This window comes from Henriciella pelagia, assembly GCF_002088945.1.
Lineage (GTDB): Bacteria > Pseudomonadota > Alphaproteobacteria > Caulobacterales > Hyphomonadaceae > Henriciella > Henriciella pelagia.
On record NZ_NCSU01000011.1, the window covers coordinates 1 to 225,445 of the forward strand.

A 225,445-nucleotide genomic window follows, 5' to 3' on the forward strand; every position below is an offset into this window, starting at 1 on the left:
CCCATGGCCAAGGAGAAGTTTGAGCGGAACAAGCCGCACGTGAACATTGGCACGATCGGCCACGTTGACCACGGCAAGACGACGTTGACGGCAGCGATCACGATGACGATGGCGGAGACCTATGGCGGTGCGGCGAAGTCCTATGCGGACATCGACAATGCGCCAGAAGAGAAGGCCCGCGGCATCACCATCAACACCGCGCACGTCGAGTATGAGACTGAGAACCGTCACTATGCGCACGTCGACTGCCCGGGTCACGCTGACTATGTGAAGAACATGATCACGGGTGCGGCGCAGATGGACGGCGCGATCCTGGTTGTGAACGCTGCTGACGGCCCGATGCCGCAGACGCGCGAGCACATCCTGCTGGCCCGCCAGGTTGGCGTTCCTGCGCTTGTTGTGTTCCTGAACAAGGTCGACCAGGTCGATGATGAAGAGCTTCTCGAGCTCGTCGAGATGGAAGTTCGTGAGCTTCTGTCCTCCTACGACTTCCCGGGCGACGACATTCCGATCGTTGCCGGTTCTGCGCTGGCCGCTGTTGAAGGCCGCGACGCGAACATCGGCAAGGACAAGATCATCGAGCTGATGGCCGCTGTCGACGAGTACATCCCGACGCCAGAGCGTCCGCTGGACAAGCCGTTCCTGATGCCGGTCGAGGACGTGTTCTCGATCTCCGGCCGCGGTACGGTTGTGACCGGCCGTGTGGAGCAGGGCATCATCAAGGTTGGCGAGGAAGTCGAGATTGTCGGCATCCGCGACACGCAGAAGACGACGGTTACCGGCGTCGAGATGTTCCGCAAGCTGCTCGACCAGGGCCAGGCCGGCGACAATATCGGCGCGCTGATCCGCGGTATCGACCGTGAAGGCGTCGAGCGTGGCCAGGTGCTGTGTAAGCCAGGTTCAATCACGCCGCACACGACGTTCGAGGCAGAAGCCTACATCCTGACCAAGGAAGAGGGTGGCCGTCACACGCCATTCTTCACCAACTACCGTCCACAATTCTACTTCCGTACGACGGACGTGACGGGTGTTGTGAAGCTTCCAGCGGACAAGGAAATGGTTCTGCCAGGCGACAACGTCAAAATGGAAGTCGAGCTCATCGCGCCGATTGCCATGGACCAGGGCCTGCGCTTCGCCATCCGCGAAGGCGGCCGCACCGTCGGTGCAGGCGTCGTCTCCAGCGTGACGAAGTAAGACCGACCTTTAGTCCAGTGGACTGAAAACAGGTTGGACTTGCCCCGGCAGGGGGCGACACAAGATCAAAGGGCTGTCCGTAAGGGCAGCCCTTTTTCATTGCCGAACGGTGCAGCTTCTGCTGAACACGGAGACATGCCCAAACGGATCGATTTCATGATTGCCGGGGTGCAGAAGGGCGGGACCACCTCACTCGATGCCTATCTGCGCCAACATCCGGATATCTCAATGGCGAAGAAGAAAGAGGTTCACTTCTTCGACAAGCGCCCCCCGACCGGCATCCGCCCACTCGATTACTGGATCTATCACCAGCAGTTTCACTGGAACGAGAAAGCCCGCGGCGCAAAGCTCGGTGAGGCGACGCCGATCCTGACCTGGTGGACGGGTGCGATGGAGCGGCTCTGGCGGTACAATCCCCACATCAAGGTCATCATGTTGCTGCGTGATCCGGTCGAGCGCGCCTGGTCGCATTTTCGCATGGACAAGCGCCTGCAGCGTGAAGGCGAGACCTTCTCCAACGCGATCCGCACCGAGCGCGAACGCGCCCGCCGCTCACTGCCCGGGCAGGATCGTGAACGTTCACAGGTCTCGCGCGGCTTCTACGCTCATCAGGTCCGTAATCTCAAACGGCTTTTCCCGGACGAGCAGCTCCTCTTCCTGCGAAGTGAAGACCTTTCGGCCAGCTCGCAGCCCGAACTGGACAAGGTCACTGACTTTCTCGGAGTATCGCGTTTCGTGTTTACCGAAGAGCCCCGGCATAATAGCGCGACCGATCGCGAAACCATGCTCCCAGAAGACCGCGCGTTGCTGCAAGATGCCTACGGCCTTGATGCGGAAGAGACCCGCAGTCTGCTCGGATGGGACAAGGGACCGTGGAGCGTCTGAAACGGTTTGCAGTCGCCCGCGCCGAAGCCTGTTGCACTCAGGCTCGTGATCGGGCATTACACCGCTTCGCCTGAGCGGGTATAGCTCAGCTGGTAGAGCGGCGGTCTCCAAAACCGCAGGTCCTGGGTTCAAGTCCTAGTGCCCGTGCCAGGCGATCTTCACCACATTGTCATGCCGTTTGCGAAGCTGCTGCGTTGATCGCCTCCGCAAATCACCTATCTCTATCCTCGATGACCGCGTTGCTCCGCCTTGCCATTCTAGGCTTCTTTGCGCTCTGCCTATCGGCAGGTCTGCTGGGCTGTAGCGTGTTTGCGCAGACAGCAGGTGCCGTCGAAGCCAGCTCGCACGTGGCTCCGACGGCGCACCACGCCCATGACCACCACGCGCAGCCCGCCGATCCTGCGAACCCGCCGGTCGGACATGCGCATCATGGCGACGATGGCGCACTCGGCTGTGAGGCGTGCGACCAGAGCCTGGTCAATCGCGCCTCAGCCACGCCGGACAAGGCGCTGGACGGCTCCAGCTTTCCGTTGCCGAGATTGGTGGTCCCGGCAAGGCTTCAACTTGAGCCGCCTTCTCAGGCCGTGCAGCAGACCGATTGGCCGCCCGGCCTGGACCCGCCTTTACGCGGCTTGACCCTCATCCAGCAGAAAATCAGCCTCCTGATCTGATCGCAGCGATCTTTGCCCCGCGCCGTCGCGCGCTGGCCGATTTCGCTCATCCTTCCATCAGACAACACGCTGAAAATCCATGTTCAACAGACGACATTTCCTCGGGATGTCTGGCGCAGCCATCGGCGCGACCAGCCTCCTTCCCGCCTGGGCCCGCAGTGCTGCCCACGGCAATCTCGGTCTGCCCACCCTGACAGGCACCGAGTTCAATCTCGACATAAGCCAGTTCCCGGTCCGCATTGATGGGCGCTCCGGCATCGCGACCGGCGTCAATGGCACGCTGCCGGCACCGCTCATCCGCTTCCGCGAGGGCGACGACATCACCATCAATGTGAAGAACAATCTGAAAGCCGACACCAGCATCCATTGGCATGGGCTTCTGGTGCCATTCTACATGGATGGTGTGCCTGGCGTGTCCTTCCCGGGGATCAGGCCGGGTGAGACCTTTCAGTACAAATTCGCCGTGCCGCAATCGGGCACCTACTGGTATCACTCGCATTCCGGCCTGCAGGAACAGGTCGGCCATTACGGGCCGATCATCATCGACCCGGCGGGCGCTGACCCGGTCGCATATGACCGCGAATACGTCCTTGTCCTCTCAGACTGGAGTTTCGAGAATCCGCACCGCATTTTCGCCAAGCTGAAGAAGTCTTCGGAATCCTACAATTTCAATCAGCGCACATTGGGTGACTTCGCTGACGATGCGGCCAGAGAAGGCTTTGGCACCGCGCTCGAAGACCGCGCCATGTGGGGGCAGATGCGGATGAGCCCGCGCGACCTCGCAGACGTGACCGGCGCGACCTATACGTATCTGATCAACGGCCATTCGACGCTCGACAACTGGAACGCCTTGTTTGAACCCGGCGAACGCGTGCGTCTGCGCATCATCAATGCGTCGGCCATGTCGATCTTCAACTTCCGCATCCCGGGCCTGCCGATGAGCGTGGTCGCGTCTGATGGCCTCAATGTCCGCCCGGTAGAGACTGATGAGTTCCAGATCGGTGTTGCTGAAACATATGATGTGGTCGTTCAGCCTGAGCGGGCAGGGGCGTATGCGATGGTTGCCGAATCCATCGACCGGTCGGGCCAGGCCGTCGCGACGCTCGGCAGTCAGCCGGGACTGCGCGCCGAAGCACCGCAGATCCGTGCGGTGCCCACCCTCACCATGAAGGACATGGCGATGGATCATGGCTCAATGAGCGGTATGGATCACGACGCGCATGACATGAAGGCGATGGATCACAGCCAGCACGATATGGGTGGTATGGACCATGGCGATCACGATATGAAAGCTATGGACCATTCAGGCCACGACACGGATGGCAAGGATCATTCCGGTCATGACATGGGCGGGATGGATCATTCCGGTCACGATATGGACGGTATGGATCACTCGCAGCATGATATGGGTGACGGTAGCGAGATGCAGATGCACGCGCACAAGACCGGCCCGGGCGTTGCCAACACGGCGATGATGCCCGTGAGCCGGCTGGACGAGCCGGGTATCGGCCTCGACGATGTGAACCACCGCGTGCTGACCTATTCGCAGCTGCGCTCGCTCGACATGAACCCGGACATGCGGGCGCCAGACCGCGAGCTTCAGATCCACCTCACGTCAAACATGCACCGCTATATGTGGTCGTTTAACGGGGTGAAATTCTCTGAGGTGAAGGAATCGATCCGATTGCAGGAAGGCGAGCGCGTGCGCTTCAATCTCGTCAACGATACGATGATGCCGCATCCGATCCACCTGCACGGCATGTTCTTCGATCTCGTGAATGGCGGCGGCCACCACAAGCCACGCAAGCACACCGTCATCGTCAAACCGGGAGAGAAAGTCGCCTTCGACGTTACGGCCGAACATGTCGGCGACTGGGCGTTCCACTGCCACCTTCTCTATCACATGCATGCCGGGATGATGAATGTAGTCTCGGTGATGCCGAAGGACGGAAATGTGCCGACGCCAACCTCACACGATCCGCATGCTGGCCACGACATGTCCTCAGGAAAGATGGATCATTCAGGCCATGAGGGACATGACATGCCAAAGGATGATCCCCATGCAGGCCATGATATGAGCAAGGGAGAGCACCACTGATGACCAACCGTTTCAGACGCACCCTTTGTCTTGGAGCCGCCAGCCTGCTCGTCATGCCCGCCGCCATTGCAGAGGAGGGTGATGCGCCCTGGTCAATGGCAGATGAGGTCTTCGGCGAGGAGGCAATGCGCCATTCGCGCGACCACCTGCGCCATTCGCATGGATCGATGAACACCTTCTATGTTCAGGCCGAGCGGTTCGAATTGCAGGCTTTCGACGACGAGGATGTGCTGCTGCTTGATGGTAATGCCTGGTATGGCGGCGATATCAACAAGCTCTGGCTCAAGACCGAGCTGGAATATCTGCCCGATGAAAGCGACCTTGAAGAAGCGGAGGTGCAGCTTCTCTGGTCGCGGGCCGTATCGCCCTATTTCGATATCCAGACCGGCATTCGCCAGGACTTCGAACCGCGGGGTCGGACCCACTTCGTCGCCGGTTTCCAGGGGCTCGCGCCATACCTGTTCGAACTGGACGGGGCGGCCTTTGTGTCAACCGACGGCGACCTCACCGCCCGAGTCGAGAGCGAGTATGAGCTTCTGCTTACCCAGCGCCTCATCCTGCAGCCGCGCGCCGAACTCGAACTGTCTGCGCAGGAAATTCCAGAGCTCGAGACCGGTTCCGGCGTAACGAGCCTCAGTGCAGGACTTCGTCTGCGATACGAAATCAAGCGCGAATTTGCCCCTTACGTCGGCGTGGAGTGGCAAAAAGCCTTCGGCGATACGGCTGACTTTGCAAAAGCGGCAGGGGAAGAGAGCGAGGCGGTCGCTTTTGTGATCGGCGTCAGAGCCTGGCACTGATCGATACCGATAGAAGCCATGGAGCCAGCCTGTTTCACATTTGAGACAGGCTGGCGTCCGTTTGTCCCTCGTGCCGGTCTTCACATCGTGATCAACTGCGCGCATGTTGAGGACAATTATGAGCGTCAGGCGATGCCCTGCGCGTAGCAATGAAATCAGGGAGATCAATCGATCATGAGTCACGAGGTAACAACGCATCCGGTTCCGGAAGCTTTCGCTTCCCAGGCCAATCTGACTCCGGAAAAATATCGCGAGATGTATTCTGCCTCGATTGACGACCCAGAAGCATTCTGGGGCGAGCATGGCAAGCGCATCAAGTGGATGACGCCGTACACGAAAGTGAAAGACGTCTCTTGGAATCGCGATGACCTTCATGTGCGCTGGTTTTCAGACGGCACGCTGAATGTCACTGAGAGTTGCCTCGACCGCCATCTGGAAACGCGCGCCGACAAGCCTGCCATTATCTGGGAGGGCGACGATCCGGAAGACAGCCACACGCTGACCTACAGGCAGATGTATCATGCGGTGTGCCGCTTCTCCAATGTTCTCAAGGAGATGGGGGTCAAGAAGGGCGACCGCGTCACGATCTACATGCCAATGATCGTCGAGGCTGCGATGGCAATGCTGGCCTGCGCGCGCATTGGTGCCGTCCACTCTGTCGTCTTCGGTGGATTTTCGCCTGAAGCGCTCGCAGGGCGGATTACAGACTGCGAATCGAAGTTCGTCATCACCGCAGACGAAGGCGTTCGAGGGGGCAGGATCGTTCCGCTGAAAGTGAACTGCGACAAGGCATGTGACCTTGCCAATGGCATGGTGGAAAAGGTACTCGTTGTTCGCCGCACTGGAAATGATGTGGACATGAAAGCAGGCCGTGATCTCTGGCTGCATGAAATTGGCGCTGACGTCGCCGACACCTGCCCACCTGAGCCGATGAACGCAGAAGACCCGCTCTTCATCCTCTACACTTCAGGCTCTACCGGCAAGCCGAAAGGCGTCCTGCATACCTGCGGCGGATACCTTGTCTGGGCTTCCATGACGCATGAATACGTGTTCGACCTCAAGGAAGATGATGTCTTCTGGTGTTCGGCCGATGTCGGCTGGGTTACGGGGCACACCTACATCGTCTACGGCCCCCTGGCGAACGGTGCGACCTCGGTCATGTTCGAAGGCGTGCCGACCTATCCGAGCGCTTCGCGCTTCTGGGAAGCGTGTGACAAGCACGGCGTAACCATTTTCTATACTGCGCCGACAGCGATTCGCGCCCTGATGCGTGAAGGTGACGAGCCGGTGAAATCGACCGACCGCTCCTCGCTCCGCCTTCTTGGCACGGTGGGCGAGCCCATCAATCCGGAAGCCTGGGAATGGTATTTCAAGGTGGTGGGTGAAGAACGCTGCCCGATTGTTGACACTTGGTGGCAGACAGAGACCGGCGGCACCATGATCGTTCCGCTTCCTGGCACAAGCGAGATGAAGCCAGGCGCCGGCTCTCATCCCTTCTTCGGCGTGCAGCCTAAACTGGTCGATGCAGAAGGACATGAGTTGCGCGGTGCAACCGAAGGCAACCTCATCATCACCGACAGCTGGCCGGGCCAGATGCGGACCGTCTATGGCGACCACCAGCGATTCATAGAAACCTATTTCTCCGCCTATCCCGGCAATTATTTCACCGGGGATGGCTGCCGGCGCGATGAGGATGGCTTCTACTGGATCACCGGCCGGGTCGACGATGTCATCAACGTTTCCGGCCATCGCATGGGCACCGCGGAAGTCGAGAGCGCTCTGGTGTCACACGACGCCGTCGCTGAAGCGGCGGTTGTCGGATATCCGCACGATATCAAGGGGCAGGGCATCTATGCCTATGTCACGACGGTTGCGGAAGTTGAGCCAAGCGATGAGCTGAAGTCGGAACTAGTCAGACATGTCCGGTCGGAAATCGGACCGATCGCCAGCCCGGACCTGATCCAGTTTTCCTCAGGGCTTCCGAAAACGCGTTCCGGCAAGATCATGCGTCGGATTCTGCGCAAGATTGCCGAGGACAGTTTCGATAATCTCGGTGACACGTCCACCCTCGCAGAACCGGAAGTGGTCGAGCAGTTGATCGAAGGTCGCCAGAACCGCAAGGCACATGCCTGATTTATCCCACAAAAAAAGAAGCGCAGGCCTCTCGGCCTGCGCTCACTCTTGATGTGCGTCCTCTGGAGAGGACCTCGTAAAGCCTAGCGAAGCATCGCCGTCGATACTGGCGCTGGCTGAACAGATTCGGCCTCTTTCTGAGTGTCAGCCGTGTCGGTTGCAACGCCAAGCCAGCTGATCAGAACAGCTACAAAGAAGTCGCGAACGGCGATCAATGCGGCAATCATGTTTCATCCACCTATTGAAAATCGATAAGTGCTTATACGCCCAAGACGCTTCAGAGGCAATTACAAAAGTAGCGCGGCGACAGCCGGACGGCTTAACGTCTGGATAAGCAATGCCTGCGTCTACTCGTTGTTGACAAGACAGGCAGGATGACCATGCACGCTCAGGCTGAAATCGATCTCGATCATTTGCTCTCCATGACGGGCGGCGACGCCGACCTTGCAGAGGAGGTTATTGATATTTTCCGCGAGCAGGCCGCCATCTGGTCCCGGCTGCTTGACCCTCGCGCTGATGCGAGCCAGTGGGCCGACGCCGCTCACACCTTGAAAGGCGCGGCCCTCAGCATCGGGGCGGACGACCTCGCCGAGGCATGCCGCAAGGCAGAGACAGCCGGTCGTGACCTGCCTCCGTCGGTCGCGGGTGCAGCCCTGCTACTGAATGAGGTGAAAGATCAGATCGCCATGACGCTCGAAGCGTGCGGGCGAGCAACTCACGCCTTGTCGAGGCCGGGTTTGAGGGCATCGAAGGCCTCGAACTCATAGGCGATGCAGCGGTCAATCAGGGTGCGCCACACCGGCTCGGCGATGGCGGGGGACAGACCCTGCTTCCTGGCCTCGGCGACGACCTTGCTGACCACATCTTCAATTCGTGCGCGATCATGCACGCTCTTGCGGGTCCCCTTGATGCGGGCGGCGGCATCCATGAAGGACTGGCGCTCCACGAGCAGCCTGACCAGTGCCCGGTCGAGACGGTCGATCTCGAAGCGCACGTCAGCCATGGTCTGCGCGGATTGTGCCGTGTGGCGGCGGGTATCGGGATCGGCGGTGTCTGTCATGTCGGCTCCTGATAGTCCCATAAGGCTTTCATTCATATAAGACGAGCCGCCAGACGTAGAGGTGTGGCGGCTCGACGCAGAGTTTCATTTGCGCTCGATTCGAGCCAGGCGGGCGCAGGCGCTAGCGCTCAATGAAGGCTGGCCCGCGGGCCTGGACAGGCGACCCGCTCAGGACGCCGCCTTGCTCGATCAGCATCTGGATGCGCTCATTCTCCAGAATGTCTGCAGCGCGCGACAGCGTGGCGAGGTCACCGGCAGACGATTCGGCCATTGGGCCGAGGCCCGGCAGTCCGCCCTGTGGCACGGGATAGAACATGATGCGGGTCTCTTCGTCTTCGCCAATTCCAGCGAGCTCGCGAGCCTTGGCCAGGGCGTCCATCAGCCCACCCAGCTGATCCACGATGCCGACTTCCAGACCGTCTTCACCAGTCCAGACACGACCCTTCGCGATCTCGCGAACCTCGGCTTCGCTCATGTCTCGTCCCTCCGCGACGAGCGAGATGAAGCGGTCATAGCCGCGCTCAAGCCATGCATGCAGCAGGCTACGCTGTTCCTCGGTAAATCCGTCAAGTGTCGTCAGGGCCCCGGCAAATGGACCACCAACCGTGATCGCTTCAGTGTTCACGCCGATCTGGCGAAGGCCGTCGGCCAGTGCGAACTTGCCGCCAAAGATACCGATGGAGCCAGTAATGGTCGTGCGGTTCGCCACGATCCAGTCCGCTCCCGTTGACACATAATAGCCACCGGATGCTGCATAAGCGCCCATGGAGACGACCACGGGCTTGTCCATTTCCTGCACGCGTTCGACGGCGCGCCAGATCTGGTCGGATGCGGTCGGAGACCCGCCTGGGCTGTCGACGCGGAACACGATTGCCTTCACGCGCTCGTTGCGACCGGCTTCCAGGATGGCACCTGCGATTGCGTCGGAAGCGAATGCGGCGCCGCCGCTGAAGAAATCGCCATCGCTGCCACCGGTCACAATCGGGCCTTCTCCGCCTACAATCGCAATGGCAGGCGTACCAAGCGGCGCTGTTGGCGGTGAGTATGACATGATGTCGATGATTTCGGTGCCTTCGCCGCCGCGCTCCTTGGCGGTGTCCATCGCGTCTTCGGGCCATCCAAGTTCGGTGGCGAGGCCGAGTTCAATCAGGCGGTCGGGGCTGAGCGGGGCAGCATTGAAGGCGTCCTTGACGGCCTGCACAGTCAGGCCGCGGTCTTCCGCAATGTCGGCAACCGTCGTTTCCCATAGCGATTCGGCCAGGACCGTCATGGCTTCGAGGTGGGCGTCGGTGAAGTCGGTCTGCTTGTAGACGTTCGGAGCGTTCTTGTATTCGTAGAACTGCTCGATCTCGGCACGAACATTGAGCTTGTCGAACAGGCCTTTCAGGAACATCGTTTCGAATGTGATCCCGCCAGGCAGGAAATCGCCGCCTGGCTGCACGACAATGTCGTCGGCGGCTGCCATGATGCGCATCATGGCCGGTCCGCCCGCATAGGTTCCCTGCGAATGAACGATCACGAACTTGCCCTCGCCGCGCAGCGCATGGATGGCCTGGCGCAATTCTTCCGCACGAGATGAGCCAACAGAGTATTCGCTGGCGCGGATAAGCACGCCTTTCACAGATGAGTCAGACTTTGCGGCATCGAGGCGGGTCAGCACGTTTACGAAGCCTTTTTCACCGAACAGCGCACCCAGTCCGCTGGTGGCCGGCTGGTCGGCCAGCGGATCGCGCAGGTCAATGGACAGGACGGTCGATTCCGGATTTTCGCCTCCTCCGGTCAGGGATGCGCCGGCGGAATTGATCCAGCCGCCAATAACTGCCGAAGCTATGAAGAAGAGTAGCACAGCGCCAAGAAGTGCGCCGATCACCGCACCTCCGAGTGCCACAAAAAAAGTCCGCACGACGAAATTACCTCCGAACCGCAAAATTTATCAATAAACGATATGAAGCATATCGAATAAAAGTAAAGGGCCGATGTCATACATCGATCGGATTGATTCCATCTGTCGGGAAACTGAATTGGTCGGAATAGGAGGATTCGAACCTCCGACCCCCGCCTCCCGAAGACGGTGCTCTACCAGGCTGAGCTATATTCCGAGCCAAGGCGAGGCCCTATAACTTACAGGGGGTGCAGTGACAAGCGGACCAAGTTTTCCAATCGCACAAATCAGCAGCTGTTTTTTGGTTGAGTTTGGGAGTTGCAAGGCGAAACCGGATTGAGTATGTCCCGGCCTTCTTCCGCTGTTGGGGTGTCGCCAAGTGGTAAGGCACCGGTTTTTGGTATCGGCATTCCCAGGTTCGAATCCTGGCACCCCAGCCACTCTTCTGAGTATCGCTATTTCCTGGCGCGTAAGGTTTCTGCCTTCCTGCCACGGTCATTGCAGGTTCGCGGACTTCAGGCTGATCAAACGTGGCGCTCCTGCCGTCAGAAAATGATCATGTCGCGATTTAGTCATGAAAATCAGTACTGTGATGCATGATTGTGCTTGCGCTACAATTCGGTAAGTTTTTTAAACGGTTTCTGAACGACCATTGATCCGGAGCGAAGCTGTTGCTAGCGTCCGGCGCGGTGGTCGCTTCGGCGGCCTGCATGGCGACAGCCGTAAATCTGAATAAGAAGAGAGTGCGCAGAAGCATTCCGAAAAATTTGGGGGAGGTTTCGAGGTGTTTCCGCATCTCCTCCTTCGACTGCGGACCTGTGTGTGTGTCCGATTTAGCAGAGTGGCGGCCCGCCAGTATTCAGGGGGCAGGGCCGCAATTGAAGTTTCACCGTGCACGAGAAGCACGACCATTCGGAGAGTGAGAGGCAAACCTCATGAAAAAAGTACTCACACCGGCGCGAGGTGCCGTAGCAGCGGCGCTAATTGCCGGGATGGCAATGCCCGCTGTGGCACAAGGCCAACTACGCCAGGCTCTTGAAACCGGCGAGCAAGCGACCCGCAAAGCCGAACAGGTACAGGAGCAGATCAACCAGCTGGACGATCAGCGCTCCGACATGGTCAGCGAGTTCCGTACCCTTCTGCAACGCACCCAGGCCGCACAACTCTATGCGCGCCAGCAGGAGAAAGTTGTCGAGAGCCAGCGTCGCGAACTGGCGTCGCTGGAAGAGCAGCTGGGCCGCGTCGACGAGATCACCGCTCAGACAACGCCGATGCTGATCGACATGATTTCGGACCTGGAAACCTTCATCCAGGCCGACCTGCCGTTCAAGATCAATGAGCGGACCGAAACCATCAACGAGCTTCGCACCGCGATGGAAAATCCGCAGGTGCCGATCGTTGAGCAATATCGCCTCATCATCGAAGCCTACAAGCGTGAGATGGAATACGGTCGCACGATCCAGACCTGGCCGGAAGAAATCGACATCGACGGCAATCCCGTCATGGTCGACATGTTCCTCTATGGTCGTGTCGCACTGGTCTATCTGTCCCCGGACAACAAATACGCCGCGCGTTATGATCGTGCGTCTAATGCCTGGGTGCCGGTTCAGAGCAAGTTCAAGGAAGACATCGCACAGGCCATCAAGGTCGCGAAAGGCACCACGACGCCTAGCGTTCTTTACGCTCCTGCGACGCGCCTGAATGTGTCGGCCCAGTAAGCGCCAGAGAATTCAGAGGAATATACAGATGAAAGTATTCAAAAAATCTCTGCAGGCCCTCGGCGCGACTGCGCTGGTCATGGGATCTGCAATCACCTTCTCCGCCCCCGCCACGGCTCAGGACGTCTCTCTCAGCGACATCCTCGATCTGGTGCGTCGGGACTCCCAGCAGATGTCGGCTGAAGACGAACGCCGTCTTCAGGAGTTCCGCCAGCAGACCGCCGAACAGGCCCGTCTGATGAGCGAGGCTCGCGGACAGCTCAACGCTGCCGAAGCCCGTGGCCGTGCCCTATCTGCGGAGTTCGACGAGAATGAGCGTCAGCTGACCCAACTGTCGGCAGAGCTCGAAACCCAGGCAGGTGATTTCGGTGAGCTTCTCGGCCAGTTCCGGACTGCAGCCGGCGAGACCATGCCGATCATTCGTGAGTCGCTTTCCAACTACGAATATACCGGCCGTGCCGAGCGCCTCGCCGAGGTTTCCGAAGCCCGTTCACTTCCGACCCGCGAAGACCTCGACGCGCTGCCGAAGGCGATGCTTCAGGAAATGGTTGCCCAGTCCGAGGTGAAGACCTTCACGGCACCAGTTGCCGGCGCAGGCCCTGACGCAACCATTGCTGATGTCGAAGTGATGCGCGTTGGTGTGTTCACCGCGGCGACCACAGATGACACTCGTTTCCTCGAGATCATCACGGCCAATACCGACGAGCCTTATCTGCGCGTCCTGAAAGCCCAGCCGGGCGGTGATTTCCAGGCTGCCATGAAAAAGCTGATCGCTGCCGACGAAGGTGAAGTCGTCATCACGCCGGTCGACCCGACCAAAGGCCAGCTCTTCGCAGTTGCCGGCGAAATGCCGGGCCTCGGTGAGCGGGTGAACCAAGGTGGTGTTGTGGGTTATGTGATCCTCTTCCTGCTGGCGGTTGGTGCAGCGTTTGCGATCTTCAAGATTGTCACGCTCTTCCTCATGGGCGGCGCGATGCGCAAAACTGCGAAGACCCGTCAGGCCGGAACCGGCAACCCGCTGGCTCGTGTCTTCGAAGCCTACGAAACCAACAAGCACCACGACATCGAATCGCTCGAACTCAAGCTCGACGAACAGATCCTGCGTGAGTCGCCGAAAATCGAACGCTTCAACGACATCGTCAAAGTGCTTGCCGCTGTTGCACCGCTCCTCGGTCTTCTCGGTACGGTTATCGGTATGATCATCACCTTTACCGCCATCACCAACTTCGGTGCCGGCGATCCGAAGCTGATGGCTGGTGGTATCTCGGTAGCTCTCATGACGACCGTTCTCGGTCTGGTCGCAGCGATCCCGCTGCTTCTGCTCCACGCTGTTGCAGCCTCTCTGGCCCGCGGCAACCAGCAGATTCTCGATGAGCAAGCAGCCGGCCTCGTCGCCGAGCGTGCAGAGTCCAACACGGGAGTGGCTTAACGCCACTCCCTCCTTCGGGAGGTTAGTACATGGACTTAGGACTAAACGATCTTGAGGCCTTTCTGGCACGGGGTGGACCAGTCCTGCTTGTCATCATGGTGGCCACATTTATCATGTGGGCGCTGATCCTGGAGCGGCTGTTTTACTTCCGCTTTGCCCACAAGGGTGTCGCCGAAGACGCGATTGCCGAGTGGAATGCCCGGTCGGACCGCAAGTCTGTCCTGGCGCACTGGGTCAGGGACAAGCTGGTATCTGAAGTTCGCGCCAAGGCGGAAGCCAATGTAAGCATGACCAAGGCGATGGTGGCGCTCGCGCCGCTGCTCGGTCTGCTCGGAACGGTGACGGGTATGGTGACGGTGTTTGACGTCATGGCCATCACCGATGGTGCAGATGCAAAGGCCATGTCGGGCGGTGTGTCTCGTGCCACCATTCCGACCATGGCGGGCATGGTTGCGTCGATTTCCGGCATCATTTTCACCTCCGGCATGGACAGCAAGGTGAACCGCCTTGTCCAGCAGGTCGAAGACGAAATGGAGATCAGCTGATGCGTGGACGTAGTCATAAGGCGCCTGAAGAGGCCAGTGTCGACCTCACGCCAATGCTGGATGTGGTGTTCATTCTCCTCATCTTCTTTATCGTGACTTCGACCTTCATCCAGGAGGAGGCGATCGGCCTTGAGCCGCCACCGCCGCCATCCCCGGACCAGAATCAGGACCAGCAGCAGCAGGCCATCCTGGTTTACGTTGGAGAGGATAATCTGATCACCGTGAACGGCCGTTACACCGAACTTGCAGGTGTGCGGGCAAACATGGAGCGGCTGCGGGCTGAGAATCCTGACAGTGCGTTGATCATTCAGGCTCATCCTCGTGCCAAGACCGGCACCATCGTGAAAATCCGCGACGAGGCGTATAACGCCAAGATGACGCGGGTGAACATCGTGCAGAGCGAAGAGTAGGAGACAGATATGGCCCGTAGAAAACGCATGTTGGTCTCTGAAGGCAGCGATGAGGACATCAACCTCACGCCGATGCTGGACGTGGTTTTCATCCTGCTCATCTTCTTCATTGTCACGGCGCAGTTCATCAAGGAGCCTGGTGTCGACATTATCCGTCAGGAAGTCGACAATCTGGACCGTCAGAACCCGCTCGGAATCCTGATCGCTATCGATGATAATAGTGAAATCTACATCGATAAGGAGCAGGTCCCGATGCAGGAAGTGACCTTCCGGATCCGGGAGCTTCGCGAAGACAATCCCAAGGGTGAACTTGTTGTTCAGGCAGACAAGGATTCGGATGCTGGGGTGCTGATCGACTTGATGGAAATCATCAACAAGGTTGACGGCTCAAACGCCATCAACGTGTCGGTCGAGCGAGAATAGGAGACTCCAATGCTTAGCAATCCAATTCTTAGACTTGTCATCGGCATCCCGCTCGCGGCAATTGTTGTCTATCTCCTCTTCACCTTCATGTACTCCATGATCAATCAGGATTACGTGCAGCCTGAAGTCGAGGAAGAACGTGTCCTGGCGCGGATCACGCCAGCTGAGGAAGATACTGAAGTCCGCACCCGGACCCGTAACAAGGCCCAGCGGATTCAGTCGGCCGACAAGCCGCCTCCACCGCCAAAGATGTCGGCGACGCGGTCTGATATCGACCTGCCAACGCCAAACATCCAGGGCGCGGCTCCGACGGAGCTGAACATCCAGCGTCTCGATTCGCTTGCCATCGACCCGGTGGCCATCTCGGACCGGGATGCCCAGCCGATCCGCCCACCTGTGCCGACCTATCCGTCGCGTGCGGCTGAGCGCGGCATTGAAGGGTCCTGCGAAGTTCGCTTCGACGTGGATACGCGGGGACGCCCGTACAATGTACAGGCAAACTGCACTGACAGCGTGTTCAAGCGCGAGGCCGAACGGGCCGTCAGCCGGGTGGAGTTTGCACCAAAGATTGTCCGAGGACAGCCTGCGGAGCGCCGCAATGTGGTCTATCCGCTGGAGTTCCAGCTGGACGGCTAGATCGCGCTTCAAGCAATTTTTGAGAAGGGCCTTTTCCGTCGGAAGAGGCCCTTTTTTATTGCCGGCCGAGACCTGCCTGAACGCATTATCTACATCACCGACTCTCCGCATTAGACGCTAGGTTGACGTAACGAACTCTGTAATGTAATAATGTTGCACAAAAAGGGAGAGATCAATGTTGCAGAATGCTCTTGTTCGGCCCGTAATCGGCCTGCCTCTGGCCGGTCTGGTCGTGTTCGCACTGTTTGCCTTCATGCAGTCGATGATAGCGGTCGACTATGTGCCCCCGCAGCCCGCCCAGGAGCGTGACCTCACCGCGCTGACACCGAAACTGCCCGAGAAGCCTGAAGTCGGCGAGCGGCCCCGTCCACAGCCGCTTCCCATCGCACACAGGCCTTCGCCTCCGCCCAAATATGCGGCGACCCAAGGAGACATAGACCTGCCCGGCGTTTCGCTCTCGGGAGCAGTTCCTGCCAGGGTGGATGTGAACATACTCCGTGATCTCCACATTGCGCCCGTTGCGATAGGCAATCGAGACATCCAGCCGATCAGCCCGCCCGTAGTGAACTATCCACAATCCCTGGCCAACCGGAACATCCAAGGGGACTGCGAAGTACGATTCGATGTCGACACGCGAGGACGCCCTTACAATCTGATATCAAACTGTTCCCATCCAGGCTTTGAACGAGAGGCAATAAGGGCTGTATCCCGCGTACAATTTGCGCCGATGGTGCAGCGGGGACAGGCAGTGGAAAGGAAAAATGTTGTGTATCCGATCGAGTTTCGGCTTTGAGCGAAATTGATGCACAAGGTCAGGCGCAAAGCGTTGACGTGACGGGCCTGACCGCTCATACGTTAACAGGACATTTTTTCGCGAAATTGATCGCCTATAAACTCTGATAAATAGAGGGCAGTCATTTCGGACAATCGCAAGCGCTTCAGCAGTGACAGCGTTTGTCATCAACGACCCGCCGGAAACGGCAGAAGGAGTGAGACACCATGACAATCAAGGCGATCTTGAAGGGAGCTGTCATCGCAGGTGCAGTTTCGTGTTTCGGTGCCGGAGCGGCCCTTGCTCAGGGCGCAGGCTGCGAGGCAACCGAGTTCAGTGCAAAAACTGGCGAGCTGTACCTCAAGGCGGAAACCGAGCTGTTGCAGAACAAGAATGCGCAAGCTGCATTGCAGGCGCTCAACCAGCTTCGCAACCAGGAGCTGAACTGCTACGAGCAGGGCGCAGTCCTGAAGCTTGGCGCCGCCATCAAGATCGAAGCGGGTGACTATGCCGGCGCTGTACGTGATCTCGAATCTGCTCTCAATCAGGGCTACATCCCTGCAAGCGAGTCGACGAACACCTATTACAATATCTTCCAGATCTATCTCAGCCAGAACGACCTGAACAAGGCGATCGAATACGCTACGAAATGGATCAATGCGGGCGGCAAGCCTGACCGTGACGGCATGTGGCAGCTGGCTGTCATCAACCAGAAGCTTGACCGCAACCAGGAAGCCCTGAAATGGGCCGAGCAGGTCTTCGCAAAAGATGGCCCGAATGCTGACCGCCAAGTCTATGATTTTCTGATCTATCTTTACGACGCGACCGGCCAGCGTGCGAAAAAGGCCCAGCTGCTCGAACAGCTTCTGGCAAAGAACCCGAATGAGCGTAAGCTCTGGGACGCCATTGCCGGCGACTACTTTCAGGCAGACCAGGAGCGCAAGGCGTTTGAAGTCCAGAAGGCCATGTATCTCGGTGGCATTCTCAAGACTGAAGATGAGCTGATGCGGATTGTGAATTTCTACAACCGCTTCAACGCGCCGTTCCCGGCGGCCCGCATTCTGGAAAAGGAAATGAATGCAGGCCGCATTTCAAAGACCTATGAAAGGATGGAATTGCTAGCGAACCTCTATCAGGTGGCCCGCGAATTCGACCGTGCCATTCCGGTCATTGAAGAGGCGGCCCGGATGAACAATAGCGGGGCCATGTATGAGCGTCTTGGCCGCTCCTATGCGGAGCTGCAGGAATGGGCGAAAGCTGAAGATGCTCTGATCAAGGCCATCAATAGCGGTGGCGTGAAAGACAAGGGCCTCGCATGGGTCCTCATCGGTCAATCTCGGTATGAACGAGATGATCGTGCGGGTGCTCGCGAAGCCTTCCGGAATGCCAACAACCGTGGTGGACGCGGCTGGCTCGCCTTCATGGACTCTGAGGAAGCAACCGAAGTTGCGCTTGTCCGCTTCGAAGCGCAGAGCCTTGTTCAGGACACCAAGAACGAAAAAGAACGCTGCGCCCAGCTCGCTGTTCTGGGTGAAGGCAATGCTCCAGAAGCCTGCGCAACGGTTGATGAACGCCTGAAAGCAGCTGAAGAAGCGCTCGCCAAACTTGGCGGCAGCTGATCTTCACGTTCAATGAATTAAGAGAACCCCGGCGGCGACGTCGGGGTTTTTCGTTTCTGGCCGCAGGCTTGCGCTTGCATCCGGTTCTCAAATGGTTTCACTTGAAACAAAATTTGAGGAGCAGCCGATGGCGAAACCTGACAAGTCCTACCGCAAGCGCAAGATTGGTAATCACGATCTGAAGCCCGAATCCCTCGTGATGGGGTATGGCTTCGATCCGGCCATGTCTGAAGGATCCATCAAGCCACCAATCTTCATGACGTCGACATTTGCGTTCAAGTCGGCCCGTGATGGCGAAGTCCTGTTTCGTCAACTTGCGGGTAAACGTGAAGAGGGTGATCCAGAAGAGGCAGACCTCATCTACACCCGCTTCAATAATCCCAATATGGAAGTGCTTGAAGACCGCCTGACGCTGTACGACGCCGGCGAAGACGCGCTGGTTTTCTCGTCCGGTATGGGTGCCATCACGACCGCGCTTCTCGCCTGTGCGGGTGCTGGAACAACGATCCTTCATTCCAGCCCGCTTTATGGCGGCACGGAAGTGTTCATGCGGACCTTCATGCCGGACTTTGGCGTGACCCCTTTTGAGATGGATGCATGGGCGACTGAAGAGCTGATTCTGGCTCAGGCGCGCAAGGCAGCAGCCAAAGGCCCGCTCAGCGTCATTTTCACAGAGTCACCGGCAAATCCGACATGCGCGCTGGTGGACATCCGGGCATGTGCGCGCGTTGCTGAAACAATCGAGACGGAAACCGGCCACCGTCCGATCATCATGTGTGACAACACCATGATGGGCCCCATTGGACATGCGCCTCTGAAGCACGGTGCCGATCTCGCGCTTTACTCCCTCACCAAGTATATAGGTGGGCATTCGGACCTCGTTGCAGGTGCAGCGATTGGCACCGAAGCGGCGATCAGCAAGATCCGCCGGGTCAGGAACTATCTCGGCACGACGCTCGATGCACACACATGCTGGCTGGTTACCAGATCGCTTGAAACGGTTCAGCTGCGCATGGAAAAGGCTTTCGCCAATGCGCGCTTATGCGCCGAATTCCTGCGTGACCATTCCAAGATCGGCAAGGTCATGTACCCAGCCTTTTTCGAAGAGGGTGACCCGCAAAAGACGGTATATGATGAGCAGTGTCAGGCGGCCGGGTCAACATTCTCGTTTGATGTGAAGGGCGGCAAGGAAGCGGCGTTCCGTCTGCTCGACTCGCTGCAGCTGGTGAAGCTGGCTGTCAGTCTTGGCGGCACAGAATCACTGATGTGCCATCCTGGCTCAACGACCCATTCCGGGGTCTCGGAAGACATCCGGAAGCGCATCGGGTTTACCGATGGACTGGTGCGGTTCTCGGTCGGCATTGAGGCTGCCGAAGACCTCATTGCCGACCTGACGCAGGCTCTTGAAAAGGTCTAGTTTCCGAAGGCGTAGACGATCGATGCACGAGTGACCGTGTCAGTGGCTTCAAAGCCTTCTGGCGGGTTCGTGTCGTGGCGCACGTCGAATGAGAAGCGCGCCGAAAATGCATCCGTTAGGGCGGCCGTGAGCGCGATGACATTGCCGAACTGCGTCGACTCCGAAGCATAGATCGCATTCGTCGAATTGCTCAGACTAACCGCATCATTGAACTGGTGAGCAAATTCGGAGTTCGCGATGACCGAAAACGATTCTTCGGTAGAGCCCGGAATGACTGTGGGGACACCATTCACGTTTGTGATCGTGTCGCGAACTTCGTCAATCTTGATACCGGGACCGCCCTGGATGCTCCAGTTTGTCGTCTCGTTTTCGAGGACTGGATAGCCCAGTCCGCCGCCAGCGAACCATCGCGATTCGAAGCCGGAAAACTCATCTTTCTCATAAGATGTGCGGGCAAAGCCGAAAAGCTTGTCGCCAAGCTGTCGGTCCACCTCACCGGCGAGAAAGAACCGGTTCTTCGTTTCAACAGAATCAGTTTCGCCATAATCCGCTGCGGCTTCACCCGTATAGGTCCAGATGCCGACTTCACGGTTGAGCTTCAGGGCGAGGCCCAGGTCCGTTGTCTCCGTATTGCCAGTCGTGTATCCAGCGCTCAGCGAGCCCTCGCCGGTCCAGTCATCCTGTGCGACGGCAACGGGCACCAGGCAGATGCTGGCGCTCAGGAAAAGTGTGATTGGCTTTGTCATGATCGGCCTCGTTCTTGTCTTCGGGCACGTCCTCTCAGATGACTGGAAACAACTCGTTAACCACGATGCCTGCGATGGCTGGACTGTCTGTGTATGAGACGGGCTTGCAGGAATTGAATTCCCGTGAAACCAAAGGGCATGACTGACTTAGCACTCAAGACCTCGGAAGATGAGGCGATCATTGAGCGTATCGCCTCATCCGAGGCACTCCTTCAACAGCGAACGCTGGAATGGTCCGCAATCAATACTGGCAGCCACAACAAGGCCGGCCTCGAACAGCTGGCGCCTGTGCTCGCTGATGCGTTTTCAGCTCTCGACGCCGACGTACGGCTCGACAAGTCGCTGCCCTTTGAAAACGTCGATGGCAAGGGCAGGGCGGTGGAAATGGAGACCGGGCCAGTGATCCGCGTGAAGGCGCGGTCAGACGCGCCCGTTCAGATCATCATGAGTGGACACTACGATACGGTGTTTCCCGAAGGTACTTTTACCGAGATCAGGGATCTGGGCGAGGGGCGCATGAACGGTCCCGGCCTCGCTGATATGAAAGGCGGCCTGTCGGTCATGCTCGGTGCGCTCGAGGCTTTCGAGGCAGGGCCCCTGAAAGACCGTCTGGGTTATCAGATTGTCATCACGCCCGATGAGGAAATTGGAAATTTCGCCAGCGCAGGTGCACTGAAGAAAGCTGCGCAGTCGGGTGCCATGGTAGGCATGACCTATGAGCCTTGCATGGAAACTGGCGCCATGTCGGGTGGCCGCAAGGGCTCTGCCGTGTTCGACATTGTTCTTCACGGTCACTCGGCTCATGCGGGGCGATCAAAGGAGGAAGGGCGCAGCGCAATCGAGGCAGCGGCGCACATGGTCGTCGACCTGGAGGCGCTGAACAATCGACGGCCGGGCGTTTCCTTCAATGTCGGCGCCATTGATGGCGGCGGCGCTGTCAACATCGTGCCGGATCTGGCCATCGTGCGTTTCGGCGCGCGTGCGCCCGATGCCGATGCGGCGCAATGGGCGACGTGGGAAGTTGAGCGCCTGTTCCGCGAGGCGACAGCACGCGATGGAATTTCAGGTCATATCCACGGCGGCTTCTATCGCCCGCCAAAACCGCGAAATGCCGCGCAGGATGCGCTCTTCAACGCTGTTTCCGGTACTGGAAAGGCACTGGGACTGGACCTTGAATTTGTCGACACAGGCGGGGTCTGCGAGGGAAACAATATATTTGCTGCAGGCGTTCCGAATGTCGATACGCTCGGTGTCATGGGCGGGCGCATCCATTCCCATGAAGAATATGTCGTCATGTCATCTTTCGTTGAGCGGGCAAGCTTGTCAGGGCTGTTGCTCAACCGATTTGCTGACGGGCGTATAGATGCAAAAAAAATCAAGGCGCTAATGGAATGAGTTCGTCCTATGTCATGCGGCCATCCAGGCTGGATGATTTTGAAGTCCTGATGCAGCTCGCCGAGGAGTCCGGGCCGGGTTTTACCAGCCTGCCGGTTCACGAGCGCATTCTACGCGAGCGGTTGGAAAAGTCTCAGAAGTCGTTCGCGGGTGAGCTTACCGAGCCCCAGTACGGCAAGTATCTGATGATGCTTGAAGATCAGGAATCGGGCGAGATCGGTGGCTGTAGTGCTGTAAAGGCGGGTGTCGGCATCGACCAACCCTTCTTCAATTATCGCGTCATCACCGTCGCGCAGGCCAGTCAAGCAGCTGATCGCCGGTTTGATCTGGACGCACTGGTCCTTACCAATGAATTCGTTGGGTATACCGAAGTCGGTACGCTCTTCCTACGCGAAGCTCATCGCGGCAGCGGTGCAGGACGATTGCTCGCCCAGTCGAGATATCTGCTCGTGGCAAGTGCGCCCGACCGGTTTGGCGACATGATTCTCGCGGAACTTCGCGGCGTTGTTGACGGCGATGGTCAGACGCCGTTCTGGGATGCCATCGGACGGCATTTCTTCCGGATGGAGTTCACCGAGGCTGATATCCTGTCCGCGATCACGGACAATCAGTTCATTCTGGACCTGATGCCGAAATATCCGATCTATGTGGACCTGCTTCCGCCTGAGGCGAGAGAGGTTATCGGGCGCTGCCATGCCGATGGCGTGGGGGCGATGAAGCTGCTCGAATGGGAAGGGTTTCGCTTCGAGCGCACGGTCGACATCTTCGATGGCGGGCCTCTGGTCGCCGCGGCCAGAAGTACAGTCCGGACAATTCGTGAAAGCCGGACCGTGACGGTGCGAACAGGAGATGCCGGCGGCAGAACAGGCATCATGTCGAATGACCGTTTCAGCGACTTCCGGGCCACCATGGTGGAGGGGGCGCTGGCAGACGACATCTTTTACACATCCGCAGCCGTACTGGACCGACTTCGGATATCCGAAGGTGAGACGGCAAGGATATGGTTGAGGAGCTGAGTATGGCCAAAGGGGCATATATCGACGGAAAGTGGAGTGCGGGCGAGGACGATTGGTTCGAAAAGACCTGTCCGGCGACTGGCGAGACGAGCTGGGAAGGCCAGGCCGCCAGTTCGGCGCAGGTGCATCAGGCCATCGAAGTGGCCCGACGTGCAGGTGAGAGTTGGCGCAAGCTGCCGCAGCATGACCGCACGCAAATTCTTGAACGCTATGCGGATGCTGTCGGTGAGCGTGCAGAGCGCATTTCCGAAGCGATCAGCCGCGACATGGGAAAGCCCCGCTGGGAATCGCTCGGCGAAGCTGGTGCCATGAAAGGCAAGATCGCCATCTCCATTGATGCACAGATTGAGCGTGCCGGCGGTCGCCATGATGACACTGCTTTCGGGTCCGCGATCCTGTCTCACCGTCCGCATGGCGTGATGGCCGTTTTTGGACCGTTCAACTTTCCAGGTCATTTGCCCAACGGGCACATCGTGCCGGCTCTGCTCGCTGGAAACACATGTGTCTTCAAACCGTCCGAGCTTGCGCCTGCCGTCGCGGAGATCATGGTCGAGTGTTTCGAGGCAGCCGGTCTTCCCCCCGGTGTGCTGAACGTCGTTCATGGTGGGCGTTCGACAGGCGCGGCTCTGCTAGACGGTGACATCAACGGCGTCCTGTTCACAGGCTCAGCTGCGACAGGCACAGCCTTCCATCGCCATTTTGCCGGTCGTCCCGAAGTCATCCTCGCGCTGGAAATGGGCGGCAACAACCCGCTCATTATCTGGGACCCGGCAGATGTTGACGCTGCTGCAGACATCGCAGCGCAATCAGCATTCCTGACAAGCGGTCAGAGATGCTCCTGCGCGCGGCGTGTCATCGTGCCGGACAACGCGTTTGGTGAAAACGTGGTTGAGGCAATCGTTGAGCGTGCGCGCGGCCTGACAATCGGGGCGTGGGATGAAGACAATGTCTTTATGGGGCCACTCGTATCGGAGAAAGCGGCCGAAGCAGCGACCGATTTCCAGATGATGTTGTCGAAGTCTGGCGGCAGATCGCTGCGCAGGCTGAAGCGCATGGAGCGTGGCGGAGGTTTTGTCACCGCCGGTGTGATCGACGTGACCGCGGCGACAAACATACCGGACGAAGAGCTCTTCGGTCCTCTCATGCAGATTTACCGCGTCAAAGACTTCGATACCGCCATTGCCCGGGCGAACGATACACGCTTTGGCCTGTCTGGCGGACTTGTCAGCGATGATGACGCGCTGTGGCTTCAGGCGCATCGTGAGCTGAAGGCCGGCATACTCAACCGAAACCGGCCCACTGCGGGCGCTGCGGGGAACATGCCGTTTGGCGGTCCGGGCCTGTCAGGCAACTTCCGGCCGGGTGCCTATTATGCTGCCGATTACTGCGCCTGGCCTCAGGCTAGCCAGGTATCGGACAAGGCTGAACGGCTCAAGGCACAGGGGTTTCCCGGCTGATGAGCAAAGCGGTTGAAGTCAACTTCGATGGCCTGATCGGCCCCAGTCACAATTATGGGGGCATGTCGCGGGGCAATCTTGCGAGCGCGACCAATGAGGGCGAGGTCTCCAATCCGCGCGAAGCTGCACTTCAGGGGCTGGAGAAAATGCGGCTTCTGCTGCGGGCAGGTCTGGTGCAGGGTATCCTGCCGCCGCTGCCGCGTCCGAATTTCGACCTTCTTGCGGCTGCCGGCTTCTCCGGAACCGACGCGGAAATCATTGAGGGCGCGTCGCGGTCCGCTCCTGGCCTGCTGAAGGCAGCTTACAGCGCCAGTTCGATGTGGGCGGCCAATGCAGCAACGGTTTCCCCGTCATCTGACACGGCCGACGGTCGCCTGCATCTGACAACAGCCAATCTTTCAACCATGCTGCACCGGTCGATCGAGGCACCCGATACCACCGCGAGCCTTCTTTCGATTTTTGAGAACGAGGACAGGTTTGCTGTGCATGGCGGTCTGCCGGCGCACGCTGATTTCTCCGATGAAGGGGCAGCGAACCATGTTCGCCTGTGCGCGGAACATGGCGCTGAAGGCGTTGAGCTTTTCGTCTACGGCCGCGAAGCTGGAGAGAGCACTCTCGGTTATCCGGCCCGTCAGACAAGGCTGGCCAGCGAAAGCATCGCGCGCGGGCATGGGCTCCAGAAGGACCGGTCCGTCTTCGCACGCCAGTCCAAAGCCGCGATCGATGCAGGTGCATTCCACAATGATGTCGTGTGTGTCGGATCGCTCGAGACGCTGTTTTTTCATGAGCTCGCCTTTGAAGATACAGAGGCAACAATCGGAGCCTTGAGACAGGCCGCTCGGGGCCTCTTCGAATTGAAGCCTGTCATGGTTCCGCAGGCCGACGTGCCGATCGAGGACGCCATCAGATCCTACCTCTTTAACTCGCAATTGCTGCAATGGCCGGGAGAGGACCGACTAGTTCTGCTCGCGCCGCTCGAGACGCAGGAAACGGAATCGACGCGTGCCTTCTGCGAGCGCATGACGTCCGGAAACGGCCCGATCGGGCGGGTCCAGTATGTCGACGTCCGCCAGTCCATGCGCAATGGGGGCGGTCCTGCCTGTCTTCGACTTCGTGTCGTGATGACGGAGGCCGAGATTGCGGCCTGTCACCAGGGCGTGCTGCTTGATGAGGCGAAGATTGATGCGCTTCAGGATATTGTCCGGAGAACGTATCGGGACAGCTTGTCGCCTCAGGACCTTGGCGACCCTGCCTTTGCCAGTGAATGCCAGCTTGCGCGTGAAGCGCTGCTGGAAGAGCTGGGGCTCGGTGGTCTCGTCTAGGGCAGGCCTGGGAAGCTCTCGACCATCCGTATTTCCAGATCCGGAAAACTGTCGACATAACGGATTGTGAAGTCAGGAAAGCTTTCGACGAATTGCCATTCGCCGCAATCGTCCGCGAAGCTCTCGACCGACTTCACATCGATATCCGGGAAACTGGTGACGACTTTCACCTCAATGTCCGGGAAGCTTTCGACTACTTTCACCCTGCCGTGAAGGAAGATGCCCTGGAACTCACAGTCGTCACTGACCGAGCTTTCTGCCGCCACCGGCAGGGCAATTGCCAGCGCGAGAAGCGCGATGGAAAACTTCACGTCCGCTGGCCTGCGTCCGCAAATCGTCCGCCGGCCTTGGCATAGGCTTGTGATCCACGGTGCAGGACCTCGTCATCGGAAAGCACTGTCTCAGGCGAATGGGCGAACTGGCCCTTCATTTGCTCGTAAAGGGGCGCAAAATCGGTATCGACCGTCGCCCGAAAGAGCTGTTCGTAAGAATCGATGACGAAGTAGGTCTGCTGGAAATCGTCGATCCTGTAGTCGGTCTGCATGAGGCGCTCCAGCCCGAAACCGATGCGATTGGGCGAAGGGTCCTCAAGCGCGAAAATGCTCTCCGTCTTCGAAGAGACGATGCCGGCCCCGTATATCCTGAGGCCTTCATCAGTCCTGATCAGGCCGAATTCCACCGTGTACCAGTAGAGCGCGGCAAGGTTCTTCAGCGCCGCGAAGTTCAGGCTGCGGAGCCCCCCCTTGCCGTAAGCCTCCATATAGTCTGCAAAGACAGGATTGGTCAGCATCGGCACGTGGCCGAAGACATCGTGAAAAACGTCGGGCTCTTGCAGATAATCAAGCTGATGGCGCTTGCGGATGAACTGGCCGGCCGGGAAGCGGCGATTGGCGAGGTGGTCAAAGAAGACTTCGTCCGGCACCAGACCCGGGACAGCGACGACGCGCCAGCCCGTCAGGGACTCCAGTTCGTCTGACATCGATTCGAATTCCGGAATGCCGCCCTTGCCGAGATCGAGAGCCTTGAGGCCCTGCATGAATTCGGACGCAGCGCGGCCCGGCAAGACGTCCATCTGCCGCTTGTACAGCAGGTTCCAGACCTCATGTTCATCTTCAGTGTAGTTTGACCAGCCCTGATCGATGGTCCAGTCGTCCCGGGCGTGATCGGGTTTCTGCAAATGGTTGCTCATGCAACTAATATAGCGCAAAACGCGCTCAAGAGAACGTTATTTGTCGGCAGCTGCGTTCCCGGACTTCGAAAGCGATGGCGCCGCTAGGATCGAGAAGAGGAAGAAAACCATGAAGCTCGCAAGCCTGAAATCCGGACGGGATGGACACCTCGTCGTGGTGTCGAAAGACCTCACGAAATATTCCGATGCGAGCCATATCGCACCGACGCTGCAGGCGGCGCTGGACAATTGGAGCGCGCTCGCACCCAAGCTGCAGTCATTGGCTCAGGAAATCGAAGTCGGATCCGTGCCAACACAGCGCTTCCACGAACATGAATGCGCCTCGCCGCTTCCTCGTGCCTTTCAATGGGCTGATGGCTCAGCTTACATCAATCACGTCGAACTTGTACGCAAAGCTCGCGATGCTGAAGTGCCAGAGAGCTTCTATTCCGATCCCCTCATGTACCAGGGGGTGAGCGGTCCAACGCTTGGACCGCGCGACCCCATCCCGCTGGGCGACCCGGCCTGGGGATGCGATATGGAGGCGGAAGTCTGTGTCATCACCGACGACGTCTCAATGGGCGTTAGCGTCGAAGATGCCGCCAAGCACATCAAGCTCATCCTGCTTTGCAACGATGTATCGCTTCGGGGGCTCATTCCGCAGGAACTCGCCAAGGGCTTCGGCTTTTTCCAGTCAAAGCCACCCTGCGCCTTTTCGCCCGTTGCCGTGACACCCGACGAACTGGGTGACGCCTGGAAAGACAGTCTCGTGCACCTTCCGCTTCGCGTGGACTATCGCGGCGAACCGTTCGGACGTGCCGACGCAGGCGTCGATGCAACCTTCAACATGGCAGAGCTGGTTGCGCATGCCGCAAAGACCCGTCCGCTTGTAGCCGGTTCGATTGTGGGGTCTGGCACGATCTCCAACAAAGGGGCAGATGGTGGTCCCGGAAAGCCGGTAGCAGAGGGGGGGCTTGGCTATTCCTGTATTGCTGAAATTCGCATGATCGAAAAAATCGCAACCGGTGAATTCAAGACACCGTTCATGACGGCAGGTGATACAGTTCGCATCGAGATGCTCGACAAGGCGGGCCACACGATCTTTGGCGCCATCGAACAAGAGGTTGTCAACGTATGAAGGACCTCAAGCTCTATGATTTCTGGCGGTCTTCAGCCGCCTATCGCCTGCGGATCGCTTTGAACCTGAAAGGTGTCGAGTTCGAGTCATTGCCGGTGAACATCGCTCCGGGCGCTGACGAGCAAATGCAGGAGCCTTACCGCGCGCTGAATCCGCAGATGCGGGTGCCCGCCATCGCGCTGGATGACCGGATCGCCAATCAGTCCATGGCCATACTCGAATGGCTGGAAGAGACGTATCCCGACCCGCCACTGCTTACGGGGGATGCCTGGCGGCGGATGGAAATCCGCGCTTTTGCCGACACCATTGCCTGCGATATTCACCCGCTCAACAATCTGTCTGTCCTGTCCAGGCTACGCGAAAGTTTCGGTGCTGATGAGGCGGCCATCGCGACCTGGTATCGCAGCTGGATCGTGACCGGCTTCAGCGCGCTCGAAACGATTGCACTGCGCCACCCGGGCAGCGATTTCCTGTTCGGCGACCAGCCGACCCTCGCAGAGGTGTGTCTCGTGCCACAAATGTACAATGCACGTCGGTTTGAAACCGATCTTTCACCGTTCCCGAAGCTGTTGGAAGTGGATGCGGTCTGTCGGGAAATCCCGGCCTTTGCCGCCGCATCGCCCGAAGCCGTCAAAGCGGGCTGATCAGTGCGCGTGGCCGCTCTTGAGCAGATAGCCACCGCTTGGCGTCATTTCGAAGAAATCAGGAATGTCGGGATGTGATACCGGAGCATCGGTCTCGTCGGGGAGCAGATTTCCCTCCGAGACATAGGCGACATAATGCGTTTTGTCGTTCTCGGCGAAGAGATGGTAGTAGGGCTGGTCCTTGGAGGGGCGCATGTCTTCCGGGATCGCTTCGTACCATTCATCAGAATTGGCGAACACCGGATCGACATCAAAGATGACACCACGAAAATCGAAAAGCCGGTGGCGCACGATCTGTCCGATCTGGAATTTGGCTTGGCGGTGATCAATCGCAGAATGCGGGTAACCGTCTTCACGAAGGTCCAGTGCTGGTGCTTCAGCGCTACCGGATGAATCATCCGCAACTGCCGACGCCTCGCTCGTCACTACCGCCTGCTTTCGGCGTCCAAACAGCGCTGCGATGCGCTTTGCTATGCCTCGTTCTTGGCTCATCACCGGCCAATGTGATAGAGGTTGCAGCAACCGACAAGATTTGGGCCGCAGATGGCTGAAAAAAAATCGCGCAGCCGGCGGCCTCGGGGACGGTCGGCGCGCAAGACCGGAGGGTCACCGCTCTACGCTGCGGTGGACCTTGGTACGAACAATTGCAGACTGTTGATCGCTGCGCCGAACCGCAGCGGTTTTAGCGTGGTCGATTCGCACTCGCAAATCGCACGCCTCGGAGAGGGGCTTGCTGAAACCGGCCGACTGTCCGACGCAGCAATGGAGCGGGCCTTCAGCGCCATGGAAGCGATTTCCAGAAAACTGAAGGCGAGACGCGTTGGCCGCATCCGTTGCATCGCCACAGAAGCCTGTCGCAAAGCCGAGAACGGCGCTGAATTCATAGCAGAGATCCGCAAGCGCACCGGCCTGACATTCAAGATCATAGGCCCTTCGGAAGAGGCGCGGCTGGCATTGATTGGCTGCCACAACCTGATCGACCAGGCGGCAGAACATGTTCTGGTGCTCGATATTGGCGGGGGATCGACAGAGCTTTCTCTTGTCGACGCGCACCGCGCCCGCGAGAATGGCCTCAACGGCATGCTCAAACATGCGCCAATCAAGGCGTGGACGAGTATTCCCTATGGTGTCGTCACGCTGACGGAGGCCTATCAGCATCTCGGCGAGGCTGACGCCTATCCGGCTATGCTCGCAGCAGTGAAAGAGCATGTTGAGACATGGGCCGGGCAACACAATATTCGACAGGCTCTTGAGAAAGAGACGTCGCACATCATCGGAACGTCCGGCACGGTGACGTGTGTTGCGGGCGTGCATTTCGGACTGGAGCGCTATCGCCGGGACCTGGTCGATGGAAAGTGGATGGACCGTGCCGGAGGCGTAGAGACGATGCAGGCCCTGATAGAAGCAGGGCCGGAAGGGCGCGCGCAATTCGCCACGATCGGTGAAGATCGGGCCGGACTCATGCTGGCAGGCTGCGTGCTCATGGAGGCCGTGTGGTCCCTCGCGCCGCATGCGAGGATCAGGGTCGCCGATCGCGGCCTGAGGGAAGGTCTGCTGCTATCGATGATGCGAGGGCCCAAGAAGAAACGCCGCAGCAGGGGCGGCCGCGGCAAGGGCAAAACAAGGACAGGTGCTACAGACGCACCGAAGGTGGCAGAATGACAGATGATGGAAAGCGCCGCTGGAAAGGGCCTCCCAAGCAGGAAAAGCAGACCTCCGGCCGGCGGATGACCGAGCGGAAGATTATTGCGTACAACGCCAAGGATGAGAGTTCCAAGCGCTGGATCGAGCGGCAGCTCTCTGACCCCTATGTGCAGCGCGCCAAGGCGGACAATTTTCGCGCACGCGCCGCATACAAGCTGATTGAGATCGACGAAAAGGCCAATCTGCTCAAAGGCGCGACGCGTGTTGTCGACCTTGGTTGCGCACCGGGCGGCTGGCTTCAGGTCTGCCTGCGGCGCGGCGTGAAGGAAATTGTGGGCATAGACCTTCTAGCCGTTGACCCGATTCCTGGCGCTCACATTGTTCAGGGTGACATTAACGAGCCGGAAGATGTTGAGCAGATGATGCAGGGGCTGTCGGGACGGCCGGATCTTGTCCTGTCCGACATGGCGGCCAACACGACCGGCCACAAGCAGACCGACAGTCTACGCACTGCAGCGCTTGCGGAGATGGCGCTCTGGTTTGCTGGCGAACATCTCGTCCGCGGTGGAAGCTTCTGTAGCAAAGTGTTCCAGGGCGGCGCGACACCTGACATGCAGAAGCAGCTCAAAGCCATGTTCAAGACCGTCAAACACGTGAAGCCACCGGCTAGCCGCGCCGGTTCGCCGGAACTCTTCGTCGTGGCTCAAGGGTTTCGCGGCAAGTCATGAGTGCTGTGCGAATTGCCCGGGCGGCGTCACCCGGCGAAGTAAGGGCCGTCGCCTTCGACGCAGGCGGACGCCCCATTTCAACCTTCATCGAGCGCTGGGGCGGACATGGCCAGCCGCCTTCGGCCGGAGAGACGGTGACGGGTCGGCTTCGACAGGTATCTCCATCCGATGGCGGCGCTTTCTTTGAGCTGGAGAGCGGTACAGAAGTTTTCGTGCGCGGGGAGGTTTCCGGGGGGCTCACTCAGGGTGCCCAGGCGAATCTTGTCATCGTTGCAGAGCAGCGAGGAGGCAAACTCGCCAGAGCACGGATCACCGCGGGACCAGCGCTGGAGATGTCGGCGTTTGAGCGATGGCAGTCCTCATTGCCGGGAGAGGGCGGCAGCCCTGTTGAAGAAGGGCGGGACGCTACGGACGATGTAGGGCGAGTGTTCGATGACGTCCTCTCACCGATGGCGGGGCTTTCCGGCGGTGGCAAGATCCAGATCACTCCGACACCCGCCCTTGTTGCAGTGGATATAGACAGCGCCGGCAGACTGTCGAAAGGCAGCGCTGGCGCCAGAGCGCTGGCGATCAATCGCGAAGCCGTCGCCGAAGCGGCTCGGCAGATCGCAGTGCGGCGGTTGGGTGGCCTTATCGCCATCGACTGTGTTGCACCGATCAACCGTGAGGCGGGCGAGAAACTGAGAGCCGGGTTCGTGGCGTCATTTTCTCGGTGTTCCGACCGGGCCGTCGACGCGCTCCGGCCATCCAGGTTCGGTCTCCTGGAAGCAAAGATCGAGTGGCGACGAACGCCGCTAAGCGAACTGATGCTAGACGAATCTGGTGAACCAAGTGCGGAAACCCGGCTTCTGGCGCTGTTTCGAGAAGTAGAGCGAGAAGCAGGTGCAGATCGTACGGCGTTTTTCAGTGTGATCCTGTCTAAAGCGCTGATGGATGTCTATAAGGCGCGCAAAAGGATGTGTGACGCGCTGCTGAGCGATGCGTTTTCAGGACGCGTTTCAGTCTCACAGGAGATCAGCACGACAAACAAGGTGGCCCGCATATGAGCAAAGCCAAATGTCCCGTCTGCGAAACCCGCATGGCGCAGGCCGAATTCCGGCCTTTTTGTTCCAAGCGCTGCGCAGACGTCGATCTATCGCGGTGGCTGAAGGGCGGATACGCCATTCCCGGCCGTCCGGCAGATCAGGCGGAGGAGACGCCGAGTTACAAGGAAGAGCGGGACGAATAGCGCGACTGAGCCGGTCAATCGGAACCGGAAGGCGTTGAAGCCATTTCATTAAACCAGATCTGAAGGACCGTTCCGATGAAAGCCCTGCCGCTCATTTCCGCCATTTGCATCTTTGCGGCCTGTACGGGGCCAACGCCGGCCGAAAGGCCCGGCGAAACGGTGGATGCCTCGACAAACGCCACCTATCAGCGCGTAACGTTTGAGGGTCGGGAAGCCACCGAGATGGAGATCGCGGCTTGTGAAGCGGTTGGTGGAGAAGTGCAGAAGGCTGGCTTGCTCGGCGCCGAACATTGTATCCAGTCGCTGCCTGACGATGGCAAGGTCTGCACGGATAGTTCCGATTGTGTCGGGCGGTGCATGGTGTCCGGCGAGTCAGTTGAGGTCGGGGCTGAAACAGTGGGGCAATGCGCGGCCACCGACAATCCATTCGGCTGCTTCCAGCTGGTCAAGGACGGCGTTGCCGACGGCATGCTCTGCGTCGACTAGTCTGGGACCATCATTCTTATTCGGCGGCGCGGGGTGGTGACACGTCGAGCAGGTGGGCCTGTGCTTCATCGCGGTGCTTCTTGAGATATTTCATGAAGGGCGTGCCGCCTGTTCCGACTTCGGTATCGTTGCCAGGACCGCCCTTTGACTGCTTGTTAATATAGGTCGCCGCGTATTCCAGATGACGCGTGCGGAAGCGGGCGAGCTTCAGGACATTGTCATTATAGAGCTGCCGGATGGCGGAGTCTTCGGACTGGCCAACCCAGTCTCGCACATTGCTGACGGCGCGGACGTCCTCAATGAAGCGACGATGCCCGACAGGGCGGTAGGCATGCAGCTCGTCAAGATAATGGCGCAGCGGATCGTCTGCGTGGGAGATGCCGAACAGTGCGTCCATTGTCGGCACGATGGATGACTGCGAACCAGTCTGGCCGCGGAAAGCCTGCGGCTTGCCCTTACCTTGGGGAACGCCTTCATAAATCAGTCCGTCGCCAAGCGCCGGATTGTCTTTCCAGCCATGGATGTAGGGGCGGACGCGATTGAAATAGATGTAGGGGTCGCAGCGCTCCGGCATCCGGTCGAAGATGGCGTTGACGTCATCCCAGCCAACGGAGAGGCGCTGAAGTGCGGCTTTGATAGCGTCAGCGTCTTCGGCTGTGCAGGCGGCGATGAGTTCGGGAATTGTAGCAAGCATATCGCCTGCCCGGGCCTCGATGGCGACATGAACAAGCACGAACCAGGCCTCGTCGGCGCCGGAGAGGAAGGGCTGGATCATGTAGACATTGGAGAGATCAACCGGCCTATCGGTGTCGACCTTCGCCCAGTTGTCGAGCACATAGCTCGAATAGGTCAGGAGGGGCTTCTGGTCGAGCGCGTCAGCAAGCTGCCAGCAGGGCAGGGCAAGGCACTTGGGCAGGCTTGTTGGGGCTTCCGGCTCACCCCAGACATAAGACTGGACCATGAAGGTGTAATGCACGAAAGCCTTACGGATCTGATGGTCGGTGGCGGTCTTGCAGAATGCAGCGAGGTCGATAACAGGCAGGCGCGCAAGCAGTTCGCGCACGCGACCGGTCACGATGAGGTGCGGCAGATTCATCGCCATCTCGACGGCTGGGTCGAGCATGGAGGGGAGCGCGACTTTGTCTGCATCGTGACTGCAGAGAAAACCGCGTTCGCGTGAAATACCGTAAGCGTCGAGTGGTTGAATGCTGGCCATGTCTCGCTCCCTGATAGTTGTGTTTGAAACTATCTTTCACCGAATTCACGCAAGGTAAAGCCCCAGTCTTCAGCCGGGATCGGCAATGCGAAATGGCGGCAGTCGGCGCCTATTTACGTGCTGGTTCATAGTCGAGCAGTTTCGTTCCAGCGCGCTCGCACCGCAGCCGACAAAGCGGACTGAGGCGGCTTCTATCGTGATTGGTTCGCGCGAATTGGCTGAGCTGATATTGCCGCTTCGAATGCTGAGACGGCATTGTCGTGTAAGTTACCAGAGTTGGTGCTACTGTCGTTTTCGAGAGATTCGACTAGGGGGCATTCGACATGACTAAGATCAGCATTTTGTTTTCCGTATTGCTCGCGACTTTCGTCGTATCTTCGTGCGGTTCCCGTGCGGGCACCTCGGAGCACCCCACTTTCGCCGTAGATCCGGGTGAACGATACGTCAAACTGGCTCTTGCCCTCGATGTCGTGACCGACGGTGGATTCCTTTTTGAGTATCGCGGGCCCGAAGCGTGGAAGATTGAAGCGAGCGAGCAGTCGATGTCACTCGCAGACATTGAAGCTGAAGCGCGGGCACTTGTTTCAGAACTTTCGAGCGTGAGAGATGGCCACCCGGAGCAGGAACGTCTTGAATCGCTTCGATTTCAAGTTCGTGGCATGATTGGGCGCATCAAGGTGCTGCTGGGTGAGACGAAAGGATTCAATGAAGAGGCTCAGGAGATATTCGGCGTATCTCCGCCACAGATTTCTAATTTGCAGGCCGAGGCTGCACTTGCGCGGCTCAATGAACTGGTGCCGGGTGAAGGCGATCTGGCTGAGCGTGTCGCGGCATTCAAGGCTCGCATGAGAGTACCTGACGAGAAGCTCGAAGTGGTCTACCGTGCTGCGGTCGAGGCCTGTCGCGATGAGACCGCAAAATACATCGACCTTCCTGCTGGCGAAGGGGTAGAGCTTGTGTTCGTAGACCAGCTTCCGGCCGCTGGCCGGTACGATTATCTAGGAGACTTTCAGGGGCGAGTCACGATCAATCGCGCGACAGCTGGAATCGGAAATGCGCTATACATTGGATGCCACGAGGCTTATCCGGGACACCACTTGCGGGCGATCCTGAGGGAAGCGAAATATGGTCGTCACGATTGGCCAGAGTTCGATGCGCTCACACTCTTCGGGCCAGATTCTCTTCTTTCCGAGGGCCTGGGGCAATATGCCGTCGACCTCGCGTTTCCATTGGACGCAAGAACTACTTACTATGAACAGACGCTATTTCCGCTCGCTGGACTTGAACCGGCTGATGCTGCCCTGTTTGCCCAGTTCAACGAAACGCTGAAAGCTGTTGAGCCGTACGCGACAATCGAAGTGCCGCGAGCCTACCTCGACGGACGCATGACGCGCGATGAGGCTATAGATGCTCAAGTTCGATATGGCCTGCAGCCGCGCGAGCGAATGGCCGGCATGTTCGGGTTCGTCGATGCGTTCCGCACCTACGTCATCACATACTCCCTGGGCGAGCGGCTTGTCGAAACGCTTATCGGCGACGATGCGTCAGGTCCGGAAACCCATTGGTCAGCGTTCAAGTCACTCAATGAGGCGATGGTGACGCCAGACCTGCTGGCGGTCAAAGAGTGGGAGTGATCATCGCGGGCAATGCATGCCCGTAGCCGATCGACAGATAGCGGATTTCAGCTTCTCCGAACAAAGGGGCTTTTCGAACCGGGACGACTCCCTTATTAGGCCGAAAAGGGAGCTCCCCACATGAAAATCCGACAAGCCATTACTTTCGATGACGTGCTTCTGCAGCCCGGCCCGAGCGAGGTCATGCCTGCGAATGTGGACGTCTCAACCCTCCTGACGAAAACCATTCCGCTCAACATCCCGCTCCTGTCTGCGGCGATGGACACGGTAACCGAGGCGCGCCTTGCCATTGCGATGGCGCAGGCAGGCGGCATCGGCGTCGTCCACCGTAATCTGACGGTCGAAGAACAGGCCGGACAAGTTACCCAGGTTAAAAAATATGAGAGCGGCGTGGTGATGAACCCTATCACGATCGCGCCAACCGCGAGCCTGAAAGACCTTCAGGACATCAAGGAACGGACCGGATTTTCCGGCGTGCCGGTTGTCGAAAAGGATGGCACGGTTGTGGGCATCATCACGAACCGCGATACGCGTTTTGTCGACGATCTCAATGCCAAGGTGGCAAGCCTGATGACGCGCGACGTCGTCTCCGTGACCATGGACACGCCAATAGAAGATGCGCGCCAGCTGCTCCACAAGCACCGGATTGAACGTCTCGTTATCGTTGACGAGGTTGGAAAATGCGTCGGCCTGCTCACCGTGAAGGACATGGAGAAGGCGCAGCTCAACCCGAACGCCGCCAAGGACGAGCAGGGTCGGCTTCGCGTCGCCGCTGCATCCACTGTTGGCGATGCTGGTTTCGAGCGCACACAGGCCCTCATCGATGCAGGCGTCGATGCGGTTGTGATCGATACCGCGCACGGGCACAGCCAGTCTGTGCTGGACGCTGTGACACGCGCAAAGAAGCTGTCGAACTCGGTCCAGATCATTGCTGGCAATGTCGCCACGGGCGATGCCACCAAGGCACTGATCGATGCGGGTGCGGACTGTGTGAAGGTCGGTATTGGCCCCGGCTCGATCTGCACAACGCGGATCGTTGCCGGCGTTGGCGTGCCGCAGCTGACCGCGATTGAGGATTGTGCGAACGCCGCCGCAAAGACGGGCACACCGATCATCGCCGATGGCGGGATCAAATTCTCCGGCGACTTTGCAAAGGCGCTGGCAGCAGGCGCATCGACGGCAATGATGGGATCGGCCTTTGCGGGCACTGAAGAAGCGCCTGGCGAGGTCTTCCTGTTCCAGGGCCGCAGCTACAAGGCCTATCGGGGCATGGGCTCACTTGGTGCCATGTCGCGCGGCTCTGCTGACCGCTATTTCCAGAAAGAAGTCTCCAATGACAAGCTTGTGCCCGAAGGCATTGAAGGCCAGGTGCCGTTCAAGGGGCCGATCGGAAACATTATCCACCAGATGGTTGGTGGGCTTCGCGCAGCGATGGGCTATGTCGGAGCCAAGACGGTGCAGGAACTTCACGAGAAAGCCGAATTTGTCCAGATTACGGGCGCGGGGCTCTCCGAAAGTCATGTCCATGATGTAACGATGACCCGCGAAGCGCCGAATTATTCCATCAGCCGCTAGCCTGGACGGGCCTCCAGACCCGTCTGCGCATCAGAATAAGCAGAACAAACGCTGCGCAGCCGATGCCGACAGCCGCAGGAAACAGGCCCGTTGTCCAAGAATATTGCTCCAATGCGAGCATGACAAAGCCATTTCGAAGCGCGCCGAGGGCAAAGAATGTCGCATTCTCCTCGTGCGGGAGGTTCCACGCCTTGCGAACGGACGGGCCGAAGCCGAGCAGGTCCACGCCGGTAAGGATGAGGACGGCATAAAGCGGATCAGCGGTGACCCACCAGAGGGGCAGGGCAGACAAAGCGAGACTGAGGAAGGTCCAGTCCGAGCCTGTCACGGATGTGTCGGCAGATTTTGACAGGGCCAGCAGAGCGACACCGCCGGTGATCAGTCCCGATACCGCTATGGGCCAGGCACCGACGCCAGCCCCGCCAGCAAGTTGTGCTGTTGCAACGACGAAGGTGACGGCGGCCCATATCAACCAGGAGAAGACGTGCGGACGCGTTTTCCCGCGGATGATGGCTCGGACATATGGGTAGAAAGCGAGGAAGGTCAGCGCCATGGCTGTGGCGCTGAAGGCCTCCTTTGAGAGGAGAAGATCGGTCAAGGTGATGTCTTTGGAGTTCGCCACATGGGTGTCATCGGGGGGCTTTCCCCCAACACGCTGAATTCGTCAATTTTCTTGAATCCGAACGCCGAGTAGAAACCGTAGTTTGCGGGGTTTGAGTTCTCAAGGTAGACAGGCAGGCCCTCCTTGTCGGCCGCAGTCAGTACCGGATTCATCATCGCCTTTCCAAGTCCCTTGCCGCGCGCGGCTTTTCGTGTGCCAATCGTGAAAAGATAGATGTGCGGCTCGCGGGGATGATGCTTTTCCATTGCTCTGCCAGCCGCCATGCCGCGCCTCATCGAGCCTTTCGTGCCGTGAATTACTTGCGCGGCCATCAGCTGTAAGAGCGAAAAAGGCGGGAAGCGCAGGTTGGCTTCATGGGTGGCCCACATGGTCGCGGCCTCGTTGCCATGCATGTGACAAAACCCCTGCTTCAGATAGATATCGCGCGCCATGATCCGGAAGAGGGGGCGCAGAGCACGCCCGCTACCGAACAGCCAGAGGTTGAATGGGTCTTCCGCGAACGCCTCGGCTGTAATGTCGCCCAGCTGGCGCCAGTCTGCGTGATCGCTGAGACGGATCTCTGGCGGAAGGTCAACGTGCATCATCTGAAGCGCGGGCTCGTTTGGTTATTGGTGTTTGCGGATGCAGTCATGGAACCCGCTATGCATATCCTCCTCGAAATCAATGCTGATGTCGAGGACGTCGTCTTCTCCGAATTTACCCATCCGCAGCCTGTCCGCCACCCAGAAATAGTCGATGAGCTTCCGGCTGAGTTCCAGGCTGTAGATATGATGGTCCGTCCTGACCCCACGGTAGTCCAGCTGTCGGTTCAGGCTCATGTTCATGCCGGGCAGCCCCCATTGCAGAATCATTTTGGGGGTGTCGCCCTGGTAGCTTTTCAGTCCGAACGTGAAGAGGTGAACGCCCTCATTGTCGCGTCCTAGCAGCAGGTAGCCTAAATCTGCTGACAGGCTGACAACGCACTGCTCAGCCTTGTAATTGTATACGACCACCCAGTTACCGCCTTCGCTGAAATCGTCGTACTGCGCATGTGCCTGTGCTGTGAGCAGCATGCCAGCCGCCATAAACGATGCGAGTTTTTTCAATCTCTCCGTCTCCCACCCTGTAATTCGAGGTCCAGCTTACGGGCGGTTGGATCGTCGGGGCAAGTTGAGGTGGCGGGGTGGATCGTACCGGGTCAATCGCGCAGCGCGGGGATAACCCTAGACTGCGAGCCCGTTGAGCAGGGCGATGCTACCGACCGACGCTGCGTTGCGATGCTTCATCAGCGCCTGGTACTCGTCGCAGTGATACCAGCCTCTGGCGGTGTCCTGATCTGGAAACTCCGCGATGATGGTGCGTGTGCAGGACCATTCACCTTCCAGCACGGTCGGGCTTTCCTCGACAGCGAGGAGCTTGCCGCCATGCGCGGAAAAGATGTCCATGAACCCGGCTTCATATTTGCCGTATGTTTCGCGGTCATAAATGGTGATTTGCGCGACGATGTATGCGGCCATTGTCTGTCCTCCTCCTCCAGCCGCGCCATCTAAGAATACACATGAACAGGTGTCTATTGGTTTCCATGACGGGCAAGCGGGCTTAAAGCGAGCCTCACAAATACCGATGAGGTCTACCCATGCGCGACGGCGGAAGAATTGCAGCAGCGATTGATGTGCTGACGGACGTTCTCAACCGGCACCAGCCGGTCAAGTCGGCCGCGCGCGACTGGGGCAAGCGGGCCCGCTACGCAGGCTCCAAGGATCGCGCCTGGGTGTCCGGCCTCGTTCTTGATGCCCTGCGCAAGCGCAATTCCATCGCGCACGCCATGGGCTCGGATGAGCCGCGTGCGCTCGTTCTCGGCGCGCTCGCCCATGCCTGGAAGTGGGACATCATGCGTATCGACGGCGCGATGGATGAAGACCACGCCCCCTCCAAGCTGACGCTTGAAGAGCGTGAGCGCCTCGTCATGGCACCCGATGTCACCGCAGCGCCGCATGTTTCCGGTGACTATCCCGAATGGATGGAGCCGATGATGGACCGCGTCTTCGGAGAGGAGAAGGTGGTTGAGGCGCAGGCCATGGCCGTGCGGGCCGATGTCGACATCCGTGTGAACACGCTGAAGGTCGATGCCGAAAAGGCGAGCGGCCCAATGCGGTCTGCCAGCGCCGAAGTTTCACCGCTCCTCAAGAACGCCTATCACATTCCGGCGCGCGATCCGTCCGAACGCGAAGCGTCGCTCGAAAGCATCCCGGCCTATTCCAAGGGCTGGGTCGAGGTGCAGGATGCCGGCTCGCAGATCGCAGCCGCCGCATCGAATGCCAAGCCGGGTGAACAGGTCCTCGATTACTGCGCAGGTGGTGGCGGCAAGACGTTGGCCATGGCCGCGATGATGGAAGGCAAGGGGCAGGTTCACGCCTATGACATTGATGGTCGCAGGTTGTCAGCGCTGATCCCCCGCCTGAAGCGCTCTGGCGCGCACAATGTCCAGCTTGTCCATCCGAAGGAGCCGGAAGCGCTTGAAGCGCTGAAGGGCCAGATGGATGTCGTCTTTGTCGATGCCCCGTGCACCGGTACGGGCACCTGGCGGCGCCGGCCGGATGCGAAATGGCGTCTGAAGGACAAGCAGCTCGCCAAGCGTGTCGAAGAGCAGCGCGAAATCCTGCAGGTGGCAAGCGCCTTCGTGAAGCCGGGCGGCCGGCTGGTCTATGCAACCTGCTCATTCCTGATCGAGGAAGACGAGGACAGGGTGTCGGAGTTTCTCGCGGCGAATGACGGATTTTCCGAGCTCAGCGCCGCCGAGGCCGCGATCGCGTCGGGCCTGCTGACAGATGAAGGGGCGGCGGCGGTGAAAGCAGGTTGCAAGTACGGGACATCAGTGCGACTCACCCCACGCAGCGCGGGGACCGACGGCTTCTTCTTTTCAGTAATGAAAAGGGTGCGTTGACCCTTGGGCCAATTTCATTCGACTTCGGCGTTGTTGGAGCTGATGATCTGTTCAAGCTGAGACTGGCTCAGGTCACTTGTCAGTTTCAAGCCGGCGAAGATTTCATTGAGCCATCGAACGGTGGCTTTCAGGTACATTCCGTCCACCTCCACGGCCACAACCCGCTTGCGCGTTATCGCGCCGTCATGCTTCAGCTTCATGCCCTGGAGCGTGATGTCAGTTATCGCTGCGCGAACCGTTCTGTTGCCAATTCTGACAATCACAAACCGATTGCAATGGTAACGTTGAGATCGCTCCACCTGCCGTCTGGTATGAGTTTGCGCAATCGCAAATGAGACAATGCCGCCTACTATGAAGGCTGCCATAATCAGCCAGTTGGACGGATTGTTCAGCTGCGATACCGTGTCCATGGTGCTGCGCTGCTGGGCCGCTGAAGCCGTGTGGAGCTGCTGTGAGCCGTGTCCCGGCATCGCGGCCCGGTCGTTTGCTTCTTCCGTCGACGGCGTCGATCCGGCCGACCCCGCAAACTGACCGGCTTGATCACGCATTTTTGCGACTGGTGGCGGATTCGCGACAACACAGCCGTTCATCTTCTGAACCTTGCCCAGGTGATCGCCGACGTCGGCAGGTATCTGAGCCTTCAACTCGTCGCTCGCGATGCCCTCCCTGCCCAGCACGTAAAGATTGACAGTCTGCTGAAGGCTATCAGCGTAGTCCCTTATGGTATCGAGTTCCTCCTGAATACTTTCCGGATTTTCGACACCGGACGCGACAGGAGTGGCAGACCAAGCTTGCAATCTCTCCTGGAGTACGGCGACATCTTCCTTCGGAATAATCGCCCCGCCCGCAGCCTGGACTTCGCGGACCTGTATCAGAAGCTTGAGATAGTCATCGAGAGAACTGCAAGTGTCGTCTGCGAGAGCTGAAGGTACGATTCCCAGACATAACAGTGCGGCAGTCAGATGCCTGCCAAAATATCGATGCAGCGTCTCAATTTCCATCTGCCTATACTTTCCGTGAAGGAAGGGTAGCAGAGAATATACTATTCCGTATACGATAAAAAATAAGGAAGTGAGAAGTTGCTGCTGAAATACTCTGCTGCATTCGGCCTGATCAGGTTTTGTCTGTTGGTCCGCCAAAGGTGCTGAAGAGTTTCGTTACGAGGTTCCTCTGTCGATGAGAAAGTTCGGGACGCCAGATTTCGAAAATTAGAATGTAACGGGGCTGTTCACTCCTGTTCCAGGCTTCATGTTCGATGGTGTCATCGAAAATGAAGACCTCGCCGTCCTTCCACTCGCGTGTGTCGTTGCCGACGCGCAGGCTACACTGACCCGGCAGGATTATCGGCAAGTGACAGATCAGCCGGGTGTTCAGCATACCGTGGTGCGGGGGAATGCTGGCTCCAGGCTTGAGCAGAGAGAATAGCACGGACGGGGCCGGAGCAGGTTCAGCGTCCTCGCCGATGGCCTTGATTGCTGCATGCGTGCGCGGGCATTGCGCAATATTCTCCTCAATCGGTTGGCCCTGCTTGATCAGATAGAAGGCGCTCCATTCCGGATTGTCGAGCAGTGGGTGTGAGACGCCAGAGCCTTCCCGGCCACCGCTTTCAACATATGGGGAAAACCGGGTTGTCTCTTCTTTCTGACGTTGCAGCAAGGCTTGCAGTTCTGCCCGAATTTCCGGCGTCCTGGCCGCGAGGGTGTCTGTCCAGGCAAATTGCGACGCCGGGTGGAACTGTCGGTCGGGCAGCCCTGGATAATAATAACGTGTCGGTCTGGACGTGAAAGGCTGAGCACGGCCAGCGAGAATGTCGAGCGATAGTTTGAACAGTTCGTCTTCCTCATCGCCGCGAACTCCATGTTCGTCTGCAAACTTGTCCAGCGGGTGAAGGGTGGATGGGGCCGAATCGCCAAGAAAATCCCTCGCAGCGTGTGCCAGTTGCTCCATCTCTGCCGAGCGTGTCGCAAGGATTGCGAACGCTTCGAGGCCCCGGCCGAACGCGACCTTTGCGTCCGCATTGCGGCCAGCGCCGACAAGGGCCTGCCCGTAGTGGAGGTTGGCACGGGCGCTTGAGGGATCGATTTCCAATGCCTTCTCGAGCGCGCTGAGGCGACCTGGCATGTCTCCGAGCAACGATTTCGCTATCGACAGGGTAATCCAGACATCGCTTCCGGGCCAGCCGAGTTCGATCGCTTTCAGGAATGCTGCGTTTGCTTGTGCGCCATCGGACTTGCCCAGGGCTGTCATGCCTGCAGCGGCGTACTGTCTGGCCTGCGCGAGTTGGTCGTCCATATGGGCAATTCTCTACATAAACGGCTCTTCCAGCCCAACCGATTAGCGGTTAGGAGGCTGCATGGCCAGCAAACCCGATTCTGTCGCAGACAAACACGAACACGTCCTGATTGTCGATTTTGGAAGTCAGGTCACGCAGCTCATTGCCAGACGGCTGAGGGAATTGGGGGTCTATTGCGAGATCCACCCCTTCAACAAGGTAGACAGAGACCTGCTCCAGGCGTTCAATCCCAAAGCCGTCATCCTGTCCGGTGGCCCGGCGAGCGTCTACTGGGATGATGCGCCGATGGCGGATCAGGCTGTGTTTGACTTTGGCGTGCCGGTGCTGGGAATTTGCTATGGCCAGCAAGTCATGATGCACCAGCTTGGGGGCCGCGTCGAAGGCGGAACGAGCCGCGAGTTTGGCCGCGCCTTCATCGAGAAGGTTGTCGACGATCCATTCCTCAGTGGCCTTCTTGAGAATGGCGAACATGAGCAGGTCTGGATGAGTCATGGCGATCATGTCGCCGAGATGGCGCCCGGCTTCGGGGTCATCGCAAAGTCACCAGGTGCGCCCTATGCGATCATTGCAGACCCGGAGCGGCGCTTCTACGGCACGCAGTTCCATCCGGAAGTCGTGCACACGACGAATGGCAGGCAGCTCCTCCGCAACTTCATCCATGGCGTCGCCGGGCTCAAGGGCGACTGGACAATGGCTGCCTACCGCGCCGAAGCGATCGATAAGATCCGCGCGCAGGTGGGCGATGGGAAAGTGATTTGCGGACTCTCTGGCGGGGTGGACAGCTCGGTAGCCGCCGTGCTGATCCATGAGGCGATCGGCGACCAGCTGACCTGCGTATATGTCGACCATGGTCTGATGCGCCTCAATGAGAGTGAGGAAGTCGTGGGCCTGTTCCGCGACCATTACAATATCCCACTCGTGCATGTGGATGCGTCCGACCTGTTCCTCGGGGAACTCGCCGGCGTCAGCGATCCGGAACAGAAGCGCAAGACCATCGGCAGGCTGTTCATTGATGTGTTCGAAGCTGAGGCGAAGAAGATTGGCGGCGCAGATTATCTGGCCCAGGGAACGCTGTATCCCGATGTCATCGAGAGCGTATCGCCGACCGGCGGGCCGAGCCACACGATCAAGTCCCATCACAATGTAGGCGGTCTGCCCGAGCGGATGAACATGAAGCTGGTGGAGCCACTGCGGGATCTCTTCAAGGATGAGGTGCGGGTGCTTGGCCGAGAACTGGGACTGCCCGAGGCCTTTGTCGGTCGACATCCGTTTCCGGGGCCCGGTCTTGCTATTCGAATCCCTGGTGAGATCACCCGCGAGAAGGCTGACACGCTGCGCAAGGCCGACGCGATCTACATCGAGGAAATCAAGGCTGCTGGCCTCTACGATGAAATCTGGCAGGCTTTCTCTGTTCTGCTGCCGGTCAATACGGTTGGCGTCATGGGAGATGTCCGCACATATGAGGCGGTGCTGGCCCTGCGTGCGGTTACATCGACCGATGGCATGACTGCAGACTACTACCCTTACGATCACGCCTTCCTTGGCCGCGTCGCCACGCGAATCATCAATGAAGTGAAGGGCGTGAACCGGGTCGTCTACGACGTCACCAGCAAGCCCCCCGGCACAATTGAGTGGGAATGATTCCACGTCTCGCGCGGCCTATCGCGAACGATCAATAAATCAAACAAATACAATAGCTTGATACCGATTTTCGTTGGGTATCTATCGCCCTCCATCGCGGACCAACGGGACATTCTGACGGTATACAAATTGCCTCTTCCTGCCTAAAGTCAAAATACCGTCAGCCCATTTTGGCGGCCTGACGGTATTTTTTCGGCATAACGCATTGAAAAACCAGCGTTTCCTTGTCGAAAAACGGCCATTTTGACCTGACGGTAAAATTGGTGGGAAGGAGGCGCTCTGTGCTAACCGATATTGCAATCAAGTCATTGAAACCAAAGGATAAACCCTTCAAGGTCGCTGACCGTGACGGTCTCTATGTGTCCGTCGCGCCGACCGGTACCAAGCCTTCCGCTACGACTACCGTGTGAACGGGCGCCGGGAGACGCTGACCATCGGGCGTTATGGCAAGTATGGGATCACGCTGGCGGTTGCGCGCGAGAAGCTGATCGACGCGAAGAAGCTCGTGGATGAGGGTGTCTCGGCCGCCAAGGAAAAGAAGCGGGCCAAGGCTAAGACGAAATCTGAAGGGACATTCGGGGAGCTTGCTCTGCGCTGGCTCGCTGAGAGCGAAATGTCGGACTCGACCCGCGACATGCGCCGGCACATTGTCGATCGGGACCTGATCCCGGCGCTCGGGAACTACACGCTGCGCGAAGTAACGGGCGAGGATGTCCGTTAGCTCTGCGACAAGATCAAGAAAACGGCGTGATGGGAAAAAAGAGGGCCTAAAAAGCTTCGCCCCGGGCGCATGCGAAGCAGAGGCGGGTCCGGGGAGCCCTTATCGCTCTATCTCGTTATTCCGCCCTCGGACCTTTCGCAGACAAAGCCGCTGATCCGGCTCATTCTTAACCAGATCGGACGCAGGCTGACGGAAGAGCTGCCCGGTAAGGGCCAGCGCCGGCTTCTTCTGATGCTGGATGAGTTTCCAGCACTCGGGCGGCTCGACTTCTTCGAAAGCGCGCTCGCCTTCATGGCGGGCTATGGCATCCGCGCCTATCTGATCGCCCAGTCGCTGAACCAGATCGAGAAGGCCTACGGGCCAAACAATTCGATCCTCGACAACTGCCATGTGCGCATCGCCTTTGCGACCAATGATGAGCGCACGGCAAGGCGGGTCTCCGATGCGCTCGGCACGACGACGGAACTTCGCTCTCAGAAGAACTATACCGGCCACCGGCTCGCGCCCTGGCTCTCGCACATGATGATCTCGCGCCAGGAAACCCAGCGCGAGCTGGTCACGCCCGGCGAAGTCATGCAACTCGCCGCAACCGACGAGATCGTCATGGTCTCCAGCGCGCCGCCGGTGCTCGCAAAGAAGCTGCGCTATTTCGAGGATGGGAGTTTCACACGGCGGGTTTTGCCACCTGCTTCCGCCGAATGGCGCTGGGATCGGGCGCCGGAGAACTGGACAGGGACGGTTGTGGCACCGGTCGCTGCGGATTTGGGAGAGCAGCACGCCGGGACGGACGGCCTGTCGCTGAAACTCACGCAAGAGCCGGAGCATGAGATCGAGACAGAGCCGCCGGTAATGACCGCTGAGTCGGAAACTGTGCCCGATCTGGAAGATACAGCCGATCCGTCTGACGACCGCAACCTCGAAACCATCCGGCGCGCGGTCGCTGCCGATCGCGGTGATCCTGATTTCCTGCCGGAGTTCTGAACCCATGGGCAAGCCACGTGTGAACATAAGGATTTTAACAAAGCTCTATGCCCAGCTCTGCGAGGCGGCGGACAGGCCAGGCGCCACGAAGACGGCTATTGTCGAAGACGCGCTTCGGGCCTGGTTCGATCCAGAAGCGCGCTCGGTTCTGGAAGAGCGGCTCCTGGCAAGAATGGATGCCTTCGACCGGCGGCAGGCTGAGATCGAGCGCGATGTCGCCTACACCTATGAAACGCTCGCTCACTATATCTATTATTGGCTCACGCGCACCGAACCGATCCCGGAAGGCGAGCGCGACATTGCCCACGCGCTCGGCCAGAAGCGGTTCGATCATTTCATCGGGCAGGTGGCGCGGAAGATTGGAACCTGATAGCGGTTGAAGCCCACTTGTCGACCTAGCGACCAGATCAAGACAAGTGGAGCTCAGCCGCTTCTGGGTACGTCAACAGCGGTACGCAGATACTCCCATATGTCTCCCGCGACCGTGCTTAGTGGAACGTTTTGGAGTTCGGTGCCGTCGGCATAAGTCAGCCATTGCCTGACCTTCGCTGGATCCTCTGCGAACGCAGCGGATAGGCCTTGGGGCACGTCCGTTGGGAGAGGTGTGTTCCGGCGTTCGAACGTGGCCGAGATGGCTGCACTCAGCTCTGCCGGATCGATCTTGGTTGCTTTCGGAATGGCCCAGAGATCGTAGAAGTCTTTCATGCGGCCGTTGATGAGGCCGAGGGCGACGACCGCCTGGAATTTTTCGGCGATCACCGTTGCCGGTGAAGAGGCGCGGATTCGGGCGGGCTTAAAGTCGAGGATCGATCCGTATTCGATCTCATAGTGCGGATCGGGCAGGGCGTCACCAAAGCCGAGATCGACGGTGATCGGAACTTATGTCTTGCCGAGATGGGCCACCGTGCGGAGACGTTTGCCGCCATAGACCTGATCCTCACGGATGTCGGCCGTGGTAATCGTGTCGATGCTGAACTTGAGTCCGTCGTCGGCGTCGAGCGACAGGATTTCGGCAAAGATCGAGGTCAGCGTCGCATCGTCGGTTTTCTGCCGAAGGCGAGGAAATCAATGTAGCGTGTGAAGCGGCCAGGGTCGGTGGTTCATAGAGTGACCAGCATTCCGCCCTTCAGAACAAACTTGTCACGGTGTGGAGATTTGGACAGGCGGTAGATGAGACGCTCCAGGCCGAATGCGACGAGAAGGGTCTGGAAGTCGCGGCCTTTCGTTCGGGCAAGGTTCAGGATGCGCTGGCGAACTGACGCTGCGATGTTGGTCGGCTTTCTAGCCATTGGATGTTAGCGCCTCCAGATAGGGACGCATGATCTTTGCCGCACCGAAGTCGGCGGCCGCCTGCATCAGGACGGCTGGCGTGGCCTTGCGTTGATCAAGGGCCGCCTTGAGCGCTTCGATCGCCACCGAACGGTCGACCAGTTTCGGATTGCGGAAAGCATCCGCAATCGATTTTGACACAGAATAGATACGAACCGGCGTTCCGCCGATCTGATGCGCTTCCACGCCGTCCGAAAAGTAGGGCTCGCGGAACCTGACGACGCGAACCGGCGGATAGGCGATCGTTGGCTCCCAATCTTTCGCGCCAATCGCGAACCAGACCTTGCGGGGGAGTTGATCGATGAGGCCGTGATACGCCAGAGCCGATACGAGGCAGATGACGGATTTAGGCGCGCGCTTGGCGACTTCGGCCAGATTGGTGTTGAGATCTGCTTCCGCATCGGCAGCCCGGTAGAGGCCGCGTCCCATCCGGACTACGTCACCGGCGTCGACAGCCCTGGAGATCGCGGTCGCACTCACGCCGATCTTGCGAAGCTCAAACGCACGGGCGAACTCGTGCTTCTGAAGATAAGCAAGGAGCCTTTCCTGCTGGGTGGCGGAGGTTGATGGTGCCTGTTTCATATTCTCGGACACGATGCGTTTTTGTCCGAAGATATGTAACACGCTGATTGTTCCCGTCGAGGGTGCTCGGGGGTGGAAGCTGATGCCAATTAAAAGGCCAAGTGGAGCCAGCACTATTATTCAGCTATGGTTCGTACGTGCACCGGAATCGTGTCAACTGCAACGACGCCCGTTGCATGCATCATTCGATTTGCCTGCGGAACGATACTGCCGGAATCGACGACGGTTTTTCCACAGGTATTTTGCAAGGTATTGATTTCAAAGAAATTTGTCGTTTCTCTCATAATCGAGTGGGAGTGAAGGCTTCGCCTGCGCCGCGAGGCAGTGGCATCAGCCTGGGCATTCGGCAGTCAGTTCCTGCGCAAGACCGGGACGCAGCAGGCCGAAGGTGCGCGTGAGGCGGCCGGCAAGCGCACACCGGCGATTGTCCTTGTCGAGCACGGGATCGGTCGCGAGTTCCGAGACGAGGCTATCCAGGTTGCCTGACTCCGCTTGCATGCGGCTGCCGCCGTCCCGAGGTGTGTCGAAAACCATGGTGTGCTGCCGGCCGCCTGCCTCTATCGCCGACCAGGCCGGGCATTTCCCGCCGGCCAAGAGGGCGTCCGGCCCATCAGCAGCGAACCGCGTCCAGCAGGTCATCATTCCCTCGGACAGCGCCATGCGCCCCGCTGCATTCCTTCGGGTGAACAGCCGCTTGTCGAGGCGCCCCAAGAAGTTCTCGAAGTGGCCGAAGACGAAAGGAATTTCGAGGCTGTGGGCCGCGCCGATTAGATGGCCGAGATCGCTGAGCCCGACCCGGGCGCCTTCATCCCAGTCGAACCGGTAGGTTCGCACCGGTCCGGTTCCCGCTTCGGCGAGTTGCTGGGCAAATTCCGACACCCCAATCGCGCGCCAGACGCCTGTCATATAGCTGGAAACGGCGTTGTAGTGATCCGCGTCCCGCGCGACCGGAAACAGGAACAGGGCCTTGCGCGTCATGGCCGGGTCGAAGGCGAGCAGGTATTTCGCCTCGTCGCGATTGGAACCGATAATGAGCGGCAAGTTCCGCCCGGCCTGGTGGGCCGCGATCGCTTCCGCAAGGGGCCGATCGGACAGTGTCGTCCCGTCGCGGATGACGCCCGGCGTGCGTCCGTCGCGATAGGCGCCGAAAATGGCTTCGAGCGAGGCGTCCCGCAGAGCGCTGGCGTCGGGCGAAATGCTGTCGGTGAAGGCTTGTGCAGCCGGTATCGCGCCCACGATCTGAGAGGTTCGCCCGTCTCTCGCGATTTCCAGGGGAAAGCTTGCCGGCAGGCCGCTTTGGGCAATCGCAGCGCGATAGAGGCCATCGGCCTGCGGCATGGCAAGCAGGGCGAGTACATTGTTGGCGCCAGCGCTTTCGCCAAACAGTGTGACCGCGTCCGGATCGCCGCCGAAGGCCGCGATATTGTTCCGAGTCCAGCGCAGCGCCTGAACAAGGTCCAGCAAGGCAAAATTGGCCACGCCGTCTTCAAGTGCCGGGTGGGCGAACCAGCCGAGCGGTCCCAACCTGTATTGCACGACAACGACGATAACGTTACCGGCTTCCGCGAGTTTGGAGCCGTCATATTGCTCGGCCCGGCCCCAGACATTCGACCCGCCATGAATCCAGACCATGACAGGCAGGGCGAAGGACCCGCTGGCATCCGATGGGGCATAGATGTCGAGATAGAGGCAATCCTCTTCGCCGCGAAGCACACCCTTTTCGATACCCTTCAGACTGTCCAGCCCGTTGGTGATCTGCGGGCACCAGCTGGCGTGCTGCAAGGCGTTCAGCGTTTCGCTGCGAGGGCTGGGCGGTTTGGTCGGGTGCCAGCGAAGCGGACCGTCAGGGGGACTGGCATAAGGGATGCCGAGCCAAGTGCGAGCGCCATTCGCCGAAGCACCGCCGACAACCTCCCCTTGCGCGGTCTGTACCAGCATCGCCGGCTGCGCCGCGAGGGGCGCTGCATGAGGTTGCGGCGGCTTTGCGCAGGCCGCGGCGAGGCACAGGAGGAGGAGCGAGACAAGGCTCGGTCTAGAGGCCAAGATCAATCTCCCTTTCGAATGGAATCCGCATCGACAGTGCCTCTGGATCGCCAGCCGACCGGGCGACCGTAACGGTATGGATACCGGCTTCGATGCGCCAGGTTCGACGGTCAGTATCATACCATGCAAGGTCCCTCGGCTCGACGGTGAAAACGGTCTCGGCGCTTTCACCGGGCGCTAGCGGGACCCGGCTGAACCCGCGCAGGTTCTTCACCGGGCGCGGTGCGGCCTTTCCTGGCCAGCCGATATAGAGTTGCGGGGTCTCGATGGCTGGCCGGGTGCCGGTATTGGTAACCGTGACTGCGACGTTGAGCGCGCCATCCTTCCGGCGGGCGGCGCGAAGATTGCCGTATTCAAAACTGCTGTAGGTCAGGCCATGTCCGAACGGGAAGCGGGGCTCGTTCCGCTCGCGGTCAAGCAGGGCATAACCGTGCCAGTAGCCATAGTCGGCATCGTGGGCCTGGGTATCGAACGGCGGATAGTGACTGGCGTCGCGGGCGATGGTGAAAGGCAGGCGTCCCGATGGGCTGACCTTGCCGAAGAGTAGGTTGGCGAGCGCATTGCCGCCTTCCATGCCGGCGTAGAAGGTCTGCAGCGCAGCAGGAGCCGTATCGATCCAGTCCTCCACCATGACGGCCGAGCCAGCGACGATGACGACGATCACGCGCGGATTTGCAGCGGCCACCTGCCGTATCAGCTCTACCTGCGCGGGCGGCAGACGAAGGTCGGTACGATCGCCGCCTATGGTCTGGCCGTTGCTGCGCTTGCGCGCGCCATCGAGGATGGAGGTCAGGTTTTCGGGAATATCCTCCTGGCCGAGATTGATGTGGCTGGGAATATATTCGCCTTCCTCCACGGCCGTGTAGCCGACAATGACGATGGCGGCATCAAAGGCGTCAGCGGCCTTGCCGGCGGCAATTGGATCCGCCTCGTCGCCCGCGAGCGTGACCCGATCGGTCCCGAGAAAGGATGTCAGGCCCTTCAGCGGTGTGACCACATAGGGCGGATTGACCCGTGAGGAGCCGCGATCGCCAGTGTTCTCGAGCGTTGCGAGCTTTCCGAACACGCCGACCCGCCGCACCGACCTTTCGTCGAGCGGAAGACTGTCGCGGTTCCACAGGAGCACGGCCGACTGTTCGGCGACCTTGCGCGCAAGGCCGGTATGCTCGCTGCAGGCGACCAGGCTCATCGGGTAGGACGCGCGCGGATCGTCTGCCTTGGTAACCTGCTTCAGGGTGCGCAGGATGCGCCGGACGGCGGTGTCGATGGCGGCTTCGGCAATGTTGCCGTTTCTTACTTCGGCAAGGAGGTTGTCGCCAAACCAGGCTGGTTCGGGGTTTTCCACATCGAGGCCGGCTTCGGCGGCATCTGGGCTGTAGACACCCAGCACCCAGTCGGAATGGACGAAGCCTTCAAAGCCCCATTCATTGCGAAGGATCTGGGTAAGAAGATATTCATTCTGGCCGCAATAGGTGCCATTGACCTTGTTGTAGGCACTCATCACCGACAGGCAGCCGGATTCGATGATCTTGCGGAAATGCGGCAGGTAGATTTCCCGCAGCGTACGCTCATCGACATGCACGTCGAGATTGAACCGCGTATTCTCGATACTGTTCAGCGCGAAGTGCTTTACCGTCGAAATGACATTGTGGTGCTGGCTGCCCTGGGAGAGGGCGCGGCCCATTTCGCCAAGATGGAAGGAGTCTTCGCCATACGTTTCCTGCGCGCGGCCCCATCCGGGATGCCGTAATACATTGACGCAGACCTGGCCCAGAAGGTTCACCCCCTGCGCGCGCGCTTCGAGCGCCATGGCCTCGCCGACCTGCCACTCGAGCTTCCTGTCAAAGGTCGCACCGCGGGCCATGGAGCAGGGAAAGCAGGTCGAGTGCCCGACGATCACGCCCCGCGGCCCGTCGCTGAATTTCAGCCCTTCAATGCCAAGGCGCTCATTCGCGCCGCCTGCCGGGTAGGGCTTGGCGCCCCATTTCTTGGATTCGGCGTGAATGCTGTAGAACCCGCTCCCCGACATCATGGCGATTTTTTCTTCAAGGGTGAGCCTGGCAATGATTTCGCCAATGGTCATGCTCTGGAAGATGCTGTCCTGGCAGCCGGTCTCGTCGGACATTCGTCGTCTTTCGGTCGTCTGGAAAAGGGAGGGGCCGGTTCAGGACCGGCCCCTTAGGCCAGTGGGAGAGGGGTGTCAGAAGGAGGCTGTGAGCCTTGCGCCGACATAGCGTTCGAAGTCGCGGGGCAGATATTGGCTGATGACGCCAGCATAAAGAGGATCTGCGAATACGTTCGAGGCATAGGTCTCGTCGAGCAGGTTGCGCACGAAGACAGAGGCGGTCCAGCCACCGTCATCGGCCGTGATCCCGGCACTCAGATGCAAGAGGCCATAGCCGTCCTGCGTCGTGTTCGGGTTCTGGTCGAGCTGAAACTGGACATCGCTCTGCCAGCTGCCATCGAGCTGGAAGAAGCCGTCAAAAGGCATGCTTGCGAGAGGGATGTCCTGACGCAGGCTTGCGGTGAAGCGCCAGTCCGGCGAGTTGGGCAGCTCCTCGCCGGAGAGGTCCTGCGCACCGTTAACGCAGCCCTCGGCCGGTGTCTGGCCGCGATAGCACTGGGCAAACGGAAAGCTCTCCACGGTGGCATCTGTATAGGCAATACCCCCCTGGAGCAGGGTGTTGTCGGTCAGAAGGGCCGAGGCGTCCAGCTCGATGCCCTTGGTGCTGACCTTGCCGGCATTGGCAACCACAATGGTGGAGGCAGCCACGTCGCGTTCCTGGGCCTGGAAGTCGTCATATTCGGTCCAGAAGGCGGCGGCGTTGAACTGCAGGCGGCCGTTCGGCGTCTGGACTTTCAGGCCGGCCTCATAGCTGTCGGAAACTTCGGCATCGACATATTCGGTCGACTGCGGCGCAGTGAAGATGACGTCGAAGGCGCGCCCCTTATAGCCGCGAGCATAACGCAGATAGGTCATCACGCTGTCGGACCATTCCTGTCGCAGGCCGATATTGCCCACCAGCGCCGTGTCGGACGTGTCGCCATCGATGTCAGCCGGTGTGCCGGCCGAGCCGCCGAGCGGGAAGTCGCCCGGAAGCAGGGTGTTTGTCGGATCACGGAAGACGCGGTAGTCGAGCGTCTCATTAATCACCCGCAGACCACCGAACAGGGTCGTGCCCTGGCCGAACCTGTAGTTCGCACTGGCGAAAGCGGCATAGTTCCGGTTGCCGACCGAGCCGTTGAACTGGCCGCTCAGGCCAACGACGCCAAGCCCGGTCAGGGCCTCAATGCGGCGGCGGAAGGAGCGGTCGAGGTCGAGCTGGAAGAGGTAGACACCGACGACATAATCGAAATTGTCCCAACGCGGCGAAGCCAGGCGGAACTCCTGCGAGGTCTGGGAGAGGCTCGTCTGGCCGCTATTGAGATCGAAGGTGATGACACCCGGGATCGGGTCTTCGAAGTCGAGCGCATCGACATCGATATTGTTCTCGAAATCCCATTCCCGGAAGGCTGTGATGGAGGTGAAGGTAAAGCCGTTATCGAACCGGTACTCCGCCTTGCCGGAAACGCCCCATTGCTCTGAATTGTTGTAGACGGGTGCGTTCAGCTTCGTCTGGTTGTTTTCAGGGCCGGCCACAACCGGATCCAGCAGCGTGTCGAGAGTGACACCAACGACAGGGTTGACCGCGGTGGATGTATCGCGGATCTGGTAGGCGCAGCAGTCCTGCTCGGTATCGCGATAATCGGCGATGAAGGTGAGATCGAGCGCGCTGCTCGGCTGGACAAGGATTTTGCCGCGAACGCCCCAATTGTCATATCCGTTGAGGTCGCGGTCGTCGGACACGTTCTCTATGTGGCCCTTCTGCGATTTTGTGAATGCGGTCAGCCGGCCGAGAACGGTGTCCGTGATCGGCCCGGAGACCGTGCCGCGAAGCGCGTACTCCTCCCCTTCGGCGACGGTCAGGTCCACTTTTCCGGACAAGGTGTCAGTGGGCGCCTGTGTCGTTACGGCAATCACGCCGGCCGAGGCGTTCTTGCCGAACAGGGTGCTTTGCGGACCACGCAGGACTTCGACCCGCTCCACATCGACAAGGTCCTGGAAGCCCTGGCCCTGACGAGCGAGGACGACGTCGTCGACGACAAAAGACACGCTCGGCTCAACGCCCGAGGAGAAAACCTCGGTTCCGACCCCACGGATGCGAACCGAACTGTTCAGCTCGTTGGAGCTTTGCGTGAAGGTCAGTGACGGCACCAGCGTTGCGAGGCCCTCGATCGAGGACACGCCCGAGTTTTCCAGGTCCTCGCCGGAGCGGGCAGACACGGCGACGGGCACGTCCTGCAGGGTTTCAGGCCGTTTGGTGGCGGAAACCATGATGGTGTCGAGCTTTCGCTCGGCGTCGCCGGTGCTGTCCTGCGCAGAGGCAGGGGCGGCCAGACAGGTGCCGAGCGCGATGCAGGAAGCCGTAATGGCAAGGCGATTATGAAGCATTGAATATCCTCCCGGTAAAACTGGCTTCACCCAGTTTTTCATCCAAGTGGATGGATTTCATGTCAAAGATGTCCTGTCAAGCTCCCGGGCGGAGAGTTTTTTTCAGGCCTTGAGCCAGTCGGGTAGTGCCGGCCAGTCGGCGCGGATTCGCGACGGGTCGCGCAGGAGGAAGGCGAAAACGGAGTCGATATGCGCTTCGATCGCCTGTGGCGACAGTATGTCGACGCCGTAGAGTTCGCGCGCCTCGGCGGCGAGAACAAATGGCATCTGGCAGATCGAAGTGATGATGAAGATGAGGGAAGGGTGCCAGGCATTGGGGAGGTTGCCAGCTTCCATGTGCCGGCGGGTAGGGCCCGCATAGACTTCATGCCCGGGCTGGATGAAGTTCTCGACCATCCAGTGCAGGCGCGGGCCGCCGCGCACCGATTCGGATATCATGATGCGCGCATGCTCTGGGTGCTTTGCGCAATAGTGGATGTAGCGACGAAGGAATTCGCGGTACCCTTCGAGCGTGTCCATTTCGGGCGGGGTGCCGTTTTCGAAGCCAAGCTCCGCGCGCAGGCGTTCGAACATGTCGGCCACCGCCTCGCGCCAGAGATTGTCCTTTGTTCCGAAATGGTAGCGGATCATGGCGTGAGAGGCGTCGGCGTCGGCAGCAATGTCGCGCGTGTTTGCGGAATCGAAACCACGTTCGGCGAAATGATGCCGGGCAACTTCCAGAATGCGGGCGCGTGTGGCTTCGGCCCTTGCCTGCACGGGTTTGCGTGTCGTCTTTCCCGCCATTGCCTGATCTCCCGTCTGTATGGTGCTGGTGTCAGGACCTAACCCGAAACCCGCTGTTATGCACTTTTCATCATAAAAATATTCCAATTGGATGAACTTTTGGGTTAAGGCTGCCTGAAGCGTCGAGGGAGGCAGAGCGTGAATCGTCAACGGTCAGGGGGCGGCGCGGTCGGGACAGGCCGCGTCCAGCTCGGCACAGTCATTGGCTATGGTGCGGGCGATTTCGGCCTCAACCTGTTCTATACCGGGCTCAATCTTTACCTGCTCTACTACTACACAGACGTGGTAGGGCTCGCTCCTGGCATTGCCGGGTCTCTGTTCATGGTTGCCCTGCTGTGGGATGCAGTGACCGATCCGGTCATGGGGGCAGTTGCCTCGCGCACCCGCTCGCCTTTCGGCCGTTACCGGCCCTATCTCCTGTTTGGCGGTCCCCTGCTCGGTGCGAGTTTCGTTCTGCTTTTCGCAGCCCCCGTGCTCTGGCCTGCCCAGCCCGTGATCGCCTGCCTGCTGACGCACCTCCTGTTCCGGACCGTCTATACGGTGTTTGGCGTTCCCTACGTTTCTCTCAGCGCTGCCATGACGACGGACGGAAAGACGCGTACATCCCTTTCCGGTGCACGGATGCAGTTCGCGACGCTCGGTGCCATCGTGACCGCTTTCCTGACACCCTGGCTTGCCGAGCAGTTCGCGAACGGAAGCCTGGTACGCGGCTACATGGTCACGGCTGTGGTCTACGCCCTGTTTGCTGAAGCGGTCTTCCTCGTCACCTTCTTCTCGGTAAGGGAGCGGGCAGATATCGGTATCCAGTGCCCCGATCTCATGGCGTCGATGCGCGCCGTGCGAGGCAATCACGCATTCTGGATCCTGTTTGCCAGCGTGGTGATGAACGTCGTGGCCTCGACCATCTTTACCAAGTCCATCATATACTACACCCGATACGTGATCGGTGAGGCCGGAATGGTGCGCGAGGTGCTGACGTTCTACACCATTGCCGCTGCAGCCGCCGTTTTCGGGTGGACGCTGCTTGCGAGGCGAACCTCCAAGACGCTGGTGCTGAGCATCGGTCTCTCGCTCAATGCCGTAATCTTTCTCCTGCTTTTCCTGATCGCGCCAGAGAGCAAGACCATGTTCCTGGGATTTGTCGTCATGGCTGGCATCGGCATGGCGGCCACCATCGTCGCCTTCTGGGCCATGCTGCCGGATACGGTCGAATTTGGCGAGTGGAAGACCGGGGTCCGTGACGAGAGTATCTTCTTCGGCCTGTACCAGTTTTCTCAGAAGGCGGCGTCGGGGCTCGCCGTGGGCGCCGTCGGCCTGATTCTCCAGGCCATCGGCTATGTCGCCAATACCGACCAAGCGGCAGGTACACTCGACGGGCTTAGGGTCCTCAGCTTTGCACTGCCGGCGGCCGGCATGGCCGCCGCCGCCGCGATCATCGCTTTCTATCCGATGCGCGGAGACCGGCACAGCAGGATCGTCGAGCTGCTCAAGGCAAGAGGAGAGGGATGATGTTGCGCACTTTTCTGACTGCGCTGGTCTTGGTGGCGGCTGCGGGCTGCCAGTCGGTTCCGGGCGAGGCCGGGCGGGCGGCGCAGCGTCCGAACATCCTGCTGGTCGTCTTCGAGGATATGAGCCTCAAGGTGGGCGCTTTCGGCGATCCCGTGGCAACCACGCCGATACTCGACTCCCTGGCGCAGGAAAGCATCCTGTTTCCGAACACGTTCACCACCGCCGGTGTGTGCGCGCCGTCGCGGGCTTCGCTGATCACGGGTGTTCACCAGCAGACCCTCGGCGCCCAGCATATGCGGACCCATGCCTTCGAAACGGATTTCGAGCCGTCAGGCTTTGAGATCGGCTACGCCGCTGTGCCGCCGCCGGAGGTGAAAGCCTTTCCCGAGCTGTTGCGCCAGTCGGGATACTACACCTTTGCCGGCTATGGCGGCTGGGTGATTTCGAACAAGAAGGACTACCAGTTCGGAACGCCTTTCACTGTTTGGGATGAGGATAGCGAGGCCGCGAGCTGGCGGGGGCGGGCACCCGGCCAGCCCTTCTTCGGCATGGTTACCCTGGCAACGACTCACGAATCCTTCCTGTTTCCCGTCCCGGCCATTCGCGACACCGAGCTTGCGAAGACTGTCGCCGCCCGCAACGAAAGACTGCTGTCGGGCAAGGTCGCGGTCACGGATCCGTCCGATGTGACCGTGCCGGCCTGGCTGCCGGACGTGTCTGAAGTGCGCCGGGAGATTGCGACCCAATATGACAACATCGCCTTTACCGAACAGAAGCTTGCCATGCTCCTCGAGGACCTAGAGCGGGACGGCCTTGCGGATGATACAATAGTCATCGTCACCACCGACCATGGCGACGGATTCCCCCGGGCCAAACGTTCGGTCTACGATTCGGGTATTCGCGTTCCGCTATTGGTCCGGTTTCCGGACGGCCGGGGCGCCAGCGAGGTGCGCGACGAACTGGTGAGCTTCGTCGATCTTGCGCCAACGATCCTGTCGCTTGCGGGGGCGCCCACGCCTGAATGGCTGCACGGGCAGGTCTTCCTCGGCGAGGCTCGGGACGCGCCCAATTCCTACATCTTCGCCGCAAGCGACCGGATGGATCAATGGATGGACCGTAGCAAGGCGGTGCGCGATGAACGCTACAAGCTCATCCGGAACTACATGCCCCAAGTGGCGCTGTTGCAGCCCGTCGCGTTCCGGGAGGAGTTGCGATCCATGCAGGCGCTCCAGCGGCTGCATGATGAAGGCAGGCTCAGTGACCTGCAGGCGAGCTATCTCGACGTCCCGCGTGCGCGGCTTGAGCTTTACGACATGGAAGAGGATCCCGAGGAAACCCGCAACCTTGCCGGCAAGCCCGCGCTGCGTGCCGTTCGTCAACGCCTTGTCGATGCGCTTGATGACTGGCTGGAACGGACACCGGACCTCTCCGCCGTGTTCGAAACCGAAATGGTCGAAGCGATGTGGCCGGGCGGCCGGCAGCCTGTCACAAGCGCTCCGTCGATCAGCGTATCCAGGGCGGACGATTCCGGGCTCGTCCTTGCCTCCGAAACCGAAGGCGCCTCTATTGCGTGGCGACGGCAGGGGAATGCGGCCGGGGCCTGGCAGCTTTACACGCCGGGAACGCGCCTGCCGGCAGACCCCTGCATTGAGGCGCGCGCGGTTCGCTATGGCTACGGCGCCAGCGATATCGTGACAAACTGCGTTCAGGACGGAGATACCGCAAAGACAGGTGAAGGAGAGCACTGATATGCTGCGAACGTGTGCAAGACTGGCCGTTGGTGGCCTTTTCCTGATTGCAGGAGGCAGTCCCGTGCTGGCGCAAACGGACACGGGCTCTGACGAGAGGCCAATGGCGCTGCCACCGGTGCCGGTGCCGGCAGATCCGCCAGAACATGCCGCCATTTCGCTCGGCGGGGCTTTGGACGATCGTGCACTGTGGGAGCATTTTCTGGATCAGCTTACGGTTCGCAATGTAACCGCAGCGGAACTCTATCCCGTGCTGCCAGCGTCCGATGCGGGCAATGGCAAGGCCGTGATCGTCGTACCAGGTGGCGGTTACATGTTCGTCTCGGTCGAGAATGAGGGATTTCCGGTTGCAGAGCGGCTGGCCGCAGAAGGCTATACGGCCTTTGTTCTGAAATACCGGACGCGGCCAACGCCCGCCGATCCTGAGGCGTTTCTTGCCTTCCTTGCGCCGCTCGCCGCCCAGCTCGGCAAGGTGGAGCTGGAGGCCTATGTCCCGGCGGTGGAAGATCTTGCGTCGGCCATGACTTATGTTTCACGGCACTGTCCGGATTATGGTTGCGCATCAGGACGCGTTGACCTGATCGGCTTTTCGGCGGGTGGCCTGTCCATTATCCGGATGCTGGAAACGCAGCCAAAGGATGTGACGGTTGCCTCGGCGGCGCTAGTCTATCCGCCTCTGTCCCAGACGGTGCGGGCCCGGAGCAAGCCACCGCTCTTCCTTGCCGTTGCGTCTGACGACCCTCTTTTCCGGCAAGGCGGTTTTACCGTGCCACAAGCCTGGTACCGCGCCACCGGACGGCTCGAGTTTCATCTTTACGATCATGGCGGGCATGGCTTTGGCACCCTGCGCAAGGGTGCGACGAGCGAGCGCTGGCTGGACCAGTATGTGAGCTGGCTATCGGTCGCGCACGATCAGGATTGATGGTTCGCAGCACTGCTTGGCTCAAAGCGACGCCATGATGCTGCGGCTAGGTGTGACCTTGTTGTCGAGGAAGTCGCGCCAGATGTCGGCGATCGCATCCGGACCGCTGATGCGCTCGACTGTGACCTCGCTGGCGGCCGTGTGGGCGAGGCGCGCGCTGGCTTCACCGGCCTTTTTGTAGAGCACGCCGGGGCCTCACTCCTTGTTGCGCTTGGCGATCTGTGCTGGCGCAAAGAAAAAGGTCGGCCTAGCGCCCGGCAGGTCCTTCGCTACGCCGCGTTTTTCCCAATGGGTCGCCCCGACTATGCAGCTTTCGACCATGTCAAGGTGCCTGTGCAGTTTGCCGGTCAGTTCGCCATTGCCGGGCTCGACACAGTGGCGGCCGCCATCGGCTTCGGCCTCTTGCACCTCGCCCGTCATCCGGAAGACCAGAAACGTCTACGCGACAAGCCGTCCGTTATTCCCGGCGCCGTGGAAGAGATGCTGCGGGCCTTCTCGACCGTTCAGATGATCCGCAAGACGACAAAGGATACCGAGCTGTGCGTTGTGAAGATCAAGGCCGGCGACCTCGTCTGCTGCCCGTCCATGGTGGCGAACCGCGACCCGGAGGAGTATCCCGACCCCGACCAAATCGACTTCGACCGCAACGCTAACCGTCATATGGCCTTCGCCTATGGCGTTCACCGCTGTCTGGGTTCGCATCTGGCCCGCCGGGAACTCGTGACTGCGCTGGAGGAGTGGTATAAGTGTATTCCAGCGTTCCGGATCAAGGAGGGCAGCCCTCCTGTCACTTATGGTGGGTTCGTCTTCGGCGTGGACTCGCTACACCTCGTCTGGGACTGAACGATCAGGTCTTATAGGCCCAGGCGGAACATATTCTGGCCGCCGGGGAACAGCCCTTCGTACCTGATCTGTCATTCTGTTCGATTAGGCTCTGGAGCGGGCCAATCGCCGGTTCAGGATTGCGGGAGAATGTCACTTTTAGCGTTCGATCTGTGTATGCTGTTCCGAAGAACACAAAAGTGTGAGTCCATTCACTATCAAGAAGCCCCGCAGAAACAGAAAGCTGGCTTTCTTGGCGGTATTTTCATCCACAGATTTTCATGCTCTGCAGTAACTACAACAGGTTACGGTGCTAGTTCATCATTGAGTGGGAATAGGAATAAGTACCTGATTTCGTCCTCGCATACCCCGCTAGGGCTGTGTCTTGATCGCCTTGGGGGTGGGCATGTCGTACCTGCTTTTGCCTCAATTCCACGACGAGAAGGCTGCTCGCGAATTTGCGGAAGCTCGGGTCCGGGCTGACGGTGATGCTTGTCCACACTGCGGCGTCATGGGTGAATTGGGTGTTCTCAAAGGCTGACTACCTGCACTGGCGTCTACAAGTGCTACGCTTGCCGCAAGCCTTTCTCCTGCTAGCATCCGGCAAGAAGGCTATGGCAGCAACAACTGTCCCGCACGCTTGTCATGACGCTGAATGCCGCTTGGTTCATGTCTCACCTGTCAGACAGCTCGTACGTGTGGTCGATTGGTATACCGAAAAAAGCCAAACGATGACAAAAAGCCGCAATGCCAAAGATTTTTCGATGCCGCTCGAGAGAGCGGTGGCGACGAATCTGCCGAAGCGTTTGAGCTGGTTTTTCGAGAAATTGTTCCAGCCAAAGCGCGTCAGCAGGAATGCCTGAAGACTTTCAAGAGCTCGCGACTGGGCAAAGCCGCATTCCAGCAGTTTGATACTGTCCTCAAGGGGAGCATATGAGCCCGTTTACGTATAGTGCAAGCCACCGGGCAAGCGACTTCCGCGTTCAGGCGATTCACTGATCGCAACATCGAAACATTGCTGTCAGTTTACCGGTCTTGAGGAGATGTTCTGCACGGCCATTTTCCCAGGGCGACAGCGCACAGCTAGGTCAGACCCCGACTTTCGACGCCGGGAGAAGGCCTGTATTGGACCTTGCCAGTATCAAATGAACAGATTGGATCAGTCCAAGTTTCGTTCCAACGCAGGTAGCCAGTTGCAATATAGATCTTGTCAGCTTCAGCGGTCAGCAGCCTGCCATAGTGAATGGGTTTCTGAATTGACCGAACTGTTGATGTTGGAAATTTCGCAACGAGCCACCGCAATGAAAATTCAGCCAAAGAAAACTATGGATGAAACGACGGCAGAATTTCCAATAGAAGTCTATTGGGCATTGTATCTAAACAGTAACAGTGGATCGCTCGTCATCGAGAAAGAAACCAAAGCCGCAAGCATTGCTTCTGCAGCAATTCCAGACGGCACGTTTTTTTACTCTTTGTGAGTCATTCAGTCTCACTCAACACAGCCATTCAGTAGATCGGGGTGTTGAATATCGCTAAACGAGAAAAATTATCGTTAACGATAGTTTATAATTGACGAATTGTTAATCCTTGGTAATGTTACGGCGATGCGTGCAGCGGTGTGGGGACACCGCAGCCTAGATGGTCTGGGCAGGCACGTTGTAGATACGGGGACGCTCAATGAGGGGACGCCTTTCAGCAGCATTGCTGTCTACCGCAATCGCTACAGTACTCGGTTTATCCGCTTCCGCACAGGAACTTGTTTACGAGCCAATCAATCCTTCCTTCGGGGGCGACAGCTTCAATTCATCTCACCTTCTTGGCATCGCCAACGCCCAGAACGATTATCGCGATCCTGACCAGCAGAAGAATGCGGCCAGCCAGTCAGAGCAATTCGTCCGGCAGCTGCAGAGCCGCCTTCTGTCTTCGCTTGCCGGCGAAGTAAATGAGGCGATTTTCGGTGATAACCCACAGGATTCCGGGACAATCACTTTTGGTGATCAGATTATCGAGTTCTATCGCGGGCTTGATTCAGTTCAGTTGACGATCACTGATCTCACGACAGGAGCGATCACTGAAATTGAGGTCCCATTACTTTATGCTGGTGGCGCGGTAAGCGGGGCCAGTCCAACCAGTCTTGGCGCCATGAGCGGCCTTTATGGCGACGAGGCCGGCCAGTCTGGCGATATTCTTGATCCTTCAATCACCGGTGATGCCGGCTCAGATTCGGGGATCTACTAGGATGTGGGGATATCTGAAGGTTTCATCGTTTGCTGCGATTGCAGCAACGTTCCTGGCAGCTTGTACGACGACGACTGACGCAATGCAGTCCATCGTCAACGAGCCTGCCATTTCTGAAGTTGTGACCGAAACACAGTCTTCGCTTCGCGCGCTTCCACCTCCGCGTGAGCGCGCTGCTGTCGCTGTATACAGCTTCGAGGACCAGACGGGGCAGTTCAAGCCGACATCCGGCGTTCAGACGCTGTCTAAGGCGGTCACACAGGGGGCAACGTCTGTCCTGCTGAAGGCACTGCAGGATGCTGGCAACCGGTCCTGGTTCACGGTCATTGAGCGGGAAAATCTGGATAACTTGCTCAAGGAGCGCCAGATCATCCGTGAAATGCGCCGGCAATATCTTGGCGAAGAGGATGTCAACGAAGCGGCCCTGCCTCCTCTGCTGTTCGCAGGCATAATTCTGGAAGGCGGTATTATCGGATATGATTCCAATACCGTAACAGGCGGTGCTGGCGCGCGCTTTCTCGGTATTGGCGCGCATGCGAATTACCGTGAAGACAAGGTGACCGTGTATCTGCGCGCGGTGAGCGTGAAGACGGGTGAGGTGATCACCACTGTGGTTGCCTCCAAGAAGATCGCGTCGGTCGGCGTTGCGTCAAACGTATTCCGCTATGTTGCCTTCAAGGAGCTGCTGGAAGTCGACACGGGCATCACGACGAATGAACCGGACCTGCTTGCGCTCCGCCAGGCAACGGAAAAGGCCGTCGAGCTGCTGATCCTTGAAGGCGCCGATCTCGGGGTGTGGGGGTTTGCCGACCGTGTCGCGGGCGCTGACATTCTGGAGCAGTACCGCGCAGAACGTGATGGCGTGTTTGACGACATTGAATCGGCCTACGCATCCCGTGTCTCCAGCCCTGTCGAGCAGGCTGCTGTTTCGGACGAGGTCACCCGGTCCGTGAGTGCGCCGCCAGCCCGGGAACGCCGTGCACCTTCGCAGTCGTCCGCACCTGCAGAGCCGGAGGTGCCGACGTCCGGCAATGACCCGGCAGATGGAGTATTACCGTCCAGTATGACGCTGAACAAGCCAATCGCGAGCCGTGACCGGCGCGCCATGCTGAGCCTCAGCAACAGTAATTTCCTGCCTCAGAACCGTATGCTCGCCAGAGCGACCAATACCGCGTTCCGCAAGCAGGACCAAGTCGCCGCGCAGACCATCTCCGCGGTAGCAGCGGCCGTCGGACCAGTCACGCAAGGGGACGGCGAAGACGGACTGATGGCCGCTGACTTTTATAATGCCGCTATCGCGAGCTTGCCGACGCTCAGTGGTTATCAACGTTCGATGGCCGAATTGGAAATATGGCGAGCAGCGCAAGCTGCTCATCGGGAGTCTGAGGAAGAATCGAATTTGAGAGGCGCGTAATGCGTCGTTCAGGCCCGCCCAGGGGACAGCAACAAGATTGGGCGGTTGGTGAAGGGGGCTCGCCATTCGCGAGCTGAGCGAAGTTAAAGGAGTAGATCATGCGCAAACACCTTCTATTGGGAGCTTCAGTCGCTCTCGTGTTGGCCGCGCCTGCATTCGCGAATGAGTCTGATGTTAGTCAGTCCGGTTCGTCGCAGACGGCGACCGTGGTGCAGACTGGGGGCACGTCTGGCAATTCGGACATCACGCAAGCTGGTATCGACAACGAAGCAACCATCACGCAGGGCGATAATGGCGATCCGTTTGTCGCGACCCTGAATGACAGCGAAATCGATCAGCATGGTCTTCGCAATACAGCGAACGTGACCCAGTACAGCACGGGCACCGCAGGCGCGGATGCGAACACATCCTACCTCGAGCAGGATGGCGACGATGATATCGCCGATGTCCTGCAGAATGGCACCGGCAACGATTCCGACATCTATCAGAACGATGCCAGCGTCGGCACGATCGACGTAGACCAGTTCGGCATGGGCAACGCATCTGCCGTCGACCAGACGGGCGATGGCGGCATCGTCACGGTAGAACAGGGGCTTGCCAATCCGGGGGCGGATGGCAACTCTTCGATCGTGAACCAATATGGTGGCCTCAATCAGGCAACCATCTCCCAGGAAGATTCGGGCAACATCTCCGATGTCATGCAAAGCGGCGCCGAAAGCCTTGTTCTGGTTGATCAGTCGGGCTCTGCAAACACCGCTGACATCGACCAGGACGGCTATGCGAGCTCGATTGTCGACGTCACACAGATCTCGACGAGTGCGATTGGCAGCTCGGCCTTCCTGTTCCAGGATGGCGCATCGGGTTCGACGCTCACCGTCATGCAGATCGGCGGTGAAAATACCATCGGAGAAAGCCTGACGCCGTTCACCCAGACAAGCGCGAACTCTGCCGTAGACCTTACGCAGATCGGTACCGGCAACTCCATCGTTGGATCTCAGGGTGCGAACAATAATGCGATGTCCGTCTCGCAATCAGGCGAGAAGAACTCGGCGACGGTTGCTCAGGTCACGGACAACAACACGATGACCGTCAATCAGACCGGCGCCTATAATGTCTCGTACACCGAGCAGAATGGCGAGAACCTGAAGATGACGCTGGATCAGTCCGGTACTGGCCTGAACTCGGCGACCATTCTGCAGAGCGGTAATCTCAATGAGATGATCGTTATGCAGGACGGCACCTCCAATTCGGCTGATATCAAGCAGAAAGGCGACAACAACTCGCTCGATGTTGATACGCTCGGTGCCGACAACAGGGTGTATGTCGAACAGGGTGACGGTTCCAACCTGATCGAGATCGACCAGGATTCGGATGGCTCGAATGCTCGCATCTTCCAGGGTGGGGGCAATGGCAACGAAGCCTACGTTACCCAGACCACGGATGGGTCATTCTCATATGTGTTCCAGAACGGTTGGTCGAACTACGCCAATGTGAGCCAATAGTCAGGAGTTGATCCGGCTCAAGGGGCCGGGTTCTGGGAAAAGCTCTGATGAAACATTTCCTTGCCTCTGCTATCGCGGTCGCTGCCTTTGCAGCGCCCGCGTGGTCGCAAGGCGATGTTCCGGTCGAATACCAGAATGCGGCGATGGTTGAGCAGATCGGTTCGGTGAACGAAGCAATCGTCAATCAGCGCTGGCTTTTCGAAACCGACGCTCGTTCTCTCGCCTCGGTCACGCAAGCCGGTCTGCACAACTCTGCGCGTGTCCTTCAGCGAAACCTGATGAGAAACGTTGCGGACGACTTCAACAACAAGGCCCGCATATACCAGCGTTCGCGCTGGAGCGCGGCCACGGTCCGCCAGACGCACGACTATGCGGCGCTGAGCGCCAACAGGGCGAGGATCCATCAACGCACAGATGACGCAGTCTCAAAGACTTCGCAGCGGGGCGACGGCAACGTGTCGGTCATCCGCCAGACGGCGGCGGCCTTCAGCCCGGTCGCGAAGTCGCGGCAGAATGGTATCAATAATTTCATCGATATCTTGCAGGAGAGCTTTGGCGGAACCGTCATCGTGTCTCAAGACAGTTTCCTTGATGCAGATGAGACGGATTCGGCCGACGCAGTCGCTCCGCCGCTACCCAATGCGATCGATAATGAAGCGACCGTCGTGTCGCGTGGCCTTAATCCGACGGTGAGGGTCAAGCAGACGGGGCAATTGAATTTCGCGGATGTTCGCGAGGGAGGAATCGATGGCTGGATCACCATCAGGACTGACGCTTTCGCCAATCTGGCCACTGTCGATCAGTACAGTGTGACTGGCGTTGCCGCGATTGAACAGATCGGCGGTGACGTGAACAATGCCAGCATCTGGCAAGACAGTTCGGATTTTGCCAGTGAGGCCTTGATTGAGCAGTCCGGAATTGGAGGGCAGTCCAGCATCATCCAGTTGGACACCGACGGCCTCGGTGGAGAAAACTCCGCAAGTTCAAGGCAATCGGGCGCGAACTGGGTGTCGGACCTGATCAGCTCGACCATACTGCAGGATGGAACCGGCAATGTGGCAGTTGTCGATCAAAGTTCCGGTGTTGCCGTATCAACCATTGAACAGCTCGGTTCGTCGCACACAGCGAATGTAAGCCAATAGCTAGGGGACACGCGAATGAACGCCTTCTATCCGACAGCGATCCGGTTCTTCTCCGCGGGCCTGTCAGCCTTCCTGTTGTCTGGGTCCGTTGCCTTTGGGCATGGAGAAAAGGGTGGAGACCATGATGACGGCTCCAGGTCCGAATATGAGGTCCTCAGTCAGGACCCGTATGAAGCCCTGATCGACAAGGATTTTGACAGGCGTCGTAATGACCCTGACGAAGGTTTCAGCTTCGACCGGTCTGCGGTCGACTATCAGTCTTTCGACAATGGACCTGGCAACACCGCCATCATCGTCCAGAAGGGAGACGGCAATAGGGTGAGCGCTGTTCAGAGCGGCGATGACAATCTCCTGGTTTCTGTACAGCAATCTACTGGTGGGCCGAACCTGGCTGAAATCGTACAGTCGGGAAATGACAACGCTTCCGCGCTCCTGCAATATGGCGAGGACAATCTGTATTCGCTGGAACAGACCGGTCAGAACAACTGGTCTGAGGCGACCCAGTATGGCAACCGCAACACCTTCGAGCACGTGCAAAAAGGGGACAATCTCGGTTTCGCGATTACGCAGTATGGTGAATCATCGATAAGAGTGACGCAGAGCGGGCATTGAGAGGGAAACCATGCGCCGATTTACGACCTTCGCCGTCCTCGCTGCTTTTTTTGCCGCACCCGTATTCGCGGATGGCGATGGACTGATTGGGCAGCTTGGCAGCAATCAGGATGCGACTGGCGAGCGCAGCAGTGCCTCGCTCAGCCAGATCGGAAAGCGCGCGGTTGAATCCGGTCGCCTGGTGGATCAGATCGACGCGTCTCGGCCGTATCGAGCCAATATCGACGAATCCCGGGTCAGCGAAGTGCTGCCGTCTGACATCGACAGTGATGAGTGTCTGCTTACAACCCGGCAGGAAGCCGTGTTCGAATACCTGCGAGAAGAAGGGCGCGTGTTTCGCAACAATTGCGAAATGCTGAGCTGGCTGGATGGCAATGATGTGGATGAGCCATCGGAGCGCGATCTTTTCAATGTGATCTTCGGACCCGAGGCTCAACGGGTGAAGCAGGCGGAACTTGAGCGGCTTGAGCGAGAGCAGGCAGAGCTGGAGGCACGCGCCCGAATTCTCAATGCTATCAATAACGCTTCGTCAAATGACGGATAATCGGCGAGCCAGGTGCTTCGTCCTGTAAGCTATCCAATGCACAATGAGGGTGTCCTGACGAGGCACCGATAGTGGGCGAGGGTGCCGGGCGACGCGGCGTCAGCGTGGACAAGCCCTGCCACGGCAGGGCAGAACCCCAGTATGCCGACGACCCGAGTTGACAAATCTCTTCCGACACAGATGCGGGCGCTTTGCGTTGACAGGCTCGCTGAAGATTTTGCCGGCTGTTCTATCCGGTCGATTGATGTCCCGCGCCTGGCTGACGGTCAGATTCTGCTGAAAATTCGGGCGGGTAGTCTTGGCTTTCCTGATCTGCTGATGACCCACGGTGGATACCAGCATAAGCCCGAACTTCCCTTCATTCCGGGAGGGGATGTTGCAGGTGATGTTATCGCCGTAGGGGCGGGAGTCGACACTTTTCAGGTGGGCGACCGGGTCGTTACTGGTGGGCTCGGCGGGGCGTTCGCAGAGTATGGCTCCTACGCGGCGGCCACGGCCCGAAAGATACCGGACCAGCTCAGCTATGCCGAGGCGGCGTCGGTCGGGTCGGCCTATCTCACAGCCTATGTTTCGCTCGTGCGCCGCGCCAATATCCAGCCTGGCGAATGGCTGCTTGTCCATGGCGCCGCTGGCGGCGTTGGTCTGGCCGCCGTGGACCTTGGCAAGCATCTCGGGGCGAAGGTCATTGCAGCCGCATCCAGCGATGAAAAACTCCGCCAAGTCAGCGAAGCCTACGCGACGGACGCGCTCGTCAACTCCTCGCAAGGGTTTCGTGAGAAGGTGAAAGACATCACAGGTGGCGGAGCGGACGTGATCTATGATCCTGTGGGCGGCGACATTTTTGACGAAAGTGTAAGGTGCATTGCCTTTGACGGGCGCCTGCTTGTCATCGGTTTCGCCTCAGGCCGCATCCCGAGCATTTCTGTCAACATGCCTCTGATCAAGGGGTTCTCGGTGGTGGGGGTGCGTGCTGGCGAGTATGGCCGCCGGTTTCCCGAGCGGGGCCGCGAAAACATGGAAGCGGTCTGGAGGCTCGTGGCCGACGGTGCCGTGAAGCCGCACGTGCACCGCATTTATGCGCTGGATGACTGGCGGACCGCTTTTTCCGACATGGAAGAGCGTCGGGTCGTAGGCAGAGTCGTCATTGACCCTTCGCGGTAACGTCATGTGCGTAGATCCAGTCGAGGCGTGACCGGACAAAGCCCGGAGCGACGCTTCCGGCGAGCCACATTGGTCCGTAAGTGCCCAGCCGGGCAAGCGCGCTACGCCGATGGAACAGACCCATATTCGCGCGCGACGCTGCCTGCATTCTTGTCGTCCGGTGCATGCGGCGAGCTTCGTAACGTGCCAGACCTGCCGAAACGTCACCCGCTGTCTTCAGGCTGTCTGCCAGAACCCAGGCATCCTCTATCGCCATGGCGGCTCCCTGCGCCTGGAAGGGCAGCATAGGGTGGCAGGCATCACCCAGCAGGGCAACAGGGCCATCCGTCCAGCGCTGCAGCGGGTTTCTGTCAAACAATGCCCAGCGAAAATGTGAGTCCGCCTTGTTGATGAGTTCGGTGATGGTGAGATCCCAGCCGGCAAAATCCGCCAGGGCTTCGGCCTTGCTGCCCTTTTCGGTCCAGCTTTCGGTAGTCCAGTCTGATCGTTCGACAACGCCAACGAAGTTGGCGAGCTCACCGTTTCGAACCCGATAGGTCACGGCATGGCGTCCCTTGCCGGCCCACACGCAGGCTGTCGGCGGCGGCAGCCTGTCCAGCCGTTCGATTGGCACCGTTGCCCGCCAAGCGACATTACCGGTAAACCGGGGCGCGTCAGGTCCGGCAATCTGGGCACGAAGCCGCGAATGGATGCCGTCTGCTCCCACGATGAGTGAGCCAGATAAGATGGCGCCCGAATCGAGCTTCAGTTGCGGTTGGTCACCATCCGTAGAGTATTGTTCAGCACGCGTGCCGAAACGAATTTCGGCCTGGCCCGTCTTGAGCAATTCGGCCGCTAGCGTTTCGACGAGATCGGCGCGGTGAACATGATAATATGGGGCGCCCCAGCCTGCTTCATCGAGTGGGATGCGGAAGACAGGCCGACCTGATCGCCCCAGTCGCAGCTCAAGCGCTTCGGGCTCAAATGCGACCGCCCGGACCGCATCAGACACGCCAAGGGCGGAGAGAACTTTCACGGCATTCGGGCCGAGCTGCAGGCCCGCTCCCACTTCCCGGAAGCCTGACGCCGCTTCCAGAATGTGTACGGCCCAGCCCTGTCTTGCCAAGGCAAGCCCAGCGGTCAGCCCACCAATGCCGGCGCCTGCTATGAGCGCCAGTCTCTCAGTGCTTGAAGGTCCGGACGTTGATGGCATTGTTCGGCTCTAGCAGGCGTCGGTACACCTGTCTCGCAGCAGAATTGTCGCCGTGCTTGCAGCGGGACCAATTCAGGCAGACAATCAGGCAAAGGTCGGGAGGGCCAGATGATCTATCTTATAGCCGGTATCGTGCTGTTTTTCGGCACCCATCTCTTCACCACATTCAGGTCTCGTGCGCCCGGCAGCGACATCAAAGTGAAGCTCGGATACGGGCCGTATATGGGGCTCTACAGTCTGGCTGCGATCGCGGGTCTCGCCTTGCTCATTTATGGGTATGGGCAGATGCGGCCCTCCGCGGTGATCTGGCTGCCTCCAGTCTGGATGCGTCATCTGAATATCGCGATCCAGCTGGCCGCCTTTATCATTCTGTTCGCCGCATACACGCCGACGGGTTACATCAAGAAGACGCTGAAACACCCGATGCTGGTTGGCATCAAGCTCTGGGCCTTGGGACACTTGCTGGCAAATGGCGAACTTAATTCCATTCTGCTGTTCGCCAGCTTTCTCGCCTATGCCGTGATTGACCGGATCGCCTTGAAGAGGCGCGGTGACAATGGTCCGCCACCGGGCACTGTTCCGAACATTACAGGTGATGTTCTGGCGGTCTCTCTCGGCGCCGGCTTCTGGGCGGCGATGGTATTCGGCCTGCATCAGATGCTGTTCGGCATGCCGGTGCTGACCGGTTAATCGTCGCGAAGCGGCCAAGATTTCTTGTCGGCTGGCAGGTCGCGCGCTAAGGCTCTTGCCCATGTCAATGCAAACCCGGATTCAGCGAAAAACCGTTCGCGACATTGCTGCTGCCAAGGGCGGTCAGCCGCTCGTCTGCCTCACCGCCTATGATGCGCCCATGGCGGAGATCATGGACCCCCACGCCGACCTTATCCTCGTCGGAGATAGCGTTGGAATGGTTGTCCACGGTCTGCCGTCCACTGTCGGTGTGACAATGGAAATGATGATCCTGCATGGACAGGCCGTCATGCGCGGCTCAAAGCAGGCATTTGTCGTCGTCGACATGCCGTTCGGAAGTTACGAGACCAATGCCGACCAGGCCTTCCTCAACGCCGCGCGTCTCATGAAGGAAACCGGATGCCAGGCGGTGAAGATTGAGAGCGGTGCCTATGCGGCGCACCAGATTCGGCATCTGGTTGACCGGGGCGTTCCCGTCATGGGCCATGTCGGCCTTCGCCCGCAGGCCATAAATGTGGTGGGCGGTTTCAAGGCACAGGGCCGGAATGATGATGAACGCGCCCGCGTCATGGAAGAAGCGAAAGCGGCGGAAGAGGCTGGCGCATTCTCCATTGTGGTCGAAGGCGTCGCGGAAGACCTCGCTGAAGAAATTACGCAGGCGGTCAGCATTCCAACGATTGGCATCGGGGCATCGGCCACCTGTGATGGTCAGATTCTTGTGACGCATGATATGCTCGGCCTGTTCGACTGGACGCCAAAATTCGTTCGCGCATACGGCAACATGCGCGCCGAAATCGAACAATCAGTCAAGGAATATGCGGACGATGTCCGTGCCCGTGCCTTTCCCGGATCCGCAGAAACCTACAAGCTGCCCAAAGCTGGAGACAAACGGCTTTCTCGCCTTGGCGGGGACAAGTCCGGCGGTTAGGGTGCGCGAGCTGCGGCAGCGATTTTGAACATGTGGAGTAGGCCAGTTGGCTGATATCTTTGAGGAAGTTGAAGAAGGCCTCCGGCAGGACCGGGCCGCAAAGCTCTGGAAGAGATACGGCGTATTCGCCTATCTGGCCGCAGCGCTGCTTATTGGCGGTGTTGCGCTGAATGAGTACCTGCAGGCCCGTAATGCTGAAGAGGTTGAGGCAGGCGCGCTGCGATTCGAGACCGGGCTTGATGAGCTGAGTGAGCAGGACTGGGCGAGTGCGAGCGCAACGCTCGAAGCCTTGACCAAAGAAGACCGTGAAATTTCACCGCTCGCTGCCAACTATCTCGCGCAGGCACGCCTTGAGGGCGGCGAAGACGTCGCTGGCGCGATCGCTGCTCTCGAGCAGGCTGCAAATACTGAAACACCCATCGGCAAGGCGTCCCTGCTGAAAGCGGCGTATCTGAAATCTGCCACGATGAGCCGCGCCGAACTGGAAACCTATCTCGGCGCGCTTGCAGATGACGAATCCGGCTTTGGCGCATTGGCAACCGAATTGCTGGCGGCAGCGTCAGCCGCCGAAGGCGACTATCTGAAAGCGCGTCAGGACTTCAACTATCTTGCCGTGTCCCACGCTTTTGCCACCAGTGCCGTCAAGGATCGTGCAAGAGCCGCACTCGCTGCGATTCCCCGCGCGCCTGCAGGCGCGCAAGAGGCGCCCGCAGATGAAGCCGTGTCGGCGGAAACCGCAGCGACACCAGACACTGAAACAGAGCCGGGGGCCGGGGCCGCCGACGGAGAACCACAAGAATGACCTTTCAAACTTATTTCAGGCTGGGTGTCGTCGTCCTGCTGACGGCTTCGCTTGCCGGATGTTCCTATTTTCGCGGACAGCGCGCCGAAAAGGAGCGCCTCAGCGAAGAAGAAAAGGCCGGACGGATCGAAATGGTCCTCGGGGACGAAGCGCTTGAGGCTGATCCATCACTGGCCGGAACGCCCGTGAGCCTGCCTGCCGCAAAGGCACTGGCAAGCTGGCCGCAGGCTGGTTCCAGCGCGACCAAATCGCCAGGCCATGTTGCGGCGGCATCTGCCATGCAGGTTGCATGGCGGGTCGATGCCGGCGCTGGTTCAAGCCGCCGTTCTGCCCTGACGACAACACCGGTCGCAAGTGAAACCACCATCTTCGTCATCGACGCAAAACAGACGGTGCGTGCGTTTGACGTCAATTCCGGCAAGCGGCTGTGGCAACGCGAGCTGAAGTCCGGAAACAGCCGTGACCAGATCGGCATCGGATCGGGACTGGCCGTGGCCGGAGACCGACTGATCGTTGCCAGCGGCTATGGCTTTGTCAGCGCGCTTGACGTTTCCAATGGCGCAGAGATCTGGCGGCGAGACATGGAGGCACCGATGACCGGGTCTCCGACGATCAAGGATGGCCGCGCTTTCGTGTCGTCCAACAATAATGAGGTCTTCGCCATCGACGTTAGTTCCGGCCAGGTGCTGTGGACGGACCAGGCCATTGCTGAGTCGGCCCGGATTCTGGGCTCGCCGAGCTCTGCAGCGGTCGAGGACATCGTCATCACGCCATATTCCTCCGGTGAAATCATTGCCTATCTCGCTGCCAATGGCCGCCGGCTCTGGACCGAAGCTTTGTCGCGGCCGGGTCGGTTCACGCCAATCTCCTCCATCAATGATATCGCCTCTCGCCCGGTTATTGGCGGCGGTCTTGTCTTTGCCGCCAACCAGTCGGGTGTCATGGCGGCGATTGACGGCCGTTCAGGCAGCCGCGTCTGGGTTCAGCCGGTTGGCTCCACATCTGCACCGGCGCTTGCTGGGGAGTATATCTTCGTGTCCGGCACAAATGGCCAGATTGTCTGCCTCAATGCTGGCACCGGTCAGATCTACTGGGTGAAGCAGCTGCGCCAGTTCGAGAAGCAGGAGAAGAAGAAGGGCCGGATTTCCTATGCCGGACCGATTGTGGCATCCAACCAGGTCCTGGTGGTGTCTTCACGCGGCGAACTCATCAGCCTGTCGCCTCAGACGGGCGAGCGCACCGGTGCCATCGACCTTGGCGATCCGGTGTACCTTGAACCCATCTCAGTGGGCGACAAGGTATTTGTGCTGACAGATGATGCGCGCCTGATCGCAATCCGCTAAACGGCTGCGCTCACTCGCCAGATCTGAAATTCGGGGAAGGGGCGCTCCATGCCGCTGAAAATTGCAATTGTTGGTCGCCCGAATGTCGGTAAGTCGACGCTGTTCAACCGACTTGCCGGTAAGCAGCTCGCACTGGTCGACGACCAGCCTGGCGTTACCCGTGACCGCAAGGAAGCGCCCGGCCGGCTTGCGGATCTGCCACTTATCCTGATCGACACTGCAGGCTTCGAAGATGTGCATGACGACTCGCTGGAAGCGCGCATGCGCAGCCAGACCGAGATCGCCATCCGTGAGGCAGAACTGGCCCTGTTTCTGATCGATGCACGCGTCGGCGTTACGCCTATGGATGAGCGATTTGCGAACGTGCTTCGCAAGGCTGATCTGCCGGTCGTGCTCGCCGCCAACAAGGCAGAAGGCAATCAGGGCGATATGGGCCTCGCGGAAGCCTGGTCGCTTGGCTTTGGCGAACCGGTTGGACTGTCAGGGGCGCATGGCGAGGGAATGGGCGAGCTCTATGGGGCCATCCGCACCGCCCTCGGTGAAGAAGCATTCGAAGCGGCCTTTGCCGAGGATGATGCTGCAGAAGGCGCAGGCTTCGACGATGAAATTCTCGACAAGCTGGCGGAAATCGACGTTGACGATCCGAACCTTTCTGAAGATGAGCTGACTGCTGCGCTCGAAGCGGCAGGTATCGATGACGCCGCAGAAGCTGAGGCGCAGCTGGCCGCGCGCGAGGAAGCCAGGAAAAAGCCAATCCGGCTTGCCATTGTCGGTCGCCCCAATGCCGGCAAGTCGACACTGATTAATCAGCTTCTCGGTGAGCAACGGGTGCTGACGGGTCCCGAGGCTGGAATCACGCGTGACTCGATCGCCGTCGACTGGACCTATGAGGGACGCAAGGTGAAGCTGGTCGATACGGCCGGCCTGCGCCGCAAGGCCAAGGTCCAGGAAAAGCTGGAGCGCATGTCGACGGGCGAAACCGTACGCTCGCTGAAATATGCCGATATCGTCGCCCTGGTGATGGATGCGGACGAGGCGTTTGAAAAACAGGACCTGCAGATTGCGGACCTGGCGATTCGTGAAGGCCGCGGCCTGGTCTTCGTCATCTCGAAATGGGACCTTGTCGAGAACCACGCGCAGAAGATGCGCGAACTTTCCGAAATGGCGAAAGTGCTGCTGCCAAACGCCAAGGGCGCGCCTGTGGTGACGCTGTCAGGCCTGACCGGCAAGCGGGTGGACCGCTTTATGCCCGCTGTCGCCAAGGTCTATGATGACTGGTCGGCGCGGGTAAAAACCGGCGACCTCAATCGTTGGCTTCGCTACACGATAGAGCGGCACCCGCCGCCATCGGTGCACGGCAAGCGGATTAAGCCGCGCTACATGGCGCAGATGAAGTCGCGGCCACCCACTTTCGTGCTGATCGCCTCACGCGGCGAACATATGCCAGAGCAGTACAAGCGATTCCTGATCAACGGCATTCGAGAGGGTTTTGACCTGCCGGGCGTGCCGATACGGCTGTTTGTCCGTCAGGGCAGCAATCCATTCGCGGACAAGTACAAGCCGGGCAAGAAGAAAAAAGCTTAGTCCTTCGCCGTAACGCGTTCGCCGTTGCGGGTTTCCTCGGCCGTCAATAGAGGAATGAGCTTCGCAACAATCTCTTCCGGTGTCGGCAATGTCATCGGGTCTTCGCCAGGCATGGCGTCGGCCCGCATCTGCGTACGTGTCGCGCCGGGGTCGAACAGGTTGATCCGGAACTTGGTTTTCTCGTTCTCGTCGGCCCATGCCGCAATCATGCCCTCAAGGCCCGCCTTGGATGCCTGGTAGGGGCCCCAGAAGGCCCGCGGGCGGGGTACAACACCGGACGTAACGAATACAGCTCGTGGTGTTTCTGACCGAGCCAGAAGCGGTGACATGGCCCGTATGAGCCGCCAATTGGCCGTTAGGTTCACCTCGATCGTTTCTTCAAAGCTGCGCGGGCCAACCGTCTGCAGCGGTCCAAGTGTGCCCAGGATACCGGCGTTGCCAAGCAGTCCGTCGAGGCGTCCGAATCGTGACGCCAGTGCCTGGCCAACGGTTTCGAATGCCGTCTTGTCCTTCAGATCCATCGGGATGAGCGTTGCGCTCCCGTCCGCAGCCTTGATGGCATCGTCGAGCTTTTCCAGAGCAAGCTTGGAGCGCGAAATCGCGATGACGTGGTGGCCGTTCGAAGCGAGTGCCAATGCTGCGGCCTTGCCGATGCCTCTGGAGGCCCCGGTGACGAGGGTAATGCGTTTGTCCATGTCGGGCGGGTTAGACTGGGAGGCGGCTTTAGTCCAGCAGCGAAAGCTGGCGATCCTTTGCGCTTTCCTCGCGCTGATGGTCGACGAGGCGCGTCGGATAGCATCCGGTGAAGCAGTGATCGGAGAATTGCGGCAGGTTCACATCGCGTTCGATGCCAATGGCGGAATAAAGTCCGGGCACAGAAAGGAAGCCGAGTGTTTCGACTTTCAGGAATTCGCGCATCTGTTCGAGCGTATTGGTTGCGGCGAGCAGTTCGGACTGCGCCGCCATGTCAATGCCGTAGAAGTCCGGATGGGTGATCGGCGGGCTTGCTGAGCGCATATGCACCTCTCGCGCACCTGCATCGCGAACCATCTGGACGATCTTCTTCGATGTGTTCCCACGCACGATTGAATCGTCGACCAGAAGGACGCGCTTGCCCTCAAGCACGGCACGGTTGGGAGAATGCTTCTTCGAAATGGACTTCTGGCGCCCCGTCTGGGTCGGCTCGATAAAGGTACGGCCGACATAGTGGCTGCGGATGATACCGAGCTGGAATGGAATGCCGGATTGTTCGGAAAACCCGATCGCCGCTGGTACACCAGAATCAGGCACAGGAACGATCACATCGACATCTGCAGGGTTCTCAAGCGCCAGCTGATGCCCCATGCGCCGACGTACTTCATAAACAGAACGGCCCTGAACTATGCTGTCAGGGCGCGCAAAATAGACATATTCGAACAGGCAGGGGCTCTCGGGGCGTTTGGGGAACGGATAGAAGCTCTCCACGCCTTGTTCCGAGATGATAATCACTTCGCCATTCTCGATCTCGCGGATGAATTCCGCGCCGATAATGTCGAGCGCACAGGTTTCCGATGCGAGCACCCAGCCATCACCGATCTTCCCGAGTACCAGCGGACGCAGGCCGATTGGGTCACGGGCACCGATAAGCTTCTTGTTAGTCAGGCCAACGAGCGCGTAACCGCCTTCAATATAGGTGAGTGCGTCCTGGAAGCGGTCCCGCATCAGCGGCTTCGGGCTGCGCGCGACAAGCTGGAGCACCACCTCGGTGTCCATGGTGGACTGGAAGATCGCGCCTTTTTCGATGAGGTCGCGGCGCAGCGCCCGGGCATTCGTAATGTTTCCATTGTGGGCAACGGCAAAGCCAGACGAGGCGAGATCGGCAAAGATCGGTTGAATGTTGCGAAGCGCAGGCTTGCCTTGTGTCGAATACCGATTGTGCCCGATGGCAGACGTGCCAGGCAGGCGCTCGGTCAGATTGCCCCCGAAATTCTCGCCGACGAGTCCCATGTGGCGCTCATTGTGGAACTTCTCGCCGTCGAAGGTGGTAATGCCACAGGCTTCCTGCCCGCGATGCTGAAGCGCGTGCAGGCCAAGTGCTGTGAGCAGAGCTGCTTCAGGATGTCCGAAAACGCCAACGATGCCGCATTCTTCGCGAGGTTTGTCGTCATCATGATCCCAGAACATCGACACACCTCATTGGCTTATTGCCTGCGAGTTATGACGGAGATGTGACTTCGTCAAGGGGATCGCGCTGTTGAACGCGTTCTCCCACCTGTGGCGCGTAGCGTTCGACATACTCCGCGCCATTTTCCAGCATCGGATAGGACTGAGCGTCGCGAATCCATTCCGGAATGCGGTCATGATCGAGGGCCATGCGCATAAGAAACACGAAGAATATCAAGACGATCGCGCCGCGCACGAAGCCGAAAACCGCGCCTGCGATGCGGTCAAAGGCGCTTACGCCTTCTGCGCCCTGGATCGATTTGGACAGGTTCGCCCCGAACCACGCCACAACGACATATGCCAACAGGAAAAAGCCGAGCAGCAGGATCGCGGATGGCAGCCAGTCCGGCGAATCGGCAGGAAGGAGGCTGACAAGAAATCCGTTCAGGAACTTGTTGGCGAAATAGGCGGCGGCGAGCGCAGCAATGAACGCTCCGAGTGTTGCCAGTTCGCGCATGAAGCCGCGTGCCAGCGCCATCAGCGTGGAGATAATCAGAAGGACGATCACGATCGCGTCAAAGGCTGTGAGGGCGTCCATCATGCGTCTGGTTCCGGACCTAACAAGTCTACAAGTTCAGATAGCCGTGACAGCCCCGTCACGGTCAACCCTTCAATTGCGGACAAACTGCCTTCTGGCACGAACGCATGCTTGAAACCTAGCCGTTTGGCCTCCTTAAGGCGCTGATCCATTCGTGCTACCGGCCGGATCGAACCCGATAGCGCCACCTCACCGAAGAAGACGGACTTTTCCGGCGCGGGCCTGTCGGCGAGTGAGGTGAGAAGGGCCGCGGCCGCTGCGAGGTCTCCGGCAGGCTCAGCGATTCGGTAGCCACCGGCCACAGAGAGATAGACGTCACGGCCGCCCAGCGAGACCCCGCAGCGAGCTTCCAGCACCGCAAGGACCATGGCGAGCCGGTTTGCATCCCAGCCGACGATGCTGCGCCGAGGGGTGCCGTAGGCAGAATTGGAAACAAGTGCCTGGACCTCGGCGAGGACTGGTCTTGAGCCCTCCATCGCCGCGAACACCGCTGCCCCGCCAGATCCCTCATTGTCACTGGACAGGAACAGGGCCGATGGCTCACGTGCTGGCGCCAGTCCATATTGATGCATTTCAAAGATGCCGATTTCGTCGGTCGGTCCGAAGCGGTTCTTCACCGCGCGCAGGATCCGGAACTGGTGTCCGCGCTCGCCCTCAAAGTAAAATACAGTGTCGACCATATGTTCAACGACGCGGGGGCCAGCGATCTGGCCTTCCTTGGTCACGTGTCCGACGAGGATCAGCGCGACATCCGACTTCTTTGCCCATCGCGTCAGTTCCTGTGCGCACGCGCGTACCTGTGCGACAGAACCGGGCGCCGCTTCAAGATTGTCTGACCACATGGTCTGGATTGAATCGATCACGACGAAGTCCGGCTTTGCAGCCTTGAGCGCCGCCAGCACTTTTCGAAGATCTGTCTCAGTCGCGAGTTCAACAGGGCTTTCTGCAACCTTCAGCCGGCGTGCGCGATCCTGGATCTGCGCGGCTGCCTCTTCCCCTGACACGTACACGGTTTTCAGGCCATTGCGCGCAAGGCGGGCCGCGACCTGTAACAGGAGCGTGGATTTTCCTATGCCGGGATCGCCCCCAATCAGCGTGGCCGAAGACGGCACCAGACCGCCGCCGAATACCCGGTCGAGTTCTTCAACCCCAATCTCGTGCCTCTGCTGAGGCTCGGTTTCAGCGTTCAGCGGCGTGAACTCTGCCTTGCCGGCCTTGCGAGAAAGCGTTTTTGGCGCCGAGAGACCGCCCGGAGCCGCTGACATGGAGTCCTCGACCAGCGTATTCCACTCGCCACATGCTTCGCAGCGACCGGCCCATTTTGCATGAACAGCGCCGCAGGATTGGCAGACAAAACTCGTATTGGACTTGGCCATGGGGAAAGGCCCTAAAGCGATGCGCCGATGCCGTGAAGCATCAATTAAAATACGACAATTGTAACATTAACAGCTTGTAATTATCGAAAAACAATAATTATGGTATGGTGCTTGGGCTCAAGGGAACGGGTATGAAAACATAATCAGAGAGGGACATATCATGTTCTCGAAGAAACTTGCCATTGTCAGCTTTTTTGCCGCTTCGGCACTTGCCGTCAGCCCAGCCCTTGCCGCTGGGGCCAAGGATACCAAATCGGCTGAAGTTGACATATCAGGATTCGACCTGACAACGGATGATGGCTCCAAAGTGGTCATCCATCGGCTGGAACGTGCTGCAAAAAAGGTGTGTGGGGCTCGATCAGGCCCGCAATCCATTGCCGAAAGAAATGCAATAAACCGGTGCATCGACGACGCGATGAACAACGCGCTTGAGTCGCTCACCGCCGCGCGCGAACGCCAGGCGGCGCTCAAGAATACCGACGTCGGCTAAGCGGAGATTCCGTAACGGACACCCGGTTGCGCAAGCTGACGTGACCGGGTGTGCATCACGTTCCAGGCATATTATGGAGGAGTGTTTCAGATGTAGTGCGCAGGGTGGAAAATAGCGAGTGTTTCGCGTTTTATCGGCATTTTAATTCATATCTTCTGACGGCCGGTCCGAGCCGTCGTCGTCAAAGGGCGGTAATTTCGGGACCGATTTTCCCATACAGGTGAAGGGCGCTACGCCGTCTGGCATCCTGCCATTCTGCAGCCGAACCGCCCGCGCCGGGCCTCTTGCATTGCCGGCTGTGAAGGCAAACTGTCCCTCCAGGACATCGACATTGCGCTGGTAAAAAGGGATGTAGCCTGAAAGCAGGCGTCGGCCGACTGTTGGGTGCAATTCGAACCGGCCCGTCGAGGCCCGTCTTGCACCTTCAAATCTGCCCGTGAGCGACACTGAGTTAATCTCTTTGGCGCCTACCAGCCGTACTGGGTGTCGAGCCGTCGCGGGTATCGCGGCGAAAGCCTCTTCGACTTTTTCGCCATCGCCGACGACTGGCGCTGACAACGGATCATCAGAAAGGAATACGTGCCAGGCAAGGTGAAGGCCTTCATAGGCAGCAAAATCCGTTTCCTCAGTGCAGGTATCGATCCGCCACTCGCCATCGAGGCGGAACTTTTCATATTGCAGCCAGCCGGTAAAGCCGATCGACACGGCTGTGAACGCAACTGAGATGATCTTGATGACTTCGAACATGGCGCGGCTCCCCTCATGCCGGTGATGGGAAGATTAGCTTCGCGCAGGCGAGGAGACCAGAACTAGATCGCGGGCTGGATAGGACCGTCGGCGCGACCGTTCACGAACTGGTCGACATGCGCATTACCCGAATTCTCGATGCTGGAGGCCGGACCGCGCCAGATGATCCTGCCTTCGAACAGCATGGCGATCTCATCCGCCACCTTGCGGGCGGATGCCATGTCATGTGTGATCGTCACGGCTGCCGCGCCAAGCGCCTTTACCTGCTCCAGAATGAGGTCATTGATCGCATCAGCAGTGATGGGGTCGAGGCCGGTGGTCGGTTCATCGAAAAAGATGAGGTCCGGTTTGGTGATGATGGCGCGGGCGAGGGCGACCCGTTTCTGCATGCCGCCAGATATTTCAGCAGGATAGAGGTCTGCGACTGACGAGCCGAGACGGACTTTCTTCAGTGTTTCGATCGCCCGCTCCTTGGCGTCCGAACGCTTCATCTTCTCGGCGTTCAGCAACCGGAAGGCGACGTTCTCCCAGACGGTCAGACTGTCAAATAGAGCGCCGGACTGGAACAGCATGCCGATCCTGGCCCGCATCGCTTCACGCTCGCGGCCCTGATCGTGGGTGACGTCTTCGCCGTTGAACAGGATCTGTCCGGCATCCGGCGTCATCAGGCCAAGCGCATTTTTCAGCATGACGGACTTTCCGGAGCCCGATCCGCCAAGAACGACAAGCGAATTGCCTGGCGCAACATCGATATCCACGCCCCGCAGGACCTGATTGGACCCAAAGCTTTTCTCGACGCCTTTGAGCTGGAGGATGGGCTGGGTCATGGCTTAGATCCCTATCCGGACGAAGAGAGTGGAAAGCATGTAATTGCTGGCCAGAACGAGTACGGCCGCGCCGACCATGGACAGGGTCGCTGCCCGCCCGACGCCCGTCGCGCCGGCCTTGGATTTTGAGCCCTGATAGCACCCCATGATGGCGATCACAGCTCCGAAGATGACAGCCTTGATGAGTCCGACGACAACGTCTTCCATCGTCAGGAAGTCGATCGTGTTGCGCAAATAGGTTGTTGAATCGAAGTCGAGGGCGAACACGCTGACCAGCCAGCCGCCCATAACGCCAATGATGTCAGAAATCAGAACGAGGACGGGCAGGGTGATGCATGCGGCCAGGAAGCGCGGCGCATAGAGATATCGGAATGGGTTGGCCGACAGCGTTTTCAGCGCGTCAATCTGCTCGGTCACTTTCATCGCACCGATTTCGGCCGCGATACCGGCCGTTACCCGGCCGGCCAGCATGAGGCCGGTGATCGTTGCGCCCAGCTCGCGCGTGATGCCGAGAACGACGATGTTCGGGACAAACTGCTCAGCGCCAAAGCGATTGCCGCCCGTATAGATGTTGAGTGCGAGAGCGGCCCCGATAAAGACCGCAGAGAGGCCCACCACAGGAAGGGAGTAAAAGCCAATGGCTACGATCTGCTTCCAGATCTGTGCCAGGTTCCAGGGCGGAGTGAAGGCAGCCGCTTTCGTCCGTCCGGCGAAGATTGCGAGACGTCCTGTCTCTGCAAACAGGCCGATAGCCCCGCGGCCCAGCCAGGCGAGCGGATTGGGAAAGCCACTGGAATTAGTCGTAGAGCCGTCTGACACGTCGTCCCAGTCCCGTTACAAGTTCATAGCCGACGGTGCCGGCACATCTGGCTTGCTCCTCGAGTGGAGCTTCAGGCCCGATGAATTGGGCGAATGCGCCAGGTTTGGCAAGGTCTGAGGCTGCGCTCACATCAATCGTGATGAGATCCATCGAGACCCGCCCCATGATCGGACAGCGAATGCCACCAAGGCAAGCAAAACCGCGATTGCTGGCATGTCGGGGGAAGCCGTCGCCATAACCAAGCGCCACCGTCGCAAGCAGGGTTTCATGCCTCAATTCTCGCGTTGCGCCATAGCCGACGGTCTCGTCGGGGCCGGCCGTTTGCACAGTCAGAATGGGGGCTTCGAGCGTCATTCCGGGACGAAGAATTGTGCCCTCTGGCGGCGTCGGTCCGCCTCCATAAAGGCCAATTCCCGGACGGGTTATATCGAAGCCGTACATTTGTCCGAGAAAGCATCCGCCGGTGTTTGCAAGACTGGATCTGACCCTGGTCAATGGCAGGATCAGATCGCCAAACGTGTAACACTGGCGGGTATTGAGAACGCATTGAGGGTCGTCGGAGTCGACCAGGTGTGACATCACGTGTGAGAGCGGTGTCCCGCGAACCAGATCGAACATCCGTGGCACATCGGCAGGTCGCACGCCGAGGCGGTTCATGCCCGTATCAATGTGCACCGCATATGGTTCTGTACGATTGTACGACAGCCAGTCCTCGAGCGCTTCGATGGAATTCATGACAGGCACGAGAGCTGCGTCTTGTACAATTGTACGATCCTCGTGCTGCGCCCCGTTGAAAACGATGATTTCGGCGTCGGCACCAATCGCCTCGCGCAGCTGTGCGCCCTCTTCGACATAGGCCACGAAGAACGTTCGGCAGCCCGCCCGATGAAGCGTCAGGCCGACCTCAGCGACGCCATGCCCATAGGCGTTCGCCTTGACCACCGCGCCGGTCTCGCTGTCCGCCGTCAGCGAGCCGATCGTGCGCCAGTTCGCGACTATGTTGTCGAGGTGGATTCTGGCGCGCGGGTGAAGACTCATAAGCTCGCGTTTAGCTGGGCTCGCCGGTTTCGCAAACTCTATTCGTATCCATCATCGGCTGGCGCGCGATCAAGATTTCCGAACCTTGTCGTGTTGGCATCGAAGGCGAGGACGACGCGCCCGATCGGACCGTGCCGCTGTTTGCCTATGATGACTTCCGCAGTGCCATAGACTTCGTCCATGCGCTGGCGCCACTTCGTCCACTTTTCCGCTGCCTGTGGGTCGTCGCCGCCAGCCTGCGGTTCGGTCCGCTCCAGATAATAGGATTCCCGGTAGACGAACATCACCACATCCGCGTCCTGCTCAATCGAGCCAGATTCGCGAAGGTCAGAGAGTTGTGGGCGTTTGTCGTCGCGCTGTTCTACGGCACGCGAGAGCTGGGAAAGGGCGACGACGGGCACGTTGAGATCCTTGGCGAGCGCTTTCAGCGACATGGTAATCTGCGTGATTTCCTGAACGCGCGATTCGCCGGACTTGCCTGTTGAGGCGGTGAGCAGCTGCAGATAGTCGATCACAACCATATCAAGGCCGACTGTCCGCTTCAGGCGGCGCGCGCGGGCAGCGAGCTGGCTCACCGAGATACCGCCCTGATCATCAATGTATAGCGGCAAGTTCTGCAACTCTTCAGTGGCTTCGCGGATCTTTTCAAAGTCGTGCTTGTCGAGATCACCCTGGCGGATCCGGTGAGCATTGATGCCGGTCCGCTCAGCAATGATACGCGTTGCAAGCTGCTCGCAGGACATCTCGAGAGAGAAGAAAGCGACGACGGCACCCTCAACCGTCTTTTTCGATCCGTCCTCCTGAACTTCCCGCTTGCAGGCATGCGCAGCGTTGAAGGCGATATTGGTTGCCAGTGTGGTTTTTCCCATGGAGGGTCGGCCAGCCAGGATCACAAGGTCTGACCTGTGGAAACCGCCGAGTTTCTGGTCGAGATCGTCCAGATGCGATGCAATGCCGGCGATCTTGCCATCGCGCTGATAGGCGGCCTCGGCCATCTGCAGCGATTCTTTCAGGGCTGATGCGAACGTGTGGAAACCGCGACCCGAAGAGCCCCTGTCAGCGAGGTCAAACAGGGCGCGCTCGGCCAGTTCCATCTGGCGATCGCCATTCTCGTCCGGTCCGGGGCGGAAGGCTCTCTGCTGGACGCTCGCGCCAATATCGATGAGCTCGCGCCGCATCGAGAAGTCGCGGATCATATGTGCATAGTCGGAAATCTCGGGGCCAAAGGCGGCCGAGTCGAGAAGCTCTGCGAGATAGGCGGCTCCGCCAATCTCCTGGAGCTTGTCAGCTTTCTCGAAATGCTCGCGCAACGTGATGCCGTCGGCGACCCGTCCGGACTGGATCATGTTCGAACAGACTTCAAAGATTTCCTGATGCGGAATGGAGTAGAAATCCCCCGGTCTCAACGTGTCCGCAACCCGCTGGAACGCGTTGTTATCGTACAGGATTGCACCGATAACGGCCGCCTCGGCGGACAGGTTGTGTGGCACCTCCACAGTGGAGGGGGGATTGGACATATCGTTCATGGTTTGGACCAGTCTGTCTGAATTCGTGACATTAACCAAGAGGCGATAAAGATTGCAGGCTTGACTCGCAGTGATTCAGGGTCGTTTTGCGGTCCGTCCACAGACGAATGTTTTGCTGTGGACAAAATCGGTTCGGGCAGGGGGTTCGCCAGACTAAAAAGGCCGCACCCGATTGAGCGCGGCCTTTCGAATTCAAAGCGGATGGTGACGTCTAGTCTTCGTCGCTTTCGCGAACTGATTCCATCATTTCAGCGTTGGCTTCAGCCATTTCAGCAGCCTGCTCAGCCGCAGCGCCTTGCTGTTCGGCCTGGATCGTCTCGATGACGTTCTCGCCGGCAGCCTGACGGTCAGCTTCTTCCTGCGAGCGGGCAACGTTCACGGTAATGGTGACAGCGACTTCAGCGTGAAGGCGCACGTCCATCTCGTAAATGCCGAGCGTCTTGATCGGCTGATCGAGCTTGATCTGGCCACGGCGAACCTTGAAGTCTTTTTCCGCCAGCGCATCAACGATGTCGCGGGTCGAAACAGAACCATAGAGGTTGCCGGTGTCGGAAGACTGACGGATGAGGACCAGTTCGGTGCCGTCGAGGCTCTGGCCCTGGCTCTGGGCTTCCGAGCGGGCTTCGGCATTGCGCTTTTCAATGATGTCGCGTTCCGCTGCGAAGCGGGCCCGGTTCTTGTCATTGGCGATAAGCGCCTTGCCGCGAGGCAGCAGGAAGTTGCGGGCAAAGCCGTTCTTCACGGTGACTTCTTCGCCAAGCTCGCCGAGGTTTTCAACGCGTTCGAGAAGGATGATATCCATGTGGGTGTCCTCCTACTTCACAGTGAATGGCAGGAGCGCGAGCATGCGGGCGCGTTTGATGGCGCGGGCAAGCTTGCGCTGGTTCTTGACGTTCACAGCAGTGATCCGCGACGGGACAATCTTGCCCTTCTCGGAGATGTAGCGCTGAAGGAGTTTCACGTCCTTGTAGTCAATCTCCGGCGCGCCCTCACCCGAAAACGGGTCGACCTTGCGGCGGCGATTGAACGTCCGGCGGGCCGGGATGTTGGTGATATTTATATCACCTGCATTGTTTTCTGAAGACATATCTCTTCCCCTTAGTCCTTGCTGCGGCCTTTGCGGCCCATCATCGCGGACGGCTCGTCGTCGAGCTGGTCGACCTTGATCGTCATGTAACGGATGACGTCGTCGGAGATCCGCTGGCGGCGCTCAAGCTCTGCGATCGCTTCGGCTGGGCCGTCGATGTTGAGCAGGGAATAGTGACCCTTGCGCTGCTTGTTGATCGGATAGGAGAGGTTCCGCAGGCCCCAATACTCGGTCTTGCCGACCTTGGCGCCCTGGTTCTTCAGGAATTCGCTGAGTTCCTCGATCAGAGACTCGACCTGTGCAGGCGAGATGTCCGGCCGGGAAATCAGCACGTGTTCATAGTATGACATTTTGCTTTCCCATGGTTCTGGGCAGCGGCGCTGGAGTGGCGGGAAACCTCTCCGGCGATGGCCCCTGACAGGTACGGCTCATTCCGCACCGCAGGACCGCAGCCCGTTGAAGCGCGGCTTAAACCTCAAACTGTGGATAAAAGCAAGCCGGAAGGCTCAGTCGCTGGCTGCGTTCCGACCATTCATGATGGCCATAAGCCGCTTGCCGCCGACAGCATCTTTCAGGAAGTTGAATGTGCCGGTCGACTGAAGCTCCTCAGCGGCCCGGATCAGCCCGCCATTTGCAGCATTTGCCAGCGCCGAGCCAAGGCTGACGCGTCGCACGCCGATCTCGGCCATTGCTTCGACCGGTCCAAACCCATCGAAAGGTCCCATGAGTACATTCAGCGGTCGGTCAATCGATGCGAGCACCGAGTGGATATCCGCAAGGGTCCGTAGGGCGGGGGCATACAGGACGTGCGCGCCCGCGTCCTGATAGGCTTGCAGGCGCTTAATTGTGTCGGCGAGGTCAGGCGTGCCCGAGAAGAAATTCTCGGCGCGCGCGGTCAGCATGAACGGAAAAGGCAATGCATTTGCAGCTTCCACGGCCGCCGCAACGCGATCTTTCGCGGCGCTGATGCTGTATTGTCCCTTCCCGCGGCCCGCAAAATCCTCAATTGATCCGCCGACCAATCCAGATGCGGCCGCTTGCCTTATGGTTTCTGCGCAGTCTTCCGGGCTGTCACCAAAACCGTTTTCCAGGTCCGCCGAGATCGGGATGGACGTGGCTTCGCAGAGTGCCCTCGAATGGTTCATCACCATGCTGCGTGTCACCTCATAGTCATCGGCTCCCATCGAGTTCGCAAATCCGGCACTCGTTGTTGCAAGCGCCGCGAACCCCATTCCTTCGAGCACACGCGCTGACCCCATGTCCCAGGGGTTCGGGATGATGAAACATCCGCTCTCATGGAGCGCCTGAAACGTTTTCGCCTTCTCGGTCTGACTGGTCATGATGTGATTTTCCCGCTGTGAAGATGCAGCCAACGTGCACCAAGCTGAATGGGCAGCGCCACCCGATACTTGCGCATCACTTTGGACCCTTCTAGGCAGTGCGCCAATTGCAAAGACGATTCACATAAACTGAAGGGCAGGACGGCATGAAGAAATTTGCGTTCATTTTTCCCGGACAGGGCAGCCAGTTCATCGGCATGGGCAAGGAGCTCGCCGATGCGTTTCCAGAGGCAAAGGCCGTTTTCGACGAAGTCGATGCAGCACTTGGGCAGGGCCTGTCAGGCCTGATGTGGAGCGGTGACGAGGAAGAGCTTAAACTCACAGCGAATACGCAACCGGCCCTGATGGCGGTAAGTGTGGCAGCGATGCGCGCCCTGCAGTCCAGGGGCGTTGGACCGGAGGCTGCAGCATTCGTGGCGGGGCACTCGCTGGGGGAATACTCAGCGCTTGCAGCAAGCGGCGCTATCAGCGTTGCGGACGCGGCACGTGTGCTTCGCATCCGCGGCAATGCCATGCAGGCCGCCGTTCCTGCAGGCGAAGGCGCGATGGCCGCCTTGCTGGGCGCCGATCCGGACCAGGCCGTTGCACTGTGTGAACTCGGAGCGGCTGAGGGCGGTGTTTGCGAGATCGCGAATGACAATGCACCCGGTCAGATCGTGATTTCCGGGTCGAAGGCCGCAGTGGAACTCGCTGCGTTCAGGGTTTCAGAAGTCGGCGTGAAGAAAGCGATGATGCTTCCGGTAAGCGCGCCTTTCCATTGTTCGATGATGCAACCTGCCGCCGACGCGATGATGGAAGCGCTGGCTGGAATAGAAGTGAAGGCTCCTGCCACGGCTCTCGTGGCAAACGTTACAGCTGCGCCAACCACAGATCCGTCCGCCATTCGCCAGCAGCTGATCGAACAGGTAACGGGACAGGTGCGCTGGCGCGAAAGCGTGGAATACATGGTCTCCCAGGGCGTGGAGCTGTTTGTTGAGGCGGGCGCAGGCAAGGTGCTGAGCGTGATGAACCGGAGGACGGCCAAGGAGGTTGAAGGACTGACATTGGGCACACCGGAAGATGTCGAATCAGTTGCAGAACGTCTTGGCTAGGGCGACATAGTCTACAGAAACGAAAGAAACGCTCGGGAAGAAGGACGAAACCATGTTTGATCTAACTGGCCGTACGGCACTGGTCACCGGCGCGTCTGGTGGAATTGGAAGCGCCATAGCAAAGGCGCTCTCGGAGGCCGGAGCGAAAGTCGCCCTTTCCGGAACGCGTGAGGGCGTGCTTGAGGAGGTGAAGGCCTCACTACCAGGCGAAGCTGCAGTGGTGACTGCGAATCTCGGTGATGCAGAATCGGTTGATGGCCTGGTTGGCCGCGCTGAAGAGGCTATTGGGCCGCTGGACATCCTTGTCGCCAATGCCGGCATTACACGTGATGGCCTGCTGATGCGCATGAAGGATGAGGACTGGAACGACGTCCTGAACATCAATCTCGGTTCCTATTACCGCCTCACCAAGTCCGCCATGCGGGGCATGATGAAGCGTCGTCACGGCCGAATCGTCGGGATTACGTCTGTTGTCGGTGTGATGGGAAACCCTGGTCAGGCCAATTATTGCGCGTCCAAGGCTGGTATGATCGGCTTCACCAAATCGGTGGCTCAGGAAGTCGGAAGCCGCGGCATCACTGTGAACTGCGTGGCTCCGGGTTTCATAGAATCGCCAATGACGGACGTGCTTCCAGAGGCCCAGAAAGAGGCATTGCTGGGACAAATCCCGGCTGGCAAACTCGGTCAAGGTAGCGACATCGCTTCTGCTGTGGTTTACCTGTCCTCGAATGAAGCGGCCTATGTCACGGGCCAAACGCTTCACGTAAATGGCGGTATGGCTATGATTTAAGGCTGTTTACCAAACAGTTGCAGCCCTTGGCGACGTGATTATCTTCGTGCTACGGGGCATCCCAAGACCGGTTCGGTCTTCCTATCAGACATCATGAGAGAGGTTTTCCATGTCTGACGTTTTCGAGCGTGTTAAAAAGATCGTTGTCGAGAATCTCGACGTTGAGGGCGACAAGGTCGTCGAAACTGCAAGCTTCATCGATGACCTCGGTGCAGACTCTCTCGACCTGGTCGAGCTGGTCATGGCTTTCGAGGAAGAATTCAATATCGAAATCCCGGACGATGTTCAGGAGAACATCCGCACCGTCGGTGACGCTGTCACCCACATCAAGGCACACGTCTCCTAGGAGCAGCTGATGCGTCGCGTCGTCATTACCGGAATCGGTATCGTGTCCCCGCTCGCAAACGGGACCGAAGCCACATGGGAACGCCTCATCGCAGGCAAATCCGGAGCAGGTCCGATTGACCTGTTCGATACCAAGGATGTGCCCTGCAAGATCGCCTTCCAGGTTCCATGGAATGACGGGCGCGGCGGCGGCGCGGACGATCCGCATGCCTTTGATCCGGACAAGGCGGCCAGTTCCAAGGAACGTCGCCGGATAGACGAGTTCATTCTGTATGCGCTCGCCGCTGCTGACGAGTGCGTCGAGGACTCTGGCTGGAAACCTGAAACCGATCACGACAAGGAACGCACCGGCGTGCTTATCGGGTCTGGTATCGGCGGTCTCCAGTCCATCTACGACACGGCGATCACGCTGCACACGCAGGGTGCCCGCCGGGTCAGTCCCTTCTTCATTCCGTCCGCACTGATCAACCTCGCGTCTGGTCAGGTGTCCATCCGGCATGGATTCAAGGGACCGAACCATTCAGTCGTGACAGCGTGCGCGACTGGCGCCCACGCGATCGGTGACTCTGCCCGCCTCATCAAATATGGCGATGCTGACGTCATGCTGGCCGGCGGCGCCGAAGCCGTGATCTGTGAGATCGGCATTGCCGGTTTCTGTGCAGCCAAGGCCATGTCGACCAACTTCAATGATACGCCTGAGAAGGCCTCGCGCCCCTATGACAAGGACCGTGACGGCTTTGTGATGGGCGAGGGCGCGGCTGTCGTGATGCTCGAAGAGTATGAGCACGCCAAGGCCCGCGGTGCGAAGATCTACGCCGAAGTGGCAGGCTATGGCCTTACGGGCGACGCCTATCACATCACGGCGCCTGCTGAGGGTTCGGAGGGCGGCTACCGTGCCATGAAGATGGCGCTCGGCCATTCCGGTCTCGATGTTGCAGATATCGACTACGTCAACACGCACGGCACCTCGACGCCGAAGGGCGATGAGGGCGAAGTGGGGGCGGTCGAACGTCTGTTTGGCGACCACGCAAAGAATTTGTCGCTGTCATCGACAAAATCTGCGGTTGGGCACCTTCTCGGGGCTGCTGGTGCGATTGAGAGCGCATTCTGCGCGCTCGCCATTCGTGACCAGGTCATGCCTCCGACGCTGAACCTCGACAATCCAAGCGTTGATACGCCGATCGATCTCATTCCGCACAAAGCCAAGAAGGGCAAGGTCCGCGCGGCCATGTCGAACAGCTTCGGCTTTGGCGGCACGAACGCCTGTCTCATCCTTAAGCAGGCAGACTAGTTCCTATTCGCTGAGCACTGGGGCAAAGTGGGGCGGAATCAATCGATTGAGTCGCTTCCATGCGTTTTCTGAAAGCCATCCTTGTCCTTGTTTTCATCGGCGTCATCGTGGGTGGTGCCGCTCTGGGGGCAGGGTGGATGTGGCTGCAGAATGAGGTGGCGAAGCCCGGCCCCATTGTTGAGGAAACCAAGTTTCGCGTCGAATCCGGCGACCATGTCGGAGCTGTTGCACAGCGCCTCGAACAGCAGGGCATCATCTCTGACGCCCGCGCCATGAAGCTGCACGCCCGACTGAGCGGTCAGCAGGCCGCTTTGAAGGTGGGTGAATATGCGATCCCTGCACGGGCCAGCATTGGCGCCGTGCTCGATCAACTCGTCGAAGGCGATGTGATCCAGTATCGCATTACCATCCCCGAAGGTCGTACGACAGCGCAGATCCTGCGCCTGGTGGAAGCGCATCCCGATCTGGTGGGTGATCTGCCTGAGCGAGAGATCGGCGAAGGCACCCTGTTGCCCGACACCTATATCTTCGCATCCGACACGACACGCACGTCCATAATCGAGCGTATGGAGAAGGCGCAGGACGATCTGCTGGCAGAGCTCTGGCCTGATCGTCAGGAGGGTATCCCCGTTTCGACGCCTGAAGAGGCCGTGATCCTGGCGTCCGTCGTGGAGAAGGAAACCGGCATCGCAGAGGAGCGCCCACTCGTCGCCGGCCTCTTCACTACACGTTTGAAGCGCGGAATGCGCCTTGAAAGTGACCCGACGGTGATCTACGGCGTCTCGCGCGGAGAGCCGCTCTATCGCACGCTGAATGGCAAGCAAGTACGCCGCACGCTTTACCGCTCCGAACTGAACCGGCCGACAGACTGGAATACCTATCAGATGGACGGCCTGCCGAAGACGCCCATCTGCAATCCGGGCCGGGATGCGATAGCGGCTGTCCTGAACCCGCCGGAAACCGAATATGTCTTCTTCGTCGCGGATGGCAAGGGCGGTCACCTCTTTGCCGAAACGCTGGCTGAGCATAATCGCAATGTTGCGGCCTATCGCGCCTATGAGCGCGAGGAGATTGCCCGGGAGCGCAGCAATTGACTGACAGAGTATCGTCGATGACAGGCTTTGCCCGCGTTTCGGGTGAGGCCGACTGGGGAAGCTGGGCGTGGGAGGCAAAGAGCGTAAACGGTCGCTCTCTCGACGTTCGCGTCAATGTGCCGAGCGGTTTCGAAGCGCTGGAGAGGCAGGTCAAACAGGCCGCGTCCAAAGCCTTCGCACGGGGCAATCTCCAGATCGGCCTTCGGATCGACCTGTCGGCGGGCAAGGAAACGCTGGTGGTGAATGCCGACGCGCTGAGTGCTGTTGTCCGCGCCTATCAGAACGTGTCGTCAGCGCCGGTTGATGGCAATGCGCTGGCGACGCTGATGACGATCAAGGGCGTCGTTGAAGCAGGCGCGCAGTCGACGCGCGACATTGGATCGGATGAGACGATCATTGCTGAGCTTGGCGCCGCGGGTGAGCAGCTTGTCGCCGACCTAGCGGCTTCAAGGCTCAGTGAAGGCGCCGCGATGGCCCACGTCATCGGCAACTACCTTGATGAAATGGAGGCGCAACGCGTTCAGGCCGTGGCGCTTGCCGGTGACCAGCCAAAGCTTCTCAAGGCCCGGCTCGAAAAGCAGATCGCTGAACTCGAAGCCGACAAGCAAGTCGATAGTGATCGCATGGCCGCAGAAATTGCGCTGGCGGCGGCCAAGGCCGATGTCCGTGAAGAACTCGACCGTCTTGCCGCACACATCAATACCGGCCGCACCCTGCTGTCGGGCGGCGGTGCAATCGGGCGAAAGCTCGATTTTCTGGCCCAGGAATTCAATCGCGAAGCCAATACGCTCTGCTCAAAATCGGTCAGTCTCGATTTGACGAATGCGGGACTCGCGCTCAAAGGACTGGTGGACCAGTTCAAGGAGCAGGCAGCGAATGTCGAATAGCGGACATCCGAAAGACCAGGGCCAGCGACGCGGCCTGATGCTGGTTATCTCCTCGCCCTCCGGTGCAGGCAAGACGACGCTAGCTCGCAAGCTGATGGAAGAGTTTTCCGATATCAAACTGTCCGTCTCCGCCACGACGCGTGAGCCGCGACCAGGCGAGAAGAACGGCATCGACTATCACTTCAAGTCGCGCGAGGATTTCCGTGAGATGATCGCGCGGCGCGAATTCCTCGAATGGGCGCTGGTCTTCGACAACCTTTATGGCACGCCGCGCGCGGACACCGAACGCCTGCTCGAGACCGGTCATGACGTCCTGTTCGATGTCGACTGGCAGGGCGCCGATGCATTGCACGACCAGATGCCGCGCGATGTTGTTTCCGTCTTCGTGTTGCCGCCCAGTATCGACGCGCTCAAAGCACGTCTTGCAGCGCGTCCTGGCTCTACGGATGAGATCGTCGAACGCCGCATGCGCGACGCGAAGGCGGAGATGCGCCACTGGCGGCGTTATGATTATGCTATCGTCAATGACGACCTTGAAGTTGCCTATCAGCGCCTGAAGCGCATCCTGCTGGTCGAGCGCCTCAAGCGTCTGCGCCAGCTCAGCCTCGAGGATCACGTCCGAGAGCTGATGGGGGAGGCGTAGAGCGTCGTCAGTCTGCGCGCCAAAGCGCGGAACTCTTCCTGCGTCAGGGTTTCCGCCCGGGCTGTAGGGTCAATATCGCAGCTTTCCAGCCATTCAGTCGCATCCACGCCCCGTGACTTTGCCAGCGATTTGAGGCTTGCGCGGAGCATCTTGCGGCGTTGGCCGAAGGCGGCGGTTGAAACCTTTTCTAGCGTTTCGACGTCTTCAAAGCGCTTCTCTGCCGGGAGTGGTGTCAGCACGGCCACAGCGCTGTCGACCTTGGGCGGCGGGCGGAAGGCGCCTGGGGGCAGGGTGAAGGCGATGTGCGCGTTGCAGACGGCATGAGCGAGCACGGCGAGCCGGCCGTAATGCGACGTGCCTGGCCCGGCGACGATGCGCTCGGCGACTTCCTTCTGAAACATCAGCGCCATCTCGCCGCGCCATGGGCCAGTCTTCAGCCAGTCGACCAGAAGCGGCGTGCCGACATTGTAGGGAAGGTTCGCGATAATCATGGCGGGCGTCTCGCCGCCTGCTTCGCCAATCAGCTTCTCCCAGTGCACCTTGCGCGCATCGCCCTGGTGGACCGAGAGCTGGCCGGTTGCCGCCTCAGGCCAGTCGGTAAGGGCGGAGGCAAACCGCTCATCAGCTTCGACGGCGATCAGCTTGCCCACGCCTTCCTTCAGCAAGGCGCGCGTGAGGCCGCCCGGGCCGGGGCCGACTTCGATGACGGTCCGCCCTTCGACAGGCCCTGCGGCAAGCGCCGTACGGCGCAAAATGTCCGGATCGAACAGGAAGTGCTGGCCGAGCGCCTTGCGGGCGCGGCCTTCGGTGAGGCCGGGGTCCTGATCAGACATTCTGTAGCCTGTTGGCGGCCATTTCAGACGCGAGCCTGATCGCCGCGATCAGGCTATCGGGCTTTGCTGTTCCGTCGCGGGCCGCATCATAGGCCGTACCATGATCGGGGCTGGTGCGAATGATGGGCAGGCCGAGCGTCGTGTTTACACCGCCCCAGAAATCGAGCGTTTTGACCGGGATAAGCCCCTGGTCATGTGTCATGGCGATCACTGCATCGAAGCGACCATCCAGCATTTCCGCAAAGACCGTATCAGCAGAGCGGGCATCTGTGACATCCATACCTTCCGATCGCAGCGTACGCGCCAGCGGGTTTATGATGTCGCGTTCCTCGGTGCCGATCGTGCCATTCTCGCCGGCATGAGGGTTGAGACCCGTCAGCGCAATGCGTGGGGCGTTCAGGCCGAAATCCTGTTTCAGTGCCGCGCACGTTATCTGCGTCACCTGCCGCAGGTGCGAAGGCGTCAGATGCTGCGGCACATCGAGCAGGGGAACATGAATGGTCGCCAGCGCGACCCTCAGGCCTCCGCCAACGAGCATCATGACGGGTGGGAAGACCCCGCCTTTCTCCCGTTCGCAGATGGCCGACAGGAACTCGGTATGACCGGGATGGTTGAACCCTGCGGAATACAGAACGGCCTTCGAGATTGGATTTGTGATCACGCCTGCGGCGTCGCCGGACAGTACGTGAAGCGTTGCCCGTTCAATACTTTCAAGGATGCCGGATGCCATGGATGCGTCCGGCGTTCCGCGCACGACACCTTGCAGCCGGCTTTTGAGCGGCATGATGGGAAGTGCCGACCCGAACACACTGGCCGCATCCGCGGGATGGCTGATCATGGCGACTGGAACATCATAAAGCGATGCATCACCAATCACATAGAAGGCGTGACCGGGAGACTGGTGCAGCGCCTTCCAGGCTTCGCCCGTAATCTGAGGTCCGCAGCCAGCAGGATCGCCCATGCTGATGGCGAGAGGGGGGAGGGCACTATCGGTCATCGCAGCTGCTTACTTGAGAAGCGCTGCAGCGTTCAAGGCTCTGCCTGACTAGCTGCCGCGCTGGATAATTGTCGCTTCGCGCCGCAAATTGCGAAGAGACCGTTGGGAAATCATCGACAGCTGGCGTGAGAACAAACGATCCTCAATTTCCTCGCGGGATGGCAGCGTGCTGCCGGTTTCGTCGAAATCGCAGACGAACATGACGGCAAGTGTGCCGGACATCGCGAAGATGTCGGTCGCTTCACCAACGTTGGTGGACTCAACAAGGGCGCGGCCTTCCGGGCCAAGATCGGCAAGGCGGAAATCGTCTAGGCGCGAAGCGCTGAGGTTTGGGTCATTTTCCGCGAGTTCTTCTGCGCCGTCACAGCTGCCTGCTGCTGCCACTGCGGTCCTGAGCTTGTCCTCGTCGCCATCCTGCACAGCGAGACGAACGAGATCGACCAGGGCAACGGTTTCGGTGGGCTCGCGCTTGCCCTGGAAAGCAATAATGTAAATACCGTCGTCTACACGGATCGGGTCGGAAAGGCCTTCCTGCGGCATGGCCTGCACAGCCTCGGCCACGGCAGGATCCAGGTCCTCAATGGAAACCCAGCCCATGTCGCCGCCGGCCGCGGCTGTCGGAGCGGATGAAAATCGCTGAGCTGCAAGTTCGAATGGGGCGCCCGCCCGAAGTTGCTCAAGGATGGTATTGGCGCCTGCGGTCGCCTGCTCCTTTTCCGCGTCTCCCGGCGCATAGAGAAAGATCTCGCCAATCCGGTACTGGGTCTTTTGCGAGGCGGCCTTCAATTGTGCTAGCTGTTCATCGATCTGGTTTTCGGAAATCCGGATTCTGGAGCCATACAGCCCTCCCATGATCCGGCGCCACGCGATTTCCGAGCGCATCTGTTCCTGCAGGCTGGAGGGGTTTACGCCGGCTGCGAGGAGTACATTGATCAGTCCGTCCCGGTCCATGCCGGACTGTCGGGCCATATCAGAGACGGCAGACGCGATGTCCTGATCGGAGACTTCCACTTCATACTCATTCGCTTCCTGCAGCTGCAGTTTCTCGTCGATCAGCTCATCCAGTGCCTGAGCGGTGATCTGTTGCACCTGCTGCTGATTCGGGCTTTGCACGCCGAGCGTCAGAAGGAGCAGCGCAGCACGTTCGCGCACGTCGCTGTAGGAGATCGGTTCGTCATTGACGATTGCGACGATGCCTTCGATCGTCTGGGCTTCCTGCGCGGCGGGAGCGGGTGTTAGCGCAGGCGCCGAAAATGCGAGAGCGAGTGCGGCGATGCCGAATTTCATCATACTTACCTCCACGACCGCCATGCCAGCCGATGTCGCTTAAATTATGGCAGACCATACCGTCAGAAACATGTGAAGCAATCCGAAGATGCCAGTTGCCAAAGCGTATATGGCTGCGTGCAAATGAACCTGCACTGAATTAGTCGAAGCTGTTCGAACCAAAGTCGCCGAGTGTCTTCAGACCAAAGCGGAACATGATCGAGTCGGATGGTCCGAGTTGGCGGTCCACCTGCTCGGAGCGTTCAAATACCAGTTCGAACCGGGAACAGTCATCCTGATATCCAACGCCAATGGAATGACGAATGTCGCGATTGCTTTCAATATCGCGCTGCAGACCGTAGGTGACGAAGTAGTTGTCTGTAACCGAGACTTCGGATTGCAGGATCACGCCTTCCTGACGAATGCCGGCCTGCGTAATTTCCTCGTCAATCTGATAGTAGATTGCCGAAGCGAGAAATCGGTCGAACCGCAAGTCAACGCTCGTATCAAGGCGGTTCAGCTCCAGGCTGTCGTCGTCGAGACGGACCTTTGCCTTGAAGGTGAACGGACGCCCCCAGTCCAGGGACACTGCGCCGAGCCAGTCGCTGGCCGTGCCATCAAGATTGCTTGGAACGTCGAAAGCTGGATCATCGCGGTCCCGCCAGCGACGCCCTGCCAGGGCCGACAGCTGCACCCCGGACTTCCAGCGCGCAACGGTCGATATGCCGGCGCCGATCTTGCCGTCGCCCTCGTAGAGGTCGTAGCCTGCCTGACCATTGGCGTCGAACAACGAAGATGTGTCGAGTTCGTAGAACAGGCCATCTTCAATCGGTATCTCGGCATCGTTTGGCCCCTTTGTCCCGACCGCAGCCATCACAATGGGTTCCACTATGATGTCCACGCTCTTTCCTGGCCGATAGAAGGGAAGGGAGAGCTCCGTGCCGATCGCGCCGACACCCCGGTCCACCGTGTCGCCATCTCCGGTATTTGGAAAATCGTTCAACTCATACCGGTCAAACCGGGCCTCAGCGAATGGCTGGGCGACAACGCCGCCTGGCAGGATCTTCTGGACCGACCAGTCTGCGCCAACCGTGAGACGGTGGCTGTCCGGGCCGGTCTGGCGCGAAAGAAAGGCAGTTGAGGCATTGAGGCCAGCATAACCAAAAGCGCCAAGGTCGAGGTCATACTGCGCATAACCGAGGGGCAGGACGTCAGCAATGGCCGCTTCCCTCTGATCGGTCAGCCGCAAATTGTCGAAGGTCAGAACGGAGGCGTCTGCATACCAGTTGGATGACTGTCCCACCGCATAGAGCTGTGAGAGCAGCGTTCTCGGCTGGTTTGTGTACAGGCCGCGTTTGTCATTCTCTCCGCGAATATCGTAGCGCTCGATATAGAGGTCGTCCGTCGTTTCTTCGACGCCGAAGCCCCAGAGCCAGTTCTCATTGATACTGAACTGGCCATCGGCGAAAATGTGCCCACGCCACTCCTGTTCACCGAACTTCTCACCATCGGAATCGAATTCCTTCTCATTCGTGACGGTTGCACTGATGTTCAGATTGCCCGACCAGAACCGCTTTCGGTAGTCCAGTTCCAGCAGCGGATTTACCTTCGAATACACGGCCGGAGAGATAGTCAGATCCTGATAGGGGGAAATGGCCCAGAGATAGGGTTGCTGATAATTGAACCCGGTCTTGGACGAACTTCCCAGCGTCGGGATGAGAAAGCCGGACCGGCGTTCCGCCTTGGGGTCAGGGTGCGCAAAATAGGGCAGGTAGATGACCGGAATGCCTGCGATTTCGAGGACGGCGTCCTTGTACGTGTACATGCCGTCGTCTTCGTCGAGCACGGCTTCGCGCGCCCGGATCGCCCATGTCGGTGTGGTATCCCCTTCGCAGAGCTCGCATGCGGTGAAGATCGCTCGATCCAGCGTATTCAGCGTCTCGTTTTCACGGCGGGCGGAATTGGCAGAAGCGGTTGCTCCATCCGGTGAGCGCATGGCGAACTCGACCGCATACCCGTTTGCAAGGTCAGCATCGGTCTCCACCTCATCGGCGAAGCGTTGCGTGCCGTCAGGTTCGAGAATGACCACATTGCCCTGCGCGCGGACGCGGGCTGTAGAGCGGTTATAGGTCAGCCGGTCAGCGGTCAGCACGCGGCCCTGATATTCTGCAGAAACATTGCCTTCGGCGACGACCGTGTTCTCGTTTTCGAGGACATAGACATTGTCAGCCTGCAGCGTGACTTTTCTGGATTCCGCAGCCTCGTTCGGGGCGGCCTGCGCGAGCGCGAGCGGAGCGACCGCTCCCAGTGCGATCGCAGCAAATGCGGTTTTCCAAACGGCCATGAGGCCTCCTAAATTTACCAAATACCCGGTGATTCCCGCATAAGCGGCCTTGTCAGGCCCGTCCAGATTTACATGCCACCCTTGCGGGTTATTCACGCGTGGTGTTGCAGCCCGGACAAAGCCGACGCGGCTTCAGGCCCGGGATGCGAACCCCCCGGCATGCGTGATGGCGCGGCCGTCCAGCTCCAGTTCCATCAGGGCCGACGCACATTGGCGCGCCGAACAGGCGCTCGCCTGTGCGATATCGTCGATGGAGAGAGGAGTAGGCGAGAGCGCCTCGTAAACGCGTGCAGCCAGCTCGTCGGAAATGTCTGTTTCAGGTTCGTCGATGCGCGAAGGGGCGCTGTGATTGAGCAGATCCCATTGGCGGTCGATCTGCGCGCTGACAGCCTCAATGACGTCATCGGCGTGCCGCACCAGCGTTGCACCGTTTCTGAGCAGGCGGTTGGTGCCAGCTGTCCTGGCATCGAGAGGCGAGCCGGGAACCGCCATGACTTCGCGCCCCTGTTCGCCTGCCATGCGCGCGGATATGAGCGAACCAGAGCGTTCCGCTGCTTCGACGATGACAGTGCCGAGTGCCAGTCCCGTAATGATGCGGTTACGACGCGGAAAATCCCTGGCCGTCGCGCGGTGGCCGAAACGCCGCTCTGACACAATGAGTCCCTGGCGTGAGATCGCCTGATAAAGCTCCTGGTGTTGCGGCGGGTACAACTGATCCACACCCCCCGCCAAAACGGCGATTGTTCCGCTATCCAGGCTGGCAGCATGTGCTTCACCATCTATGCCGCGAGCCAGGCCTGACACGGTCACGAAACCGGCTTCGCCGAGGCCTGCTGCAATCAGGCGCGCCAGCTTGCGGCCGGCAGCCGACGCATTGCGCGCGCCGACGATTGCTATGGTCGGACGGGTGAATAGGTCGACATTCCCAACCACTGAAAGTACAGGCGGGGGCGGGGAAAGGGGCGAAAGGGCTTTCGGAAAGTCTACCTCACCCGCACACAGAAGCACGCCGCCGGCTTGCCGGGTTTGTTCGATTTCCTGACGGGCGGCTGCAAGGTCAGGCTTTAGTCGCGGGATCGCTTTCGATGCTTCTGCTGGAGAGCCAAATTTTTCGATGAGCTGAAAGAAGCTGACCGGGCCGATATTTGGTGTGCGCGCCAGAGCGAGCCATTCAAGCCGCTCATGTTCCCCCAGACGGTTCGTCATTCCGTCTCTGCCGGCTTTTTCTTCTCGCCAAATTTCGGCTCGGTTCCCTTCAGCAGGCGTTGAAGGTTTGCCCTGTGGGTCCAGAAGACGAGAAGGCTGAGGGCGGCCAGGACACCGACGGCAAAATGGGTTTCACCCAGCAGATAGGCGCCAATCGGGACAATCGCGGCGGCTGTGAGCGCGGCAAGAGACGAGATCCTGAACAGGAGAAACATGCCGAGCCAGACAGGACCGCCAACCATCAGCCCTTTCAGGGAGGCAAATGTCAGCAGGCCGGCATAGGTGGCAACACCCTTGCCCCCCTTGAAGCCCAGCCAGACCGGATAACAGTGTCCGAGAAAGGCAGCGGCACCAGCAATGAGTCCGACATTGCGGCTCGCGAACGCGAAGGTGAAGAACAATACAGCAAGCCCCGCCTTGAAGCTGTCGAGGATCAGGGTCGCAAATGCGAGGTCCTTCCGGCCGGTCCGAAGCACATTGGTCGCGCCGATATTACCAGACCCAATCTGGCGGATATCCCCGAGCCCGGCGGCCCGCGTCAGGATCAGTCCGAATGGGATCGACCCCAGCAGGTATCCGCCGACTGCTGCAACAATATAAGGAAGGTAAGTCATCGCATCATCCTGGCGCAGGCCGAAGCCTGCCTTGTTGCCTAGCTTGTTTCGTCAACAGCCGCGAGCGTCAAGGTAGAAGGATACAAGCCACGCCGTTCAGGGGCTCGACGCCCTAGCGGAACTTGATCTAGTGTGGACGCTCGCTTCGGGGGACAGGAGACGACAATCGACGCCAGTGAAAGAATACTCAGGGCAGCCATCACCCTGATCGGCGAAAACGGTCCCGATTTGCTGACACACCGAATGATTGCGGAGGAAGCAGGGCTTTCTCCGGGTACGGCGACCTATCATTTCAGTTCGCTCGACATCCTCGTGGAGCGGGCATTTGCGCTGTACGTTTCAGACTATGAAAAGGCGCTGATCGACGCGCTGAACGCGAGGCCGCTGAGAACCGTCCGGGATGTAACGACATTCCTGACTCGCATGACGGCCCTGGATGCCGGGGATTCCGAGTTGGCCCGCATTGAATATGCGATGATCCTCTACGCGCGCCACAATGAAGCCCTGCAGGATCCGGTGAGCCGCTGGTCGGGCTTGTTGCAGGAGGCCGTTGCCGACGGGTTGCGCAAAGCGGGCGCGACAAGCCCGGACTATATCGCAGGCATCGCCGTCAGTTTCTGCCGGGGTGTGGAAATTGAAGTGCTTTCCAGGGGCGGCACCGTCGAAGAATCCTGGATGCGATCACGGCTCGATGCAATTTTCGGCCTCTTCGACTAGCGTTCAAACACTGTTTCGCCAGCAATGATTGTCCGGTTGACGCGGCCGACCATTCGACGGCCATCAAAAGGGGAGTTCAGCGAGCGCGACCGAAGGTCTTCACGCTCGCAGAGCCAAGGCTTGTTCGGGTCAAACAGTATGATATCGGCAGGGGCTCCCACGGCGAGACGCCCCTGTGGCACGCCAATGATGTCGGCCGGGCTCGCCGTTACGGGGCGCAGCGCATCGAGAAGGCCAATCCGCTCATCCTGCACAAGGGCCAGTAGCGCCGAAAGTGCCGTTTCCAGACCAGCAGCACCAAACGCGGCCTCGCCAAATGGCAGCCGCTTTTCTTCTGGGGGTTGGGGGTCGTGGGCGGACACCACCGCATCGATCTCGCCTGCGACCAGTGCGTCGATGAGGGCTTGGCGGTCCTCTTCGCGGCGGAATGGCGGGTTGACCTTGCAATAGGTGAGATAGTCGCCGACATCGAGTTCATTGAAAAAGAGATGATGCGCGGCCACGCTAACGTGGAGACGCACGCCGCGTCGGCGCGCCTCGCGGATCATCTCCATGCTTCGGCCCGTCGAAACCTGATCAACCAGCAGCGTGCAGCCCGTCGCTTCGGCGAGAAGCAGGTCGCGGCCCAGTCCGATCCATTCGGCTTCGCGGGGCAGCCCGGAAAGCCCCATCCGCGCAGCCTGTGCACCGGCATTCATGACGCCGTTGACCCCGAGGGAGTGCTCATTCGGACGGCTGGACACAATCGCCTTGCAGCTCGCTGCATAGCCCATGGTCCGGCGAAGGACGGAAGCGTTCTCGACGGGCAGGTCGCCATTCGTGAAAAACACTGCGCCCGAGCCGGACATCATCGCGATCTCCGCCATGGCCTCACCCTTAAGGCCCTTGGTGAGCGCTCCTGCCGGGTAGATTCGGGTCTTTGCGGTTTCCCGCCCGCGATTGGCGATAAACTGGACGAGGGCCACATCATCAATGACAGGATCAGTGTCCGGCATCACGACCATGCTGGTGACGCCGCCAGCCACCGCCGCGCGGGAGGCGGTCGCAAGTGTCTCTTTCTGCTCTGCCCCTGGTTCTCCCGTCTTGACGCGAAGGTCGATCAGGCCCGGCGCTGCAATGAGACCACCGGCATCAACAGTCTCATCGGCCTGTTCACTCACGTCACCAATCGCCGCGATGATACCGTCTTCCAGAAACAGCGAGCCGCTTTCATCCAGCCCGGAAGCCGGACAGGCCAAACGCGCATTCTTGATCAGCGTCTTCATCGGCGTCTCCCCGAGAGAAGCTTCAGAACGGCTTCGCGAACAGCTACCCCCATTTCCACCTGCTCGGTGATCACAGACCGTTCACCATCAGCAATTGCGCTCTCGATCTCGACGCCGCGATTCATCGGGCCGGGGTGCATCACGGTTGCATCGGGCGCGGCGTGTTCGAGGCGTTCGGCCGTCAGGCCAAAATTGCGGAAATATTCTCGTTGGCTGGGCAGGTATGCGCCGTTCATCCGCTCGAGCTGCAAGCGGAGCATCATGACGACATCTGCCCCTTCAATGGCTTCGTTAAAGTCACTGATCGCGCGGATGGCGCCCCAGGTATCCGTGCCCGATGGCATCAGCGTTGCCGGACCGCACAGCGTGACCTCCGCACCGAGCAGGTGCAGCGCCATCGTTGTTGAACGGGCCACACGCGAGTGAAGGATGTCGCCGCAGATCGTGACCTTCAGGCCTTCGATGCGTCCCTTGGCGCGGCGGATGGTGAGCGTGTCGAGCAGGCCCTGGGTCGGGTGCTGATGCGTGCCGTCACCGGCGTTGATGACAGCGCAATCCACCTTTCGGGAAAGCAGTTTCACCCCGCCGGAGGCCGAATGCCGGATAACGATTGCGTCGGGTGCCATGGCGTTCAGGGTCATGGCGGTGTCGATCAGCGTCTCGCCCTTCTTCACGCTGGAAGCGGCGACGGGCATGGAGACAACATCGGCACCGAGACGCTTTGCGGCAATTTCGAAGCTGGACATGGTCCGCGTCGAATTCTCGAAAAAGAGATTGATCACCGTCATGTTCTTCAGGTGCGGCTCAGGCCGATGACCGGCTCGGGTCGCCTCCGCAAACTCTTCGGAAAGATCGAGAATGTGTTCGATGTCGAGCCGGGAAAGATCCTCAATGCTCAACAGGTGGCGGTGCTCAAATTCGTAGCTGTAGCCCGGAATGGCCATGCGCTGCCTTTCGATTTTTGGCGGTTTATGCGCGATTCCTGCGAAGGGCAAGGGGCAGCAGCCAGCACCTCAGAAAAGCCCCGCCGCAAGACAGGCAAACCAGATTGCCGGCATGGTTACAATTGAAAGTACGGTCTGCATGGCGATCAGGTTTGCTGCGAGCGGTGCATCCCCGCCGAGCTGCCGCGCGAGGATATAGGAGCTCGTTGCGGTCGGGACAGATGCGCAGATGACGGCGATGGCGAAGGGCGTGCCTGTCAGACCGAGCATTAGCGCGCCTGCAATTGTCAGCGCGGGCAGCCCGAGCAGGCGCACGAGCGACCAGACGAGCGTCCGCGTACCGGCCCGGCCGAGCGCCGCGATATCCATGCCGGCACCCGCTGCCAGAAGACCAAGCGCGATTGTACCGGCGCCAAGAAGGTCAATCGTCTCGTCGACAAGCGCAGGCAGTTCGACGCCCGTTGCGGCGAGTGCGATCCCGATGACGCAGGCGATGATGAGCGGATTGCGGGCAAGCTCGACCGCCGGGTTGCGCTTCGGCAGGTCGGTGCGCTCGGCATGGGAGGTGAGGGCGGCGACGCTCAATATGTTGGCGGTCGGGATCATGGCGGCGGCTGCAATGGCAACCAGTGCGAGGCCTTCAGTGCCGAAAATGCTGCCGCCGATGGAAAGACCGACAAAGGTATTCCAGCGGACATTGGACTGGATGATTGATCCCACAGCCGGCCCGGTGATCTTCGGCCAGGCCCGCGCGAGCAGGCCGAAAGCACCAAGCAGGCATTGGGCGACAATCAGGATCAAGGCCAGCTTCCATGGCGCTGTCTCAAAAGGCGCATTGGCGAGCGCGCGGATGATAAGTGCAGGGAAGAGGACGATGTAGGCGAGCCGCTCAATCGCGCGCCAGCCATCGTCAGGAAGCACTGTCCGCCAACCGAGAAAACGGCCGAGCGCAACGATGGCCATGACGGGGATGAGCGCGCTGATGAAGGCGTTCATGACGCGTTGGCCAGCCTGTCGATGGCTGTCTGCAGGATGATGGCGGCAGCAGATGCGTCGATCAGTTCTGCGCGTCGGGCGCGCGAAAGGTCTGCCGTGATCATGGCGCGTTCGGCTTCGGAACTGGTCAGCCGTTCGTCCTGGAAGGCAATCGGGATGTCACGGCGTTCGAGAATATTGCGGGCCAGTGCGCGGGCAGACTGAACACGCGGTCCTTCAGATCCGTCCATGTTCAGGGGCAGTCCCATGACGATGCCGACCGCGCGCCGCTCGTCCACGATTGCCATGAGGCGGTCGAGCGAGGGGCCGAGCTTGCGGCCTTTCTGAATCGTCTCGACCGGCGATGCGATCAGGCGTGCCCCGTCACAGGCGGCAATGCCGAGCGTCTTCGACCCCGGATCGATCCCGATCAGGACACCGAAGGCCGGCAGGTCGAAAAGGTCAGTTACAGCCATGACGGAGTGTGGGCTCTTCTCTTGAATTTGCCCTGCCTAGCGCGTAACGGAGCCTTGTGTCGATTGGAGAAAGCCCATGAGCGTTAGCAAGGATGATGTTCGCAAGGTCGCCCGCCTGTCGCGGATTGCCGTGAGCGAGGACCGTCTCGAGCCATTAGCCAATGAGCTGACGTCCATCATGGGGTGGATTGAGCAACTCAATGAAGTCGACGTGGACGGCGTGGAGCCCATGACGTCCGTGGTCGACGCGACGCTTCCAATGCGCGATGACGTCGTGACTGACGGCAACATCCAGGACCAGGTGCTAGCCAACGCTCCAAAGAGCGATGACGGCTTCTTCGTCGTCCCGAAATCGGTCGAGTAGCTATTCTTCGGTTTCGACTTCGGAAGCTGCCTCGGCTGCGTCTTCATCCCACTCATAGATCGCGGCGATAGGGCAGCGCACGGACGGAATGTCGGTGCGGTCCGGACCGAAGACGCTGTCAAAGGCGTAAATCGAGTCGCCGCGCGACACACAGCCAGCACCCGGGAACGTGTCAAAGCTCAGCGATTGCGCGTGGCTGAGGTCGTGACACCGGCCCATGGTCTCGATGAGGTATTCATCATCCACGCCCTTTTCCACGATAACGGTGTTGCGCGTCGGTGCCCGGAAATTGTCGATGGAAGAGCGGAAACAGATCCTGTCGACCTGTTCGCCGAGCCGCGCATCCGTGCGCCAGGCTTCGTCCTGTTCACCCGTTTCGGAGGTGGTCGAACATCCCGCCAATCCCATCAGCACGGTGATCGCGGCAATCGTCATTCCATTCAGCTGTTTCATGGTGAGCTCCCTGTTTGAGGCCGGTATTAGACGTCTATTTCTGTACTCCTGATGAACAACTGGTCATCCGGTCAAGCTGTTGCAATTCAGCAGGATCATCCTTCGGGGCTTGAACTTTCGGCCAAGGCCAGCATACCAGAGCCGAAATTCGCTTCCGGACATACCAGACTTCCATGACCGACCTTACAAAACTTTCGCTTGCGGGCGCACTCGATGGCCTCAGATCCAGGTCTTTTTCATCCGTAGAGCTGACGCAGGCTTTCATAGACGCCATCGAAGCGTCTAACGACACGCTGAACGCCTATGTCGTCAAAACGCCCGAAAAGGCGCTTGAAATGGCCGCTGCTTCGGACAAGCGCATCGCTTCCGGAGCTGCCGGAGCGCTGGAAGGCGCGCCGCTGGGTGTGAAAGACCTTTATTGCACCAAGGGTGTGCGCACGACGGCCTGTTCCAACATTCTGGGCGAGTTTACGCCCACCTACGAATCCACCGTCACGCAACAGTTGTGGGATCGCGGTGCCGTCATGCTGGGCAAGCTAAATATGGACGAGTTCGCCATGGGCTCGTCGAACGAGACATCGCGCTTCGGGCCGCCAGCAAACCCATGGCGCAGGTCCGGCTCCAACCAGACGCTGACCCCCGGTGGATCGTCGGGCGGTTCTGCGGCTGCGGTGGCTTCTGATCTCTGTCTCGGTGCGACGGCCTCTGACACTGGCGGCTCCATTCGCCAGCCAGCAGCGTTTACCGGTACGGTCGGCATCAAGCCGACCTATGGGCGTGCGAGCCGCTACGGCATGGTGGCCTTTGCCTCTTCGCTCGACCAGGCCGGACCGATTGCCAAGACGGTCGAAGACAGCGCCATCCTGCTGGAAGCCATGTGCGGTCATGACGCAAAAGATTCGACGTCATTGCCTGAGCCGGTGCCAAACTGGCGGGACGCGGTGCATCGGGGTGTTGAAGGCATGAGGATCGGGATTCCGAAGGAGTACCGGGTCGACGGCATGCCGGACGAGATCGAGGCCCTGTGGAGCCAGGGTGTGGAATGGCTGAAAGCGCAGGGTGCCGAGATCGTCGATGTGTCGCTGCCGCATACGAAGTACGCGTTGCCGGCCTACTACATCGTCGCCCCGGCCGAAGCGTCATCGAACCTGGCGCGCTATGACGGCATGCGGTATGGCGCACGGGTCTCGGGCGATAATCTCGTGAACACCTATGAGGGCACACGCAGCGCCGGCTTCGGACAGGAAGTCCAGCGCCGCCTGATGATTGGAACCTATGTGCTCTCATCTGGCTATTACGACGCCTATTATCTCCGGGCACAGAAAGTCCGCACCAAGATTTTGAACGATTTTCAGAATGCATTCGAAAGCTGCGACGCGCTTCTTACGCCGACATGCCCCTCGGCGGCCTTTGCCTATGGTGAGAAGGCGGGCGACCCTGTGCAGATGTACCTCAACGACATCTTCACCGTGACGGCAAACCTGGCCGGCCTGCCGGGCATCTCCGTTCCAGCGGCGCTGGACGGTCAGGGGCTTCCGCTCGGCCTTCAGGTGATCGGCAAGGCGCTCGACGAAGAGGCCTGCTTCCGCGTTGGCGGCGCGCTGGAACAGGCGGCTGGCTTTGTCGCTAAACCGGACAAGTGGTGGTAAGCTCCGCCAATGAGCCGAAAGACGCGAACCTTCATCTATGCTACCAGTGCTTTTGCGATCATGTTGTTCATGATCGTCCTTATGGCATGGCAGCAGGGTGTGGACCCCTTCCATCCGCGCACGCGCATGTACTGGCTGGCGGCTGTCGTCACAGCTCTTTACCTCTCCCTTCGCGGGGCGCTCTTCGTAGAGCGCCTGCAATACCGGCGCAGCCAGCGACAGGACCGCGTCGATACGCCAAGTCGGCTAAGCAAGAATATCGATGACCGGATGGCCGCCCGCAAAGCACGCGTCGATGCGGCCCGCCAGAAGCAGGAGCAGGCTTCCGGAAATAGCTGAAACTGAGCCGCAGGGCCTATGGCAAGCTGCTTGGCCCTATGCTTAAAACCCGCCAACAGATTTCAATGCGGAAATGAAAAATGACCGAACGTCCGACATATACGCTGACTGGTGAAACCGGCGACTGGGAACTCGTGATGGGCCTTGAAGTCCACGCACAGGTATCGTCGGAAGCAAAGCTATTTTCCGGCGCATCAACCGCTTTTGGTGCAGACCCGAACTGCAATGTGTCGCTGGTCGATGCGGCCATGCCTGGCATGCTGCCTGTCATCAATAGGAAATGTGTCGAACAGGCTGTCCGCACGGGCCTTGGCTTGAAGGCGAAGATCAACAAATGGTCACGCTTCGATCGCAAGAACTATTTCTATCCCGACCTGCCGCAAGGCTATCAGATCAGCCAGTTCGAATTCCCGATTGTCGGAGAAGGCGAGATCGAAGTTGACGTCGAGCCCGCTCATGGCGACCCGGCATACAGCTTCCCGGTCCGCATAGAACGTCTGCATCTTGAACAGGACGCCGGCAAGTCGATCCACGACATGGCGCCGGACGCAACTTATGTGGACCTCAACCGCTCGGGCGTCGCGCTGATGGAAATTGTCTCGAAACCGGATGTGCGAACGCCGCTCGAAGCGGCAGCCTATGTGAAGAAGCTCAAATCCATCGTGGTTGCGCTCGGCACGTGCGACGGCGACATGGAGAAAGGGAATCTGCGCGCCGACGTAAACGTCTCGGTCTGTCGTCGGGGCGCCTATGAAAAGTTTCGCGAGACCGGCGATTTCAGCCATCTTGGAACGCGATGCGAGATCAAGAACATGAACTCCTTCCGGTTCATCCAGCAGGCCATTGAATATGAAGCCCGTCGCCAGATCGAGATCATTGAAAGTGGCGGCACGGTTGATCAGGAGACTCGCCTCTTCGATCCGAACAAGGGCGAGACGCGGTCCATGCGGTCCAAGGAAGATGCGCACGACTATCGTTATTTCCCGGACCCGGATCTGCTGCCTCTCGAAATCACCGATCTCTTCATCGAAAATATTCGCGACAGCCTGCCGGAACTGCCAGACGAGAAACGCGCCCGTTTCGAGAAGGATTACGGTCTCTCACGCTATGATGCCGGTGTCCTGACAGCCGACGCAGAGCGCGCCGAATTCTTCGAAGCGGTGGCGCATGGCCGCGATGCAAAGCTCGCTGCGAACTGGGTTAGCCAGGAACTGTTCGGCTACCTCAACCGCGAAGACCTGGAACTTGCAGACAGCCCGGTTTCGGCGGTCGAACTCGGCGAACTCATCGACCTGATTTCCGATGGCACGATTTCCGGAAAGATTGCGAAAGATGTCTTTGCCCGGATGATTGACGGGGAAGGTGCTCCGGGCGCGATTGTCGAGAAGCATGGCCTGAAGCAGGTCACCGATACCGGTGCCATCGAGGCAATCGTCGACAAGATCATCGCCGAAAATCCAGAGCAGGCCGCATCCGTAAAGGAAAAACCTAAAGCGATGGGCTGGTTCGTCGGTCAGGTCATGAAGGAAAGCGGGGGCAAGGCCAATCCGCAGGCCGTCAACCAGATCCTGCGGCAGAAGCTCGGCCTGTAACCTGCCTTATTGCCCACAGCGGGTTGTCCTCGCAGAAGGCACGAGATCGAGGTCGCGGATGTCGCGCTGAATGCTGGCGCGCAGCAGGTCTGACATCGCTTCACCTGCTGGAATCCGCTCGATAAGCGCGTCCAGCACGAGACATTTGCAACAGACGTCCAGCATCTCCTGGCTCTGGATGGTCGCCAGATCGTAGATGCGATGTTTCAGGCTGGCCGCGAGCCCATTGGCGCGCGCTTCGACCATGGATGAGAGCACCTTGTCATCCAGCCTCTCCCTGAGTCGACCGGTCTTTTCTTGCAGGTGCAGGAAGTCTTCCAGCAGCACCAGCCAGTTGCGAGTGAAAGATGTAATCGGGCCGTCGGGGGCTGTCCGTAGAAGCTCCTGAGTGCTGCGCGATTCGCAGTCCAGAAGCTGCCGGCAGATAGCCTGTGCATCTTGGGTCATGGGAAGAACAACTTTTTGCCTGTGGGCCCATCTTATACCCGGGCCCAACAAGAGATTGTGTCACATGATCGTGCCTCAAACTGCCAAAAGTCGTTTAAGTTACTGCTAAAAGTCGGTTGGGGCGCTGCTATAGGTGCGCCGAGATCTTTGTAGCCAGAGCCTTAAGTTCATCCATGTCTGCAGGCGCGCCGCTTGCGTGGCGGCGCGTTTCAGATCCGTCAACCATAGGCAGGATGTGGAAGTGGAGGTGGTAAACGGTCTGGCCCGCAGGGGCACCATTGAACTGCATGACGCGCACGCCATCCGGCTGCAGCGCTTTCTCCACGGCCTGGGCTACGGTCTGGACGCGCTGCATGTACGGGCCGAGCTTGTCGGCAGGCATGTCCAGCAGGTTTCGCGCTTCCACATCTTTCGGAATGACGAGTGTGTGGCCCTCGACCTGGGGAAAAATGTCCATGAAGGCGAGGGCAACATCATCTTCGAAAACCTTCACGGCTGGCACCTCACCGCGCAGCATTTTTGCGAAGATATTGTCTGGGTCGTAAGCGGCATGGAGGGTCATGATGAGGTCCTTTATTCGTTTTTTCTAAACGGCGTTCGCCCGCGCAGAAAGTCGGATTCGCGATCCACCATGGCGCGCTCGCGGTCGAGATAGTCCTCGATAGCCTGCGAAAGCCCTTCATGCGCAATCCAGTGCGCAGAATAGGTGGTTTCGGGCACGTAGCCGCGTGCCAGCTTGTGGCCGCCCTGAGCGCCCGCCTCGACGGTTTGCAACCCGTGTTCAATCGCAAAATCAATTGCCTGATAATAGCAGGTCTCAAAGTGAAGCATCGGGCGCGGTGACGTGGTGCCCCAATATCGACCGAGCAGGCGGTCGCCGCCAATCATGTTCAGCGCGCCGGCAATCGGCACGCCGTCTTCTGTGGCGAAGATGAGCAGGATTTGCTCTGCGAGACGCTCCCCAAGCAGCGAAAACGTATCGCGATTAAGATAAGGCGATCCCCATTTGCGCGCGCCTGTGTCCATGTAGAACTCATAGAAGGCATCCCAATGCGCCTCTGTGATCTCATCGCCCGTCACATGCACGAATTCGAGCCCGTCCTGTGCTTTCGCGCGCTCCTTGCGAAGGTTTTTGCGTTTCGCCGATGAAAGCTCAGCCAGAAAATCGTCAAAGCTCTCATAGCCATGATTGTGCCAGTGAAATTGCTGGTCCGTCCGGATGAGCAGACCAGCGCGGTCGAGATTGGCCGCCTCTTCACGGGTCACGAAATTCACGTGCAGCGAGGAGATATCATTCTGGTCGGCAATCTGCGCCGCGGCGGAGATCAGCGTTCTTTCGATCATCGCCTGGTCTGGTCCGGGGCGGGCAAGCCTCCGCCTGCCTGAAACTGGCGTGAACGGAACCGCCGAGAGCAGCTTTGGATAATATCTCCCGCCAGCCCGTTCATAGGCGTCAGCCCAGCTATGATCAAAGACGAATTCGCCCTGCGAATGGCTCTTGAGATACAACGGCATGGCGCCCACCAGTCCGCTTCCCGCTGACTCGATGAGCAGGTGATGCGGCGCCCATCCTGTCGCTCGCGAGGCAGCTTCGCTCGCTTCAAGCGCTTCAAGGAATTCCCAGCTCACAAACGGATCGTAACTCATGCCCTGCGGATTCGCGATGGCATTCCAGTCTTGCGCGTTCACCTCACTGAGATTGTTGATCAAGCGGATCTGGAAGCGAGTCTCGTCCATGTGAACCAAGGTAGTATCGCTAGCCCTGCAGGGCAAAGGCCATGTCGAAACCTTCGAAGATTTGCGCCACCGGCAGTTTGCCGAGCTCCGACGACATGGCTGCGCTCGTCACAGTCCAGGTCGCAACGGGCAGGCCGTAATCTGTCGCAAGGATGGCGGCATCCTTTGCGTCTGTCACATGGCACGCGATGTAATCAGGCTTGAAGCCTGCCGACGAGCTGATCAGCGCAGGCAGCGTGATGTCATCGGACATGGTGGATGGCAGAATGAGCGCGCCTTTCATGATCGAGGATGGTACGGCCGATACGGCACGTCTCGAAAAGCTCATCAGCGCGGCAGGGCCCTTATAACTCGCCACCATATCCGCAACGATTGTTGCAAACCCCTCCGCGTCTGTCTCACCGTCGATCTTCAGCTCTATCAGGATGGGGGCATGGCTCGGCCACCGATCGAGCACTTGCTGCAGTTTCGGCAGCGTGCCGCCGCCCTTCAGGCGCAGCGCCGTGATCTCGCCAGCCGACCTCGCAGACACAAGTCCCGATTGGCTGGTCATCCGGTCGAGGAGCGGATCATGGAAGACGATCGGCGTCCCGCAGGCCGCGGGTCGAACATCAAGCTCACAGCCATATCCCTGATCGGCTGCCGCCAAAATGGCTTCAAGGCTGTTTTCGGGATGCGTATCGTTAGACCAGAGGCCGCGATGCGCATATGAATAGTCGAGAATGTTGAACCTTGAGGCCATGCCTCATCAGGAATCGATTTCGAAGACGCCGTCAATCTCAACAGCAACGCCGAGCGGCAGCGTTGGACACGCGACCGCCGAACGGGCATGGCGGCCATTCTCGCCAAACACTTCGACCATCAGGTCCGAGCAGCCATTTATGACCTGCGGTATATCCGTGAAAAGCGGGTGGCAGTTCACAAAGCCGCCCAGCTTCACCACTCGCTTGATTTTCGATAGTTCACCGACGGCTGCCTTGCATTGAGCGATCAGGTTGATGCCACAATACCGTGCGGCCTGCTGACCGGCTGGCAGGTCCATCGTTTCGCCGAGCCGGCCGGTGATTCGGCCATCTGGCGTGGCAGAGACCTGACCGGAAACAAACAACTGGTTTCCGCTAATTACGAAAGGCACGTAATTGGCGACTGCTTTCATGGCCGGCGGCAAGGTGATTCCGAGCTCGGAAAGGCGCTCTTCTGGTGTGCTCATGGCCGGGACGCTCCTAATGTGACTGTCGAGTGCAGTTCATAGACGTAGGTCAAACCCGGCGGCAAGCCACTGACAGCAAACTCATTTACGTCGTTGCTGTTCGAACCGCATGGCGCGGCCTGTCCGCACGGCTGCCTCGCCGAATTTGTCGCGGGCCTTGTCGACCGCGCGCTCGGCTGCGGCCCGCTTGGCAATTCCCGGATCGATCAGGTCGATCTGGTCGGCCCCGGCAGGATGAAGGTCGGAAATGCCGACGCCGATGAGCCTGTAGGACGTACCGCCCAGAGTTTCCTTGTCGAGAAGGGGGCGGGTTATCCGGAACAGGGTCCCGGCGAGCTGTGTCGCTTCCAACAGTGTCACGCTCCGAGTCAGGGACCGGAAGGTGTTGGTCTTCAGTTTGAGTGTCACGACATAACCAGCCACACCGTGCTTCTTGGCGCGGTTCGCGGTTTCCTCACAGACCGACCAGAGCCGGTCGGTCAGGACATCGCGCGAGGAAATATCCTCATTGAATGTGCGTTCTGCAGAAACCGACTTGCGTTCCCTGTCCGCCGAAACGGGGCGATGGTCGATGCCGTGCGCACGCTGCCAGAGGTGCTGCCCACTCTCGCCATATCGCCCGATCATGGATTTCTGATCGACAGACTGAACATCGGATATCAGCCGGAATCCGTCGCGGGCGAGCTTGGACGCAAAGGCCGGCCCTACACCGTGGATGGCGCTGACGGGCATCGGGCCGAGAACACTGGCGGCTTCAGCAGGATCGATCACCGCAAAGCCGCGCGGCTTGTCCATTTCGCTTGCCATCTTGGCTAGGAAGCGGTTTCCGGACAGGCCGATAGAAATCGTGATGCCGACATCGCGCTCGATCTCGCGCGCCAAGGCGGCAAGCTGCGAAGCGGGAGCGCGCCCGTGCAGGCGCATGGTGCCCGAAAGGTCAATATAGCCCTCGTCGATCGAAACCATTTGCACCAGCGGGGTCATGTCTTCCAGCTTCGCTCGTATCTGCCTCGACGCTTCCGAGTATTTCTGGCCGTTCGGCTTGATGACGACAGCATTCGGACAGGCCTTGAGGGCCTTGAACATGGGCATGGCCGAACGGACACCATCAAGCCGTGCGATATAGCAGCATGTCGCAACGACGCCGCGCTTGCCGCCGCCCACAATGACAGGCTTGTCTCGCAGATCGGGATTGTCGCGCTTCTCAATAGCTGCAAAAAAGGCATCGCAGTCGATATGGGCAACCGAGAGGGTGGGCAGCTGGGGGTGGAAAATAAGCCGGCTACTGCTGCATCGAGGGCATGCAAGCGCATGTCCCTCGTCAAGATGCGAGCAATCCCGGCAGAGGAAATACATGTTTGTTCATCTCATGTTCTCGTGTTTGGAGCAAGTTGTATTGCATGGGGCAAACAAAGATTAAGACTTGGCAGTCTACCTTTACCGGGTTCGAATCAGACGATTGATCAATTGGATTTGCTTTGATGGCCGCTGGCGCAAAGAAAACCGTGCTTGTCGTTGAAGACAATGAGCTGAACATGCGATTGTTCTGCGACCTTCTGGATGCCTACGGATTCGATACGCTTCAGTGCAAGGACGGCGCAAAGGCTGTCGAACTCGCACGTGAGAATCACCCCGACCTCATCATCATGGACATCCAGTTGCCGGAAGTGTCGGGTCTGGACATTACGCGTTGGATCAAGGACGACGAATCGACCCGCGACATTCCTGTCCTGGCCGTTACGGCATTCGCCATGCGCTCGGACGAACAGCGTGTGCGCGAAGCAGGCTGTGAAGGCTATCTCTCCAAACCGATCCAGATGCGGTCTTTTCTCTCAACCGTGGAAGAACTGACGGGCGGCAGGCAGGCAGCATGAGCGCACGGATCCTGGTCGTAGACGACATCCTGGCGAACCGCCGGCTGATGCAGGCAAAGCTTGAGGCCAAGTATTACACCGTGCTGCTGGCAGAAAACGGCGTGCAGGCCCTTCAAGTCGCCGAAACCGAGCAGCCTGAAATCATCCTGCTCGATGTCATGATGCCTGGGATGGATGGCTATGAAGTCTGCCGTCGCCTCAAGGGCAATCCCGCGACCAGCCACATTCCGATTGTAATGCTCACTGCGCTCAGTGAAGCGAGTGACCGCATTCGCGGGCTTGAAGCCGGCGCAGACGATTTTCTGACCAAGCCCGTCGATGATTTCGCCCTGATGGCGCGCATCGGCGCCCTGAACCGCTACAATGCGGTCGCGCTGGAGCTTCGCAAGCGTGAAGCTAGCGGGGTGAAGTCCGGTGCGCTCAGCGAAGACGAAAATGAAGCGCTCGAGCGCGGCGCGAACATCCTTGTTGTGGACACCAACCCGCGGACGATCCGGGAGATCCGCTACCCTCTTGAAGCGGCCGGACATTCGGTCCTCACCCTGGAGGAGGCTGAAGGTCGAAGCGCGCTGATGACGGACCCGCTTGATATCGTCCTGCTTGCACTCAGCGACCAGGCCTATGATCCGCTGCGCTTGTGCGCGCATTTTCGCACAACAGGATCGACGCGCAGCGTCTCCATCATCGTAATGGCACATGATCGCGACCGGGAAATTGTGGCGAAAGCCCTCGACCTTGGCGCGACTGATGTCATCAGCACGCCGGTCATTCCCGAAGAGCTGATCGCCCGTGTGGCAACGCAGACCCGCCGCGCCCGCTATGTCGAGATTTTGCGCCAGCGTGTCGACAAGGGACTGGAACTGTCAGTCGTCGATCAGCTTACGGGATTGTACAATCGTCGGTACATGAACAACCAGATGGCGCTCTGGTTGCGCCGCTCCGCGCAGGGGGGATCTCCCATGTCGGTGGTCTCCGCAGATATCGATCACTTCAAGGCAGTGAACGACATGTATGGTCACGAAGCCGGCGACCGTGTGCTGCAGGAATTTGCAAATCGTATCATGGTCAATGTGCGTCCGAAGGACATTGTCTGCCGACCGGGCGGCGAGGAGTTCCTGGTCATCATGCCGGAAACGTCGGGCGACCTGGCCTGCACAGCAGCCGAGCGCATCCGGCGGGCAATCGCTGCCGAGCCGTTCGAGATCGATTCGGCTTCCGGCAAGGAAATCGACATCACGGTGAGTGCGGGTGTTGCCACCTATACTGGCGATGACGATACCGCTGCCGACATGCTGAAGCGGGCCGACAAGGCGCTTTATGTTGCCAAGTCGGCGGGACGCAATCAGGTAAAGAGCGTCGCGGCCTAGAGCCGTCTAACCCAGTTTCTTCTTGTAAGCGGTGGTTACGACAAAAACTGCGCACGGCGCTTCCCGGATCATGTCTGCGCTTTCAGACCCTTCCAGCAATCTCTGCCACCATTTCTTCTGGTGAGATCCGATTACGATGAGGTCCGCACCAATCTTTTTGGCGTAGCTTGCCGCATCCTGCGATGGATTGCCGTCAAGAATGGCGACGGTGGCCTTGATGGCCCGGGTATCCGCAAGTTCGTTCATCGCTTCCAGCCGACGCTCTTCGTCCATCGCATGTGCCTGGGCATCCGCTTCGATAGCCCCCGCCGCATAGGGGGACTCAAAGGTGGTAATGTACGGATTGGAATCAATCGCGTGCAGTTCACCGGACGCTGACGTCATCTTCGAGGCAATATCGAGAACCAGACCGGCGAGATCGTCATCCACATCGATAACAGCGACAACCTTGTTGAATTCAAGAGCCATGACATCCTCCTTGGATATACAGAGAATAACATGCCGGACGGGGTTTTGCTCCATCCGTAGATTTGCGTAGTTCGTGGCATAGAAAAAGCCGGACGCGAAACGTCCGGCTTCTTGAAGTCTCTATCAAAGGCGGATCTTACTTGATCTTGCCTTCCTTGAATTCGACATGCTTCTTCGCGACCGGGTCGTATTTGCGCATCACCAGCTTCTCTGTGATGTTGCGCGGGTTCTTCTTCGTGACATAGAAAAAGCCAGTCCCGGCGGTCGAGTTCAGGCGAATCTTGATTGTGGTCGGCTTGGCCATGACGGTTGCTCTTTGCGGGTGTTCTTGGAATTCGAAGGGCGCTTAATGGAGGCCAGGACCCTTAAAGTCAAGCGCCACAACACACCCGGCTGTTTCTATATGCGCTCACGCGAGTGTCCGCTGGGTGTCCAGCGAAGGAAAGGAGGCCGCACAGCGTCGACATCGCCCTGATTCAGCCGCTCGCCAATTTCGCCGATCATGAACCGGGTCACATTAGGCAGGTCGAGTGCCATGGCATCATCCAGCGTCACCCATTGCAGGTCGTGCAGCTCCGCGCCGTCAACGGGCGGGCGCTCATCGATGAGGACGTCCTCGGCTTCGGCCATGAAGAATCTCGCGTCAAACCGTTTCGGGCGGTAAGGCGGCGTAATGGCACGGCCGATGAAAGTCAGGCCTTTCAAGCAAGGCGCAGCGCCAAGCGATGCGTATTTTGCCCAGTCGTGTGCTGGCCTGCCGGGAAACGCGCTCGCGCGGCCGACAATCAGCCCGGTTTCTTCAAAGGTTTCGCGGATCGCCGTCAGACCAAAGGCGCGGGGCTTGCGCCGGGTTTTGTGAAGCAGCTTCTTCTCGACGGGACGGCGAAATTCCGAAAGGCTCGGGACTCGTCCGTCCGCCGTGTCGACGCGTCCGCCCGGAAACACATACTTGTCCGGCATGAAGGTGTGCCTGCCAGAGCGCTTTCCCATGAGCAGCCTCGGCTGGGCCTGGTCGCGCCGGACCAGGATCAGCGTCGCAGCATCTTTCGGTCGAGGTGTCGGGCGATCCTTCTGTATGATGTCGCCATCATCTTCCTTGTCGTACGCGCTGCCAAGTTTGACGGTCATCCGCGTTTGCCTCCCTTTTTGCGCCTCTTGTGACGAGGCTTGGAAGACATGCTGCCACGGCTCTTGCCGCGTGGGCCAGTCCTGCCGCCGCGAGAGCCTGGCGTTTTCTGTCCGGGTTTGCGGGGGCGGGGCAGAGACAGGACCTCCAGGAGGAGGCCACCCTGCAGGGGTGTCACCTCTTCCAGCGACACCCGGACAATCTGGCCCATTTCGTAGCGTTTGCCGCTGCCACGTGCGATCAGCGCCATGGAGCCTTCATCATGGACCCAGTACTCGTCTGACAGCTTGGAGATGGGGGCAAATCCATCCGCTCCGGTCCCCGCCATGCGGATGAAGAGACCGGCCGGTGTCACACCGGTGATCCGCCCTTCGAATTCGGCGCCAACCTTGTCCGACAGATAGAGCGCGAGATAGCGGTCTGTCGCCTCTCGTTCGGCCGCCATGGACCGGCGTTCAGTGTCAACGAGATGGCTGGCAAGATCGTGGAGCGACGCCGCCATCTCCTTCGTCAGCCCGTCTTCGCCGAGCTTCAGGGAACTGATCAGGGCGCGGTGCACCACCAGGTCGCTATATCGGCGAATGGGTGAGGTGAAGTGCGCATATTTGGCAAGGTTCAGGCCGAAATGTCCGTTATTTTCCGGATGGTAGACCGCTTGCGCCTGAGAGCGGAGAATGACTTCCGAGATCACATCGGCATGATCGGTTTCGCGCGTTTCCGACAGCAGGCGATTGAACCGACCTGTCTGGGGGCGTTCACCGAGTGGCCACTTCATATCCAGCGTCTGCAGGAAATCGGCAAGCGCGGCGAGCTTGGCGTCGCTCGGCTGGTCGTGAACTCGGTAGAGCAGGGGGGCACCTTGTGCCTCCAGCGTTTCAGCAGCCGCTACATTCGCCTGGATCATGAACTCTTCGATCAGCCTGTGCGCGTCGAATCGCTCCTTGGTCGTGATTGCAGAGACATTGCCGTCCTCCCCAATCTCGACGCGCCGTTCCGGTAGATCCAGTTCGAGCGGTGCGCGATGCTCGCGGGCCTGTCCGAGCGCCTCGTAGGCACCCCATAGCGGCTTCAGGACCGGTTCGAGAAACGCGTCGCCCTTGCCCCCGGTCTTGCCGTCGATGGCCGCCTGCGCCTCTTCGTAGGAAAGTTTGGCAGCCGAGCGCATCGTGCCGCGGATAAAGCGATGCTTCCGCTTTGTGCCCGACTCGTCGAAGATCATTTCGACCGCCATGCAGGGGCGGTCCTCCAGTTCGCGCAGCGAACAGGCATCGGCGGACAGCTCAAAGGGCAGCATCGGAACGACGCGGTCTGGAAAATAGGTGGAGTTGCCGCGTTTCTGCGCTTCACGGTCGAGCGCCGTGCCCGGGCGGACATAGGCGGCGACATCGGCGATCGCGACAATGACCTTCCAGCCATCGTCCAGTTTTTCGGCATAGACCGCATCATCGTGGTCGCGCGCATCATGCGGGTCAATCGTGATCAGTGGAATACCGGTAAGATCCTCGCGCCGGCATGACAGCGGCTTGATGGTCTTGACCTCGTTCAGCACATCCTTGGGAAACTCGACCGGGATGTTGTGCGCGTGGATCGCCAGCAGTGACGCTGCTCGCGGGTCATCCATACGCCCGAGAACCTCAGTGACCACACCGAAGGCCGGTCCAGCGGGCTTTCCCGGCTTCGGCAGGGCCGTGACAAGATCACCGTCTTCAGCGCCATTGCGGTCGCTTTCGGAAATCAGAAGAGAGCGCTTGTCCTTGCGGTTGGCCGGGACAATACGTCCACCTTTCGGGGTGCGCTCGAAACGGCCTGTCATCGGCGTCTCTTCATCACCCTTTTCGAAGAGCTTGATAAGTTTTGCTCGGTACTCACCGCCGGTTTCGTCCACCTTGGCCAGACCGCGATCACCGACCCCCGGTGCCGGGCCGCGCGACTTACCCTGATAGCCCGCATAATGGATCGCCGGGCCGAAGGCCCCGTCGCGGCCCACCGCGCGGGCAATCAGGTCGCCATGCTCGTCAATGCTTTCGAAGACAATGACGCCCGTCGGCGGCGGTGTATCCGCCTTCGCCCATGCGCGCTTGCCAGTCCGCTCCAGCACGCCTTCCGATTCCAGCTCTCTCAGGATTGCACGCAAAGTCTGGCGCTCGCGGCCCTTCACCTTCAGGCCGCGCGCAATCTCCTGCTTGGTGGTGAGCGAGGGATTTTTGGTAATAAAGTCGAGAACAGTCTCGCGATCAGGAAAACTCATACCCGGCATATAAGAGATTCTGAGCCCGATTGCTCGGACTCATTCAGATACACCCTTCCAGCGAGGCTAGATCATCGTCCCAAACACGATGCCGAGGCCGAAAATCGCCGCGACTGTCGAAATAATGAGCACCCAGCGCATTCCGAAGCCGGTTTCGCCCTGACGCGCCTCTTCTGTGTTCAGCTTTGCCTCAGACATGTCTGTCTCCTTTCGATCGAATTCATTCAGTTCAGTAACGTGCAGGACACGAACTGGTTCAGCTTCTCCAAAAGGAAAGGGCAGTCAGTCATCCTCCAGGCCGAGGCGCATTTCCGTCAGATAGGGCTGGAATCCCTGTTTTTCGTAAGCGCGAAGCGCTGGATCATTCCCCGGATAGACAGTGAGCCGGATTTCCGTCAGTCCTTGATCTCTCGCCCAGCCAGTCAGCGCTTCGACGATCAGCCGGTTCAATCCCTTGCCGCGATGGTCAGGCGCGACAAACATGAAGCCCAGAAATGCGTGCCAGTCTGGCGATGTATAGTGCCTTGACCGCCGCTTCTTCGCATAACCCGAAGCAACCAGTTCGCCGTCGATCTCTGCGACCATGACAATCGCGTCCGGAGCATCGATCATTTCGCCGATGTTGTAATAGCTTATGGGGTCAGGCTTGAGCAGGGCATCGTAGGGCCGCTCAGCACTGATGATGCCCTGTTCGAAGCGGAGCAGGGTCGGCAAGTCATCTCGGGTAGCGGGGCGGATGATAACAGGCACGGGTTATTCATGCCTGCTCGGTTGCCCGCCTGTCGACCTATTCCTTGGCCTTGGCCGTCGATTTTTTCTTGGCTGGGGCCTTCTTCTTGGCCGGTGCCTTTTTCTTCTTTGCCGGCTTCTTGGCCTTGGCGTCGATCAGTTCGATCGCCTGCTCAAGCGTCACCGTATCCGGTGTCACCTCCTTGGGCAGGGTCGCATTGGTCTTCCCATGCTTCACATAAGGCCCGTAGCGCCCTTCGTAGACATGGATCGGCGCATCATCACCGGGGTGCTTGCCAAGCTCTTTCAGCGGCTCGACCTTGGCGCGCCCACCGCCCCGGCTTGCATTCTTGTCGGCGATCAGGGTGACGGCGCGGTTCAGGCCGATATCGAACAGCTCTTCGATATCCTTCACGTTCGCAAACGTGCGAAGGTGCTGCACATAAGGGCCGTAGCGTCCGAGATTGGCAAGGATGGGCTCTCCATCTTCCGGGTGCTTGCCGACTTCACGCGGCAGCGAGAGAAGCTTCACGCCCTTGTCGAGGTTCATCTCCTGAGGCTGCCATCCCTTGGGCAGGCTGGTGCGCTTAGGTTTGTCGTCGGTCTCCATCTCGACATAGGGGCCAAACCGCCCGGTCTTCAACAGGACGGGCTGTCCAGTCTCCGGATGGATGCCAAGCTCTTCGCCGTCCGGATTGATTGCGCCATCCTGTTCAGCATCAGCAGAGAAGGGGCGGGTAAACTTGCAGTCCGGATAGCGCGAGCAGCCCACAAAGGCCCCGTGCCGTCCAAGCTTTAGTGAAAGCTCGCCTTCCTTGCACAGCGGACACTCTCGCGGGTTTTCCTTCGGGTTGCCATTCTCGTCCTTTGACGGAAAGACATACGGTCCCAGCGCAATGTTCAGCGCGTCCAGGACGTCAGAAACCCGCAGCTCCTTGGTTTCGTCGATGGATGCCTGGAACTGTTTCCAGAAGTCGCGAAGAAAGGCTTTCCAGTCGAGCTTGCCGTCTGAGATGACGTCGAGCTGTTCTTCAAGTTCGGCCGTGAAGTCATACTCGACATATCGGGCAAAGAAGTTTTCCAGAAAGGCCGTGACCAGCCGTCCCTTGTCTTCCGGAATCAGCTGCTTTTTCTCGAGACGCACGTAGTCCCGGTCTTCGAGCGTCGAGAGGGTTGAGGCATAGGTCGAAGGTCGGCCGATGCCGAGCTCTTCGAGGCGCTTGACCAGCGACGCCTCTGTGTAGCGCGGCGGCGGCTGGGTGAAATGCTGCTCGGACTTTGCCTCCTTGAGGTCGGCATGTTCGCCTTCCTTCATTTTCGGCAGGCGTCCTTCAGCGTCCTCATCATCCTCGCCGTCATCGCGGCCCTCAGTGTAGAGCTTGATGAAGCCGTCAAAGACCACGACCTGACCGGTCGCGCGCAACGTGGCACGCTTGTCCTTGGACAGGAAGTCAAGCGTCGTGCGTTCAAATTCTGCTGCTTCCATCTGTGACGCTACGGCCCGGCGCCAGATCAGCGTATAGAGCTTCTTCAGGTCGCCATCGCCGCGATAGGCTTCAGGGCGAATGCTGAAATCGGTCGGGCGGACGGCCTCGTGCGCCTCCTGGGCATTCTTGGCCTTGGAGGAGTAGCGCCGCGCCTTCTCCGGCAGGTAGCGGGCGCCATAGTCAGTCTCGATCTGACGACGGGCTGCACCATAGGCTTCCTCTGCCATGTTGATGCCGTCGGTCCGCATATAGGTGATGCGGCCTTCTTCGTAGAGCTTCTGCGCAGCCTGCATGGTCCGCTTGGCCGAAAAGCCAAGCTTGCGCGAGGCTTCCTGCTGCAGGGTGGACGTGATGAAGGGCGGCGGCGGGTTGCGACGGACCGGTTTGGATTCAACCGATGCAACCGAGAAACCGCCAACCTTCACAGCATTGAGCGCGTCGGTTGCAGACTTTTCGTCTGGCAGGTCGAACTTCTTCAGCGTCTTGCCGTCCAGCGCATAGAGCCGCGCCTTGAAGTCCGAACCATCCTTGGAACGAAGATCGGCCTCGATGGTCCAGTATTCCTGTGGCTGGAAGGTTTCGATCTCCAGCTCTCGCTGACAGATGATGCGCAGCGCAACCGACTGCACACGGCCAGCAGACCGGGAGCCGGGCAGCTTGCGCCAGAGAACCGGCGACAGGTTGAAGCCGACCAGATAGTCGAGTGCCCGACGGGCGAGATAGGCATCGACCAGCTCCTGGTCGATCTCGCGCGGCTTTTCCATCGCCGTCGTGACCGCATTCTTGGTGATCGCGTTGAACACCACGCGCTCGATCGGAATACCTTTCAGCGCGCGGCGCTTTTCCAGCGCTTCGAGGAGGTGCCAGCTGATCGCTTCGCCTTCGCGATCAGGGTCGGTTGCAAGAATGAGTTTTTCCGCGTTCTTTGTCGCTTCGGCAATTTCGCGTATGCGCCCAGCCGACTTGCTGTCAGCCTGCCAGACCATTTCAAAGTCGTTTTCCGGATCGACAGAGCCATCCTTGGAAGGTAGGTCGCGGACATGCCCGTAGGAGGCGAGCACTTTGTAGTCGCTTCCGAGATACTTGTTGATCGTCTTTGCCTTGGCCGGCGACTCAACAACAACAACTTTCATATGGGGCTCCTCCAGAGAGCGCCGGAACTTGGTGGTGACGCTGACAACTGTCAACCCGTGCTTGCGTCAGCCATCCTCGCGATAGGCAATGACGGTAAGGCTGGCGAACAGGGCAAACAGGGCAGGGGACCATGCTGCAATAACGGGTGGCAATGCGCCTGTCGCGCCGAGGCTGGACGAGAACTGCATGATGAAAAACACCCCCATCGCCGACAGCGCGCCGATCGCCACAAGCTGGCTTGTGCCGCCCAGCCGCGACAGCCTCAGGCAGACGATGGCACCAATCAGCGCCATGGATGTGTAGAAGACGGGGATAGCCGTCAGGCTGAAGAAACGGACGCGGAAGCGCGACGTATCGAGACCGGCCTTCCCGGTCTGCTGGATGAACCCGGGCAGGCGCCAGAAACCGATCGTGCTTGGTGACACAAAACGGTCCAGCAGAGTATCGGGATCAAGGTCGGTAGGAATGGCGAGGCTGGGCAGCCGCTCGGGCGGCGACCCTGGAATATTCTCCACAATGTTTTCGATCTGCCAGAAGCCATCGATGATGCGGGCCCGTTCGGCATCAATCCGGCGGACGAAGTTGAAACGCTGGGTGGGGCGGCCATCGACGAAGACCCGGCCTTCCTCCAGCAGTTTCACATTCTCGAAGACCTGGCCCGTACTGTCGACGGACTCTGCATGGATCACGATCTGCGTATTCCCGTCGCCTTGCCGCAGCCAGACATCCGTGCGGCTGGAATCAGGCTGCACGCCGCCGGACATCAGGATCGCGTTTCGCGTTTCCTCGAACTGGTTTGAAAGGCGCGAGCCAAGCGGGTTCAGCACGCCGACCGCAAACAGACCAAGCAGGACAGACATCACAATGAGCGGCTGCAGGAACTGCCAGGCCGACATGCCCGTCGCGCGAATGACCGACAGTTCCGAGCGTTTGTTGAGCCGGCTGAATGCCATCATCGCCGCGACAAGGATCGCGAATGGCAGGGTCTCCTCGATCAGTCCGGGAAGCTTCATCGCAGAAAGCTGCACGGCCTGCATTGGAGACAGGTCGACGTCTCCGCCCACCGTGCGCAGCTGCTCGACAACATCGACCAGCAGGATGGTCACGACAAAAATCGTGATCACCAGGGCGAGGCTGGTCACGCACTGCATGAAGATGTAGCGCTGGATCCGGTTGAGCATCAGCGCGTGACCCCCTGGACCCTGTGGGCGGGCTTCAGCCGCCATTTGAAGAAGATCATCGCCAGAACCAGCAAGGTCCCGAGCGGAACGAGCCACTGTCCGAAATTGACCATCACATTGTCAGCACTCGCCGACTGGATGGTAAGCTGGACCATGACGAGGCCGATCGCGCCGGTCGTCGCGAACACGATCCGGCGGTTATACCCGCGTCGATTGAAATCACCGCCCAGCACAGCCATGATCGCGATCAGCGCCATGGTGATACTGACAAGCGGGGTCGTCAGCCTGGCATGCGCCTCAGCGACAAATTTGTCGGCGTCCTGAATCTGCTGGTAATTGGTGCGGTCAATATTGACGAGTTCGTGCAGGTAGCGGTCCGACGCCTTCAGCACAACGGCGCCGCGGTCTTCCATGAAGGGGGTAAGATCGAAGGTTGACTGGTCGAAATCGAGGATGCTGAGCGCCCCATTGGAATCAGTCTGGTGGATCTGGCCTTCCCACATCACGATGCTTGGCGAACCGTCAACTTCGACGAAACGGCCGCGCTGGGCGAGATAGTCCCGCGCATCCTGGCGATTGTCCGAAATCAGCACGCCGATAAGGTCACCGCCGCGTGATTCGCGGGCGAACACGGTGAGATCATCACCGGCCTTGGTGAACTGTCCGGGCCGGACGAGAGATGTGGCGAGATCGGCGCGCGCTTCGGTGACCGTTTCGCGCAGGGCGCGTTGCGCGGTCGGCTGGACCCAGAGATTGACCGCAAGCAGGGCGAGCGCAGCAAGGACTGCAAGCCGGATGATCGGCGATGCGATCTGCCATCGCGTCATGCCAGCGGCGCCGGCCACAACGATTTCATTATCCCGGTGGAGCTTGTTCAGCGACCAGATGGTTGCGACGAAAATGGCGAGTGGCGTCAGCAAAGCGATGATCTGCGGAGAGCCAAGCGCCACGACATAGAAGAAGGTCAGCGCCGATTGCCGGTTCTCGATGATCAAATCGGTCTGCGACAAGCCCTGCGCCAGAATGGCAAGCAGGGTCAGGCCGCCGACAATTACGACAACAGAGCGGAACACTTGCTTGAAGAGATAGCTCTGGATGCGATTCATGGGCGAGTCAGGTGCTATTTTTTGCTCTGCGCCTTGCCTAGCGAGTTGATTGGCGCGCGTCGATGTTTAGTTTCGGCAACAAACGGAGTTTATTCATGAAAATTGCTTTCGCAGAACAAGTCGATGCAGACATCGCTGCTTTTGTTGTCGACGAGAATGGAACGCTGCCTGCAGCAGCCAGATCACTGGACGAGGTCAGTGATGGCCTGCTGACCGAAGCGCTTGAACAGGAGCGCTTCACGGGCAAGCTTGGCCAGCAGGCTTATGTCGTCTTGTCGAAATCCGCCCCTTCGCGCCGTGCCGTCCTGATTGGCGGTGGCAAGCCCAAGGAACGCGATGCCCGGGCACAGGAAAAGATCGGCGCACTTCTGGTGAAGACCCAGGCCAATAGCGGCTTCAAGTCACTGGCGCTTCATGTGGATGATATCGATACAGCGACACACGCTGCGCAGGGCGCAGAGCTTGCTGCCTACCGCTTCGACGACTATTTCACCAAGCTCAAAGCGGAGGACAAGCCCAGCCTCAAGACGTTCACGGTCGTTGTGCCTGACGCCAAAGCGGCTAAGACAGCATACGCGCCGCTCGCAGCCGCAGCAGCCGGCACGGCGCTCGCCCGCACCCTGGTAAACCTTCCGCCGAACGACCTCTATCCGGAATCCTATGCCAACCGCATCAAGGCGCTGGAGAAGGAAGGTCTCGAAGTTCAGATTCTCGGCGAAGCCGAAATGGAGAAGCTGGGGATGGGCTCACTGCTCGGTGTCGGCCAGGGCAGTGTCAAGGAATCCAAGCTCGCCATTATGAAGTGGAATGGCGGCAAGTCCGGCGATGCGCCCGTCGCGCTGGTTGGCAAGGGCGTCTGCTTTGACACCGGCGGCATCTCCATTAAGCCCGGACCAGGCATGGAAGACATGCGCGGCGACATGGGCGGCTCTGCAGCAGTGGTCGGCACGATGCTGTCGCTCGCCAAGCGGAAGGCAAAGGCGAACGTCGTCGGTCTCGTCGGTCTCGTCGAGAATATGCCCGACGGAAATGCCATTCGTCCCGGCGATATCCTGAAATCGGCCTCCGGTCAGACTATCGAAGTCCAGAACACCGACGCTGAAGGCCGTCTCGTGCTCGCTGATGTGCTCTGGTACGCGCAGGAATTCTACAAGCCAGAGGCGATTGTTGATCTCGCGACCCTGACCGGCGCGATCGTCATCTCCCTCGGCCATTACCATGCAGGTCTTTTCACCGATGATGATGGCATGGCGGAAGGCTTGACCAAGGCAGGCCTCGAAACCGGCGAGCGCGTATGGCGATTGCCGCTCGGCCCGGAATACGACAAGCTTCTCAAGTCGAAATTCGCCGACATGCGGAATATTGGCGGACGCCCAGCCGGCTCGATCACGGCCGCGCAATTCCTCAAGCGCTTTATCCGCGACGGTCAGAAGTGGACCCACCTCGACATCGCAGGCGTCGCCTGGGTCGAAGGCGAGAAGTCGCCGCTTGATCCAAGCTGGGCGTCCGGCTACGGCCCGCGCCTCCTCGATCGCTGGATTGCGGACAATTACGAGGCTTAGGATTGAGCGAGACCGGCAAGCCTGAATGGTGGTTCTACCATCTCAAGCGCACCACGCTTGAGCAAGCGGCTGGTCCATTGCTTGAGAAATGCCTGGAAAGGGGCTGGCGCGTCCTCGCCGTCAGCCCCGATATCCGTCGCCGAGGCGCGCTCGATCAGGCGCTCTGGAAATATGACGACCAGAGTTTCCTGCCGCACGGCCAGGCGGAAGCAGCAGGTCTCGATCCGGCACGCCAACCCATTCTGATCGCCGAAAAGAGCGACAATCTCAACGAAGCCGCTGTCGCCCTCTTGATGGATGGCGCGGATATGGCGATACATGCTCCTTATGAGCGGTGCATGGTGATGTTTGATGATGGCGACATGCCTGTGCGCAACAAGGCGCGTCAGCTCTACAAGTCCGCTTCGGATGCCGGCCTTACGACCCGATACTTCCAGCAGACCGAGCAGGGCGGCTGGAAAGAAGCGGGCTAGGAGTTCGGTTTCCCACCTGCCGGCTTCGACAGCAAAAGCACCGCAAGTGATACGAGGGTAATGATACCGAGCGTGCCGAGGATTTCGCGGCCATAATCAGGCAATGTACCCGTCCACAGCCAGATGACGGCATAGACCGCCGAAATCATCAGGGCGAGGGCGATCATCAGCCGCAATATTCCGGTCATGCTGGTTTCCTTTCGAATCCGTGCCGTGAACCATTTAGCCTAGCCGATGCGCGTCTTCGTGTCAGCCAGCTGTTGCCCCCGGCGCGCGGTCCAGCTATAGGCCGCGCCAAGCATTTCACCTGATAAACAAGGAGCCGTTCATGGCTATCCAGCGTACATTTTCCATCATCAAGCCGGACGCGACCGAGCGCAATCTGACCGGCGCCGTCAACGCGGTGATCGAGAAGGCCGGACTGCGCATTATTGGCCAGCGCCGCATCAAGATGACGCGCGAGCAGGCCGAACGCTTTTACGACGTTCACAAGGAACGTCCGTTCTTTGGCGAACTCGTCGACTTCATGACCTCAGGCCCCGTGGTTGTTCAGGTCCTCGAAGGTGAGAACGCCGTCAAAGCCTATCGCGATGTCATGGGCGCCACCAACCCGACCGAAGCGGCAGACGGCACCATTCGCAAGCTCTTTGCAAAATCGATCGGCGAAAACTCCGTCCACGGCTCCGACAGCGAAGAGAATGCAGCGATCGAGATCGCGCAATTCTTCAGCCTGGCCGACATTGTCGGCTAAGCTTGTCAAAAACGATTGAAAAAAGGCCCTGTCGCTTGCGGCGGGGCTTTTTTGTATAGGTAAACCTGCATTAACCGATGCGGGCCAGAGTCCGAGGTGAATTCCCTGCAGGTCTTAGAGAATGCAACGCCTCATCTATACGAGTTCGGCGCGATACAACCTCAAGCCGTCGCACATCAACGATATCCTGGGGCACGCGCGAGCAAACAATCGCAATGTCGGCATAACCGGCCTGCTCGTCTTTCATGAAGGGGTGTTCCTTCAGGTTCTCGAAGGTGAGCACAGCACGCTGACGCAGCTTTATGCTCGTATCCGTCGTGACTGGCGCCACACTGATTGCAAGGCCCTGCTGGCTGAACCCGTTGCAGCACGCATGTTTCCGGACTGGACCATGGCCTATCGTCCTGGAGAGGCCCTTGAAGCCATGCAGACGCGACTCCTCGGCGACATCATGTCGGTGGTGGGTAGCTGCAAGTCCGGTGAGTTCGAAGACCATCCCATGCTGAATGTCTATCTGCGTGCGTTTGTCACCAGCGTCAGGATGCGGGACGCCGCGTGATCTGCCGGCAGGCTTCAGCAAGTGCGTCCGGATAGAGCTTGTGTTCTTCGATCAGAACGCGCTCCGCCAGCGATTCCGCTGTATCGTCCTTCAGGACAGGAACCCGCGCCTGCGCGATCACGTCCCCCTCGTCGACACCTTCGGTGACCCAATGCACCGAACATCCGGCTTCTTCATCACCGGCCGCGATGGCGCGTGCATGCGTATCGAGCCCCGGATATTTCGGCAGGAGGGATGGATGAATATTGATGAGCCGGCCCGACCAACGGCCCACAAACCACGGCGTCAGGACCCGCATGAAGCCGGCCAGCGCAATAATCTCGATGCCGCGCTCCTGCAGGGCTCTGTCCATGGCGCGCTCGAAGCTTTCGCGATCTTCGAAGTCGCGGTGCGGAATGGCAAGCGCTTCGACGTCGGCCCGTCGTGCCGTATCAAGTCCCGCTGCCGACGTTTTGTTCGACAGGACCAGTCTGGCTTCGGCCGGGTAACCGGGCTCAGACGCTGCTTCCAGCAACCGCTCCATATTGGTGCCGCGCCCGGAAATCAGGATGGCAAGCCGCAACCGGCTCACTTCTCGGAAACCTCGCCAATGATCACAGGTCTCTCGCCAAGGTCGGAAAGCTCGCTCACAATCTCATCAACATCTTGCGGGGCGACAGCAAAGACGAGCCCGATACCCATATTGAAAGTCCGGTGCATTTCGTCCTCATCAACCCGGCCTTCCGACTGAAGCCAGTGGAACACGTCCGGCGCTGTCCAACTCGAGCGGTCGAATCGGGGCGTCAGATGGTCGGGTAGCATACGGGGCACGTTCTCAGTGAGACCGCCGCCCGTAATGTGCGCGAGGCCCTTGATCCTGCCCCCCTTGATGAGAGGCAGGGCAGCCTTCGAGTAGAGCCGGGTCGGCGTCAGAAGCGCCTCGCCCAATGTTCCCGCTCCGAAAGGCGACGCCGCGTCCCATTTCAGGCCTGTGCGCTCCACAATGCGGCGTATCAGCGAATAGCCATTCGAGTGCGGTCCGGAGGAGGCGATACCGATGAGGACATCGCCGGCCTTCATGTCGCCCATGCGTGGCACGATATCGGAACGCTCGACCGCGCCGACCACGAACCCGGCCAGATCATAATGGCCTGGCGGATACATGCCGGGCATCTCGGCCGTCTCGCCGCCAACCAGCGCGCAGCCGGCCTGCTTACACCCCTCCGCAATGCCGGAAATCACCGCCTCAGCGATGCCTCCCTCCAGCTTTCCGCAGGCGAAATAGTCGAGAAAGAAGAGCGGCTCAGCTCCCTGCGCCAACACGTCATTCGCGCACATGGCGACGAGGTCGATGCCGACAGTGTTATGAATGCCTGTATCGAAGGCCAGCATGAGCTTTGTGCCGACGCCATCTGTTCCCGAGACGAGGACCGGATCGGACCAGCCATCCTTCTTCAGGTCGAACAGGGCACCGAACCCGCCGAGCCCACCCATCACGCCAGCGCGCCTGGTCGCCTTGGCGAGGGGAGAGATGGCGTCGACGAGGCGTTCGCCTGCCTCAATATCGACACCGGCATCCTTATAAGAAAGCGGAGTATTGTCTTTGGTCGTCATGGATGAGCGCGTTAGCATGAGCGTCCTGCTTCTGCCAGTCACAACAAGCGGTTCCAGAGACCGGGTTGGCCTGCTAGGAAGGACCGGGTGCGGATTCGAGAAAGGCATGCAGATGATTCGAGTGTTGATTGTGAGCCTGACCGTCCTGTTTGGCCTTGCAAGCGCTGCACATGCGCAGATCCGCGAAGTCTATACGATCCGTGACATCCCGGTCGACGAAACCGCCGCATCTGTCATCGAGGCTCAGCAACGTGCCTTCACCTCCGCACGCATCATGGGGGCCTACCGCCTGATCGACCGCCTGACGCTGCCACAGGACCGCGCAGGCAAGATCACACCAGGCATGATCGATGCTGAAACAGCAAATCGCCTTGCGGCTGCCGTGGACGTCGAGGAAGAGACACGCGGCGGCGGACGATATGTCGGCAAGATCGCAGTGGTCTACAATCCGGTCATGGTTCGTACCTTCCTCGAAGAGCGCTCCATCCCGTATGTGGACAGTTCTGCCCCGCGCGCCGTCGTATTCCCAGTGTCTGACCAGGTTGACAGTTTCGCCTGGGCTTCCGCATGGCCCGAACAGTCGCAGGGTAGACTCGCACCGTTCACCGTGTCGCGCTCCAGCGCCATATCGGCCGATGCGGGCTGGTTCGCGATGCGCCCTGAAGTGGAAGCCTCAGACGCCCGCCGCGCCATTAAGGCGATCCTGAGAGGCAACATGGGTGCCTTCCGCGTGGATCTCGTCTCCGTCACGGCCGCGGGCGAAATTGAACTTGGTTCAACCGGCTCCGCGCCGACTCTCGAAGAGGCCGCCATCGCAGCTGCTGAAACGTTGGACGCGATCTGGAAGGATCAGTCGATCATCCGGACGACGACACGGACGCCGGCTCGTTCCACAGTCTTCTTCACCTCTCTCGTCGAATGGAACACGCTTCGCACTGCACTTGCGCGTTCCCCGCTGATATTCGATTTCGCGGTGGAAGGTCTTTCAAAGGAAGGGGCTGTCGTGAAGTTTGTTTATGCCGGTGATGAACAGAGGCTTGTCAGCAATCTTCGCGAACGCGGGATAACCCTTGACCCGGATATGATGGGCTGGGTTATGACGTCGGCAGTCTCCCAGTATTCTGACGCCGAGTGAAGATTGACCGCTTCTGAAGACAAGCCGAAGAAAAGTCGCCAGCTCAAACTCGACTTCCCTGAATCTGTTCTGACGCTGGAAACGCTTTCTGTCACGGCATGCAACCGGACGGCGATCGCGACGCTGAAGCGCTGGCCTGACTGGCGCATGCCTGCGCTTGCCCTGGTTGGCGGGCCAAAATCGGGTCTGACCACGGCGGCCGCCGCCTGGACTGAGCATGCAGGCGGCGTGCTCTTGTCGGCCAAGGCGTTCGACAAGTTGTCCCATAAGAAACTTGAAAAACTGGCCAGCCAGCCCTTCGCGATCGACGTCGCGCAGGATGTCCGCAATGAGGACAATCTGCTTTCGGCGATCAATCTCACAGCGCGCGCAGGCGGGTCACTGCTCCTCACAGGAAATACTGCGCCGGCCCAGTGGCGCGTGAAGCTTCCGGATCTGGCATCGCGTCTTAAATCCATGACGCTGGTCGAACTCGCACCGCCTGACGACGAGATGGTCTCCATCCGGCTGAAACGGGCCATGAAGCGCCGCTACCTGAAACTGCCGAGTGAAGTTGAGACTTACCTCCTCGCCCGCATTGAGCGCAGCTACATTGCCATAGAAACTTTCGTTGAAAATCTTCACGAGATGATAGATGGCCGTGAGGTAACCGTTCCGCTCAGCCGGGAAGTTCTGGATGAGATGGACGGAACGCGACCGCTATTCGAAGATGAGGATGACTGATGCCCGAGGCTGCTGAGACCGATGAAAAGACTGCAGCGGTTCTCATGAAAAGCCCCGACCGGTTTCTGAACCGGGAATTATCCTGGCTCCGCTTCAATGAGCGCGTCCTCGAGGAAGCCCACAACATTTCCCACCCCCTGCTTGAGCGGCTCCGTTTCCTGTCGATCTCGGCGAACAATCTCGATGAGTTCTTCATGGTGCGCTATGCGGGCCTGCGCGAGCAGTATCGTGCAGGCGTGACCAAGGTCAGCCAGGAGGGCATGACGCCCGGCCAGCAGGTCGAAGCCATTGAGAAGCAGTCTGCCTCCCTGATGGAAGCCCAGCAGGCCTGCTGGAAAGAGCTCAGGGATCTTCTGGCTGAGGAGAAAATCCATGTGGAGCCAACTTCGGAGCTGTCCAAGGCTGACCTGAAGTGGCTCAAAACTCACTTCGCAGACAATGTCTTTCCCATCCTGACACCCCAGGCGGTCGACCCGGCGCACCCGTTTCCCTTCATTCCGAATCTCGGCTTTGCGGTGGCCTTCCAGCTAGTTCCTGACCAGCCGGGCGCTGAAGCTATGGTCGGCCTCGTGCCAATGCCGGCATTCTCGCCCCGTTTCATCCGGCTGCCGGACAAGGCTAAGCAGGGTATTCGTTTCATCCGGCTGGAAAGCGTGATTGCCGAATTCATGGACATGCTGTTTCCCGGCTACACATCAACGGGGCACTGCGTCTTCCGCATTGTTCGCGACAGCGATATCGAAATCGAGGAAGAGGCCGAAGACCTCATCCATGAGTTCGAGATCCTGCTGAAGCAACGCCGGCGAGGCCGGATCGTGCGTATCCATATCGACGGCGACGCCCCCGACCAGCTACGCGAATTCATCACCCGCGAGATCGGATCAGAGCCTCGCGACATCATGATCCTGCATGGCCTGCTCGGCATGAAGAGCCTGTCAGAACTGATTGTCGATGATCGGGCCGACCTGCAGTTCAAACTCTACGAGCCGCGCTATCCGGAACGCATTCGCGAGATGGGAGGCGACTGTTTCGCTTCGATCCGAGCCAAGGACTTCATCGTTCACCACCCTTATGAATCCTTCGACGTGGTCGTTCAGTTCATCCGGCAGGCGGCAATTGATCCGGACGTCATCGCCATCAAGCAGACCCTGTATCGCACGACGCTCAATTCGCCCATTGTCGCCGCGCTGACCGAAGCAGCCGAGATGGGCAAGAACGTCACCGCCCTGGTCGAAATCAAGGCACGCTTCGATGAGGAGACCAATCTTCGGCTGGCGCGCGATCTGGAGCGGGCAGGGGTGCAGGTCGTCTACGGCTTTATCGACTACAAGACCCACGCAAAGGTCTCGCTTGTCGTGCGGCGTGAAGGCTCGAAGCTGCAGACCTACACCCACTTTGGAACGGGAAACTATCACCCGGTGACGGCCCGCATCTACACAGACTTGTCGCTGTTCACCGCCGACGCAGCCCTAGGACGGGACGCCAACCGGCTTTTCAACTACATCACCGCCTATCGCGAACCGCCTGAAAATGCGCCAGATTTCGAGAAGATTTCGATGTCGCCGCGAACGCTTGAGAAGACGCTGGTCGATCTCATCGACAGGGAGGCCGCAAATGCCAGGGCTGGCAAGCCGAGCGGTGTTTGGGCAAAAATGAATTCGCTGGTGGACGGTGATGTCATTGATGCGCTTTACCGCGCCAGTCAGGCTGGCGTGCCGATCAATCTTGTCGTCCGCGGAATCTGCTGCTTGCGCCCGCAAGTGCCGGGTCTGTCTGAGAATATCAACGTCAAAAGCCTCATCGGGCGTTTCCTCGAACATTCGCGCATCGTCTGCTTCGCTAATGGCGAAAACCTGCCATCCGCCAAGGCCAGGGTCTTCATTTCTTCTGCGGACTGGATGCAGCGTAATCTCAAGCGGCGCGTTGAGGCGCTTGTGCCCATCGAAAACCCCACCGTACACCGGCAGGTCCTGAACCAGATCATGATCGCAAATCTCAATGATGACGAGCAAAGCTGGGAAATGGACGGCGACGGAAGCTTCTTCCGCCTGCGTCCGCCCGAACGCGGCGACGGCTTCAGTGCTCACCGTTACTTCATGGAAAATCCGAGCCTTTCAGGTCGCGGTAACGCGCTCGTCGTGAGTATCCCGCCGCGCCTGGCCCCGAAGAAGCGCAACAAGAAACAGAATGCTTAGATCCCTGTCACCGGAAAAGTCTGCCGTCGTCGATATTGGGTCGAACTCGGTCCGGCTTGTCATATACGAAGTGACCGGGTCGGCCGCGCTGCCGTATTTCAACGAGAAAGTGCTGGCTGGACTTGGCCGTGGACTGCCCGAAACGGGGCGTCTGTCCCCGGAAGGTGTGAACCAGGCCATTGCTGCGCTTCGCCGCTTTCGCGCCATCCTCACGGGTCTCAATGTCAACGAGGTGATCGCCGTTGCCACGGCAGCGGTCCGCGAAGCTGCCGACGGGCCGGAATTTGCCCGGCGCGCTGCGACGGAGCTCGGTGCAAAGCTCCGCATCCTGTCGGGGGCGGATGAGGGCCGGCTGTCATCGCTCGGCGTGAGGGTAGGGTTCGACATGCCGGACGGCATCGTTGGTGACCTTGGCGGCTCCAGCCTCGAATTCCAGCGCATCACCCCCGCCGGTCAGGACGGACTGGGAGAGACCCATCCGCTCGGCCCGTTCTCACTCTCCATGAGCGACGATACCCGGATTGCCGATCACCGGAAGGCAATCCGCCGCGTGCTCAGACAATCGGACATCCTCAAGTCGGGCGCGCGCCGCCTCTATGCCGTCGGAGGGTCATGGCGGGCGCTGGCGAGTGTACATATCGAACTGACGGCTTATCCGCTCGGCATCCTGCACGGCTACCGGATGAACGGATCGGCGATCCGCCTTCTGACCCGCGAAATCCTGTCGATCCAGCGCGACAAGGACATGGCGAGCCGGGTGTCTTCCATCGTCGGCCGCCGCTTCGACACCATCATCCATGCAGCGCTGGTCCTCGACGAAGTTTTCGATGCCGGCGAGTTCAAGGAAGTCGTGATCTCGGCAAATGGCCTCAGGGATGGCGTCCTGTTCGACCAGCGCGACCAGGTCCTGTTCGAATCGACGGGAAGCCCAGCTGGTGATCCATTGCTCGATGGGACGGCGGCGTTTCTGAGGCTGGACAAATCCCAGTATGAATTCGGCCTTGCCCTCTATGAATTCGTGCGACCCGTCCTGCCCAAATCAGTTGCCAAGCAGCGGATCTTCCGCGCGGCCTGTCTGATGGCTGATTGCGGCGGACGGTTCCATCCTGATCATCGTGCGGACATGGCCTATTACCTCATTCTCCGCTCGCCGATCCGCAGTATGTCGCATGAAGACCGCGTGCTTCTGGCTCATGCGACTGGCGCGCGCTACACGCACAAATTCCAGCGTCCGAAGGCCTTCACGCGGCTAGGCAGGGATTCCGACGATCATCTGGCCCGCGTCATGGGCGCGGCGATGCGGCTGGGCGCGGTCTACTCCGGCCGGACAGCCCCCTTGCTGAAGCAGATACGCCTGAGGACGACAAAATCGAAACTCGTCCTCGACGTCGTTCCAGGCTGTCAAGACATGGTTTCCGCGACCGTTCAGAAACGCCTAAGCCAGCTTGCGTCCATAATGGACCTCAATCCGGAAGTGTCGGTGCTGGAGTCGGCCAGTTCCTAGTGCTTCGGTTCGAACAGGCGCACCTGTCCGTCCTGGAATGACAGGGCGAGTTCGCCCGTCAGCAGCGCCCGCGCTTTCGTTCCAAAGACTTCGTTACGCCAGCCCGTGAGCGCTGGAATATCATTTGAGGTCTCACCGCGGGCGATTCGTTCGATATCGGCGGCGTTCGCAATGAGGCGCGGCACGACGTTGATATCATCACTGACAGCCTTCAGCAGCACCTTCAGCATTTCCGGTGCGCCTGCGGGTGTTTGAGGATTGTGCTGTCGTTTTGGAAGTTTCGGCGCATAGGCGTCGGGATCTGCAATTGCGGCTTCAACCGTTTCCAGCAGGCCGTCAGCGTTGCGAGACCGGATGAAGCCGTTCGGAACAGACCGAAGCCGGTCGAACTGTTCGGCGGTTTTCGGCTTCTGGTCGGCAATCTCCTGGATCGCTTCATCCTTCAGGATACGCCGTCTCGGCCGGTCAAGGGTCTGGGCCTGACGCTCGCGCCATTCGGCCACGGCCACGAACACAGCTAGGTAATCCTTGTGCGTCTTGCGGAATTTAAGCCGCTGCCACGCTTCCTTCGGGTCGGTGTTGTAGAGAGCTGCATCGGATATTGCTGCCATCTCATCTTCAATCCAGCCAAGCCGGCCGAGCTTCTCAAGCTCATTGTGCATCTGGATATAGGCATCACGAAGATGCGTGACATCGCCAAGCGCATAGGCGAGCTGCTTGTCCGAAAGCGGGCGGCGCTTCCAGTCGGTGAACTGGCTCGACTTGTCGATCTGGCGGCGCAGGGTGCGCTGGATGAGATTGTCATAGGAAATCGAATCGCCAAGACCCAGCGCCATCGCTGCAACCTGCGTATCAAAGACCGGCGCGGGCGGCGCACCGATCAGCTTGTTGAAGATCTCCATGTCCTGCCGCGCGGCGTGAAACACCTTCACGCGGCTGGTGTCCGCCATCAGGTCGAGGAAAGGTTTGAGGTCCAATCCTTTGACCATCGGGTCGATCAGGCCCTCGACACCGGGGGCCGACGCCTGGATGAGACACAGCTCCGGCCAGAAAGTGGTTTCGCGGTGAAATTCCGTATCGACGCAGATAAAATCGCTTTTCGACAGGGAATCGCAGAACTTTTGCAGTTCACCCTGTTCACTAATAGGCGTCAGTGTCTTGTCAGTCATGGCGCGCACGCGTATCGCATCCGCAGAACAAAGGCGAGAGGCTTGCTGGTCAAAAGCTTGTCTCAAATGAGAAAATCCTCGGAGCGATAGAATGCACGCATACCGCTCGCATACTTGCGGCGAACTTACGAAGTCTCACGTCGGGGAGACGGTGAAGCTGTCTGGGTGGCTGCACCGTCGCCGCGACCATGGCGGCGTTATCTTCATTGACCTGCGCGATCACTATGGGCTGACCCAGTGCGTGTTTAATCCGGGCTCGCCGGGATTTGAGACCGTTGAGCGCCTTCGTGCGGAAAGCGTCCTCACCGTGAACGGCAAGGTTGTTGCGCGCGATGAGTCGCTTGTGAACCCAAATCTCGAAACCGGCGAGATCGAAGTGGTCGCCGGCGAGGTGACGGTCCAGTCCGCCGCTGCTGAGCTGCCGCTGCCTGTGTTTGGTGAGCCGGAATACCCCGAAGAGGTCCGCCTTAAATACCGCTTCCTGGATCTGCGCCGGGAGACATTGCACGGTCATATCATGACGCGGACCAAGGTCATTTCCTCAATGCGCACCCGCATGCAGGACAAGGGCTTCACAGAGTTCCAGACCCCGATCCTGACGGCCTCCTCGCCGGAAGGCGCGCGCGACTTCCTCGTGCCGTCGCGCCTGCACCCCGGTGAGTTCTACGCCCTCCCGCAGGCCCCGCAGCAGTACAAGCAACTGCTCATGGTCTCTGGCTTCGACAAGTACTTCCAGATCGCGCCCTGCTTCCGCGACGAGGACCCGCGCGCCGACCGTTTCTATGGCGAATTCTACCAGCTCGACCTCGAAATGAGCTTCGTCACACAGGACGACCTCTTCGCAACGATGGAGCCTGTCTTCCGCGGCATCTTTGAGGAATTTGGCGAGGGCAAGCCGGTCACGCAGGAATTCCGCCGCATCCCGTATGATGAGGCCATGCGCAAATACGGCTCCGACAAGCCGGACCTTCGCATCCCGATCGAGATGGAGGCCGTCACCGAGCATTTCGCTGGCTCAGGCTTCAAGGTCTTCGCCGGCATGATTGAGCGCGACCCGAAAGTTGAAGTTTGGGCCATCCCGGCCAAGACGGGCGGCAGCCGCGCCTTCTGTGATCGTATGAATTCGTGGGCGCAGGGCGAGGGCCAGCCAGGCCTCGGTTATATCTTCTGGCGCGAGGAAGAGGGCGCCGTCGCTGGCGCAGGTCCAATCGCCAAAAATATCGGCCCAGAGCGCACCGAAGCCATTCGCGCGCAACTCGGTCTTGAAGCGGGCGATGCCTGCTTCTTCGCAGCTGGCGATCCGAAATCCTTCGCGACCTTTGCAGGCGCAGCCCGTGCCCGCGTCGGCGAGGAACTGAACCTTATCGACCGCGACCGGTTTGAGCTCGCCTGGATTGTCGACTTCCCCTTCTATGAATGGGACGAGGAAGAGAAGCGCATCGACTTCTCGCACAACCCGTTCTCCATGCCGCAGGGCGGTCTCGAAGCGTTCAACACTCAGGACCCACTCGACCTCAAGGCCTGGCAGTATGACCTTGTCTGCAACGGCTACGAGATCGTGTCGGGCGGTATCCGCAACCATGTGCCGGAGCTGATGGTGAAGGCGTTCGAGAAGGTCGGACTGTTCAAGCAGGACGTCGAGGATCGCTTCGGCGGCCTCTACCGCGCCTTCCAGTATGGCGCGCCTCCGCACGGCGGGATGGCGGCCGGTATCGACCGGATCGTGATGATCCTGTGCGGTGCGAAGAATCTGCGCGACATTGCGCTCTTCCCGATGAACCAGCAGGCCGTCGACCTGCTCATGGGCGCACCTGCACCGGCGGAAGATGCTCAGCTGAAAGAGCTCAATCTTCGCCTTGCACCGCAAGTGAAGAAAGACTGAAACAAAAAGGGCGCCTCACCGGGCGCCCTTTGCAATTCTGGTCTGCGCAGAACCTAGTCGAAATTCAGGGTGAACGTGCCCTCCAGCGGAGGGCAGGGTGAGAGCTCTACCCCGGCGGGCAGGATCGTTCCTGCTGCCGCGCAGCTGTTTTCGAAGTTTGCCGTCTCTAGGCCCGTCGCGCCGTCGAAGTTCACTTCACTAAGCCGCATACTGGACAGGTTGGCACCGCTCAGATCTGCGCCGGCAAATGTCGCGCCGGTCAGGACAGCATTGTAAAAAACGGCATTGTTGAGTTTGGCGTTGACGAAGCGTGCATTTCCAAGATTTGCACCTGAGAAGTCGGCTCTCTGGCCGAGAGCGCCGGAAAAATCAGTCCGCCGCGCTGTCGCGCCCGTCAGGATGGCACCCCGAAGTTTTGTGTCGGTCATGACAGCCCTGGACAGGTCAGCATTGCGCAAGCTTGCCTTGTCGAAGCGTGAGGTCTCAAGATGGGCGTCGATGAACTTTGCATCATCAAGCGTCGCTTGGCGAAAATCAGTGTTCAGAGCAACAGCGTTCGTAAAGACAACGCCGACGGCACGCGTGCCCCTCAAAAGGGACTCCGACAGATCAGTATCCGGATAATTCGCGCGCGATATGTCCCATCCGGACATGTTGCGGCCTCGCAGGTCGCACGCCTGGCATGACCCGCCATAAGACGGTGCCCAAGCAACATGATGACTGGATTCCTGCGCGTCCGCAGAGCCGTTCTGCGCCAGTACCAATGCTGCGATTGCTGCGATGGAAAAATTGAGGGCCGTGTTTCTCATGGCCATAATTTATTCGTCCTCCACCACTCAATTAACTTAATTCGGCGACAGACCGTGAAAGAGGTGTGGGGTGTTGCATGCGTGTCGCACCATCAGGGATGGTGGATCAGGCGCATGGCCGTACCTTTAGCCCCTCTGGAAGCATCGTCGAATTGTCCCCACATGCCCGATCCAACTGGTGTTGGGTAAGTCCCCGGGCGATAGAGAAATCAGCGCCAGAAATATTAACCTCTGTCAAGTTTGCGCCCGAGAAATCCGAGTTTCCGACATAGGCGCCTACCATGTTGGCGCGTGTCAGATCGGCGCCCGAAAAGTTGGACCGGTTGAAACGAACCCCGAACATGTTCGCAATGGAAAGATTGGCTCCCGACAGGTTCCAATCGTCAAACGTCGACAGTTGCATGTCGGACTGACGGAGTCTCGACTTTGAAACATCGACATTTTTTGCATCGAGGTAGGAAAGGTCTGCCTGAAAGAGGTTACATCCGATGCAGGATTGCCCAGCCTGCACCTTGCTGATCTCACTCGCGTCCTGCGCAAACGCGCTCGCGGACATGAAAAGGCCGGCGGCTGCGATAACAATTTGTTTCAACATGGAACACCTTAAGCGAGGGACGAAGGGTTTCGCCTTGCCCGTCGCAATCGGCTTGCCAGTTTCTATCGCGAAGTGAACGGGCCTGTTAACGCCTCAAGCTCTGTTACGCCCTCAGTTAAAGATGCTCTCCGGGCTGGTTTCCTCGCCGCACGTTTCGCAGTGAAGCGCTTCTTCTTCAGGGAGAGTCGTGAGCGTAAAACTCGCGCAATTGGGGCAGGGCTGTGCCAGGTAATCCGGATCACCTTCTGCAGGAGTCAGCAACTCCGGTTGGGCGGCGGCCTCGACGCGCTCGGCGCGTTTCTTGTCGAGAATGACGATATTGTCTGGTAGCTGGCCACGTGAAAATCCCCTTGAAATGAACTGCACCGCCTCGTCCGGCAGAGGCTGGGGGGCTTCGCGCGTGCCATCCTTCAGGCCGCGACCCAGCCCGTCATGGCTGACGTCAGCGCCAATTTCGGCAAGATCTTCTCGTGCGAGATACGAGATCGCGAGTTCACGGAAAATATAGTCAAGAATGGAAGTCGCTTTCGTGATCCTGTCATTGCCGGTCACGTCGCCGGCCGGCTCAAAACGGGTGAAAACAAACGCGTCCACATACTCGTCCAGTGGCACGCCGTATTGAAGGCCAAGCGACACGGCAATCGCAAAATTGTTCATCAGCGAACGGAAAGCAGCCCCTTCCTTGTGCATGTCGATGAAAATCTCTCCGAGCGAGCCATCGTCGAATTCGCCGGTATGAAGATAGACTTTGTGTCCGCCCACGGTCGCCTTCTGGATATAGCCCTTGCGCCGGTCTGGCAGCCGCGTGCGCTGGACCGGCGCAGAGCCGGGGCCCATGGTTGCGGCCGGGAGGTCGGGAATAGTGGCTTCGCGCTCATACTCTGCGGCAAGGTCTTCTGCGAGTGCGAGAATTTCAGACATCCGCTCTTCGGCCCGTTGGTCGACATGCTCTGGTTCTGCCCCAAGCCAGACGGACATCCCCGCGGCAATCGCTCTTTCCACGTCTTCTTCGGTCCACAAGGATGCATCGACGCATAGCATCGAATTGAGGTGCTTGCGCGCGAGCCGGACCGTTTCCAGGACAAATGAGGGTTCGTCGGGGATCGTCAGTCCGGCTGTCTCGAAGACGCTCAGCACGGCCTTTTCAATCGCTCCGTCGGACGCCGCCTCTGCAGCGGTGATGGCACCGTCAGAGAACCCGATCGCTTTCAGCAGGGCGACGCCATCTGTATCAAAGGCCTCCGGCGTGAGCTTCAGGTCCCGGGTCAGGACATCATCGCCCAGCACCCATCGCGAAAAGGCGGCGCTGAAGGGCAGGCCTTCGGCGATGGCATTGCGAAGCCGCGCTATGGCTTCGTCTGAGAAGCCGCGCAGGCGCAGGGATTCTGTATTGATTTCAGGAAGGTGATCCAGGTTGCCCCCCTGATCGATGGCCGCCTGGACTTGATCCACCGTCTCCTGTCCCCGCGCGGCCACTGCAAGGGCCGCTGCCGGCGCGAGCTGGGTGATCCCGTCTTCATCCGAAAGCGTCAGGGCGGGCGCGCCATCCAGTCCATCGCTCGCAGGCGCAAAGCCAAGATCGGCATCCGGACGCAGCGGTGCGATAGCGATGATCAGATTCCGGTTCACGGAAATGTCGGGCGCTCCCGGCAGTCCGAGCCGGACAGCGTCAGCCTTGGTCAGACTGGTGCTGCTCGTCATCGCACCCATCAAGGCAAGAAGGGCCGCCGCCCGCTTGGCGCAATCGGCCTCGCCCTGAGACTCCAGAGCCAGCGCCGCTGCTCGCACGCCATGCAGAAGCACGACCATCTGTTCGGGCGAACCGGCAGACAGATACACCGAAGACAGCGTGTCTGCGGCAAGTTGCGCCTCGAAGCCGGATTCGGACGTGAAGGCGGACAGGTCGATGGCGACGGCGGGCGTGGATGCGCCGAATTCGGGCGCTATCCCGGCCCAGATGCTGATGCCTTTGCGGCGGCACATGGAGAGCGGCTCACCGAGGCTGTTGACGCGCTCACCAGACAGGCCGACCGGTGCCTGGGCAAGCGGAGTCATCGCCTGTTCGCGCAATTGCTGTTCCAGTCCGGCAAATCCCCGTTCATGCTGCAGGCCGGCCTCGACGAGGGGCTGCGGTAGGCCGGCAAGCATCGCCTCGGCGATCTGCGCATTGCGTGGCCGCGCACCGAGCTGCTCGACAAGGTCTGCCATGCCTAGCGTTGTCCGTTTTGAGAGCTCCATCGTCTCGCGTTTCCGGACAGCAAGGTCAATCGCATCGCTTTCATGCCCTTCCGGAGCCATGACGGGCAGGGCAACAAGGTCGTCAAGTCGGCACACCGGGCTGATCCGGCCATCGGCGAGCGCCGCCTGTAGCAATCCTGGTTTTCCGGCTGACTGGCTCATGGCTTACTCCCGAAGGTCGCGGTTACCGTTTGCGATGTGACCACACGCCAACTGGTGTTCTGCGGTCTTGACGGTAGGGTTCAGATATTGTGTGGCCATGCATAACTGGATTCGCGACATGGCTTGCCCCATATTCCAGTACGACTGAAAGATTCGAGGTCTCGAGAAATGTTCAAGCTCTTCACCTGGTGGAACGGCGTCACGCCGGGCGGCTGGTTCGATATCAAGCGTCGCAGCACGCATGTCGGTACCGACGAATACGGCAACAAGTATTATGAAGACCGCAAGAAATCTGTGGAAGGCCGCCACCGGCGCTACGTGATCTATGAAGGTCTCGCTGAACCATCAAAGGTTCCGGCAGACTGGCATGGCTGGTTGCACTACACCTTTGATGAGCCGCCAACCGAAGCGCCGCTCAATCGCCGGGCCTGGGAAACAGACCATAAGCCCAACATGACAGGAACGCTGTTTGCCTACCGTCCGAAGGGCGCGATCAGCGAAGGCGGTGATCGGCGCAAGGCAGACGGCGATTACGAGGCCTGGACGCCAGATGCGTGAATCCATCCTCGAAACCCTGATCGGCGCGGTCGTCCTGGTTGTTGCTGGCGTTTTCCTGTGGTTTGCCATGGCGCGCGGCGGTGAAGCCTCATCTTCGCCATCGGGCAGCGTCGAAATCGGTGCGCGCTTCAACAGCGTTAGCGGTGTCAGCGCCGGAACGGATGTCCGCATGGCGGGTGTGAAGGTTGGCACCGTCCGCAAGATCGGTCTCGATGTTGAGCGCGCTGAAGCGCTCGTCACCATGGCGATCTCCCGGGATCTGGTGCCGCTCGAAGACGGCACCTCTGCGCGGATCCAGGCCGAGGGTCTGCTCGGCGGCAATTATATCAACCTTGAGCCGGCTGCTGGCTTCGGCACCATCGAGCCATGCCCGGAAGGCGAAAAGCTTTTCGGCGAAACGGGCTGCGGTGAAATTCTTTATACTCAGGGCAGTGTCGACCTGCTGACTCTGTTTGCATCCTTCGCGAGCGGTTCTGGCGGTGATGATGGATCCGATACCGGCGCGTCATCCGATTATGAAGACGATGCGCCCTCGCTTAGCGCCTTTGGCGACGACGAAGGTCAGGACAACGCAGTTGAGGACACAGAATCTCCCGATTCATCGACTGAAATCGATGAAACCGGTCCAGAGCTGGGTAATTCAGGAGATCGATAAGTGCGTCTCACGCCATATCTTGCTGCAGCGCTGATTGCAGGAGCGACCGCTCTGCCATCGGCTGCCGTCAGCTACAATCAGGAGCAGACGGCGACCTTGCGGGCGCTCGACAAGATTACGGGCCGCTCAACCGACTTTGAAATCAAGGTCGGCGAGCCTGTCATCTACGGCTCGCTAAAGATCGACCTTGAGGTCTGCTTCCAGACACCGCCCGAAGAACCGCCGGAATCGGCTGCCTTCCTGCAGATTGAAACTGCGACGGCGACCCGCATGCAGTCGATGACCGAGCCGCAGCTCGCGAGCGATGTAGAGTCGTCCAGTACAGGTGATGACGCTGACGATCCGGCTGAAACGCTGTTCTCGGGATGGATGTTTGCATCGACGCCCGGCCTCAGCGCGCTCGAGCATCCCGTCTACGACGTCTGGGTGATCAGGTGCACCGAACGCTCGCCCGTTAGCCCGTCGACACCAGCGGCGCCGGAAGAGTAGAAGTCGGCCTCCCTGGAGAGCGCGGCCTTTAACATCACCATGAACTCGGCCTTGGGAATCTCCTGCAGGCCAAACTGCTCAAGGTGAGGATTGTGGAACTGCGCGTCGAGCAGGTCGAACCCGCCTTCGATCAGCCGCGCCACGAGGTGAACCAGCGCGATCTTTGACGCATCCGTTGCGCGCGAGAACATGCTCTCGCCGAAGAATGCGGCACCGAGCTTCACACCGTAGAGACCTCCCACCAGTTGGCCTTCATCATTCCAGCATTCGATGGAGTGGGCGTGTCCTTCGCGATGAAGCGCGCCATAGATGTTCTGGATCTGCGTATTGATCCAGGTGGTGGGCCGGTCGGGCTGTTCCTCGGCGCAGGCATCAATGACGCGATTGAATGCGGTGTCGACCGTCACCTTGTACGGCATCTGCCGCACTGTCCGTTTCAGGCGGCGCGGAATATGGAACCCCCTGAGTGGCAGGACACCGCGCTCGGCTGGTGAGATGAGAAACAGTGTCTCATCCTCACGGGAATCGGCCATGGGAAAGACGCCGCGACGATAGAAGTCGAGGACCATCTCCGTATCAATGCGTTCAGACATGCTGACCCGGACAATTACCCCTTGGCGAGAAATTTCTCCAGCCAGTGGATATTGTAATTGCCATCGACGACATCCTTGGCGTCGACCAGGCGCTGGTGCAGGGGCAGGGTCGTATTGACGCCGCCAACCACCATCTCATCGAGCGCCCTGCGCAGACGCATGATACATTCGTTCCGGGTGCGGCCATGGACAATGAGCTTGCCGATCATCGAGTCGTAATTTGGTGGAATGCGGTAACCCGCATAGGCCGCACTGTCGACCCGCACGTCCGGGCCTCCTGGCGCATGAAATTCCGTAATCATGCCGGGTGACGGTACGAATGTTTCCGGATGTTCAGCATTGATCCGGCACTCGATGGCATGACCGACGAGCATCACGTCTTCCTGGCTGAAAGACAGCTTCTTTCCGTCAGCTATGCGAATTTGTTCACGCACAAGATCAATGCCCGTGATCATCTCTGTGACCGGGTGCTCGACCTGCAGGCGCGTGTTCATCTCGATGAAATAGAAGTTTCCGTCTTCATAGAGGAATTCCATCGTGCCTGCGCCCAGATAGCCAATCTTGGCCACGGCCCTGGCGACGATCGTGCCGATCTCTTCGCGCTGCGCCTGGTTAAGGGCAGGCGATGGGGCCTCTTCGAAAACCTTCTGGTGGCGGCGTTGCAGCGAGCAATCGCGCTCCCACAGATGCGCAACGTTTCCATGGCTGTCGGCGATCACCTGGATTTCGATGTGGCGCGGCTTGCCGAGATACTTCTCGAGATAGACCGCATCGTCGCCGAAAGCAGCCTTGGCTTCGGTCTTCGCCGTGCGGACGGCGTTTTCAAGGTCTTTCTCGGTCTGGGCAACCTTCATGCCCCGCCCACCGCCGCCGGCAGCGGCCTTCACGAGCACAGGATAGCCGATCTTCTTGGCGATCTTCTTGGCTTCGCTGATGCTTCCCACACCGCCATCGGACCCTGGAACACATGGCACGCCAGCATCGATCATCGCCTGCTTGGCGGCGATCTTGTCGCCCATGGTGCGGATGTGCTCGGCTTTGGGGCCAATGAAGATCAGCCCGTGCGCCTCGACCATTTCGGCGAACTGCGCGTTCTCCGAAAGAAAGCCGTAGCCGGGGTGAATCGCATCGGCATTGGTGATTTCGGCTGCCGCCAGGATTCGTGATTTCTTGAGATACGATTCGCTGGATGGTGCTGGGCCGATACAGACGCTTTCATCGGCCAGCCGAACGGCCATCGCATCGCGGTCGGCCTCGGAATGCACCACGACTGTCGCAAGGCCCATTTCCTTGCAGGCGCGGTGGATGCGCAGGGCAATCTCGCCGCGATTGGCGATCAGAACTTTCTCGATCATGCCGTCGTCCTTATTCGATGACGATCAGGGGTTCGCCGAATTCTACTGGCTGAGCGTCTGCCACGATGATTTCCTTCACTGTGCCGGCAGCGGGAGCTTCGACCGGATTGAAGGTCTTCATGGCTTCGACAAGCATCAGCGTGTCGCCTTTCTTCACCTTGTCGCCAACCGCTACGAAAGGCTTCGAGCCGGGCTCTGGCGACAGGTACACAGTACCGACCATGGGGCTTGTCACGGCATTGGCGTGAGACGCCGCGGCGGGGGCAGCGGCTGCTGCCGGAGCGGCTGCGGCTGGTGCTGGTGCTGCGGCAGACGCGGCCGCGACTGGAGCCGGAGCGGCGTACTGGATCGCGGCCGGTGCATTCGGGCTCGATTTGCTGACCCGTATCCGCAGGCCCTCATGTTCGATTTCGACCTCGCCTAGATCTGCATCGCGCAGGATGGAAGCGAGCTCTCTAACAAGGCCTGTATCAAGGCCGGTCTTTGCCGTGCTCATAGATGGTGTGTCCTCAAGCTGTCATTTTTATCGCGGCATCTAGTGCAAAGTGATAACCGCGAGACCCCAGTCCTGCAATCGTTGCGGTGGCTGCGGGCGCTACATAATTGGTTTGCCGAAAGGGTTCCCTCGCGGCTGGATTTGAAAGGTGAACCTCAATGATGGGCAGGGTGCAAGCGCGCAGTGCATCGTGCAGTGCAACGGACGTGTGCGTATAGGCGCCCGCATTCAGGATCAGCGCGCTGGCCTCCCGGTTGGCTTCCTGTACCCAGTCCACTAATTGGCCCTCGGAATTGGTCTGACGGAAGTCGATATCGCGATTCCCGGCCTGCTTGCGCATCGAGTCGCGAATATCGTCCAGCGTCTCATGCCCATAAATTTCAGGCTCGCGTGAGCCCAGAAGGTTGAGGTTGGGCCCATTAAGGACATAAATCGGCTTCGTCATGCTGCAGGTCTTGCTCTGCTTTCTCTGACAAGGCAAGGCGTGCGCAGAAGATGGAAAGGCAGCCCATGCAGGTTTTCGTGAATGGAGATGCGATGGAAATCGTTGAAGGCGCCACTGTGGCAGATCTGGTCAGGCAACTGACCGATGATCCGCGCGGCATGGCGATCGAACGAAATCGCGAAATCGTCCCGAAATCTGCTCACGCCACGACGCAGCTCGCAGACGGGGACAGGCTGGAAGTTGTCCAGTTTGTCGGTGGCGGCTGAACAAGGATTATTCAATGAGCGATACACTCACCATTGCGGGACGGGAGTTTTCCTCGCGTCTCATCGTCGGAACGGGCAAATACAAGTCATATGCCCAGAATGCCGAGGCTGCACGTGCAGCAGGGGCAGAGATGGTCACGGTGGCGCTGCGCCGCGTGAACTGGTCAAACCCTGACGAAGAGCGCCTGCAGGACCATCTGAAGCCCGACGAATTCATCTACCTCCCGAACACGGCGGGCTGTTTTACTGCAGACGATGCAGTCCGAACCCTCCGTCTGGCACGCGAAGCCGGCGGCTGGGACCTCGTCAAGCTGGAAGTCCTGGCCGACCAGAAGACGCTCTATCCTGACATGGAAGAGACGCTGAAGGCGGCAAAAGCGCTCATCGCCGATGGCTTCGAAGTCATGGTCTATTGCTCGGATGACCCGGTGTATGCCCGTAAGCTCGAAGAGGCCGGCTGCTGTGCCATCATGCCGCTTGGCAGCCTGATCGGTTCGGGCCTTGGCATCCAGAACCCGCTCAACATCCGCCTCATCGTGGAGCAGGCCCGCGTGCCTGTCATCGTCGATGCAGGCGTCGGCACCGCTTCAGATGCGGCGCAGGCCATGGAGCTTGGCTGTGATGGTGTCCTGATGAACACCGCCATTGCCGAGGCGAAGGATCCGATTCGCATGGCGCGGGCCATGAAGCATGCGGTGATCGCGGGAAGAGAAGCCTATCTGGCGGGCCGGATGGGCCGCAAACGCTATGCAGACCCGTCCTCACCCCTGGCAGGGCTGATCTGATCAGCCGATTTCAGCGAGCGCGTTCTCGATCATCATGTTGACCCGGCTCTGGTCCGCGCCAGGAACGAATTCGTCGCCGACGAAGAAGGCTGGCGTACCATCGACGCCGATCTTGCGGGCGAGGCTCTTATTGTCTGCCACGACCTTCTGAAGCTTCACGGACTCCATGTCGGCGCGCATTTTGTCGACGTTGACGCCGGCGCGCTCGGCGGCAGCATCGATGTCATCCTTGTCAAAGCCGGTCGAATTGTCGAGCTGCATGAGTTCGCGGTGCATTTCGGCGTATTTGCCTTGTTCCCCCGCTGCGAGCGCTGCGAGCGCGGCTTTTTCGCTCTCGGCAGTCAGGATTGGAAACTCCTTGAAGACGACGCGAACCTTGTTGTCATATTTTTCCGGCAGCGCCATCGTCCATTCCATGGACCGCTTGCAGTAGCCGCAGCGATAATCGAAGAATTCGACCAATGTGACTGGCGCGTCTTCCGGGCCAATGGCGAAGTCGTTCTTGCTCTTGTAGATCAGGTCATGATTGTCGGTGATCGCCTTGCGCGCTGCTGCCGCTTCTTCCTCGGCCTTTTTCTCGGAAAGCGCGATGAGCGCCTCTTCGATGATTTCCGGGTTTTCGAGGATGTAGTCGCGCACGATCTTCTCGATCGCAGACTTGTTGGTGAGATCGACATCGCCCTGCGCGCAAGCCGGGGTAAGAGCGACAAGTGCCAGTGCTGTGAGCGGAGCAAGTTTACGGGTCATTCGAATGGCCTTGGTCTGGTGTTTCATCGGGCGTTTCCTAACGCCAATAAGTTGACGCGGCCTCAACTTCGAGAGGCGGGCATCTGACATTTGCGTGAAGGTGGCGATTCTAGCCACGCCGCCAATAGTCGCGATTCTCCGGCAGGGCAGGGTCTGTGACGTTGCGAATATCGTTCGCGCGGCGCGATTCGAAGGAGTTCTTCGGAAGGTCCTGAAGCGCCCGCTGGGCGAAGATATAGGCGCGCTGATAGTCGCCGATATGATAGGCGGACTCCGCTGTCGCAAGTTCAGCTTCCGGACGCCGGTCCTGCTTTTCCAATGCGATGGCAAGCTGCGACCAGGCGAATGAATTGTTTGGTTCCGTGATCAGCGCATCGCGCAGGGCTTCTTCGCCTGCTTCCACATCGCCTTCATCGGCCCGTGCGATCAGCGAACGCGCATAATTGATGAGCAGCAAGGGATGATCTGGAAGGAATTCCAGCGACTTGGCATGCGGTTCCACCGACTCTGCCGCCTTGCCCATTTCAAACAGAGCCTGGCCTTTCACTTCCCAGTAATAGGGGTTTTCCGGAAATTCCTCGAGCAGCGAGTCGATTTCCCTAAGCGTACCAGTGAGGTCAGCCGACTGCATGGAGGCGATCGCGCGGGCATAGCGTGCCGCTTCGCTGTCGTCACCCGGCGGGTATTTCTGGTAAACCCGGGCCAGCGGTTCAAGAAAACCAATCAGCTTGGCTTGCATCAGCTCAAACTGGCGTTGCGTCTTCGGATCGGTCGGCACATCCATCAGGCCGGTGTCCTGCGCAAGGGCACGGGTCGTGCGGATACGGTCAGACGCCAGCGGGTGAGAGCGGAAATAAGGGTACCGGCGCGCCTCCGACAGCACTTCCTGATAGCGATACTTGTCGAAGAATTCCACGATGCCTGCGGGCGACTGGCCGAGTTCGGCGAGGTAGGACACGGCCGCTGCGTCGGCGGTCGCTTCTTCTGCGCGAGTGTGAACGAAAAAGTTGAGGGCAGCAAATTGCTGCGAGCTGGCGATCAGCGCTGCGCCAGCATCGCCAGCGCCAGCTGCAATGGCGAGCACGCCAAGACCGATCGAGACAAGCGCGGGGCGGCTGGCCACAGAGGCTGCGCGACTGCGTGAGACCGTGTGGCCGCAGGCAATGTGGCAGGTTTCGTGGGCGATGACGCCTTTCAGCTGCTCCGGCGTGTCGGCCGCAATCAGCAGGCCAGTATGCAAGTGGATGCGCTGTCCGTTCGCGACAAAGGCGTTCAGGCTCGGATCATTGATGATGTACAGGCCGACATCCTGCGGCTTCAGACCAGCAACATCGAGAATCGGATCGGTCCACTCGCGTAGCGTGGTCTCGATCTCTGCATCGCGGATCAGGCTCTGGGCGCTTGCCGTTGCAACGCAGGCGACGGCGGCGATGGCGGCAAGGGCGGTCTTGAAGAGACGGAACGTCATTTGTTGGCCTCGAATGTCTTGAACGCCAGCCTAGGCAAAGATTACGGCAAAGGCGAGACGCGGATTACGCGATGACTGCACTGTCATTCTGCGTCTGAAGGCAGGATGAATGCAAATTCCGGCGAGAGTGTCGCCTTGACCATGTCACCCGGTAGAGGACGCTGAGGCCCAATGCTCACCGCCCGAAATGTGCCACCGGATTCATCGATGAGGTCGAGTTCGATCAACGTCGACGCCCGCTTGGAGGCCTGTACACGAAAAGACGCCGAGGCCTGCGGGTCGATCTGAATGGCTTCGGGGCGCAGATGATAGGTGTCGGCCTCTGGCAGCTGAGAGCGCCAGCTCTCTGGCATGTCTTCGCGCCTGACGCTCTGGAGCGGACCAAGGGCCCGCGCGACCGCCAGCGAATTGGGATGCAGGTAAAGTTCCTCTGGCGTGCCTTCCTGCAAGATGACGCCATCCTTCATCACCGCGACCCTGTCTGCGTCCCGCATCGCTTCGGAGGCGTCATGGCTGACGAGAAGGGCCGGAATACCTGATGCAGCAACAGCTTCCAGCGCAATCCGCCGGACATCGCTGCGCAGCGTAACATCAAGCCCGGAGAAGGGCTCATCCATCAGTATCGCGACAGGCTTCGCGGCCAGGGCCCGCGCAATCGAGACGCGCTGCTGTTCGCCGCCGGACAACTGATGCGGAAACGCGTTGGCGCGGTGACTGAGGCCGAGCTTGTTCAGCCATTCCAGTGCAATCCGCCGCCGCTCCGTCTTCGGCGTGCCGGCAAGGCCAAAGCCGACATTGTCGATAGCATTCAGGTGCGGAAACAGCGCAAAATCCTGAAAGATCAGTCCGATATTGCGATCTTCGGCCGGAACCTGACCGCTTACGGAAGACAGGACATCGTCGCCGAGGCGGATTTCCCCTTCATTGACCGGTTCCAGCCCTGCCATGAGCCGAAGCAAGGTCGACTTGCCGGCGCCGGACATGCCCAGAAGCGCTGTGATCTCGCCCGGACGGAGCGTCAGCGATGCCTTGTTGACCACGCCTTTGGTGCCATAGGCGCGGGATACGCCGTCGGCGATCAATGGCAATTTGTCTGTCATCCCGCCGACCTCGCTTCGCCTGCACGCGTGAGCTGTAACGACAACAGGATCACGGGCACAAGGCCTGCAGCCGTGATCAGCAGGGCTGGCAGCGTTGCGGCGGCCAGCCGTTCATCACTCGCATAGGCATGCGCCTGCACGGCGAGCGTGTCCCAGTTGAACGGGCGCAGCATCAGCGTCGCTGGCAGTTCCTTCAGGATTTCGACAAACAGGATGATCGCCGCCGCCGCGGCGCCAGACATGGCGACCGGCAGGTCGACTCGCAACAGGCGCTGCATGCGGTGTGCGCCGAGGCTTCGAGCCGCATGGCTGAGACTGGCCGGGGCGCGCGAGAAGGCCGCGCTCAGCGGTTCGGCGCCAGCGGCTGTGAAGCGGCTTGCATAAATCCAGACCAGGAAGACCAGCGCGGCCGGGCCGGCCACCGAAAAACTGGTCCAGGACAGGATGAACAGCGCGCCGAGGGCAAGGACGATGCCGGGCGCGGCGTATCCTGCGCCAGCACTGATCCGCCCGATGAGCTGGCTCGTCCTGTTCTGCCGCGCGCCGATCACGACGGCCAGCGCCAGGACAAATGCCAGCGCTGAGCCCGCCGCTGCCAGCGTCAGCGAATTGAAGAAGGGGCGCCAGATTTCGCCATGCCCGAGGCCGGTTTCGGCGCTCAGCCAGATCAGTCGGGAGACCGGGAAGACGAAGGCAAGCAGGAGCACGGCGCTACAGCCCGCAAAGATCAGCCACCGCGCGGCCTTGCCTGATTGCTGCCGTCTCGGCGTACGCCACCGCGTGGCCGTCTGCTGGATGCCGCCCCTGCCGCGCGCCGCCCGTTCGGCGAACTGTAGTGCAAAGGCGATGAGGATGAGCAGGAAAGCCAGTCTTGCAGCGACAGCCGGTTCACTGAAGCTGTGCCAGGCCCGGAAAATACCGACGCTGAGCGTCTGGACGCCGAGATAGCTCGCTGCGCCATAGTCGGCGGCTGTCTCCATGAGGGCGAGCGCGAGGCCTGCAAAGATGGCCGGGCGTGCCGCCGGGATGGCGACCGACAGGAACAGCCGGCGCGGCGAGGCGCCAAGGCTCCGCGCAGCTTCCATGGTGCAGAGGGAGAGGTTCGAAAACGCGGCCCGTGCAGTGAGATAGGCATAGGGGAACAGGGCGCAGGCCATCACGAAGGAGAGGCCCGGCACCGAATACAGGCTCGGAAACCAGTAGTCGCGCGCTGACAATCCTGTCGTTTCGCGCAGGACGCTCTGCAGCGGGCCGGCAACATCCATGATGTCGGCCCATGAATAGGCCAGCACATAGCCCGGCGTCGCCAGCGGTAGGATCAGCGCCCATTCGAAAAAGCCGCGGCCCGGAAACTCATACAGGCTGACAAACCATGCTGTCGGCACCGCGAAGAGGATGATCAGCAGTGCGGTCAATAACAGCACGCCTAGCGTCGTCAGCGTGTATCCAAGCAGCTGTGTCGATACGATGTGAGACCACGCCTCGCCCCCGCCCCCGACCAGACCGGTCATGAGGGCGATCAGGACGGGTGCGCCGATCACCAGCGCTGCAATCAGCGTGATGACCGGCAATGATCTCATGCGCGTTGCGAGTTTGAAGGTCGAGGGTGCGGCTTGCATCTGGATCCAGGCTAGTTCCAACCTGCGCCATCATAGATGCGTTGGGCTGCGGCCTGATTTTCACCGAAGGCGCTCAGACGCATGTCGCTCTCTTCAAAGGCAGGTATGCGCTCGAGACCGGCTGGACGCTCGGTTTCCTCAATCACTGGAATCTCCTTGGTTTCATCGACCAGCAGGGCCTGACCTTCAGGGGTCAGCAGAAACTCGATGAATTGCAAGGCAAGATCTGCGTTCTGCGAATGGGCGGCAAGGGCCGCGCCGGTGATGTTGACATGCACGCCTGTCTCCGGCCCGAAACTCGGGAAGAGGAGTTCGGTCGCGTTCGCGGCATTGCGGGTGGTCGAAGAGCCGCTCTCGGTCATCCGGACCCAGTAATAATGGTTGGTAATGGCGACACCGCAGAGGCCTGCAGCGACGGCCTCGATCTGATCTGTGTCACCGCCCTGCGGCTGGCGAGCCATGTTGTCGACCACGCCCTCTGCCCACGCAGCAGCTTCATCCGCGCCCCAGCGCTCGATCATCTCGCCCATGAGGGACAAATTGTAGATATTGGTCGATGAGCGCACGCAAATTTCGCCCTCGAGCGATGGGTCGGCGAGGTCCTTCCACTCGTCGACCTGATCGGCCGAAATGCGTTCCGGATCGTAGGCAACGCCGCGCACGCGCCGTGCAAGCCCCACCCATTGGCGCCCGTCATCCAGAAGGCGCGCGGGAATACGGCTTTCAAACTCGCCTTCGGGAAGCGCCTGCGTCAGGCCGGCATCCTCGAACCGCCAAAGTGCGCCGGCATCCGAAGCGATGATCAGGTCGGCCGGGCTGTTCTCGCCTTCGGCCTTCATCGTTTCAAGCAGCTGATTGGCGCCCGCCTCGCGATAGAGCACCTTGACCCCGGATGCCTTTTCGAAGGCTTCATACATCAGGCGGTCGGAATCGTAGTGGCGCGCCGAATAGATGCGAAGCGTGCCATTGGAGCCGACCTCCACATCCGTATTTGCCGGTGCGTTTTCGGATGGGGCGGGGGAGCAGGCTGCCATCGCGCCTGCCAGCGCCAGTGCTGGGAGAAGTGTTTTCATCAGAGCCATATAGTGGCTGTCTCACAATTGAGAAGCATTCGCAACTGGGAGAGGCAGAGTGTCTCACTTAACGTGTCGAACCGCGTCATTCTGGCGGTTGAGGCTAGGATCGGCGCCTTTGCCCGACTACATGCAGTGTCGATGACAGTGAGCGCCTCATCCAATCCCTCATTCCGGCGGCGGATCGCCGTGGCCGGTGCGGGCGTTATCGGCCTGTCCTGCGCTTTCGAGCTGGCCCGGCGAGGGCACGCCGTCACATGCTTCGACGGCGGCGATGTCCGCCGGACGACCAGCTGGGCGGCCGCCGGCATGATTGCGCCAGCCTATGAAATGTATCTTCACGGTGGGGAAACTGGCAGCGCGCTCAACGAACTTTCCTTTGAAAGTGCGCGCCTCTGGGAGAGTTTTGCGCCGGCGGTCAGACAGGTCTCCGGCATGCCCGTCGGATACAGCAATGCGCCAACACTCGCAGTCGCCCAGTCGAGCGAGCAACGGGCAGGGCTACGGGCACTACAGGCCGCGCTGAGAGAGATTGGCCACACCGCTTACTGGATCGACCGGGAGCGTGCGATATCCCGGCTTGGTCTCTCGGCGCGTGTCGATGCCGTGCTTGAACTGACGAGCGACCATCAGGTCGATAATCGAAGACTGCTCACAGCCCTCCGCACCGGGCTTCGCAATCTCGGCGGGGCCGTGGTGAGTCACCACATTGGCTCACTCGAAGACGCTAGCCGGCTCGGAGGTTCAGCTCCCTTCGATGCGATCATCTGGGCGCGCGGCTGCCATGAGCGTGGCGTGACCCGGCATGTGAAAGGGCAGGCGCTGGCACTGCATCCGGTCGAGGGCATGCCGGCGGAAGTGGTCCGGTTCGGAAGTGGCTACATCGTGCCGAAGCCCGACCGCATCATCATCGGCGCGACAAGTGAAGCGACCTATTCACATCCGGGGGTGGATGCAGCCGCAATTGAGGCGCTCTTCCGGTCCGCCTGCAACATTGTCCCGGGACTGCGCACGGCCCGCCGCCTGGAAAGCTGGTCCGGGCTACGCCCAGGCTCGGTCGATGCCGCCCCCATCATCGGCCAGCACAGTGACAGGGAGTTCGTCGCAACCGCACACTACCGGAATGGAATTCTGCTCGCGCCGGCCACCGCGCAGCGGATTGCCGACATGGTCGAAGGCAAACCCAGTTCGCCACGTGCTGAAAGTTTTTCACCAGACCGTCCGGCGATTGCGACGGTTTGAAACTGGATTTCAGGACGTGGCCAGTCTAGGTGGTTGGCTGTAGGAGGATACACACATGCACTCAATCGGTCAGATGACGGAAGATCAGCTCGCGATCAAGGACGCTGTGGAGCGGACCTGTAGCCAGTTTGACGATGAATACTGGTCCAGGACCGATGAGACCGGCAACTGGCCAGAGGCCTTCTGCGACGCGATGGCAGAGGGCGGCTGGCTCGGCGTCGCATTTCCCGAAGAATATGGTGGTGCCGGCCTTGGCCTGACGGAAGCGGCACTCGTCATGCAGACGGTAACCCGCTCCGGCGCTGGCTATTCAGGTGCATCGGCAATCCACCTCAACATCTTTGGCCCGAAGCCTCTGGAAAAGTTCGGGACCCCGGAACAGAAGCAGGAAAACCTGCCGCGCATCATCTCCGGCGAAGAGAAGATGTGCTTTGCGGTCACCGAGCCCAATTCCGGCCTCGACACATCCAGCCTGGAAACAAAGGCTGAGCGCACGAATTCCGGCTATACGATCAATGGCCGCAAGATCTGGACGACGGGCGCCCAGCGAGCCGACAAGATCCTGATCATTGCGCGCACAACGCCAAAGGATCAGTGTTCCAAGCCGTATCTCGGCCTCTCTCTATTCTACACCGACCTCAACCCGAACAAGATTGAACGCAAGCCGATTCCGAAAATGGGCCGCAAGGCGGTCGAATGTAACATGCTCTATATCGATGGCCTCGAAGTGCCAAAGGAGCATCTGATCGGCAAGGAAGGCGAGGGCTTCAAATACCTGCTCCAGGGCCTCAACCCGGAACGCGTCCTCTTCGCCGTCGAATCCATCGGCCTCGGTTTCGCCGCGCTTGAGCGCGCCGCAACCTATGCCAATGAACGCGTCGTATTCGGCCGCCCGATCGGCCAGAACCAGGGCATCCAGCATCCGCTCGCCAAGAGCTGGGCAGAGCTGAAAGCCGCCGAACTCCTCGCCTACAAGGCGGCCGGTCTCTACGATATGGGTCAGGACTGCGGAGCTGAAGCCAATGCCGCGAAATATCTCGGCACCGAAGCTGGGTTCCGCGCGTGCGAGAACGCCGTGCTCACGCATGGCGGCATGGGATACGCGAAAGAGTATCATGTCGAGCGTTACATGCGCGAAGCCATGCTCGCCCGCATTGCCCCGGTCAGCCGTGAGATGATCCTGAATTTCCTGGCCGAGCGCGTGCTCGGACTGCCGAAGAGCTATTGAGGCCCTTCGACAAAGGATTTCATGAGCTCGTGGAACTCGTCAGTCGAATTGGTGCGTGGATACGGCGTGTCAGGCACCGGGACGCCCAGAAAGGCGCAAAGTGGCTCCCAGCCATCCTTGGCCTCGTGGACAAGCAGTCGTCCCTCTGGATAGGCGGCTTTCACCGCCGCTTCGTGTGCCTCGAAGGCAGCGATCGCGCCGTCCTTGTCCGTCATGCCGCCCAGGCTGCGACCAATCACGACCTTTTTGACCATTTCGATCCAGCCTTGGAGGTGCGGCGGCGGCCCGCGCTCGTCGAGCAGGCTGGGCAGAATGGTGTTTGAAAAGCTTTTCCACCAGCTTTCAGCGGAGCGGGTCGAGAGAATCATCTTCGCCTCGGGAAAGGCAGCGTGGACGTCGCGCCAGAAGGCCGCCGTTGGCCAGTCCACGGCACTTGAAAAGCCATCGTAGATCGCGTTCCAGTCGGCCTTTCCGTCCACCGCATCATTCCAGAGCGGCACCTGCTCGGGTCCGTTCTTCACCACTTCTTCCATATGATGGCACGGCGCGCCGAGCAGCTGCTCCAGCGCCAGCTTGAGCGACATAGTTCCTGTCCGGCCAAAGCCGGCGCTGATGACTTTCAGTGACATGCGTCCCCTCCACAAAATGCGGCCCACCGCCGCGACCCTCCAGATAGCATGAGGCGAACCGGGCGAGAAGTAAAACGGCTTCGCGGCGACCGTAGCCAGCTACTTCTTTGGCTTGCGCATGATTGTACCCGAGAAATTGAGGCAGGGCTTTCCGTCACCGGTGATGAGGCCACGTACGAAGATGAGGGACCGGCCAGCCCTCAGCACGTCTCCGCGCGCCTCAATATAGGTCCCTTCGACAGGGCCTGAGAGGAATTCGGAGTTGAACGCCACCGTCAGGCCATACTCGTCCTGGATGTGTTCATGCGCAATCGCAAAAAGGGCATAGTCGGCGAAGGCCATCAGGCAGCCGCCATGCACGACACCGCCCGCATTCATGTGCTTGCGCTCGGCCCGGAAAGCGGCGACCGGCCCTTGTTCATCCGCGCGAAAATAGAACGGGCCCGCCGTCTCATACTCAAACGGCTCGGTCGGCCAGGTTTGCCAGCCGGCAAACTCGCCCTGCTTGATCTCTACTGTTTTCGTCACGCATGTCTCCTGAATCGCTCGGTCGTGCGCAAACTGCGACGATGATGCCCCAACGTCCAGCCTTGCCCTTCGACTCAATTGCCATCAAAGCGTATGATGAAAGAAAATAGGTGTAGGAGACTATCATGGCATTCGATGCTGAAATCCGGCAGGCGCTGATTGAACAGGTTCGCCGCTTCGTCATGGAAAAATGTATTCCGCTCGAAGGCCAGGTTGGCGATACCGATGAAGTGCCACAGGACATCGTCGATGAGATGAAACAGCTCGGCCTGTTCGGTCTTGCTGTGCCTGAAAATTTTGGCGGTCTTGGTCTCGATATGGAAACCGAATGCCTGGTCGCGTTGGAGCTGGGACGCACATCACCGGCATTCCGGTCCGTCGCAGGCACCAATATCGGAATCGGCTCACAAGCGCTGGTTCTTTTCGGTACGCCTGAGCAGAAAGAGAAGTGGCTGCCAGGCATCGCGTCCGGCGACCTCATTTCCAGCTTCGCCCTGACAGAGCCAGGGGCCGGATCGGACGCTGGCAGCCTGACCACCAAAGCCATCCGCGATGGCGATCACTACGTCCTCAACGGCACGAAGCGCTACATCACGAATGCCAACAAGGCAGACCTGTTCACCGTCATGGCCCGCACCGCACCGGACGTGAAGGGCCCGAAAGGTGTTTCCGCCTTCGTGGTTGAACGTGACACGCCCGGCGTCAGCGTAGGCCAGCCGGAAAAGAAAATGGGCCAGCAGGGCGCGCATGTCTGCGACGTGATCTTCGAAGACGCCCGCGTACCGGTCAAAAACCTCATCGGGAATGAAGGCGAGGGCTTCAAGGTCGCGATGAGCGTGCTCGACAAGGGCCGTCTGCACATTTCGGCTGTTGCGACCGGCATGTCCGAGCGCCTCATCAAGGAAATGGTCAATTATGCGAGCGAGCGCGTGCAGGGCGGCAAGCCCATCATCGAACATCAGATGATCCAGGCGCTTCTCGCCGACAGCCAGGCGGAAACCTACGCCGCAAAGTGCATGATCCTTGATGCCGCGAGGAAGCGTGATGCCGGTGAAAATGTCACCCTGCTGGCTTCGTCTGCCAAACTGTTCGCAACCGAAGCAAACGGCCGCGTGGCTGATCGGGCTGTGCAGGTCTTTGGCGGTGCCGGTTACATTTCCGATTATGGTATTGAGCGGTTTTACCGTGACGCCCGCATCTTCCGTCTGTACGAAGGAACGAGCCAGATTCAACAGATCATCATCGCCCGCGAGCTGAAGAAGGCAGGGGCGGCAGACCTGTTGTGATCGCGAATGCGTGCAGGACTGAAGGGAGCAGGGGCTGATATGACGATCCAGGATGAAATCGGACCGGCGGATGTCGGGCTCAATGAAGCGCGCCTGAAGGCCATTCCGACTTACTTTGCGACGTCATACCTCGACACTGGAAAGCTTCCCTGCGTTGCGACCATGGTCTCGCGCAATGGCCAGGTCGTGCACGAGGCCTATCGAGGCCGCACCCTTATCGATGGCGGCGACCCGATCAATGCCGACACGATCTTCCGCATCTATTCCATGACCAAGCCGATCACATCGGTGGCGGCGATGATGCTGTTCGAGGAGGGCAAGATCCGCCTCGACCATCCTGTCAGCAAATACATCCCTGAATTTGCCGATACAGAGGTCTGGGTCAAAGGCACGATTGACGATTACGAGACCCGCAAGCCGATGCGCCAGATGGAAGTGCGCGACCTGTTCACCCATACATCCGGCCTCACCTATGGCTTCCTGATGCAGCATGAGGTGGATGCAATCTATCGCCGCGAGAAGATCGCCCGCCCGGACGAAACTCTGGAAGAGATGTGCGCGCGTCTCGCACAGCTCCCCCTCCTGTTCTCGCCGGGAACGCGCTGGAATTACAGCCATTCGACAGACGTGCTTGGCCGCGTCGTCGAAGTTGCTTCCGGCGAAACGCTCGACACCTTCTTCCGCGAGCGGATTTTCGAGCCTCTTGGCATGGTGGATACCGATTTCTACGTGCCGGAAGAGAAGCTGCGCCGACTCATGGCCTGCTACAACCGCAACCCGGACACAGGTGCCATAACGCTGAGCGATGGCGCGGGCGCCGACTCGAAGCTTTATCGCGCACAGCCGCCGCTCCTGAATGCGGGCGGCGGTCTTGTTTCGACGCTGCGTGACTACCATCGCTTCTGCCAGATGCTGCTGCACGGCGGTACGCTGGAAGGCGCGCGTCTTCTCAGCCCGAAAACGGTCGAGTTCATGCGGATGAACCATCTGCCGGAGAACAAGACGATCAGGCAGATGGGCGACAAGACCTTCTCCGAAGCCCGCATGGAGGGCAATGGGTTCGGCCTCGGCGGGAGCACCATCATCAATGTCGCCGAGACCATGCAACCCGGATCGCTCGGCACATTCAGCTGGGGCGGCCTCGCCAACACTTTCTTCTGGATCGATTTCGAGGAAGAGCTGATCGCGATCCAGGCGACGCAGATGATCCCGTCCGGCTGCTACCCGATCCGCCCGCAATTCCAGCAACTCGTCTACGCTGCCATCGACTGGTGAGCGAGGAAGAACGCAAAAAGAGGAAAGAGACGCTGGATGAGATCATCCTGCGCCTCACCTGCGAACGCGGAGCGGGCAAGACTATCTGTCCGTCGGAAGTGGCCCGGGCCTTCCGGCCCGAAAACTGGCAGCAGCTCATGGGCGAAGTGCGCGTCCGCGCCGTGAAGCTGGCGCATGCAGGCGAGATTACGATTTACCGAAAAGGAAAGCCGGCAGACCCCGATGATTTCAAGGGGATCTACCGGCTTGGACGTCCAGAAATCGGATGACGCCGATCAGGCTTTCCTGAAATCGGCCGGACGCTTTTCGAGGAATGCCTTCACGCCCTCGGCAAAATCAGGCGAGCGGCCAGCGGTCCGCTGGGCAAAGCGTTCAGCCTGCAGCTGCGCATCAAGATCATTGTCTTCTGCCTGCCAGACCAGGTCGCGGATCATGGAGAGCGCCGTCGTCGGTCCATTGGCGAGCTGGAGCGCATAATTTCGCGCTTCGTCCATGAGCTTGTCATCTGCGACGACGCGATTAACGAGGCCCCAGTCCAGTGCCTGCTTGGCCGGGATCTTTTCGCCGAACAACGTCATTTCCATGGCGCGGGCCCGGCCGATGGTGCGGGCCAGCAAATAGGTCGAGCCGCCATCCGGTACGAGGCCGATACGTCTGAAGGCCTGCAGAAAATAGCTGCCTTCCGCCGCCACAATAAAATCGCCCATCAGTGCAATCGAACAGCCTACACCTGCCGCAGCACCATTCACCGCCGTGATGATCGGGTGTGGGTGCGTTCTCATCGCCTTGATAAAGGGATTGTAGACGCGGTCGAGTTCGCGGCCGGCATCGGGCTTGCGCTTCGGTCCCGCACCGCTGCCGGGTTTGGCTGACAGGTTTGCGCCGGAGCAGAAGCCGCGTCCATTGCCGGTGATGATCGTGCACCGTGCCTCGTCACCCGCCATTTCAAGCGCATGGCTCATCTCTTCGATCGTGTCGACGCCGGCTGCATTCATCGTTTTCGGGTCATTGAAGGCGATGACGGCAATTTCGTCGTCGACGGAATAGGTGATCTTCTCGAAACTCATCGGCGTATCCTCTTTTGTCTGGCGGCAATGTAATTGATCGCGCCGCCCTGAAAACCGTGACGTGGCGGAAGACTTTTTCAATGCGCTCAACCTCATGTATGATGGGGAAAACAGAACATGCTCCGGGAGAACGAACATGCCACTCGAAGGCGGCCCTGCAGGCCACATGAATTCAGTTCTGGCGGCCCAGAAGGCTGCCCACATTCGCGACGGCATTCCGTCCGCCGAGAAGAGATATGACTGGCTGGAGCGGTCGATTGACCTCCTCGTGACGCATGGCGACTCGCTTGGCCGGGCCATGAGCGAGGATTTCGGCCACCGATCCAGGGACCAGTCGGACTTCACAGACATTGCGAGCTCGATCGCCGCACTGAAATACGCAAAGAAGCACCTTAAATCCTGGATGAAGCCGGAGAAGCGGTCTGTCGACTTTCCGTTGAACATGTTTGGCGCAAAGGCGAGACTGCATTTTCAGCCCAAAGGCACAGTTGGCGTGATCAGCCCCTGGAACTTTCCGGTGAACCTGACCTTCACTCCGCTCGCCGGTATATTCGCTGCGGGCAACCGCGCGATGATCAAGCCGTCGGAGTTCACCGAGGCCACCTCTGATCTTATGAAAAAGCTGATCAGCGAGTATTATTCCGAGGAGGAAGTGGCGGTGGTCACCGGCGGTCCGGATGTCGGTGCGGCCTTCTCATCCCTGCCTTTTGACCATCTCGTTTTCACGGGCGCGACGTCCATCGCTCACCATGTCATGCGCGCAGCGGCCGACAACCTTGTGCCACTCACGCTTGAACTTGGCGGCAAGTCGCCCGTTATCCTCGGGAACTCGGCAGATCTCGACAAGGCCGCCAAACGCATCATGGCCGGCAAGACGCTGAACGCGGGGCAGATCTGCCTTGCGCCAGACTACGCCTTTGTGCCCAAGGACAAGACGCGGGAATTCATTGCCGCCGCGACCGGCGCCGTGGAAACCATGTTTCCGTCAGGCCTGAAGGAGAATGACGACTATACCTCGGTGGTGAACCAGCGTCATTTCGAACGTCTGAATGGCTATCTGGACGACGCCCGCGCCAAGGGTGCGGAGATTATCGAGATCAATCCCAGGGGTGAGAACTTCACCCAGCAGCCTCATCACAAAATGGCGCCGCATATCATCGTTGATCCGACTGATGACATGAAGGTGATGCAGGATGAAATCTTCGGTCCCATCCTCCCCATCAAGTCCTACAGCGACACGAAAGACGCGGTGAACTATGTCAATGCTCACCCACGTCCGCTCGGCCTTTATTATTTCGGCCAGGATGCAAGCGAGCGTGATTATGTCCTCAACAACACGACGTCAGGCGGCGTGACGGTGAATGATGTGATTTTCCACGTTGCCCAGGAAGACCTGCCATTTGGCGGGGTCGGCCCCTCCGGCATGGGCAGCTATCATGGCATTGATGGCTTCAGGGAGTTCAGCCACCGCAAGTCTGTCTACACCCAGATCGGGGCCGACCTGCTGGCAGTCATTCGGCCACCTTACGGGGAAAAGTTTCGCAAGCAGGTAGAATCTCGCTTGAAGCGCTGACATATTCACATAAAACGGATGCAGGCGAACTTCGTGATACGCGGTCCGTAGCCAGGCCAGGGGATGGGACAGGGCAAGGCAGCATGTTAAGTTCAATCGAACGCTTCAAGGCGCACGTGCTGGACCAGCTTGGTGAAGGTGTGATCGTCACCGATGCCAATGGCAAGATACTCACCGTGAACCGCGCCGCAGAGGAAATTCACGGCCGCGTCCGCCTTGATGTGCCGCCGGATGACTATAGCGACACCTACAAGCTCTTGACCATGCAGGATGAGCCGTTTCCGACGAATGAGCTGCCGCTATCGCGCGCCGTGCTGAAGGGAGAAACGGTGACCGATGCCGCGTGGAAGATCAAACGCCCGGATGGCAGTGTCGTTGTAGCCGTCGGAACGGCCCGCCCTGTCCTGGATGAGGATGGCAAGCAGGTCGGCGCGGTTCTTACCATGCGGGATGATACGCAGCGTCACCATGCGGAGGAGGGGTTGAAGGAGGCGCTGTATCTCAAGGAAATGCTGCTCTTTGAGGTCAACCACCGCGTCCGCAACAGCCTGCAGATTGTTTCATCCATTGTGTCCCTGCCGCTACAGAAACTACAGGACAAGGAAGCGTGCGAAGCACTTCGCCAGACCCGCGACCGGGTTGACGTCATCTCCGCCACCCATCGCAGCCTCTACGAACTTGGCACGCATGACCGCGTCGACTGCGTGAAGCTTCTGCCTGGTATCTGCAGCCAGATCGTCGAGACCTACAAGGCTGGGCGGGGGATCAAGCTCACATGCGACGCGCGCGGCGAGATTGTCCTGTCGATCAGCAAGGCCGTATCGCTCTGTCTTGCCGTGACAGAGCTGCTGACCAATGCCTGCAAATATGCTTTCGACGGCCGCAAGAATGGCCGCATCACCCTGTTGATTGACGGCGAGGGCGAAGAGGTGATGGTGTCCGTCATGGATGACGGCATCGGAATCAAGCAGGGCGCCGTTGACCCGAGCGGAATGGGCATCGGAACGCTTCTGGTCGACGCTCTGACAAGTGTCCTTGGGGCGCAGGTCGATTGCGAGACCGGCTCAGGCGGAACCCGTCACACGATCAGCTTTGCTCAGGAGGATATGGCGCCGCACAAAGCACCAGCCTCCTCTGAGCCGACCCCATCGCGCCAGTCCAGGAGCGCCTAGCGCTTCAGGAAATCCGGCACATCGCCACCGAAGCCGCGAACACCATCATTCGCCGGCTCAAGATCCTTCCTGGAGCGGCGGTCGGAAGATTTGCGGTCACCGGACTTGTTCTTCTTCGGCCGGGATTTCGATTCCAGTTTCTGCTTCTCGGATTTTTCTGGTGCGTCGGCGGCAGGCTTTTCCTCGGCCTTTTCCGGTGCCTTTGCTTCGGTCTTTCTATCGCCGGTCTCGTCTGCCCTCGAGCGTGAGCGACCGCCGGAACGGCTTCCGCGGCCACGCCCGCGACCCTCACCGCGCTCGCTTCTGCCGCGACCACGGCCCCGGCCTCTGCCTCCTGTGTCTTCCGGCAGGTTTTCCAGTTCCTCTGCGAGGCCTTCCGGCATGAATGTCTCGACTTCGGTCTTGATCAGGCGCAGCACGCCGGCCCAGGATTTCTCGTCTTCGGGGCTGACAATCGTGAAGCTCTCGCCGGTGCGTCCTGCGCGGCCCGTGCGGCCGATACGGTGGACATAGTCCTCATCCTTGGGCGGAGGCGCATAATTGAAGACGTGGCCGACATCCGGCACGTCGAGACCGCGTGCGGCCACATCGGACGCGACAAGCAGTTTCAGTTCTCCATCGCGGAAGCGCTCGAGCGTCTGTGTGCGATAGGCCTGCGGCAGGTCACCATGAATGGCCGCCGCGTCAAAGCCGTGCTTGATCAGCGACTTCGTCACGATATCGACCTCGCGCTTGCGATTGCAGAACACGATGCCGTTCTTGACGTCGCGCGTTTCGATAACGCGGCGCAGCGCCGTGCGTTTCGCCTTGTCATCATTGCGCGTGATTTTCACGACATGCTGCGTGATCGTCGAGGCGGTCATGGACTGGCGCGCCACTTCGATCCGCTTTGGGTCCTTCTGGAAGGTCTTGGCGAGCTTGGCGATTTCCGGCGGCATGGTTGCCGAGAAGAGCAGCGTCTGGCGACGCGGCGGCAGCAGGCCGAGAATCTTCTCGATGTCCGGAATGAAGCCCATATCCATCATGCGGTCGGCTTCGTCGATGACGAGGATTTCGACACCCGTCAGCAGGATCTTGCCGCGTTCGAATTGGTCAATCAGGCGACCGGGCGTGGCGATAAGAACGTCCACGCCACGCATCAGCTTGATTTCCTGTTCCTTGAACGAAACACCACCGATCAGCAGGGCCATTTCCAGTTTCAGGTGCTTGCCGTACTTCTCGAAATTCTCCGAAACCTGCGCAGCGAGTTCGCGCGTCGGCGCCAGGATAAGCGTGCGCGGCATGCGTGCCCGCGCGCGCCCCTGTTCAAGGCGATGGATCATCGGAAGCACGAACGCAGCGGTCTTGCCGGTGCCTGTCTGGGCAATGCCGGTCACGTCACCGCCAAGCAGTACATGCGGGATCGCCTGCGCCTGGATCGGCGTCGGGCTGTCATAGCCGGCTTCTGCGATGGCCTGCAGGATTTTCGGGCCAAGGCCGAGGGCGGCAAAGGTGGTCTTCGGGGTGTCGGTAGTTTCTTCGGTCAAAAGCGTGCCTTTCGGGCAATGGAGTAAGTCAAAGTCGCTCGGTAATCCGCCCGTATGGCGGCTGGCCCGGGCGAATCCATGCCCGGAAGTGCGTATCTCGCGCCGCCATAGCTCAATTTTCGCACGTGCAAAAGGATTATGGACAGGCTGCAATGGTTTCTGCGTCTTACAGTTGCAAAAAAGCCCGCCCCTTTGAGAGGCGGACTTTCTTCAGTTTTTGCGATGTTGAACTAGCTCGCGTCTGCGAGGTTCTGGTTCGCAAAGTCCCAGTTGACCAGATTGTCGATAAAGGCCGTCATATAGTTCGGACGGGAATTCTGGTAGTCGAGATAATAGGCGTGTTCCCAGACATCCATGGTCAGGAGCGGCGTTGCGCCGTCTTCTGTCAGCGGCGTTTCAGCATTCGGCGTCTTGCGGATGGCGAGCTTGCCATCCTTCAGGACAAGCCAGGCCCAGCCTGAACCGAACTGGCCACCACCGGCTGCCTTGAACTCTTCAGCGAACTTTTCATAGGAGCCGAAGTCAGCATTGATCTTCTCTGCGATGGCGCCGCTCGGCTTGCCGCCGCCGCCTGGCTTCATCGAGTGCCAGTAGAAAGTGTGGTTCCAGACCTGCGCGGCATTGTTGAACAGGCCGGCCTTGGACGAATCGGATGCTGCCACCTTGATGATCTCTTCAAGCGACTTGTTTTCAAGGTCGGTGCCTTCGATCAGCTTGTTGAGATTGGTAACATAGGCCTGGTGATGTTTTCCGTGGTGGAAATTCAGCGTGTCTTCTGAAATGTGTGGTGCCAGCGCATCGCGGGAATAGGGTAGGGCTGGAAGGTCAAAAGCCATAAGGGTCGCTCCTTGCATTTGCGTAGGTTTAGTTTTGTAGCGCGTCGCACTCCATATGGGTTCCATGCCAGTTTCTGCCACCCTGACAAGCCCTGAAATGTGGGCAAATATTGATAAGCAGCTCAGAAAAACCGATGAGGATCGCTGGATTTCGTCGCGCTATGCACCTGGCGCGCAGCGCCGGGGCCTCGTCGCGCTCTATTCGTTCGCCGTCGAGCTCGCCCGCGTGCGTCTTGTGGTGACTGAGCCGGGGCTGGGGGCGATCCGTTTCCAGTGGTGGCGCGATGCTATTTCAGAAATCGAATCAGGACAGACGCCGCGCGCCCACGAGACTGTTTCAGCGCTTGCCGATCAGGTCGCGATCGGCCAGCTCAAGCCCGATGCCCTGAAGCGGCTGATCGATCTCTACGAAGACGCCTTCGAAGCGTCGGACCGTGCCCGCCAGCCGGAGACGCTTCTCACGGCAACGGCGGCCCGCGTCCTGGCGCCCGCGCATGGATGGGGCCGCCACGTCCACGCGCTCGCGCCGCATGTTGCCGCGCTCCGGAGAGGTGAGCGCGTCGGATATGGGCCAGTCGTCCCGACCGTGCCGAAGGCCATCCGCCCGGCCATCGCGCACTTCCGGTTGCGGCGGCTCTACGGCAAGTCGACAGAACCCGGCCGCCTCGCCAAGCGGCTGTGCATCCTTCGCGCCGTGATGTCAGGTGAAGTCTGACCCGGGCGCCCATGCCTGCAAAACATCCCATTGCTGACTAGCCCGGGCGGTCCAGTCGTGGTTTCGGCATGAGGAACAGGACCCCGAAAATTACGATGAACCAGATCGCCACGGCGAGGAAGCAGTCGCGAAAGGCAAGCACGCTGGCATCAGTGGATATCTGCCGGCCAAATTCGCTGAAGGCGGTCTGGAAGGCAGGCAGCTGCGGAAGGCCTGCCGCTTCCAGCTCACGCGCAGTCATGGCATGGGCGTAGGAAAGTTGCGGGTTCGACTCATTGAGGCTGGCGGCCAGGTGATCGCCGTGAAAGATCAGCCGCCTCTGCAGCAGGATGGCGAGCAAATTCACGCCGAATGCACCGCCAACCTGCATCAGGAAGGATGCGCCGCCCGTCGCTGATGCCAGCAGGTGTGGCGGTACCGCCCTTATTGCAGTCGTATTGCTCGGCGGCATGCAGAAGCTGATGCCCACGCGGCTGAGCACGATCCAGAAGACCAGGACCCAATAGGGTGTGAGCGCCGTGACATGCGACAGCAGATAGGCCGACACCGCGAAGCTTACGATGCCGAAAGCGAGCAGCCACCGTGTGTCCACCTTGTCGCTCAGCCGCCCGGCAATCGGGAATCCCATCACCATGGCGAGCCCGGCAGGGATCATCATCACGCCTGCCGCTGTTGGCGAATAGTGTTGCACCAGCTGGACGAAGAGCGGGATGAGATAAGTCGACCCGTAAATCGCGACTCCTGTTGCCGCAATGATGATGCCGGTCGCCCAGAACTGCCTGTAGGCAAAGATCGCGGGATTGAGCGCCGGGAAGGGATGGCGTCGCTCCCACAGGAAGAACACGATCAGGGACACAATGCCGAGGCTGAACTTGATGAGCGAAAGGTCTGAATCCCAGCCATCCCTGTTGCCGCCCGCAAACCCTGACAGAAGGCAGACAATGCCGATGGCCAGCAGTACGAGACCCTGCCAGTCCAAAGGACGTCGCTGGGCTTTCTGCTCCTGGTCGACATGCGGCATCAGGAAGGGCGCAGCGATCAGGGCGACGAGCGCCAGCGGTACGGTTGCGACAAAGACCAGGCGCCAGCTCGATATGTCGACCGCAATCCCGCCGAGCGCCGGCCCAAAGGCAGGGGCCAGCACCACGCCAATCGAGAAAAGACCAATGGCCGTGCCACGCATCCTGTCCGGAAAGGTCTGGAAGATGAGAAACATGGACATGGGCTGGAGCAGGCCTGCCGCTACGCCCTGCATGGCTCGCGACACGATGAGCAGTTCCAGCGCGCTGCTGACCGCGCCGAGCGAGGACCCGGCAATGAAGACAATCATCCCGAATGTGTAGGTCGCCCGCGGTCCGTAATTCGACATGGCCCAGGCATTGGCCAGCATCGCAATCGTCGAAGCTGCAAGAAACGCTGTCGACATCCACTGCGCCTGGTCCTGCCCGAGACCGAAGGCACCTATGATCGCGGGCAGGGCGACATTGATGGTTGTTGCAGCCAGCAGCGTCGACATGGAGCCGACAAGCATCGAAAAAAGCAGCAGCCAGCGATAAATCGGACCGAATTGCGCAAAGCGCTCGCGTACCGGTTCATTGGCAAGCGGTGGGATATCGACTGGCAGGGGAACCGGCGCGCGAAATGCGCCGGGTCGCGGCGGATGCGCGCTTGTGCTCACCGGGCATCGCCGTCGGCTTGCTTGCGGATGCGTACACGAACCATGGTGCCGGGTCGCAACGCGACATCAGCCTCATCAAGCGTGATGCTGACGGAGATGCGCTGGGTTATCTTTGTGAATACGCCGTTCGCATTCGGGTTTGGCATCAGCGAGGCTTCGCCAATCGTTGCATCATGCACGCGGTCCACCGTACCGCTGAACCTGATACCGGGATAGCTGTCGACCTTTACCAGTACAGGCGCGCCTGGGCGGACATTGCGGATGTCGGTCTCCTTGATGTTCGCCGATACCCAGACATCGTCTGGATTGTGCAGCAGCGCCATGCGGAATCCGCGCAGTGAATGCTCGCCCACATCATAGAAAATCTCGTCAACGACCCCGTCAATGGGACTGCGGATCGAATGCTGGTCGAGGACAACCTTCTGCGCATCAACACGCGCTTCAGCCTGAAGCAGGGCGGCGCGCAGGACAGAGAGGTCATGTTCGATGAGCTGGACTTCCTGGCTGCCGATGCTGGCAGTGCGCTGCTCAGCAGCAGCGCGCTGGCGGTCGGCTTCGGCGCGTCTGACGGCCTGTTCAGCCGTGTCGAGCGCATTCTGCGCCTGGTCGAGGGCGGCGCGGGACACCCGGCCTCGGTCGAACAGGTCCTTTGTCCGGTCGAAATCCAGCTTCGCGGTCTGATAGTCCGATTGTGCCGACTGGACGGAGGCTGAGGCAGACTGCGTACCGGCGGCGCGGGCTGCAACTTCGCTTCCAGCCTTGGACGAAGCCAGCGTGACGCGCGTGTCCTCCCGCGCGATCTCGGCCCGAAGCCGCTCGGCCTCGGCCTCATATTGGGCCAGAAGGAGGGAGGCTTCGCGATCATCAATGCGGAACAGCACGTCGCCTTCAGACACCCTGTCACCCTCATCGACAGCGACATCGGTGATCCTTCCGGAAATGTCAGTCGAAACGGCGATCATGTCCGAAGCAATGCGCGCGTCGGCGGTCGACACATAAGCGGCGCGGTCCGAAAGAAAGCGCACGATCAGGATGACCGCAAGGAGGCCCGCGACAATCGCCAGCCAGAGCCGTGTGCGCCGGGAACGAAGCAAGCTGGCCACGCGGCGAGACCGCGTGTCGCTCTCAGACGGAGTGGATGAAATATTGCCGTCCATGCCCATTCGTCAGCTTCGTCAGAAGCTGAGCATCCTTCCTCCCTGTCAGCTCTTGCGCTGGTGGATGCTTCGTCCACGTGCCCATAATGACGTTTTCGAACGATTGTTCGAGATATGACGTTGAGGCAACTATACCGAACGATGGTCTCAAATCAGTCGTCAAACCCGCGGAACGTCGCTGCCTCATCCACCGACTTGCGTGTCGACACCACGGCATTTGCGGGAAACGATTCGTCGGGCCAGCCTATGGCCACGCACGTCTGGATGACCTGATCATCAGGAATCTGGGCATGTTTACGCACGACAGGGCTCTGCATGATGCCCTGGCTGTTGATCACACAGCCCAGCCCCTTGGACCAGGCCGTGTTGACGATACAGTTGACTACGCCGCCGCAGTCGAAGGGCGCGATGTCGCCGCCCTGCAGCGCCTTGTCATAGGTCACCACGATGCAGGCCGGCGCGTCGAACTGGCGAAAACCGCGCAGCACCCAGTCGGTACGCTTTTCCTTGTCATGACGCTCGATCCCCATCGCTTTGAAAAGCTGCACCGCAATGCCGATCTGACGTTCGCGATGCACGCCCTCATAGTCAGGACCGAGGCGAAACTCGCGGCTGTGAGGCACGCCAGCGACATTGCGCTCGACATTGCCCTTGCGGATCTTGTCCAGCACTTCGCCAGTGCAGACATAAAAGTTCCAGGGCTGTGAGTTCAGGGATGTCGGCGCGCGCATGGCAATTTCGAGAATTTCCCGGATCAGCGCTTTGGGCACAGGCTTGTCGAGATATCCTCGAATGCTGCGCCGGCTACGGACCACCTCTTCATATTCCATCCTCGACCTCCCGAATTTCTGTTGTTCGCGGGAAAGCTAGAGCGCTTCCCCAAGGGTAGTCAAAGCCCTTGGGCACAGGGTGGATCACGCGCCCTGTCCTGTTGTGGTTCGTGCAGTCAGTGGGATGCCGATGGAGCCCTCCCGCCCGCAAGGCACTTTCTGCGATGTGCTCTGATAAGCGTTGGCTCCCGCTTCCACCTGCGCCGCTCTGCCACACTCCACGGGTGACCCTAAAGGTCTCATATCTCCCGTCATGTTCGAGCAACCGATCAAACGAGGTCTGAAGCAGCGCTGCGCGAGGTGCGGGCAGGGTAGCCTGTTCCGGTCCTATCTCAAATTCCGCGATGAGTGCCCCAGCTGTGGCCAAGACTTTAGTGTTGCCGATACGGCGGATGGCCCGGCTTTCTTCGTGGGCTTTCTGGTCATGATCCTGTTCGCGCCATTCTATTTCATCCTGCCGATGGTGAGCGCGCCTCTTGTCCTCAAAATCGTGCTCTGGATCATCTTGCTGTCGACGATGTTCGGTCTGGCGCTCTTATTGCTGCCGCTTTTCAAGGCCGTCCTGTTCAATCTTCAAATTCGCAATCGCGCTGAAGAAGCCAAGTGGGAAAGCACGGGCAGCCACGGAAAACCGCCCAGAGGCTGGAACCAGTAATCCTGTGATTGCGGAATGGCGCGCCGCGTCGCGCGCAATTATCGACTCTCCAGCAGTCCTATAAAGAAAACCTATACTAAGGTGCATTCATTTCGATTGGCCCTATAGATCGCAAGACGCTACAACCAGTCCGAACCTAAGTTCGTCAATTCAAAAACATGGGAGACACTATGGCCGACGACATGAAATGCCCATTTTCGGGTGATCAGGAGCGACACTGGCTTTTCCGCGGACCGCGGAACAAGGATTGGTGGCCAAAGCTTCTCAATCTCGACATCCTGCACAAGAACCATCCGGCCGGTGACCCGATGGATGAAGGCTTCGATTATGCCGAAGCATTCAACAAGCTCGATCTCAAGGCCGTCAAGGCGGACATCGCGGAGGTCCTGAACACGTCCGTTGACTGGTGGCCAGCAGACTATGGCCACTATGGCCCGTTCATGATCCGCATGGCCTGGCACTCCGCAGGCACGTATCGAATCAGTGATGGTCGCGGCGGCGCAGGCGCAGGCCAGCAGCGCTTCGCACCGCTGAACTCCTGGCCGGACAATGCCAACCTCGACAAGGCCCGCCGCCTCCTGTGGCCGGTCAAGCAGAAGTATGGCAACGCCCTCTCCTGGGCTGACCTGATGATCCTCGCAGGCAATGTCGCGCTTGAGGATATGGGCTTCAACACATTTGGATTTGCTGGCGGACGTCCAGACACCTGGGAGCCGGAAGAAGTCTATTGGGGCTCTGAGGCAGAATGGCTCGCAACCAGCGACAAGCCAAACAGCCGCTATTCCGAAGGCCGCGCTCTCGAGAACCCGCTGGCTGCTGTCCAGATGGGCCTCATTTACGTGAACCCTGAAGGCCCGGACGGCAATCCTGATCCGCTCGCCTCGGCTCAGGACATCCGCGAGACTTTTGCCCGCATGGCGATGAATGACGAGGAAACCGTCGCGCTCGTCGCTGGCGGCCACACCTTCGGCAAGTGTCACGGCGCAGGCGATGCAAGCCTCGTCGGCGCAGACCCGGAAGGCTCTGACATCGCGGCACAAGGCATTGGCTGGGCCAGCACGCACGGTACAGGCATTGGTGACGACACCATCACCTCCGGTATCGAAGGGTCCTGGACGCCGACGCCGACGAAATGGGACATGACTTATTTCGACATGCTGTTCGGTTATGAATGGGAACTCGCAAAGAGCCCGGCTGGAGCACACCAGTGGCAGCCCGTGAACGTCAGGGAAGAGGACATGGCGCCGAAGGCCCATGATCCATCCAGGAAGCAGATCACTATCATGACGACGGCTGACATGGCGCTGCGTATGGATCCTTCCTACGAGAAGATCTCCCGCGACTATCACGCCAATCCGGAGAAGTTTGCCGACGCGTTTGCCCGTGCCTGGTTCAAGCTCACCCACCGCGACATGGGCCCGAAATCTCGTTATGTCGGCCCCGAAGTGCCTGCTGAAGACCTGATCTGGCAGGATCCGGTTCCACCCGTCGATCATCCGCTGGTTGGCGATGCGGACATCAAGGATCTCAAGGCCAAGGTTCTCGCATCCGGCCTCACCGTGTCAGAACTCGTCTCCACGGCCTGGGCGTCTGCGGCTTCTTTCCGCGGTTCGGACAAGCGCGGCGGCGCTAATGGTGCCCGCATCCGACTCGCGCCGATGAAGGATTGGGACGTGAACCAGCCAGCCCAGCTGCAGAAGGTTCTCTCCAAGCTCGAAGAGATCAAATCGTCCTTTGGCAAGCCGGTCTCTCTCGCTGACCTGATTGTCCTTGCCGGCTGCGCTGGCGTCGAAAAAGCGGCAAAGGAAGCAGGCTACGATGTGACGGTACCGTTCACGCCGGGCCGCACCGACGCGACGGACGAGATGACGGATGCCGACTCATTCGAGCCGCTGCGCCCCCGCGCAGAAGCCTTCCGCAACTACGTCGAATCGACCGACTTCACGGTTCCGACCGAGGAGATCATGATCGACCGCGCCAATTTGCTGAACCTGTCGGCACCTGAAATGACCGTCCTGATTGGCGGCCTGCGCGTTCTCGGCAACAATGTCGGTGGTTCGAAGCACGGTGTGTTCACCAAGCGTCCGGGGCAGCTGACGAACGACTTCTTCGTCAACCTGCTAGACATGAATACAGGTTGGCAGCCATCCGACGACAAGGGCCAGCTGTTCGAAGGTCACGACCGGGCAACCGGCGACCTGAAGTGGACGGCATCCCGCGTCGACCTCGTCTTCGGTTCGAACTCGCAGCTGCGGGCAATCTCTGAAGTCTATGCCCAGTCCGACAATGGTGAGAAGTTCGTGAAGGACTTCGTGAAAGCTTGGGACAAGGTCATGATGCTTGACCGCTATGACGTGAAATAACGATTACCTGACCTCAAAAAGGTCTCCTTCGAAGGCGGCGTTCCGGGGAATCGGAACGCCGTTTTCATTTGGACGGGTTCTGGACGGTCGAAAACCGTCGAAACTTGCTCAGGTTTCCGCGGGGAAAAACCGGAACCGGCGTTCATTTTCAAACCGTCCGATAAGCCGCTCTTCGCGCGTGCCGAGCCCGATATTGTGAATCACATAAGGCTCGCCCCAGCTCATCTTCCTGTCAGAGACAATGGCGATATGGGGCAGGGACCGGTCCACGCGGCAAGTGATGAGATCACCCGGCTGCCAGTCTTCTGGCGGAAGCTCGGTTGCGTTGCGGACAAGCCAGGTTTCGAGGTTCGGCACCCGCCTGTGATCGATGTTCCGGTCAGGCCCGGACAGGCCCCAGTTTGTAGGATATCTGCCGAAATTGGCGCGCATGTCTTCGTGGATGGATGTCTGGAAATCGTAGCCGAACGCATCGCGATAGGCGCGGATCACGACATCGATACAGACCCCCGATTCGCGCGGCACATCCCCGCCGGGATAGTCAATCTGCACATAGGCCGGATCATAGTCGAGCGTCACGCCGATCTGCCGCCGCGCCGCCGCAACCAGTTGAGTTGATTGAGAAAAAGCCTGCCAGCCTGCATTGTTGGCTGCCAGTGGTAGCGCACCCAGACCTGCCATGAACTGTCTCCTCGTCCTCATGGAGACAAAATCTGTCCGCCAGTTTTGGCGCGATTTGGGCAGAGGTCAGGCTTTTTGGAAGCCTTTAAGTTCGGCAAATTCAGACAGGTCAGCCCGTTCCGCGCGAAGCGCATTCACCGGATGGTCGGGGTCCGGATAGCCAAGGGCCATGCCGCAATAAAGCATCTCAGTCTCACCGAGCTGGAAATGCTCTTTCAGCGTGGGACGCAGGATGCCCCAGCACTCCTGGAAACACGTCCCCCAGCCGCGCTCTTCGGCAAGAAGGGCGAGGGTCTGCATATACATGCCGGTATGGGCCCACTGGCCATGGCCCATGCGCTCATCAATCACGAAGAACACACCCACGGGCGCATCGAAGAAGCGATAGTTGCGGGCGAACCACTGGATCCGACCGGCCTTGTCTTCGCGCGGGATCTCGAGCGTCTCATACATCATCTCGCCAACTCGGCGGCGGCGCGCTTCGTGCGGTTCCCACAGGTCTTTCGGGTAAATCGGGCGGTCGGTCGGCTCACCGCGAGGGTTACCGGCAAGCTTTTGCTGGGCAAGGTCGATGACCTTCTGTTTTTCGTCTCCCGTCACGACGATGACCCGCCACGGCTGAAGGTTACCGCCCGACGGTGCCCTCTGGGCGGTTGTCAGCCAGTCGCGAATTTCAGCTTCAGTAATCTGTTTGTCGAGATAAGCGCGTGTTGAAATGCGCTGATTGACGGCTTGCGTAACATCCATGGTCGATCCTCCCGGTTTGGGGACTGATCTAGGGGTGCGACGCTGCGGAAGGGAAGGGTGCATGCAAAATTTCCTGCGTGACTGGGTCACAGTGCCAAAGCGTCACCGAAGGGCTAATACGCTGGCTTCATGAGGAAACCCAAAATCCTTACGACGATCAGGCAATATTCCTGGTCGCTTCTTTTTGCCGACCTCATGGCCGGAGTGACGGTGGCGCTTGTTGCTCTTCCGCTCAGCCTCGCCATTGCGATCGCGTCTGGTGCAGACCCCGGAAAGGGCCTGATCACAGCCATCGTTGCGGGATTCCTGATTTCATTGCTCGGCGGATCGCGGGTGCAGATTGGCGGGCCGACCGGCGCGTTCATTGTCGTGGTGTTCGGCGTGATTGCCGAGCATGGCTATGACGGACTGGTTTTGGCGACGCTCATGGCGGGTCTTATTCTTCTGGTTGCAGGATACTTCAGGGCAGGCCGTCTGATCGCCTTTGTTCCTGAAGCCGTCGTAAACGGCTTCACCATTGGCATTGCCATCATCATCGCCGCAAGCCAGCTCAATGATTTCTTCGGCCTTTCCTTGGACAGCGTGCCCGCTGATTTTGTCGAAAAGCTCCCAGCGCTCTGGGAGGCAAGGACGACATTCAGCATGCAGGCCTTCATCGTCGGTCTGGTCACAATGGTGCTGATCCTGCTGTTGAAGCGGCTCGTCCCAAAGTATCCGGGGCTTATCGTGGCCGTCGGGATCGGATCGGCGCTGGTGGTGCTTCTGCGACTGCCCGTCGACACGCTCGGCTCGCGCTTTGGTATGTTGCCGAACCATCTGCCAATTCCACACCTGCCTGAGCTGAGTTGGGACCGGATAGTGGAACTCGTCCCGTCCGCCTTTATCATCGCCTTCCTGGCCGGCGTGGAATCCCTGCTTTCAGCCATGGTCGCCGATCGGATGATCGGCGGTCAGCACCGACCGAACGCCGAGCTGACCGCGCAAGGGGCTGCCAACGTTGTCTCCGCACTGTTTGGCGGCCTACCGGCAACAGGAGCTATCGCCCGGACAGCGACGAATGTACGGGCGGGCGGTAAAACCCCGGTCGCGGGTATCGTGCATGCTATTGTTATCTTGCTGATAATGCTGATCGCCGCCCCGGTCGCCGGATATCTCGCCATGCCAGCACTCGCCGCTCTCCTAATGCTGACCGCATGGAATATGAGTGAGCCGCACAAATGGAAGAACTATGCGACGGCACCGCTTAGCGACCGCATGCTTCTCGTCCTGACCATGGTCCTGACGGTTCTGGTCGACCTTACGGTTGCTATAGGAGTTGGCGTGGCCGTGGGGTTCGCCCTGCGCCTGAGCCGGAGAACAGACGAGAGCGACTGGACGCCGCCTCAGCGCTAAAGCGAAAAACTCGTACCGCAGCCACAGGCTGCAGTTGCATTCGGATTTTTAATTTTGAACGCAGCGCCGATCAGCTCGGTTGAGAAGTCGATCTCTGAGCCGCGCATGAACTCCAGGCTCATCTCGTCGATCAGGACCTGCGCACCATCCCGTTCGACCACAATGTCGTCTTCGTTCTTCGTATCATCGAGGTCGAATTTATAGGAAAAGCCTGAGCAGCCGCCGCCTTCAACGGATACTCGAAGGAAGTCTTTGCCGGACTGTTTTGCCAGAATCGCCTTAATGCGCTCGGCAGCTGAGGAAGAGAGAGTGACGTCGGTCATGTCGGACAAGATAGGAAAGCCTGCGCTTCCAGAAAAGAGAGCAGTGTTTGCGACCCTGTGGGAAAATTCGCGCGGCCGGTTTCACGAGGAGGCTGAATCTGCAACGCGCACGCCGTTTCAGCGTGATCGCGACCGTATCATTCACTCTTCCGGCTTTCGCCGCCTGAAGCAGAAAACGCAGGTTTTCGTGGCCCATGAAGGGGACCATTACCGCACACGGCTGACCCATTCGCTCGAAGTGGCGCAGATTGCGCGGTCGGTGGCGCGGCGGCTCGGCGTCGATGAAGACCTCGCTGAAGCCATGGCGCTCGCGCACGATCTTGGGCATCCGCCCTTCGGTCATGCGGGCGAGGACCAACTCGATGAGAGCATGCACGACTATGAAGGCTTTGATCACAATGCGCAGACTCTTCGTGTTGTGACCCGCCTTGAGCAGAGATATCCGACGTTTGATGGCCTGAACCTCACTTGGGAAATGCTGGAAGGACTGGTCAAGCATAACGGACCGCTGGTGACGGCGGATAATCCTGTTTCTTCCCTGCCGGCCGCCTTCAGGGACTTTGCATATCTGGACAAACTTGAGCTGGATCAGTTCGCTGGCCCGGAAGCGCAGGTCGCCGCCTTGGCGGATGATATCGCCTACAATAATCACGACATTGATGATGGCATCGCAGCGGGACTCTTCACGATTGACGACATGCTGACTATTCCGCTCATAGGCGACGTCTTCCGCGGCGTCCGTATCGAGCATCCGGTGCTAGATACCCAGCGCACCGTCTATGAGGCCGTCCGCCGCCTCATCGGCCTCTGGATTGACGATCTCTGCACCGAAACCCTTGCGCGTGTGAAAAAGTACAACCCTCAATCGGCCGCTGAAGTGCGTGCCTTGCCGGAACCGCTTATTTCCTTTTCCGAGGAGTTCGAAGCCCAGCAGCGTGAACTGCGGGCCTTCCTCTATGAGCGCATGTACAAGCATTACAAGGTGAACCGCATGCGCAGTCAGGCCAAAAGGGTGCTCAAGGAGCTGTTCGAGCTTTTCCTTGCCGAACCGGACATCCTGCCACCACCATTACGCCAGGATGCAGAACAGGCACCGAAGGAGCGGCGGGCCCGCCTTGTCTGTGACTATATCGCCGGAATGACGGACAATTATGCCATCGACCTGCACCGCAAGGTCTTCAACCTGGAAAGCATGATCTGAGGCCGGGTTGGCTGTGTTCCTGTCGATTCAACGATCGTTAACGAAACCCGCCTTAATCTTAACCAAAGACCAATTCATCCAGGGGCTGATGACCAGAATGAGCAATCGTAACCGAGACTATGATTTGGGGCCGTACGAGGAAGAATATCGCGGCTTCGAAATCCGAGATGATGACTCCGCGCGCGGACCACTGATCTTGTCGCTCGCCATTGGTGTGCTGATCGTATTCGGTGCTGTCGTCTGGAATACCTACCGCCAGGGCGTCCGTCCGACGGATGGCGCACTGCCCATGGTTGTTGCAGAAGCGCAGCCATACAAACGTGTCCCGGACGACAAGGGTGGTATCCAGATCGAGGACCTGGACCGGCGTCTCTACGATGCGATGGATGGCTCGACGCGCCGCCCGGAACCCACACAGGTCGCCAACACGTCCGAAGGCTATCTTAGAGGTGGGCCGCCTTTAGATCTGCGGCCTGCAGGCGACGCTGAAACGAGCCGGGCCGAGTCGCCGGCTCCTGTGGCTGTGCGGGAAGAGGATTTGCCGGCCGTCGAGCCACCACGCAGCGATCCGCAACCGGTGGAATCTGCTTCGCGGGAACAGCCGCAGCTCCCCGCGCTCCCTGCGCTTGATACCGAGCAGCACGGCGAACCTGCATATCGTTTTGCGTTTGCGCCCGGTGGGGAATACCTTGTCCAGATATCGGCGCTGCGCAGCGAGGAAGCCGCGACCGAAGCATGGTCGAAAGCACGTCGAAGCAATCCGGACATTTTCGAAGGAGCCCGCATGTCCATCGAGAAGGCAGACCTCGGCGCGAAAGGTATTTTCTATCGTCTCCGTGCTGGCGCATTCGGTACACGCGATACGGCGTCTGAGTTCTGCGATGCGCTGAAGGAAAAGGGCGGTGATTGTATCGTTGTTCGCGAGGCTGCATGAACAATAAGGCCTGTATCCTGAGCGTGGCGGGGGCAAGCCTGTTGCGCGAAGAGGCCGCTCTTCTGGCCGAGCACAAGCCATGGGGCGTGATCCTCATGGGACGCTCCTGCCTCTCCAGGCAACAGGTCACGCAACTGGTGCAGGACATCTGGACGGCCGTCGGTCGAGAGATCCTGATATTCATCGATCAAGAGGGCGGACGTGTCGCGCGCCTGAAAGCACCTGAATGGCCGCTTTTCCCTGCCGGTCACGTCTATGGCGACCTTTATGACGTCGATCCTGAAGCCGGACTGGAGGCGATCTGGCTCGGCCACCGCCTCATTGCCGCTGAGCTTGCCGCCATGGGGGTCCATGCCGACTGTGCCCCCGTCTGCGACCTGCCGCAACCCGGTGCCCACGATGTGATTGGCGACCGGGCCTTTGGGACGGATCCGGACAAGGTTGGCGCGCTCGCGCGGGCAGCCCTCAGAGGACTTGAAGACGGTTATGTGGCGGGCGTGATCAAGCACATTCCGGGTCATGGCCGATCGATGGCCGACAGCCATCTGGAGCTGCCTCGCGTCACTGCGGACGACAATGAGCTGTCCTCGGACTTCGCAGCGTTCGTGCACGTCAAGGATGCTCCGATGGCGATGACTGCGCATATTGCCTATGACCATTTTGACGCCAGCTGTGCGGCGACTGTTTCGAAACCGATGATTCAGGACGTCATTCGTGGCCGAATCGGGTTTGATGGCCTTCTGATGACGGATGATCTCGGCATGAAGGCCCTAGGGGGCTCTCTTACAGATCGCGCGAACGCTTCCATTGAGGCGGGCTGTGACGTGCTGTTGCACTGTTCGGGCTTCCTGAAAGAGCCAGACGCCATCCTCGCTGAAATGACGGAAGTTGCTGAGGCGGCTCCGGTCCTGGCCGGTAAGGCGCTGGAGCGTGCGACCGAAGCGGAAGCAGCGTCCAATCGGGGGTCGGAATTTGATGCCGAAGCAGGATGGGAGCGCTTCAAGGAGCTGCTCTCAAACATGGGAGCGGCCTACGCATGAGCCTTGAACTTGTCTCCAATGACCTCATCGAACAGGACGATATCGAAGCCGAAGACATGTTCTCGGTCGATCTCGACGGTTATGAAGGCCCACTCCACCTGCTTCTGGATCTGGCCCGCAAGCAGAAGGTCGACTTGCTCAAGGTCTCCATGCTGGAGCTCGCCAACCAGTATATCGGCTTCATCGAGGAAGTGCGACGCAAGCGGATAGACCTTGCGGCCGACTACCTTCTCATGGCGGCCTGGCTCGCCTTCATGAAATCGCGGTTGCTGCTGCCAAAGCCTGAAAAGGCGGCAAATGACGAGATTGACGGTGAGGAGATGGCTGCACGGCTGGCCTTCCGCCTGAAACGTCTCGACGCGATGCGAGAGGCCGGCGACCAGCTCATGGAACTGGCGCAGCTCGGGCAGGACGTGTTCGTGCGCGGAGCCCCGGAAAAGCCGCGTGTGATCAAGCAGACCGAATACGACACCACGCTCTGGCATCTGATGCAGGCTTTCGGCTCCATTCGCCAGCGCCGCGAAGAAGCTGCACCGCATCGGGTCGAGCACCAGTTCGTGCTGCCGCTCGAGAATGCGCGCGATTCTCTGAAGTCGCTGAGCAAATTGATCGACGATTGGGCGAGCCTTGACCAGCTTCGCGCCAGAATGACGGACATTGCGGGCGATATTCCGCCGCGCTCTGTCACCGCCAGTGTCTTTTCCGCAGCTTTGGAACTCGCCCGGGATGGCGATGTGGAGCTGCGTCAGGACCAGCATTTCTCGCCGCTATACCTGCGCGGCGCTCAGGAAGAGAGGGGAGGGCTTCACGCATGAATGCGATACCTCAATTGAAAGATATCCCGATGGATGATGAGCCGGAAGATATCCGCAAGGCCGTGCGCCAGCTCTCCTTCGCCTATCAGCGCTCTGCAGAAAGCCTTTCTGACGTCAGTGATGCGGGCATCGATGCGAGTTCGGAGGCGCTGCGCCGTGCGGAGGCGGTTCTGTTTGCTGCGGGCGAGCCCCTGTCTGCCGAGCAGATAGCTGAGGTCCTGCCACAGGAAGCCGACGCCGCGCAGGTGCTGATGTCGCTCAAGGCCGCTTATGCCAATCGAGGCGTCAACCTTGTCGAAGTGGCAGGCAAATGGCGCTTCCAGACCGCCGAGGACCTTTCCTACCTGTTCGTGGAAGAGCGCCATGAGCAGAAGAAACTGTCTCAGGCGGCGCTCGAGACACTGGCTATCATCGCTTACGGACAGCCCGTCACCCGGGCTGAAATCGAAGCCGTTCGCGGCGTGGCCGTCTCCAAAGGCACGATCGACCAACTGATGGAGGCCGGCTGGGTTCGCATCAAGGGGCGGCGCAAGACGCCTGGCCGACCGGTAACATATGGCACGACAGACAGCTTCCTGGAGCATTTCGGACTGGAAAGCCTCGACGTCCTGCCGGGGCGGGCCGAGCTCGAAGCGGGCGGCCTTCTGTCTGACGTGGTTCCGGACGATTTTGATGCATCAGAAGTCGACATGCCGCTGGGCGACCTGCAGCCAGATGCTGAAAACGACGATGATAACGGAGCTTTTGTCACAGATTTCATGGACGGTGAGACCGAGGAAGACTAAGCTGTGTCTGCAAACCATTGAGGCTGTCAGGTAATGGCGCTAATGGTGCGGCGACTAGATCCGGAGAATTCCCATGGCCCCAAGCTGGATGCAGCTTCTTATCGTACTTATTGTGGCCCTGTTGCTGTTCGGCGGACGGGGACGCATCTCTTCGATCATGGGTGACATGGCCAAGGGCGTTCGCAGCTTCCGCAAGGGCCTCAATGATGAGGACGAAGCCGACGGCGAGAAGAAGAAGCTCGACGACGACAAGATGGTCAACGTGACGCCTGAGAAGGAAAAGTCGAAAACCTCCAGCTAGTATGGCGCAGGAGGCCGGCTGATTAATGCTTCCGCAATTCGGACTCACTGAATTTCTGCTGATCGCGACAGTTGCCCTGATCGTGGTCGGCCCGAAAGACTTGCCGCTCATGATGCGCAAGCTCGGCCAGTTCGTCGCCAAGGGTAAAGCCATGGCGCGGGAGTTCCAGTCGGCTTTTGACGACATTGCCAAACAGGCCGAACTCGACGAATTGCGTAAAGAAATCGAGGATTTGCGCCGTGAAAACGCGCTGACCCAGGCCGTCGACGAACTCAAAAAAACCGAAGCGGACATCAACAGGCAGGTCATGATGGAAAACCCGCTGCCTGAACCCGCTCCAGAAGGTGAAGAGCCGCCAGCGGAAATCACGACCGATGCGGCCTCCATGTCTGAGCCAGACGACAATAATGCCGCCGATCCAGAGCGCAGGGCCGACAAGGTATGAGCAAGGACCTACCGGCAGACCAGCGTCCCGACATCACCGATGAGGACGAGATGGAGGCATCGCGTGCGCCACTGCTCGACCATCTGATCGAGTTGCGCAGCCGCCTCATCTGGAGCATCGCAGCGCTCGCCATCGCCAGTCTCGTCTGCTTCTTTGCTGCAAAGCCGCTCTATAACTGGCTGCTGGGCCCGCTTGTCCACGTGGCGGAAGTGGAGCGTGGTGATACGCAGTTCAATCTGATCTACACCCAGCCGCTCGAAGTCTTCTTCGTGCAGCTGAAGCTTGCCCTGTTTGCGGGGGTTTTCGTCGCCTTCCCGGTCATGGGCTGGCAGATCTACTCCTTCGTGGCCCCCGGACTTTACAAGAATGAACGCGGTGCTGTGCTACCTTTCCTGATCGCAGCGCCGGTCCTGTTCGTCATCGGCGCATTGTTCGTCTATTTCGTCATGTTGCCGCTCATCTCCAGCTTTGCCCTGTCCTTCGAGCAGCAGGGCGGGGAGGGGCTCGCCGCCATCACGCCGCAGATCAAGGTGTCGGAATATCTCTCTCTGGTCATGGCGCTGATGTTGGCATTCGGTCTCAGCTTTCAGTTGCCTGTTGTACTGGGACTGATGGGCCGCGCTGGAATTGTTGGCGCAGACACGCTTCGTAGTGGACGCAAATACGCCATCGTCGCCATTCTCGTATCTGCTGCATTCTTTACCCCTCCTGACATGATTTCTCAGATCATGCTGGCTGTGCCGGTTTATGGCCTTTATGAAATCTCAATCTGGTGTGTTTCCATGATGGAGAAAAAGGCAGCCGAAGAGGAAGCCGCACGTCAGGCTGAAACCTAGCTGCAGCGCCGCGAGATCAGCGGTTCCGCTGCGCGGACAATTGGTCTAGAGCCGAGCAGAGAAGTGAATTTCAAGGTCTTGTTTGATGTTTGATATCCGCGCCATCCGCGAAAACCCTGACGCATTCCGAACTGCCTGGAACCGTCGCAAGCCGGGACTCGGCGACGCTGTCGATGACATCCTCGCGCACGGTACCGCCCTGCGCAAAGCGCTGACGGACAAACAGGATGCCGAGAGCGTCCGCAATGCGAATTCCAAGCTGATCGGACAGGCCAAGGCCAAGGGCGATGAGGCTGAATTCGAACGCCTGCGGGCCGTCGTCGCCGAGGCAAAGGACACCATCGAAGCGGCCGGTGAACAGGAAGACGAAGCGCGCAAGCTGCTGGACGAGATTTTGCTCGGCTTGCCAAACCTGCCTCTGGCTGATGTGCCAGAAGGCGAAGACGAGGCAGGCAACGTCGCCGAGAAGCATTGGAGCACGCCGCGCGGTTTCAATTTCGAACCCAAGGATCATTCAGATCTTGGCGAAGCACTTGGCCTGATGGACTTCGAGACGGCGGCGAAGATGTCCGGCTCGCGCTTTGTGTTGCTGCGCGGCGCACTGAGCCGGCTCGAGCGCGCACTGGCCAGTTTCATGCTGGACGTGCAGACCGGTGAGCATGGGTATGAGGAGACCACGCCTCCGTTTCTGGTCCGCTCAGACGCGATGGTCGGAACGGGCCAGCTTCCGAAGTTTGGCGAAGATTCCTTCCGGACGACGGACGATATGTGGCTCATCGCTACCTCCGAAATTCCGCTGACGAACAGCGTTCGTGAGAGCATTCTGGATGCCAGGGCACTGCCGAAGCGCATGACCGCGCACACGCCTTGCTTCCGCTCTGAAGCGGGCAGTGCGGGCCGTGACACGAAGGGCATGATCCGACTGCACCAGTTCAACAAAGTTGAGCTTGTCTCCATCGTCCGCGATGAGGAAGAGGGGCTCGCCGAGCTTGAGCGGATGACGGTCTGCGCCGAGACCATTCTCGAGCGTCTTGAGCTGCCATATCGCCGTATGCTGCTGTGCACCGGAGACATGGGCTTTGGCGCCCGCAAGACCTATGACCTTGAAGTCTGGCTACCCTCGCAGGACACCTATCGCGAGATCAGCTCCTGTTCCTATTGCGGGGATTTTCAGGCGCGCAGGATGAATGCGCGCTGGCGGCCGGAAGCGAGCGAGGACAACCCCAAGCCGAAGCCGGAATTCGTGCACACGCTGAACGGCTCAGGCCTGGCTGTCGGGCGTACCCTCGTCGCTGTGCTTGAGAATTATCAACAGGAAGACGGCTCGATTGCCGTGCCGAAGGTGCTGCAGCCTTATCTGGGCGGGCTCGAGGTCATCAAGTAAATCATACTTCGACAAGCTCAGCATGAGGTTGCATTTTATTTCGGACCTCATCCTGAGCTGGTCGAAGGATGGGCGACGAGCGGAAGTTTAGAATGAGAATACTCCTCACCAATGATGATGGCATCCACGCACCGGGCCTTTCCGTGCTGGAATCCATCGCGCGCGAACTTTCAGACGATATCTGGATCGCGGCGCCGGAAGTGGAACAGTCCGGCCAGTCGCGCTCTATCACGCTGACACAGCCGGTTCGCACTCGGCAGGTGCGCGACAGATGCTGGGCTGTGATGGGAACGCCTACTGACTGCGTCCTGCTGGCCGTGCATGACCTGATGCCGGATCGTCCGGACCTCATCCTGTCGGGCGTCAATCGCGGCCAGAACATTGCTGAGGATACGAGTCTTTCCGGAACTATCGCCGGCGCCATGTTTGGAATGCATCTTGGCATTCCCTCCATTGCGCTAAGCCAGGCGCTGGGCTTTCGCGAACGCCTCTCACTGCCCTGGGAAACGTCAAAGGCCTGGGGCGCCAGGGTTATTCGGCCGCTCATTGAAAAGGGCTGGCCGGATGATGTGGTGATGAATGTCAATTTCCCCGACCGCGAACCCGAAGATGTCGCGGGTGTCGAAGTAACGCGGCAAGGTTTCAGGGACGAATCCATCATCACCACCGAACGCCGCGAAGACCTGCGCGGGAATGATTATTTCTGGATCGGTTTCCGCAGCAAGCTGTCCCGCCCCGAAGAAGGCACGGACCTGCGGGCGATCTATGAGGGCCGGATTTCGGTGACGCCGCTGCACGTCGATCTGACCCATAACCGGTATCTCGAATCACTGAAGGCGTCATGGCAGACCTGATCGCTGACCCTTTCCGGGCCGCGCGGCTCATTCTGCTGCTCAGGCGGCAGGGCATCCGAGACGATGCGGTGCTGGCCGCCATGGAAACCATAGACCGGGCCGTGTTTGTCGATCCCAAGCTGGAAGAGCTGGCTTATGAGGACACCGCGCTCCCCATCCCTTGCGGGCAGGTGATTCCCAAGCCCGTGGTGGTTGCGCAGTTGCTCGGCGCGTTGCAGGCCTCACCAGGCAAGGAAGACCGGATTCTGATAGTGGGGGCGGGCGCGGGATACATGACCGCGCTTCTCGCCCTCATTGGCCGGCACGTCTGGGCGGTGGAGCGGTATCAGCATCTGGTGGTAGCGGCGCGGGCGCGAATGCTCGAACTGAAGGTCGACAATGTCACGTTCCGACATGGGGATGGCCTTGAAGGCTGGCCGGAGCACAGCCCTTTCGAGCGCATCCTGCTGACGGGCGCGGTATCCGGTGTGCCGGAGAAGCTCGTGCAGCAGATTGCGCGTGGTGGCACCCTCGTGACCCCGTTTAACCGGTCCGGTCAGGACCAGGTGATTCGCCGAATCGCTGCCAATGGTGACACGCAGGATTTCCCGATCCTCGAACCATTATCGGTTCTGAGGTCGGGCGTATCCGCTGCTCTGTAGAGGCCCTTGGCCTTATTCGAGATCGCTCGCGGCGCATTCGCCGTCTGCTGCGACACTGGCGCCCGCCGAAGCGGCGACACAGGCATTCGAATAGGTCTGCCCATCACATCCACAAACAGGCGCATATTCCTGCGTGCAGATTTCAGGGACGGGCTCGCACGTGCCGGTGCCGTCCATGACTTCGAGGCATTGGCCATCCGGGAATTTGCAGTAGAGGCCGGCGGGGCATTCGATCGCTGCAATACCACCGCAAGTGGCACCTTGAGCGTCAGGCGCCGGTTCTGGCTGGCTTACCGGTTCTTCGACCGGTTTCGGCGTTTCAGGTACGGTTTCATTGGTGTCCGTCTCCGAAGGTTGGCACGCCGCCAAAATTCCGAATGTAAGTGCAATCGCCAGAAGTCTCATATTCGCCCCGCTGAGAGTTCGTTGTTCACTGATTGGGCCATGTAAGTGGCGGGCTGGCAAGCTCTGCATTTAAAATTCGGCTTGCCAGCCTTTTAATGCCTAGCTTTTAGCCGCCTCGGAAAGCAGGCGGAAGATGTTCTGGCCGTGGGCGGACCCCATTTCAAAGTGAGTCTGGACAGACTTGTCGGTGATCTGGTCCCACTTCGCCGCCACAGCCTCTGCTGTGAGAGCGTCGCCCTGACCAACGAACGCGCCATTGGTTTCGACGATTTCTGCCATGGAAAAGGCTCCGGCACCTGCGGAAAGCACCATGCCCGTCGGTGCGTCTTCCTTTACGAGGTTCATCACACCGGGTGTCACATATTCAGGCTTCAGCTGGGCGAGAACTTCCGGCGGCATGAGCCCTTCGGTCATGCGCGTAGCGGCAACGGGGCAGACGGCATTGATCTTGATGTTGTTCTTTGCGCCTTCAATCTTGAGCGTGTTCATCATGCCGACGAGGCCGAGTTTCGCAGCGCCATAATTAGCCTGGCCAAAATTGCCGTAGAGGCCGGTTGAGGAGGTTGTCACGACAATGCGGCCGTAATTTTGCTCCTTCATGATGTCCCAGGCTGCCTTGATCGGCTTGAAGCTGCCCATCAGGTGAACATCCATAACCAGCTCGATGTCCTGCAAAGTCATCTTCGAGAAAGACTTGTCACGCAGGATGCCCGCATTGGCGATGATAATGTCGATGCGGCCCCATTTGGCCATCGTGTCGTCGATCATCTTCTGGACACCGGCCGTGTCGGAGACAGAAGAGCCATTGGCAAAAGCTTCGCCGCCCAGCGCTTCGATTTCCTTCACCACATCATTTGCCGCTTCCGAGCTGCCGCCTGATCCGTCCATGGCCGCGCCAAGGTCATTGACGACGACCTTTGCGCCGCGCCGGGCCAGCTCCAGAGCGTGACACCGTCCGAGGCCGCCGCCTGCACCGGTGACAATGGCGACTTTTCCATCAAAGCGAATATCGGTCATGAAGTTCTCCCGAACTGTATGGTTTGATTGAGTTGGCGAGCCTTCCAGCACCCGTTCACGCAAACGTCAAGCATTGGCGCAAGGTCAGCGCTTGTGCGCCGCCTCTCCGCATGTTGCATAACAGGGCACCAATCAGGAGGAGATGCACAATGTTGGCATATGTGACGCTAGGTTCGAACGATGTGGAAAAAGCAAAGGCCTTCTACGATGCGCTGATGCCGGAGCTCGGCGCGAAGCGCTTTTTCGACAATGGCAGGTTGTACTTCTACGGCACCGGGGCCGGACAACCGATGCTTGCCATTGGCGGGCCGTATGATGAGAAGACAGCGACAGTGGGGAATGGTGTCATGCCAGCCCTGGCCGCCCCTGACACCGAAACCGTCGACAGGGTCTACAAGAAGGCACTCGAACTCGGTGCGCAGGACGAAGGCGAGCCCGGCAACCGCATGCCCACCTTCTACGGCGCCTACTTCCGCGATCCGGACGGCAACAAGATCTGCGTCTGCAAGCTGGGCTGACCGCTCGGCCCAAGCAAAAGGCCGCAGCGAACGCTGCGGCCTTTTTTCCTGCTGCCACCTGCCTCAGGCTGCTTCGATCTGCTTGAGGTCGCCATTGTGGATGACGCGCTTGATATAGCCATCGATATAACGAAGCAGGGGCTTGCCATCGGTTTCTGCCTGTCTTGACGACCACTCATGGTGACGCTGGCGCAGCGTGTTCAGTTTCGCCAGCTTGATGTCCATCGCCTCTGATGACATCGCGACACCATCGACCTGATCGGTTGATACAGGACGTGGCTCGGCACGAACACTTTGATCCCTGAGTGGCGTGAATGTCTTCTTTTTCATGTCTCGCTCCTTTCGGGTTGTTCAATCACACCAAACCAACGGTTCGCTTCCTCCGTTGTTCCTGTGATCACCACAGGCAATGAAGTTCGGGGGTAGAGCAATAAGAGATCGCAGGCTAAGGCTGATTGATCCGTGAGTTGAGGGAGTCGGGCATGGAATGGGGCTGGGACAATGCGCGCGCGCTGATTGGTATCGTGCTGATCTATGGCATTTGCCTGCTCGTTTCCGAGCGCCGTGGATCCTTTCCCTGGAAGATCGTTGTCGGCGCAACACTCATGCAGTTTGCATTTGCGCTCATCCTGTTCTGGGTAACGCCGATCCGCAGCATCCTCCTTCAGGCCAATGTCGTCGTTGACGGGCTTCAGGAGGCAACGCGAGCCGGTACGAATTTCGTGTTCGGCTATGTGGGAGATAATGTCGCCGCGAGCCAGGTCATGGACGGATCGCCGCCGCCACTCTTCTTCTTCCAGATTTTGCCCATCGTCATCGTTGTGGCAGCCCTGTCCGCCATTCTCTGGCACTGGCGGATCCTTCGCTGGATCACTAATGGTTTTGCCTATGTCTTCCAGCGCCTAATGGGACTTGGCGGCGCGACATCCCTTGCTGTCTCCGCCAATGTTTTCATGGGTATGACCGAAGCGCCGGTCCTGATCAGGCCCTATATCAAAGGCATGACACGGTCAGAGCTGCTGATCATGATGACGGCCGGCTTTGCCACCATCGCAGGTTCGGTCCTGGTGGTGTACGGCTCTTTCCTCGAAGGCAAGATGGTCAATCCGCTACCACAATTGCTGGCAGCCTCGCTCATAGCAGCGCCTGCCGCTGTCGCGGTGGCGCTTGTCATGATCCCTGAAATGACACCCGGCACAGAGCGCATGCAGGAACCGGACTTCGCCTATTCCTCCACGATGGATGCGTTCTCGACCGGCGCGACCGATGGTCTGAAGATTGTTTTCAACATTGCCACCATGCTGATCGCCGCGCTCGCTCTGCTCTGGCTGATAAATGCGGGACTCGGCGCTTTGCCCGATGTGGACGGTGCGCCGCTTTCGATTGAGCGGGTACTCGGCTGGGTCTTCGCGCCACTCATGTACATGATCGGCGTTCCAATCGGAGAAGCGGCTCAGTCAGGCTCTCTCATGGGCGTGAAAACTGTGCTTACAGAGTTCGTCGCTTTCATCCAGCTTGCGGAAGTGCCCGCTGACGCAATGGATCCGCGCACCCGCATGATCACGGCGCACGCCATTTGCGGCTTTGCGAACTTCGGCTCGATGGGCATCCTGATCGGCGGTCTCTCCATCATTGAGCCGGCGCGCCGCGACGACTTCCTTTCGCTGGCCTGGCGGACCCTGCTGGCGGGCACGCTGGCAACCTGCCTGTCCGGCGCAATTGTTGGGGCGCTGCCTTACTCGCTCTTTGCTGGGGCGGGGTGACGCAGCATCAGCACTCGTCAAAGTGATGCCGCCGCGCTAGATGGCAGGTAAAGAGAGTAAACTCCACCGACCATCGAGGGAAGAAATGATGCCGCTTCGCCGCCTGCTCGCGACAACCGCCAGCCTTGCTATTCTGACATCTGTTGCGGGCATCGCTAGCGCTCAGGACAGCGAAGTTATTGTCGCCGACGCTCGTCTTCCTGTTGTCGAAATCTATGGCGACCGGTCGGCGACGCAACCCGGCAGTGTGTCCAGCGTCGGCGCTGAGACGATCAGCGACATCAATGCTGACCATCCCGCCGAAATCCTGAACGAGCTTCCCGGCGTCAACATCCAGATGAATTCCGGACAGGAACACCTCATCGCGCTTCGTTCACCAGTGCTCACAGGCGGGGCCGGGCAGGGCAGCTTCCTGATCCTCGAAAATGGCGTGCCGACCCTTGCGCCAGCCTTCGGCAACGTCAACAGCCTGTTTGAAATTCATCATGAAGCCGCCGATGCCATCGAGATCGTTCGCGGACCAGGATCGGCCAAATACGGGTCAAATGCCGTTCATGGGCTGATCAACGTCATTCTCGACGAACCGGCACCCGGTGATTTCTTCGACGCCCGTCTGACGGGTTCGACGCTCAATCGGTATCGGGCCGACCTCACAGGCAATCTCTCTAACACTGCGAAAGTGTCACTGTCCTTGCAGGATGATGCGGGCTGGCGCGACTTCACGGGTGTCGAACAACAGAAGTTCTCAGCGAATTACGGGTTCGATCTGGCCGGCTGGAACGGCCTTGCCTGGCTGAGCGCATCCAATCTCAATCAGGAAACTGCCGGTTTCCTTGAAGGGTACAAGTCCTATCGGGACGACGATACCGCCACCACCAACCCGAATCCGGAAGCCTACAGGGATGCGCAATGGGCGATGGGGGCTGTCCGGCTCTCGCGAGAAGTTGGATATGGCGAACTCACACTGACGCCCTTCTATCGCTGGCAGGAGATGGAGTTTGCGCAGCATTTCCTGCCCAATGGCGGTTTTGAGGAAAATGGCCATGACGGCTTTGGTCTCATGTCGAAATATGAAATTGGGCAAGGCGACCCTGTCATCTGGCGCATTGGCGCTGATGTCGACATTTCATCCGGCTGGCTGAAGGAAACACAGCCAGACCCGTTCGGTTTCTTTCCGGGCGATACGCGTTTTCCCACGGGCGTTCACTATGACTACACGGTCGATACGACCATGTTAGCCCTGTGGGGCGAGGCCGAATGGAAAGTCAGCGATGGCCTGATCATCCTGGCTGGCCTGCGCGGTGAGACGCATGATTACGACTACACCACAGACGTTCCTGCCGGCACCTATGGCCGCTTTCTTGTCCCGGACGACCGTGAAGACAGTTTCGACCTTCTGACGCCAAAGCTCGGCGCGATCTGGACGCCATCCGGAAGCACTGTCAGCTATTACGCCAATTATGCGCGCGGTGAACGCGCGCCTCAGGCGTCAGATCTTTACCGGCTTCAGTCTCAGCAGGGCGTGGCTGAGGCCGGCGTCGAGACAATGGACAGTATTGAAATCGGTGCGCGAGGTTTGGTATTCGGCGGCGCATTGGCGTTTGATGTCGCTGCCTATTATGCCGAGAAAGATAACTTCTTCTTCCGCGATTCCGATGGGCTGAACGTGACGGACGGCTCGACGCGCCATCAGGGCATCGAAGGACAGGCCAACTGGGTTCTCAGCGATCAGTTCACGGTTTCGGCCACGGTCAGCTTCGCCGAGCACACCTATACGTTCGACCGCATCGTCGGAAACGGGTCGGAAATAATCCGGTCTGGCAATGAGGTTGATACCGCACCCGACTGGCTTGGCGACCTCACCCTTCGCTGGACGCCGACCGAGCGGTTCGAAGCGAGCGTGTCAGCAGAATATGTCGGAGAATATTTCACTGACCCGGCCAATCAGCAGACTTATTCTGGTCATACGCTCACCAATCTGCGTGTGGCGTATGACTTTTCCGAAGATCTCCAAGGTTTTGTGATCGTGCGCAATCTGTTTGATCTCAATTATGCCGACCGTGCTGACTATGCCTTCGGAAACAATCGCTACTTTCCGGGTGAACCTTTAAACGCCACCTTTGGGATACGAAAGCGCTTCAATTAGCGCTACGTCAGGTTTCGACATCGACGCTGATGAAGGTTACGCCTTGCCCATAACAGGAGGAAATCATGAAGCTTTATCACAGCCCGAAAGCGCCAAATCCGGAGCGCGTCACGCAATTCCTGAAAGCGAAGGGCAAGCTGGATGCGGTCGAGATCGAGGAAGTCTCGATCATGAAGCAGGAACACAAGACCAAGGAGTACCGAAAGGTTTCTCCATTCGCGCAAGTGCCCGCGCTTATCCTCGATGATGGAACGCAGCTGACCGAGAGCCGGGCGATCTGTACCTATTTTGAAGGTATCTTTCCGGAACGAAACCTGATGGGCGAAGACCCGAAAGAAAAGGCGCTGATTGAAATGTGGGACCGTCGCGTCGAACTCATGCTCTTCATCCAGTTCGCAACCTGGTTCCGCAATGCCCACCCGGCCATGGCGCCGCTCGAAGTGCCACAGCTACCGGAGGTCGGTGCGAAGGCGGAGAAGAATGCCCGCGCTATGGCAAAGCGCATTGATGCCCATCTCGCCGACAATGATTTTCTTGCCGCCGGTCGCTTCTCGATTGCCGACATCACGCTGAACTGCTTCTGCGGGTTTGCCGGTGTCATGCAGTGGAAACCGCATGAGGAGTTCGCCAATATCGGTAAGTGGCGCGCGCGCGCGAAAGACAAGATCGGCTAGCGTCTATTCTGCGACGACGCTCTCTGCCTGCGCAGCCAGCCATTCATCGATATCGTGGAGCGCCCGCGCCGCCTGTACGCCCTTTTTGGCGCGGCCCTTGGCCTTGCCTCGAATGCGTTTGCCTTCCTCATCCTTTGTCGGGACGGTGCCCGGTTCCGGATCGGGAAAGAGGCCGAAATTGATGTTCATCGGCTGGAAGCTCTGCTTGCCTTCAAGGTGGCCGCCCGTGATGTGGCCGATGAGGGCACCGAGCGCTGTCGTCGGCGGGGGCGGGGCAAGCTGACGGCCAAGGCGTTCGGCCGCAGCAAATCGTCCGGCCAGGAGGCCCATGGCGGCGCTCTCGACATAGCCTTCAACGCCTGTGACCTGACCGGCAAAGCGAAGCCGCGGCATGGACTTCATGCGCAGCTGCTCATCAAGCAGTTTTGGAGAGTTCAGGAAGGTGTTGCGATGAATGCCGCCGAGCCGCGCAAACTGTGCATTCTCAAGACCGGGGATCATTCGAAAGATTTCGCTTTGCGCGCCGTATTTCAGTTTGGTCTGGAAGCCGACCATGTTCCATAGTGTGCCGAGCGCATTGTCCTGGCGCAGCTGTACGACAGCGTGCGCTTTCACGTCGGGATTGTGCGGGTTGGTGAGACCCACCGGCTTCATAGGGCCAAAACGAAGCGTTTCACGGCCCCGCTCTGCCATAACTTCGATGGGCAGGCATCCTTCGAAATACGGCGTGTCTTTCTCCCAGTCGCGAAACTCGGTCTTCTCACCAGCGATCAGCGCGTCAATGAAGGCGTTGTACTGGTCTTCATCCATGGCGCAATTGATGTAGGCCGCTGTGTCGCCGCCCGGACCGGGCTTGTCATAGCGGCTCTGGCGCCAGGCTTTGCTCATATCGATCGAGTCGAAATAGACGATTGGCGCGATGGCATCAAAGAAAGCGAGATCGTCTTCGCCAGTGTGGGCGCGAATGGCTTCCGCAAGCTTCACCGACGTCAGCGGCCCGGTCGCCACGATGACACTGTCCCAGTCTTCGGGCGGGATATCGTCGATAGCTTCGCGTACGATGGTCACGTTCGGGTGCGCTTCGAGCGCCGCGGTGACGTCTTCGGAAAACCCTTCGCGATCAACCGCGAGGGCGCTGCCTGCGGGGACCTGATGCTCGCCGCCCTTGGTGATGATCAGCCCGTTCGCGCGCCGCATCTCCTCATGCAGGACGCCGACCGCATTCGAGGTGTGATCATCGGACCGGAACGAGTTCGAGCAGACGAGCTCGGCCAGCTTGTCAGTCTGGTGGGCTTCAGTGCCGCGCACGCCGCGCATTTCGTGTATGATGACGGGAACGCCCATATTGGCGGCCTGCCAGGCAGCTTCGGAGCCGGCCATTCCGCCGCCGATGATGTGGATAGGTTTGATGCTCATGAGCGGCGATGTGCGCCCGTGTGCCTCCGCGGTCAAGGCAGTGGTTCAGATCGGCTGTCTCGCAGGCGCAGTCTGGACCGCCAGGCCGGCGCTGCTAAGAGGTCGCCATGCAGGACTATCATGACGCCACGCACCGATCCCCAGTGACCCTCGATCCAGAAAACTGGGACGAATTTCGAGACCGCGCCCACGCCATGGTCGACAAGGCGGTGGACAAGATGATGGCGGCGCAGGAAGAACGTGTTTGGTCGCCGCTGCCGGAGAGGCTGAAGACGGCGTTGCAGCACGATCTTGCGAATGCCGGGTCAGGGGCCTCTGTCACTGATGAGGCGATCGAATCGCTGCTACCCCACGGTGTTGGCAATACGCATCCACGCTTTTTCGGATGGGTGCATGGGGCCGGCACGCCGGCCAATCTTGTCGCCGACATCGCAGCAGCGTCCATGAATGCAAATGCCGGCGGGCGCGATCACGCCGCGATTCATGTCGAGCGGCAACTTTCAAATTGGGTGCGCGAGATTTTCCGTTTTCCGCAATCGTCCAGTGGACTTGTCGTCTCCGGCACCTCAATGGCAACGCTGATCGCCCTGAAGACAGCGCGAGATGCTGGACTCGGGTTCGAAAATCGTGTGCGCGGCGTGGATGAGCGCAAGCTTGTCGGATACACCTCCGCAGAGGCACATGCCTGCAATGCGCGGGCTTTTGACATTATCGGATTGGGTTCGGGCGCGCTGCGCCGCGTGCCGTGCGATGCGGACTTCCGAATGGATATTGCTGCCCTGAAATCGATGATCGAGAGCGACCGATCCGAAGGCTTTGAGCCGTCCATCGTCATCGGCACAGCCGGAACAGTGAATACGGGGGCCATCGACCCACTTGCCGACCTGGCTGATCTCTGTACGCAGCAGGACCTTTGGTTCCATGTGGACGGTGCATTTGGCGCTGCGGGCATCCTGAGTGAACGTCTTGCGCCACGGCTCGCAGGAATAGAACGTGCCGACTCGCTCGCCTTCGACTTCCACAAATGGCTACAGGTCAACTACGATGCTGGCTTCGTGCTCATCCGCAATGCAGACCTCCACCGGCAGGCTTTCTCTGACCGGCCCGACTATCTCTCGGGCGTCGAGCGTGGGCTGGCGGCTGCGAATCCCTGGCCGGTCGAATTCGGTCCCGAGCTGTCTCGCGGATTTCGCGCTCTGAAAGTGTGGGCGCATCTGATGGAGTTTGGCAAAGAGCGGCTGGGCGCTCTGATCACCTATAATTGCGAGCAGGTCGATTATCTTGCGAACCGGATCGACCAGCACGTCAGCCTGGAACGCCTGGCGCCCACTGAAACCAGCATCTGTTGTTTTCGCTACAGGCGAGATGGCCTTTCGGACGACGATCTCGACTCGCTCAATCAGGAGATCGTTATACGCCTGCAGGAAGAGGGAATTGCGGCCCCCTCCTGGACGATGATCAAGGGCAGGCTTGTGATCAGGGTCAATATCACCAACCATCGGACGCGATTCAGCGATATCGACCGGCTTCTGGACGCGATCGAAGAGATCGCTCCGGAGGCCGCAGCGGCGCTCGACATGTAAATTGCGTATCTTGGGCGTTGTCGCTGGGCGGGGCAGGGGCTAACTGCATGGCATGACTTCATCTTCCAAAGCGCCGCCGGGCGACATTCTTCAGAAACTGATCGACACTTCACTCAAGGCCGGCGCTAGCGCTGCCGATTGTAGCCTCGGCTTCTCGGAGGGTGTCAGTGTCGATGTACGCGATGGAAAGCTGGAGACTGTCGAGCGTTCGGAGTCCCGCAGCGTTTCCCTGCGCGTGCTCTTTGGACAGAAGCAGGCGCACGTTTCCGGTTCTGATCTTTCCGAGAGTGCATTGACGGCAATGGCTGAACGGTGCGTCGCGATGGCGAAAGCCGTTCCTGAGGACCAGTTCGCCGGCCTTGCGCCTGAGGCGCTGCTTGCAAAGGACCCGCCATTGCTCGATCTTTCGGGCGATGGTGAAATTCCTCTGGAAAAGCTGGAACAGGATGCCATCGAAGCCGAGGCCGCAGCTCTGGCCGTTTCCGGCGTGAAGACAGTTGCAGGCTGCGGCAATGGCTGGAGCCGGTCGGAGCGCTGGGTTGCCGCAAGCAACGGGTTCAGCTCATACCTCGCAGGCGGTTCGACTGGACTGGGCCTTGCCGCGGTTGCTGAGCGCGACGGGGCGATGGAGCGGGACTATGACAGCTGGAGCGTTCGCAGGATGGCGGACCGCCCATCGCCTGAGGAGATTGGCCGCACGGCCGGTGAGCGAGCAGTGGCCCGCCTCGGACCCCGAAAGGTGAAGACCCAGAAAGCGGCTGTCATATATGACAAGCGGGTCTCGGCGAGCCTGATAAGCGCATTTCTTAGTGCCATATCAGGGCCGTCCGTGGCGCGCGGTGTCAGCTTCCTGAAAGACAGGCTGGGACAGCCGGTTTTTGCAAAGGGAGTCAATCTGATCGACGATCCATTCCTTGAGAAGGCGCTCGGCTGTCGCAGTCATGATGGTGAGGGTCTCCCGGTTGAGAGAACCCACATTGTTGAGGATGGCGTACTGACGCGCTGGCTTCTCAACACTTCCTCTGCCAAACAGCTGGGCATGGCGCCGAACGGATTTGCAAGCGGTGGCTTCGGCAATCCGCCCGGGGTTGGCACGTCCAACATGCATATTGAGCCTGGAACGCAATCGCCAGAAGAGATGATGGCAGCGACGCGAATGGGCCTGCTCGTGACGGACATGTTTGGTCCGTCCATCAATCCGAATACGGGCGACTATTCGGTGGGTGTGGCCGGCTTCTGGTATGAAGATGGCGCGATCCAGCACCCGGTTTCCGAGGTCACGATTGCCGGCGACCTGCCCTCCATGTTCGCCCGGCTTGTTCCCGCCTCGGACCTGGAGTTCCGTGGGCGGAATAATGCGCCAAGCCTTCTCATCGAGGACATGTCGATTGCAGGAAACTGAGGCCGGACTTTCAGACGATACGCGGCTTCTGAAGGATGTCGCAATCGAGGCTGGAAGCCTGGTGCTCGCCTATTTCGAGAAAGGGCAGACGCCGACTTGGGAAAAGTATCCGGGCCACCCGGTTACCGAAGCCGACATTGCGGCCAACACTCTGATCCGGAAGCGATTGATGGAGGCGCGGCCGGACTATGGCTGGCTGTCGGAAGAAACGGCGCTCTCCAAGGCAACTCAACTTGAACAGACCGTCTGGTGCGTTGATCCCATCGACGGAACCAGGGCGTTCATGAGCGGCCAGCCCTATTGGTGCATCGGTCTTTCGCTCGTCAAGCGCGGGCAGGCCGTCGCGGGCGTCGTGCATGCACCGCTTCTCGGCGAAACCTATGTCGCCGAATGGGGAAGAGGCGCCTATCTCAACGGCGAGCCGATCTCGACCAGTGACCGCAGCGAGGAAGACGGCTGCAAGATGATTGCGGCCCAATCGATGCTGACGCATCCGGCGTGGCGTGTGCCTTGGCCGAAGATGGAGCTGGCCAATCCGAAGCCCAATGCAACGCTTCTGCGTATGTGCTGGGTCGCGACCGGCAAATGGGACGCAACGCTCGCGCTATGGCGAAAGTCGGATTGGGATCTCGCGGCCGGGAGCATTATCGTCGAAGAGGCGGGTGGACTGGCAACAACGCATCTGGGAGAACCATTCCTGTTCAATCGCAGCGAACCTGCACAAAGGAGTTTGATCGCGGCTGGAAAGGCCCTGCATCCTCTGTTAGTGGAGCGCGTCAAAGGCGTGAGATTGCCCGATCCAAATTGGACCGTGCGACCTTATGAAAAGACTGAAACAACGGAGCAAAGACCCATGGCAGACATGCCGGAAGCCAAGCAGCTTCTTCATCTGGTGATTGGCGGCGAGCTGAAAGATGTCAGCGGCGTCGAGTTTGAAGATCTATCAAAGATCGATTTCGTGGGCGCATTCCCGAGCTACAAGGCCGCCTACGATGCCTGGAAGTCTGCTGCGCAAAGCACGGTCGACAATGCCGAGATGAGATACTTCATCCTGCACGCACACCGCCTGCTAGACCCGGAAACGGGGTCGCATCATCACGTCTAAGGCGGAAAATGCGCACCGACCGCGTGCGCGCAGCCTGTACCGGCTGATCCGTGAACGCTTCAGTTCGCACTGGGGCTGGTTTGCGCTGGGCACAGCGTGCGCCGCGCTGACCTCTATTGCGGCGGCGTCGTATGGCTATCTTCTCAAGCTGGTTGTTGAAGGTCTGGAGCGGCTGGCCGACCCGGCGAACACGACTGTTCCATCGGGGCTGTGGTGGCTTATCGGTATTATCGGTATCGCCGCAGCGCTGCGGTCATTGTCGCTCTACGGCATGACCCTGGCGAACAATACCGGCGTGCAGCGGGCCATCGTCGACATTCAGGCCGACCAGTTCGATTCCCTGACCGATGGTGATTTTGCGCGCCTGTCCAGCGACCGCTCAGGTGGGTTCGTGTCGAGGTTCATCAATGATGTGAATGCGCTCCGGGAAGCAGGCCTCCGGCTCGCCAACAATCTCACCAAAGGCGTCCTGACGGTGATTGGCGTGCTGATCACAATGCTGATCATGGACTGGAAGCTGACGCTTGTCCTGCTTGTCATCTATCCTCTGGCTTTTGGCCCCGTCATCGCGCTTGGAAACCGGGTGCGAAAGCGTTCGAAACAAGCGCAGAAGCAGATCGGTGAAGTTGCCTCTCTCCTGTCCGAGAGCTTTCAGTCCTCGCGTGTCGTAAAGGCGTATGGCCTGGAGGACTATCAAAAGGCGCGGGCCAAGAGGGGCTTTGTTGAGCGCTCGCGGCTCTTCCTGAAAGTCCTGACCGACAAGGCGGCGGTGGACCCGATCCTCGAGATTACCGGAGGGCTGGCATTGGTCGGCATTCTCGGGCTGACGGCTTGGCGTATCGCAGAGGGCGATACCTCGCTCGGCAATTTTGTCGGCGTGATCGGTGCCGTGGCGGTGGCGGCCCCGGAGCTGCGTGCGCTCGGCACGCTCAACGCTGTGGCACAGGAGGGCGGCGCCGCAGCGGACCGCGTCTTCGAGATCCTGGATGCCGAGCCAAGCATTTCCGACCGCACCGATGCCGTGGACCTGTCGGGCGCGCGTGGCGGCGTCGAATTCCGTGATGTGCACTTTGTCTATCCTGACGGATCGCCGGCATTGAGCGGTCTCAGCTTTTCGGCAAATCCCGGAGAGACCGTTGCGCTGGTTGGCCCATCGGGCGCAGGAAAATCGACTGTTTTCAATCTTTTGTTACGGCTTTATGATCCACTTTTTGGGTCGGTGGCGATTGATGGAAACGACATTCGAACCTTCACCGGCGGTAGCTTGCGCAAGGCGTCGGCGCTGGTCGCGCAGGAAGCTTTGCTGTTCGATGATACAATAGCGGCCAACATTGCTCTCGGCAGGATCGGCGCGACGCGGGACGAAATTGAGGCCGCCGCAAAGGCTGCAAACGCGCATGACTTCATCCTGACACTGCCAGGAGGCTACGACTCACCCGTCGGTGAGATGGGGCGTAACCTGTCGGGCGGACAGCGCCAACGCGTCGCGCTCGCCCGGGCGATCCTTCGTGATGCGCCCATCCTCCTGCTCGACGAGGCAACCTCGGCGCTAGACGCAGAAAGCGAAGCCAAGGTGCAGGTTGCGCTCAATGAATATGCCAGGGAGCGCACGACGCTTATCATCGCGCACCGACTGTCCACGGTTCGTGCGGCAGATCGCATTCTCGTGATGGATGATGGCAAGCTGGTCGAGGAAGGTACCCATGACGAGCTCATGCAGGCCGGCGGTGCCTATCGAAAACTTGTCGAGCTACAGCTGAGCTGACCGCCCACAGTGCCGTCAGAATGCTAATCGACAGTCCACCAGGGGTTCCACGTCGTATCAGTATGCAGAATTCACCCGTAACCGCGTTGCTGGGGCAGCTGGGCAGCGCTTGCCCGAATAAATTTCGCCAGTTTCTCGGCGCTTTCAGCACCTTGGACGGCGACGCGGCGCATGGCGATGTAAGTCGGCACGCCGCCAATCCCCATTTGCCTGAAGAGCTCTTCTTCCTTGCGGGTTTCATCCACGTCGGCATCGGATGCGAGAAGCTTTTCGACGATGTCGCGTTCCAGGCCAATCTCCTCACCGATATCGGCGAGGACATCCTCGTTTCCGATGTCGCGCGCATGTTCGAAGTAGGCTGAGAACAGCGCTTCCTTTGCCTCGGCACCTTTGCCTTGCCCCTGTGCCCAGCGCACGAGGCGGTGGGCATTGAAGCTGTTGGGGCGGTGCTTCAGGTCATTGAAGCGATAGGGGATGCCTTCGGACTCGCCATATTCGATGAGCGCCTGGCGCATGCTGGCCCAGCGGCTATCTTCCGTCTCGGGACCGAATTTCTTCGCCATGTAGTCGCGATAATTGACGCCCCCTTCCGGAATGGTCGGGTCGAGTTCGAATGGGCGGAACAGAAGTTCGACTTCAATCTCCGGCACCAGATCGATCGCCTCGCGAATCCGGCGAAGGCCCAGCCAGCACCACGGACAGACAAGGTCGGACACCATCTCGATCGTCAGCTTGCTCATGATGTGGTTTCCTTCCCGATTTTTTTGCTTTCATTCAAGGTGGGGGCGCCCGCATCCGATGCAACCGCGCATCTTTCCGCTGTCGGCACCCCTACAGGATGGCTGCGACCGTAAAGCCGACCAGCAGGATGAGCGCTGCAAACGCATTGGACTTGAAGGCGCGAAGGGCTGCGCCCTTGTCCTTGCCCACCATATTGATCTGCCACGCCGCATGAACAAGGAAACCAATGACGGCGAGCGCACCGAGACGGGGGGCACCAGCCGCCGCTGCTGCGGCCGCGAAGAAGGCCGCTGCGCCAAGGAAAAAGCAGAACGCCCAAGTCAGAACGCGCTCTCCAAAGAGCCGCGCTGTCGACATCACGCCGATGAGTGCGTCGTCTTCCTCGTCCTGGATCGCGTAGATTGTGTCGTAGGCAATCGTCCAGCAGACGAAGCCGAAATAGAGAAGGATCGTGCCGAATGAGACATGGGTCGCCGTAGCGGCTGCGACCAGCGCGCCCCAGTTTATCGTGAAGCCGAGCCATGCCTGCGGCCACCAGGTGACCCGTTTCATGAACGGGTAGGACGCAATCAGCGGCAGGGCAAGAACGGCTACGATCTTGGCGTCGAAGGGCAGGCACAGCCAGGCAAGGAAGGCGATCAGGACCTGCACACCGAGGAAGACATATGCGTTTGTCACGCTCACATCACCGGCAGGGAGCGGGCGATTTGCGGTCCGTTCGACCTGCGCGTCAAACTTACGGTCGGTGATGTCATTCCAGGTGCAGGCGGCGCCCCGCATGGTGACAGCGCCGATGACGAACAGCACATCCCACCAGATATCAATCCAGAAAAAGCCTGTCGCGATTCGCGTATAGGACAACGCGATCAGCGTTGGGAGCAGGACGAGCCAGGTGCCGATGGGGCGGTCGAGTCGAGCCAGCGCCGCGTAAGGGCGGAACTGGTCAGGTAGAGAGGTCAGCCAGGCCGGTAGCGCGCTGTCGGCAGGTGCCCGCGGCGAGCGTTCAGCCTGTTCGCTGAACTCGGCCTCAATCGGGTCCTGATCCTCTTCAGTGTTGGTTGAATCGTTCATGCCGCCCCTATAGCGAATTTTGAGGGTTAGGCGATAGAGACAGTCTTTCGGTTGATGAAGGACAGAATGCCGTCACGTGCCAGTTCGCGCCCGTAACCGGATGATTTCACGCCGCCAAAGGGCAGGCGCGGGTCACTGGCGACTTTGGAGTTCACAAAGGTCGAGCCGGCATCAAGGTCCCGGATTGCTGTCTCGACCTCCGACTTCTCGTTGGTGAAGATCGCAGACCCGAGGCCAAACTCGCTGTCATTCGCGCGCCCGATGGCCTCTGCAAGGCTCGACACTTTCCACAGCGAGGCAACAGGGCCAAACATCTCATCCCGGCTTGCCGGGGCCGTATCAGGTGCGTTCTCGAGGATCTGGGGCGCGAACCAGTAGCCCTTCTGGGGAAGTTCCATTTTTGGGATGAGCGGCTTGGCACCCGCCGTGATTGATATCTCAACCTGCACGGCGAGGTCATCGCGGATCGACTTCATGGCGAGCGGGCCGATCTGCGTTTCTTCTCGCATGGGATCGCCGATCCTGAGCGCTTTCATCTTGTCCACAAACTGATCGCGAAAGGTGTCGTACACCTCGGCATGAATGAAGAAGCGCTTTGCGGCGATGCAGGACTGGCCATTGTTCTGCGTCCGACCGTCGACCGCGGTTGCGACAGCTGCCTCCAGGTCGGCGGAGGGCATGACGATGAAGGCGTCGGTGCCGCCGAGCTCCAGCAGGGTCGGTTTGATCTCATCGCCAGCGATTGACGCAACAGCACTGCCAGCTGGGCCTGAGCCTGTCAGCGATGCCGCGCGGACGCGTCGATCACGGATCACATTTTCCACCTTGTCAGAGCCGATAAGCAGCGTCTGGAAGCAGCCGGCTGGAAAGCCCGCCTCGCTGAAGACGTCTTCAATGTTCAGCGCACTTCGCCAGACATTCGATGCGTGTTTCAGCAACCCCACATTTCCAGCCATCAGTGCGGGTGCTGCAAACCTGAACACCTGCCAGAACGGGAAATTCCACGGCATGATGGCGAGGACCGGCCCGATTGGAAGATTACGCACATAGGATGCACTCGCATCGGTCTCGATTCTTTCGTCTTCAAGATAGCGCGCACCATTGTCTGCGTAGTGGCGGCAAACCCATGCGCATTTTTCAGTTTCGGCGACGGCCTGCTTCAGTGGCTTGCCCATCTCGAGGGTCATCCGTCGGGCGAAATCGTCCTTGCGCGCATCGAGGACGTCTGCTGCTGCGTGCAGCAGCTTGGCCCGCTCGTCAAAGCTGGTCAGCCGCCAAGACTGGAAACGCTCCGCGGCATTTGCAAGCGCCTGATCCACGTCCAGCTCCGAATGAGGCTCAAATTCCTCGATCAGCTCTTCTGTGGCCGGGTTTACTGAACGCACTGTCATGATCTTCTGTCTCTTCGGTGGCTTAACTCTTACAGGTGTGAAGCTTATATGGGGCCCATGAGTTCCATTCCCCGCCTATTCGTGAGCCTGCCCTTGTCAGCGGGCAACCACATCCAGCTTGATGACAGCCAGGGAAAGTACCTGACCCGTGTCATGCGGCTTAATGATGGAGCAATCGTTCGTCTCTTCAACGGCAAGGACGGCGAATGGCAGGCTCGTCTTGAGCTGGGGAGTGGCAAGAAGGTCTTTGTCGTCCCTGACGAACAGACACGCCAACAGGTGGCCGCGCCAGACCTCACTCTTCTGTTCGCGCCCCTGAAAAAAACCCGGACCGATTTCGTCGTGGAGAAAGCCTGCGAACTGGGGGTGCAACATATTCAGCCTGTCATGACTGAGCGCACACAATCCAGCCGAGTGCGATCGGACCGGCTTCAATCGGTCGTGATCGAGGCGGCCGAACAGACAGAACGCATGGACGTGCCGGTCGTGGCCGATGATGTGCCACTGCTCAAGGCGCTCGACGCCTGGGACCCGTCGCGACCGCTGTATTACTGCGACGAGGCAGGTGAGGCCCATCCGATGGCGCAGACCCTGGCCGAGACAGAGTATGGCCCAGCAGGCATCCTGATCGGACCGGAGGGCGGCTTTTCCGAGCAGGAAAGAGCGAAAATACGCAGTCTGCCATTTGTCGTCCCGGTCACGCTGGGGCCACGTATCCTGCGAGCTGAGACAGCTGCCGTCGCTGCGCTCACACTCTGGCAATCAATGGTTGGCGACTGGAGAGAACGTCCCTATCTGCCTGACACGCGGATCGCTTAGGGGCGGAGAATAGATATGACGACTCCAACGTCAGACATTGATGAGAGCGCACCGCGCATTCAGTCAAAATCGGAAATGGTCGAGTGGTTCGAACAGGGCAGCACGCCGAAAGCGGACTGGAAGATCGGCACGGAACACGAAAAGTTCGGCTTCATTCGCAAGGGCCTGAAGCCGCTGCCTTATGATGGTGACATTTCGGTGAAGGCGATGCTTGAAGGCTTGCGTGACCGGTTTGGCTGGGAGCCAATCGAAGAGGGCGGCCATCTCATCGGGCTGAAGAAAGACGGCGCCAGTGTCAGTCTCGAGCCCGGTGGCCAGTTTGAACTCTCTGGCGCACCGCTGGAGCACATCCACCAGACCTGTAATGAGGTTGGCGATCATTTGCGCGAAGTTCGTGAAATCGCCGATCCGCTGGGCATTGGCTTTCTCGGTATGGGGTCGTCTCCTCTCTGGAGTATGGACGAAACCCCTATGATGCCGAAAGGCCGCTACAAGATCATGCGGGACTATATGCAGAAGGTCGGGCGGCTCGGCCGGGAGATGATGTTCCGCACATGCACCGTGCAGGCAAATTTCGACTATTCGTCCGAAGCTGACATGGTGAAGAAGCTGCGCGTGTCGCTTGCACTGCAGCCGCTGGGGACGGCACTGTTTGCCAATTCGCCCTTCACAGAGGGCCGGACCAACGGTTTCCAGTCATACCGTTCTCACATCTGGACCGACACGGACCCGGATCGCTCGGGCATGCTGCCTTTCATGTTCGAGGATGGCGCGGGCTTTGAACGCTATGTCGACTATGCGCTTGATGTGCCGATGTATTTTGTTCGCCGCGGCGGGAAGTATCTCAATGCGAGTGGGCTCAGCTTTCGGGATTTCCTGAAGGGTGAATTGTCGATTCTTCCGGGCGAGAAGCCTGCGATGGACGATTTTGTTGATCACCTGTCGACACTTTTTCCGGAAGTGAGACTGAAGCGCTTTCTGGAGATGCGCGGCTCGGACTCCGGCCCGTGGAGCCGCCTTTGTGCTTTTTCGGCCCTCTGGACTGGCATTCTGTATGACCAGTCCTCGCTCGATGCCGCGTGGGATCTCGTCAAGGACTGGACCGCTGCCGAGCGTGAAGCCATGCGCCAGTCAGTTCGTACGCTTGGCCTTCGGACGCCCGTTCCTGGACGCCGGACGATGCAGGATCTTGCGGTCGACGCTCTGGCGATCAGCCGCTCCGGCCTCAAGGCGCGGGCCAAGCCGAATACGGCGGGCGACAATGAGACTGGTTTCCTCGCCGAACTGGACGAAATCGCTGAAAGCGGGCTGACGCCATCAGACCGCCTGCTGCAGCTCTATCATGGCGAATGGGGCGGGCGGGTAGAACCGGTCTTCGAAACGCTCGCCTATTAGCGGGTATTTGCGCCCTCAACCGGGAAAATGGCACAAAGTTGCTTGAGCAACGCGAAATCGCGTGTTGAAAGTATGGCCGTTCGGGATTCGGCGTGACGCGCAGGTCCGTTTCAGGGAAGGGCATTTCATGGGCATTGCACTCTTTGCGATTCTGGTGGCGCTGCCGCCGATCGTCTTCACGATGTGGCAGCTTCGCAAGCATCCAAAAGGGCTTTACATCCTGTTCTTTGCAGAGATGTGGGAGCGGTTCTCCTATTACGGGATGCGCGCCCTGCTCATCTTCTACCTGACCTGGCACTTCCTGTTCGAGAGCAGTTTCTCGCTGACGCTTTACGGCGCCTATGTTGCGCTCGTCTATCTCGGGCCTCTTCTCGGCGGCTGGCTTGCGGACAAGTATATCGGCTTTCGCAAGGCCGTGACGTTTGGTGCGATCCTGCTCGTGGCGGGGCACGGGCTGATGGGCCTTCATGGCCCCGCGGCCACCGAAACGCTGACAGTTGACGGGACCGTTTACGAGCTGGAGAGGCCGGAATACAGTGAGGCGCGCGAACGCTTCATCGTGATCGACGATCAGGAGATCGCTATCGATTCCTTCGTGCAGCCGGAGGAAGGGTCCACGACACGCGAGGTCACCTTTACCCAGAATGGCGAAGAAACGGTGCTCATTGGCACGTTGGAAGAAGACCGCAATCCGTTCTTCGCGACCATTCTTTTTGCCGCGCTGGCCCTCATCGTTGCGGGTGTCGGATTTCTGAAACCCAATATTTCGACCTGTGTCGGTGCCCTCTATGACACCGGCGACCGGCGCCGCGATTCCGGCTTCACCCTGTATTACATGGGAATCAATCTCGGTTCCTTCCTCTCGGGTATTTTCTGCGCGCTGGCAGCGGCCCAGTTTGGCTGGTGGGCAGGCTTTGGCCTCGCCGCTGTTGGCATGCTGGCAGGCCTGATCGTCTTTGTGTGGGGGCAAGGCTGGCTTGAAGGCCGCGCAGATCCACCTGCCGGCGTCGACCTGAAGACCCCCGTCTTCGCAGGCCTCAACCGCGAATGGCTGGTCTATGCGGCCGGCCTTGGGTTTGCGCTCGCAGCGTTCTTCCTGCTGCAGATCGCGAGCATCATGACGCTGGCCATGCATGGCGTGTTCGCCATCGTGACGCTCGGCATCATCATCTACATGCTCACCAAGCTGGAGGACGACACCCGGAACGCCATGATCGGCCTCCTGATCCTGACGGTTTCTTCAGTACTGTTCTGGGCGCTATTTGACCAAGGGCCAACCTCGCTCAACCTGTTTGCTGCCGCGCATGTGGACAATCAGGTCATGGGCTCGCCATTCCCGGCGCCGGTACTTCAATCCGCAAACCCGCTCTACATCATGTACTTCGCTCCCCTGATTGCCGTCCTTTGGACGTGGCTAGGCAATCGCGGAATGGAACCCAACAGCTTCATCAAGTTTGGCCTTGCCATGGTGCAGATCGGCGCGGGCTTCTTCGTGCTGAACCTTGGCATCCAGACCGCGGTACCGGACGCGGATGGCATGTTGCGGATTTCGGTCCTCTTCATCATGCTGATGTATCTGCTGCACACGACGGGCGAGATCTTCCTGTCACCCGTTGGCCTCTCGGCGGTGACCAAACTCTCCGCCAAGCAGATTGTCGGCTTCATGATGGGCTACTGGTTCCTGGCTTCGTCCTATGCGAATGTCATCGCTGCGGCAGTCGCCCAGCAGACGCAGGTGCCAGAAGGCGCGCCGCCCGAGGAGAGCCTTGCAGCCTATAATGCGGTGTATCTGCAACTCGGCAGTGCAGCCGTAGCGCTGGGGATCGTGCTGTTGGTTGCGAGCCCCTGGCTACGTAAGCTCACGCGTCATGCTGAGGGAATCAACGGCAATGGCATCAAAGAGAAGCGGGCGGAGGTCGATGCGGCCGGCGCGACCCTGGAGCGAAATCTCGACTAGGGGTAAGGCCGTACTGGCAGGTCGGCGTCGATCCAGCCTTCCGTGCCGGCCACGCCGCCCGCAACGCTTGTGACGTTTTCAAACCCGGCAGCAAGGAGAACATCGCGCGCTTGTGCCGACCGGTTCCCTGTCCTGCAAATAAGCGCGATGCGCTTGGACTTGTCGCCGCGAGCAATCTTCTCGATGCGGGCGACGAACGCGTCGTCATCCAGAGAGATGGTGTGAGCCGTTACGGGAACCCCCGTCTGCGCCCATTCTTCCGGTGTGCGTACATCGATCAGAAGTCCGTCAGCCTTGCGCACCATCAGGTCGGCGCGCGGAACGGGCATTTCAGCGGGCAGTCCTTGCGCCACTGCACCTGCCGACAGGCATAGTGTGCCTGCAGTTATCAGGATGGCGCGCGCGGTCAGTCGGAAACGCTTCATGCGTTCATGATACCACATTCGTCGACGCTCACCATGTTGTCGTTCCAGCTGGCAGCAGGTGCGCGACCTAACCGGCACCACCGACGGTCAGCGAATCGACCTTCAGCGTCGGTTGCCCAACACCGACTGGCACGGATTGTCCGGCCTTGCCGCAGGTCCCCACGCCATCATCCATCGCGAAATCGTCACCAATCATCGAGACCTTGTTCAGCGCTGTGGGGCCGTGTCCGATCAGGGTCGCGTTTTTTACGGGGGCAATCACCTTGCCATTCTCGACTAGATAAGCCTCGGTACACTGGAACACGAAATTGCCGGATGTAATGTCGACCTGACCGCCGCCAAAATCGACCGCCCAGATGCCACGTTTGATGGAACTGACGATCTCTTCCGGATCGTCCTTGCCACCGAGCATCACGGTGTTGGTCATGCGCGGCATGACGGTTGCGTCATAGGATTCGCGGCGGCCATTGCCGGTGGGCGTCATTCCCATCAGGCGGGCATTCTGGCGATCCTGCATGTAGCCTTTCAGGATACCGTCCTCGATGAGGACCGTTTTCTGTGTCGGCGTCCCTTCGTCATCGAAGGACAGGGAGCCTCGACGCGCCTCAATCGTGCCATCGTCAATGACTGTCACGCCCCTGGCGGCAACCTGTTCACCAATCCTGCCGGCATAGACGCTGGTCTGCTTGCGATTGAAATCGCCTTCAAGACCATGTCCCACCGCTTCATGAAGCAGGACGGCTGGCCAGCCCGGGCCGAGAACGACTTCCATTTCACCGGCGGGGGCAGGGATTGATTCGAGATTGATCTCCGCTTTGCGAAGCGCGCGCTCGGCAAGTGCCTTCCAGCGTTCCGGCCTGATCCATTCGGCATACTCGGCGCGGCCACCGGCGCCGGCAGATGCCGATTCGCGACGGCCATCCTTTTCTAGTGTTACCGATATGTTGAGGCGCACCAGCGGGCGTACATCGTGAAACGCATCGCCGGCCGGGCGCAGCACGTCAATTTCTTCGTGAATGCCCGCCAGCGAAACCGAGACCTGTACCACTTTCGGGTCTTTCGCCCGCACCCAGGCGTCTATTTCCGCGAGCAGGTCCGTCTTGACCGTGAAACCGGGGGCTTCGGTGGGATCAATCGGCGCATAAAGCCTGCGGTTTACCGGTTGCGGCCCAATATCGAGATTGCCTTTGTAGCCACGCTTTGCGGCTGACGCAGTCGAAGCAGCGCGGCGGATGGCATCAATGGTCAGTTCGCCGGAATGGGCGTTGCCGCTGGTCTCACCGGCGATCACGCGCAGGCCAAAGCCCTGGCTGGTATCAAATGCTGCCGACTTCAGGCGACCGTCATCGAAGAGAAAGCTCTCCGAGCGCGATTGTTGAACATAGATGTCGCCATCATCGGCGCCATCGCAGGCTTCCGCCAGCAAGGCCGTCGCCTCGTTGCGGTCAAAGGGAAGTTCAGTGTGATCCATCCCGTTAGAATGAGCACTCTGCAGGGCCCCTGCAAGCGCTCATCCGAAAGAATCACCGCGGATTACTGCTTAACGCTGAACCGGCTCAGCTGACGCTCGGCAAGTTCCCATCCAGGCTTGAGCTCAAGCGCCTTCTGGAAGTCGTAATAGGCGCCGCTGACATCGCCGGTGTTTTCGCGGGCAATTGCCCGGTTGTAGTAAGCGGCGAAGATGTCCACCGAATCAAGTTCAATGGCACGGTTAAGCGGCGGCAATGCTGCCTCGAAATCCTTGCGATAGATATGAGCGGCACCTTCATTCAGATAGGCGGCTCCCAGTTCGGGCTTGAGATCGACCGCGCGAGAATAGTCGCTCAACGCGCCGTCAAACTCTCCTTCGCGCATACGGATCACGCCGCGATTTACATAGGTCGCCGCGCGATTGTCGCGGCTCATGGTTTCCTCGCGCAAGGCACGCGAACAGGTTTCTTCCGCAAGGCGGAAAACATAGTTTCCGCTCTTGGCTTCATCGAAGCATTCCTTGGCCAATCCACCGCCAACCACGAAGACCTGGGCTGATGCGGTTGCCGCAAACAAGATGGCTGCGACTGCCATGCTGCCAAGCCGATATGTCGACATTGATACCTCCAATTTTGTTGTAGGTTGCAATATACTCCTTTTCGCCAATGAAGCGAACGGGCTGCGACATATTTGATATGACTGACGGCTTGGGTGGACGGGCGTTTAGAGTGTAGTTATGGCAGGGCTCAAAGTTTTACCAAGGAGTCGGGCTGTGCGTTTTCTGATCGCTCTTCTTTCGATTTTGCCATTTGGCGCGACAGCGCTGGCTGCTCAACCAGAACCTGGCGCGATTAATTTCCAGCCAGCTGCGACACGGATCGCTGAGCGTATTCACAATTTCCATTTCGGCGTGCTGGTCATTATCACCATTATCACGTTGTTCGTGCTGGCGCTGCTGATCTGGGTTTGCCTGCGCTACAACAAGCGGGCCAATCCGGTGGCGCACAAGTTCAGCCACAATACGGTTGTCGAGATTGTCTGGACCGTCGTGCCCGTGATCATTCTGGTTGTCATTGCCGGTCCTTCCTTCTCGAACCTTTTCTATCAGGAAAACGAGCCGGACCTTGAGGCGATCGCGGCAGTGGAAGATGCCAATCCGAACCTCTATCCGGAAGCGGCCAGTGAAGGCTGGATCACTGTGAAGGCACAGGGAAACCAGTGGAACTGGACCTATTCCTTCCCGGATGAGCTTGATAGCGGCGGATACCCTGTCGAATTCGTGTCCAACCCGCTTCAGCGCGGCCTCAGCTCAGACCGCGGCACCGAAGCCAATGGGCCTCGCAACCTTGCAACCGACTATCCGCTCGTGCTGCCTGTCAACCGTTATATCCGTTATCAGACCGCTGCGTCGGACGTGATCCACTCCTGGACCGTTCCCGCGTTTGGCGTGAAGACTGATGCTGTGCCGGGCCGCCTCAACGAAGGCTGGTTCCTCGTGGAGGAGACGGGAACCTATTACGGCCAGTGCTCGGAACTCTGCGGCAAGGATCACGCATTCATGCCGATCGAGGTTCGCGTCGTCGAGGCCGACCAGTACGAGGCCTGGATCGAGAGTCTCAAAGCCGGCGAGGATTTTGATGCCGCGTTCGACGCCATCCGCCCCGCCATCACTGCTTCAATTGAAGAGCCGACGGACGCAGCCCTGCGCCTCGCCCAGGCCCAATAGGATTTCAGAGGGATATCTGACATGCCAATGGATCAAGTCTCAGTCGCCCATGATGATCACGCCCATGATCACAAGCCGGGCTTCTTCACACGCTGGTTCCTTTCAACCAACCACAAGGATATCGGGACGCTCTATCTCGTCTTCGCGCTGTGCGCCGGTATTGTTGGCTATACGCTGTCGGGTCTGATCCGTTGGGAACTTGCCCAACCGGGTATCGGTCCGCTCACCGGCATCATGGAGATGTTCGGCTATCAGGGCGATCAGGCGATTGAGCATGCCAAGCACTTCTACAATGTCGTGATCACCTATCACGGCCTGATCATGATCTTCTTCATGGTCATGCCGGCCCTCATAGGTGGTTTCGGTAACTGGTTTGTTCCGCTGATGATCGGCGCGCCTGACATGGCGTTCCCGCGCATGAACAATATCTCCTTCTGGCTCACCGTTGCGGCGTTCATCATGGCGTGTATCTCCATGTTGGTGCCAGGCACAGGCCAGTTCCTGGGCTTTGGTGGTGGCTGGGTGCTCTATCCTCCGCTTTCGAGCGCGACGGGTCACCCCGGACCGTCCATGGACCTCCTAATCCTGTCGCTTCATACGGCAGGTATTGCGTCCATCCTCGGTGCCATCAACTTCATCGTGACCATACTCAACATGCGCGCCCCGGGCATGACCATTCACAAGATGCCGCTCTTTGCGTGGTCTGTGCTGGTGACGGCTGTCCTGCTTCTGCTGGCGCTGCCGGTACTGGCAGGTGCACTGACCATGCTGCTGACCGACCGTAACTTCGGGTCGCAATTCTTCGACCCGTCCGGCGGCGGTGACCCGATCATGTTCCAGCACCTGTTCTGGTTCTTCGGTCACCCGGAAGTCTACATCATGATCCTGCCGGCCTTCGGCATCATCTCGCACATCGTGTCGACCTTCTCGAAAAAGCCGATCTTCGGCTATCTCGGCATGGCCTATGCCATGGTGTCCATTGGTGCGATTGGCTTCATCGTGTGGGCTCACCACATGTACACCGTCGGCATGCCGTCTGACATGAAGGCCTACTTCGTGGCGGCCACCATGGTCATCGCTGTGCCAACCGGTATCAAGATCTTCTCATGGATTGCGACCATGTGGGGCGGTTCGATCGATTTCGAAGTCCCGATGGTCTGGGCCATCGGCTTCATCTTCCTGTTCACCGTGGGCGGCGTGACGGGCGTCGTTCTGGCGAATGCCGGTATCGACCACGCGCTTCACGACACCTATTACGTCGTCGCGCACTTCCACTACGTGCTCTCGCTCGGCGCTGTGTTCGGCCTGTTTGCTGGCTGGTACTACTGGTTTGAGAAGATGTTCGGCGTGAAGTACAACAAGACGATCGGGTATGCGCACTTCTGGACGATGTTTGTCGGCTCGAACCTGCTCTTCTTCCCGCAGCACTTCCTCGGCCTTGATGGCATGCCACGCCGCTATATCGACTATGCTGACGGCTACGCGACCTGGCACTTCTGGTCTTCGATGGGCTATGCAGTGACCCTGGTGGCAACGGCGATCTTCTTTGTTGGCATGATCGAGGCGGCCATTCGCCGTCGCAAGGCTGCGGCCAATCCTTGGGGCGAGGGGGCGACCACGCTGGAATGGACGCTGCCTTCACCGCCGCCATTCCACCAGTTCAATGAACTGCCGGAAGTCAAGCCGGACAGCCACCACTAAGGTCCGCGCTACGAATCGTATTTCGGGGGCGGCCCTCACGTTGAGCACGTGACGGGCCGTTTCCACTCCAAAACCTGGAAATGGACATGGCACATTCAGAGACAGCAGACATGATTCAGCACACCCGGCGCCATGCGACGGCGGCTGACTATGTGCAGCTCATGAAGCCACGCATCATGATGCTGGTCGTGTTCACGGCTGTTGCCGGTCTTGTAGCCGCGCAAAGCGTTTCGGGCGCCTCCATGAACCCGATTATGGCCGTCATCGCGACGCTAGCTGTGGCACTCGGGTCGGGCGCCGCCGGGGCCATCAACATGTGGTATGACGCCGACATCGACGCGGTCATGACCCGCACGTCGACCCGGCCCATTCCATCTGGCGCTGTTCCTCGCGAAGAGGCGCTGGCCATGGGCCTGATCATGTCAGGCGTTTCTGTCCTGATGATGTGGCTGGCTTCAAACGCACTGGCTGCGCTGCTGCTCGCAGGCTCAATCGCCTATTATGGCTGGTTCTACACCATGCTGCTGAAGCGCCGGACGCCTCAGAACATCGTCATCGGCGGTGGGGCAGGGGCGTTTCCGCCTGTCATTGGCTGGGCTGCTGTCACCGGGAGCGCACCACTTGATGCATGGATCCTGTTTGCCATCATCTTCATGTGGACGCCGCCGCATTTCTGGGCGCTGTCGCTTCTGGCACACAAGGAATATGCGAAGGCGAATGTCCCCATGCTGCCTGTCGCTCGCGGCGCAAAGGCGACCCGTAACCAGATCATGATTTATTCCGTTCTGCTTGCGCCTCTTGGCCTGGTCCCGGTTGTCACCGGGCTTGGCGGAATGCTCTATGGCGTGACCGCTGCCCTGTTCGGCGCCGCATTCCTTCTTCTCGCCTTCAAGGTTTGGCGCAGCGAGGCGGGCGATGGCGATGCTCCAGCAGCGGATCTGAAGAAGGCGAAAGGGCTGTTTGCCTTCTCCATTCTCTATCTTTTCGTCCTGTTCGCGATGCTCATCGTTGAACATGGATTTGCTGCCTATTTACCGGTGACACTGGTCTGATGAACGAAACGGGTGATCATCCTTCCGCGAATGCAGGGCAGGCCGAAGAACGGGCGCGCCTCGCCGCTCAGAAGAAGCGCAATATGTGGCTCGCGCTCGCCTTGTTTGCCTTCGTGGTCATTGTCGGCGTCACCACAGTCATACGGCTCGGCGACGCGGACCTCAGCAAGGATGGCGGTGTTTACTGGCGCAACGATCCGCAACCGCGCGAGCAGGCACCGATGCCCGAGCTGCCATCCGACAATGATGCAGACAGCGAGGAGGGGCCGGTTTGAACAATCGCATGATTGCTGTCGGCCTCGGCGTTGTCGTCCTCGCGATGCTTGGGCTCGCCTTCGCCTCGAAGCCGCTCTACGATACTTTCTGCCGCGTGACTGGTTTTGGCGGCACCACCCAGATCGCCGAGGAAGCGCCAGCGGCAATCATTGACCGTGCGCTCACGGTGAGATTCGACGCGAATGTCATGAACGCGCCAGTTCTTTTTCGCCCATTGCAGACGTCAATGCAGATCAATCTCGGTGAGCATGGGCTCGCATTCTACGAGGTCACGAACACGTCGGACCACGACGTCAGCCTGATGGCCTCCTACAATGTGACCCCCCACAAGGCCGGATTGTATTTCAGCAAGCTGGAATGCTTCTGCTTTGAAGAGCGTATCATTCAGGCCGGAGAGACGAAAAAGCTTCCGATCGTCTACTTTATCGATCCGGCGCTTGATGAAGAGCGCAACATGCAGGATGTGCGCACCATCACGCTCTCCTATACGTTTTATGAGACTGACAGTTTTGAGGGTGCGGCGAATTCAGCCGCGCTCAATTGAACTGTTGCGACACTTGTGCGGCGCAGGCTAAAAGCGCCAGAAATGAAGACTCGAGGGGTTATGGCCAATGGCTCATGATGAAGTGAAACACGATTATCACCTGGTGAATCCATCGCCATGGCCCTTGCTTGGCTCGATGGCCATGGTTGTGCTGGCGATCGGCGCAGTCACTTACATGAAAGGCCTCTTCGGCATGCCGGAAGGCACCTGGTGGCTGCTCGCAGTCGGCTTCGCTGCAGTCATCTACGTGATGTTCGGCTGGTGGCGCGAAGTCATCAAGGAAAGCCGCGGCGGCGACCACACACCTGTTGTCCAGATTGGCCTTCGCTATGGCATGATCCTCTTCATCGCATCCGAGATCATGTTCTTCGTGGCGTGGTTCTGGAGCTTCTTTGAATTCTCAATTTTCCACGGCGCGCGCGTTGGCGGCACATTCGATGCGACCAACCCGCTTTACGCCGACGCGCTTCAGGCTGTTGGGGGACAATGGCCGCCTGCGGGTGTGGAAGTCTTTGATCCCTTCCACCTGCCGCTGATGAACACGCTGATCCTGCTTCTCTCCGGCACCACGGTAACGGCAGCGCACCACGCATTGCAGCATGACAATCGCAAATCGGCGATCTCCATGCTGGCCATCACGATCATCCTGGGTATCTGCTTTACCGGCCTCCAGGTCCTCGAATACCAGCATGCAGGCTTCAGCTATGACGGCACGATCTATGGTTCGGCCTTCTTCATGGCGACGGGCTTCCACGGCGCACACGTTGTCATCGGTACCATCTTCCTGACAGTCTGCCTGATCCGTCTGATGACGGGGGGCATGAGTGCCAAGAAGCATCTGGGCTTCGAGTTTGCGGCCTGGTACTGGCACTTTGTGGACGTGGTGTGGTTGTTCCTCTTCGCCTTTGTGTACGTCATTCCATATCTGGTGCTCGGACACTGATCTTGTCGTGACCCGTTCTATTTCTCCAATTTTAGCGGGGCTCGGTTGCCGATGCCCCGCATGTGGAGAAGGGCCAGTCTTCAAATCCTATCTTGGTCTGGCGCCGGCATGCACCGCATGCGGCGCTGACTTCTCCAATGCTGATGCAGGCGACGGACCCGCCTTTTTCGTGATGTTCCTGTTGGGCATTATCATCATGCCGCCAGTTTTACTTGTGCAGGCACTGTTCTCGCCGCCGGTATGGGTCCATGCGCTGATCTGGACGCCGGTCATTACATGCGTCGCTATTTTGTTGCTGCGTCCATTCAAGTCTCTGATGTTTGCCTTGCAGTGGACAAACAATGCGGAGGAAGCGCAGTGGGGTGGCCCCACCCAGACCGGCAGCCGATCCGAGCCATGACGTTCAGACCCATGCCTCTGCTTACGGTGCTGACCCTGATCAGCCTCGCTATCCTCGTCTGGCTCGGCAACTGGCAATACGGCCGCTATGTCGAGAAGAAGTCCAGTCCGCCCGAACAAGTAACGGAAAGCTTTGCCACTGTCCTCGTCCGCGTGGACCGCGATAATCCCGGCATGGCTCAACAGTTAAATGGGATTGTCGATGGAGAGGCCGTCTGGCGCCGCTATGTACCGGCGCGTGTCGAGGGCGTAGACGGTCTTGTCCTGGCGCTGGTTGATGCCACTTCAGGCGTGGCTCCGGTTCCGCTCGCGATTTCAGATGTCGAGGATTTCCAGCGTCGCTCCAATGTTTTCGTCCGAGCAGCCAAGACTGGTGGGATTGCGAGTTCGAATCAGCCGGAAAAAGACATCTGGTATCGCTTTGATGGGCCTTCCATGTTGCGACAGCTTGGCTATGAGCAGGCAGAGGTCAACGTGATCGAACCGGATCAGATTACGCTGAGGCTGGCCGAAGACTTGTCGAGAAGCCGCGTCACGACAAATCCGTACGCAACCGCCGAAGTCAGGGATCCGCTGCCGCCGGAGCGGCATTTTGGCTATGCGCTGACATGGTGGGGGATGGCCATTGCACTGCTAGGTGTGTATTTCGCGTTCCATCACGCTCAGAAGCGGCTGCGCTTCAAGGGGAATTAGATGAAGTTCATTTCGACTCGAGGCGAGGCTTCGGCCGTCGGCTTTGTGGATGCTTGCCTTGCTGGCCTTGCACCGGATGGCGGGCTGTACGTGCCCGAAGAATGGCCATCGATTGCGCCTGCCACCACAGAAGAAAGCTATGTGGATGTCGCGACGCGCGTCATCGCTGCCTTTGCGGACGGCGAGCTCTCTCTCGAAGTTATTCGCGGCATCTGTGCGCGGGCCTATGAAAGGTTCTCTCACCAGTCCGTCGCGCCGCTTGTTCAGACCGGTCCGAATGCATTCATGATGGAACTTCATCATGGACCAACACTGGCGTTCAAGGACGTCGCCATGCAGATGATTGCGCAACTGTTCGATCATGTCCTTGCTGAACGTGGTGAGCGAATGAGCGTCACCTGCGCGACTTCCGGCGATACGGGCGGCGCGGCCGCTGCGGCCTTTTCCGGTGCCGGGCATGTCGATCTTTTCATCCTTCATCCCTTCGAACGCATTTCTCCGGTGCAACGCCTTTTCATGACGACGACGGGCGCGCCGAATGTTCACAATCTGGCGCTCACCGATGATTTCGATGCCTGTCAGGCCATCGTGAAGGCGCTGTTTGCTGACCGGGATTATGTGCGTCAGACCAGCTTGTCTGGCGTCAATTCAATCAACTGGGCCCGCATTGCCGCCCAATCGGTCTATTATGCCACGGCGCAGGCCGCGCTGGGCTCGGATCGACCGCTAAGGTTTGTTGTGCCGAGCGGTAATATGGGGGACGCGCTGGCCGGATATGTTGCCGCCCGGTGTGGAATGCTGTCCGGCTTTGAAGGCGTTTGCGCGGTGAATGAGAACGACACGCTCAATGTCCTCTTCGAGCAAGGGCGGATGCGCCGTGAGCAGGCTGTTGCGACGCCGAGTCCGGCTATGGATATTTCAGTGCCGAGCAATTTCGAGCGTATCGCATTTGAAGTTTCTGGCCGTGACGCGAGCCTTATTCGTCAGGTTTACAACCAGTTCGCGCAAACAGGCGACGTGGATCTGCCAAGTCAGATCAAGGGCCCCCTTCGCTGTAGCGGTTTGTCATCCCAGTCGATTTCGAATGATACAACCATGACGGAAATGGCAACGGTGCTGGGTGAAACCGGCTGGCTGATCTGCCCGCATACCGCTGTCGGAACTGCCGTCGCGCGAAGCCTGCCGCCATCAGAATCAACGACGGTTGTCCTGTCGACCGCGCACGCGGCCAAATTCCCGGAGACCGTGGAGCAGGCGACCGGTCGAGACGCCCCCTTTCCGGATCGCGTCAAGGCGCTTGCTGGCCGTACCGAAGTGTTCGAGAAAATGGCCGCCGATCCGGGTGCTGTTCGAGAGTATATTCTTACACATCAGAGAACATGAAGACTCTCGCCAGTCGCGCCGTAAATCGCTAGGATTCGGCAGATGGGCAATCAATCGGACACGAGAGTCGGACGCTGGAGCTGGGATGCTGGCGCCCGGCGTCTTGAGATCGAGCCGCTTGCGCACTCCTCACTTGATGATCTCGGCGGGAGCTGGACCCTCGATTCGATAGGCGTCCTGCTGGATGGATTGAGCCGCAGCCGACTGGAAAGGGCGCTTGATCCATCGCGGCGCCATGATCCGCGTTTTGCCTGCGTTCTCGGACTTTCTAATGGTGGAGCGATCCGGCTTGTCGGCGAATTCGGAGCGCACGGTTCCGCAGGCGGAGACCTGATCCAGGAGATTGAGCCCGGATTGACGGCATCAGGGACTCCCGGACCGGGGCTGCAGGCTGTCTTCCAGCCAATTATTTCACTGTCGACCGGTGATATTGCTGGCTTTGAAGCGCTTGCCCGATGGGATGGAGAGGCGCCGCAGCATCATGTGGGGCACACGGGCATTGGTGATGCCGCGCTTGCTCCGAACATGCTGATCCGGGCGAGTGAAGCGCTCTCGCTGTGGCGCAAGGATGGCTTCGGCGAAAACCTGTTTGTCAATGTAAACCTGACCGGGCGTGATCTTGCGCGTGATGATCTGGCGGGTCTTGTTGATGCGCTGGTGACGGGACATGGATTCTCACCCGGACAGCTGCGGATCGAGATTACTGAACAGGCGGCCTTGCGGGACGCGGCTGAGGCCGTGCGTGTTGCCGCTGCGCTTAAGCAGGCGGGCGCTGGCGTCATCCTTGATGATTTCGGCTCTGGCCATTCTTCATTCTCATGGCTGGCCGCTCTGCCGGCGGACGGATTGAAGATCGATCCGGAGCTGACGCGGCAGATTGGCAATCCCAAGGTCGACACGATTCTTGAGACCGTCACTCTGCTTGCATCCAGGCTGGGTATGAACGCTACTGCGGAGGGGGTCGAGGATCTTGGCCAGATCAGTAGGCTCAAGGCCATCGGCTTCGATTTTGCGCAGGGATTTGCGTTTTCGCGGCCGATCAGTTCGGATGCGGCGCTCTCGCTTCTGGCGGGTTAATTCAGGCGTTTCCGCCGCCGGAGTGAAGGCGGGCCGCGTCGATGCCGAGCAGGTCCAGTGCATGTGCCCACTTCAGTGAATGCTGGTCACCATAAACAATGTCTGGCGCAGCATTTCCGATAATCCACGAATTTTCTGCGATCTCGTTTTCCAACTGCCCCGCGCCCCAGCCAGAATAGCCAAGTGCCATCACTGAATCGCGGGGAGCATCTTCCGATGCAATCGCTTCGAGAATGTCCCGGGTTGCAGTGAGGCAGACATCAGGGCTGACATCCATGGTGGCGCCGTCGCAGTGGAAATCGCCCGAATGGACAACAAAGCCCCTGTCCGTGCCGACAGGGCCGCCATTGAGGACGGCACGCTCAGGAACACGAATTTCCTGGTCGATGTCGAGTTGAGAGAGCAATTGTGGAAGGGTCAGGTCATCAATAGGCTTATTCACCACGATCCCCATCGCATAGTCAGGCTGATGGGCGCAGATGAGGACGAGCGAGCGGGCAAACCGGGGGTCTCCAATGCCCGGCATGGCAATCAAGAGCTTTCCAGTCAGATCCTCTGTCATAGACGAACGACACCTTTCTTACTGAGCAGGCTGACGCACCTCCGGATTATTGGCAAGCCTCGATTGATCGCAACCACTACAATGCCTAAGTAGCGAGCAGGAAATCAGGAGAAAATCATGACAATCAAAGTTGGCGACAAAATCCCGGAAGCCGTTCTCATGGAAATGACTGAAAATGGGCCGGAGCCGCGCAAGACAGCCGATATTTTCGGGGGCAAGACCGTCGCTCTCTTTGCCGTTCCGGGCGCGTTCACGCCAACCTGTTCGGCCAAGCACCTGCCAGGATTTGTCGAGAAATCCGAAGCGTTGCACGGCAAGGGCGTGGATGACATCGTCTGCACATCGGTCAACGACGTGTTCGTCATGAATGCCTGGGGCGAGTCAGCAAAAGCTGGTGGCAAGGTTCGCATGATGGCAGACGGAAATGCCAATTTTGCCAAGGCACTGGGGCTCGAGATGGACGCTAGCGGCTTTGGCATGGGAGAGCGCTCGAAACGCTATTCCATGTTGGTCAAGGATGGCGTTGTTGAACAGCTCAATGTCGAGGATGGCGGCGAGTTCAAAGTCTCCAGTGCGGATTATCTGCTCGGCCAGATTTGAGTCCCGCTTTTTCGCAAAGCAGTTTATGGGCGGCGTGTACCAGATCGGTGCACGCCGTTTTTTGTGGGCGGTTTTTATTGAAAAACGGCAAACTCGTACCGATCTAATCCATAGGTAGCAGGAGGGAAACACTATGGAGCCATCATTTGTCGTTGCGATTATCCTCGCAGTTGCTGGACTTGTCCTGCTGACGTCTGCGGTGAAGGTTGTCCCGCAGGGCTACAATTTTACTGTCGAGAATTTTGGCCGTTATACCAAGACATTGAGCCCGGGGCTTCATTTTATCGTTCCATTCTATCAGCGCGTCGGGCGCAAGATGAACATGATGGAGAGCGTGCTCGATATCCCCACCCAGGAAGTCATTACCAAGGACAATGCGATGGTGTCCTGTGACGCGGTGGTTTTCATCCAGGTCATTGACCCCGTTTCGGCGGCCTATGAAGTCAATAACCTCCAGAATGCCATCCAGAACCTGTCCCTCACAAATATCCGGACGGTGGTCGGCTCAATGGACCTCGACGAGGTGCTGTCGAATCGCGACGAGATCAATGCGCGCCTCTTGAGTGTTGTCGATGCCGCGACGAATCCGTGGGGCGTGAAAGTCACGCGGATCGAGATCGCAGACCTCACGCCGCCCGCAGACATTACAGAAGCCATGGCGCGTCAGATGAAGGCGGAACGTCTGAAGCGGGCCGAGATCCTCACGGCAGAAGGCGACAAGCAGTCGGCCATCCTGAAAGCCGAAGGATTGAAGCAATCCCAAATTCTCGAAGCTGAAGGGCGCAAGGAAGCCGCCTTTCGGGACGCTGAAGCGCGTGAACGCGAGGCGGAGGCTGAGGCGAAAGCAACTGCCATGGTTTCGGAAGCCATCGCGAAAGGCGACGTCAACGCAATCAATTACTTCCTTGGCCAGCAATACGTTACGGCGTTCGAAAAACTGGCAACGGCTCACAATCAGAAGACCGTCATCATTCCGGCTGAGTTCAGCTCCATCCTCGGGACGATTGAAGGCATTCGCGGCCTGGCTGACAATGCTGCGGCGACGCGTTCAGGCGGGGCTGTTCCACCGACGAGGCGGCGGGAGGACTAGTCATGGAAGGTTTCAATGAGTTGATCTGGCCGCTGACGGCCTGGCACTGGGTTGCGATTGGCCTGATCCTGCTCAGTATTGAGATGGCGGTCGGCACGTTTGATTTGCTCTGGATTGCAATAGCGGCGGGCATTACGGCCATCTTCGCCGCCATTGCGCCCGCTGGCCTTAGCGACTGGCAAGGGCAGCTGATCTTCTTTGCGATTGCCGCGACGGGCCTGCTCATCCTGGGTCGCACTGTTTTCGCAGGCATGCGGAAACTTGCCGGAGAACACCCCACGCTGAACAAGCGGATGGACCGCACGGTGGGGCAGCGCGGCGTTGTCATGGACGATTTCTCCGGAGGATCGGGCCGGGTAAAACTGGGCGATACCGAATGGTCCGCCGAGACGGTGGACGAGTCGAACCCGGCAGCAGGAACCAGCGTGATTGTCGAGGATACAGCCGGGAATGTCCTGCGGATAAAACCGGTCTGAGGACCGTCCAGATACCGTCCAAAAACAGTCCAGAAACAGTCCAGAAACCGTCTATCAGAAGAGCGAGCCCTGAGGTGGCTTCTCGGCGTCGGGTTTGGGTTTGGACTTCGGCTTCTCGGATTTCGGCGGTGACTTTGGCGCCGCCGCTTTCTTGCTGCCCGTCACGACTGCTTGCAGCGACCCTTTCGACAAGGTGATGCCGAGTTGCGCGTCATTGCTGACGCTGTCGGCCGCCTTCAGCACCTTGCCTGATGCGTCCTTCACGATAGCGAAGCCGCGATCAAGAGTCGCCTGATAGGAGAGTGTTTCGAGCAGTTTCGCTTCAGAGGAGAGCGCTGTGCGATTGCCTTCAATGATCCGCGAGAGGGCAGGGCGTGCGCGGACAGCCACGTCGATGAGCTTCTGCCGGTTGCGCCTGGTCTCCGCCTTCAGCGGCTCTGGCCGCAGCCGGGCACCCGCGCGCGTCAAGTGTATCTGTTTCGTCTTGATGGCGCTGGACAGGCCAGTGCGAAGGCCGGTCTCCAGATAGTCGACTGTCTGGCGCTTCTGGGCGATCAGTGTTGCGAGCCTCGGCAGGCGCGAAGCGCGAAGCCGGTCGCGATCATGCCGGACACGGCGAGCAAGGGCGCGCTTCAGGCTTTGCTCGCGGTCCTCGATAGCGATGAGAAGGTCCGAGTGGACCGGAACGGCGATCTCTGCGGCGCCGGTGGGCGTCGGCGCGCGCGCATCGGATACGTAATCGATGAGTGTAGTGTCTGTCTCATGACCGACGGCGGAGATGAGCGGGATCTCGCTTTCGAAAACCGCGCGCACGACGTTTTCCTCATTGAAGGGCCAGAGGTCCTCGATCGAGCCACCGCCGCGTCCGACGATCAGTACGTCGGGCCGGCCATCACCGGTCATGGAATTGAAGCCGCGAATACCAGCTTCGATCTGGGCAGCGGCATTGTCGCCCTGCACCAGGGCCGGCCAGAGAATCACGCGGACGGGGAAGCGCTCGCGTATGCGGTGCAGGATGTCGCGGATGACCGCGCCAGTCGGGCTTGTGACGACGCCAACCGTTCGCGGCAGGTAGGGGAGCGGTTTCTTGTGGCGCTCATCGAAGAGGCCCTCAGCGGCAAACTTCTTCTTGCGTTCTTCCAGCAGCGCCATCAGCGCGCCGGCGCCGGCCGGGCGCATGAAGTCCGCGATCATCTGATAATTCGAGCGCCCGGCATATATGGAGAGCCGACCCTCCGCGACCACTTCGAGGCCTTCTTCCGGCTTGAAAGGCAGGCGCTGGACCGATCCCTTCCACATCACTGTGTTGAGGACGGCCTTGTCGTCCTTGATGTCGGCATACATGTGGCCGGACCGGGCAATGGTCACGCGGCCGAGTTCGCCGCGCACGCGCACATGGTCGAAATTCGTTTCTATGGTCCGCTTAAGATTCGCAGCGAGTTCCGAGACAGAAAGCTCGGCAACGTTGGACGGCGCTTCTTCAGACATAAGCCTAGCTTGCGCCCGCGTCCGGATCGCGCGGCGTCTGTGAAGCGGCGACGGCTGTGCGGGCCTTCAGTTCACCGGAAATGCGCGTCATCATGAATGTGCCGGTCCAGTCCGATGGGTCATCGAAGAACCATACGCCGCTGATGAGGCAACAATCGGCATCCACGTCACCATGATAGCGCAGCATGAAGGGCTCGCCGCTTTCATCGTCGATGGCGATCTTGGTGAAGTGCACATCCAGACCCTGACGATAGCCGGTGATGCGGGCTTCGTATTCGGCGAAGTCGCGATCTTCTGTAAGGTTCTCCTCAAGGATGGAGCCAGTCACCTTGCCGGTCTCTTCCTTGATCCAGGCCGTGAACATGACAGCATCGTCTGTGAGGTCGTAGGCGTAGAAGCCTGTCCACAGACCGCTCAGATCTTTGGTCCGACGGCGTTTGGGGGAACTGTTTGCCATAGGGGTACCTTGCCCTGCGTTCGATGGCATCATCAAGGCCATTTCTGCGCTTGACAGTGAGTTCAGCTCCGAATTCCTGTGAAAGCCCAATGATGACAGGGTAAAGCGCAGATTGGGGCTTGATCAAACGAGGTCGGGCGTTCATCTCCCTCATCCATGAAAATACTCCTCCTTGGTTCTGGTGGCCGCGAGCACTCGCTGGCCTGGAAAATCGCCCAGTCTCCGCTCGTCGATGAAGTTTTTTCCGCGCCGGGAAATCCCGGCATGGACAAGATCGGCCCATGTTTCGACCTTGACCCGACAGACCTGAAGGCGGTCCAGGAACTCGCCCTGCAGATCGTGCCAGACCTGATCGTTATCGGGCCGGAAGCCCCTCTGGCGGCCGGTGTGAGCGATGCGCTGCGTGCGCGCGGCTTTGACGTGTTTGGGCCAAGCCAGAAAGCGGCGCAGCTGGAAAGCTCCAAGGGCTTTGCCAAGGACCTGATGAAGAAATATGGCGTGCCGACAGCCGGTTATGGCCGCTTCACGGATCTCACCGAAGCGCTGGAATACCTGGAAGGGATGACCGCGCCCTATGTGATCAAGGCTGACGGGCTTGCCGCTGGCAAGGGCGTTGTGATCGCACAGACACTGGAAGAGGCGGAGAACACGGTCGAGGAATTCATGGCGGGCCGCTTCGGCGATGCGTCGGCGGAGATCGTCATTGAAGAGTTCATGGAAGGCGAAGAGGCTTCCGTGTTTGTGATGACGGATGGCGAAGGCGCCATCTACCTTCCGGTGGCGCAGGACCACAAGCGGGTCGGTGATGGCGACACGGGACCGAATACAGGCGGCATGGGGGCGTACGC

The 225,445-nt window shown here is 59.4% G+C and carries 229 protein-coding genes, 3 tRNA genes and 2 pseudogenes (1 of these 234 cut by a window edge); 131 read left to right on the forward strand and 103 right to left on the reverse strand.

All coding sequences use genetic code 11. The annotated features are described in order from the left end of the window. Window positions 1-3 precede the first annotated feature (3 nt). The 7 genes from tuf (at window position 4) to acs (ending at window position 7,778) form a co-directional block, all read left to right on the forward strand. Complete coding sequence (gene tuf / locus B8746_RS09435; protein WP_084391653.1) at window positions 4-1,194, forward strand: elongation factor Tu; 1,191 nt, start codon at window positions 4-6, stop codon at window positions 1,192-1,194. A 135-nt stretch (window positions 1,195-1,329) separates the two neighbouring features. Further along, complete coding sequence (locus tag B8746_RS09440) at window positions 1,330-2,079, forward strand: sulfotransferase domain-containing protein (RefSeq protein ID WP_084393451.1); 750 nt, start codon at window positions 1,330-1,332, stop codon at window positions 2,077-2,079. Between the two features lie 74 nt (window positions 2,080-2,153). Next, window positions 2,154-2,229: transfer RNA gene (locus B8746_RS09445), tRNA-Trp, on the forward strand. An 80-nt stretch (window positions 2,230-2,309) separates the two neighbouring features. Then, window positions 2,310-2,750, forward strand: a complete 441-nt coding sequence (locus B8746_RS09450; protein ID WP_084393452.1) for a hypothetical protein — start codon at window positions 2,310-2,312, stop codon at window positions 2,748-2,750. 79 nt (window positions 2,751-2,829) lie between these two features. Next, window positions 2,830-4,848, forward strand: a complete 2,019-nt coding sequence (locus B8746_RS09455; RefSeq protein WP_084393453.1) for a copper resistance system multicopper oxidase — start codon at window positions 2,830-2,832, stop codon at window positions 4,846-4,848. Beyond that, the gene (locus B8746_RS09460) at window positions 4,848-5,645 is read left to right on the forward strand and encodes a copper resistance protein B (RefSeq protein ID WP_084393454.1); all 798 of its coding nucleotides are present in this window, start codon (window positions 4,848-4,850) and stop codon (window positions 5,643-5,645) included. The genes B8746_RS09455 and B8746_RS09460 overlap by 1 nt, the downstream gene beginning before the upstream one ends. A 174-nt stretch (window positions 5,646-5,819) precedes the next feature. After that, a complete protein-coding gene (gene acs, locus B8746_RS09465) occupies window positions 5,820-7,778 on the forward strand; it encodes an acetate--CoA ligase (RefSeq protein WP_084393455.1) in 1,959 nt (652 codons plus the stop codon). 83 nt (window positions 7,779-7,861) lie between these two features. On the opposite strand, the gene B8746_RS17130 is transcribed toward acs, so the two are convergent. Beyond that, the gene (locus B8746_RS17130) at window positions 7,862-8,005 is read right to left on the reverse strand and encodes a hypothetical protein (protein WP_158084590.1); all 144 of its coding nucleotides are present in this window, start codon (window positions 8,003-8,005) and stop codon (window positions 7,862-7,864) included. Window positions 8,006-8,152: 147 nt separating this feature from the next. Here B8746_RS17130 and B8746_RS09470 point away from each other — a divergent pair, with 147 nt between their 5' ends. Then, window positions 8,153-8,545: an Hpt domain-containing protein gene (locus B8746_RS09470; protein WP_095380864.1), complete on the forward strand. Its 393-nt coding sequence runs from the start codon at window positions 8,153-8,155 to the stop codon at window positions 8,543-8,545. Here the strand turns inward: B8746_RS09470 and B8746_RS09475 are convergent. From B8746_RS09475 to B8746_RS09485, 3 genes are all read right to left on the reverse strand, one after another. Then, window positions 8,494-8,838 (reverse strand): chorismate mutase, encoded by a 345-nt coding sequence (locus tag B8746_RS09475; RefSeq protein ID WP_084393457.1) that lies wholly within the window; start codon window positions 8,836-8,838, stop codon window positions 8,494-8,496. The genes B8746_RS09470 and B8746_RS09475 overlap by 52 nt on opposite strands. A gap of 121 nt (window positions 8,839-8,959) precedes the next feature. Then, window positions 8,960-10,741, reverse strand: a complete 1,782-nt coding sequence (gene sppA, locus B8746_RS09480; RefSeq protein WP_084393458.1) for a signal peptide peptidase SppA — start codon at window positions 10,739-10,741, stop codon at window positions 8,960-8,962. Between the two features lie 119 nt (window positions 10,742-10,860). Continuing rightward, a tRNA-Pro gene (locus B8746_RS09485) sits at window positions 10,861-10,937 on the reverse strand. A 148-nt stretch (window positions 10,938-11,085) separates the two neighbouring features. On the opposite strand from B8746_RS09485, the gene B8746_RS09490 reads away from it, so the two are divergent. The 10 genes from B8746_RS09490 to B8746_RS09540 all read left to right on the forward strand — a co-directional run bounded on the left by B8746_RS09490 (window position 11,086) and on the right by B8746_RS09540 (window position 19,689). Next, window positions 11,086-11,160 (forward strand) — tRNA-Gln (locus B8746_RS09490). Window positions 11,161-11,655: 495 nt separating this feature from the next. Beyond that, entirely contained in the window at window positions 11,656-12,438 is a 783-nt protein-coding gene (locus B8746_RS09500) for a DUF3450 domain-containing protein (protein WP_084393460.1), read from the forward strand. A gap of 28 nt (window positions 12,439-12,466) precedes the next feature. Next, the gene (locus B8746_RS09505; protein ID WP_084393461.1) at window positions 12,467-13,867 is read left to right on the forward strand and encodes a MotA/TolQ/ExbB proton channel family protein; all 1,401 of its coding nucleotides are present in this window, start codon (window positions 12,467-12,469) and stop codon (window positions 13,865-13,867) included. Between the two features lie 29 nt (window positions 13,868-13,896). Further along, entirely contained in the window at window positions 13,897-14,412 is a 516-nt protein-coding gene (locus tag B8746_RS09510; RefSeq protein ID WP_084393462.1) for a MotA/TolQ/ExbB proton channel family protein, read from the forward strand. Further along, window positions 14,412-14,822: an ExbD/TolR family protein gene (locus B8746_RS09515; protein ID WP_084393463.1), complete on the forward strand. Its 411-nt coding sequence runs from the start codon at window positions 14,412-14,414 to the stop codon at window positions 14,820-14,822. The genes B8746_RS09510 and B8746_RS09515 overlap by 1 nt, the downstream gene beginning before the upstream one ends. Before the next feature lie 9 nt (window positions 14,823-14,831). Next, the gene (locus tag B8746_RS09520; RefSeq protein ID WP_084393464.1) at window positions 14,832-15,245 is read left to right on the forward strand and encodes an ExbD/TolR family protein; all 414 of its coding nucleotides are present in this window, start codon (window positions 14,832-14,834) and stop codon (window positions 15,243-15,245) included. Between the two features lie 9 nt (window positions 15,246-15,254). Continuing rightward, window positions 15,255-15,881, forward strand: coding sequence for an energy transducer TonB (locus B8746_RS09525; protein ID WP_084393465.1), 627 nt, complete (start codon window positions 15,255-15,257; stop codon window positions 15,879-15,881). A 175-nt stretch (window positions 15,882-16,056) separates the two neighbouring features. Then, on the forward strand, window positions 16,057-16,674 hold the full coding sequence (locus B8746_RS09530) for an energy transducer TonB (protein ID WP_084393466.1): 618 nt from the start codon (window positions 16,057-16,059) through the stop codon (window positions 16,672-16,674). Between the two features lie 206 nt (window positions 16,675-16,880). Then, window positions 16,881-18,272, forward strand: coding sequence for a tetratricopeptide repeat protein (locus B8746_RS09535; protein ID WP_084393467.1), 1,392 nt, complete (start codon window positions 16,881-16,883; stop codon window positions 18,270-18,272). 127 nt (window positions 18,273-18,399) lie between these two features. Further along, window positions 18,400-19,689, forward strand: a complete 1,290-nt coding sequence (locus B8746_RS09540; protein ID WP_084394189.1) for a cystathionine gamma-synthase family protein — start codon at window positions 18,400-18,402, stop codon at window positions 19,687-19,689. On the opposite strand, the gene B8746_RS09545 is transcribed toward B8746_RS09540, so the two are convergent. Continuing rightward, window positions 19,686-20,435, reverse strand: a complete 750-nt coding sequence (locus B8746_RS09545) for a DUF481 domain-containing protein (protein ID WP_084393468.1) — start codon at window positions 20,433-20,435, stop codon at window positions 19,686-19,688. The two genes, B8746_RS09540 and B8746_RS09545, sit on opposite strands and share 4 nt — an antisense overlap. Window positions 20,436-20,573: 138 nt before the next feature. Between B8746_RS09545 and B8746_RS09550 the strand changes: the two genes are divergently transcribed. Genes B8746_RS09550 through B8746_RS09565 form a run of 4 tightly spaced genes read left to right on the forward strand, consistent with a single transcriptional unit; the run spans window position 20,574 to window position 25,625 of the window. After that, window positions 20,574-21,830 carry a hydrolase gene (locus B8746_RS09550; RefSeq protein ID WP_084393469.1) on the forward strand — a complete coding sequence of 419 codons (1,257 nt, stop codon included), beginning with the start codon at window positions 20,574-20,576 and terminating at the stop codon, window positions 21,828-21,830. Then, window positions 21,827-22,846, forward strand: coding sequence for an arginine N-succinyltransferase (locus tag B8746_RS09555; RefSeq protein WP_084393470.1), 1,020 nt, complete (start codon window positions 21,827-21,829; stop codon window positions 22,844-22,846). The genes B8746_RS09550 and B8746_RS09555 overlap by 4 nt, the downstream gene beginning before the upstream one ends. 2 nt (window positions 22,847-22,848) lie before the next feature. Continuing rightward, window positions 22,849-24,303, forward strand: coding sequence for a succinylglutamate-semialdehyde dehydrogenase (astD, locus tag B8746_RS09560; protein WP_084393471.1), 1,455 nt, complete (start codon window positions 22,849-22,851; stop codon window positions 24,301-24,303). Then, entirely contained in the window at window positions 24,303-25,625 is a 1,323-nt protein-coding gene (locus B8746_RS09565) for an N-succinylarginine dihydrolase (protein ID WP_084393472.1), read from the forward strand. The genes astD and B8746_RS09565 overlap by 1 nt, the downstream gene beginning before the upstream one ends. Here the strand turns inward: B8746_RS09565 and B8746_RS09570 are convergent. Together B8746_RS09570 and phhA are read right to left on the reverse strand one after the other, a co-directional pair. Continuing rightward, a complete protein-coding gene (locus tag B8746_RS09570) occupies window positions 25,622-25,936 on the reverse strand; it encodes a hypothetical protein (protein ID WP_233124138.1) in 315 nt (104 codons plus the stop codon). The genes B8746_RS09565 and B8746_RS09570 overlap by 4 nt on opposite strands. Then, the gene (gene phhA, locus B8746_RS09575; RefSeq protein ID WP_084393473.1) at window positions 25,933-26,814 is read right to left on the reverse strand and encodes a phenylalanine 4-monooxygenase; all 882 of its coding nucleotides are present in this window, start codon (window positions 26,812-26,814) and stop codon (window positions 25,933-25,935) included. The genes B8746_RS09570 and phhA overlap by 4 nt, the downstream gene beginning before the upstream one ends. 109 nt (window positions 26,815-26,923) lie before the next feature. On the opposite strand from phhA, the gene B8746_RS09580 reads away from it, so the two are divergent. Both B8746_RS09580 and maiA read left to right on the forward strand, forming a co-directional pair. Then, complete coding sequence (locus tag B8746_RS09580; RefSeq protein ID WP_084394191.1) at window positions 26,924-27,931, forward strand: fumarylacetoacetate hydrolase family protein; 1,008 nt, start codon at window positions 26,924-26,926, stop codon at window positions 27,929-27,931. Continuing rightward, window positions 27,928-28,575 (forward strand): maleylacetoacetate isomerase, encoded by a 648-nt coding sequence (gene maiA / locus B8746_RS09585; protein WP_084393474.1) that lies wholly within the window; start codon window positions 27,928-27,930, stop codon window positions 28,573-28,575. Before B8746_RS09580 ends, maiA begins: the two co-directional genes overlap by 4 nt. Here the strand turns inward: maiA and hspQ are convergent, their stop codons facing one another. After that, on the reverse strand, window positions 28,576-28,905 hold the full coding sequence (hspQ, locus tag B8746_RS09590; RefSeq protein ID WP_370237660.1) for a heat shock protein HspQ: 330 nt from the start codon (window positions 28,903-28,905) through the stop codon (window positions 28,576-28,578). A gap of 213 nt (window positions 28,906-29,118) precedes the next feature. Between hspQ and B8746_RS09595 the strand changes: the two genes are divergently transcribed. The 5 genes from B8746_RS09595 to B8746_RS09615 all read left to right on the forward strand — a co-directional run bounded on the left by B8746_RS09595 (window position 29,119) and on the right by B8746_RS09615 (window position 32,661). Continuing rightward, window positions 29,119-30,237, forward strand: coding sequence for a Ppx/GppA phosphatase family protein (locus B8746_RS09595; protein ID WP_084393476.1), 1,119 nt, complete (start codon window positions 29,119-29,121; stop codon window positions 30,235-30,237). Then, window positions 30,234-30,947, forward strand: a complete 714-nt coding sequence (locus B8746_RS09600) for an RlmE family RNA methyltransferase (RefSeq protein WP_084393477.1) — start codon at window positions 30,234-30,236, stop codon at window positions 30,945-30,947. The genes B8746_RS09595 and B8746_RS09600 overlap by 4 nt, the downstream gene beginning before the upstream one ends. Beyond that, window positions 30,944-31,993 carry a ribonuclease E/G gene (locus tag B8746_RS09605; RefSeq protein WP_084393478.1) on the forward strand — a complete coding sequence of 350 codons (1,050 nt, stop codon included), beginning with the start codon at window positions 30,944-30,946 and terminating at the stop codon, window positions 31,991-31,993. The genes B8746_RS09600 and B8746_RS09605 overlap by 4 nt, the downstream gene beginning before the upstream one ends. Continuing rightward, window positions 31,990-32,175: a DNA gyrase inhibitor YacG gene (locus B8746_RS09610; protein ID WP_084393479.1), complete on the forward strand. Its 186-nt coding sequence runs from the start codon at window positions 31,990-31,992 to the stop codon at window positions 32,173-32,175. Before B8746_RS09605 ends, B8746_RS09610 begins: the two co-directional genes overlap by 4 nt. Before the next feature lie 75 nt (window positions 32,176-32,250). Then, window positions 32,251-32,661 carry a hypothetical protein gene (locus B8746_RS09615; RefSeq protein ID WP_084393480.1) on the forward strand — a complete coding sequence of 137 codons (411 nt, stop codon included), beginning with the start codon at window positions 32,251-32,253 and terminating at the stop codon, window positions 32,659-32,661. A 16-nt stretch (window positions 32,662-32,677) separates the two neighbouring features. Here B8746_RS09615 and B8746_RS09620 read toward each other — a convergent pair whose 3' ends face one another. Beyond that, entirely contained in the window at window positions 32,678-33,877 is a 1,200-nt protein-coding gene (locus B8746_RS09620) for a PrnB family protein (RefSeq protein WP_084393481.1), read from the reverse strand. Window positions 33,878-34,200: 323 nt separating this feature from the next. Here B8746_RS09620 and B8746_RS09625 point away from each other — a divergent pair, with 323 nt between their 5' ends. Beyond that, on the forward strand, window positions 34,201-35,511 hold the full coding sequence (locus tag B8746_RS09625) for a hypothetical protein (RefSeq protein ID WP_143434573.1): 1,311 nt from the start codon (window positions 34,201-34,203) through the stop codon (window positions 35,509-35,511). A 120-nt stretch (window positions 35,512-35,631) separates the two neighbouring features. After that, window positions 35,632-37,086 carry an IMP dehydrogenase gene (gene guaB / locus B8746_RS09630; RefSeq protein WP_084393483.1) on the forward strand — a complete coding sequence of 485 codons (1,455 nt, stop codon included), beginning with the start codon at window positions 35,632-35,634 and terminating at the stop codon, window positions 37,084-37,086. Here guaB and B8746_RS09635 read toward each other — a convergent pair. The 4 genes from B8746_RS09635 to B8746_RS09650 form a co-directional block, all read right to left on the reverse strand. Next, window positions 37,076-37,684, reverse strand: a complete 609-nt coding sequence (locus B8746_RS09635; protein ID WP_198943721.1) for a hypothetical protein — start codon at window positions 37,682-37,684, stop codon at window positions 37,076-37,078. The two genes, guaB and B8746_RS09635, sit on opposite strands and share 11 nt — an antisense overlap. Then, window positions 37,681-38,292 carry a GNAT family N-acetyltransferase gene (locus B8746_RS09640; protein ID WP_084393484.1) on the reverse strand — a complete coding sequence of 204 codons (612 nt, stop codon included), beginning with the start codon at window positions 38,290-38,292 and terminating at the stop codon, window positions 37,681-37,683. Before B8746_RS09640 ends, B8746_RS09635 begins: the two co-directional genes overlap by 4 nt. A 21-nt stretch (window positions 38,293-38,313) precedes the next feature. Then, complete coding sequence (locus tag B8746_RS09645; protein WP_143434574.1) at window positions 38,314-38,793, reverse strand: hypothetical protein; 480 nt, start codon at window positions 38,791-38,793, stop codon at window positions 38,314-38,316. Window positions 38,794-38,910: 117 nt separating this feature from the next. Beyond that, on the reverse strand, window positions 38,911-39,204 hold the full coding sequence (locus B8746_RS09650; protein ID WP_084393486.1) for a DUF1330 domain-containing protein: 294 nt from the start codon (window positions 39,202-39,204) through the stop codon (window positions 38,911-38,913). 119 nt (window positions 39,205-39,323) lie between these two features. Between B8746_RS09650 and B8746_RS09655 the strand changes: the two genes are divergently transcribed. After that, the gene (locus B8746_RS09655) at window positions 39,324-40,631 is read left to right on the forward strand and encodes an RsmB/NOP family class I SAM-dependent RNA methyltransferase (RefSeq protein ID WP_084393487.1); all 1,308 of its coding nucleotides are present in this window, start codon (window positions 39,324-39,326) and stop codon (window positions 40,629-40,631) included. A 14-nt stretch (window positions 40,632-40,645) separates the two neighbouring features. Here B8746_RS09655 and B8746_RS09660 read toward each other — a convergent pair whose 3' ends face one another. Together B8746_RS09660 and B8746_RS09665 are read right to left on the reverse strand one after the other, a co-directional pair. After that, a complete protein-coding gene (locus tag B8746_RS09660) occupies window positions 40,646-41,632 on the reverse strand; it encodes a PilZ domain-containing protein (protein ID WP_084393488.1) in 987 nt (328 codons plus the stop codon). Between the two features lie 112 nt (window positions 41,633-41,744). Next, entirely contained in the window at window positions 41,745-42,923 is a 1,179-nt protein-coding gene (locus B8746_RS09665; RefSeq protein ID WP_084393489.1) for an aspartyl/asparaginyl beta-hydroxylase domain-containing protein, read from the reverse strand. 61 nt (window positions 42,924-42,984) lie between these two features. On the opposite strand from B8746_RS09665, the gene guaA reads away from it, so the two are divergent. The 4 genes and pseudogenes from guaA (at window position 42,985) to B8746_RS09685 (ending at window position 46,637) form a co-directional block, all read left to right on the forward strand. Further along, on the forward strand, window positions 42,985-44,565 hold the full coding sequence (gene guaA / locus B8746_RS09670) for a glutamine-hydrolyzing GMP synthase (protein ID WP_084393490.1): 1,581 nt from the start codon (window positions 42,985-42,987) through the stop codon (window positions 44,563-44,565). 281 nt (window positions 44,566-44,846) lie between these two features. Beyond that, window positions 44,847-45,283, forward strand: a pseudogene (locus tag B8746_RS09675) (tyrosine-type recombinase/integrase); the annotation flags it as partial. 90 nt (window positions 45,284-45,373) lie between these two features. Beyond that, window positions 45,374-46,267, forward strand: a pseudogene (locus B8746_RS09680) (type IV secretory system conjugative DNA transfer family protein); the annotation flags it as partial. 4 nt (window positions 46,268-46,271) lie between these two features. Beyond that, window positions 46,272-46,637 carry a hypothetical protein gene (locus B8746_RS09685; protein ID WP_084393492.1) on the forward strand — a complete coding sequence of 122 codons (366 nt, stop codon included), beginning with the start codon at window positions 46,272-46,274 and terminating at the stop codon, window positions 46,635-46,637. Window positions 46,638-46,690: 53 nt separating this feature from the next. Here B8746_RS09685 and B8746_RS09690 read toward each other — a convergent pair whose 3' ends face one another. After that, complete coding sequence (locus B8746_RS09690; protein WP_084393493.1) at window positions 46,691-47,140, reverse strand: nucleotidyl transferase AbiEii/AbiGii toxin family protein; 450 nt, start codon at window positions 47,138-47,140, stop codon at window positions 46,691-46,693. On the opposite strand from B8746_RS09690, the gene B8746_RS09695 reads away from it, so the two are divergent. Next, complete coding sequence (locus B8746_RS09695) at window positions 47,096-47,341, forward strand: hypothetical protein (protein WP_084393494.1); 246 nt, start codon at window positions 47,096-47,098, stop codon at window positions 47,339-47,341. The two genes, B8746_RS09690 and B8746_RS09695, sit on opposite strands and share 45 nt — an antisense overlap. Window positions 47,342-47,367: 26 nt before the next feature. Here the strand turns inward: B8746_RS09695 and B8746_RS09700 are convergent, their stop codons facing one another. The 6 genes from B8746_RS09700 to B8746_RS09725 form a co-directional block, all read right to left on the reverse strand. Beyond that, window positions 47,368-47,556, reverse strand: a complete 189-nt coding sequence (locus B8746_RS09700; protein ID WP_084393495.1) for a hypothetical protein — start codon at window positions 47,554-47,556, stop codon at window positions 47,368-47,370. Beyond that, window positions 47,549-48,220 (reverse strand): type IV toxin-antitoxin system AbiEi family antitoxin domain-containing protein, encoded by a 672-nt coding sequence (locus tag B8746_RS09705; RefSeq protein WP_198943723.1) that lies wholly within the window; start codon window positions 48,218-48,220, stop codon window positions 47,549-47,551. Before B8746_RS09705 ends, B8746_RS09700 begins: the two co-directional genes overlap by 8 nt. Before the next feature lie 288 nt (window positions 48,221-48,508). Continuing rightward, window positions 48,509-50,221, reverse strand: coding sequence for a carboxylesterase/lipase family protein (locus B8746_RS09710; protein WP_158084591.1), 1,713 nt, complete (start codon window positions 50,219-50,221; stop codon window positions 48,509-48,511). Next, on the reverse strand, window positions 50,211-52,346 hold the full coding sequence (locus B8746_RS09715) for a beta-glucosidase family protein (protein WP_084393497.1): 2,136 nt from the start codon (window positions 52,344-52,346) through the stop codon (window positions 50,211-50,213). The genes B8746_RS09710 and B8746_RS09715 overlap by 11 nt, the downstream gene beginning before the upstream one ends. Window positions 52,347-52,421: 75 nt before the next feature. Next, a complete protein-coding gene (locus B8746_RS09720) occupies window positions 52,422-54,713 on the reverse strand; it encodes a TonB-dependent receptor (RefSeq protein ID WP_158084592.1) in 2,292 nt (763 codons plus the stop codon). Between the two features lie 102 nt (window positions 54,714-54,815). Beyond that, a complete protein-coding gene (locus B8746_RS09725; RefSeq protein ID WP_084393499.1) occupies window positions 54,816-55,496 on the reverse strand; it encodes a TetR/AcrR family transcriptional regulator in 681 nt (226 codons plus the stop codon). Window positions 55,497-55,634: 138 nt separating this feature from the next. Between B8746_RS09725 and B8746_RS09730 the strand changes: the two genes are divergently transcribed. Genes B8746_RS09730 through B8746_RS09740 form a run of 3 tightly spaced genes read left to right on the forward strand, consistent with a single transcriptional unit; the run spans window position 55,635 to window position 59,675 of the window. Next, on the forward strand, window positions 55,635-57,005 hold the full coding sequence (locus tag B8746_RS09730; protein ID WP_158084593.1) for an MFS transporter: 1,371 nt from the start codon (window positions 55,635-55,637) through the stop codon (window positions 57,003-57,005). Next, on the forward strand, window positions 57,005-58,753 hold the full coding sequence (locus tag B8746_RS09735; protein WP_158084594.1) for a sulfatase family protein: 1,749 nt from the start codon (window positions 57,005-57,007) through the stop codon (window positions 58,751-58,753). Before B8746_RS09730 ends, B8746_RS09735 begins: the two co-directional genes overlap by 1 nt. A 1-nt stretch (window position 58,754) precedes the next feature. Next, complete coding sequence (locus tag B8746_RS09740; protein ID WP_084393502.1) at window positions 58,755-59,675, forward strand: alpha/beta hydrolase; 921 nt, start codon at window positions 58,755-58,757, stop codon at window positions 59,673-59,675. A gap of 21 nt (window positions 59,676-59,696) precedes the next feature. Here B8746_RS09740 and B8746_RS17135 read toward each other — a convergent pair whose 3' ends face one another. Continuing rightward, window positions 59,697-59,861: a hypothetical protein gene (locus tag B8746_RS17135; RefSeq protein WP_158084595.1), complete on the reverse strand. Its 165-nt coding sequence runs from the start codon at window positions 59,859-59,861 to the stop codon at window positions 59,697-59,699. 102 nt (window positions 59,862-59,963) lie between these two features. On the opposite strand from B8746_RS17135, the gene B8746_RS09745 reads away from it, so the two are divergent. The 10 genes from B8746_RS09745 (at window position 59,964) to B8746_RS09780 (ending at window position 69,110) form a co-directional block, all read left to right on the forward strand. Continuing rightward, on the forward strand, window positions 59,964-60,518 hold the full coding sequence (locus B8746_RS09745; protein WP_084393503.1) for a cytochrome P450: 555 nt from the start codon (window positions 59,964-59,966) through the stop codon (window positions 60,516-60,518). A 467-nt stretch (window positions 60,519-60,985) separates the two neighbouring features. Further along, window positions 60,986-61,360, forward strand: a complete 375-nt coding sequence (locus B8746_RS16985; protein ID WP_143434575.1) for a hypothetical protein — start codon at window positions 60,986-60,988, stop codon at window positions 61,358-61,360. Window positions 61,361-61,642: 282 nt separating this feature from the next. Continuing rightward, complete coding sequence (locus B8746_RS16990) at window positions 61,643-61,975, forward strand: hypothetical protein (RefSeq protein ID WP_143434576.1); 333 nt, start codon at window positions 61,643-61,645, stop codon at window positions 61,973-61,975. 199 nt (window positions 61,976-62,174) lie between these two features. Continuing rightward, window positions 62,175-62,735, forward strand: coding sequence for a curli assembly protein CsgF (locus B8746_RS09750; RefSeq protein ID WP_084393504.1), 561 nt, complete (start codon window positions 62,175-62,177; stop codon window positions 62,733-62,735). A gap of 1 nt (window position 62,736) precedes the next feature. Then, window positions 62,737-64,149: a CsgG/HfaB family protein gene (locus B8746_RS09755; RefSeq protein WP_084393505.1), complete on the forward strand. Its 1,413-nt coding sequence runs from the start codon at window positions 62,737-62,739 to the stop codon at window positions 64,147-64,149. 98 nt (window positions 64,150-64,247) lie between these two features. Further along, window positions 64,248-65,651, forward strand: coding sequence for a hypothetical protein (locus B8746_RS09760; protein WP_084393506.1), 1,404 nt, complete (start codon window positions 64,248-64,250; stop codon window positions 65,649-65,651). A gap of 47 nt (window positions 65,652-65,698) precedes the next feature. Further along, a complete protein-coding gene (locus tag B8746_RS09765; protein ID WP_084393507.1) occupies window positions 65,699-66,793 on the forward strand; it encodes a hypothetical protein in 1,095 nt (364 codons plus the stop codon). Window positions 66,794-66,808: 15 nt separating this feature from the next. Beyond that, a complete protein-coding gene (locus B8746_RS09770) occupies window positions 66,809-67,405 on the forward strand; it encodes a hypothetical protein (RefSeq protein ID WP_084393508.1) in 597 nt (198 codons plus the stop codon). 10 nt (window positions 67,406-67,415) lie between these two features. Beyond that, entirely contained in the window at window positions 67,416-67,949 is a 534-nt protein-coding gene (locus tag B8746_RS09775; protein ID WP_084393509.1) for a hypothetical protein, read from the forward strand. A gap of 180 nt (window positions 67,950-68,129) precedes the next feature. Next, window positions 68,130-69,110: an NADPH:quinone oxidoreductase family protein gene (locus B8746_RS09780; RefSeq protein WP_084394194.1), complete on the forward strand. Its 981-nt coding sequence runs from the start codon at window positions 68,130-68,132 to the stop codon at window positions 69,108-69,110. On the opposite strand, the gene B8746_RS09785 is transcribed toward B8746_RS09780, so the two are convergent. After that, window positions 69,091-70,302 carry an FAD-dependent monooxygenase gene (locus B8746_RS09785; protein ID WP_084393510.1) on the reverse strand — a complete coding sequence of 404 codons (1,212 nt, stop codon included), beginning with the start codon at window positions 70,300-70,302 and terminating at the stop codon, window positions 69,091-69,093. The two genes, B8746_RS09780 and B8746_RS09785, sit on opposite strands and share 20 nt — an antisense overlap. A gap of 108 nt (window positions 70,303-70,410) precedes the next feature. Here B8746_RS09785 and B8746_RS09790 point away from each other — a divergent pair, with 108 nt between their 5' ends. The 5 genes from B8746_RS09790 to der all read left to right on the forward strand — a co-directional run bounded on the left by B8746_RS09790 (window position 70,411) and on the right by der (window position 75,649). Next, the gene (locus B8746_RS09790; RefSeq protein ID WP_084393511.1) at window positions 70,411-70,992 is read left to right on the forward strand and encodes an NnrU family protein; all 582 of its coding nucleotides are present in this window, start codon (window positions 70,411-70,413) and stop codon (window positions 70,990-70,992) included. A 61-nt stretch (window positions 70,993-71,053) separates the two neighbouring features. Next, entirely contained in the window at window positions 71,054-71,920 is an 867-nt protein-coding gene (gene panB, locus B8746_RS09795) for a 3-methyl-2-oxobutanoate hydroxymethyltransferase (RefSeq protein WP_084393512.1), read from the forward strand. A gap of 46 nt (window positions 71,921-71,966) precedes the next feature. Continuing rightward, a complete protein-coding gene (locus B8746_RS09800) occupies window positions 71,967-72,722 on the forward strand; it encodes a hypothetical protein (protein ID WP_084393513.1) in 756 nt (251 codons plus the stop codon). Next, complete coding sequence (locus B8746_RS09805) at window positions 72,719-74,065, forward strand: outer membrane protein assembly factor BamB family protein (RefSeq protein ID WP_084393514.1); 1,347 nt, start codon at window positions 72,719-72,721, stop codon at window positions 74,063-74,065. Before B8746_RS09800 ends, B8746_RS09805 begins: the two co-directional genes overlap by 4 nt. A 48-nt stretch (window positions 74,066-74,113) precedes the next feature. Further along, entirely contained in the window at window positions 74,114-75,649 is a 1,536-nt protein-coding gene (der, locus tag B8746_RS09810; protein WP_084393515.1) for a ribosome biogenesis GTPase Der, read from the forward strand. On the opposite strand, the gene B8746_RS09815 is transcribed toward der, so the two are convergent. Genes B8746_RS09815 through radA form a run of 4 tightly spaced genes read right to left on the reverse strand, consistent with a single transcriptional unit; the run spans window position 75,646 to window position 79,765 of the window. After that, window positions 75,646-76,344, reverse strand: coding sequence for an SDR family NAD(P)-dependent oxidoreductase (locus B8746_RS09815; RefSeq protein ID WP_084393516.1), 699 nt, complete (start codon window positions 76,342-76,344; stop codon window positions 75,646-75,648). The two genes, der and B8746_RS09815, sit on opposite strands and share 4 nt — an antisense overlap. 28 nt (window positions 76,345-76,372) lie before the next feature. Further along, on the reverse strand, window positions 76,373-77,812 hold the full coding sequence (purF, locus tag B8746_RS09820; protein ID WP_084393517.1) for an amidophosphoribosyltransferase: 1,440 nt from the start codon (window positions 77,810-77,812) through the stop codon (window positions 76,373-76,375). A 31-nt stretch (window positions 77,813-77,843) separates the two neighbouring features. After that, window positions 77,844-78,392, reverse strand: coding sequence for a CvpA family protein (locus B8746_RS09825; RefSeq protein ID WP_233124146.1), 549 nt, complete (start codon window positions 78,390-78,392; stop codon window positions 77,844-77,846). After that, on the reverse strand, window positions 78,389-79,765 hold the full coding sequence (gene radA / locus B8746_RS09830) for a DNA repair protein RadA (protein ID WP_084393519.1): 1,377 nt from the start codon (window positions 79,763-79,765) through the stop codon (window positions 78,389-78,391). The genes B8746_RS09825 and radA overlap by 4 nt, the downstream gene beginning before the upstream one ends. 160 nt (window positions 79,766-79,925) lie before the next feature. On the opposite strand from radA, the gene B8746_RS09835 reads away from it, so the two are divergent. Next, the gene (locus B8746_RS09835; protein WP_084393520.1) at window positions 79,926-80,255 is read left to right on the forward strand and encodes a UrcA family protein; all 330 of its coding nucleotides are present in this window, start codon (window positions 79,926-79,928) and stop codon (window positions 80,253-80,255) included. A 141-nt stretch (window positions 80,256-80,396) separates the two neighbouring features. Here B8746_RS09835 and B8746_RS09840 read toward each other — a convergent pair whose 3' ends face one another. From B8746_RS09840 to B8746_RS09880, 9 genes are all read right to left on the reverse strand, one after another. Then, a complete protein-coding gene (locus tag B8746_RS09840; RefSeq protein ID WP_084393521.1) occupies window positions 80,397-81,002 on the reverse strand; it encodes a hypothetical protein in 606 nt (201 codons plus the stop codon). Between the two features lie 62 nt (window positions 81,003-81,064). Continuing rightward, window positions 81,065-81,829, reverse strand: a complete 765-nt coding sequence (locus B8746_RS09845) for an ABC transporter ATP-binding protein (RefSeq protein WP_084393522.1) — start codon at window positions 81,827-81,829, stop codon at window positions 81,065-81,067. A gap of 3 nt (window positions 81,830-81,832) precedes the next feature. Continuing rightward, window positions 81,833-82,648 carry an MlaE family ABC transporter permease gene (locus B8746_RS09850; protein ID WP_084393523.1) on the reverse strand — a complete coding sequence of 272 codons (816 nt, stop codon included), beginning with the start codon at window positions 82,646-82,648 and terminating at the stop codon, window positions 81,833-81,835. After that, window positions 82,626-83,687 (reverse strand): alanine racemase, encoded by a 1,062-nt coding sequence (gene alr, locus B8746_RS09855; RefSeq protein ID WP_084393524.1) that lies wholly within the window; start codon window positions 83,685-83,687, stop codon window positions 82,626-82,628. Before alr ends, B8746_RS09850 begins: the two co-directional genes overlap by 23 nt. Before the next feature lie 38 nt (window positions 83,688-83,725). Next, a complete protein-coding gene (locus tag B8746_RS09860; RefSeq protein WP_084393525.1) occupies window positions 83,726-85,213 on the reverse strand; it encodes a replicative DNA helicase in 1,488 nt (495 codons plus the stop codon). Window positions 85,214-85,424: 211 nt separating this feature from the next. Continuing rightward, entirely contained in the window at window positions 85,425-86,015 is a 591-nt protein-coding gene (rplI, locus tag B8746_RS09865) for a 50S ribosomal protein L9 (RefSeq protein WP_084393526.1), read from the reverse strand. A 12-nt stretch (window positions 86,016-86,027) separates the two neighbouring features. Then, complete coding sequence (gene rpsR / locus B8746_RS09870; protein WP_084393527.1) at window positions 86,028-86,300, reverse strand: 30S ribosomal protein S18; 273 nt, start codon at window positions 86,298-86,300, stop codon at window positions 86,028-86,030. A gap of 11 nt (window positions 86,301-86,311) precedes the next feature. Beyond that, on the reverse strand, window positions 86,312-86,650 hold the full coding sequence (gene rpsF, locus B8746_RS09875; protein ID WP_084393528.1) for a 30S ribosomal protein S6: 339 nt from the start codon (window positions 86,648-86,650) through the stop codon (window positions 86,312-86,314). 156 nt (window positions 86,651-86,806) lie between these two features. After that, complete coding sequence (locus B8746_RS09880) at window positions 86,807-87,640, reverse strand: isocitrate lyase/PEP mutase family protein (protein ID WP_084393529.1); 834 nt, start codon at window positions 87,638-87,640, stop codon at window positions 86,807-86,809. 146 nt (window positions 87,641-87,786) lie between these two features. Here B8746_RS09880 and fabD point away from each other — a divergent pair, with 146 nt between their 5' ends. The 7 genes from fabD (at window position 87,787) to gmk (ending at window position 93,781) form a co-directional block, all read left to right on the forward strand. Further along, window positions 87,787-88,731, forward strand: a complete 945-nt coding sequence (gene fabD / locus B8746_RS09885) for an ACP S-malonyltransferase (RefSeq protein ID WP_084393530.1) — start codon at window positions 87,787-87,789, stop codon at window positions 88,729-88,731. A 52-nt stretch (window positions 88,732-88,783) separates the two neighbouring features. Beyond that, complete coding sequence (fabG, locus tag B8746_RS09890) at window positions 88,784-89,521, forward strand: 3-oxoacyl-[acyl-carrier-protein] reductase (protein ID WP_084393531.1); 738 nt, start codon at window positions 88,784-88,786, stop codon at window positions 89,519-89,521. 109 nt (window positions 89,522-89,630) lie between these two features. Next, window positions 89,631-89,867 carry an acyl carrier protein gene (locus B8746_RS09895; protein WP_084393532.1) on the forward strand — a complete coding sequence of 79 codons (237 nt, stop codon included), beginning with the start codon at window positions 89,631-89,633 and terminating at the stop codon, window positions 89,865-89,867. Window positions 89,868-89,876: 9 nt separating this feature from the next. Further along, window positions 89,877-91,157 carry a beta-ketoacyl-ACP synthase II gene (gene fabF, locus B8746_RS09900; RefSeq protein ID WP_084393533.1) on the forward strand — a complete coding sequence of 427 codons (1,281 nt, stop codon included), beginning with the start codon at window positions 89,877-89,879 and terminating at the stop codon, window positions 91,155-91,157. A gap of 59 nt (window positions 91,158-91,216) precedes the next feature. After that, window positions 91,217-92,251: an endolytic transglycosylase MltG gene (mltG, locus tag B8746_RS09905; RefSeq protein ID WP_084393534.1), complete on the forward strand. Its 1,035-nt coding sequence runs from the start codon at window positions 91,217-91,219 to the stop codon at window positions 92,249-92,251. Next, complete coding sequence (locus B8746_RS09910) at window positions 92,248-93,138, forward strand: YicC/YloC family endoribonuclease (protein ID WP_084393535.1); 891 nt, start codon at window positions 92,248-92,250, stop codon at window positions 93,136-93,138. The genes mltG and B8746_RS09910 overlap by 4 nt, the downstream gene beginning before the upstream one ends. Further along, window positions 93,128-93,781, forward strand: a complete 654-nt coding sequence (gmk, locus tag B8746_RS09915) for a guanylate kinase (RefSeq protein ID WP_084393536.1) — start codon at window positions 93,128-93,130, stop codon at window positions 93,779-93,781. Before B8746_RS09910 ends, gmk begins: the two co-directional genes overlap by 11 nt. On the opposite strand, the gene rsmA is transcribed toward gmk, so the two are convergent. From rsmA to plsY, 6 genes are all read right to left on the reverse strand, one after another. Further along, entirely contained in the window at window positions 93,751-94,614 is an 864-nt protein-coding gene (rsmA, locus tag B8746_RS09920; RefSeq protein WP_084393537.1) for a 16S rRNA (adenine(1518)-N(6)/adenine(1519)-N(6))-dimethyltransferase RsmA, read from the reverse strand. The genes gmk and rsmA overlap by 31 nt on opposite strands. Next, window positions 94,607-95,611: a 4-hydroxythreonine-4-phosphate dehydrogenase PdxA gene (pdxA, locus tag B8746_RS09925; protein WP_084393538.1), complete on the reverse strand. Its 1,005-nt coding sequence runs from the start codon at window positions 95,609-95,611 to the stop codon at window positions 94,607-94,609. The genes rsmA and pdxA overlap by 8 nt, the downstream gene beginning before the upstream one ends. Before the next feature lie 48 nt (window positions 95,612-95,659). After that, window positions 95,660-96,901, reverse strand: a complete 1,242-nt coding sequence (locus tag B8746_RS09930) for a peptidylprolyl isomerase (protein WP_233124148.1) — start codon at window positions 96,899-96,901, stop codon at window positions 95,660-95,662. A gap of 136 nt (window positions 96,902-97,037) precedes the next feature. Then, window positions 97,038-99,221 carry an LPS-assembly protein LptD gene (locus B8746_RS09935; RefSeq protein WP_084393539.1) on the reverse strand — a complete coding sequence of 728 codons (2,184 nt, stop codon included), beginning with the start codon at window positions 99,219-99,221 and terminating at the stop codon, window positions 97,038-97,040. Between the two features lie 132 nt (window positions 99,222-99,353). Further along, window positions 99,354-100,427 (reverse strand): DNA-processing protein DprA, encoded by a 1,074-nt coding sequence (gene dprA / locus B8746_RS09940; protein WP_084393540.1) that lies wholly within the window; start codon window positions 100,425-100,427, stop codon window positions 99,354-99,356. After that, the gene (plsY, locus tag B8746_RS09945) at window positions 100,424-101,041 is read right to left on the reverse strand and encodes a glycerol-3-phosphate 1-O-acyltransferase PlsY (RefSeq protein WP_084393541.1); all 618 of its coding nucleotides are present in this window, start codon (window positions 101,039-101,041) and stop codon (window positions 100,424-100,426) included. The genes dprA and plsY overlap by 4 nt, the downstream gene beginning before the upstream one ends. A 132-nt stretch (window positions 101,042-101,173) precedes the next feature. Here plsY and B8746_RS09950 point away from each other — a divergent pair, with 132 nt between their 5' ends. After that, complete coding sequence (locus B8746_RS09950; protein WP_084393542.1) at window positions 101,174-101,758, forward strand: TetR/AcrR family transcriptional regulator; 585 nt, start codon at window positions 101,174-101,176, stop codon at window positions 101,756-101,758. On the opposite strand, the gene B8746_RS09955 is transcribed toward B8746_RS09950, so the two are convergent. The 4 genes from B8746_RS09955 to ruvX form a co-directional block, all read right to left on the reverse strand. Continuing rightward, on the reverse strand, window positions 101,755-103,023 hold the full coding sequence (locus B8746_RS09955; protein WP_084393543.1) for a dihydroorotase: 1,269 nt from the start codon (window positions 103,021-103,023) through the stop codon (window positions 101,755-101,757). The two genes, B8746_RS09950 and B8746_RS09955, sit on opposite strands and share 4 nt — an antisense overlap. After that, window positions 103,020-103,967 carry an aspartate carbamoyltransferase catalytic subunit gene (locus tag B8746_RS09960; protein ID WP_084394196.1) on the reverse strand — a complete coding sequence of 316 codons (948 nt, stop codon included), beginning with the start codon at window positions 103,965-103,967 and terminating at the stop codon, window positions 103,020-103,022. The genes B8746_RS09955 and B8746_RS09960 overlap by 4 nt, the downstream gene beginning before the upstream one ends. A gap of 69 nt (window positions 103,968-104,036) precedes the next feature. Continuing rightward, a complete protein-coding gene (locus B8746_RS09965; protein ID WP_084393544.1) occupies window positions 104,037-104,963 on the reverse strand; it encodes an AEC family transporter in 927 nt (308 codons plus the stop codon). Beyond that, window positions 104,960-105,418: a Holliday junction resolvase RuvX gene (ruvX, locus tag B8746_RS09970; protein ID WP_084393545.1), complete on the reverse strand. Its 459-nt coding sequence runs from the start codon at window positions 105,416-105,418 to the stop codon at window positions 104,960-104,962. Before ruvX ends, B8746_RS09965 begins: the two co-directional genes overlap by 4 nt. A 76-nt stretch (window positions 105,419-105,494) precedes the next feature. Here ruvX and gatC point away from each other — a divergent pair, with 76 nt between their 5' ends. Next, window positions 105,495-105,782, forward strand: coding sequence for an Asp-tRNA(Asn)/Glu-tRNA(Gln) amidotransferase subunit GatC (gene gatC, locus B8746_RS09975; RefSeq protein WP_084393546.1), 288 nt, complete (start codon window positions 105,495-105,497; stop codon window positions 105,780-105,782). On the opposite strand, the gene B8746_RS09980 is transcribed toward gatC, so the two are convergent. Continuing rightward, complete coding sequence (locus B8746_RS09980) at window positions 105,783-106,235, reverse strand: DUF6491 family protein (protein WP_084393547.1); 453 nt, start codon at window positions 106,233-106,235, stop codon at window positions 105,783-105,785. It abuts the gene before it with no gap. A 173-nt stretch (window positions 106,236-106,408) separates the two neighbouring features. Here B8746_RS09980 and gatA point away from each other — a divergent pair, with 173 nt between their 5' ends. The 3 genes from gatA to gatB all read left to right on the forward strand — a co-directional run bounded on the left by gatA (window position 106,409) and on the right by gatB (window position 109,815). After that, window positions 106,409-107,884, forward strand: a complete 1,476-nt coding sequence (gatA, locus tag B8746_RS09985; protein ID WP_084393548.1) for an Asp-tRNA(Asn)/Glu-tRNA(Gln) amidotransferase subunit GatA — start codon at window positions 106,409-106,411, stop codon at window positions 107,882-107,884. Between the two features lie 9 nt (window positions 107,885-107,893). Continuing rightward, window positions 107,894-108,223 carry a hypothetical protein gene (locus tag B8746_RS09990; protein WP_084393549.1) on the forward strand — a complete coding sequence of 110 codons (330 nt, stop codon included), beginning with the start codon at window positions 107,894-107,896 and terminating at the stop codon, window positions 108,221-108,223. Between the two features lie 80 nt (window positions 108,224-108,303). Further along, complete coding sequence (gene gatB / locus B8746_RS09995) at window positions 108,304-109,815, forward strand: Asp-tRNA(Asn)/Glu-tRNA(Gln) amidotransferase subunit GatB (protein ID WP_084393550.1); 1,512 nt, start codon at window positions 108,304-108,306, stop codon at window positions 109,813-109,815. Window positions 109,816-109,821: 6 nt separating this feature from the next. On the opposite strand, the gene B8746_RS10000 is transcribed toward gatB, so the two are convergent. From B8746_RS10000 to B8746_RS10025, 6 genes are all read right to left on the reverse strand, one after another. After that, on the reverse strand, window positions 109,822-110,262 hold the full coding sequence (locus B8746_RS10000; protein WP_084393551.1) for a hypothetical protein: 441 nt from the start codon (window positions 110,260-110,262) through the stop codon (window positions 109,822-109,824). A gap of 127 nt (window positions 110,263-110,389) precedes the next feature. Continuing rightward, window positions 110,390-110,824 (reverse strand): HIT family protein, encoded by a 435-nt coding sequence (locus tag B8746_RS10005; protein WP_084393552.1) that lies wholly within the window; start codon window positions 110,822-110,824, stop codon window positions 110,390-110,392. An 11-nt stretch (window positions 110,825-110,835) separates the two neighbouring features. Further along, the gene (locus B8746_RS10010; protein WP_084393553.1) at window positions 110,836-111,999 is read right to left on the reverse strand and encodes a GNAT family N-acetyltransferase; all 1,164 of its coding nucleotides are present in this window, start codon (window positions 111,997-111,999) and stop codon (window positions 110,836-110,838) included. Window positions 112,000-112,018: 19 nt separating this feature from the next. After that, window positions 112,019-112,741, reverse strand: a complete 723-nt coding sequence (locus B8746_RS10015; RefSeq protein WP_084393554.1) for a glycerophosphodiester phosphodiesterase family protein — start codon at window positions 112,739-112,741, stop codon at window positions 112,019-112,021. A gap of 6 nt (window positions 112,742-112,747) precedes the next feature. Continuing rightward, window positions 112,748-113,209, reverse strand: coding sequence for a RidA family protein (locus B8746_RS10020; protein ID WP_084393555.1), 462 nt, complete (start codon window positions 113,207-113,209; stop codon window positions 112,748-112,750). An 81-nt stretch (window positions 113,210-113,290) separates the two neighbouring features. Continuing rightward, the gene (locus B8746_RS10025) at window positions 113,291-114,565 is read right to left on the reverse strand and encodes a DNA polymerase IV (protein WP_084393556.1); all 1,275 of its coding nucleotides are present in this window, start codon (window positions 114,563-114,565) and stop codon (window positions 113,291-113,293) included. A 125-nt stretch (window positions 114,566-114,690) separates the two neighbouring features. On the opposite strand from B8746_RS10025, the gene B8746_RS10030 reads away from it, so the two are divergent. Both B8746_RS10030 and B8746_RS10035 read left to right on the forward strand, forming a co-directional pair. After that, on the forward strand, window positions 114,691-115,083 hold the full coding sequence (locus B8746_RS10030; protein ID WP_084393557.1) for a response regulator: 393 nt from the start codon (window positions 114,691-114,693) through the stop codon (window positions 115,081-115,083). Further along, window positions 115,080-116,450 (forward strand): PleD family two-component system response regulator, encoded by a 1,371-nt coding sequence (locus B8746_RS10035; RefSeq protein WP_084393558.1) that lies wholly within the window; start codon window positions 115,080-115,082, stop codon window positions 116,448-116,450. Before B8746_RS10030 ends, B8746_RS10035 begins: the two co-directional genes overlap by 4 nt. A 6-nt stretch (window positions 116,451-116,456) precedes the next feature. On the opposite strand, the gene B8746_RS10040 is transcribed toward B8746_RS10035, so the two are convergent. From B8746_RS10040 to B8746_RS10075, 9 genes are all read right to left on the reverse strand, one after another. Beyond that, complete coding sequence (locus B8746_RS10040; RefSeq protein WP_158084596.1) at window positions 116,457-116,918, reverse strand: universal stress protein; 462 nt, start codon at window positions 116,916-116,918, stop codon at window positions 116,457-116,459. 136 nt (window positions 116,919-117,054) lie between these two features. After that, window positions 117,055-117,222 carry a 50S ribosomal protein L33 gene (gene rpmG / locus B8746_RS10045; RefSeq protein WP_018146988.1) on the reverse strand — a complete coding sequence of 56 codons (168 nt, stop codon included), beginning with the start codon at window positions 117,220-117,222 and terminating at the stop codon, window positions 117,055-117,057. A gap of 95 nt (window positions 117,223-117,317) precedes the next feature. Next, entirely contained in the window at window positions 117,318-118,046 is a 729-nt protein-coding gene (locus B8746_RS10050) for an NUDIX hydrolase (protein WP_084393560.1), read from the reverse strand. Further along, window positions 118,043-120,292, reverse strand: a complete 2,250-nt coding sequence (rnr, locus tag B8746_RS10055) for a ribonuclease R (RefSeq protein WP_084394197.1) — start codon at window positions 120,290-120,292, stop codon at window positions 118,043-118,045. Before rnr ends, B8746_RS10050 begins: the two co-directional genes overlap by 4 nt. Before the next feature lie 66 nt (window positions 120,293-120,358). After that, window positions 120,359-120,490 carry a hypothetical protein gene (locus B8746_RS17525; protein ID WP_267905912.1) on the reverse strand — a complete coding sequence of 44 codons (132 nt, stop codon included), beginning with the start codon at window positions 120,488-120,490 and terminating at the stop codon, window positions 120,359-120,361. An 84-nt stretch (window positions 120,491-120,574) separates the two neighbouring features. Continuing rightward, complete coding sequence (locus B8746_RS10060) at window positions 120,575-121,042, reverse strand: GNAT family N-acetyltransferase (protein WP_084393561.1); 468 nt, start codon at window positions 121,040-121,042, stop codon at window positions 120,575-120,577. A gap of 37 nt (window positions 121,043-121,079) precedes the next feature. After that, complete coding sequence (gene topA, locus B8746_RS10065) at window positions 121,080-123,641, reverse strand: type I DNA topoisomerase (RefSeq protein ID WP_084393562.1); 2,562 nt, start codon at window positions 123,639-123,641, stop codon at window positions 121,080-121,082. Between the two features lie 66 nt (window positions 123,642-123,707). Continuing rightward, window positions 123,708-124,823: an LPS export ABC transporter permease LptG gene (gene lptG / locus B8746_RS10070; RefSeq protein WP_233124151.1), complete on the reverse strand. Its 1,116-nt coding sequence runs from the start codon at window positions 124,821-124,823 to the stop codon at window positions 123,708-123,710. Continuing rightward, the gene (locus tag B8746_RS10075) at window positions 124,823-125,929 is read right to left on the reverse strand and encodes an LptF/LptG family permease (protein ID WP_084393563.1); all 1,107 of its coding nucleotides are present in this window, start codon (window positions 125,927-125,929) and stop codon (window positions 124,823-124,825) included. The genes lptG and B8746_RS10075 overlap by 1 nt, the downstream gene beginning before the upstream one ends. A gap of 95 nt (window positions 125,930-126,024) precedes the next feature. Between B8746_RS10075 and B8746_RS10080 the strand changes: the two genes are divergently transcribed. Continuing rightward, entirely contained in the window at window positions 126,025-127,491 is a 1,467-nt protein-coding gene (locus B8746_RS10080) for a leucyl aminopeptidase (protein WP_084393564.1), read from the forward strand. 2 nt (window positions 127,492-127,493) lie between these two features. After that, complete coding sequence (locus B8746_RS10085) at window positions 127,494-127,964, forward strand: DNA polymerase III subunit chi (protein ID WP_084393565.1); 471 nt, start codon at window positions 127,494-127,496, stop codon at window positions 127,962-127,964. Here the strand turns inward: B8746_RS10085 and B8746_RS10090 are convergent. Beyond that, on the reverse strand, window positions 127,961-128,152 hold the full coding sequence (locus B8746_RS10090) for a hypothetical protein (protein ID WP_084393566.1): 192 nt from the start codon (window positions 128,150-128,152) through the stop codon (window positions 127,961-127,963). The genes B8746_RS10085 and B8746_RS10090 overlap by 4 nt on opposite strands. A 140-nt stretch (window positions 128,153-128,292) precedes the next feature. Between B8746_RS10090 and ndk the strand changes: the two genes are divergently transcribed. Together ndk and B8746_RS10100 are read left to right on the forward strand one after the other, a co-directional pair. Further along, on the forward strand, window positions 128,293-128,715 hold the full coding sequence (ndk, locus tag B8746_RS10095; RefSeq protein WP_084393567.1) for a nucleoside-diphosphate kinase: 423 nt from the start codon (window positions 128,293-128,295) through the stop codon (window positions 128,713-128,715). Between the two features lie 121 nt (window positions 128,716-128,836). After that, the gene (locus tag B8746_RS10100; RefSeq protein WP_084393568.1) at window positions 128,837-129,274 is read left to right on the forward strand and encodes a BLUF domain-containing protein; all 438 of its coding nucleotides are present in this window, start codon (window positions 128,837-128,839) and stop codon (window positions 129,272-129,274) included. On the opposite strand, the gene purN is transcribed toward B8746_RS10100, so the two are convergent. Then, on the reverse strand, window positions 129,252-129,845 hold the full coding sequence (gene purN, locus B8746_RS10105) for a phosphoribosylglycinamide formyltransferase (RefSeq protein ID WP_084393569.1): 594 nt from the start codon (window positions 129,843-129,845) through the stop codon (window positions 129,252-129,254). The genes B8746_RS10100 and purN overlap by 23 nt on opposite strands. After that, window positions 129,842-130,867 (reverse strand): phosphoribosylformylglycinamidine cyclo-ligase, encoded by a 1,026-nt coding sequence (purM, locus tag B8746_RS10110; RefSeq protein ID WP_084393570.1) that lies wholly within the window; start codon window positions 130,865-130,867, stop codon window positions 129,842-129,844. Before purM ends, purN begins: the two co-directional genes overlap by 4 nt. Before the next feature lie 106 nt (window positions 130,868-130,973). Between purM and B8746_RS10115 the strand changes: the two genes are divergently transcribed. The 4 genes from B8746_RS10115 to B8746_RS10130 are packed head-to-tail and all read left to right on the forward strand — an operon-like array spanning window position 130,974 to window position 136,424. After that, entirely contained in the window at window positions 130,974-132,002 is a 1,029-nt protein-coding gene (locus B8746_RS10115) for a hypothetical protein (protein ID WP_084393571.1), read from the forward strand. A 3-nt stretch (window positions 132,003-132,005) separates the two neighbouring features. Then, on the forward strand, window positions 132,006-132,725 hold the full coding sequence (locus tag B8746_RS10120) for a P-loop NTPase family protein (protein WP_084393572.1): 720 nt from the start codon (window positions 132,006-132,008) through the stop codon (window positions 132,723-132,725). Continuing rightward, window positions 132,725-134,920: an RNA degradosome polyphosphate kinase gene (locus B8746_RS10125; RefSeq protein ID WP_084393573.1), complete on the forward strand. Its 2,196-nt coding sequence runs from the start codon at window positions 132,725-132,727 to the stop codon at window positions 134,918-134,920. Before B8746_RS10120 ends, B8746_RS10125 begins: the two co-directional genes overlap by 1 nt. After that, the gene (locus tag B8746_RS10130) at window positions 134,913-136,424 is read left to right on the forward strand and encodes a Ppx/GppA phosphatase family protein (protein ID WP_084393574.1); all 1,512 of its coding nucleotides are present in this window, start codon (window positions 134,913-134,915) and stop codon (window positions 136,422-136,424) included. The genes B8746_RS10125 and B8746_RS10130 overlap by 8 nt, the downstream gene beginning before the upstream one ends. Here B8746_RS10130 and rnd read toward each other — a convergent pair. Then, window positions 136,421-137,593 (reverse strand): ribonuclease D, encoded by a 1,173-nt coding sequence (rnd, locus tag B8746_RS10135; protein WP_084393575.1) that lies wholly within the window; start codon window positions 137,591-137,593, stop codon window positions 136,421-136,423. The two genes, B8746_RS10130 and rnd, sit on opposite strands and share 4 nt — an antisense overlap. A 91-nt stretch (window positions 137,594-137,684) precedes the next feature. On the opposite strand from rnd, the gene aspS reads away from it, so the two are divergent. Next, window positions 137,685-139,475, forward strand: a complete 1,791-nt coding sequence (gene aspS / locus B8746_RS10140; RefSeq protein ID WP_084393576.1) for an aspartate--tRNA ligase — start codon at window positions 137,685-137,687, stop codon at window positions 139,473-139,475. A 53-nt stretch (window positions 139,476-139,528) separates the two neighbouring features. On the opposite strand, the gene B8746_RS10145 is transcribed toward aspS, so the two are convergent. The 3 genes from B8746_RS10145 to B8746_RS17255 form a co-directional block, all read right to left on the reverse strand. Further along, window positions 139,529-140,290: a pentapeptide repeat-containing protein gene (locus B8746_RS10145; protein WP_084393577.1), complete on the reverse strand. Its 762-nt coding sequence runs from the start codon at window positions 140,288-140,290 to the stop codon at window positions 139,529-139,531. Between the two features lie 100 nt (window positions 140,291-140,390). Then, window positions 140,391-140,879: a pentapeptide repeat-containing protein gene (locus tag B8746_RS10150; protein ID WP_084393578.1), complete on the reverse strand. Its 489-nt coding sequence runs from the start codon at window positions 140,877-140,879 to the stop codon at window positions 140,391-140,393. Between the two features lie 111 nt (window positions 140,880-140,990). After that, window positions 140,991-143,279 (reverse strand): TSCPD domain-containing protein, encoded by a 2,289-nt coding sequence (locus B8746_RS17255; protein ID WP_198943724.1) that lies wholly within the window; start codon window positions 143,277-143,279, stop codon window positions 140,991-140,993. Between the two features lie 168 nt (window positions 143,280-143,447). Here B8746_RS17255 and B8746_RS10160 point away from each other — a divergent pair, with 168 nt between their 5' ends. Genes B8746_RS10160 through B8746_RS10170 form a run of 3 tightly spaced genes read left to right on the forward strand, consistent with a single transcriptional unit; the run spans window position 143,448 to window position 144,981 of the window. Then, window positions 143,448-143,837, forward strand: a complete 390-nt coding sequence (locus B8746_RS10160; RefSeq protein ID WP_084393579.1) for an NADH:ubiquinone oxidoreductase subunit NDUFA12 — start codon at window positions 143,448-143,450, stop codon at window positions 143,835-143,837. Continuing rightward, a complete protein-coding gene (locus tag B8746_RS10165; RefSeq protein WP_084393580.1) occupies window positions 143,830-144,492 on the forward strand; it encodes an MlaD family protein in 663 nt (220 codons plus the stop codon). Before B8746_RS10160 ends, B8746_RS10165 begins: the two co-directional genes overlap by 8 nt. Beyond that, window positions 144,493-144,981, forward strand: coding sequence for a DUF2155 domain-containing protein (locus B8746_RS10170; RefSeq protein WP_198943725.1), 489 nt, complete (start codon window positions 144,493-144,495; stop codon window positions 144,979-144,981). Here the strand turns inward: B8746_RS10170 and aat are convergent. The 4 genes from aat to aroQ are packed head-to-tail and all read right to left on the reverse strand — an operon-like array spanning window position 144,906 to window position 147,870. Beyond that, window positions 144,906-145,574, reverse strand: a complete 669-nt coding sequence (gene aat / locus B8746_RS10175; RefSeq protein WP_084393581.1) for a leucyl/phenylalanyl-tRNA--protein transferase — start codon at window positions 145,572-145,574, stop codon at window positions 144,906-144,908. The two genes, B8746_RS10170 and aat, sit on opposite strands and share 76 nt — an antisense overlap. 14 nt (window positions 145,575-145,588) lie before the next feature. After that, a complete protein-coding gene (gene accC, locus B8746_RS10180) occupies window positions 145,589-146,929 on the reverse strand; it encodes an acetyl-CoA carboxylase biotin carboxylase subunit (protein ID WP_084393582.1) in 1,341 nt (446 codons plus the stop codon). Between the two features lie 10 nt (window positions 146,930-146,939). Next, window positions 146,940-147,425: an acetyl-CoA carboxylase biotin carboxyl carrier protein gene (gene accB, locus B8746_RS10185; protein WP_084393583.1), complete on the reverse strand. Its 486-nt coding sequence runs from the start codon at window positions 147,423-147,425 to the stop codon at window positions 146,940-146,942. 13 nt (window positions 147,426-147,438) lie between these two features. Further along, on the reverse strand, window positions 147,439-147,870 hold the full coding sequence (gene aroQ / locus B8746_RS10190) for a type II 3-dehydroquinate dehydratase (RefSeq protein WP_084393584.1): 432 nt from the start codon (window positions 147,868-147,870) through the stop codon (window positions 147,439-147,441). A 65-nt stretch (window positions 147,871-147,935) separates the two neighbouring features. Here aroQ and thiS point away from each other — a divergent pair, with 65 nt between their 5' ends. Further along, a complete protein-coding gene (gene thiS, locus B8746_RS10195; RefSeq protein WP_084393585.1) occupies window positions 147,936-148,136 on the forward strand; it encodes a sulfur carrier protein ThiS in 201 nt (66 codons plus the stop codon). A 14-nt stretch (window positions 148,137-148,150) separates the two neighbouring features. After that, entirely contained in the window at window positions 148,151-148,921 is a 771-nt protein-coding gene (locus B8746_RS10200) for a thiazole synthase (protein WP_084393586.1), read from the forward strand. On the opposite strand, the gene B8746_RS10205 is transcribed toward B8746_RS10200, so the two are convergent. The 5 genes from B8746_RS10205 to B8746_RS10225 form a co-directional block, all read right to left on the reverse strand. Next, window positions 148,922-149,695 (reverse strand): DsbA family protein, encoded by a 774-nt coding sequence (locus B8746_RS10205; protein ID WP_158084597.1) that lies wholly within the window; start codon window positions 149,693-149,695, stop codon window positions 148,922-148,924. It lies immediately after the preceding gene. Between the two features lie 82 nt (window positions 149,696-149,777). Further along, entirely contained in the window at window positions 149,778-151,136 is a 1,359-nt protein-coding gene (locus B8746_RS10210; RefSeq protein WP_084393588.1) for a M48 family metalloprotease, read from the reverse strand. A gap of 83 nt (window positions 151,137-151,219) precedes the next feature. Beyond that, complete coding sequence (locus B8746_RS10215; protein ID WP_084393589.1) at window positions 151,220-152,236, reverse strand: ABC transporter ATP-binding protein; 1,017 nt, start codon at window positions 152,234-152,236, stop codon at window positions 151,220-151,222. Beyond that, a complete protein-coding gene (locus B8746_RS10220; protein ID WP_233124153.1) occupies window positions 152,233-153,876 on the reverse strand; it encodes an ABC transporter permease in 1,644 nt (547 codons plus the stop codon). Before B8746_RS10220 ends, B8746_RS10215 begins: the two co-directional genes overlap by 4 nt. Next, on the reverse strand, window positions 153,867-154,928 hold the full coding sequence (locus tag B8746_RS10225; RefSeq protein WP_084394201.1) for an extracellular solute-binding protein: 1,062 nt from the start codon (window positions 154,926-154,928) through the stop codon (window positions 153,867-153,869). Before B8746_RS10225 ends, B8746_RS10220 begins: the two co-directional genes overlap by 10 nt. A gap of 141 nt (window positions 154,929-155,069) precedes the next feature. Here B8746_RS10225 and B8746_RS10230 point away from each other — a divergent pair, with 141 nt between their 5' ends. Beyond that, window positions 155,070-156,170 (forward strand): FAD-dependent oxidoreductase, encoded by a 1,101-nt coding sequence (locus tag B8746_RS10230; RefSeq protein ID WP_143434578.1) that lies wholly within the window; start codon window positions 155,070-155,072, stop codon window positions 156,168-156,170. A gap of 55 nt (window positions 156,171-156,225) precedes the next feature. Then, window positions 156,226-157,398 (forward strand): acyl-CoA dehydrogenase family protein, encoded by a 1,173-nt coding sequence (locus B8746_RS10235; RefSeq protein ID WP_084393591.1) that lies wholly within the window; start codon window positions 156,226-156,228, stop codon window positions 157,396-157,398. Here B8746_RS10235 and B8746_RS10240 read toward each other — a convergent pair. Both B8746_RS10240 and B8746_RS10245 read right to left on the reverse strand, forming a co-directional pair. Beyond that, window positions 157,392-158,027 carry a sulfotransferase family protein gene (locus B8746_RS10240; RefSeq protein ID WP_084393592.1) on the reverse strand — a complete coding sequence of 212 codons (636 nt, stop codon included), beginning with the start codon at window positions 158,025-158,027 and terminating at the stop codon, window positions 157,392-157,394. The two genes, B8746_RS10235 and B8746_RS10240, sit on opposite strands and share 7 nt — an antisense overlap. Window positions 158,028-158,126: 99 nt before the next feature. After that, window positions 158,127-158,555, reverse strand: a complete 429-nt coding sequence (locus B8746_RS10245) for a PaaI family thioesterase (RefSeq protein WP_095380866.1) — start codon at window positions 158,553-158,555, stop codon at window positions 158,127-158,129. Window positions 158,556-158,680: 125 nt separating this feature from the next. Between B8746_RS10245 and B8746_RS10250 the strand changes: the two genes are divergently transcribed. From B8746_RS10250 to B8746_RS10260, 3 genes are read left to right on the forward strand one after another with little or no spacing between them, the layout of a single operon-like run. Then, entirely contained in the window at window positions 158,681-159,841 is a 1,161-nt protein-coding gene (locus B8746_RS10250) for an acyl-CoA dehydrogenase family protein (protein ID WP_084393593.1), read from the forward strand. Window positions 159,842-159,880: 39 nt separating this feature from the next. Beyond that, window positions 159,881-161,116 (forward strand): serine hydrolase domain-containing protein, encoded by a 1,236-nt coding sequence (locus B8746_RS10255; RefSeq protein ID WP_084394203.1) that lies wholly within the window; start codon window positions 159,881-159,883, stop codon window positions 161,114-161,116. Beyond that, on the forward strand, window positions 161,113-161,385 hold the full coding sequence (locus tag B8746_RS10260; protein WP_233124155.1) for a DUF3253 domain-containing protein: 273 nt from the start codon (window positions 161,113-161,115) through the stop codon (window positions 161,383-161,385). Before B8746_RS10255 ends, B8746_RS10260 begins: the two co-directional genes overlap by 4 nt. Window positions 161,386-161,391: 6 nt before the next feature. On the opposite strand, the gene B8746_RS10265 is transcribed toward B8746_RS10260, so the two are convergent. Continuing rightward, window positions 161,392-162,183: an enoyl-CoA hydratase/isomerase gene (locus B8746_RS10265; RefSeq protein ID WP_084393595.1), complete on the reverse strand. Its 792-nt coding sequence runs from the start codon at window positions 162,181-162,183 to the stop codon at window positions 161,392-161,394. Between the two features lie 136 nt (window positions 162,184-162,319). Here B8746_RS10265 and B8746_RS10270 point away from each other — a divergent pair, with 136 nt between their 5' ends. Next, a complete protein-coding gene (locus B8746_RS10270; protein ID WP_084394204.1) occupies window positions 162,320-163,756 on the forward strand; it encodes a coniferyl aldehyde dehydrogenase in 1,437 nt (478 codons plus the stop codon). Between the two features lie 83 nt (window positions 163,757-163,839). Next, window positions 163,840-164,928 (forward strand): PAS domain-containing sensor histidine kinase, encoded by a 1,089-nt coding sequence (locus B8746_RS10275; RefSeq protein ID WP_084393596.1) that lies wholly within the window; start codon window positions 163,840-163,842, stop codon window positions 164,926-164,928. Here the strand turns inward: B8746_RS10275 and B8746_RS10280 are convergent. Beyond that, entirely contained in the window at window positions 164,925-166,454 is a 1,530-nt protein-coding gene (locus B8746_RS10280; RefSeq protein ID WP_084393597.1) for a DEAD/DEAH box helicase, read from the reverse strand. The genes B8746_RS10275 and B8746_RS10280 overlap by 4 nt on opposite strands. 230 nt (window positions 166,455-166,684) lie before the next feature. Further along, window positions 166,685-167,290, reverse strand: coding sequence for a superoxide dismutase (locus B8746_RS10285; RefSeq protein WP_084393598.1), 606 nt, complete (start codon window positions 167,288-167,290; stop codon window positions 166,685-166,687). A 64-nt stretch (window positions 167,291-167,354) separates the two neighbouring features. Here B8746_RS10285 and B8746_RS10290 point away from each other — a divergent pair, with 64 nt between their 5' ends. After that, window positions 167,355-168,005, forward strand: a complete 651-nt coding sequence (locus B8746_RS10290; protein ID WP_158084598.1) for a squalene/phytoene synthase family protein — start codon at window positions 167,355-167,357, stop codon at window positions 168,003-168,005. A 37-nt stretch (window positions 168,006-168,042) separates the two neighbouring features. On the opposite strand, the gene B8746_RS10295 is transcribed toward B8746_RS10290, so the two are convergent. The 3 genes from B8746_RS10295 to B8746_RS10305 all read right to left on the reverse strand — a co-directional run bounded on the left by B8746_RS10295 (window position 168,043) and on the right by B8746_RS10305 (window position 171,670). Beyond that, a complete protein-coding gene (locus B8746_RS10295) occupies window positions 168,043-169,683 on the reverse strand; it encodes a DHA2 family efflux MFS transporter permease subunit (RefSeq protein WP_084393600.1) in 1,641 nt (546 codons plus the stop codon). Beyond that, window positions 169,680-170,840 (reverse strand): HlyD family secretion protein, encoded by a 1,161-nt coding sequence (locus B8746_RS10300; RefSeq protein ID WP_084394205.1) that lies wholly within the window; start codon window positions 170,838-170,840, stop codon window positions 169,680-169,682. The genes B8746_RS10295 and B8746_RS10300 overlap by 4 nt, the downstream gene beginning before the upstream one ends. A 152-nt stretch (window positions 170,841-170,992) precedes the next feature. Continuing rightward, window positions 170,993-171,670: a nitroreductase gene (locus B8746_RS10305; RefSeq protein ID WP_084393601.1), complete on the reverse strand. Its 678-nt coding sequence runs from the start codon at window positions 171,668-171,670 to the stop codon at window positions 170,993-170,995. Between the two features lie 253 nt (window positions 171,671-171,923). Here B8746_RS10305 and B8746_RS10310 point away from each other — a divergent pair, with 253 nt between their 5' ends. Together B8746_RS10310 and katG are read left to right on the forward strand one after the other, a co-directional pair. Continuing rightward, entirely contained in the window at window positions 171,924-172,325 is a 402-nt protein-coding gene (locus B8746_RS10310) for a DUF983 domain-containing protein (protein ID WP_084393602.1), read from the forward strand. 170 nt (window positions 172,326-172,495) lie between these two features. Further along, the gene (katG, locus tag B8746_RS10315; RefSeq protein WP_084393603.1) at window positions 172,496-174,688 is read left to right on the forward strand and encodes a catalase/peroxidase HPI; all 2,193 of its coding nucleotides are present in this window, start codon (window positions 172,496-172,498) and stop codon (window positions 174,686-174,688) included. Window positions 174,689-174,796: 108 nt separating this feature from the next. Here the strand turns inward: katG and B8746_RS10320 are convergent, their stop codons facing one another. Both B8746_RS10320 and B8746_RS10325 read right to left on the reverse strand, forming a co-directional pair. Then, on the reverse strand, window positions 174,797-175,369 hold the full coding sequence (locus B8746_RS10320) for a DUF1287 domain-containing protein (protein WP_233124158.1): 573 nt from the start codon (window positions 175,367-175,369) through the stop codon (window positions 174,797-174,799). Between the two features lie 66 nt (window positions 175,370-175,435). Next, entirely contained in the window at window positions 175,436-176,116 is a 681-nt protein-coding gene (locus tag B8746_RS10325) for a nitroreductase (RefSeq protein ID WP_084393605.1), read from the reverse strand. Between the two features lie 129 nt (window positions 176,117-176,245). Between B8746_RS10325 and B8746_RS10330 the strand changes: the two genes are divergently transcribed. After that, window positions 176,246-177,508: a SulP family inorganic anion transporter gene (locus B8746_RS10330; protein WP_084393606.1), complete on the forward strand. Its 1,263-nt coding sequence runs from the start codon at window positions 176,246-176,248 to the stop codon at window positions 177,506-177,508. On the opposite strand, the gene erpA is transcribed toward B8746_RS10330, so the two are convergent. Continuing rightward, a complete protein-coding gene (erpA, locus tag B8746_RS10335) occupies window positions 177,505-177,831 on the reverse strand; it encodes an iron-sulfur cluster insertion protein ErpA (RefSeq protein WP_084393607.1) in 327 nt (108 codons plus the stop codon). The two genes, B8746_RS10330 and erpA, sit on opposite strands and share 4 nt — an antisense overlap. On the opposite strand from erpA, the gene B8746_RS10340 reads away from it, so the two are divergent. From B8746_RS10340 to B8746_RS10390, 11 genes are all read left to right on the forward strand, one after another. Further along, entirely contained in the window at window positions 177,830-179,032 is a 1,203-nt protein-coding gene (locus tag B8746_RS10340; RefSeq protein ID WP_095380867.1) for a deoxyguanosinetriphosphate triphosphohydrolase, read from the forward strand. The genes erpA and B8746_RS10340 overlap by 2 nt on opposite strands. Before the next feature lie 97 nt (window positions 179,033-179,129). Then, window positions 179,130-179,966, forward strand: a complete 837-nt coding sequence (locus B8746_RS10345) for an SPOR domain-containing protein (protein ID WP_158084599.1) — start codon at window positions 179,130-179,132, stop codon at window positions 179,964-179,966. Continuing rightward, window positions 179,963-181,006, forward strand: a complete 1,044-nt coding sequence (nagZ, locus tag B8746_RS10350; RefSeq protein WP_084393609.1) for a beta-N-acetylhexosaminidase — start codon at window positions 179,963-179,965, stop codon at window positions 181,004-181,006. Before B8746_RS10345 ends, nagZ begins: the two co-directional genes overlap by 4 nt. Then, complete coding sequence (locus B8746_RS10355) at window positions 181,003-181,821, forward strand: segregation and condensation protein A (RefSeq protein WP_084393610.1); 819 nt, start codon at window positions 181,003-181,005, stop codon at window positions 181,819-181,821. Before nagZ ends, B8746_RS10355 begins: the two co-directional genes overlap by 4 nt. Further along, complete coding sequence (gene scpB, locus B8746_RS10360; protein ID WP_084393611.1) at window positions 181,818-182,606, forward strand: SMC-Scp complex subunit ScpB; 789 nt, start codon at window positions 181,818-181,820, stop codon at window positions 182,604-182,606. The genes B8746_RS10355 and scpB overlap by 4 nt, the downstream gene beginning before the upstream one ends. A 73-nt stretch (window positions 182,607-182,679) precedes the next feature. Next, the gene (tatA, locus tag B8746_RS10365) at window positions 182,680-182,907 is read left to right on the forward strand and encodes a twin-arginine translocase TatA/TatE family subunit (protein ID WP_188657375.1); all 228 of its coding nucleotides are present in this window, start codon (window positions 182,680-182,682) and stop codon (window positions 182,905-182,907) included. Between the two features lie 25 nt (window positions 182,908-182,932). Next, window positions 182,933-183,352: a Sec-independent protein translocase protein TatB gene (gene tatB / locus B8746_RS10370; RefSeq protein WP_084393612.1), complete on the forward strand. Its 420-nt coding sequence runs from the start codon at window positions 182,933-182,935 to the stop codon at window positions 183,350-183,352. Next, window positions 183,349-184,188 (forward strand): twin-arginine translocase subunit TatC, encoded by an 840-nt coding sequence (gene tatC / locus B8746_RS10375; protein WP_084393613.1) that lies wholly within the window; start codon window positions 183,349-183,351, stop codon window positions 184,186-184,188. The genes tatB and tatC overlap by 4 nt, the downstream gene beginning before the upstream one ends. Before the next feature lie 85 nt (window positions 184,189-184,273). Further along, entirely contained in the window at window positions 184,274-185,572 is a 1,299-nt protein-coding gene (gene serS / locus B8746_RS10380) for a serine--tRNA ligase (protein WP_084393614.1), read from the forward strand. A gap of 92 nt (window positions 185,573-185,664) precedes the next feature. Next, window positions 185,665-186,426: a 5'/3'-nucleotidase SurE gene (gene surE, locus B8746_RS10385; protein WP_084393615.1), complete on the forward strand. Its 762-nt coding sequence runs from the start codon at window positions 185,665-185,667 to the stop codon at window positions 186,424-186,426. Then, the gene (locus tag B8746_RS10390; RefSeq protein ID WP_084393616.1) at window positions 186,414-187,067 is read left to right on the forward strand and encodes a protein-L-isoaspartate(D-aspartate) O-methyltransferase; all 654 of its coding nucleotides are present in this window, start codon (window positions 186,414-186,416) and stop codon (window positions 187,065-187,067) included. Before surE ends, B8746_RS10390 begins: the two co-directional genes overlap by 13 nt. Window positions 187,068-187,079: 12 nt before the next feature. On the opposite strand, the gene B8746_RS10395 is transcribed toward B8746_RS10390, so the two are convergent. Together B8746_RS10395 and B8746_RS10400 are read right to left on the reverse strand one after the other, a co-directional pair. Continuing rightward, a complete protein-coding gene (locus B8746_RS10395) occupies window positions 187,080-187,472 on the reverse strand; it encodes a Kazal-type serine protease inhibitor family protein (protein WP_084393617.1) in 393 nt (130 codons plus the stop codon). 99 nt (window positions 187,473-187,571) lie between these two features. Then, on the reverse strand, window positions 187,572-188,489 hold the full coding sequence (locus B8746_RS10400; RefSeq protein WP_084393618.1) for an SDR family NAD(P)-dependent oxidoreductase: 918 nt from the start codon (window positions 188,487-188,489) through the stop codon (window positions 187,572-187,574). Window positions 188,490-188,638: 149 nt separating this feature from the next. Between B8746_RS10400 and B8746_RS10405 the strand changes: the two genes are divergently transcribed. Further along, window positions 188,639-189,007, forward strand: a complete 369-nt coding sequence (locus B8746_RS10405; RefSeq protein ID WP_084393619.1) for a VOC family protein — start codon at window positions 188,639-188,641, stop codon at window positions 189,005-189,007. A 63-nt stretch (window positions 189,008-189,070) separates the two neighbouring features. Here the strand turns inward: B8746_RS10405 and B8746_RS10410 are convergent, their stop codons facing one another. Then, on the reverse strand, window positions 189,071-189,337 hold the full coding sequence (locus B8746_RS10410; RefSeq protein ID WP_084393620.1) for a hypothetical protein: 267 nt from the start codon (window positions 189,335-189,337) through the stop codon (window positions 189,071-189,073). 152 nt (window positions 189,338-189,489) lie between these two features. Between B8746_RS10410 and B8746_RS10415 the strand changes: the two genes are divergently transcribed. The 3 genes from B8746_RS10415 to B8746_RS10425 all read left to right on the forward strand — a co-directional run bounded on the left by B8746_RS10415 (window position 189,490) and on the right by B8746_RS10425 (window position 193,590). Continuing rightward, complete coding sequence (locus B8746_RS10415; RefSeq protein WP_084393621.1) at window positions 189,490-190,770, forward strand: NupC/NupG family nucleoside CNT transporter; 1,281 nt, start codon at window positions 189,490-189,492, stop codon at window positions 190,768-190,770. Window positions 190,771-190,855: 85 nt separating this feature from the next. Next, a complete protein-coding gene (locus tag B8746_RS10420; RefSeq protein ID WP_233124160.1) occupies window positions 190,856-192,916 on the forward strand; it encodes a TonB-dependent receptor in 2,061 nt (686 codons plus the stop codon). 65 nt (window positions 192,917-192,981) lie between these two features. Beyond that, window positions 192,982-193,590, forward strand: coding sequence for a glutathione S-transferase family protein (locus tag B8746_RS10425; protein ID WP_084393622.1), 609 nt, complete (start codon window positions 192,982-192,984; stop codon window positions 193,588-193,590). Window positions 193,591-193,593: 3 nt separating this feature from the next. Here the strand turns inward: B8746_RS10425 and trmFO are convergent, their stop codons facing one another. After that, window positions 193,594-195,006, reverse strand: coding sequence for a methylenetetrahydrofolate--tRNA-(uracil(54)-C(5))-methyltransferase (FADH(2)-oxidizing) TrmFO (gene trmFO, locus B8746_RS10430; RefSeq protein WP_084393623.1), 1,413 nt, complete (start codon window positions 195,004-195,006; stop codon window positions 193,594-193,596). A gap of 107 nt (window positions 195,007-195,113) precedes the next feature. On the opposite strand from trmFO, the gene B8746_RS10435 reads away from it, so the two are divergent. From B8746_RS10435 to B8746_RS10450, 4 genes are read left to right on the forward strand one after another with little or no spacing between them, the layout of a single operon-like run. Continuing rightward, a complete protein-coding gene (locus B8746_RS10435; protein ID WP_084393624.1) occupies window positions 195,114-196,589 on the forward strand; it encodes a pyridoxal phosphate-dependent decarboxylase family protein in 1,476 nt (491 codons plus the stop codon). 52 nt (window positions 196,590-196,641) lie between these two features. Next, window positions 196,642-197,991 carry a TldD/PmbA family protein gene (locus B8746_RS10440; RefSeq protein ID WP_084393625.1) on the forward strand — a complete coding sequence of 450 codons (1,350 nt, stop codon included), beginning with the start codon at window positions 196,642-196,644 and terminating at the stop codon, window positions 197,989-197,991. Continuing rightward, window positions 197,978-199,096 (forward strand): inositol monophosphatase family protein, encoded by a 1,119-nt coding sequence (locus tag B8746_RS10445; protein ID WP_084393626.1) that lies wholly within the window; start codon window positions 197,978-197,980, stop codon window positions 199,094-199,096. Before B8746_RS10440 ends, B8746_RS10445 begins: the two co-directional genes overlap by 14 nt. Window positions 199,097-199,142: 46 nt before the next feature. After that, on the forward strand, window positions 199,143-200,861 hold the full coding sequence (locus tag B8746_RS10450; RefSeq protein WP_233124284.1) for an ABC transporter ATP-binding protein: 1,719 nt from the start codon (window positions 199,143-199,145) through the stop codon (window positions 200,859-200,861). Window positions 200,862-200,932: 71 nt separating this feature from the next. On the opposite strand, the gene B8746_RS10455 is transcribed toward B8746_RS10450, so the two are convergent. The 3 genes from B8746_RS10455 to B8746_RS10465 form a co-directional block, all read right to left on the reverse strand. After that, window positions 200,933-201,601 (reverse strand): DsbA family oxidoreductase, encoded by a 669-nt coding sequence (locus tag B8746_RS10455; RefSeq protein WP_084393628.1) that lies wholly within the window; start codon window positions 201,599-201,601, stop codon window positions 200,933-200,935. Between the two features lie 91 nt (window positions 201,602-201,692). Further along, the gene (locus B8746_RS10460) at window positions 201,693-202,673 is read right to left on the reverse strand and encodes a 4-hydroxybenzoate octaprenyltransferase (protein ID WP_084393629.1); all 981 of its coding nucleotides are present in this window, start codon (window positions 202,671-202,673) and stop codon (window positions 201,693-201,695) included. Window positions 202,674-202,699: 26 nt separating this feature from the next. Then, on the reverse strand, window positions 202,700-204,064 hold the full coding sequence (locus B8746_RS10465) for an NAD-dependent succinate-semialdehyde dehydrogenase (RefSeq protein WP_188657373.1): 1,365 nt from the start codon (window positions 204,062-204,064) through the stop codon (window positions 202,700-202,702). A gap of 57 nt (window positions 204,065-204,121) precedes the next feature. On the opposite strand from B8746_RS10465, the gene B8746_RS10470 reads away from it, so the two are divergent. From B8746_RS10470 to B8746_RS10480, 3 genes are all read left to right on the forward strand, one after another. Next, on the forward strand, window positions 204,122-204,883 hold the full coding sequence (locus tag B8746_RS10470; protein WP_188657372.1) for a 16S rRNA (uracil(1498)-N(3))-methyltransferase: 762 nt from the start codon (window positions 204,122-204,124) through the stop codon (window positions 204,881-204,883). A 15-nt stretch (window positions 204,884-204,898) separates the two neighbouring features. Further along, entirely contained in the window at window positions 204,899-206,278 is a 1,380-nt protein-coding gene (locus tag B8746_RS10475) for a glutamate--cysteine ligase (protein ID WP_084393631.1), read from the forward strand. A gap of 127 nt (window positions 206,279-206,405) precedes the next feature. After that, window positions 206,406-208,235, forward strand: a complete 1,830-nt coding sequence (locus tag B8746_RS10480) for a peptide MFS transporter (RefSeq protein ID WP_084393632.1) — start codon at window positions 206,406-206,408, stop codon at window positions 208,233-208,235. Here the strand turns inward: B8746_RS10480 and B8746_RS10485 are convergent. The 3 genes from B8746_RS10485 to B8746_RS10495 form a co-directional block, all read right to left on the reverse strand. After that, window positions 208,232-208,660, reverse strand: a complete 429-nt coding sequence (locus B8746_RS10485) for a rhodanese-like domain-containing protein (protein WP_158084600.1) — start codon at window positions 208,658-208,660, stop codon at window positions 208,232-208,234. The genes B8746_RS10480 and B8746_RS10485 overlap by 4 nt on opposite strands. Before the next feature lie 67 nt (window positions 208,661-208,727). Further along, the gene (gene tldD, locus B8746_RS10490; protein WP_084393634.1) at window positions 208,728-210,131 is read right to left on the reverse strand and encodes a metalloprotease TldD; all 1,404 of its coding nucleotides are present in this window, start codon (window positions 210,129-210,131) and stop codon (window positions 208,728-208,730) included. A 62-nt stretch (window positions 210,132-210,193) separates the two neighbouring features. Then, window positions 210,194-210,748, reverse strand: a complete 555-nt coding sequence (locus tag B8746_RS10495) for a tetratricopeptide repeat protein (RefSeq protein WP_084393635.1) — start codon at window positions 210,746-210,748, stop codon at window positions 210,194-210,196. A gap of 154 nt (window positions 210,749-210,902) precedes the next feature. Here B8746_RS10495 and coxB point away from each other — a divergent pair, with 154 nt between their 5' ends. The 10 genes from coxB (at window position 210,903) to B8746_RS10545 (ending at window position 219,924) form a co-directional block, all read left to right on the forward strand. After that, window positions 210,903-211,856 (forward strand): cytochrome c oxidase subunit II, encoded by a 954-nt coding sequence (coxB, locus tag B8746_RS10500; RefSeq protein WP_084393636.1) that lies wholly within the window; start codon window positions 210,903-210,905, stop codon window positions 211,854-211,856. A gap of 27 nt (window positions 211,857-211,883) precedes the next feature. Continuing rightward, entirely contained in the window at window positions 211,884-213,557 is a 1,674-nt protein-coding gene (gene ctaD / locus B8746_RS10505) for a cytochrome c oxidase subunit I (RefSeq protein WP_084393637.1), read from the forward strand. Window positions 213,558-213,643: 86 nt separating this feature from the next. Next, window positions 213,644-214,609, forward strand: coding sequence for a heme o synthase (locus B8746_RS10510; RefSeq protein WP_084394210.1), 966 nt, complete (start codon window positions 213,644-213,646; stop codon window positions 214,607-214,609). Then, window positions 214,609-214,884, forward strand: coding sequence for a hypothetical protein (locus B8746_RS10515; protein ID WP_084393638.1), 276 nt, complete (start codon window positions 214,609-214,611; stop codon window positions 214,882-214,884). Before B8746_RS10510 ends, B8746_RS10515 begins: the two co-directional genes overlap by 1 nt. Continuing rightward, on the forward strand, window positions 214,881-215,429 hold the full coding sequence (locus B8746_RS10520; RefSeq protein WP_084393639.1) for a cytochrome c oxidase assembly protein: 549 nt from the start codon (window positions 214,881-214,883) through the stop codon (window positions 215,427-215,429). The genes B8746_RS10515 and B8746_RS10520 overlap by 4 nt, the downstream gene beginning before the upstream one ends. Window positions 215,430-215,496: 67 nt before the next feature. Continuing rightward, window positions 215,497-216,372 (forward strand): cytochrome c oxidase subunit 3, encoded by an 876-nt coding sequence (locus B8746_RS10525; RefSeq protein ID WP_084393640.1) that lies wholly within the window; start codon window positions 215,497-215,499, stop codon window positions 216,370-216,372. Between the two features lie 7 nt (window positions 216,373-216,379). Next, window positions 216,380-216,772, forward strand: coding sequence for a DUF983 domain-containing protein (locus tag B8746_RS10530; protein ID WP_084393641.1), 393 nt, complete (start codon window positions 216,380-216,382; stop codon window positions 216,770-216,772). Between the two features lie 11 nt (window positions 216,773-216,783). Beyond that, window positions 216,784-217,464 (forward strand): SURF1 family cytochrome oxidase biogenesis protein, encoded by a 681-nt coding sequence (locus tag B8746_RS10535; RefSeq protein ID WP_158084601.1) that lies wholly within the window; start codon window positions 216,784-216,786, stop codon window positions 217,462-217,464. Next, complete coding sequence (gene thrC, locus B8746_RS10540; protein ID WP_084393643.1) at window positions 217,465-218,847, forward strand: threonine synthase; 1,383 nt, start codon at window positions 217,465-217,467, stop codon at window positions 218,845-218,847. 42 nt (window positions 218,848-218,889) lie between these two features. After that, the gene (locus B8746_RS10545; protein WP_084393644.1) at window positions 218,890-219,924 is read left to right on the forward strand and encodes an EAL domain-containing protein; all 1,035 of its coding nucleotides are present in this window, start codon (window positions 218,890-218,892) and stop codon (window positions 219,922-219,924) included. A 1-nt stretch (window position 219,925) separates the two neighbouring features. Here B8746_RS10545 and B8746_RS10550 read toward each other — a convergent pair whose 3' ends face one another. After that, a complete protein-coding gene (locus B8746_RS10550) occupies window positions 219,926-220,486 on the reverse strand; it encodes a YqgE/AlgH family protein (RefSeq protein ID WP_084393645.1) in 561 nt (186 codons plus the stop codon). A gap of 117 nt (window positions 220,487-220,603) precedes the next feature. Between B8746_RS10550 and B8746_RS10555 the strand changes: the two genes are divergently transcribed. The 3 genes from B8746_RS10555 (at window position 220,604) to B8746_RS10565 (ending at window position 222,652) form a co-directional block, all read left to right on the forward strand. After that, window positions 220,604-221,086, forward strand: coding sequence for a peroxiredoxin (locus tag B8746_RS10555; RefSeq protein ID WP_084393646.1), 483 nt, complete (start codon window positions 220,604-220,606; stop codon window positions 221,084-221,086). A gap of 133 nt (window positions 221,087-221,219) precedes the next feature. Continuing rightward, a complete protein-coding gene (locus tag B8746_RS10560) occupies window positions 221,220-222,176 on the forward strand; it encodes an SPFH domain-containing protein (protein WP_084393647.1) in 957 nt (318 codons plus the stop codon). A 2-nt stretch (window positions 222,177-222,178) separates the two neighbouring features. Then, window positions 222,179-222,652, forward strand: coding sequence for an NfeD family protein (locus tag B8746_RS10565; RefSeq protein ID WP_084393648.1), 474 nt, complete (start codon window positions 222,179-222,181; stop codon window positions 222,650-222,652). A gap of 54 nt (window positions 222,653-222,706) precedes the next feature. Here B8746_RS10565 and xseA read toward each other — a convergent pair whose 3' ends face one another. Together xseA and B8746_RS10575 are read right to left on the reverse strand one after the other, a co-directional pair. Beyond that, complete coding sequence (xseA, locus tag B8746_RS10570; RefSeq protein ID WP_084393649.1) at window positions 222,707-224,140, reverse strand: exodeoxyribonuclease VII large subunit; 1,434 nt, start codon at window positions 224,138-224,140, stop codon at window positions 222,707-222,709. Window positions 224,141-224,144: 4 nt separating this feature from the next. Beyond that, the gene (locus B8746_RS10575) at window positions 224,145-224,597 is read right to left on the reverse strand and encodes a hypothetical protein (protein WP_084393650.1); all 453 of its coding nucleotides are present in this window, start codon (window positions 224,595-224,597) and stop codon (window positions 224,145-224,147) included. Between the two features lie 156 nt (window positions 224,598-224,753). Here B8746_RS10575 and purD point away from each other — a divergent pair, with 156 nt between their 5' ends. Then, on the forward strand, window positions 224,754-225,445 hold the 5' portion of the coding sequence (gene purD, locus B8746_RS10580) for a phosphoribosylamine--glycine ligase (protein WP_084393651.1). Its footprint extends 598 nt past the window's final position; the window shows 692 of its 1,290 coding nt (coding positions 1-692); its start codon is at window positions 224,754-224,756; its stop codon lies off the right edge, out of view.

Bases quoted from the DNA above. Each gene is read 5' to 3' on its own strand.
- tuf (WP_084391653.1), top strand. From the start codon at position 4: ATGGCCAAGGAGAAGTTTGAGCGGAACAAGCCGCACGTGAACATTGGC.
- B8746_RS09440 (WP_084393451.1), top strand. From the start codon at position 1,330: ATGCCCAAACGGATCGATTTCATGATTGCCGGGGTGCAGAAGGGCGGG.
- B8746_RS09450 (WP_084393452.1), top strand. From the start codon at position 2,310: ATGACCGCGTTGCTCCGCCTTGCCATTCTAGGCTTCTTTGCGCTCTGC.
- B8746_RS09455 (WP_084393453.1), top strand. From the start codon at position 2,830: ATGTTCAACAGACGACATTTCCTCGGGATGTCTGGCGCAGCCATCGGC.
- B8746_RS09460 (WP_084393454.1), top strand. From the start codon at position 4,848: ATGACCAACCGTTTCAGACGCACCCTTTGTCTTGGAGCCGCCAGCCTG.
- acs (WP_084393455.1), top strand. From the start codon at position 5,820: ATGAGTCACGAGGTAACAACGCATCCGGTTCCGGAAGCTTTCGCTTCC.
- B8746_RS17130 (WP_158084590.1), bottom strand. From the start codon at position 8,005: ATGATTGCCGCATTGATCGCCGTTCGCGACTTCTTTGTAGCTGTTCTG.
- B8746_RS09470 (WP_095380864.1), top strand. From the start codon at position 8,153: ATGACCATGCACGCTCAGGCTGAAATCGATCTCGATCATTTGCTCTCC.
- B8746_RS09475 (WP_084393457.1), bottom strand. From the start codon at position 8,838: ATGACAGACACCGCCGATCCCGATACCCGCCGCCACACGGCACAATCC.
- B8746_RS09500 (WP_084393460.1), top strand. From the start codon at position 11,656: ATGAAAAAAGTACTCACACCGGCGCGAGGTGCCGTAGCAGCGGCGCTA.
- B8746_RS09505 (WP_084393461.1), top strand. From the start codon at position 12,467: ATGAAAGTATTCAAAAAATCTCTGCAGGCCCTCGGCGCGACTGCGCTG.
- B8746_RS09510 (WP_084393462.1), top strand. From the start codon at position 13,897: ATGGACTTAGGACTAAACGATCTTGAGGCCTTTCTGGCACGGGGTGGA.
- B8746_RS09515 (WP_084393463.1), top strand. From the start codon at position 14,412: ATGCGTGGACGTAGTCATAAGGCGCCTGAAGAGGCCAGTGTCGACCTC.
- B8746_RS09520 (WP_084393464.1), top strand. From the start codon at position 14,832: ATGGCCCGTAGAAAACGCATGTTGGTCTCTGAAGGCAGCGATGAGGAC.
- B8746_RS09525 (WP_084393465.1), top strand. From the start codon at position 15,255: ATGCTTAGCAATCCAATTCTTAGACTTGTCATCGGCATCCCGCTCGCG.
- B8746_RS09530 (WP_084393466.1), top strand. From the start codon at position 16,057: ATGTTGCAGAATGCTCTTGTTCGGCCCGTAATCGGCCTGCCTCTGGCC.
- B8746_RS09535 (WP_084393467.1), top strand. From the start codon at position 16,881: ATGACAATCAAGGCGATCTTGAAGGGAGCTGTCATCGCAGGTGCAGTT.
- B8746_RS09540 (WP_084394189.1), top strand. From the start codon at position 18,400: ATGGCGAAACCTGACAAGTCCTACCGCAAGCGCAAGATTGGTAATCAC.
- B8746_RS09545 (WP_084393468.1), bottom strand. From the start codon at position 20,435: ATGACAAAGCCAATCACACTTTTCCTGAGCGCCAGCATCTGCCTGGTG.
- B8746_RS09550 (WP_084393469.1), top strand. From the start codon at position 20,574: ATGACTGACTTAGCACTCAAGACCTCGGAAGATGAGGCGATCATTGAG.
- B8746_RS09555 (WP_084393470.1), top strand. From the start codon at position 21,827: ATGAGTTCGTCCTATGTCATGCGGCCATCCAGGCTGGATGATTTTGAA.
- astD (WP_084393471.1), top strand. From the start codon at position 22,849: ATGGCCAAAGGGGCATATATCGACGGAAAGTGGAGTGCGGGCGAGGAC.
- B8746_RS09565 (WP_084393472.1), top strand. From the start codon at position 24,303: ATGAGCAAAGCGGTTGAAGTCAACTTCGATGGCCTGATCGGCCCCAGT.
- phhA (WP_084393473.1), bottom strand. From the start codon at position 26,814: ATGAGCAACCATTTGCAGAAACCCGATCACGCCCGGGACGACTGGACC.
- B8746_RS09580 (WP_084394191.1), top strand. From the start codon at position 26,924: ATGAAGCTCGCAAGCCTGAAATCCGGACGGGATGGACACCTCGTCGTG.
- maiA (WP_084393474.1), top strand. From the start codon at position 27,928: ATGAAGGACCTCAAGCTCTATGATTTCTGGCGGTCTTCAGCCGCCTAT.
- B8746_RS09595 (WP_084393476.1), top strand. From the start codon at position 29,119: ATGGCTGAAAAAAAATCGCGCAGCCGGCGGCCTCGGGGACGGTCGGCG.
- B8746_RS09600 (WP_084393477.1), top strand. From the start codon at position 30,234: ATGACAGATGATGGAAAGCGCCGCTGGAAAGGGCCTCCCAAGCAGGAA.
- B8746_RS09605 (WP_084393478.1), top strand. From the start codon at position 30,944: ATGAGTGCTGTGCGAATTGCCCGGGCGGCGTCACCCGGCGAAGTAAGG.
- B8746_RS09610 (WP_084393479.1), top strand. From the start codon at position 31,990: ATGAGCAAAGCCAAATGTCCCGTCTGCGAAACCCGCATGGCGCAGGCC.
- B8746_RS09615 (WP_084393480.1), top strand. From the start codon at position 32,251: ATGAAAGCCCTGCCGCTCATTTCCGCCATTTGCATCTTTGCGGCCTGT.
- B8746_RS09620 (WP_084393481.1), bottom strand. From the start codon at position 33,877: ATGGCCAGCATTCAACCACTCGACGCTTACGGTATTTCACGCGAACGC.
- B8746_RS09625 (WP_143434573.1), top strand. From the start codon at position 34,201: ATGACTAAGATCAGCATTTTGTTTTCCGTATTGCTCGCGACTTTCGTC.
- guaB (WP_084393483.1), top strand. From the start codon at position 35,632: ATGAAAATCCGACAAGCCATTACTTTCGATGACGTGCTTCTGCAGCCC.
- B8746_RS09640 (WP_084393484.1), bottom strand. From the start codon at position 38,292: ATGATGCACGTTGACCTTCCGCCAGAGATCCGTCTCAGCGATCACGCA.
- B8746_RS09650 (WP_084393486.1), bottom strand. From the start codon at position 39,204: ATGGCCGCATACATCGTCGCGCAAATCACCATTTATGACCGCGAAACA.
- B8746_RS09655 (WP_084393487.1), top strand. From the start codon at position 39,324: ATGCGCGACGGCGGAAGAATTGCAGCAGCGATTGATGTGCTGACGGAC.
- B8746_RS09660 (WP_084393488.1), bottom strand. From the start codon at position 41,632: ATGGAAATTGAGACGCTGCATCGATATTTTGGCAGGCATCTGACTGCC.
- B8746_RS09665 (WP_084393489.1), bottom strand. From the start codon at position 42,923: ATGGACGACCAACTCGCGCAGGCCAGACAGTACGCCGCTGCAGGCATG.
- guaA (WP_084393490.1), top strand. From the start codon at position 42,985: ATGGCCAGCAAACCCGATTCTGTCGCAGACAAACACGAACACGTCCTG.
- B8746_RS09685 (WP_084393492.1), top strand. From the start codon at position 46,272: ATGGGCAAGCCACGTGTGAACATAAGGATTTTAACAAAGCTCTATGCC.
- B8746_RS09700 (WP_084393495.1), bottom strand. From the start codon at position 47,556: ATGGCTAGAAAGCCGACCAACATCGCAGCGTCAGTTCGCCAGCGCATC.
- B8746_RS09715 (WP_084393497.1), bottom strand. From the start codon at position 52,346: ATGTCCGACGAGACCGGCTGCCAGGACAGCATCTTCCAGAGCATGACC.
- B8746_RS09720 (WP_158084592.1), bottom strand. From the start codon at position 54,713: ATGCTTCATAATCGCCTTGCCATTACGGCTTCCTGCATCGCGCTCGGC.
- B8746_RS09725 (WP_084393499.1), bottom strand. From the start codon at position 55,496: ATGGCGGGAAAGACGACACGCAAACCCGTGCAGGCAAGGGCCGAAGCC.
- B8746_RS09735 (WP_158084594.1), top strand. From the start codon at position 57,005: ATGTTGCGCACTTTTCTGACTGCGCTGGTCTTGGTGGCGGCTGCGGGC.
- B8746_RS09740 (WP_084393502.1), top strand. From the start codon at position 58,755: ATGCTGCGAACGTGTGCAAGACTGGCCGTTGGTGGCCTTTTCCTGATT.
- B8746_RS09745 (WP_084393503.1), top strand. From the start codon at position 59,964: ATGGGTCGCCCCGACTATGCAGCTTTCGACCATGTCAAGGTGCCTGTG.
- B8746_RS16985 (WP_143434575.1), top strand. From the start codon at position 60,986: ATGCTTGTCCACACTGCGGCGTCATGGGTGAATTGGGTGTTCTCAAAG.
- B8746_RS16990 (WP_143434576.1), top strand. From the start codon at position 61,643: ATGAACAGATTGGATCAGTCCAAGTTTCGTTCCAACGCAGGTAGCCAG.
- B8746_RS09750 (WP_084393504.1), top strand. From the start codon at position 62,175: ATGAGGGGACGCCTTTCAGCAGCATTGCTGTCTACCGCAATCGCTACA.
- B8746_RS09755 (WP_084393505.1), top strand. From the start codon at position 62,737: ATGTGGGGATATCTGAAGGTTTCATCGTTTGCTGCGATTGCAGCAACG.
- B8746_RS09760 (WP_084393506.1), top strand. From the start codon at position 64,248: ATGCGCAAACACCTTCTATTGGGAGCTTCAGTCGCTCTCGTGTTGGCC.
- B8746_RS09765 (WP_084393507.1), top strand. From the start codon at position 65,699: ATGAAACATTTCCTTGCCTCTGCTATCGCGGTCGCTGCCTTTGCAGCG.
- B8746_RS09770 (WP_084393508.1), top strand. From the start codon at position 66,809: ATGAACGCCTTCTATCCGACAGCGATCCGGTTCTTCTCCGCGGGCCTG.
- B8746_RS09775 (WP_084393509.1), top strand. From the start codon at position 67,416: ATGCGCCGATTTACGACCTTCGCCGTCCTCGCTGCTTTTTTTGCCGCA.
- B8746_RS09780 (WP_084394194.1), top strand. From the start codon at position 68,130: ATGCGGGCGCTTTGCGTTGACAGGCTCGCTGAAGATTTTGCCGGCTGT.
- B8746_RS09785 (WP_084393510.1), bottom strand. From the start codon at position 70,302: ATGCCATCAACGTCCGGACCTTCAAGCACTGAGAGACTGGCGCTCATA.
- B8746_RS09790 (WP_084393511.1), top strand. From the start codon at position 70,411: ATGATCTATCTTATAGCCGGTATCGTGCTGTTTTTCGGCACCCATCTC.
- panB (WP_084393512.1), top strand. From the start codon at position 71,054: ATGTCAATGCAAACCCGGATTCAGCGAAAAACCGTTCGCGACATTGCT.
- B8746_RS09805 (WP_084393514.1), top strand. From the start codon at position 72,719: ATGACCTTTCAAACTTATTTCAGGCTGGGTGTCGTCGTCCTGCTGACG.
- der (WP_084393515.1), top strand. From the start codon at position 74,114: ATGCCGCTGAAAATTGCAATTGTTGGTCGCCCGAATGTCGGTAAGTCG.
- B8746_RS09815 (WP_084393516.1), bottom strand. From the start codon at position 76,344: ATGGACAAACGCATTACCCTCGTCACCGGGGCCTCCAGAGGCATCGGC.
- purF (WP_084393517.1), bottom strand. From the start codon at position 77,812: ATGTTCTGGGATCATGATGACGACAAACCTCGCGAAGAATGCGGCATC.
- B8746_RS09825 (WP_233124146.1), bottom strand. From the start codon at position 78,392: ATGATGGACGCCCTCACAGCCTTTGACGCGATCGTGATCGTCCTTCTG.
- radA (WP_084393519.1), bottom strand. From the start codon at position 79,765: ATGGCCAAGTCCAATACGAGTTTTGTCTGCCAATCCTGCGGCGCTGTT.
- B8746_RS09835 (WP_084393520.1), top strand. From the start codon at position 79,926: ATGTTCTCGAAGAAACTTGCCATTGTCAGCTTTTTTGCCGCTTCGGCA.
- B8746_RS09840 (WP_084393521.1), bottom strand. From the start codon at position 81,002: ATGTTCGAAGTCATCAAGATCATCTCAGTTGCGTTCACAGCCGTGTCG.
- B8746_RS09845 (WP_084393522.1), bottom strand. From the start codon at position 81,829: ATGACCCAGCCCATCCTCCAGCTCAAAGGCGTCGAGAAAAGCTTTGGG.
- alr (WP_084393524.1), bottom strand. From the start codon at position 83,687: ATGAGTCTTCACCCGCGCGCCAGAATCCACCTCGACAACATAGTCGCG.
- B8746_RS09860 (WP_084393525.1), bottom strand. From the start codon at position 85,213: ATGAACGATATGTCCAATCCCCCCTCCACTGTGGAGGTGCCACACAAC.
- rplI (WP_084393526.1), bottom strand. From the start codon at position 86,015: ATGGATATCATCCTTCTCGAACGCGTTGAAAACCTCGGCGAGCTTGGC.
- rpsR (WP_084393527.1), bottom strand. From the start codon at position 86,300: ATGTCTTCAGAAAACAATGCAGGTGATATAAATATCACCAACATCCCG.
- rpsF (WP_084393528.1), bottom strand. From the start codon at position 86,650: ATGTCATACTATGAACACGTGCTGATTTCCCGGCCGGACATCTCGCCT.
- B8746_RS09880 (WP_084393529.1), bottom strand. From the start codon at position 87,640: ATGACCAGTCAGACCGAGAAGGCGAAAACGTTTCAGGCGCTCCATGAG.
- fabD (WP_084393530.1), top strand. From the start codon at position 87,787: ATGAAGAAATTTGCGTTCATTTTTCCCGGACAGGGCAGCCAGTTCATC.
- fabG (WP_084393531.1), top strand. From the start codon at position 88,784: ATGTTTGATCTAACTGGCCGTACGGCACTGGTCACCGGCGCGTCTGGT.
- B8746_RS09895 (WP_084393532.1), top strand. From the start codon at position 89,631: ATGTCTGACGTTTTCGAGCGTGTTAAAAAGATCGTTGTCGAGAATCTC.
- fabF (WP_084393533.1), top strand. From the start codon at position 89,877: ATGCGTCGCGTCGTCATTACCGGAATCGGTATCGTGTCCCCGCTCGCA.
- mltG (WP_084393534.1), top strand. From the start codon at position 91,217: ATGCGTTTTCTGAAAGCCATCCTTGTCCTTGTTTTCATCGGCGTCATC.
- gmk (WP_084393536.1), top strand. From the start codon at position 93,128: ATGTCGAATAGCGGACATCCGAAAGACCAGGGCCAGCGACGCGGCCTG.
- rsmA (WP_084393537.1), bottom strand. From the start codon at position 94,614: ATGTCTGATCAGGACCCCGGCCTCACCGAAGGCCGCGCCCGCAAGGCG.
- pdxA (WP_084393538.1), bottom strand. From the start codon at position 95,611: ATGACCGATAGTGCCCTCCCCCCTCTCGCCATCAGCATGGGCGATCCT.
- B8746_RS09930 (WP_233124148.1), bottom strand. From the start codon at position 96,901: ATGATGAAATTCGGCATCGCCGCACTCGCTCTCGCATTTTCGGCGCCT.
- B8746_RS09935 (WP_084393539.1), bottom strand. From the start codon at position 99,221: ATGGCCGTTTGGAAAACCGCATTTGCTGCGATCGCACTGGGAGCGGTC.
- dprA (WP_084393540.1), bottom strand. From the start codon at position 100,427: ATGACGAACCGTCTGGGGGAACATGAGCGGCTTGAATGGCTCGCTCTG.
- plsY (WP_084393541.1), bottom strand. From the start codon at position 101,041: ATGACTTACCTTCCTTATATTGTTGCAGCAGTCGGCGGATACCTGCTG.
- B8746_RS09955 (WP_084393543.1), bottom strand. From the start codon at position 103,023: ATGAAGACGCTGATCAAGAATGCGCGTTTGGCCTGTCCGGCTTCCGGG.
- B8746_RS09960 (WP_084394196.1), bottom strand. From the start codon at position 103,967: ATGGCCATTCCGGGCTACAGCTACGAATTTGAGCACCGCCACCTGTTG.
- B8746_RS09965 (WP_084393544.1), bottom strand. From the start codon at position 104,963: ATGAACGCCTTCATCAGCGCGCTCATCCCCGTCATGGCCATCGTTGCG.
- ruvX (WP_084393545.1), bottom strand. From the start codon at position 105,418: ATGGCTGTAACTGACCTTTTCGACCTGCCGGCCTTCGGTGTCCTGATC.
- gatC (WP_084393546.1), top strand. From the start codon at position 105,495: ATGAGCGTTAGCAAGGATGATGTTCGCAAGGTCGCCCGCCTGTCGCGG.
- B8746_RS09980 (WP_084393547.1), bottom strand. From the start codon at position 106,235: ATGAAACAGCTGAATGGAATGACGATTGCCGCGATCACCGTGCTGATG.
- gatA (WP_084393548.1), top strand. From the start codon at position 106,409: ATGACCGACCTTACAAAACTTTCGCTTGCGGGCGCACTCGATGGCCTC.
- B8746_RS09990 (WP_084393549.1), top strand. From the start codon at position 107,894: ATGAGCCGAAAGACGCGAACCTTCATCTATGCTACCAGTGCTTTTGCG.
- gatB (WP_084393550.1), top strand. From the start codon at position 108,304: ATGACCGAACGTCCGACATATACGCTGACTGGTGAAACCGGCGACTGG.
- B8746_RS10000 (WP_084393551.1), bottom strand. From the start codon at position 110,262: ATGACCCAAGATGCACAGGCTATCTGCCGGCAGCTTCTGGACTGCGAA.
- B8746_RS10005 (WP_084393552.1), bottom strand. From the start codon at position 110,824: ATGACCCTCCATGCCGCTTACGACCCAGACAATATCTTCGCAAAAATG.
- B8746_RS10010 (WP_084393553.1), bottom strand. From the start codon at position 111,999: ATGGACGAGACTCGCTTCCAGATCCGCTTGATCAACAATCTCAGTGAG.
- B8746_RS10015 (WP_084393554.1), bottom strand. From the start codon at position 112,741: ATGGCCTCAAGGTTCAACATTCTCGACTATTCATATGCGCATCGCGGC.
- B8746_RS10020 (WP_084393555.1), bottom strand. From the start codon at position 113,209: ATGAGCACACCAGAAGAGCGCCTTTCCGAGCTCGGAATCACCTTGCCG.
- B8746_RS10025 (WP_084393556.1), bottom strand. From the start codon at position 114,565: ATGTATTTCCTCTGCCGGGATTGCTCGCATCTTGACGAGGGACATGCG.
- B8746_RS10030 (WP_084393557.1), top strand. From the start codon at position 114,691: ATGGCCGCTGGCGCAAAGAAAACCGTGCTTGTCGTTGAAGACAATGAG.
- B8746_RS10035 (WP_084393558.1), top strand. From the start codon at position 115,080: ATGAGCGCACGGATCCTGGTCGTAGACGACATCCTGGCGAACCGCCGG.
- B8746_RS10040 (WP_158084596.1), bottom strand. From the start codon at position 116,918: ATGGCTCTTGAATTCAACAAGGTTGTCGCTGTTATCGATGTGGATGAC.
- rpmG (WP_018146988.1), bottom strand. From the start codon at position 117,222: ATGGCCAAGCCGACCACAATCAAGATTCGCCTGAACTCGACCGCCGGG.
- B8746_RS10050 (WP_084393560.1), bottom strand. From the start codon at position 118,046: ATGACCGTCAAACTTGGCAGCGCGTACGACAAGGAAGATGATGGCGAC.
- rnr (WP_084394197.1), bottom strand. From the start codon at position 120,292: ATGAGTTTTCCTGATCGCGAGACTGTTCTCGACTTTATTACCAAAAAT.
- B8746_RS17525 (WP_267905912.1), bottom strand. From the start codon at position 120,490: ATGTCTGAGGCAAAGCTGAACACAGAAGAGGCGCGTCAGGGCGAAACC.
- topA (WP_084393562.1), bottom strand. From the start codon at position 123,641: ATGAAAGTTGTTGTTGTTGAGTCGCCGGCCAAGGCAAAGACGATCAAC.
- lptG (WP_233124151.1), bottom strand. From the start codon at position 124,823: ATGCTCAACCGGATCCAGCGCTACATCTTCATGCAGTGCGTGACCAGC.
- B8746_RS10075 (WP_084393563.1), bottom strand. From the start codon at position 125,929: ATGAATCGCATCCAGAGCTATCTCTTCAAGCAAGTGTTCCGCTCTGTT.
- B8746_RS10080 (WP_084393564.1), top strand. From the start codon at position 126,025: ATGAAAATTGCTTTCGCAGAACAAGTCGATGCAGACATCGCTGCTTTT.
- B8746_RS10090 (WP_084393566.1), bottom strand. From the start codon at position 128,152: ATGACCGGAATATTGCGGCTGATGATCGCCCTCGCCCTGATGATTTCG.
- ndk (WP_084393567.1), top strand. From the start codon at position 128,293: ATGGCTATCCAGCGTACATTTTCCATCATCAAGCCGGACGCGACCGAG.
- B8746_RS10100 (WP_084393568.1), top strand. From the start codon at position 128,837: ATGCAACGCCTCATCTATACGAGTTCGGCGCGATACAACCTCAAGCCG.
- purM (WP_084393570.1), bottom strand. From the start codon at position 130,867: ATGACGACCAAAGACAATACTCCGCTTTCTTATAAGGATGCCGGTGTC.
- B8746_RS10115 (WP_084393571.1), top strand. From the start codon at position 130,974: ATGCAGATGATTCGAGTGTTGATTGTGAGCCTGACCGTCCTGTTTGGC.
- B8746_RS10125 (WP_084393573.1), top strand. From the start codon at position 132,725: ATGCCCGAGGCTGCTGAGACCGATGAAAAGACTGCAGCGGTTCTCATG.
- B8746_RS10130 (WP_084393574.1), top strand. From the start codon at position 134,913: ATGCTTAGATCCCTGTCACCGGAAAAGTCTGCCGTCGTCGATATTGGG.
- rnd (WP_084393575.1), bottom strand. From the start codon at position 137,593: ATGACTGACAAGACACTGACGCCTATTAGTGAACAGGGTGAACTGCAA.
- aspS (WP_084393576.1), top strand. From the start codon at position 137,685: ATGCACGCATACCGCTCGCATACTTGCGGCGAACTTACGAAGTCTCAC.
- B8746_RS10145 (WP_084393577.1), bottom strand. From the start codon at position 140,290: ATGGCCATGAGAAACACGGCCCTCAATTTTTCCATCGCAGCAATCGCA.
- B8746_RS10150 (WP_084393578.1), bottom strand. From the start codon at position 140,879: ATGTTGAAACAAATTGTTATCGCAGCCGCCGGCCTTTTCATGTCCGCG.
- B8746_RS17255 (WP_198943724.1), bottom strand. From the start codon at position 143,279: ATGAGCCAGTCAGCCGGAAAACCAGGATTGCTACAGGCGGCGCTCGCC.
- B8746_RS10160 (WP_084393579.1), top strand. From the start codon at position 143,448: ATGTTCAAGCTCTTCACCTGGTGGAACGGCGTCACGCCGGGCGGCTGG.
- B8746_RS10165 (WP_084393580.1), top strand. From the start codon at position 143,830: ATGCGTGAATCCATCCTCGAAACCCTGATCGGCGCGGTCGTCCTGGTT.
- aat (WP_084393581.1), bottom strand. From the start codon at position 145,574: ATGTCTGAACGCATTGATACGGAGATGGTCCTCGACTTCTATCGTCGC.
- accC (WP_084393582.1), bottom strand. From the start codon at position 146,929: ATGATCGAGAAAGTTCTGATCGCCAATCGCGGCGAGATTGCCCTGCGC.
- accB (WP_084393583.1), bottom strand. From the start codon at position 147,425: ATGAGCACGGCAAAGACCGGCCTTGATACAGGCCTTGTTAGAGAGCTC.
- aroQ (WP_084393584.1), bottom strand. From the start codon at position 147,870: ATGACGAAGCCGATTTATGTCCTTAATGGGCCCAACCTCAACCTTCTG.
- thiS (WP_084393585.1), top strand. From the start codon at position 147,936: ATGCAGGTTTTCGTGAATGGAGATGCGATGGAAATCGTTGAAGGCGCC.
- B8746_RS10200 (WP_084393586.1), top strand. From the start codon at position 148,151: ATGAGCGATACACTCACCATTGCGGGACGGGAGTTTTCCTCGCGTCTC.
- B8746_RS10205 (WP_158084597.1), bottom strand. From the start codon at position 149,695: ATGAAACACCAGACCAAGGCCATTCGAATGACCCGTAAACTTGCTCCG.
- B8746_RS10210 (WP_084393588.1), bottom strand. From the start codon at position 151,136: ATGACGTTCCGTCTCTTCAAGACCGCCCTTGCCGCCATCGCCGCCGTC.
- B8746_RS10215 (WP_084393589.1), bottom strand. From the start codon at position 152,236: ATGACAGACAAATTGCCATTGATCGCCGACGGCGTATCCCGCGCCTAT.
- B8746_RS10225 (WP_084394201.1), bottom strand. From the start codon at position 154,928: ATGAAAACACTTCTCCCAGCACTGGCGCTGGCAGGCGCGATGGCAGCC.
- B8746_RS10230 (WP_143434578.1), top strand. From the start codon at position 155,070: ATGACAGTGAGCGCCTCATCCAATCCCTCATTCCGGCGGCGGATCGCC.
- B8746_RS10235 (WP_084393591.1), top strand. From the start codon at position 156,226: ATGCACTCAATCGGTCAGATGACGGAAGATCAGCTCGCGATCAAGGAC.
- B8746_RS10240 (WP_084393592.1), bottom strand. From the start codon at position 158,027: ATGTCACTGAAAGTCATCAGCGCCGGCTTTGGCCGGACAGGAACTATG.
- B8746_RS10250 (WP_084393593.1), top strand. From the start codon at position 158,681: ATGGCATTCGATGCTGAAATCCGGCAGGCGCTGATTGAACAGGTTCGC.
- B8746_RS10255 (WP_084394203.1), top strand. From the start codon at position 159,881: ATGACGATCCAGGATGAAATCGGACCGGCGGATGTCGGGCTCAATGAA.
- B8746_RS10265 (WP_084393595.1), bottom strand. From the start codon at position 162,183: ATGAGTTTCGAGAAGATCACCTATTCCGTCGACGACGAAATTGCCGTC.
- B8746_RS10270 (WP_084394204.1), top strand. From the start codon at position 162,320: ATGCCACTCGAAGGCGGCCCTGCAGGCCACATGAATTCAGTTCTGGCG.
- B8746_RS10275 (WP_084393596.1), top strand. From the start codon at position 163,840: ATGTTAAGTTCAATCGAACGCTTCAAGGCGCACGTGCTGGACCAGCTT.
- B8746_RS10285 (WP_084393598.1), bottom strand. From the start codon at position 167,290: ATGGCTTTTGACCTTCCAGCCCTACCCTATTCCCGCGATGCGCTGGCA.
- B8746_RS10290 (WP_158084598.1), top strand. From the start codon at position 167,355: ATGCCAGTTTCTGCCACCCTGACAAGCCCTGAAATGTGGGCAAATATT.
- B8746_RS10300 (WP_084394205.1), bottom strand. From the start codon at position 170,840: ATGGACGGCAATATTTCATCCACTCCGTCTGAGAGCGACACGCGGTCT.
- B8746_RS10305 (WP_084393601.1), bottom strand. From the start codon at position 171,670: ATGGAATATGAAGAGGTGGTCCGTAGCCGGCGCAGCATTCGAGGATAT.
- B8746_RS10310 (WP_084393602.1), top strand. From the start codon at position 171,924: ATGTTCGAGCAACCGATCAAACGAGGTCTGAAGCAGCGCTGCGCGAGG.
- katG (WP_084393603.1), top strand. From the start codon at position 172,496: ATGGCCGACGACATGAAATGCCCATTTTCGGGTGATCAGGAGCGACAC.
- B8746_RS10320 (WP_233124158.1), bottom strand. From the start codon at position 175,369: ATGGCAGGTCTGGGTGCGCTACCACTGGCAGCCAACAATGCAGGCTGG.
- B8746_RS10325 (WP_084393605.1), bottom strand. From the start codon at position 176,116: ATGGATGTTACGCAAGCCGTCAATCAGCGCATTTCAACACGCGCTTAT.
- B8746_RS10330 (WP_084393606.1), top strand. From the start codon at position 176,246: ATGAGGAAACCCAAAATCCTTACGACGATCAGGCAATATTCCTGGTCG.
- B8746_RS10340 (WP_095380867.1), top strand. From the start codon at position 177,830: ATGTCGGACAAGATAGGAAAGCCTGCGCTTCCAGAAAAGAGAGCAGTG.
- erpA (WP_084393607.1), bottom strand. From the start codon at position 177,831: ATGACCGACGTCACTCTCTCTTCCTCAGCTGCCGAGCGCATTAAGGCG.
- B8746_RS10345 (WP_158084599.1), top strand. From the start codon at position 179,130: ATGAGCAATCGTAACCGAGACTATGATTTGGGGCCGTACGAGGAAGAA.
- nagZ (WP_084393609.1), top strand. From the start codon at position 179,963: ATGAACAATAAGGCCTGTATCCTGAGCGTGGCGGGGGCAAGCCTGTTG.
- B8746_RS10355 (WP_084393610.1), top strand. From the start codon at position 181,003: ATGAGCCTTGAACTTGTCTCCAATGACCTCATCGAACAGGACGATATC.
- scpB (WP_084393611.1), top strand. From the start codon at position 181,818: ATGAATGCGATACCTCAATTGAAAGATATCCCGATGGATGATGAGCCG.
- tatA (WP_188657375.1), top strand. From the start codon at position 182,680: ATGGCCCCAAGCTGGATGCAGCTTCTTATCGTACTTATTGTGGCCCTG.
- tatB (WP_084393612.1), top strand. From the start codon at position 182,933: ATGCTTCCGCAATTCGGACTCACTGAATTTCTGCTGATCGCGACAGTT.
- tatC (WP_084393613.1), top strand. From the start codon at position 183,349: ATGAGCAAGGACCTACCGGCAGACCAGCGTCCCGACATCACCGATGAG.
- serS (WP_084393614.1), top strand. From the start codon at position 184,274: ATGTTTGATATCCGCGCCATCCGCGAAAACCCTGACGCATTCCGAACT.
- surE (WP_084393615.1), top strand. From the start codon at position 185,665: ATGAGAATACTCCTCACCAATGATGATGGCATCCACGCACCGGGCCTT.
- B8746_RS10390 (WP_084393616.1), top strand. From the start codon at position 186,414: ATGGCAGACCTGATCGCTGACCCTTTCCGGGCCGCGCGGCTCATTCTG.
- B8746_RS10395 (WP_084393617.1), bottom strand. From the start codon at position 187,472: ATGAGACTTCTGGCGATTGCACTTACATTCGGAATTTTGGCGGCGTGC.
- B8746_RS10400 (WP_084393618.1), bottom strand. From the start codon at position 188,489: ATGACCGATATTCGCTTTGATGGAAAAGTCGCCATTGTCACCGGTGCA.
- B8746_RS10405 (WP_084393619.1), top strand. From the start codon at position 188,639: ATGTTGGCATATGTGACGCTAGGTTCGAACGATGTGGAAAAAGCAAAG.
- B8746_RS10410 (WP_084393620.1), bottom strand. From the start codon at position 189,337: ATGAAAAAGAAGACATTCACGCCACTCAGGGATCAAAGTGTTCGTGCC.
- B8746_RS10415 (WP_084393621.1), top strand. From the start codon at position 189,490: ATGGAATGGGGCTGGGACAATGCGCGCGCGCTGATTGGTATCGTGCTG.
- B8746_RS10420 (WP_233124160.1), top strand. From the start codon at position 190,856: ATGATGCCGCTTCGCCGCCTGCTCGCGACAACCGCCAGCCTTGCTATT.
- B8746_RS10425 (WP_084393622.1), top strand. From the start codon at position 192,982: ATGAAGCTTTATCACAGCCCGAAAGCGCCAAATCCGGAGCGCGTCACG.
- trmFO (WP_084393623.1), bottom strand. From the start codon at position 195,006: ATGAGCATCAAACCTATCCACATCATCGGCGGCGGAATGGCCGGCTCC.
- B8746_RS10435 (WP_084393624.1), top strand. From the start codon at position 195,114: ATGCAGGACTATCATGACGCCACGCACCGATCCCCAGTGACCCTCGAT.
- B8746_RS10440 (WP_084393625.1), top strand. From the start codon at position 196,642: ATGACTTCATCTTCCAAAGCGCCGCCGGGCGACATTCTTCAGAAACTG.
- B8746_RS10455 (WP_084393628.1), bottom strand. From the start codon at position 201,601: ATGAGCAAGCTGACGATCGAGATGGTGTCCGACCTTGTCTGTCCGTGG.
- B8746_RS10460 (WP_084393629.1), bottom strand. From the start codon at position 202,673: ATGAACGATTCAACCAACACTGAAGAGGATCAGGACCCGATTGAGGCC.
- B8746_RS10465 (WP_188657373.1), bottom strand. From the start codon at position 204,064: ATGACAGTGCGTTCAGTAAACCCGGCCACAGAAGAGCTGATCGAGGAA.
- B8746_RS10470 (WP_188657372.1), top strand. From the start codon at position 204,122: ATGAGTTCCATTCCCCGCCTATTCGTGAGCCTGCCCTTGTCAGCGGGC.
- B8746_RS10475 (WP_084393631.1), top strand. From the start codon at position 204,899: ATGACGACTCCAACGTCAGACATTGATGAGAGCGCACCGCGCATTCAG.
- B8746_RS10480 (WP_084393632.1), top strand. From the start codon at position 206,406: ATGGGCATTGCACTCTTTGCGATTCTGGTGGCGCTGCCGCCGATCGTC.
- B8746_RS10485 (WP_158084600.1), bottom strand. From the start codon at position 208,660: ATGAAGCGTTTCCGACTGACCGCGCGCGCCATCCTGATAACTGCAGGC.
- tldD (WP_084393634.1), bottom strand. From the start codon at position 210,131: ATGGATCACACTGAACTTCCCTTTGACCGCAACGAGGCGACGGCCTTG.
- B8746_RS10495 (WP_084393635.1), bottom strand. From the start codon at position 210,748: ATGTCGACATATCGGCTTGGCAGCATGGCAGTCGCAGCCATCTTGTTT.
- ctaD (WP_084393637.1), top strand. From the start codon at position 211,884: ATGGATCAAGTCTCAGTCGCCCATGATGATCACGCCCATGATCACAAG.
- B8746_RS10510 (WP_084394210.1), top strand. From the start codon at position 213,644: ATGGCACATTCAGAGACAGCAGACATGATTCAGCACACCCGGCGCCAT.
- B8746_RS10515 (WP_084393638.1), top strand. From the start codon at position 214,609: ATGAACGAAACGGGTGATCATCCTTCCGCGAATGCAGGGCAGGCCGAA.
- B8746_RS10525 (WP_084393640.1), top strand. From the start codon at position 215,497: ATGGCTCATGATGAAGTGAAACACGATTATCACCTGGTGAATCCATCG.
- B8746_RS10535 (WP_158084601.1), top strand. From the start codon at position 216,784: ATGCCTCTGCTTACGGTGCTGACCCTGATCAGCCTCGCTATCCTCGTC.
- thrC (WP_084393643.1), top strand. From the start codon at position 217,465: ATGAAGTTCATTTCGACTCGAGGCGAGGCTTCGGCCGTCGGCTTTGTG.
- B8746_RS10545 (WP_084393644.1), top strand. From the start codon at position 218,890: ATGGGCAATCAATCGGACACGAGAGTCGGACGCTGGAGCTGGGATGCT.
- B8746_RS10550 (WP_084393645.1), bottom strand. From the start codon at position 220,486: ATGACAGAGGATCTGACTGGAAAGCTCTTGATTGCCATGCCGGGCATT.
- B8746_RS10555 (WP_084393646.1), top strand. From the start codon at position 220,604: ATGACAATCAAAGTTGGCGACAAAATCCCGGAAGCCGTTCTCATGGAA.
- B8746_RS10560 (WP_084393647.1), top strand. From the start codon at position 221,220: ATGGAGCCATCATTTGTCGTTGCGATTATCCTCGCAGTTGCTGGACTT.
- B8746_RS10565 (WP_084393648.1), top strand. From the start codon at position 222,179: ATGGAAGGTTTCAATGAGTTGATCTGGCCGCTGACGGCCTGGCACTGG.
- xseA (WP_084393649.1), bottom strand. From the start codon at position 224,140: ATGTCTGAAGAAGCGCCGTCCAACGTTGCCGAGCTTTCTGTCTCGGAA.
- B8746_RS10575 (WP_084393650.1), bottom strand. From the start codon at position 224,597: ATGGCAAACAGTTCCCCCAAACGCCGTCGGACCAAAGATCTGAGCGGT.